A 230686-nucleotide genomic window follows, 5' to 3' on the forward strand; every position below is an offset into this window, starting at 1 on the left:
GCAGCGTGGCGGGATAACGTGCGCGCTACGCGTTGGAATAGCGTTCGGTTTCCGGCATCCAGCGCTCGATAAGCGCCTGGGCCTGCTGAGGATATCTTTCGTGTATATGACGGGCGATGCGCTGAACTTCGGGGATCATGGCCTGATCGCGCATTAAATCTGCGACTTTGAATTCAGCGTTGCCGGTCTGGCGCGTGCCGAGGAGCTCGCCGGGACCGCGAATTTCCAGGTCTTTCTGGGCAATGACGAAGCCGTCGTTGCTATCGCGCAGAACCTGCAGGCGCTTCTGCGCGGTTTTAGAAAGCGGCGATTTATAGAGCAGCACGCAGTGTGAGGCCACCGCACCGCGCCCGACGCGCCCTCTGAGCTGGTGCAGCTGAGCCAGCCCCAGACGCTCAGGGTTTTCGATGATCATCAGGCTGGAATTAGGCACGTCCACGCCGACCTCAATTACCGTGGTGGCGACCAGTAGATGCAGCTCGCCCTGCTTGAACGCGCTCATGACCGCCTGTTTCTCGGCAGATTTCATGCGCCCGTGCACCAGGCCGATATTCAGCTCCGGCAGCGCCAGCTTCAGCTCTTCCCAGGTGGCTTCCGCCGCCTGGGCCTCCAGCAGATCCGACTCTTCAATCAGCGTACAAACCCAGTAGGCCTGGCGACCCTCGTGAGTACAGGCGTTCCGTACCCGGTCGATAATATCGCTGCGGCGGGTATCCGGGATGGCTACCGTCGTAACCGGCGTACGGCCCGGCGGCAGTTCATCGATGACCGAGGTGTCGAGATCGGCATAAGCGGTCATCGCCAGGGTCCGCGGAATCGGCGTCGCGGTCATAATCAGCTGGTGCGGATGAAAGCCCTGCTGTTGGCCTTTCTCCCATAGCGCCAGCCGCTGATGGACGCCGAAACGATGCTGTTCGTCGATAATCACCAACGCGAGGCCGTTAAACTGGACCTGTTCCTGAAAGATGGCGTGGGTACCGACCACCATCTGCACCTGTCCGCTGGCGATAGCCTCCTGCTGCGCCAGGCGCGCTTTGCCTTTTTGTTTGCCCGCCAGCCAGCCTACTTCAACGCCCAGCGGTTCAAACCAGCTGCGGAAGTTATTGGCATGCTGCTCAGCCAGCAGTTCTGTCGGCGCCATCAGCGCCACCTGCTTGCCGTGCGCGATGGCGCGCAGGGCGGCCAGCGCGGCAACCAGGGTTTTACCGGAGCCAACATCCCCCTGCACCAGACGCATCATTGGCACGTCCAGCGCCATATCGCGCTCAATTTCAGCCGTGACGCGCGCCTGCGCGCCGGTCGGCGTAAAGGGGAGAGAGGCCAGCAGCTTGTCTTTTAGCGTGTCGTTAGCGCTGAGCGAGAGAGCGTGGTAGCGCTGAGCGCCTGCCCGCAGCGCCAGCATGCTGAGGTTATGCGCCAGCAGCTCTTCCAGGATTAAGCGTCGCTGAGCCGGATGTTTGCCGCTTTCCAGCTCGCTAAGCTGTAAAGAGGGCGGCGGGCGATGCAGCGTGCGCAAGGCGTCAGGCAGGCTCATCATCCCCTGCGCCAGCTCCGGCGGCAGCAGCTCGGCGATAGCGCAGGTTTCAAGCAGCTCCAGCGCCTGGTCGGTGAGCTTACGCAGCGTAGCCTGCTTGATGCCTTCGGTGGTGGGATAAACCGGGGTCAGCGTTTCCTGTAAATCAGGGGTACTCATATCACCCTGAACCCGATATTCCGGGTGGATCATCTCCGCCCCGTGCTTACCGCGCTTAGCCTCTCCGTAGGCCAGCACGCGACGCCCGGTTGCCAGGCTATTTTTCATCGCTGCGCTGAAGTTAAAAAAGCGCATGGTGAGGATGCCGGAGCCGTCGCTTATCTGGCAGGTCATCATCCGGCGGCCGCCGAAAGTGATATTGCAGTTAAGAACTTCGCCTTCAACGGTGGCGTAAACGCCGGGCAGCAGTTCACCGATTTGATACAGATGGGTGCGGTCTTCGTAGCGTAGCGGCAGGTGCAGAAGCAGATCCTGCACCGTGTGCAGGCCGATTTTCGCCAGTCGGCTGCTCTGTGCCGCGCCAACGCCGGTTAGGGTATTAAGGGGGACGGCATCTAACAGGCGACCTTGCATCGTTTTTATCCTGCAGCCTGCATAGTGGCCCACCACGTGGCATCGGCTTCGACTTCGCCCAGCTCGTTGACGTGGGGGTAGGGTAGACCTTTACGTTTTGCGACCTTCGCCAGCACCGGATAGCCGCCTTCAAACAGCAGACGCTGCTGGTCTTCTTTCGGCAGCATGCTGTTGTCGCGCAGATACATGCCGGCGTTCTGCCGCTGGCGCTGGGCTTCATACAGAATAAGCGCCGAGGCGACGGAAACGTTCAGCGACTGCACCATGCCAATCATCGGAATAATGATGTCCTGATCCGCCAGGTCCAGCGCTTCCTGAGTAATGCCGGTTTTCTCCTGGCCCATCAGGATACAGGTGGGGCGGGTATAGTCGATTTCACGAAAATCAACGGCGTTATCAGAGAGATGGGTTGCCAGAATCTGCATGCCCTGGCCTTTTAAATGCGTGACGGCATCGCCAATAGTACGATGGGTTTTCACCTGCACCCAGCTATTGCTGCCTGCGGCTGCGGAGGCCATGGTACGCATACGGCTACCGGGCCAGATGGCGTGCACTTCATGCACGCCAACGGCGTCTGCGGTACGAATAATCGCAGAGACGTTATGAGGCTTATGGACCTGCTCCATGCAGACCGTCAGGTCAGGCTGACGCCTGGCGAGCATCTCGCAGATACGCGCATAACGCTGTAAATTCATTACACTTCATCCTTCGAATGACTCTTTAATCGCTGCGGATTACTCGGCCCATCCCTGGGCCTCGCCCCTTACGGAGCCGCTGTAAGCAGCGTTCAAATCTGCTCCTGGCAGATTTGTCATTCGCTTGCCGCCTTGATGCAATTCGAATGATTTTGTGTCAGAGCTAATTTCGGTTACGGGTGACTTTTATCACATCCGGCATGACGCGAATTTTGCGCATAATATTCGCCAGATGCACGCGGTCGCGCGCGGTGAGGCGAATAAAGGCGCTGTAAACGCGGCCATCTTTCTCTTCCGTATTCAGGCTTTGAATATTGGAAGAGGCGGTGTTGATTGCGGCGGTAAGATTCGCCAGGGCACCCTGATGGTTGAACATATCCACCTTAATTTCGGTGATAAATTCCTGCGCCGTCTCTTTGTCCCACTCAACCGCCATAAATTTCTCCGGCTCTTTCTGGTAGCCGCGAATGTTACGACAGGACTCGTGGTGAATAACCAGGCCTTTGCCCGGGCTGACGTGCGCAATAATCGGGTCGCCGGGAATCGGACGGCAGCACTTGGCAAAGGTGATCAGCACGCCATCCGCGCCTTTAATCGGCAGATGGTTATGGCCGACAGGCGCCGGCTGTACAGGCACGGCTGTGGTTTCACCCTGCTGCAGGTTTTTTGCTACGACGACGCTCATGGCGTTACCGAGGCCAATTTCGGCCAGCAGATCGTCAAGCGTTGCCAGCTTCATACGGTCAAGTTCGCGCTGAATGTTCTCTGGCGGAATTTCGGCCAGCTTGCGGCTGCCGCCGAGCGCGTGATTAAGCAGGCGTCGCCCGAGGCTAACGGAATCGTCGCGCTTGAGGTTTTTCAGCAGTTGGCGAATTTTGGCGCGCGCTTTAGAGCTGACGACAAAGTTCAGCCACGCGGCGTTCGGACGAGCGCCCGGCGCGGTGATGATCTCCACCGTCTGGCCGCTGGAGAGCGACTGCGACAGGGGATATGGCTGGCGGTCGACGCGCGCGCCGACGCAGGCATGGCCGATATCGGTATGCACCGCGTAGGCGAAGTCCACCGGCGTCGCGCCAGCGGGCAGTTCGACGATGCGCCCTTCCGGGGTGAAAACGTAAATCTCATCCGGGAACAGATCGGATTTCACGCTCTCAATAAATTCAAATGAGCTACCGGCGCTCTGCTGGAGCTCCAGCAGGCTCTGCATCCAGCGCTGAGCGCGGATTTGCGCCGTGGTACTGCTTTCGCCGCCGTGCTCTTTATAAGCCCAGTGCGCCGCAACCCCCATTTCCGCCATCTGGTCCATGTCTTCGGTACGAATTTGTACCTCAACCGGGACGCCGTGCGGGCCGATCATCGAGGTGTGCAAAGATTGATAGCCGTTCGCCTTTGGAATGGCAATGTAGTCTTTGACGCGGCCTGGACGCGGCTTGTAAAGGCTGTGCATCTGGCCTAGCACGCGATAGCAGGTGTCAGAATCATGGACAATCACGCGGAAGGCGTAGATATCCATAATCGAGTGAAAACGCTGCTCTTTGAGCACCATCTTGCAGTAGATGGAGTACAAATGCTTTTCGCGACCGCTAACGCGACAGGGTATTCCCGCTTCCTGCAAACGCCCTTCGATTTCGGAGAGGATTTTTTGAATCATCTCTTTACGGTTGCCGCGCGCTGCTTTAACTACCTCTTTAATAACGCGGTAGCGGTTAGGATACAGCGCCTCAAAGCCCAGCTCTTCGAGCTCGGTTTTGATGTGATGAATACCTAAACGGTGCGCCAGAGGGCTGTAGATTTCCAGCGTTTCGCGGGCGATGCGGCGGCGCTTATCCGGGCGCAATGAGCCCAGCGTGCGCATGTTGTGGGTGCGGTCAGCAAGCTTGATAAGGATGACGCGAATATCCTGCACCATCGCCATAATCATTTTGCGAAAGTTTTCGGCCTGAGCCTCTTTCTTGTCGCGAAACTTTAGCTTATCAAGTTTTGACACCCCCTCTACCAGTTCTGCAACGCTTTTGCCAAAAAGCTGCTCCATATCCTGATAGGTGGCGGGGGTATCTTCTATCACGTCGTGCAGCAGGGCAGCCATCAGCGTTTCATGGTCGAGCTTCATCTCGGCCAGGATACAGGCTACCGCTACCGGGTGCGTGATATAGGGTTCACCGCTTGAACGTGTCTGGCCCTCGTGAGCGTCACGTGCAACGAGATAAGCCTGCCGAAGGCGTTTGATTTGCTCTTCGGGCAGGTAGTTTTGAATCAGCTGATTCAGGCTTTCAAACAGATACAAGGGCGACCCGCTGTGTGATTAACGACGACCTTCAGCAATAGCGGTAACGGCTTGTAATTCAGCGGCTTCCTGCTCTTGCTGTTCCTGGCGCTCGCGAACGTCGAGGATCTTGTTGTTGATCAGACCTTCTTCGATTTCGCGCAGTGCGATAACGGTAGTTTTATCGTTTTCTTCCGGTACCAGCGGATCCTTTCCGCCTACCTGCATCTGACGAGCGCGACGCGCGGCGACCAGTACCAGGTCAAAACGGTTACCAATTTTCTCTACAGCGTCCTGAACAGTTACGCGTGCCATACTTAAAATGCTCCACAGGTGAAGAAATGACTGGGCATGATACTGAATGTGGGTTCAGTCTGCCAACAGTTTGGTGATTAAAGCGCCATGTCGCTGCTTTTGGCGGCTCATGCGCAGACGTTCGGCGCGAATAATAATTTTCAGATCGCTCAGCGCGGTATCAAAATCATCATTCACAATCAGGTAATCATATTCCGCGTAATGGCTCATTTCTGCAACTGCCTGTGCCATACGTTTCGCGATAACCTCTTCGCTATCCTGACCGCGGCCGCGCAGGCGACGATCAAGCTCATCTTTTGACGGCGGCAGAATAAAAATGCTGCGTGCGCCGGGCATTCTGTTGCGGATTTGCTGTGCGCCCTGCCAGTCGATATCAAGGAAGACGTCGACGCCGGTCGCCAGTACCTGCTCGATAGCTTCGCGCGAGGTGCCGTAATAGTTGCCAAAGACTTCTGCATGTTCAAGAAAAGCGTCTTCGCCAATCATCGTCCTGAATTCGTCGTGATTGACAAAGAAATAGTGTTCACCGTGCACTTCACCCGGGCGCGGAGCGCGTGTGGTATGCGAAACAGAAACCTGAGAGTCGTACAACGGTTGGGTTTTTAATAAAGCCTGAATCAGGCTGGATTTACCCGCGCCGCTAGGGGCGGAAACAATATAAAGCGTGCCTTGAGCCATGAGTGTCTTTTGTATGTGATGGTCGAAATAGAGCTTACATACGAGCCTATTATACACGCCGCCGCTGCGTGACGCAGTCCCTGTCACACTTTTTGCATTTTTTCTTTCATTTTGCTTGCCGTTTCCCTGATTTCTCCGGGCATTGCAGAAACAACATAGAAAACCTGGACGTCTGCTCGCAGCCTTAAAAATCCCCTATCGCCGATGAAAATACGCCTGCGGCACAATTCCCGGCGAATAAACAGGAGGGCATCGCGATGCAAAAAGGAATCCAGGCGCTGGTGCTGTGGATGCTGGTGGGATACGCGCAGGCAGCCTGCCCCGCGTGGCCGCAGGCGAGGGCCGAACAGGAAATGGAACGCCTCAGCCAGCAGATAACGGAATGGAAAAACGCCTACTGGCAGCAGGGGAATAGTGCGGTAAGCGATGAAGTCTATGACCAGCTGGCGGAGCGGCTGGCGTTCTGGCGGCGCTGCTTCACCGGCGAGGCTCCCGCTCACGATGCTCTTCCGCCGCTGAGGGGGGATGTCAGGCATCCGGTCGCGCACACCGGCGTGCGTAAACTGCCGGACCGCGCTGCGGTGGCGCGCTGGATGCGCGGTCAATCCGGCCTGTGGGTACAGCCTAAAGTCGATGGCGTCGCAGTGACTCTGGTCTATCGACAGGGGCGCCTAGTGCAGGCAATAAGCCGGGGGAATGGTCTGGCCGGAGAAGACTGGACGGCCAGGGTTTTACAGATCCCCTCCGTGCCTAAAGTCTCTGACGGTGCACTGGCCAATAGCGTTCTGCAGGGAGAACTGTTCCTGCTTCGCGCGGGGCATGTGCAAAAGCAGATGGGGGGCATGAACGCGCGCGCAAAGGTGGCCGGCATGATGATGCGCCAGCAGGCTGCGGCGGAACTTAATCAACTGGGCATCTTTATCTGGGCATGGCCCGATGGTCCGCAGGAGATGCAACAGCGGCTGGCGCTGCTGCGGCAGGGCGGCTTTGTTTACAGCGCGCGCTTTTCGCATCCTGTCGCGAATGCGCAGCAGGTGGAACAGTGGCGCCAGCGTTGGTTTACTTCGCCGCTGCCTTTTGCCAGCGATGGCGTAGTGGTGCGGCGGGGAAAAGAGTCAGCCGGGCGCTTCTGGGTACCGGGACAGGGTGATTGGGTTATCGCCTGGAAATATCCTCCTGCCTCACGGGTTATGGAGGTTCGCGGTATCAGCTTCAGCATCGGGCGTAGCGGTAAAATAGCGGTGGTGGCGCATCTGGAGCCGCAGCTGCTGGACGATAAGCGCGTGCAGCGGGTGAACGTCGGCTCGGTATCCCGCTGGTCCACTCTGGATATCGGTATTGGCGATCAGCTGCAAATCAGCCTTGCCGGGCAGGGAATTCCGCGCATCGATTCGGTCGTCTGGCGCACGGCGGAGCGTAATAAACCCCAGCCGCCGGCGGCACGGTACAATGCCTTAACCTGCTATTTCGCCACGCCAGAGTGCGCGGAGCAGTTTCTCTCGCGGCTGGTCTGGCTCTCATCCCGCTCGATTCTCAATATTGACGGCGCGGGAGAGACGCTGTGGCGGACACTGCACGATGCCCGCGGCATGGAGCATCTCTTTTCATGGCTGGCTTTTACGCCGGAACAGCTGCAAGCCATACCAGGTATCTCCGCGCAGCGCGGGCAGCGGCTGTGGCATCAGTTCAATCTTGCGCGCGAACGGCCTTTTCTACGCTGGATCCAGGCGATGGGAGTGCCCATACCGAAGACGGCTTTTGTCAGACTGGAGGAGGACAGCTGGCGGCAGATGCAGGATCGAAACGAAGAGCAGTGGCAACGGCTGCCGGGCGTCGGGGCTGAAAGGGCGCGGCAGCTGGTGACGTTCTTACATCACCCGGATGTTGCCGCGCTGGCGAAGTGGCTGAGCGGGCAACGCATTCCGGGGTTCTGAAAGTATTAATGCGCGCTGTGGTTGTAGTTAAATACCGGCAGGCCCAGCTTCCAGCGCAGCGCCAGCATACGAGCAGTAAAGCCGAACAGCAGGGTGGAAATGACGACTACATCGTGACTGCTGACGTAATGCTGAAGCGCGATATATAAAATCGCGGCGGCGAACGATACTCCGGCGTACAGCTCTTTCTGGAACACCAGCGGGATACGCTTGCAGAACATATCACGCAGCACGCCGCCAAAGACGCCGGTGATGACCGCGGCAATGGAGGCGATTACCGGGCCCTGGCCCATATCCAGCGCGATCTGGGCGCCAATAATTGAGAACACCACCAGGCCGAGCGCATCAAGTACCAGAAACAGACGGCGCAGGTGCGGCATGACCGGCGCGGCAATCGTGGTGAGGACCGCAGCAACGGCAACAATAATGACGTACTCGGGGTGTTGTACCCAGCCAAGCGGATAGTGACCAAGCAGAATATCGCGCACCGAACCGCCTCCGAGAGCGGTCGCTGTCGCAATGATAATCACGCCAAACGTATCCATACGGCGGCGCCCGGCAGCCAGCGCGCCGGTCATGGCTTCCGCCGTGATCCCAATCAGATAAAGAATATGAAGCAGCATAAATCCCCCACGATGATGGCGGAAGGTTAACGATTTGTGCTCAGGATCACGACTGAGATTTTCTAAAGCATTCGCATTTAACCAGATTAAACTAATGCGAGATGTGCTTATATTGGCTTTATTTAATGGTTATTTAATTGCTGTTTCTTCATCCATTGATTAGAAAAAATAATGACTAAACCTTTTATGCGCATCTATATTGAAAGCGGTATGAATACTTAATGTTTAACTCTGGGCTTTTATCCTTTTAGTTTCCTCCTTCAAGGTCTGAGAAAATGACTGCCGCCGCTGACAATAAAAACTATCTCATCCGCCTGCTTGCCGTTGTGCTGACGGGGATACTGGCTGGCCTGTCAGGCATGGTTCTGGCGCTGATTTTACACGCGATTCAGCACCTGGCGTTTGGCTACAGCCACGGCCAGCTCGTTGGCTCAGAGTCATTTTTACAGGGCGTCACGGATTCGTCCTGGTCGCGTCGGATCATGGCAATCGTCGCCGGCGGTGCAGTCGCCGGGTTTGGCTGGTGGCTGCTTGGGCGATATGGGCAGAAGCGGGTTTCAATTGCGTCAGCGGTGGCCAATCCTTCCGTGCCAATGCCTGCGGGTACCACCACGATTCATGCCCTGTTGCAGATCGTCACCGTGGCGCTGGGCTCACCCCTTGGTCGCGAAGTCGCGCCGCGGGAAATGGGCGCGCTGGGGGCAGGGATGGTGGCGCGTAAGCTGGGTCTGCTGGAAGATGAAAGCCGAACGCTGATTGCCTGCGGCGCAGGTGCGGGTCTGGCGGCGGTGTATAACGTCCCGCTGGCCGGCGCGTTATTCAGCCTTGAGGTGATGCTGCTGTCGTTTAGCTGGGAAAAAACGCTGGCGGCTATCATCACATCGGCGATTGCCGCGTGGACGGCTACCCTCGGCTTAGGCGATGAGTCGCAATACCATTTTACTTCCGACATCCTGCCGCATTCATTTCTCTGGTGGGCGATTATCTCTGGCCCCATTCTCGGCGCCGGGGCCTGGCTCTTTCGCAAAGCGACCAGTACCGCTCGTTCGCACGTCCGAAGCAACTGGCAGATGCCGGTTTTCTGTCTGCTGGCGTTTTCTCTGCTTGCCGCCCTCAGCCTCTATTTCCCCCAGCTTCCGGGAAACGGTAAAGGACCTATGCAGCTGGCTCTCAGCGATGCACTGGGTTTCCCCGGGGCGGCGATGCTGCTGGTGCTGAAGATGGTGGTGATTCTGGCGGTGCTGCGCGGCGGTGCGGAAGGCGGCCTGCTGACGCCGGGGCTGGCGGTAGGCGGCTTGGCCAGCCTGCTGCTGTGTATGCTCTGGCAACAGCTGCTTCCCGGCGGCGATTACGGCAGTTTTGCGCTGGTTGGCGCGGCGGCGTTTCTCGCCGCATCCATGCAGATGCCGATAACGGCGGTGGCGCTGGTGATGGAATTCACCCATATGGATCACAGCTATCTGGCCCCCACGCTGCTGTGCGCGGCAGGGGCATTTTTAACCTGCCGGATATTGGATAAGAATGATTCCTTCTGAAACGCAGCGAAAATAAAAGGCCATGATTTACCATGACCTTTTGTTCAAAAACGATTTGCGGGGCGAGTCATTGTTACTCGATGTTTTGGATCTGCTCGCGCATTTGTTCGATTAGCACTTTCAGTTCAATGGCGGAGTTCGTCACTTCGGCATTAATCGATTTAGATGCCAGCGTGTTCGACTCGCGGTTGAACTCCTGCATCATAAAGTCGAGGCGGCGACCGACCGCTTCTTTCTTCTTCAGGATATTCCACGTCTCTTTCACATGCGCTTCCAGGCGATCCAGCTCCTCGGCAACGTCAATACGCTGCGCCATCAGCACCAGCTCCTGCTCAAGGCGGTTATTTTCCAGCTGCACTTCGGCGTCTTCCAGTTTGGAAACCAGACGCTCGCGCTGCCACTGTAAAATTTCCGGCATGTGGGCGCGTACTTTAGCCACTTCGGCGGTGACCCCGTCCAGGCGCTGCTCAATAAGCGTTTTCAACGCCTGGCCTTCGGTTTCACGGGCGACGATAAAGTCGTCCAGCGCGCCGTTCAACGCGCCCAGGATTTCGGCGGCAATGGCGTCCAGATCTTGCTCATGAGCCGACATTACGCCGGGCCAGCGCAGAATATCCACCGGATTAATTTCGCCCTCGTCGCTCTGCATTTTTACCCAGTTGGCGGCATTAACCAGCTGCTTTGCCAGCTTTTCGTTGAGAATCAGCTCGCCCTGTGCGCTCGGGTCCTGCTCAAAACGCAGGGTGCATTCGACTTTACCGCGGGTCAGACGGGAGCGAATACGTTCACGCACCACGGGCTCCAGGCTACGGAACTGCTCCGGCAGGCGGAAGTAAGTTTCCAGATATCGTTGGTTTACCGAGCGCAGTTCCCACGCGGCGCTACCCCATTCACCCTTGATTTCACGCCGGGCGTAGGCGGTCATACTGCGGATCATAGACGTTCCTGTTTTTAAAGGAGAGTGGGGTGGATTATAGCTTTCGCGACCTTATCAGGATAGGAATAAGCGCGCATTATCCGTATAATGCGCAGCCACATTCGTTTCAAGCCGGAGAACATCATGCGTCCAGCAGGCCGTAGCGCTAATCAAGTGCGTCCAGTAACCCTGACCCGTAACTACACAAAACACGCAGAAGGCTCCGTGCTGGTCGAATTTGGTGACACGAAAGTATTGTGCACCGCTTCTATTGATGAAGGCGTGCCGCGCTTTCTGAAAGGCCAGGGGCAGGGATGGATCACTGCCGAATACGGCATGCTGCCGCGTTCTACCCACACGCGTAACGCGCGTGAAGCCGCCAAAGGTAAACAGGGCGGCCGCACCATGGAAATCCAGCGCCTGATCGCGCGTGCGCTGCGCGCGGCAGTTGACCTGAAAGCGCTGGGCGAATTCACCATTACTCTGGACTGCGACGTGCTGCAGGCCGACGGCGGCACCCGTACTGCATCGATTACCGGAGCCTGCGTGGCGCTGGCGGATGCGCTGAATAAGCTGGTTGCGGCCGGTAAGCTGAAAACTAACCCGATGAAAGGAATGGTGGCGGCAGTCTCCGTAGGGATCGTGAATGGCGAAGCGATTTGCGATCTGGAATACGTTGAGGATTCCGCGGCGGAAACCGATATGAACGTGGTGATGACCGAAGATGGTCGCATCATTGAGGTGCAGGGTACGGCAGAAGGCGAACCGTTCACCCATGAAGAGCTCCTTACCCTGCTGGCATTGGCCCGAGGGGGCATCGAATCCATTGTCACGACGCAGAAGGCGGCGTTGCAAAACTAGTTTTTAAGGCGACTGAGAAGTCGCCTTTTTTTTGTCCGTAGAAAAGTAAGATGAGGAGCGAATCCATGAAACCGTATCAGCGCCAGTTTATTGCGTTTGCGCTTAACAAGCAGGTACTTAAGTTTGGCGAGTTTACGCTGAAATCCGGGCGCAAGAGTCCCTATTTCTTCAACGCCGGCCTGTTTAATACCGGGCGCGATCTGGCACTGTTAGGCCGTTTTTATGCCGAAGCGCTGGTGGATTCCGGGATTGATTTTGACCTGCTGTTTGGCCCGGCCTACAAAGGCATCCCTATCGCCACTACCACGGCGGTCGCGCTGGCGGAACATCATGACCGCGATCTGCCTTACTGCTTTAACCGCAAAGAGGCAAAGACCCACGGCGAAGGTGGAAATCTGGTGGGGAGCGCGCTGCAGGGCCGCGTGATGCTGGTAGATGATGTTATCACCGCAGGCACCGCGATTCGGGAATCGATGGAAATTATTCAGGCCAACGGCGCCGAGTTAGCCGGCGTACTGATCTCTCTGGATCGTCAGGAACGCGGACGCGGCGAAATCTCAGCGATTCAGGAAGTTGAGCGCGACTACAGCTGTAAAGTGATTTCCATCGTGACGCTGAAAGACCTGATCAGCTATCTGGAAGAGAAGCCGGAAATGGCTGAACATCTGGCAGCCGTTCGCGCCTATCGCGAAGCGTACGGGGTGTAAATATCAGCCCGGCCGGCAACGTCCGCCGGGCATATTTTCAGACCAGCTTTGCGCCTTGCGCATTGACGTAGAGCGAATAGATGGACGTGCTGGATGCCATAAACAGGCGGTTGCGCTGTTCACCGCCGAAGCACAGGTTGGCGCAGCGTTCCGGTAACTGAATAATACCGATGTTTTTCCCCTGCGGATTGAAGACGCGGACGCCGTCCAGCTCTTCGCTGCCCGTACCCCACCCGCACCACAGGTTCCCGTCCATGTCGCAGGCGATGCCGTCAGCGGTTCCGTTACCGCAGTCAATATGCACTCTTTTGTTTTTCAATGTGTTATCGACAACATCCCACGCCAGGATAAGCCGGTTTGGGGTAGCGCGGCTTTCCACCACGTAGAGCGTTTTTTCATCGGCGGAAAAACAGAGGCCGTTTGGCCCCTTGACGTCGCCCAGCACGACGCTCAGTTTACGGCTTTCCGGGTCCAGTCGATAAACGTTTTGCGGCAGCTGCGGCGTGGCCTTATGCCCTTCATAGAATCCGCTGATACCGAAAGGCGGATCGGTGAACCAGATGCTGCCGTCTGACCTCACGACGATGTCGTTTGGCGAGTTCAGCGGTTTGCCTTCGAAGTTATCCGCCAGTACGGTGATGCTACCGTCATATTCAGTGCGGGTAATTCGTCGGGTATCGTGTTCGCAGCTGATGAGCCGTCCCTGCCGATCGCGGGCGTGGCCGTTCGCGTAGTTTGCCGGTTGGCGAAATACGCTGGTAGCGCCGGTGGCCTCATCCCAGCGCATAATGACGTTGTCAGGAATATCGCTCCAGAGCAGCATACGCGTATCGCCAAACCATACCGGCCCTTCCGCCCAACGAAAGCCGGTGGCGATCTGCTCCACTTTTGCGCTGGCAAGCATATAGCGGCGAAAGCTATCATCCACCGCCATAACACGCGGATCGGGATAACGTGCAGATGGCGCCCAGGCCGCGAAGCTTTTTTGACTAAGCACGAGTGATGCGGTTGCCAGACCGCCCAGTTTGAGCAATTCCCGTCGTGATGTCGCCATCAGCCCTCTCCTTATCCATTGCAAAGATACAATCAAAGGATGGTATGAGAGAGCGAGAGCCGAAAACATCTGGCAGTTCTACGAATTGTTCTGGGCGTTATGCCAGAATAATCAAAAAAGAGAGATGCAGCCTTTCGGGCTGCATAGAGACAGGAGAGGGTTACTTCAGCTGGGCGGCGACCAGCGGCCAGCGGGCGTCAAAATCGTCCGTCGGGCGATATTTAAACTCGCTGCGCACAAAGCGCGACAGCATCCCTTCGCAGAATGCCAACAGCTGGCTGGCCAGCAGGGCTTCATCGACGGAGTAGCCTTCACCTTCACGCATTTTCTTTTCACGCATCACCTGACGCAGCTGGACTTCAATACGCTCGAAAAGCTGGTTTATGCGATCCTGAAGCCGGTCCTGTTCAAACATCAGCGCGTGGCCGGTCAGAATTCTTGTCAGCCCAGGATTACGCTCGCCAAACCCCAGAATCAACAACACAATCAGACGCAGGCGCGCGGTGGTGTCTTTTTCATCTTTTAAAATCAAATTGATGCGCGTAATCAGGCTGTCTTCGATAAACTCAATCAGGCTATCAAACATGCGGGTCTTGCTCGGGAAATGCCGATACAGAGCCGCTTCGGATACGCCAACGGAGGCCGCCAGCTTCGCCGTGGTGATACGCTGACTCCCGTCGCTGGATTCGAGCATTAGCGCCAGAGATTGAAGTATTTCTTCGCGACGATTCCTTTTCGCAGTTTGTTTTTCTGCCATGTTTTAAAATACCCCTGAAAAAAAGCACTTGTCAGGCAGGCATCCACAAAGCGACCGCAAGCTGTTGCCTGCGGTGATGTTATTGCATTAGTGCGCTTTGCGATGCAGGTTCCACTTCATCTTTGGGACTGCCCGTTAATCGGCGACGCCCCGAAGATTTTTGTCTATTGCCGGGCTTATTTACGCCCTGAGTGACCGAAGCCGCCTTCGCCGCGATCGGTGGCGTCAAACTCTTCCACCAGGTTAAATTCCGCCTGTACAACGGGCACGAACACCATTTGCGCGAGACGCTCGCCGGGTTCGATGGTGAAGCTCTGCTGACCGCGGTTCCAGACGGAAACCATCAGCTGACCCTGATAGTCGGAATCAATCAGGCCGACCAGGTTACCCAGGACGACGCCGTGTTTATGACCCAGCCCGGAGCGCGGGAGAATCACTGCTGCCAGAGACGGATCGGCAATATGAATCGCCAGGCCAGTTGGCACGAGGAGCGTAGCGCCAGGCGCCAGCTCTACGGCGTCATCGAGACAGGCTCGCAGGTCAAGTCCGGCGGAACCGGAGGTGGCATAGGTCGGCAGCGGAAATTGCTGACCAACGCGCGGGTCCAGAATCTTAACGTCGATTTTTTTCATCATAACGGGTCACGATCTCGTCGAGTAATAATTGGCCCAGGAGTTCCTTGCGCTCAAGTGGTAAGCGCTTATCTCCCTCCTGCCAGAAAAGGTGTAATGCATTGCTGTCGCTGTTAAATCCCTGATTTGGCTGTGAAACATCATTAGCGCAGATCAGATCAAGATTTTTGCGGGCTCGCTTTTGCCGTGCGTATTCTTCCACATTATTCGTTTCGGCGGCAAACCCAACGACGTAAGGGCGGTTGGCCTTAAGCGCGGCGACCCCTGCGACGATATCCGGATTTTTAACCATTTTCAGGGTGAGTTCATCACCTTGTTTTTTGATTTTTTCTTCGGCAATGGTGACCGCACGGTAGTCGGCGACCGCTGCGCAGCCAATAAAAATATGCTGCCGTGAGGCGCCGTTTTGCACCGCGGCTTCCATTTCCAGCGCCGTGGTGACATCAATTCTTTGTACAAACGGCGGCGTAGGTAGAGAAACCGGGCCGCTTACCAGCGTGACGTTTGCCCCGCGACGCGCGGCGGCGGCGGCAATCGCGAAGCCCATCTTACCAGAACTGTGGTTAGTGATATAACGCACCGGATCCAGCGGCTCGCGGGTTGGGCCCGCGGTAATCATGATGTTGAGATGTTGCAAATCTTTGACAGGAAAGAAGTGCTGCGCGGCCATATCCACAATGGTCAGCGGGTCCAGCATCCGCCCCGGCCCAACATCGCCGCAGGCCTGGCTGCCGCTGTCCGGGCCCCAGACCAGCAAACCGCGCGAGGCAATCACCTCAAGATTATGCTGGGTGGCGGCGGCGCGATACATTTGCTGATTCATGGCGGGCACGACCGCGACGGGCGACGGCGTCGCCAGGCAAATCGTCGAGACGAGATCGTTAGCCATGCCTGCCGCGACTCGGGCGATTAAATCGGCGGTCGCCGGAGCGAGAATAACCAGATCGGCCCATTTCCCCAGCTCAATGTGGCCCATTGCGGCTTCGGCGGCCGGGTCGAGCAGGCTGTCGGAAACCGGATAACCCGATACCGCCTGTAAACTTAATGGCGTAATGAAGGCTTTAGCGGCTTCCGTCATGGCGACGCGGACATCCGCGCCGCGGTCGCGCAGGCGGCGCACCAGTTCCGGCGTTTTATAGGCAGCAATGCCGCCGCTCACGCCGAGAACGATCTTTTTACCAGCCAGACTCATCATGATTTTTTCCTGTTGCGGTACACCAGAATTCGCGCATCTTATCACAATCCTCACGGCATCGTGTGCCTGGTGGCGATCCACTTTGCGAGGCGCTACGCAGGGATAAAACTTGCCTGTCGGCGGCGCAAAAAGGCTGTGTCAGGATAGCGGGGAGTGGGAAGGAGAGGCCGCGATGGAGATACAGGAAACCCTCATGCCGAGGGAAAAGATGCAGCGTTACGGTATCGAAGTTTTATCGGATATCGAGCTGTTAGCGCTGTTTTTACGTACCGGTACGCGCACGCAGGACGTGATGACATTTTCGCGAGAGCTGCTGCAGCGATTTGGCTCGCTGTACGGCCTGCTTTCGGCGGAAGAGTCACAGTTCGCTGAGATTGAAGGCATTGGTCTGGCGAAATATGCGCAGCTAAAAGGGATTGCTGAACTGGCGCGACGCTATTTCAGCCTGCGGATGACGGAAGAGCCCTCATTGGTCACCCCGTCGATGACGCGGGAGTTTCTGCAAAGCCAGCTGGCCGACGAAGAGCGCGAGATCTTCATGGTGATCTTTTTAGACAATCAGAACCGGGTATTGAAACATAGCCGACTTTTTTCTGGTACTCTTAGCCACGTTGAGGTGCATCCGCGAGAAATCGTACGCGAAGCCATCAAAGTGAACGCCGCCGCGGTGATCCTGGCACATAATCATCCATCCGGAAGTCCTGAGCCGAGTAAGGCCGACAGATTGATTACCGAAAGAGTGATAAAATGTTGTCGATTCATGGATATACGTGTGCTCGATCACCTTGTTATCGGCCGCGGAGCGTACGTATCTTTTGCTGAACGCGGCTGGATTTAGCCCCGATCATGCGATCCATCGGGATCTTTGTCTGTTCGGGACTTGAGCACATCGCAGAGTCAGCGTATACTACGCCACCTTTGAGAATCTCGGGTTTGGCATTTGGGCCTGGCAATCGAGAGTTCAATAGAACTATGCGATGACCGGGCTGTAAAGCCTGACGAGGCGCCAATACCCCATACGAAGCTCGAGCTAATTTGATTTTTGGAGAATAGACATGTCCCGAGTCTGCCAAGTTACTGGCAAGCGTCCGGTGACCGGTAACAACCGTTCCCACGCACTGAACGCGACTAAACGCCGTTTCCTGCCGAACCTGCACTCTCACCGTTTCTGGGTTGAGAGCGAGAAGCGTTTTGTCACCCTGCGCGTATCTGCTAAAGGTATGCGTGTTATTGATAAGAAAGGCATTGATACAGTTCTGTCCGAACTGCGTGCCCGTGGCGAAAAGTACTAAGTACTTAGAGGAAATAAATCATGGCTAAAGGTATTCGTGAGAAAATCAAGCTGGTTTCTTCTGCTGGTACTGGTCACTTCTATACCACCACGAAGAACAAGCGTACTAAGCCGGAAAAACTGGAACTGAAAAAGTTCGATCCAGTTGTCCGTCAGCACGTTTTATACAAAGAAGCTAAAATCAAATAATTTTAGGTTCCTTGTAAAGAAAAACCCCGCCTCGGCGGGGTTTTTTGTTATTAAAACGACGCCACCGTCGGCGCTGGCGGGAGTTTAGCCCTCCTGTGGCAGGCGGAAGAGCAAGCTGAACAATAATTGCCCTGAACCTCGTCGTTGAACGCGGTAAGATAGAGCATCCAGCCGTTTTTGTTCGAGAAAAGAATGCCTGAATTACCTGAAGTAGAAACCAGCCGCCGCGGCATTGAGCCTCACCTGGTTGGTGCGACCATCCTGCACGCCATTGTGCGCAACGGGCGCCTGCGCTGGCCGGTTTCCGAAGAGATCTATCGCCTGAGCGACGTTCCTGTGCTCAGCGTGCGCCGCCGCGCTAAATATCTGCTGCTCGAACTGCCCGACGGCTGGATTATCGTCCATCTCGGCATGTCGGGAAGCCTGCGTATCCTCAGCGGAGATCTGCCGGCGGAAAAACACGACCATGTGGACCTGGTGATGAGTAACGGCAAGGTCCTGCGCTATACCGATCCGCGACGCTTTGGCGCCTGGCTGTGGACTAAAGAGCTGGAAGGGCATCCGGTGCTGGCGCATCTGGGGCCGGAGCCGCTGAGCGATGAGTTCAACGCCGATTATCTCCAGCAGAAATGCGCGAAGAAGAAAACTGCGATCAAGCCCTGGCTAATGGATAACAAGCTGGTGGTCGGCTTGGGTAATATCTACGCCAGCGAATCGCTATTTTCGGCGGGTATTCACCCCGACAGGCTGGCCTCTTCGCTGTCGCGCGAGGAGTGCGAACAGCTGGTGAAAGTGATTAAGCTGGTCCTGCTGCGCTCCATCGAACAGGGTGGGACGACGCTGAAAGATTTCCTGCAAAGCGACGGTAAACCGGGTTATTTTGCCCAGGAGCTGCAGGTGTATGGCCGCAAGGGCGAGCCGTGCCGCATTTGCGGGACGCCGGTTATCGGCAGTAAACACGCCCAGCGGGCGACGTTTTATTGTCGCCAGTGCCAGAAATAATATGCGGTGGTTGCGGTGAACCCGGCTCGCGCTGCGCTTAGCCGGGCTACGCGTCCGTGCGATTTGATTGGGTAGCCCGGACAGATGCGCAGCATCGCCTGCGGGAAGAGACCCGATGGCGCAGGATTACAGCTTCTTCAGCAGCGCCTGGTGAACGTTTGCCGGCAGAAAGTGGGAGACGTCGCCCTGGTGGCGCGCCACTTCTTTTACCAGCGAAGAGGAGATAAACGACCACTCTTTGCACGGCATCAGAAACACGCTCTCCAGCGTCGGCATTAAATGACGGTTCATATGGGCCAGCTGCATCTCATATTCAAAATCCGCCACCGCCCGCAGGCCGCGAATTAAAATGTTCGCCTGCTGCGCGCGGGCAAAATTGGCCATTAAATCGCTGAAGCCAATAACCTCAACGTTGACCAGATGCGCCGTTGCCTGGGTGGCCAGCGCGATGCGCTCGTCGAGAGTGAACATCGGCTTTTTGCTCGGGCTGGCGGCGATAGCCAACAGCACCTTATCGAACATGCTGGCCGCGCGAGTGACGATATCGATATGGCCGTTGGTGATAGGGTCGAAGGTTCCCGGATAGATCGCTTTTGTGCTCATAATGACACTTTCTCCGAGTAGCCGCGGCTCAGGGCCCACAGCTCGGTGTATTTATTAAACGTGTATTGCGCGTTGACCACCGCCAGTAGCCAGCCTTGTTTCCCATCCAGAATGCCGCCGCGCAGCAGCAGCGTTTTCACAAAGGCGCCCAGCGTATGGCCGAAGATAGCGGCCAGCGAGGTCTTTTTGCCTCTCTGATGGCGCTCCTGCGCCCAGGCGGCGGCGTAGGCCAGCTGCTTTTGCTGAAAGCCGGAGAAATCACGGCAGGTCAGATGCAGCAGATCGCCCGCGAGTTCGATAACCGGCGCGCCTCGGGCATCGAGAGATTCGTGGACCAGATTATCGTTATAGCGGTAACGGCCGCGTTCGTACAAGCGCATCACGCGATCGGGATACCAGCCGCTGTGGCGCATAAAGCGGCCAAGAAAATAGTTGCGCCGGGCAATGCTGTATATTGCGCCGGTTTGCGGCGCGGCCAGCACGCTGCGGATAGACTGCGCAAGCTCCGGAGTGACGCGCTCGTCGGTATCGATCATCAGCACGTAATCGCCGGTGGCGTAGTCCTGGGCGCGCTGGCGTTGAATACCGTAGCCCTGCCAGTCGCGATTGACATGCACCTGAACGCCCATGCTGCGGGCTAATTCGACGGTGTTGTCGCTGCTGCCGGAATCCAGCAGCACTATCTCATCGGCCCAGCTTACCGACGCCAGACAATCAGGCAGCAGATCCGCCGCGTTTTTGGCGATCATCACGACCGAGAGTCGAGGCGACATTAGTGGCTCCGCTGCGGCAGATAGGGTTGCAATAACTGTAGCAGACGGGAGAGGGCGCCCTGGTTTTGGTGCAGGACTTCCACCGCGTGACGACCATACCACAGACGGTAATCTTCATCGGTCAGCAGGTTTGACACCTCCGTCACCAGCGAGTCGGCGTCGGTGACGGTAATCAGTCCATCGTCCTGCTGCAGCTTGGCGCAGATATCTTTGAAGTTAAAGGTGTGCGGGCCCATCAGTACCGGTATCGCATGAGCAGCGGGCTCCAGCGGGTTATGACCGCCGCGCTCCACCAGGCTACCGCCGACAAACGCGAGGTCGGCAATGCCGTACAGCAGCATCAGCTCACCCATGGTATCGCCAATCACCACCTGGGTACTGTTCGACGGGATTTCGCCGGTACTGCGCAGGGTGTAGCTCATTCCCGCTTTCTGCACCATCTCGCGGGCGTCGCCGAAGCGCTCCGGGTGGCGCGGGACAAGGATCAGCAGCAGGTTGGGGAAGCGCTCCAGCAGCTTTTTATGCGCCTGAAGAATGATTTGCTCTTCGCCGTCGTGGGTGCTGGTGGCAATCCATACCTGGCGGTGCGGCGCCCACTGGCGACGCAGGGTGATAGCGCGAGCGGCCAGCTCCGGCGTGACTGAAATATCAAACTTCAGGCTGCCGGTGACCGCCAGTTGATTGCGTTTCAGGCCAAGGGCGATAAAGCGGCTGGCGTCTTCTTCATTCTGTGCGGCGATAAGGGTAATGCGGCTCAGCAGCCGACGCATAAATTTGCCCAGTTTGGCATAGCCTTTCGCCGAGCGTTCGGACAGCCGGGCGTTGGCGATAACCAGCGGAATTTTGCGTTTATGCAGCGTGGCGACCATGTTCGGCCACAGTTCGGTTTCCATGACGATAACCAGCTTTGGCTGAACGGTATTGAAGAAGCGGTTCATTGCGCCGGGAAGATCGTAAGGCAGATAGACGTGATGGACGTCTTTACCGAAAGCGGACATCGCGCGTTCGGAGCCGGTTGGCGTCATGGTCGTGACGGTGATCGGCAGATAGGGGTAGCGGTGCCGTAGCGCGCGCACCAGCGGGATAGCCGCCAGCGTTTCACCCACGGAAACGGAATGCAGCAGGATGCCACCCGGTTCTACCTTGTTCTGGCAGAAGCCATAACGTTCTTTCCAGCGTTTACGATAGGCAGGGGCCTTACGGCTGCGTAACAGCAGTCGCAGCCACACCAGCGGCTGAATGAGGTAAAGTAGGGCGGTATAAAGCAATTCCAAGCGATTTATCCGTATTTATGTTTTTGCGGGCAAATTCTAAGCATTTAACCCGCGTAAAGCTATCTCTTTGGCGGAAACTAAGGGATTCAGTATTAAGCCGCGTCGCGATAGCGCTTGATGCGCAGATAGCGGCGTCCAAGACGCCAGCGTAGACGGAACGTATGGGCATTTTTCCAGATCAGGCTCCAGATACCGCGGTCAAAGAACTCTTTAATGATAATATGCTTTTTTGACTCATCTTTCATGCTATCGAAGGTATGAATAATTCCCAGCCCCTCTTTAGCGATCTGCCAGCGGCAGGCGGAAATATTGCGAACCTTGTCCGGATAGCGCTGGTTGATGGCGTCCAGCATCTCAAGAATCTTCATATAGTGGCGCGCTGAGCGCATCAGCGTATCGTCATTGTCCGGCTTATGCGACACCGATTCCGAATGGATGTAGTAATCGTAGAACTGCTCGCTGGTGTACTGCACGCGTTCTGCCGCCAGCAGCACTTCCGTGGTCCAGGGAATATCCTGATGACGCAGGCCCGGCTCAAAATGGAAGCGGTGATCCGCGATAAACTCGCGGCGGTAAATATTGAGCCAGGTGACATGCAGGAACTTACGAGAATCCAGCGCCTGTTTTAACCAGACGTGGCCGGGCAAAACGCCGGTCGACTGTAGCCGGTCCAGCGGGAAAATAGGATGGATATCTTTTTTTGTCTCGTAGACGTAGCGGCCGTTGCAGGTGGCGACGTCAAGATTGCCCTTTTCCGCCATTTCCAGAAGCGTACGGTACATGCCCGGGTAAAGCTTATCGTCGATATCCGGAAAGGTCAGGTATTTACCGGTCGCCGCGGCGAGCCCGGTATTGCGCGCCACCGACACGCCCTGGTTTTCCTGTTCCAGTACGAGCACGTTTTGCAGGCGCTCTTTCCACTGGTCGATAACCGCAAGGCTACCGTCCGTCGACCCGTCGTTCACCAGGATCAGTTCATAGCTTTCCAGCTGCTGTTGCTCAAGGCACTCAAAGAATTGCGCAAGGAATTTTTCGCCGTTATAGACGGCGGCTACGATGCTTAGTAAAGGCGTTTGACTCATAAATCATTCGATCCTGGTTGAATAACGGCGTCAGGCGCTGCGCAGCTGACGATACTGCTGACAAATCGATGCCACGCTGAATTTCTCCAGCGCCGAGGCGTCGATGGCAGGGGGGCTATGGTAAATGCTTTGCATCGTCTGAGCCAGCGCCGGGCTGTTGAGATCCGCCAGGCCGCGCGACAGCTCGCCGGTGAGGATCTCGGTCACGCCGCCCGGGCAGCGGGTGCTGGCGACCGGCGTATCCAGCAGCAGCGCTTCAACCACCACGTTGCCAAAACCTTCGCTATCGGAACTCAGGACCAGCATCCGCGCGCCTTTGATCCACGGCAGCGGATTTTTCTGGAAGCCTTTAAACAGGACGCGATCGGCAACCTGTAGCTGCTGCGCCAGCTGGCGCAGGCGCTGCTCTTGTTCCGGTTTTCCCTGTCCCAGCAGCACCAGCGGCGCATCGATACCGCTTTGCGCATACGCCTCAATCAGGCGGTCGTGGCGTTTACCGGGATGAAAGCGGCCCACGTGAATAATATAGTCGCCGTCGGGTCGCTGGCTGGGCTCTTCAGCCGCTGCGCGCAGCGCGGCGATATCAAACGGGTTATAGATGGTTTTCAGCTGGGCCGGGCGAATGGCGAACTGCTCGACCAGATCTTGACCTACCGCATCGGAGACGGTGACGACGTTGCGTCCCTGGTAAACGCGTCCGATCTTCTGCTGCTTCAGCCAGCGGTCAAAACCGGTGCGATGGCCGAGATAGGAAGTAGAGAATACGCCGTGCAGGCAATACCAGACGTTTCGCCCGTTCAGCAGGCGGCTGCGGGAGACAATGCGGTCAGTTTTATGCAGATTTGAGAGCACCAGATCGAAGCGGCCCTGCCGTTCTGCGCTATCGATGGCCGCATCAAGCTGGCGCGCGCGCCGGGAGAGTTCCGTCAGTTTGCGCCACGGTTTGCGGCAGCGGTCGGCGATGACCTGATAATCCAGTCCTTCCGGCAGCGGATAATCGCAGACGTCGCGCAGGGAAAAAAGCGATACCTTTTCCCCCTGGCTGAGAAAGTGCGCCGCCAGCGTCAGCACGACTTTTTCCGCGCCGCCGCCGGGCAGACCGTCGATAACAAACAATATGCGCATCGTTATTTCACCAAATCCTGATAAAGGGAGAGCAGCTGCGCCGAGAGGCGTTCGCTGGTGCAGGTCATGATGCGCTCGCGGGCGCGTTCGCCTTCCGCGGAGCCTAACGCCCGGGCGGGAAGGGCGCTAACCGACTCCTGCAGGGCCGGGATATCCAGCGCATCGCAAACGTAGCCATTGCTGCCCTGAACAATAAACTCCGCGCCGCCGCAGCCGGTAGTGGTAATGACCGGCAGGCCGCAGGCCATCGCTTCGAGAATAACGTTGGGGAACGGGTCGTACAGCGTCGGCAGCAGCAGGCCGTCGGCCATCTGATAAAACGGCAGGGTTTCCGACTGCATGCCGAAAAAGCGCACCCGCTCATCGCAGTTCAGCGTTTTCGCCAGCTGCTGATAACGACTTTGCTCTTTATCTTTGCCTACTACCAGCAGGTAGCGGTTGGTCGGCGCGATGGCGCGGATCGCCGCATCCAGCCCCTTGCGCTCAAAGCCGGAGCCGACGTAAATCAGGCAGGTCGCCTGGAGCGGCAGATTCCATTTGGTACGCAGCGCGACAAAGGCCGCTTCCGTCGGCGGCAGAAAACGCTGGTTATCGATGGCGTTATAGATAACGTGGATTTTTTCCGCCGGCAGGCCGAAGTCTGCAATAATCTCGCGTTTAATCATCTCCGCGTTGCAGATAACGCCGCGCAGGTGCGAGTCCTGGTACATTTCGCGCTCGGCCTGCATCACATAGCGATGGTAGCGGTCGGCAAACAGCAGGCGGCTTTTCCAGCCGGGCAAAATGCGCGAGCGCTGCTGCAGCCAGCGGCGGTGTACGCCGTCTCCGGCGCGGTACAGGTCGCAGCCGGGGATACGCTCATGGCTTTGCACCAGATCGAAGGCTTCGCGCTGCCACAGCTGGCGGGCGGCGTCGGCAAACCCACGCTCGCGGCTGATCCGCCCCCATTTACGCGGATTGCAGATGTGGATGTTCCACTCGGGCTTCACCGGCCCCTGCCACTCGCGGGTGATGACGTTCAGCTCAAGGTCGCTGTCGTCGAGGGCCTCCAGCGCGCGGGAGACAAATCGTTCCGCGCCGCCGTCCGGGCGATACTTCTGGCGTACCAGAGCCAGCCTGAATTTACTCATGCCAGTACCTTTTTCGCCGCCGCGATAACCGCGTCGGTGGGGATTAAATCGAGATAGCGTTCCTCGGTGTTGGTATCTATGTCGTCAGGGTCGGGAATCGAGCCGAAATCACCCGCCCAAATTACCTCCCCCTGCGCCTGCCATGGACGCCAGAAAGTGAGCTTGGAGGGGCCGAATAGCGCCACCAGCGGTGTGCCCAGCGCGGCGGCCATATGCATCGGCACGGAGTCGACGCCGATAAACAGGCGGGCATGGTCGATGAGAGACGCCAGCTGGCGCAGGGTGAGCTGCCCGGCGAGGGAGTACAGGCGAGCATTGGGACAGCCCGTCATAATCGTGTCGATCATCTGCTTCTCTTTGGCGTCGGGGCCGGAGGTCAGCACGACCGGATAGCCTGCCTCAGAAAGCGCGTTTATCAGGGCGCTCATCCGCGCTTCGCGCCAGCATTTAAAGAACCAGCGGGAGGTCGGCTGAATGACGATATAGTTGTCCCGAAATCCTTCCGGCAGCAGCGCGCGGCTGGCGAGCCAGTCCTGTTCGCTGTAGCCCATCGTTGCCGGCGCATCATCAATATCCAGCCCAAGCGGCGCCAGAATCGACAGATTCTGCTGTACGGTATGCAGCTGGTTGTGCAGCTCGGTTGAGGCGAGGGCGGTATGGCAAAAACGCCAGGCCGGATGACGACGCTTCGGAAAGTCAAAGCCGATGCGGGTGGTCGCCCCGGTCAGTTTAGTGATAATCGCGCTGGGCCACTGATCGGCAAGATTGAGCACCATATCGTAGCGCTGCTGGCGGAGCGTATGGATCAGCTGCCATTCCATCTTGAGCTGATGGCCGGTGCCCTGTTTTTTCCAGCGCCGATCGATACCATAAATATGGCGGATCTCAGTATTCGCTGCGAGCATATCCCGGGTTTCTTCATAAAGCAGCACATCCACGCAGGCGGCGGGGTATTGCTGTTTTAGCGAGTGAATAAGCGGCGTTATCAATAACATATCGCCATGATGGCGAAGCTTAATAACCAGGATTCGCGCCGGGTTCACGCGGCCGGAAGTGCGGGTTTCAGGCGTCATTCTCTGTTCTTCATTCAGGGTCAGGGCTCCGATTCTAGGGGATCAGATAGATTGAGAGAAGCCTTGTCTTGCTCTACCATGACCCGATACGTATGGCCTGAGGACGTTTTCGTGCACAAACCCGCATTTCTCATCACGATTGATACAGAGGGCGATAACCTCTGGCAAAAACATGACAGCATCACCACCGAGAATGCGCGCTATTTACCGCGTTTTCAGCAGCTTTGCGAAAAGTATGGCTTCAAACCGGTTTATTTGACCAACTATGAAATGGCCATCGACCCGGTTTATATCGAATTCGCCAAAGATGTGATTGCCCGGGGGACGGCGGAAATCGGCATGCATCTGCATGCCTGGAACAGCCCACCGACCGACCCGCTTACCGATGACGACTGGCGGCATAAACCGTATCTGATCGAGTACAGCGATACGGCGATGCGTGCCAAAGTCGACTATATGACCCGTCTGCTGGAGGATACCTTCCAGACTAAAATGGTCAGCCATCGCGCCGGACGCTGGGCGTTTGACGAGCGCTACGCGCGTCTGCTGGTGGAGTATGGCTATCTGGTCGATTGCTCGGTTACTCCCAGGGTGAACTGGAAAACGGCGAAAGGCGCGCCGCAGGGCGACGGCGGTACCGATTATCGTCACTTCCCGCAGCACGCCTACTTTCTCGACGAGAACGATATTCGTCGTGAAGGCCAGTCGCCGCTGCTGGAAGTGCCAATGAGCATTCAGTACAAGCATTCTGCGTGGATGAATAGCCTGAAGCAGGGTTACGATCGCCTGCGCGGCAAAGTCCGCTCGCCGTCGGTACACTGGCTGCGTCCGATGGGCGGCAACGTGGAGACGATGAAAAAAGTGGTTGAACAAACGTTGACTCAGGGTAATGACTACGTCGAATATATGCTCCACTCTTCTGAGTATATGCCTGGCGGCAGCCCGACGTTTAAAAACGAGCAGGATATTGAGCGCTTATATGCCGATCTGGACGCTTTTTTCAGCTGGCTGGCACCGCAGGTGAAGGGAATGACGTTGGCGGAATATTACCAACAGAAACGCGCACAGCGATAAAAGATCACAACCAGGTACCGTATGCGTATCGTGAAGCAGTTCACGCGGAAGAAAAATGCCTTCTTCCGCGAAATTAAATTTAATTTAATTAACTATCGTTACAGAAATAAAAGCGCACGCCAGCCTTTTAATCCCGCGAAGATTCAGCATGTTTTATTATTGCGCCTGGATGACAAAGTCGGGGATATGGTCGTGACGACCGGCTGCGCAAAGCTTTTGGCCGACCGGGGCTATAAGGTATCTGTTCTTACCGGGCCTGTCTGTAAACAGATGCTTGCCGGTGCGGATTTTCTTGAGCAGGTCTATTTATATCAACCGCGGATGCCCTTAGATGCGCTGCGTGCGGTGGGATTTGACGCGGTCGTTGATTTTGATGATGTTAAAACCTACGAGCGTTTTAAACTGCTCTCTGATCTGCGGCCTGGCTGCGTTATTGGTTTTAATAAACAAGAATATAAGCTTTACGATCACTCCATTCCTTTTTTTGACAGCGCCAGGCATATTTCCGCCCGCTACAAAGAAGTGGCCAGGCTATTTGGCATAGAACACGATCGTTACCACTATCATCTGCCCGGCGATCTTCACGAACGGGAAAGGGTTAAGCTTTTACTTAATCAGGAAAAAGCGCGCGCGCTCTGTATTGCGATCAACCCGTTTACCGCTTCAACGGATAAAGACTTTTGTCATCACCAGGTGGCGACTCTGATTGACCGCCTGCATACGCTTCCGTATGCCGTGAGCGTCGTCATGGTTGGGCATAGCGAAAAAATTCGCCAGCTAAATCTGGATAAAGCGCTATATCTGCCTGATAGCAATATTAATTCAGCGGTAGAGATCGTTCGCCAGTGCGATCTGGTGATTACGGCGGATACCGCCATCGTGCATATTGCCCGCGCATTCGACAAGCCCATGGTGGCGGTTTACAACAAACGTAAGCTCAAAGATACCGGTTTGCCGGGCTATACTATTTGGGCGCCGGGTTATGACAAGGCCAGACAGATTGTCTGTGAAGAGACCCACGTCGCCGACATGACGATTGACGCCGTCTGGCCGGTGATTAAAGCGCAGGCGGACGACCTGGTTGCCTCTCGCGAGCAGGCATAAAAAAGGCCCGTAACGGGCCCTTTGCTTAGCGTTTCGCCTTCAGGCTGCCGCTCAGCGCAATACCCAGCGGTAACCAAAACAGCGGCCAGGTTTCGCGAGGATTGCTGATGATAAACATGCCCTGCGAAGCCATAAAAATCAGCGCATAGATAAAAATCGCCAGTCCGTAGCGGCCATCCTGCTGTTTGCGCCATGCCTGCCATAGCCCTCCGGCAATCACCGCCAACAGCAGCGCCAGACCAATGATGCCGCCTTTCAGCAGGGCGCCAAGATAGACGCTGTGGGTGGTGGTGATATGTTCGCCGCTGTAGTTGGTAAAGTTCAGCTCGTAGTCAAAACCTCGCCCCAGCCACGGCTGGCTGGCCACTTCCTCGATCGTATGATGCCAGATGCTGATGCGCAAACCGCTTTGCGTCCCCAGCTCCTCAAAGCGCGCCAGCAGCAGGTCTCCAGTGGGGGTGAAGAAGAAAAGCAGTCCCAGAATCATCGCTAACGCGGCGACAATCAAGATATTACGGCGGGTAAAGACGTGCAGATGCAGGGTGCAAACAAACGCCACCAGTAGGGCGATAATCGGGCCGCGGCTTTGGGTCAGAAATAGCATCACCAGCATGATAGCCATCGGCACATACAGAAGGTGGCTGCCTTTTTCTTTCAGCAGCATGGCGCAAATAAGAACCCCAATACCGCAATAACCCGCCAGGTCGATAACGTTGGTCGGGCCGGGATTATCCGGCGACACCAGGCGCTCCTTGAGGACCAGGGTGAAGTCGATAACCATCGTCCAGATAGACAGCACCGCGATCCCGGCCACGATGCTCAGCAGCGTCAGATGCCGGGTGCGAGGATGGCCAAGTAGCGTTGTCAGCAGCAGAAGATAGAAAATGGTATAGGTGCCGTGGGTCAGAGGGGAATCGATATGCTGCGGCGTCTGGCCCCAAATATTGCTCAGCGCATAGTACACGCAGAATACGACCAGCAGACCATAGACCGGCCACTGCTGGCGCAGGCTCTCCGCTAATGCCCGGCGGTTGTCTGTGTTCAGCTGTGAAAGCAAAAACAGCAAAATGGATAAATGAAGAAGGTTATTTGCGCGAGTTGATACGCAAAAAATAGCGCTAAAAAACAGAAACAAAGGAAAGAAAATGGTGTAACCCTGTCTGGCGTAACTACTGATTTTTAAAGTACTCATCAAATGAAACCTTTTCGAAAATCGTTTCCGGAACCGCGCTTTCTAAGGAGAAGTTAACGACCCGAATATGGTTTTGTTGCAGCACGTTGGCAGCGTGCGAAAAGGACGGCATGACCAGGTCATCCACCTTATTTGCCAGCCAGGAGGGGAGTTTATCCTGTTCCGTTTCGTAGAATCGCGGCTGGTTGAAATTGCTCATATCCAGCCCGCTTATCAGAATGGTTTTAAATCCCAGCCACATCAGAATTTGCAGAGCCCAGTAGACCACGGTACCGGCATCAAAAATGCCATGGCGGATGTCGGTGCTAAAGCAAATATCCTGCCTTTGCGGATGAAAGCGTAGCGCGGTGACGCCGCGCCAGACCTGCTGTATCGCGCTTCTCGGGACTTTAGGCTGGTAAATTTTATAACAGGCGTCTTCAATTAATGCCAAACGACAGCGAAGCGCTGAGCCGTGGCGGTCGAGGATTTTGGCAATGCCATGCATGGTGGTGAAGAGTACGATATCCGGTTGGCTAATCACCGCACGAATAATGTCCGGTTTTTTATCGTAAAACTCCATGTCCACAATAGTATAGAGCGAAAATTTAATTTTATCAGAGAGATGCCACGCGCCATTCACCCCCATCACCGGGATGCTTTTCGGCAGCCGCGTAAAATCGATACTGCGCGTAGAGGGACCGGTTGCCGTCAGCAGCACTTCGCCCTGAGCGCTATCTTTTAGTTCGCTGAGGTTGACCAACGGGACCGCTTTCCCTTTGTATTTCAGGGTGCGGATTTCACCGCTTGCCGCGCGGGTGATATGGGTAAACGGCCAAAGATTTTCGTTATGGCGAAAGGCTCGTCGATGCGTGTAGCGATAGATCTGCTTAAATAATGAACCCATTAAGCCAGTTCCTGAGATTTCAACAGTTGCAGAATCCGGGAGGCGGCAATATCCCCCGTGCTGTTGCCGCTTTCCGGGCGCACGACATACTGGTTTTTACCGTAACCGCCAATCAGCCCCGGATCGGTCGGGCCGTACAGCGTGAAGTTCGGTTTATCGAGCGCGGCGGTGAGATGGCTCAGTCCGGTATCGACGGAAACCACTCCGCGCGCGCCTGCCAGCACCTGGGCCACCTGCTCCAGGCTCATACGCGGCAGGACGTCGACAAAATCGTGCCCATCCGCCAGGCGTCTGGCCCGCGCTTCTTCATGGGGGGCGCCCCACGGCAGTTTGATACGCACGCCGCTGTCGGCAAGCAGAGCGATCAGCGCTCGCCAGTTCTCTTCCGGCCAGTGTTTATCATCCCGCGTTGTGGCGTGGAGAAATACCAGATAGGGCACAGCGGAGGCGTCGGCCTGGCGCAAAAAATGGCGAGCGATAGCGTAGTCGCCCTGGGTTTCCGGCTTCGCGTAGCCAAGGCTTTTAGCGAACAGCTCGCGGGTGCGCTCAACGGCGTGCTGCTGTTTGGCGATATGGTGGCGACGGTTATAGAACAGGCTCGCCAGCGGTTCGCGAGCGGTCTGCCAGTCCATACCGTGCTTAACGCCGCGGGCCAGTCGGGTGACCAGCGCGGCGCTCTTCACCAGCCCCTGGGCATCAATGATGGCGTGGTACTTTTCCGCCTGTACGGCGTCGCGAAATGCCTTGCGCTCGGCTTTAACGGGCGCGGAAAACCACGCCTTGCGCCAGCGACGAATCGCCACCGGAATGACCCTGTCGACGGTCTCATGCCAGGAGGGGATCTGTGCGAAGCCCTCTTCAACCACCCAATCGAAACGAATGCCGGGAAAGGCCAGCGCGGCGTCGCTCAGCGCGGGCAGCGTATGCAGCACGTCGCCCATGGACGAGGTTTTTACGATCAATACCCGCATCCGTCAGGCTTCCTCTTGTTCCGTTTTTTCCAGCAGCAGGTCGTTTAATTCTTCCAGTACGCGCTGCGGCGTAATGTCGATCAAACTCTGATGATAGCCTTCGGCGGCGTCGCCTTTACGCACTTTGTGGTAGCCGCTGATCAGGCGGATAACGCGCGCTTTGTGCGACAGCGGAGGGGTGAAGTCCGGGCTACTTGGCCCATAGAGCGCCACCAGCGGACGATCCAGCGCCGCGGCAACGTGCATCAGGCCGGAATCGTTGCTAACCACCGCTTTACAGGCGGCGATCAGAACGACGGCCTGCTCAAGCTGAGTTTCCCCGGCCAGGTTGCGGCACCATGCCTGCTGCTCGGTCGTGAGCGCGGCAAGGATTTCATTACCCGCTTCATGATCTTTTGCGGAACCAAACAGCACGATTTGAAAGCCTTCATCGATCAGCTGTTTCGCCAGCTCGGCGTAGTGATAGTGTGGCCAGCGTTTTGCCGGGCCGAACTCTGCGCCTGGGCAGAAGCCGATTATCGGGCGCTCGGCTGAAATATTAAATGCGCTACAGGCCTGCGATTTTTCGCCTTCATGCACCTGCAGCTGCGGCCAGAGCAGCGGCTGCGGCAGATCTTTCGCGCAGCGCATCACGCCTTTATCGTATGCGAGACCGACGTAGCGTTCGACCATCAGCGGCCAGGCCGCTTTATCCAGCTTACGGGCATCGTTCAGCAGGCCGTAGCGCATCTCGCCGAGCCAGCCGGTGCGATGCGGGATACCGGCGAAAAACGGCACCAGCGCCGATTTAAACGAGTTCGGCAGCACGTAAGCGCGATCGTAGCGACGCTCGCGCAGGCTGTGCCCAAGCTTGCGCCGTTCGCCGATTTCCAGCGCGCCGTGGCCGAGCGGCATCGGGATCGCTTCGTTGACTTCCGGCATGCGCGATAGCAGCGGACGGCACCATGCGGGCGCCATCACGTCGATTATCGCCTGGGGATAGCGCGCCCTGAGCGTACGATAGAGACTTTGCGACATCATCATGTCGCCCACCCATGACGGGCCCACCACCAGTATCTTCATTCATTTCATCCTTCAAGCTGTCTCTGCGTTGGCTGCCTTCGTTCACTTCAGTCACATCGTTATCCTATGTTCCTGAAGATTCGCTCAGTTGCTGCCTTAATACCGCCCGAATGATTTTATGAATTTGCATGATTGTCGCGATTGAGCCAGGCCATATATTCCGTTACGCCTTCGGCGACGGTCTTGAACGGTTTATCATAGCCCGCTGCGCGCAGGTTAGTGAGATCCGCCTGGGTAAACGCCTGATAGCGGCCTTTCAGCTTATCCGGGAACGGAATGTATTCGATGCTGCCTTTCTTATGATAAGCCAGCGTTGCGTCTGCAACGGCCTGGAAAGACTCCGCGCGGCCGGTGCCAAGGTTAAAGATGCCGGAAACGCCATTTTCCCAGAACCACAGGTTTACCGCCGCGACGTCGCCGACGTAGACGAAGTCGCGCTTGAAGCCATCGCTGCCTTCGAACAGTTTCGGACTTTCGCCATTATTCAGCTGAGTGTTCAGGTGGAACGCGACGCTGGCCATGCTGCCTTTATGACCTTCGCGCGGCCCGTAGACGTTGAAATAGCGGAAGCCGACGATCTGCGAATTTGCTTCCGGCAGGATCTGACGGACGTATTCATCAAACAGAAACTTGGAGTAGCCGTAAACGTTGAGCGGCTGTTCGTATTCGCGGGATTCAATAAAGTCGCTGGTGCGGCCGCCGTAGGTCGCGGCGGAAGAGGCGTACAGGAACGGGATTTCACGCTCCAGGCAGTAGTGCAGTACCTCTTTGGAATACTGATAGTTGTTATCCATCATGTACTTGCCGTCCCACTCTGTAGTGGACGAGCAGGCGCCTTCATGGAAAATGGCGTCGATATCGCCGAACTCCTCGCCTGCCATAATTTGGATCAGGAAGTCTTCTTTATCCATGTAATCGGCAATGTTCAAATCCACCAGGTTGATGAATTTAGTGCCGTCTTTCAGATTATCTACGACCAGAATGTCGGTAATGCCTTTGTCATTCAGCGCCTTAACGATATTGCTGCCGATAAAGCCTGCGCCGCCGGTAACGATGATCATAACTGTAACCTTTGAAGTGGGTAGTCCAGAGACAATCCGGACATGAATACTCCTATCATATCACCACATCGGAAAGGCTTCAGCCATTCGCCGATAAGGTGAAGAGGGTCTCGTGATTTATGCTGCAAATAATTCATGCAGTAATGCATCATCTCGTATCAGCGTATAGCTTTAGGTAATATGTGCCAAATTTTGCCGAATCTGGAGAGTTGCAATGCGTGGTGATTTCTACAAACAGTTAACCAATGACCTCGATTCCGCGCGCGCGGAAGGGTTGTTTAAAGAAGAGCGTATTATTACTTCGGCGCAGCAGGCGGATATCACCGTCGGCGGTAGCCAGGTCATTAACTTCTGCGCCAATAACTATCTGGGTCTCGCGAACCACCCGGATCTCATTGCCGCCGCGAAAAGCGGTATGGATAGCCACGGTTTTGGCATGGCCTCCGTGCGCTTTATCTGCGGCACTCAGGATAGCCACAAAGCGCTTGAGAAGAAGCTGGCGGATTTTTTAGGCATGGAAGACGCGATTCTGTACTCCTCCTGCTTCGACGCCAACGGCGGACTGTTTGAAACTCTGCTCGGCGCAGAGGATGCGATTATCTCCGATGCCCTGAACCACGCGTCGATCATCGACGGCGTGCGCCTGTGTAAAGCGAAGCGCTTCCGCTATGCCAACAACGACATGCAGGAGCTGGAAGCCCGTCTGAAAGAGGCGCGTGAAGCCGGCGCGCGTCATGTGCTGATCGCCACCGATGGCGTGTTTTCGATGGACGGCGTGATAGCCAACCTGAAAGGCGTTTGCGACCTCGCGGATAAATACGATGCGCTGGTGATGGTCGATGATTCTCATGCTGTGGGTTTCGTAGGGGAAAACGGCCGCGGTTCCCATGAGTACTGCGACGTGATGGGCCGCGTTGACATTATCACCGGTACGCTGGGTAAAGCGCTGGGCGGCGCGTCCGGCGGCTATACTGCCGCGCGCAAAGAAGTCGTCGAGTGGCTGCGCCAGCGCTCGCGTCCGTATTTGTTCTCCAACTCGCTGGCTCCGGCGATTGTCGCCGCTTCGATCAAAGTGCTGGAGATGGTGGAAGCCGGCAGCGAACTGCGCGACCGCCTGTGGTCGAACGCGCGCCTGTTCCGCGAAAAAATGACTGCGGCAGGGTTTACCCTCGCGGGCGCCGACCACGCCATTATCCCGGTAATGCTCGGTGAAGCCACCGTGGCGCAGCAGTTCGCGCGCGAGCTGCAAAAAGAAGGTATCTACGTCACCGGATTCTTCTATCCGGTGGTTCCAAAAGGCCAGGCGCGTATACGTACCCAGATGTCTGCGGCGCATACCCCTGAACAAATTGAACGTGCGGTGGAAGCCTTTACCCGCATCGGTAAACAACTGGGCGTCATTGCCTGAGGGTGTGAGATGAAAGCGTTATCCAAACTGAAGGCGGAAGAAGGCATCTGGATGACCGACGTACCGGAACCGGAAGTCGGCCACAACGATCTGCTGATTAAAATTCGCAAGACCGCGATTTGCGGTACCGACGTACATATCTATAACTGGGACGAATGGTCGCAAAAGACCATTCCGGTACCGATGGTTGTGGGCCATGAATACGTTGGCGAAGTGGTGGGTATCGGTCAGGAAGTTCGCGGCTTTAAGCTGGGCGACCGCGTTTCCGGCGAGGGGCATATCACCTGCGGCCACTGCCGTAACTGCCGCGCCGGCCGTACGCATCTGTGCCGCAATACGACGGGCGTCGGCGTGAACCGTCCGGGCTGTTTTGCCGAATATCTGGTGATCCCGGCGTTTAACGCTTTTAAAATTCCGGACAATATCTCCGACGATCTGGCATCGATTTTTGACCCGTTTGGCAACGCTGTACATACCGCGCTTTCATTCGACCTCGTGGGTGAAGACGTACTGGTTTCCGGCGCAGGCCCCATCGGCGTGATGGCGGCCGCGGTGGCGAAACACGTTGGTGCGCGCAACGTCGTGATTACCGACGTTAACGAATATCGCCTGGAACTGGCGCGCAAAATGGGCGTCACCCGGGCGGTGAATGTGGCGAAAGAGAACCTTAGCGATGTGATGGCCGAGCTGGGCATGACGGAAGGCTTCGATGTGGGCCTCGAGATGTCCGGTGCGCCGCCGGCGTTCCGCACCATGCTCGATACCATGAACCATGGCGGGCGCATCGCCATGCTGGGTATTCCGCCGTCGGATATGTCCATCGATTGGACCAAGGTGATCTTCAAGGGGCTGTTTATCAAAGGGATTTATGGTCGCGAAATGTTCGAAACCTGGTACAAGATGGCCGCGCTCATCCAGTCCGGCCTCGATCTGTCGCCGATCATCACCCACCGCTTTGGCATTGATGATTTCCAGCAGGGCTTTGACGCGATGCGCTCCGGCCAGTCTGGCAAAGTTATTCTCAGCTGGGATTAACCTGCTCCGAATTTGAGCTTAAAAAAGCGCCTGCGGGCGCTTTATTTAGAGAGCTGACTTCCACTTTTCTGATTTTTAATCCACTCCGCACTTTTTCTAAATCGCTTTCTCACCTATTCGTTTATACAGTCAGTTTAATCGCAGTTTAACCACACAAATACTATGCTTAAACTCTCTGTATGCTTATTGACCTGTAATTCATCCCGCTTATTACGGGAGGTTTTACCACCTTTGCTTAAGGTGGCCGATGAATTTATCGTCATCGACTCAGGCAGCACGGATGCCACGCTGCAGATTTGCCAACAGTTCGGGCTCACCGTTCACCATCATCCCTATACTTCTCACGGCGCGCAGATGAACTACGCGACCTCTCTGGCCTGCCACGATTGGGTGCTGTGTATGGATAGCGATGAGATTCTTGACGACGAAGTGGTGGCGGCTATTCTGGCGCTGAAGGCGGGGGACGATCCTGACCCGGCCCGCGCCTGGCGACTGCCGCGTTACTGGTTCGTACTGGGCGAGGAGGTTCGCACCATTTATCCGGTATCATCGCCGGATTTCCCGGTTCGCTTGTTTAATCGCTCCGTCGCCAGGTTCAACGATCGGCCGGTAGACGATCAGGTCGTGGGCTTTCAGCACTCCAGCAAGCTACCGGGCTTCGTGCGACACGACACCTTTTACTCCCTGCATGAGGTGTTTAATAAGCTCAATAGCTACACTACGCGGCTGGTTAAATACCAGAAGATCAGGCCATCTCTCGCACGCGGAGCGATCAGCGCGATTGGCGCTTTCTTTAAATGGTATCTGTTCAGCGGGGCCTGGCGAAAGGGTAAGGTGGGCGTGGTCACCGGGCTCTATGCGACCTTTTATAGCTTTCTGAAATACTTTAAAGCCTGGTATGCCCATCAGGATAAGCCGGAATCCGCGGCGGATAAACGCCGGGACTCCAGGACGGTTTAGTTGGTGGGGGTATCCCAGCCCTGCCACTTCAGCTGGTAATACTGCACCAGCGTACTCTTGCTGATGCTTTCGCTCAGAATGGTAAAGAAGCGACTGGCGTTGATCGGCTCCGGAGGGCGCTTAGATTTGCACTGCTTCACGCCACGGAACGGGTTGCGCGGCGGCTGTTTCGGCGGCGGGGCAGCGTTCGGCGTTGAGGTGTCCACCTGCGGCTCGTTGAGCAGGCTGCTCGGGCGAACCAGGGTGATATCCGGCGGCAGGTTATACACCATCTGCTGCAGCACGCGCACCGTCGTCGGGTGCGGGTGGCCGATAGCAATTGCGGAACCGTTGCGTCGCGCCAAAGCGATGGCGCGGTTGAACTGATAGCGAATATCCGCTTCGTTTTGGGTATCGTCGAGGAAAACCTTACGCTTAATCACCTTAACGCCGGTGCCCTGCGCCGCCCGCATGGCCTGGGTATTGCCGATGGTGACGCTATCCAGGAAGTAGAGATTGTAGCGCTCAAGCGCCTGCATCACTTTCTGCATACCGAAGAGATTCGACGTCATGGCGCTGCCCATATGGTTATTCAGCCCCACGGCGTACGGAACCTTGCCGTAGGCTTCGCGGATAATGCGTTCTATCTCGCTGCTGTTCATCTCCGGGCGGAGGGTATCTTTTTCCAGCGGCTGTTTGCTGATCGGCGCCATCGGCAGGTGAATTAGCACCTCGTGGCCGAGATTATGCGCTTTCGTCGCCATTTCGCGGGCGTGGGGCGCATTAGGAAGTACGGCAACGGAGATCGTCGCTGGCAGCGCCAGCACCTGATTTTCCGTTTGTGGACGATAGCCAAAGTCGTCGATAACAATAGAGAGTTTGCCGGCAAAAACCGGCGACGCCATAACCAGCGTACTGGTTACCGCGAGTGCAATTCTGCGAAATTGAAGCAAAACTTATCTTCCCAACCACGGCTGTGGATTGACCGCCTGACCCTGGCGGCGAATTTCGAAATAGAGCGACGGGCGGCCCTGACCGCCGCTGCTGCCTACGAGAGCGATCGGCTGGCCCGCCCGGACCTGAGTGCCGACGCTGACCAGCGCGCTTTGGTTATAGCCGTAAAGACTCATGTCGCCTTTGCCGTGTTCAACGACCACCACCAGGCCATAGCCCTGCAGCCAGTCGGCAAGAATAACCCGACCATCGGCAACGGCTTTGACCTCGGTGCCTTCAGACGCAGCGATAACCATCCCCTTCCAACGTAGTTCACCTTGCAGCTGTTCGCCATAGCGATGGAGAATTGAGCCGCGAACCGGCCAGAATGCCTGGCCTCGCGGTGAACCAAGCCCGCCGGTGCGGGACATCAGCGAGCGTTCGCTTTCGGTAGGTTTGTAGGTGGTGCCTTTACGTGAGGCTTCCTGCTGGCGATTGCGTACGTCCTGCGCTTCGCGGGCTTCGCGATCCGCTCGCGCTTTGGCCGCCGCCGCCGCCTGGGCGATACGACCGCGCAGGCGTGATTCGTTAGCCCGCATTTCGCTGAGCTGCTGCTGGCCTTGCTGAATAGAGGATTCAAGGCTGGCGAGGGTTTTTTTACGCTCGTTGCGCGCCTGCTCCAGCTTACTCTGCTGGGCGCGCTGCTCGTACACCAGGGTTTGCTGCTGGCTCTGTTTCTCTTCCAGCATGGATTTTTGCACCGCCACGTCTTCGCGAGTTTGCTTGAGCTGGGCGATGGTTTCCTGACGCGCCTGGTTCAGATAGCCAAAGTAGGCCTGCAGACGCTGATTACGCTGCCCCTCTTCGCCGCTGAGGATCATCTGGATGCCGGTGTGCGGCCCCTGACGAAACGCGGCATCGAGCTGGGCGGAAAGGTTGCGCTCCTGCGAGGCGCGCTGACGCTCCAGCTTCGCGAGCGCGGCGTTCATTTCGTCGATCTGCTTATTTAGCTGGTTCAGCGTTTCCTGGGTTTCGCGCAGCTTGCGCGCGGCGGCGGAGATGGCCTCCTCCTGCGCTTTAAGCTGGGCAACCAGGGAAGCACGCTGCTGCTGCTGCTGTTTAATCGCCCGCTGTTTAGCGGCGATGTCGGCCTGAATGGATTTAAGCTGGTCGCGATCGTCGGCGTGAGCAGATGCGGCGCACAGCAATACGCCAGCGCTAAGCGCGCTGGCGTAAAGGACGGATCGAACTGCCGTTGCGATCCATGTAGTTGAATAAGTCGCCTTTCCCCTCATGGGGAAGGATTATTCCACGATGAACAGCGGCTTGCCAGTCATCTCTTGCGGGATTTCCATTCCCATCAGCGTCAACATGGTCGGCGCGATGTCGGAAAGTTTGCCGCCGTTGACCGCTTTGACGTTTTTATCGCCAACGTAAATCAGCGGAACCGGCAGGTTGGTGTGCGCGGTGTGCGCCTGGCCAGTGGCCGGATCGCGCATCTGCTCGGCGTTGCCGTGGTCTGCGGTGATCAGCAGCTGTCCGCCTACGGATTCAACGGCTTTGCTCACCTGGTCGATGCAGTCATCCAGCGCTTCGACCGCTTTAACGGCGGCTTCCATCACCCCGGTGTGGCCAACCATATCGCCGTTCGGGTAGTTGCAGATGATGGTGTCGAACTGACCGCCCTTGATGGCGGCAACCAGTTTTTCGGTCAGCTCAGCGGAGCTCATTTCCGGCTGCAGATCGTAGGTTGCGACCTTCGGTGAATTGATCAGAATGCGCTCTTCGCCTTTGAACGGCTCTTCAACGCCGCCGTTGAAGAAGAAGGTGACGTGAGCGTATTTTTCAGTTTCGGAGATGCGCAGCTGGGTTTTGTCATTTTTCGCCATCCATTCGCCGAAGGTGTTCACCAGAGATGCCGGCGGATAAGCACAGGCGACTTTAATGTCTGCGGCGTACTCGGTCAGCATGACGAAATCGAGGTTAACCACTTTCTTACGGGCAAATCCGTCGAAATCGGCGTTAACGAAGGCGCGGGTGATTTCGCGAGCGCGGTCGGCACGGAAGTTCATGAAAATCAGCGCATCGCCGTCTTCCATGGCCGCATCGGCCTGGCCTTCAGCGCGAATAACGGTTGCTTTCACGAATTCATCGTTTTCATCGCGTGCATAAGCGGCCTGGAGGCCCGCAACGGCGGTATCGGCCTGGAACTCGCCTTTCGCCAGAGTCATCAGATCGTAAGCCTGCTCAACGCGATCCCAACGGTTGTCGCGATCCATGGCGTAGTAGCGGCCAATGATTGAGGCGACGCGGCCCTTGCCGAGTGCGGCAAATTTATCTTCGAATTTCGCCAGCGTCTTTTCAGCGCTGCGCGGCGGGGTATCGCGGCCGTCGAGGAAAGCGTGCAAATAGATTTTATCCGCGCCGCGTTCGGCTGCCAGCTCCACCATCGCCATGATGTGGTCTTCGTGGCTGTGGACGCCGCCCGGAGACATCAGGCCCATGATATGCACGGCTTTGCCAGCGGCAACGGCTTTATCCACCGCGCCGGTCAGTACCGGGTTGGCGAAGAAGGTGCGTTCTTTGATTTCAACGTCCAGGCGGGTCAGGTCCTGATACACGATGCGGCCCGCGCCGAGGTTGACGTGGCCCACTTCGGAGTTACCCATTTGACGATCCGGCAGACCGACTTCCAGGCCTGACGCATCAATCAGAGTATGCGGACGTTTTGCCCACAGTGCGTCCATAACAGGGGTTTTGGCGCTGTAAATAGCGTTATCCTGCTGGTCTTCACGGTAGCCATAGCCATCCAGAATCACCAGTACCATAGGTTTTTTAGAAACCGACATTGCGACAACCTCATGCTCAAAGACAGAAAATTTGCGTAATTTTACTACAGCTGAATCGATCAAATCACCGTAAAAGATCAAAGAAAGAGGGCGGCCAGAGCGCATCGCCGCGGCGAGAGCGGTTTTTTTTCGTGACGGGCCGCAGAAAATACATTACATCGCGCTCACTGGCTGTATTTGCCGCAATGCACAGGTATACTCCTTCCCTGGTTTTTTTCTCACTTAGTCGGGAGTTGTAACCCCCCATGCAAGAAATTATGCAATTCATCAGCCGTCACCCCGTCCTGAGCATCGCGTGGGTCGCGCTGCTGGCGGCGGTGCTGTTCACCACCTTTAAAGGGCTGATGTCGAAAGTTAAAGTCATCACCCGCGGTGAAGCGACGCGCCTGATCAACAAAGAAGATGCCGTGGTTGTCGACCTGCGTCAGCGTGACGATTTCCGCAAAGGTCATATTGCGGGTTCTATTAACCTGCTGCCGAGCGATATCAAAGCAAATAACGTCGGCGAGTTGGAAAAGCACAAAGCACAACCCATTATAGTAGTAGACGGCTCAGGTATGCAGGCGCAAGAACCCGCCAGCGCGCTGAACAAAGCCGGTTTTGAAAAGGTCTTCGTACTGAAGGAAGGCATCGCAGGCTGGAGCGGCGAGAACCTTCCGCTGGTACGCGGTAAATAATTTACCCGCGTCTTTATGGCGTAGTGCGGTTTCCCCTGTGCCGGCGATTCGCCAGCGGGGGAACATTGCCTGCGGTGTAAAACCCTCGGGGGTAAAAACAGGAGTGAAGTCATGGCCAATATTGATATCTATACCAAAGCGACATGTCCGTTTTGCGTGCGTGCGAAAGCCTTGCTGAACAGCAAGGGCGTCACGTTCAACGAGTTGCCTATCGATGGCGATGCTGCAAAGCGTGAAGAGATGATTCAGCGCAGCGGTAGGACGACGGTTCCGCAGATTTTTATTGATGCGCAGCACATTGGCGGCTGTGACGACTTGTATGCGCTTGATTCACGTGGTGGACTCGATCCCCTCTTGCGCTAATTTTTTGCGCTCATCTCCATTGGACGGGCGTACTTAAGGACAACACGAAAGGGTTTTACTATGTCAGAACAAAACAGCACCGAAATGACTTTCCAGATTCAGCGCATCTATACCAAAGATATTTCTTTTGAAGCGCCGAACGCGCCGCAAGTTTTCCAGAAAGATTGGCAGCCGGAAGTTAAACTTGATCTGGATACAGCTTCCAGCCAGCTGGCTGAAGGCGTGTATGAAGTGGTGCTGCGTGTCACCGTAACCGCCTCGCTGGGCGAAGAAACTGCATTCCTGTGTGAAGTTCAGCAGGGCGGTATTTTCTCCATCGAAGGCATCGACGGTACCCAGATGGCGCACTGCCTCGGCGCATACTGCCCGAACATTCTGTTCCCGTACGCGCGTGAGTGCATCACCAGCCTGGTTTCTCGCGGTACCTTCCCGCAACTGAACCTTGCGCCAGTGAACTTCGATGCGCTGTTTATGAACTATCTGCAGCAGCAGGCTGGCGAAGGTGCTGAACAACATCAGGATGCCTGATGAACGCGCTTAACGCTGCAATGACTGTAATCGGTGCCGGCTCTTACGGCACCGCTCTTGCCATCACCCTGGCAAGAAATGGCCACCACGTTGTGCTGTGGGGCCATGACCCGAAACATATTGCGACGCTGCAGCACGATCGCTGCAACGCCGCATTTCTTCCTGACGTTCCTTTCCCCGACACGCTGCATCTGGAAAGCGATCTGGCGACCGCGCTGGCTGCCAGCCGCGATATTCTGGTAGTCGTGCCGAGCCACGTTTTCGGCGAAGTGCTGCGGCAGATTAAACCGCTGATGCGCTCTGACGCTCGTCTGGTCTGGGCGACAAAAGGTCTGGAAGCGGAAACCGGACGCCTGCTGCAGGACGTGGCCCGTGAAGCCCTGGGCGACGATATTCCGCTGGCGGTAATTTCCGGTCCGACCTTTGCGAAAGAGCTGGCGGCAGGCCTGCCGACGGCGATATCGCTGGCGTCGACGGATCCGCAGTTTGCTGATGATTTGCAACGCTTGCTGCACTGCGGCAAGAGCTTCCGCGTCTATATCAACCCGGATTTTATCGGCGTGCAGCTCGGCGGAGCGGTGAAAAACGTTATCGCTATCGGCGCCGGCATGTCTGACGGTATCGGCTTTGGCGCCAATGCGCGTACCGCGCTGATTACCCGCGGGCTGGTCGAAATGTCTCGCCTCGGGGAGGCCCTTGGCGCCGATCCGGAAACCTTTATGGGTATGGCGGGCTTAGGCGATCTGGTGCTCACCTGCACCGATAACCAGTCGCGTAACCGCCGCTTCGGCATGATGCTCGGCCAGGGTATGGATGTGCAAAGCGCTCAGGAGAAGATTGGCCAGGTGGTTGAAGGCTATCGCAATACCAAAGAGGTTCGCGTTCTGGCGCAGCGTTTAGGCGTCGAAATGCCAATAACCGAGGAAATTTATCAGGTATTGTATTGCGGAAAAATTGCGCGCGAGGCAGCATTGACCTTATTAGGCCGTGCACGCAAGGACGAGCGCAGCAATTAACCGTAATGGAACCTGGATCACCTGAATGACCCGGCCAGCGAAGAACTGGCCGGTCATGATTATATCGTCTGGAGTCAGCAATGCCGTGTGAAGAACTGGATATCGTCTGGAATAACATTAAAGCCGAAGCCCGGGCTTTAGCTGACTGTGAGCCGATGCTCGCCAGTTTTTACCACGCCACGCTACTCAAGCACGAAAATCTCGGCAGCGCCCTGAGCTATATGCTGGCGAACAAGCTGGCTTCTCCGATTATGCCCGCCATCGCAATCCGAGAAGTGGTGGAAGAGGCCTACGCCGCTGACCCGGAAATGATCGCTTCCGCTGCCTGCGATATTCAGGCGGTGCGAACGCGCGACCCGGCGGTGGATAAATACTCGACCCCCCTGCTTTACCTGAAAGGGTTCCACGCGCTGCAGGCCTATCGTATCGGCCACTGGCTATGGAATCAGGGGCGTCGGGCGCTGGCGATCTTCCTGCAAAATCAGGTTTCCGTATCGTTCCAGGTGGATATCCACCCGGCGGCGAAGATTGGCCGCGGGATCATGCTTGACCACGCCACCGGTATTGTTGTCGGCGAAACGGCGGTGATTGAAGACGATGTGTCGATTCTGCAATCCGTGACCCTCGGCGGTACCGGTAAAACTAGCGGCGATCGTCATCCGAAAATTCGTGAAGGGGTGATGATTGGCGCCGGGGCGAAGATCCTTGGCAACATCGAAGTCGGGCGCGGAGCAAAAATCGGCGCGGGTTCGGTGGTGCTGCAGCCGGTGCCGCCGCATACCACCGCCGCAGGCGTACCGGCCCGTATTGTGGGCAAGCCAGAGAGCGATAAGCCCGCAATGGATATGGATCAGCACTTTAATGGCATACACCATACCTTCGAGTACGGTGACGGTATTTGATTGATTTCCCGGAGGCGATGCTGCGCATCTATCCGGGCTACAAAGCCGAGCGCAGTCTGGTAGCCCGGACAGGCGCTACGCGCCGCCTCCGGGAGAAAGCCAGCTCAGCTGCGCAGTACCGCGCCGGGATATCCCAGCTGGCGCCAGGCTTCATAGACCACCACCGACACCGCATTTGACAGGTTCATGCTGCGGCTGTCCGGCATCATCGGAATACGGATTTTTTGTTCTGGCGGCAGAGCATCAAGAATACTGCCCGGCAGTCCGCGAGTTTCCGGGCCAAACATCAGATAATCGCCGTCCTGATAGCTCACCGCGCTGTGCGCCGGCGTGCCTTTGGTGGTCAGGGCGAACAGGCGCTGCGGCTTTGCGCTTTCAACAAACGCGGCGTAATCGCGATGGCGCTGGACGGCGGCGAACTCGTGGTAATCCAGACCGGCGCGGCGCAGGCGCTTATCATCCCAGGCAAACCCCATAGGCTCGATAATATGCAGATTGAAGCCGGTGTTAGCGCACAGGCGGATGATATTCCCGGTATTTGGCGGGATTTCTGGTTCAAATAAGACGATGTTAAGCATGCTGCCCCCTTAATTGCGGGGGGCAGAATAGCAGATATTTGGCTAACCCTCACCCCGACCCTCTCGCGGAAAGGGAGCGGGAGCAAACCGGCGCCAGCCTGTGAGCCGGATGGCCCGACGAGGAAGTTAACCCGCCTGCCGGACGGTTCCTTCAGGGTTAGAGGTAACCGCCGCATTCCCCGCCTTAATAACATCAAAAGTCCGCAGCGCATCGGCGTTTTGCACCAGGGATTCACGACTGATTTCGCCGATGGTTTTCGTCCCGGTCAGCGTCATCGCCACCTTCATCTCTTTTTCGATCAGGTTCAGCAGATTGGCGACACCCTGCTTGCCGTGCGTGGCCAGCGCATACAGATAAGCGCGGCCCAGCAGCACGCTATCGGCGCCGAGGGCAATCATGCGCACGACATCGAGGCCGTTGCGGATGCCGCTATCGGCGAGAATCGTAATGTCGCCTTTAACCGCATCGGCAATCGCGGGCAGGGCGCGGGCGGAAGAGAGCACCCCATCAAGCTGGCGGCCGCCGTGGTTAGACACCACGATGCCATCTGCGCCGAAGCGCACCGCGTCGCGGGCATCTTCCGGATCGAGGATCCCCTTGATCACCATCGGGCCATCCCAAAATTCACGGATCCACTCAAGGTCTTTCCAGGAAATCGAGGGATCGAAGTTATTCGCCAGCCAGCCGATGTAATCCTCCAGGCCGGTCGGCTTGCCGAGGTAGGCGGAGATGTTGCCTAAATCATGTGGGCGGCCGTTTAATCCGACGTCCCATGCCCACTGCGGATGGGTCACGGCCTGCCAGTAGCGGCGCATCGCCGCGTTCGGGCCGCTCATCCCGGAGTGAGCATCGCGATAGCGTGCGCCGGGGGTCGGCATATCGACGGTAAAGACCAGCGTTGAACAACCCGCCGCCTTCGCGCGCTCCAGCGCGTTGCGCATAAAGCCGCGGTCGCGCAGAACGTACAGCTGGAACCACATCGGACGCTTAATGGTCGGGGCAACTTCTTCTATCGGGCAGACGGAAACGGTAGAGAGGGTGAAGGGTATGCCTTTCTCATCCGCTGCGCCGGCGGCCTGCACTTCACCACGGCGCGCGTACATCCCGCACAGCCCAACCGGCGCCAGCGCCGTTGGCATCGCCAGCTTCTCATTGAATAAGGTGGTTTCCAGGCTCAGATCCGACATATTGCGCAGAATGCGCTGGCGCAGGGCCACGTCGGAGAGATCCTCAACGTTGCGGCGCAGGGTGTGCTCGGCGTAAGCGCCGCCGTCGATGTAGTGGAACAGGAACGGTGGCAGGATACGCTGTGCGGCGGCGCGGTAGTCGCTGGCGGCGGAAATAATCATCACAAGTTCTCCCTGGAATTGTCGTTATGGTCACCGGGCAGGCGGGTAATTCGCGCCTGGCGGGCCTGGTCTTCATCAAAACGTTTGATGGTGGCGTGAACGAAGCCCAAATGGGCCATCATCGCCTGTCTGGCACCTTCCGGGTCACCGGCGACAATCGCCTCCATGACCGCCAGGTGCTGTTCGGTGAGGCGAGCGAATACCGGCGGGACGAGATACATCCGCTGGCGGCTCTCCTTGACTGAGGATTGTAAGAGGTCAAAAAAACCGCGCATGGTTTGCAGGAGCACCACGTTGTGCGAGGCTTCGGCGATCGCCAGGTGGAAGCGGACATCGGCCTGCGAGGCCAGGTCCGGGTCTTCACTTTGGGTGGCTTCAAAGCAGAGGCGGATTTTCTCTTTTTCGGCATCGGTTGCCCGCATTGCCGCATGCCAGGCGGTGCTGGCTTCAATAGCATGACGGGCTTCGAGGATATCAAAGCTGTAATCGGGGTCGTCGGAGAGCAGCGTCTTCAGCGGTTGAACGATGTTTTGCTCCGACCACGCTTCGTGCTGCCAGCGCACGAAGGTGCCGCCGCCGCGACGGCTGAGCAGCACCCCTTCGTTGACTAACATCGCCAGCGCTTCGCGCAGAGAATTGCGCGATACGCCGAGCTGCGTTGCCAGCTGGCGCTCGGCGGGCAATCGCATGCCCGCCTCCAGCTTTTGTTCTTCAATCAGCGCCCGCACGCGACGGGCGACGTCGTCGGCAAGGCGTTTTGGCATCACTATCACGGGATCATCCAGGTTAAGACATACGCCTGCAGCGTGGTGATGACGCCGACCATACAGGTGAAAATCAGGCTGTGTTTGACGGTAAAGCGGAACAGATCGGACTCCTTACCCACCAGGCCGACCGCCGCACAGGCGATGGCGATCGACTGCGGGGAGATCATTTTCCCGGTCACGCCGCCGGTGGTATTTGCTGCGACCAGCAGGATATCGGAGACGCCAATCTGCTGGGCCGCAGTGGCCTGCAGCGCGGCAAAAAGCGCGTTAGACGAGGTATCTGAACCGGTCAGGAATACCCCCAGCCAACCGAGGAACGGCGAGAAGAAGGTAAATGCATGGCCGGTGTGCGCCAGCGCCAGCGCCAGCGTTGAGGATAGACCGGAATAGTTGGAAATAAAGGCGAACGCCAGCACCATGCCGATGGAGTAAATCGGCAACGCCAGCTCTCTCAGCGTGCTGCCAAAGGTGGAAATCGCATCTTTTGGCTTCATGCGCAGCCAGACGATGGAAAGCAGCGCGGCGAACAGGATCGCGGTGCCGGTGGCGGAGAGCCAGTCAAATTTATAGACCGCGGCATATGGCGTGGCTTCGCTAACCACCGGCGGCATGCGCGCTACCATCTTGTCGAGGAACGGCACGGAAATATTAATCACAAAATCGTACATTGCGCCGCCGGGAGCGAAGAGCGCTTTGAACGGCGGCACGCTCCACAGGGTCACGGTGGCGGTCAGAAACAGGAACGGTGTCCAGGCGCGAATCACCTGTCCCGGCGTGTAGTGCGTGCGCGCCAGGTTCATATCGACCTGCGATGCGCCCATATCGCCGAAGCGAAAGATGCGTACCGGCTGCCAGCGTTTGAGGAACAGCGTCAGACAGACCAGCGATACCAGCGAAGAGATAATGTCCGGCAGCTCCGGGCCGAGGAAGTTTGAGCTGAGGTACTGAGCGATAGCAAAGGAGCCGCCGGCAACCATGACCGCAGGCCAGGTCTCTTTAATGCCGCGCCAGCCGTCCATAATCGCCATGATCCAGAACAGCACGATGATGGTCAGAAACGGCAGCTGGCGGCCGACCATCTGGCCAATTTCAAAGCTGTCGAGTCCCGTAACCTGCCCGGCGACCAGAATCGGAATGCCCATCGCGCCAAACGCCACCGGCGCGGTATTAACGATCAGGCACAGGCCCGCCGCATACAGCGGGTTAAAGCCGAGTCCTACCAGCAGCGCTGCGGTGATGGCGACCGGCGCGCCAAAACCGGCGGCCCCTTCAAGGAAGGCGCCGAAGGAGAAACCGACGATCAGCATTTGCAGACGCTGGTCCGGAGTAATCGATAAGATCGATGAGCGGATAATGTCGAACTGCCCGGTTTTCACCGAAATTTTATAGACGAAGACCGCGGCGATAATAATCCACGCGATTGGCCACAGGCCGTAGAAGAACCCGTAGATGACGGAGGCCAGCGCGTGGTCAACCGGCATCTTGTAGAACAGCAGGGCGACGGAGAGCGCAATGACCACGGTCCAGGTCGCAGCGACGTACCCTTTCAGCTTGAGCTTAATCAGGGCAAAAAAGAAAAACAGAATCGGTAGCGATGCGATAAGACTCGATAGCCAGATGTTGCCGGCCGGATCGTAATTTTGTTGCCAGAGGTTCATGCAGGTCTCCATCGGGCCGCCATGATGCCGTGCTGAGTCTTGTGCTCTTAGCAGGTCACATCATTTGTAAAATTGGCCCAGCCAAATTGCGATTGTAGGATTAACGACAAGGAATGGTTAATCAAATGTTATTGCTGGGCAATATGATTGTGACGGAAAATGATGGATATGTGAACCATTAGAGGGTTTAAGAAATAATTGGTAGGGCCAATTGGGGCGGTGAATAGCGTTAGAATCAGAATAGATCCCGGAGGCGATGCAGCGCATCTGTCCGGGCTACCGTCTCGCAGAGGGCTGTGAACCCGTAGCCCGGTCAGCACAACGCCACCGGGAGGCAGCGGCGCCGTTACACCAGGTTCGGCACATTTCCCGGAGGCGATGCTGCGCATCTGCCCGGGCTACCCTCTCGCAGAGGGCAGTGAACCCGTAGCCCGGCTAAGCGTAGCGCGAGCCGGGAGATTCACGGGATGAAAATATCAGAACTCGGTTTTTGAGAAGCCGGTCATCTCTTTGAGGCCCATTTCGCGTCCCAGCGCGGTCATCGGGTGGACAACGACTAAACCGCGTACGCTTTTCTTAAGCTTGCCCATATCGGCCTGCTCTTTTTTGGTGATGGCGCGGCGATGCGGCATGCTCATCAGCTTTTGCGCTTCTTTGCTCAGCTTCTGGCCCTGAACCTCACGCAGGCGGACGAGCTCCGTCTCAATGGTGGTTTTCTCTTTTTCCAGTTCGGCGTACTTGTCAGCAGCTTCGACCAGTGACAGCTCGGCCTGCTGGTGGCGGATAGCATCAAGACGATCGCTCAGGCGCTTAATTTCGTTTTTTTCGACTTCTTTCATGGTGGTTTAATCTATTAAGAAAGGGGCATTATCAGACTATAGTATGTGCTGTCGCTTGGGTTGTGGGTAGTTATTTATCAAAACGACGCCATTTTTTTACCCTTAACAGGCGTAACGGCACAATATAACTTATTGAAAATTATTCCTGTTTCAAGGCAGAGTTGGCGAATACTCATTTCTGTGAAGCCTGTCGGCTGTTAAGCACGTTTTCCTCATCTGAAACGCTATTTTTGGCTAATCCTTAATAGGATCATTCCCCAGCAGAGGAGAGCGTGATGGCGAAAATAGGCGACGGCGTACCGCGTATTATTGATAAAGCCGTAGATTTTATGGCTTCAAGTCAGGCTTTTATGGAATATCTAAAAAAATCTCCGCGTTTGCAGCATATACCGCCGGATATTCCGGCTGATAAAGAAGCGCTGTTTCTGCGACGTCTTGAGTATTATCGTCAGCTTTATCGGCCGACGTGCGACCAGCAAGAGTCAGAATCAGAGCGTTGATTTTTGAAAGGCTTTTTTTAAGCTGATTTTAGAAATCAGCTCGGTCAGAGAAAGCATCATTGTTGAACGTACGACCTGCTGGTAGCGCAGCTTTTGCATTGCCAGCAGCTCCGCATCGCTATCATCGAATTGCGGCGTGGGCGGCAGGGCGGCGACGCAGTGCAGCTCGCCAAACGGTCCGAGGATCTCATCGTCGGTAAAACTGTACTCATTACCATCGTGATTCAACTCTTCGCGCATGGCCATCAGCAGTTCGGCATCTTCATATTCGGCGCGGCTAATCACCCCAAGGCCGTAGATCAGCTTCAGGCGTACGGAAAGGTCGCCCAGCGGCCCGTCGCCGTCCAGCAACGGCTCCACTGCGTATTTCACCGCGTAGTCGTCTTTACGGAATACCTGAAGCACCAGGATATTGACCGCTTCCGTAAGCAGTTCAACGGCGGCGATCAGGAAGCTTCGTACGGTTTTGCCAGCATTCAGACGTTCAAGCACACGGTTTTCAAATGCCTGTGTTTCTTCCATTATTGCCTGCATATCTGACATAAGTAATGGGCGCGGTTCGGACCGCGCCAGGTCTTGCCTCATTTGGTCGCGTTGTAGTCGTTAACGGCTTCCGCCACCACTTCGCTTGCCGCGTCCAGACCAGAAATCTGCGCCAGCGCGGCCTGTGGGCCTTTCTCGGCAATCAGCGCCGCCAGTTCCTGCGCCTGCGGATCGTCTTCGCTGCGGAAGTGCATCGCCGCGGCGATCCCTTTCAGCAGATTCCGGTGCGGCAGGCCGTATTCCAGCGTACCAAGCAGCGGCTTAATTAAACGGTCGCCAGCGCTCAGTTTACGCAGCGGCTGGCGGCCAACGCGCTCAACGTCATCTTTCAAATACGGGTTCTCAAAGCGACCGAGAATTTTCTGGATGTAAGCAGCATGCTTCTGCGCGTCAAAGGCATAGCGTTTAATCAGCACCGCGCCGCTCTCTTCCATGGCCCCTTTAACCACAGCGCGAATCTTCTCATCAAGAATCGCGTCACGGATGGTCTGATGACCCGCCAGTTTTCCGAGGTAGGCGGTTATAGCATGTCCGGTGTTTAAGGTGAATAGCTTACGTTCGACAAATGCCATCAGGTTATCGGTTAATTCCATACCGGGGATGTTCGGCAGTTCGCCTTTGAACTGGGTCTTGTCGACAATCCACTCGCTGAAGGTTTCCACGGTGACTTCCAGCGGATCGTGAGTAGCGGAAGCCGATGGCGGAACGATGCGGTCAACGGCGGAATCAACGAAGCCGACGTTGGCTTCAACCCAGGCTTTATCTTCTTCGCCCAGGGCGTTAAAGACATGTCCCTTCAGCTGGGTGGTACCGCGGACCATGTTCTCGCAGGCGATGATGTTGAGCGGGGCAGTAACCCCCTGCGCTTTACGTTTGACCAGGCCTTTGGCAATCGCCGGGGCGATGCGTTCCAGCACGACCGGGCCGACGGCGGTGGTCACCAGATCCACGCTGGCAATCAGCTCGACAACTTCGTCGCCGATGCTGCTGACGGCGTCAACGCCGGAAACGGTATCGACCTGCTCATTCTCGCCGACCACGTGAACCTGATAGCTATGACGGGCATTCAGGGCATCAAGCACGACCTGATTTACATCCGCGAACGTCAGCTGTATCCCCGCGTCCGCCAGCAGTTTGCCGATAAAACCACGACCGATATTACCTGCGCCAAAATGTAATGCTTTCATAGTATTAACCTTCAATTAATGTTTTTACCTGAGAGGGTTCGGGTGAGGCTTTTCCCTCACCCGAACCCTCTCCCCACGAATGAGGAGAGGCGGGCGTTGCCCGGCGCACTGCCGGGCAACAGGTTACGCTTTCAGCAGCGTCAGAACTTCTTCAACGCTGGTGGTTTTCGCCAGACGCTCAATCACCGACTCATCGTCCAGCGCGTTGGTCAGGCTGGTAATCACCTGGATATGCTCGTTATTACGGGCGGCGATACCGATAACCAGGCGAGCCACCTCATCCTCTTCTTCACCAAAGCGCACGCCTTCCGGGTACTGGCAGAAGACGATGCCGGTTTTCAGAACGCGGTCTTTGGCTTCAATGGTGCCGTGCGGTACCGCAATGGACTCACCCAGATAGGTGGAGGTCAGCTTTTCACGATCCAGCATCGCCTGGACGTATTCCGGTTCAACGTAGCCGCCTTTCACCAGCTGTTCGCCGGCAAACAGAATCGCTTCTTCTTTCGTTGCCGCTTTACGACCGAGGAAGATGTTCTCCGCGCCGAGTTTGAACAGGTTGGTGTCAGACGCGTCGAAGCTGTCTTTCAGGCTATCGCGAACTTTCTCTTCGTTATCCGTGTGGCGCTGCGCCGCAACCAGACGTTCGGTCAGGCTGGTGTACAGGCCGCTGTCGAGGAAGTTAGTCAACGAAATATGCTGCGCCTGCGGCACCTGGCGCATCGCACGCTCGGTCAGGTCGCGGTGGGTGATGACCAGGTCAACATCCGGCGGCAGGTTGTTGATCGCACAGTTGGTGACGGAGATATTACTCAGTCCGGCATCGTGCACTTTTTTACGCAGCACGCCTGCGCCCATTGCGCTGGAGCCCATACCGGCATCGCAGGCAACGATGATTTTACGCACGTGGCTCAGGTCGTTAGCCACGTCTCCCGCGGCCAGCGGAGTGGCGCCGCCTTTGGACTGCGCTTTCATATCCTGCATACGGCGGGTTGCGGCCTCAATATCATCTTCTTCTTTAACTTTGCTGGTTTTCAGCAGCACGGCTGAAACCACGAAGGAGACGGCCATGGCGGCAACAATCGCGGCGATGTTAGCGAAGTAGGCGCCTTTCGGCGTCATTGCCAGCACGGCGAGGATGGAGCCCGGAGAGGCCGGAGAAACCAGACCGCCGTTGAGAAGGGTCAGGGTAAACACGCCGGTCATACCGCCGAGGATAACCGCCAGAATCAGGCGCGGGTTCATCAGTACGTACGGGAAGTAAATTTCGTGAATACCGCCGAGGAAGTGGATAATTGCCGCACCGCCCGCAGACTGTTTCGCGCTACCGCGACCAAAGAACATGTATGCCAGCAGGACGCCCATCCCCGGACCCGGGTTGGCTTCAATCAGGAAGAAAATAGATTTGCCGAGATCGTGAGACTGCTGGATGCCCAGCGGCGAGAAGATACCGTGGTTGATGGCGTTATTGAGGAACAGGATTTTTGCCGGTTCAACAAAGATAGACGCCAGCGGCAGCATGTCGTGCGCCACCATGAAGTTAACGCCCGCAGCCAGGATTTTCGACAGAACTTCAACCGCCGGGCCAATGCCGAGGAACGCCAGGATAGCGAGGATCATACCGATGATGCCTGCGGAGAAGTTATTCACCAGCATCTCAAAACCGGACTTGATCTTACCGTCTACCCACACGTCGAATTTTTTAATAGCCCAGCCGCCCAGTGGACCGGCGATCATGGAGCCGAGGAACATCGGCATATCCGCGCCGACGATAACGCCCATGGTGGTAATCGCGCCGACTACGCCGCCGCGCTCGCCGCCAACCAGCTTACCGCCGGTATAACCGATCAGCAGCGGCAGCAGATAGGTGATCATCGGACCGACCAGCTTCGCCAGCGTTTCGTTCGGTAACCATCCTGTCGGAATGAATAGTGCGGTGATAATACCCCACGCGATAAACGCGCCGATATTTGGCATCACCATATTGCTGAGGAAACGACCAAAGCTTTGCACTTTGATCTTGATATCGGATGACATAAAACACCCCTTCTTCTGTTTTTGCTATCGGCAGGCTGAAAGCCCGAGGCTTGTTGTTAATAAGGCGGCAGAGGTAGCCGGGCCCTGAGTGATAGTGCGAAATCTGGCACTGAATCGTTAAGCTGTCCAGTCGATGGATTTTTATGTGACTTGGATCACATGAATATAGGGCGACGAGGGTCTTTTGTAGTGATCTTCGTCACAAAATTGGTGTGTAAAAAAACAACAGACCCGGTTTTAAGGGGGGATAATGCATTTTTATGTGATTAAAATCACAAATTTACTTTGACTTTTTGTTATTTATTTGTGATGTGCATCACAAAATATTTTCACCTGGATTTTCCCTGATGTGATCTCGCGCAGGTTATACCGCGTTCTGCTTGCTGATGCGTCATTCAGCAACGTGAGGGCTTAAAGAACATTTTAGTCGTCAATGGCGAAAATGAAACGGGTGAATTATGCTCAATTTGTCCGCCCTTTTTTTTGTCGGGCCCGGCATACATCCTGGAAATAATTAGCGTAAATCCGAGGAAATTATGTTTCTCAATTATTTTGCGCTCGGCGTTCTGATCTTTGTATTTCTGGTGATTTTTTATGGAATCATCATTCTCCATGATATTCCTTATCTGATCGCGAAGAAACGTAACCACCCGCATGCCGATGCCATTCACGTTGCGGGTTGGGTGAGTCTTTTTACTCTGCACGTTATCTGGCCGTTTTTATGGATCTGGGCCACGCTTTATCGGCCTGAACGCGGCTGGGGGATGCAGCACTCGCGGGATGAGATGTCGCCGGAGGCGACGGAAAGCGAGGATGAACTTAGCGAACTGCGGCAACGGGTTATTGCGCTTGAAAAGCAGATAACGGGTATTCAGCCATCTACCCAATCCCCTACGGTGGAGAAATAACTCATGGATCTGCTGATTATTTTAACCTACGTGGCGATAGCCTGGTCGATATTTAAAATATTTAAGATCCCGGTAAATAAATGGACGGTTCCCACCGCGGCGCTGGGCGGCGTATTAATTGTTAGCGCGCTTATTTTATTAATGAACTACAACCATCCTTATACCTTCACTGCGCAGAAGGCGGTGATTTCTATTCCGATTACCCCGCAGGTTACCGGAGTGGTCAGCAGCGTTACGGATAAAGCCAATCAACGGGTTAAAAAGGGAGAGGTGCTGTTTACCATCGACCCGACACGTTATCAGGCGCGGGTCGACAGACTCCAGGCCGATCTTGTGACCGCGCTGCACAGTATCAATACCCTTAAAGCCCAGCTTTCTGAGGCTCAGGCCAACACCACGCGCGTTTCGGCGGAGCGCGACCGTCTGTATAAGGATTATCAGCGCTACCTGAAAGGAAGCCAGGCGCGGGTTAATCCGTTTTCGGAAAGCGATATCGATAATGCCCGGCAAAACTACCTCGCCCAGGATGCGATGGTGAAAGGATCGGTGGCGGAGCAGGCGCAAATTCAGAGTCAGCTCGACAGCATGGTTAACGGCGAGCAGTCTCAGATAGTGAGCCTGCGCGCGCAGCTGGCGGAGGCGAAATATAATCTTGACCAGACCACCGTGCGCGCGCCCAGCGACGGTTATATTACCCAGGTCCTGATTCGTCCCGGTACCTATGCCGCCTCGCTGCCTCTGCGGCCGGTGATGGTCTTTATTCCGCAACAGAAACGCCTCATCGTGGCGCAGTTCCGGCAAAATTCGCTGCTCAGGCTGGAGCAGGGCGACGATGCCGAAGCGGTATTCAACGCGCTGCCGGGACAGGTCTTTCGCGGCAAACTGGTGAGTATTCTGCCGGTCGTGCCGGGCGGAACATACCAGGCGCAGGGCACGCTGCAGGCACTGACGGTGACGCCGGGTACCGATGGCGTGCTGGCGACCATTGAGCTGGAGCCCAACGCTGCCGTCGACGCTCTGCCTGACGGGATCTATGCCCAGGTGGCGGTTTACTCCGATCATTTCACCCACGTTTCGGTGATGCGTAAAGTGCTACTGCGCATGACCAGCTGGATGCACTATCTCTATCTGGATCATTGATGAAATCGTTCTGGCATGAGGTGATTTCTCTCTCTGCTATTTGCCTGCGCCTGCGCCATACTTAATACTTTGTTGGCGAAAGGAGCAGGCAATGAAACTGATCGGCAGCTACACCAGTCCCTTTGTGCGCAAAATTTCCGTCATACTGCTGGAAAAAGCGATCCCCTTTGAGTTCGTCAACGAATTCCCTTACCACGAGACTAACGGCGTGGCGCAGTATAATCCGCTGGGAAAAGTGCCCGCGCTGGTCACCGATGACGGTGACTGCTGGTACGATTCTCCCATTATTGCTCAATACCTGGAGCTGCTCGGCATCGGCCCGGCTATGCGAGTGACGGAACGTTGCGCCCTGATGAGGTTAATCTGGCGACCATTTCCGCAGCCTGCGCCATCGCTTATCTCAATTTCCGCCGCGTCGCGCCAGGCTGGTGCGCCACCCGACCGAAGCTGGTCCGTCTGGTGGATTCCCTCTTTCAGCGCGCCAGCTTTGCGCGCACCGAACCGCCGGTGAGTTGACCCAGGCAGGTAACAGTTTTCTCGTGAAGGGATTACAATTGCTGCTCATTTGTTGACTCCCTCTCCCGTCGGGAGGGGGGAAAATAGGCTCATTCATGACTACCGAGATTCGTGCGCTTTATACCCGGCTTCCGGCCATCGACCGTTTACTCCGCGATCCCGCATTCTCACCGCTGCTGATGCAATATGGTCACTCCCAGACGGTGGCGCTGCTGCGCCAGATGCTGGACGAGGCGCGGGAAAATATCCGTCAGAACCAGGCGCTGCCGGGCTGGTGCGATGACTGGCTGCAGGAAACGACGAGGCGGCTGGCGCTGACGCAGCAGAGCGCGCTGCGTCCGGTTTTTAACCTGACCGGTACCGTGTTGCACACCAATCTTGGCCGGGCGATTCAGGCGGAAGCGGCGGTTGAGGCGGTTGCCCGGGCGATGCGCGCGCCGGTGACGCTGGAATACGATCTTGATGATGCCGGACGCGGCCACCGCGACCGAGCGCTCGCCGACCTCCTGTGCCGTATCACCGGTGCGGAAGACGCCTGTATCGTCAATAACAACGCGGCGGCGGTACTGCTGATGCTGGCGGCGATCGCCGGCGGCAGCGAGGTGGTGGTGTCGCGCGGTGAGCTGGTGGAGATCGGCGGCGCGTTCCGTATTCCTGACGTGATGCGCCAGGCGGGCTGCGTTCTGCATGAAGTCGGTACCACTAACCGCACCCACGCGAAAGATTATCGTCAGGCGGTGAACGACAATACCGGCCTGCTGATGAAGGTGCATACCAGCAACTACAGCATTGAGGGCTTCACGAAAGCGGTCGATGAAGCGGAGCTGGCCGAGCTGGGGCGCGAGTTGAATATCCCGGTGGTGGCCGATCTCGGTAGCGGTTCGCTGGTAGATTTAAGCCAGTACGGCCTGCCGAAAGAGCCGATGCCGCAGGAGATGATTGCCGCAGGCGTCAGCCTGGTGAGCTTCTCAGGCGATAAACTGCTGGGGGGCCCGCAGGCAGGAATCATCGTCGGCAAAAAATCGCTAATCGCCCGTTTGCAGAGCCATCCGCTCAAGCGCGCCCTGCGGGCGGATAAAATGACCCTCGCGGCCCTGGAAGCCACGCTGCGCCTCTATCTGCACCCGGAAAAGTTGGCCGCAGAGCTGCCGACTCTACGCCTGCTGACTCGTCAGGCGGATGACATTCGTCAGCAGGCCGAACGTATACGAACGGCTCTGGTCGCGCATTATGCTGATTTTGACCTGCGGGTTGAGCCATGCCTGTCGCAGATCGGCAGCGGCTCGCTGCCGGTGGACCGTTTGCCCAGCGCGGCGTTGACGTTGACTCCGCGCGATGGTCGCGGCAGCCAGCTGGAGGCCCTGGCGGCACGCTGGCGTCTGCTGTCCGTGCCGGTTATTGGCAGGATCTATGATGGCCGCCTGTGGCTGGACCTGCGCTGTCTTGAGGATGAAACCCGGTTTATGGAGATGTTACTGAGATGATTATTGCCACCGCCGGACACGTTGATCACGGCAAAACCACGTTGCTGCAGGCGATAACCGGCATCAACGCCGATCGCCTGCCGGAAGAGAAAGCGCGCGGGATGACAATCGATCTGGGCTACGCCTACTGGCCGCAGCCCGACGGGCGGGTACTGGGGTTTATCGACGTACCCGGTCACGAAAAGTTTTTGTCCAACATGCTGGCCGGTGTCGGCGGTATCGATCACGCGCTGCTGGTGGTGGCCTGCGATGATGGGGTGATGGCGCAGACGCGCGAACATCTGGCGATCCTCCAGCTTACCGGGCAGCCGACGTTAACCGTCGCGCTGACCAAAGCTGACCGCGTAGAAGCAACTCGGATCGAGGAGGTAAAGGCGGAAATCGATGCGGCGCTGGCGGAGTTCGGCTTTACCGGCGCGACCCTGTTTACCGTCGCGGCGACGGAAGGGCGGGGCATTGACGAGTTGCGCGAGCATCTCCTGCGCCTTGCCGCGCGCGCGCATCCGCAGCATCAGCGTTTTCGCCTGGCGATCGACCGGGCATTTACCGTCAAAGGCGCGGGGCTGGTGGTTACCGGGACGGCGCTATCCGGCGAGGTCAACGTTGGCGAGACGCTGTGGCTGACCGGCGTGGATAAACCGATGCGCGTGCGCGGTCTGCACGCGCAAAATCAGCCGGTTGAGCAGGCCCGGGCCGGCCAGCGTATTGCCCTGAATATTGTCGGCGATGCGCAAAAAGAGGACCTCAATCGCGGCGACTGGCTGCTCTCGGTACAGCCCCCGGAAGCCTCTGACCGGGTCATTGTCGAGCTCGAGTGCCACACGCCGCTTAGCCAGTGGCAGCCGCTGCATGTCCACCACGCTGCCAGCCATATTACCGGCCGGGTGTCGCTGCTTGAAGGCGCGCTGGCGGAGCTGGTCCTCGATACGCCGCTGCGGCTGGCGGATAATGACCGTCTGGTGCTGCGCGATACTTCCGCGCGCCTGACGCTCGCCGGTGCGCGAGTGGTGACGCTCAATCCGCCGCGCCGGGGCAAGCGTAAGCCGGAGTATTTACAGTGGCTGCACGCGCTGGCTGCTGCGCAAAGCGATGACGTCCAGGCGCTGGATATTCACCTTCAGCGCGATGCGGTGCGTCTCGATGATTTCGCCTGGGCGCGTCAGCTCAGTAGCGATGGCCTCAACGCCCTGATTAACCGCCCTGACTATCTACAGGCGGGAAAGAGCCTGTTGAGCGCCCCGCTCGCCGCGCGCTGGCAGCGCAAGCTGCTTGAAGCCCTCGCGCGCTATCACGATCAGCATCGCGATGAGCCGGGACCGGGCCGCGAACGGCTGCGGCGTATTGCGCTGCCGATGGAAGATGAAGCGCTGGTGCTGCTGCTGATTGAGCAAATGCGAGAAAGCGGTATTGTTCATAGCCACCACGGCTGGCTGCATCTGCCGGAACATAAAGCGGGCTTTACCGACGAGCAGCAGGCCATCTGGCAGCGGGTCGCCGGACTGTTTGCCGATGAGCCCTGGTGGGTTCGCGATCTGGCGCGGGAAGCCTGCGTGGAAGAGTCGTTAATGCGTGCGGTGCTTCGCCAGGCGGCGCAGCAGGGGATGATTACCGCGATCGTCAAAGATCGCTACTATCGCAACGATCGGATCGTGGAGTTTGCCAAAATGATCCGTGAACTGGATCTGGAAAGGGGGTCAACCTGCGCGGCGGATTTCCGCGATACGCTGAACGTCGGGCGCAAGCTGGCGATTCAGATCCTCGAGTATTTTGACCGCATCGGTTTTACTCGCCGTCGCGGTAACGACCATATTCTGCGGGATAAGGCATTGTTCATAAAAGAATAAACAGAAGTTGCCGGAGGCGCCTGGCCGGGCTATCAGGTCTGGTCTGATGGCCCGGGCAGCGGGTTGCATTAACCCCGCTCGGTGGAAGAGATGCGCAGAGTCAGCGGGCGAAACTGGCCGTAAATCCATAATCCGAGCCAGGCCAGGCTGCCTACGATGCCGGTCAACACCAGCGCCAGGATGAAGCAGAAGATCGGGCTGATAATAATCGCGCTGAAGCCATGGACAGCTTCTCCGTTCCAGCGCAGCGTCAGTAAATTGACGCCAACCGCCGCGAGAATGCCGTTTAAAAGGCCGAGCGGCACTAATGAGCAGGTCAGGCCGATAAGCAGGATTTTATAAATACTGCCCGCGCTCATTTTTTTTAAAGAAACGGTAATGAATTCATCCATAAATCAAAAGATCCTGTTCTAAAACACCGGGAGACATGACGTCGCTTGCGCCATCAAACCCCCGCTAGCAGCGGGGGGCGGGAGAAAGTATGTGGCCTGGGAGCGAGGGAGGTCAATCTGAAATAGCCCGCTTATTGCTGCTTCTGAGTTCGTTTCTCAGTTGTTACCCCCTGAAATGGCGGGAGCGAAGCGTTTACTCAAGCCGCTGCGCGAGACGGCAGAGGCGATTTCTCGCGAACTGGGCTTTTCCGTGCGGGAAGGCTAAGGCAGATGACCTAATTGTCCCGGGCATCTGAGAGAAAACGCCGCTGACTCCATTCAGGATCAAGGCGCGGAAGCGGCTTTTTCTGGCACTCTGCATTTTTATCCCTAATGGAGCAAGGATGAACCGGTTTATTATCGCGGATGCGCAAAAGTGCATCGGCTGCCGTACCTGTGAAGTCGCCTGCGTGGTGTCCCATCAGCAGAATCAGGATTGTTCTGGCGTATCCGCTACGCGCTTTGCACCGCGGATCCGCGTGGTAAAGAATGATGAACTTTCGACGGCGACGTTGTGCCGCCAGTGTGAAGATGCGCCCTGCGCCAACGTCTGCCCCGAGGGCGCTATCCGCCGAGAAAATTCGGTCTGGCGCGTGGATCAGCGCCGTTGCATTGGGTGCAAAAGCTGCATGGTGGCGTGCCCCTATGGCGCGATGACGGTGATGCGGGTGGAGGAGGGCGTACAGGCGCTGAAGTGCGATTTGTGCAGCCATCGTGAAGAGGGCCCGGCCTGCGTGGCGGCATGCCCGACGCAGGCGCTACGCTGCATAGAGCCCATGGAGCTGGAAAGAATAGCCGCTGAACGTCGCCAGCGGATGGCGCTGGCGATGTAGCGTATTTCTCGTAGACGGCGCTACGCGCCTGTCGGGGCTACTGATCGGCAGACGATGGTGGCCCCGCCGGTCTGCTGATGCACATTACGCGTCCTGTTCGCTCCATGCGCGTTCAACTTCTTCGGCGAGAATCTTCACGCCCGCTTCAATCTTCTCCGGATCCGGCACGTAGTTCATGCGCATGCACTGATGCGTGTGCGGCCACGGTTTATCCAGCCCCGGGAAGAAATAGTCGCCTGGCACCATCAGGACGCCGCGCTTTTTCAGGCGCTGGTACAGCAGCTCGGTAGATATCGGCAAATCTTTAAACCACAGCCAGAGGAAAATGGCCCCTTCCGGCTTATGAATCAAGCAGCGATCTTCCGGCAGGTAGCGGCGAATAATAGCGATAGTCTCCTGAACGCGCTGGTAGTAAAACGGCTTAATCACCGTTTCCGACAGGCGCAGCAGGTCGTTGCGTTTAATCATCTCGCACATCATGGCCGGCCCCATTCCACCGGGGGCGAGGCTGATAATGCCGTTCATATTGCTGATGGCGGTGATGATTTTTTCGTTAGCGATGATAATCCCGCAGCGGCTGCCCGGCAGGCCAAGCTTGGAGAGGCTCATGCACAGGACGATATTCGGATTCCACAGCGGTCGGGCGTCGCTGAAAATAATGCCCGGGAACGGAACGCCGTAGGCATTATCGATAACCAACGGGATGCCGTGCTGATTGGCCAGCGCATCGAGCTTGATCAGCTCATCATCGGTGATCACGTTACCGGTTGGGTTGGTGGGACGGGAAACGCAGATCATTCCCGTTTCGTCCGTCACCTGCAAATGTTCGAAATCCACATGGTATTTAAACTGGCCTTCCGGCAGCAGTTCAATGTTCGGGCGAGTGGCGACAAACAGCTCTTCTTCGAGGCCGGAGTCGGCGTAGCCGATATACTCAGGCGTCAATGGAAACAGCACTTTACGCGTGGTTCCATCCGCGCGGCGTCCTGCGAAGAGGTTAAACAAGTAGAAAAACGCGCTCTGACTGCCGTTTGTCAGTGCAATATTCTGCGGCTCGATCTCCCAACCCAGTTCATCACGCAGCATTTGCGCCAGCAGGGTCAGCAGCTCGCTTTTACCCTGCGGGCCGTCATAATTGCAAAGCGCATCAAGGGCTTTGCCGTTATTCAGCATGTCGCTCAGCAGGCTGTGGAAGTAATCATTCATTTCCGGAATCTGTGCGGGATTGCCGCCGCCCAGCATGATGGCGCCTGGCGTACGCAGGCCGTCATTGAGGTCTTCCATCAAGCGGGTGATGCCCGAATGACGGGTAAATTTGTCGCCAAAAAGTGAAAATGTCATCGCGATTAGTCTGTCGGTATTCCAGGAAAGTGGGTAACCATAACGCCAGCGCAGACAGGGTGCAAATCGGGGTATCAGGAAGATAATTCGTTTTTATGCTTTGAGGTAGATGATTTTTGGTCGTTTATCCTGAAAAGGCTCCCGCGATCGTCGGGGGAGCCGCTCATCAAAAAGCTACTGCTGTCCTGCCCACACCACCATGACTTTGTCATCACCGCTCTCGCGGATAAAGCCGTAGCCTGTCGCCATCGATAGCGTGGTTTGTTTACCCATGCCAATGGCCGGATGACGGGCGCGGAACTGGCCCAGTTTCTCCCAGTGGGTCACGCTGCGCGCGGCTTTGCCGTTGATGTCCTGCCAGTTCATATCTGAACGCGTTCCCTGAAGCGGGTCGGAGCCGGTCGGACCGAATGGCCGTGAGGATTCATCGCCGTAGTAGATCTGCACTGCGCCAGGCGCAAGCAGCAGCAGTTCCGCCGCCGTGCTACCGCCTTCACGGAACAGACTGGTATCGTGCGAAGAGAGGTAGCTTAAGACGTTGAAATCCTGGAGCTTCTCCGCCATTTGTTGCCAGGTCAGATCCATATTGGCCAGGCAGCTTGTCGCTTTTGCTGCCTGATCCTGATAATCAAAGTTCAGCATGGCATCAAAGCCGTGACGATAGTAGTCGCTCTGCATCACGCCGTGGCCCCAGGCTTCGCCGGTCATCCAGAACGGGGCGTTATCCAGCGCTTTATCCGGATTGGCTTTTTTCCATTCCGCCAGCGCTTCACTGGCCTGGGTTTTTAGCTGCAGCCAGGCCGCCTGCTCGACGTGTTTGGCGGTATCAACCCGGAAACCGTCGATGCCATAATCGCGTACCCATTGGCTCAGCCAGTGGGTCAGATAATCGCGCGGCGTGTAGCCGGGGATCGCTTTAGCGGCGGTATCCGGCTTATGGCGATAGAAGTTCGGCAAGCCGGGGGGCTCCGTGGATTCGGTTTTCAGATCCGGCAGGAAGGCCAGCGACATGGTCAGATCGTCAAAGCCGGGGTTGTCGTAATCGCCGATATCGGTGCGGATCCATTTTTTACCCCACCATTTCTCCCATCCGGCTTTATCGCTGAAGTTAATGTAGTCGTTAAAACTGTGCCAGCTCTGTCCTGCGCGAGGCTTCCAGTCGGTCCAGCGCTCTCCGAGCGTCTTTTTCAGTTCGTCACCCTGGATGTACAGCGAGCCAAACTGAAACTCCTGCATATCGGCCAGGGTCGCGTAGCCGGTATGGTTCATCACCACGTCGAACAGAATGCGAATCCCGCGCTTGTGGGCCTCGTCTACGAGACGGCGCAAATCGTCTTCCGTCCCCATATTGGCATCCAGCTTAGTCCAGTCCTGGGTGTAGTAGCCGTGATAGGCATAATGCGGGAAATCACCTTTCGTACCGCCGCCGACCCAGCCGTGGATTTGCTCCAGCGGCGAACTGATCCAGAGCGCGTTAACGCCGAGCTGCTGGATGTAATCAAGTTTGCTGGTCAGGCCCTGCAGGTCGCCGCCGTGGAAGGTGCCGATTTCCTGCATGCCGTCTTTGTGGCGGCCATAGCTATTGTCGTTGGCCGGGTTGCCGTTAACAAAGCGATCGGTCAGAACGAAATAGACGGTGGCGTTGTGCCAGTTGAACGGCGCGGCGGATTCGGTTTCCGCGCGCTCAAGCAGCAGAAGACCATTGCTGTTAAACGCCGGCTGGAGGGTAATTTTACCGCCGCTGACGGTCGCGATATTGCCGCTGTAAAAGTCGCGAACTTTACTGCCTTCGGCAAAGGATTTACTGACGTCAATGGTCAGCGGCTTGCCATCCCATTTCGGACACTGCTTGATCTGCGGCGCGGCGGCAGCGGACTGTTTCTCCTCAAGGGAGACCATCAGAGTCGGCGTACCCGAACGGGTGTCCACTTCCAGGGTATAGCGCCCGTCGCGAAAGATGCGCCACTGCGGCACCGGGTCGCGACAGGGTTCCATCGACAGCATCTGGTTGAGCTTGATCATGCCAGCGGGCTGCCAGCACTGTTGGTCAAAATTAATTCGCAGCGGGCGCGTACCCTTTGCTACCTCGTTTTGACTGATAAATCTGCCGGTGCCCTCTTCGGTGAAGGCGGGGAAGTCTGCGGTAGTCCAGGCGGCGAAGGCCATCCCAGGCAACAGCAGCGACGCAAGCACAGCGAGTTTCATTGCGGAGTCCTGTAGGCGGTGTTTTGTTCAGTTTGCGCGTCTGCCCGCCTGATGAACTCATCCCGGCCGCGCTTTTCCAGGGAGGATGAAAAGGGGTGAGTGATCGCGCTCAAAAAATGCGCAGAAAATGAGATGGCGCTAGCATTTTTGCGCCTTCGCAGGCCGGCAGAAACCGATTTCAGGTGACACCATTTCGGAATTGGACTATTTCTGTGGGTGCGTCATCTGGGTATTTTTGATACTATTCGCGATTCAACTATCGATTTTTTGTGAAAAACAAGGCGTTGGAATGATTGCATCCGACCAGGAGACCTAATGATATCGACTCCCATTCGACGATATGGGGCCGCGATACTCATGTTACTTACCTGCATATTTTCAGGTAGTGTGCTGGCAACAACACACACAGCAACAACGAGTCATAAAGCCCCAATAGTTAAAAAGAAAAGTGCCGTTAAAGTAAGCAAGGTAAGCAGTAAACAAGAGTATTCTCGCAATAGTGTAAAGAGCAGTTCACTTCCTGATTTGCGAAAATACCCTTCCGGGACACCAAGGAAAAAAGCGTTTCTCCGGACGGTAATGCCTTATATTACGAAACAGAATCAGGTGATTACTGCCGATCGTAACTGGCTGGTTTCCAAGCAGTACGATGCGCGCTGGTCGCCGAGCGAGCGTACGCGCCTGAAAGAGATCGCCTCGCGCTATAAAGTGAAGTGGTCCGGCAATACTCGCCATATTCCATGGAACTCGTTGCTTGAACGCGTCGATATTATCCCGAACAGCATGGTTGCAACCATGGCGGCGGCGGAAAGCGGCTGGGGAACATCAAAACTGGCGCGCGTTAACAACAATCTGTTTGGTATGAAGTGTGGCGGTGGAAACTGCCGCGGCGCGGTGAAGGGCTACTCGCAGTTTGATTCGGTGGAAGAGTCCGTTCAGGCCTACGTGAGAAACCTGAATACGCATCCGGCTTATTCATCGTTCCGTAAATCGCGTGCGCAGCTGCGCAAGGCCGATCAGGAAGTGACCGCCAGCACCATGATTCATAAGCTGAAGGGCTATTCGACTAAAGGGTCGAGCTATAACAACTATCTCTTCGCCATGTATCAGGATAACCAGCGGTTGATTGCCGCGCATATGTAATGGCTTATCCATGACATTATTAATGCCCGGCGCGCAAGCCCGGGCATTTTTCTTTGCTCTCTACATCATGACTTCACTGTGCCGATCGCGATACTCCTTCGGCGTCACGTCGTACTCTTTCTTAAACACCGAATAGAAGTACTGCAACGACGGATAGCCGCACATCTGCGAGATTTCATTAATCGACAGGGTGGTTGAAACCAGCAGGCTGCGCGCTTTTTCCAGCTTCTCGCTGTGGATCACCGTATGAATTGTCTCACCCACTTCCTCTTTGAAGCGTTTTTCCAGATTCGAGCGGGAAATGCCTACGGCGTCCAGTACCTGCTCTACCTTAATCCCTTTACAGGCGTGGTTACGAATATAGTGCATCGCCTGGATAACCGAAGGGTCGGTTAGCGATCGGTAGTCGGTGGAGCGGCGCTCTACTACGCGCATCGGCGGGATAAGCTGTCGTTGAAGCGGCAGCTCTTCATTCTCCAGCAGACGATGCAGCAGCTTTGCCGCCTGATAGCCCATCTGGCGGGTGCCCTGAGCAACGGAAGACAGCGCCACGCGCGACAGATAGCGGGTAAGCTCTTCGTTATCAATGCCAATAACGCACAGCTTTTCCGGAACGGGGATATGCAACAGCTCGCAGGCCTGTAACACATGACGGGCGCGGGCGTCGGTGACGGCGATAATGCCGGTTTGCGGCGGCAGGGTTTGTAGCCAGTCGGCGAGGCGATTTTGCGCATGCTGCCAGTTTTCCGGCGCTGTCTCGAGCCCCTGATAGACCACGCCGCGATATTTCTCTCTGGCGACCAGCTGACAAAAAGCATGCTCGCGCTCTGCGGCCCAGCCTTTACAGCTGGATGTGGGCAGGCCATAAAAGGCAAAGCGGTTGATGCCCTTTTCCTTCAGATGGAGGAAGGCGCTCTCGACCAGCGCGGCGTTGTCGGTAGCGATGTAGTGAACCGGCGGATAGCACTCCGGGCGGTGGAAGGAGCCGCCGACGCCGACAATTGGAACATTAACGTCGAGCAGCAGGTTTTCAATCTCCGGGTCGTCGTAATCGGCAATAACGCCGTCGCCTAACCACTCCTTGATGTTTTCAATTCGCGCCCGAAAATCTTCCTCAATGAAGATATCCCATTCCAATTGCGATGCTTGTAAATATTCGCCGACGCCCTCAACGACCTGGCGGTCATAGGCCTTGTTGGCGTTGAATAACAACGTAATACGGTGACGCTTTTCAAACATAGTGTTGTTCCTGGTCTCTCTTGCAGGCCATACAATACCGGCCAATGCCCGGATTATTTCAAGCTACTTGTGCCTAAGTTTGGCTGTAGCGCAAAGAATTCGGGCATTTTTTTCAAAGCTCTCAGCTCCGGCGTTTGGTGGCTGAATCCATCCACACCGCGAGTAATAAAATGACCCCTTTAACGATGTACTGCCAGAAGGTGGCGACATCCATCATGCTCATGCCGTTGTCCAGCGCGGACATGATAAACGCGCCCATGACCGCGCCGGCAACGCTGCCGACGCCGCCGGCGAGGCTGGTTCCGCCGATCACGCAGGCGGCGATGGCGTCCAGTTCGGCGATGTTGCCGGCAGAAGGAGAACCGGCGCCCAGACGTGAACTGAGAATCAACCCGGCAATCGCCACCATCAGGCCATTAATGGCGAACACCGCCAGCTTGGTGCGTTCCACGCTAATGCCGGATAGACGCGCGGCTTCCAGGTTGCCGCCGATGGCGTAGATGCGGCGGCCAAACGCGGTGCGGGTGGCCATAAACATACCCGCCAGCAGCAACGCGGCGAGAATCAGTACCGGCGTCGGGACGCCGCGATAGTCGTTTAATAGCCAGATAGCGCCCAGCACAATAACGGCGGTAATCGTCTGGCGACCTACGGTCGAAGCGGAAGCGGGCGTGGCAAGTCCCAGGGCCTGACGTCGCATACGGCCGCGCCATTGCCAGATAATAAAGGCCGCCATTCCCGCCACGCCGATACCAAAGCCAATACCATCAGGCAGATAGCTCTGGCCGATTTGCGACATCGCCGGGCTGGTGGGAGAGACGGTGGTCCCGTTGGTGATACCTATCAGAATACCGCGGAATGCCAGCATACCGGCGAGCGTCACGATAAACGACGGGACTTTACGGTAGGCGACCCACCAACCGTTCCATGCGCCCAGCAGCAGGCCAAGCGCCAGCGTGACCACAATCGTCAGCGGCAGCGGCCAGCCGAGCCAGACGTCAAATATTGCCGCTGCGCCGCCGAGCAGGCCCATCATCGAGCCGACGGAAAGATCGATCTCGGCGGAAATAATCACAAACACCATGCCGACCGCGAGAATGCCGGTGATGGCGGTCTGGCGCAGCAGGTTAGAGATATTACGCGCGCTCAGATAAGCGCCTTCGGTAGTCCAGGTGAAAAACAGCATAATGGCCACGATAGCGGCGATCATCACGAATACCTGGAGATTCATCCCTTTTAGCCCGGAAAAAGCCCCGGAGACGGGCGGGGTGAGTTTCATTTCAGACGTGTTCTTCGACATGGCGTTCGCTCCTCAGTGCGGCTTCCATCACCTGTTCCTGTGTCAGGCCCTGATTAATCAAATCGGCCTTCAGTTTGCCCTCATGCATCACCAGCACCCGATCGCTTAGCCCCAGTACTTCGGGCAGTTCGGATGAAATGACAATGACGGCGATCCCCTGCTGCACCAGCTGATTAATCAACTTGTAGATTTCGTACTTGGCGCCGATATCAATGCCGCGGGTAGGCTCATCGAGTATCAGAATGCGCGGGTTCAGCAGCAGGCAGCGGGCGAGGATCGCCTTTTGCTGATTGCCGCCGCTCAGGCGACCGATCGCCAGCTCTGGCGATGAGGTTTTGATTTTCAAACGCTGGATGGATTGCTGAATGCAGTGTTGCTCTCCGGCATCGTCAAGGCTGCTCAGCGGGCCGGTAAACTGGTTTAACGCGGCGAGGGTGATATTTTTACCCACCGCCATCACCGGCACGATGCCGTCTTTCTTTCTGTCTTCCGGCACCATGGCGATGCCCTGCGCGATGGCCTGCTGGCAGTTGTGAATCGTCACCTGCTGGCCATCGATGAAAATTTTCCCCTGCCAGCGGCCCGGCCAGACGCCAAACAGGCACTGTACCGCTTCGGTACGGCCCGCGCCGACCAGTCCGGCTATCCCCAGAATTTCGCCGCGCCGCAGTGAAAAAGAGACGTCATTGACCCGCTTAATGTGGCGATTGACCGGATGCCAGGCGGTTAAATTTTCTACGCGCAGGATTTCATCGCCGCAGCTATGGGCTTCGTTCGGATAGAGGGCGGTAAGCTCGCGGCCGACCATCATGGTGATGATGTCATCTTCGTTCATGCCGTCAGCGTTACGGGTACCGATATGCTGCCCATCGCGGATCACGCAGATAGTATTGGATATCGCTTTGACTTCATTGAGTTTGTGGGAAATGTAAATACAGGCAATACCGTGATTTTGCAAATCGCGAATAATATTCAGCAGAATGGCCGTTTCTTGTTCCGTTAATGAGGCGGTGGGTTCGTCGAGAATTAACAACCGTACCTGTTTATTTAGCGCTTTCGCTATTTCGACCAGCTGCTGCTGGCCAAGGCCTAAATCGCCGACGCGGGTGTCGGGTGATATGGCTAAATTGACCTGGGCCAGCAGCTTCTCGCAGCGTAAGGTCATGGTTTCGTAATCCAGCAGACCGTGGCGGGAGATCTCCGCGCCGAGAAAAATATTCTCCAGAACGGTCAGGTGTTTTACCAGCGCCAGCTCCTGATGAATGATGGCAATTCCTTTGCGTTCGGTATCGCGAATATGGCCCGGCTGCAAAGTTTCTCCGGAAAAAATAATCTCTCCCTCATAGCTACCGTGCGGGTATATTCCGCAAAGCACCTTCATGAGCGTAGATTTCCCGGAGCCGTTTTCTCCGCATAATGAGACCACTTCCCCGGCGTTCAGCCGCAGGCTGACATTATCAATCGCCTTCACCGCGCCGAAGGTTTTAGTCATGTTTTTCATTTCGAGTAACCAGGACATAGAGGCTCCGCATAAGCGATATCCGGCTGGATGGAGTAACGCCCCCGGCAGAGGGCGTCAGAGATTACAGCTCGCTTTTTTTATGGAAACCGTCTTTGATCACCGTCTGGTCAATGTTGTCTTTATTGACTTCAATGGGCGTCAGCAGACGAGAAGGGACATCTTTCAGGCCGTTGTTGAGCGTGGCGTCAGCCTTCGGCTGTGTGTCGTTGCCCAGTTCGACGGCAATCTCCGCCGCGGTGGTGGCAAGGGTGGCGATCGGTTTGTAGACGGTCATCGTTTGGGTGCCAGCGATAATGCGCTTCACGCCGGCGAGGTCGGCATCCTGACCGGAGATCGCCACTTTGCCTGCGAGCCCCTGGGCGCTCAGGGCCTGAATGGCGCCGCCGGCGGTGGCATCGTTAGAGGCGACAACCGCATCAATTTTATTATTGTTGGCGGTCAGGGCGTTTTCCATAATTTTCAGTGCGTTTTCAGGTAGCCATCCGTCAACCCACTGATCGCCGACGACTTTAATTTTGCCTTCATCAATATAGGGCTTAAGGACTTTCATTTGGCCGGCGCGGAAAAGCTTGGCGTTATTATCAACGGGCGAGCCGCCCATTAAGAAATAGTTACCCTGAGGCACTTTATCGACCAGGCTTTGCGCCTGCATTTCGCCCACTTTCTCATTATTAAAAGAAATATAAAAATCAATGTCAGCATTATTGATGAGACGATCGTAGGCGAGAACTTTAATTCCCTCCTGTTTAGCCTCTTTTATCACATTACTCAGCACTTGACCGTTATAGGGAATAATAACCAGAACGTCGACGCCGCGATTAATCATGTTTTCGATTTGCGACATTTGCGTTTCTTCGTTGCCATTGGCTGACTGGACGAATACTTTTGCACCTAATGATTCAGCTTTATTGACAAAAATATCGCGATCTTTTTGCCAGCGCTCAAGACGCAGATCGTCAATCGCCATGCCAATTTTAACTTCTTTCGCAATGCCCGACAGGCTGGTGAGGAGGAGTGAAGCACAGAGCGTTAGGCAAAGGTTCTTTATCTTCATAATAATAACACCTTTTTTGTAAAGTGCAGGATAAGACGAACGATAAAAATAAACGGCCTGATACGTAGCAGATTTTTAACGCGGAAAGGGGCGCTGGCAATTATCTATGCTTATTTTGCCGTTATGAAATTTTGTTTATTTGTTAATTTATGACCGGGATCGTACTTTAATAATTAGTTCTCATCGTATTTCATTGATCTCTCGTGGCGTAAGCAGCGAAGTGAGGGCGTTGTTCTATTGTTTTTGCGACCTGGCGCACGTTTGTGGATTCTCTCAATCACGGTGTGAAATAACGTAATTGAGGAAAGTAAAAAGAGAATTCTATATTGGCTTATGACTTATTACTCGCCGCATCCCTGAATATGGAGTTCATTATGCAGACCTATTTTGATCAACTCGATCGCGTTCGTTATGAAGGCCCGACATCCGCTAACCCACTGGCTTTCCGTCATTACAACCCGGATGAACTGGTGCTGGGCAAACGGATGGAAGACCACCTGCGCTTTGCGGCCTGCTACTGGCACACCTTCTGCTGGAATGGTGCTGACATGTTTGGCGTGGGCTCCTTTAACCGCCCGTGGCAGCAGCCGGGCGAAGCGCTGGAAATGGCGAAACGCAAAGCGGATGTCGCGTTTGAGTTTTTCCACAAACTGAACGTACCGTACTACTGTTTCCACGACGTTGACGTTTCCCCTGAAGGGGCATCGCTGAAAGAGTATGCCAACAACTTTGCGCAAATGGTTGAAGTGCTGGCGGAAAAACAGCAGCAGAGCGGCGTCAAGCTGCTGTGGGGAACGGCAAACTGCTTTACGAACCCGCGCTATGGCGCCGGGGCGGCAACCAATCCGGATCCGGAAGTGTTCAGCTGGGCGGCGACTCAGGTGGTCACCGCAATGGATGCGACCCACAAGCTGGGCGGCGAAAACTATGTCCTGTGGGGCGGCCGTGAAGGTTATGAAACCCTGCTGAATACCGATCTGCGTCAGGAGCGCGAGCAGATTGGCCGCTTTATGCAACTGGTCGTTGAGCACAAACACAAGATTGGCTTCCAGGGTACGCTGCTGATTGAACCCAAACCGCAGGAGCCAACCAAACATCAGTATGATTACGACGCTTCTACCGTCTATGGTTTCCTGAAACAGTTCGGCCTGGAAAAAGAGATCAAACTGAACATCGAAGCGAACCACGCGACGCTGGCCGGTCATACGTTCCATCACGAAATTGCGACTGCCATTGCTCTGGGACTGTTTGGTTCCGTTGACGCTAACCGCGGTGACCCGCAGCTGGGCTGGGATACCGACCAGTTCCCGAACAGCGTTGAAGAAAACGCGCTGGTGATGTACGAAATCCTGAAAGCGGGTGGTTTCACCACCGGCGGCCTGAACTTTGATGCTAAAGTGCGTCGTCAGAGCACCGATAAATACGACCTGTTCTACGGCCATATCGGCGCAATGGACACCATGGCGCTGGCGCTGAAAGTTGCCGCGCGCATGATTGAAGGCGGCGAGCTGGATAAACGCGTTGCCAAACGTTATGCCGGCTGGAACGGCGAGCTGGGTCAGCAGATCCTGAAAGGCCAGATGAACCTGGCGGATATTGCTCGCTATGCCACTCAGCATGACCTGGCGCCGCAGCACCAGAGCGGCCATCAGGAGCTGCTGGAAAATGTGGTAAACCGCTACCTTTTTGATCGCTAATGAAGGCGATGATGCCCGGCGGGACCGGGCATTGGCTATAACCGATGCTTTATTCGCGCCACGCTTAGCCGTGGCGCGTCAGTAAGGAGAGGCTGTATGTATATCGGGATTGATCTGGGCACCTCGGGCGTCAAAGCTATTCTGCTCAATGAGCAGGGCGAGGTCGTGGCTTCGCATACTGAAAAGCTCAACGTGTCGCGTCCGCACCCTCTATGGTCTGAACAGGACCCCGAGCACTGGTGGCAGGCGACGGACCGCGCGATGAAAGCGCTGGGTGCGCAGCACTCGCTGCGCGAAGTCAAAGCGTTAGGTATTGCGGGCCAGATGCACGGCGCGACGCTGCTGGATAAGCAACAGCGTGTCCTGCGCCCGGCGATTTTATGGAATGATGGCCGCTGCGGTGAAGAGTGCGCGCTGCTGGAAGAGAAAGTCAGCCGCTCGCGGCAGATAACCGGCAACCTGATGATGCCGGGATTCACCGCGCCGAAGCTGCTGTGGGTACAACGCCACGAGCCTGAGATCTTCGAGCGGGTTGATAAAGTCCTGCTGCCTAAAGATTATCTACGTTTACGCATGACCGGCGAGTTTGCCAGCGATATGTCCGATGCCGCTGGAACGATGTGGATGGACGTGGCGCGAAGGGACTGGAGCGATGAGATGCTCGCCGCCTGCGGTCTGAACCGCGACAACATGCCGACGCTGTTCGAAGGATGTGAAGTCACGGGGGCGCTGCGCCCGACGGTTGCGCAGTCGTGGAATATGCCGGAAGCGCTGGTGGTAGCCGGCGGCGGCGATAACGCAGCCGGTGCGGTTGGCGTAGGTATGGCGGATGCGGGGCAGGCGATGCTGTCGCTGGGGACCTCGGGCGTCTACTTTGCGGTCAGCGACGGCTTTCTTAGTAAGCCGGAAAGCGCCGTACACAGTTTCTGCCACGCGCTGCCCGGGCGCTGGCACCTGATGTCGGTGATGCTGAGCGCGGCTTCCTGTCTGGATTGGGCGGCGACATTAACCGGCCTTGGCACGGTTCCGGCGTTGATTGCGGCGGCGGAGTCGGCGAACGAGAGTGCCGATCCTATCTGGTTTCTGCCTTACCTCTCCGGTGAACGTACGCCGCACAACAATCCGCAGGCGAAAGGCGTCTTTTTCGGCCTGACTCATCAACATGGTCCGGCGGAGCTGGCGCGGGCGGTGCTGGAGGGCGTCGGTTATGCGCTGGCGGATGGCATGGATGTGGTGCACTCCTGCGGCGTGAAGCCGGAAAGCGTGACGCTGATTGGCGGCGGCGCGCGCAGCGCGTACTGGCGGCAAATGCTGGCGGATATCAGCGGTCAGCAGCTTGATTTCCGCACCGGCGGCGACGTGGGACCGGCGCTTGGCGCGGCGCGACTGGCGCAGCTGGCGCTGCATAAAAACGTCGCATTCTCCGATCTGCTGCCGCAGCTCCCGCTGGAGCAGGCCCACTGCCCTGATGACGAGCGTTTTGCCCGCTACGCCCCCCGTCGGGAGACATTCCGACAGATTTATCAGCAGCTTTTACCGCTGATGTCGTAATATTTTGCCCTCGGTTAACGAGGGCAAATTACATCCATGAATGCATCGTTCGCATTTATCTGTCCTGCGTATTTATATATTCCGAATTTGTCGTTTCTGCTTCCTGAAGCATCAGCAGTAAAGCTTTACCGGTACATAATGGACGCCATCTTTCGCAGGGAGGCTCCATGAAAAATAAGAATATTGCGCCGAAACTGTTGATGGTCATCGGGGCGCTGGTGTATCTGATGGGGATCTGGCACACCTGTCCGTTATTTAGCGGTAAAGGCTATTTCCTCGGCGTACTGGTGATGGGGATGTTCGCCATGCTGGCCCATCAGCGCACGATGCAGGAGGAGCGCAGAAATGACGACGGGTTTGTATCGCTATGCCGACTGGTGCTCCTGCTTTCGCTTGGCCTGTTAATGGTCGGCGCGAGGTTTGTACCTGCCGGTTGGGATGAGAAAAGCATCTACGTGGCGGCCTGGTTTGTGTGCATGTACGGCGCGTCAGCCTTGCCGCATAAAGCACTGGCGGCGGGCGTGGCGCCGCAAGACCCTACGGAATAGCCTTAGCTGACGAAACGGCGGCTATCAAACCGCTGAACCAGAGCCGAGAGCAGTAAGCTGCCCAGCAGCGCGGCGCTGAATATCCAGATAATATCCAGTAACGGCCAGCGGCTTAGTTCAAGCCCGCTGGCGCGCAGCGCGTGAATGATCAGCGCATGAAAACCGTAAATCCCTAAAGAATGGCGCGCAATCGGCGCAATAAGCGGCAGCTGACGCCGATTGAGCGTGTTTTTTACCAGCGTCAGCAGAGCGATGGCGCAGACAAAAACCGCAGGACCGCAGTATAAATACCAGGTATCGCCGAAATCGCCGCGCCAGCGCAGCTCGTGCAGCGTGCCGCGTGAGATTACCCACACGCCGGCGATGAACAGCGCGGCGCAGAGGGCGGTCAGCCATTTTTTCTCGGTATCCAGCATGCCGATAGCCCGTCCCAGCACGCCATACATCACGTAGTAAAACGTGTCGCCATTGATATAAAGATTGAACGGCAACCATTCAACGCCTCCGGCTTTTACCTGGACCATATTGGGGTTCGCCAGAATGCCCAGTACCAGCATCAGCGCCAGCAGCATCCTGCCGCTTACCTGTTTAACCTGCACCAGCGGCGAAAGCAGATATATCACGACGATGGCGAAGAAAAACCACAGATGGTAGAACACCGGTTTTTGCAGCAAATTCTTCAGCGACAGCTCAACGTTGATATGGGTGAACAGGGTGATATAGAGCAGCGATAGCGTGCTGTAGAAGAGAATGCACAGCGCGATACGCAGAAAATGGCGGGGCTGGGCGCTGCGCTCACCGAAAAACAGATAGCCTGAAATCATGAAAAATAGCGGTACGCTGACGCGGGACGCAGAGTTGAGGATATTGGCCAAATCCCACTCCAGCAGGCTAATCGCGTGCGGGTGCGTAATATACCAGGTAGTGCTATGAATCATGACGACCATCAGACAGGCAATGCCGCGCAAATTAGTAATCCAGTGTATTTTTTCCTGCATCAGAACCTCAGTTTCACCTTCTCCATCTGGCTCTGACTATCCATATTCGACCCTGTCGCAGTGGAATAATCTGAGTTTTTCGCCATAGACTTGTCGAGGTGTGGCCCAATTCGCACAATGAGCCGGTTATTTTACGTAAGCTGCACGATAACAATTTACTAACAAGGCGGTCGAGAACAAATGGTGATGAAATATGCGTTTTCTGGACTACTGCTGTGCCTGCTGGCGGGCTGTAGCGCAACGCCGCCTCAGCCTACGCAGAAGGCGCAGAAAGCGCGGATAACGCCGCAGACCACCCTCAATATGGAGCAGCTTTGCAAGGATAATGCCGCCGTCCGTTATAATACAGGCGTGCGCCAGGTGGACGTCAGCCATTTCGAACAGTTCCAGGGCAGCTTTGAGCTTTCGGGCAAGACTGCGCGGAATGAACGCTTTATCTGTTCTTTTGACCCGGACGGGCAGTTTTTACATCTTTCGATGCGCTAACGACGGCCGCGCTGGCGCTAATTTCCGCAATTTTCCCTAAACAACCCCGTTTCGTACTGTATATCTCGCAGCCAGCGGGTATACTGGCTCCTTCCTTTAAATCCACACGTATCCAGCACGAAATCATATGCAAAAGTTTGATACCAGGACCTTCCAGGGCCTGATCCTGACCTTACAGGATTACTGGGCTCGCCAGGGCTGCACCATTGTTCAACCACTGGACATGGAAGTCGGCGCAGGCACCTCTCACCCGATGACCTGCTTACGCGCATTGGGTCCAGAGCCGATGGCGACCGCCTACGTGCAGCCGTCTCGTCGCCCGACCGATGGCCGTTACGGTGAAAACCCGAACCGCTTACAGCACTACTATCAGTTCCAGGTAGTGATAAAACCCTCCCCGGAGAACATCCAGGAGCTCTACCTTGGCTCGCTGAAAGAGCTGGGTATGGACCCGACCATCCACGACATTCGCTTCGTCGAAGACAACTGGGAAAACCCGACGCTGGGCGCCTGGGGTCTGGGTTGGGAAGTGTGGCTGAACGGTATGGAAGTCACGCAGTTCACCTACTTCCAGCAGGTGGGCGGTCTGGAGTGTAAGCCGGTTACCGGCGAGATCACCTACGGTCTGGAACGTCTGGCGATGTATATCCAGGGTGTCGACAGCGTTTACGATCTGGTCTGGAGCGATGGCCCGCTGGGGAAAACGACCTACGGCGACGTGTTCCATCAGAACGAAGTGGAGCAATCCACCTATAACTTCGAATACGCTGACGTGGACTTCCTGTTCTCCTGCTTCGAGCAGTACGAGAAAGAAGCCCAGCAGCTGCTGGCGCTGGAAAACCCGCTGCCGCTGCCTGCCTACGAGCGCATTCTCAAAGCCGCCCATAGCTTTAACCTGCTGGACGCGCGTAAAGCCATCTCCGTCACCGAGCGTCAGCGCTATATCCTGCGCATTCGCACCCTGACCAAAGCAGTGGCTGAAGCTTACTATGCTTCCCGTGAAGCCCTTGGCTTCCCGATGTGCAACAAGAATAAATAAGAGGCAGCCATGTCTGAGAAAACTTTCCTGGTGGAAATCGGCACTGAAGAACTGCCACCAAAAGCCCTGCGCAGCCTGGCTGAATCCTTTGCTGCGAACGTGACCGCAGAGCTGGATAACGCTGGCCTAGCGCACGGTAAAGTTGAATGGTTTGCCGCGCCGCGCCGTCTGGCGCTGAAAGTGGCGAATCTGGCGGCTGCGCAAGCAGACCGCGAAGTCGAAAAACGCGGTCCGGCGATTGCCCAGGCGTTTGACGCCAGCGGCCACCCGAGTAAAGCGGCCGAAGGCTGGGCGCGCGGCTGCGGTATCACCGTCGATCAGGCGGAACGTCTGACGACCGATAAGGGCGAATGGCTGCTGTATCGTGCTCACGTGAAAGGCGAGAGCACCGAAGCGCTGCTGCCGAACATGATCGCAACCTCGTTGGCGAAGCTGCCGATCCCGAAACTGATGCGCTGGGGCGCGTCTGACGTCCACTTCGTGCGTCCGGTTCATACCGTGACCCTGCTGCTGGGCGACAAAGTCATCCCGGCAACTATTCTGGGCGTCCAGTCCGATCGCGTTATTCGCGGCCACCGCTTTATGGGCGAGGCTGAGTTCACTATCGACAATGCCGATCAGTATCCGCAGATCCTGCTGGAGCGCGGTAAAGTCATCGCCGATTACGAACAGCGTAAAGCCAAAATTAAAGCCGATGCAGAAGAAGCAGCGCGTAAAATTGGCGGCAACGCCGATCTGAGCGAAAGTCTGCTGGAAGAGGTGACTTCACTGGTGGAATGGCCGGTAGTCCTCACCGCGAAGTTCGAAGAGAAATTCCTTGCGGTGCCTGCCGAAGCGCTGGTTTACACCATGAAGGGCGACCAGAAGTACTTCCCGGTTTACGACAACGCGGGCAAGCTGCTGCCGAACTTCATCTTCGTCGCCAACATTGAGTCGAAAGATCCGCAGCAGATTATCTCCGGTAACGAGAAAGTGGTTCGCCCGCGCCTGGCGGATGCTGAGTTCTTCTTCAATACTGACCGTAAAAAACGTCTGGAAGATAACCTTCCGCGTCTGCAAACCGTCCTGTTCCAGCAGCAACTGGGTACGCTGCGCGATAAGACCGATCGTATTCAGGCGCTGGCCGGCTGGATCGCCGAGCAGATTGGCGCTGACGTGAATCATGCCACCCGCGCGGGCCTGCTCTCCAAGTGCGACCTGATGACCAACATGGTCTTCGAGTTCACCGATACGCAGGGCGTGATGGGCATGCACTACGCGCGCCATGATGGCGAAGCGGAAGACGTTGCGGTTGCCCTGAACGAGCAGTATCAGCCGCGCTTTGCTGGCGATGACCTGCCGTCTAACCCGGTAGCCTGCGCGGTTGCGATTGCCGATAAGATGGACACCCTGGCGGGTATCTTTGGCATCGGTCAGCATCCGAAAGGCGATAAGGACCCGTTTGCGCTGCGCCGCGCCGCGCTGGGCGTGCTGCGTATTATCGTTGAGAAGAACCTCAATCTGGACCTGCAGACCCTCACCGAAGAAGCGGTACGTCTGTACGGCGATAAGCTGACCAACGGCAACGTCGTTGATGATGTTATCGACTTCATGCTGGGGCGCTTCCGTGCCTGGTATCAGGATGAAGGCTATACCGTCGACACGATTCAGGCGGTGCTGGCGCGTCGTCCGACCCGTCCGGCAGACTTCGATGCGCGTATGAAGGCGGTTTCCCACTTCCGTACCCTCGAAGAGTCCTCTGCGCTGGCGGCGGCCAACAAGCGTGTTTCTAACATTCTGGCGAAATCAGACGTTACGCTGAACGATATCGTCCATGCTTCGGTATTGAAAGAAGCGGCCGAGATCAAGCTGGCAGGCAATTTAGTCGTGCTGCGCGATAAGCTGCAGCCGTACTTCGCCGAAGGGCGTTACCAGGATGCGCTGATTGAGCTGGCGTCCCTGCGCGAGCCGGTGGATGAGTTCTTTGAGAACGTGATGGTGAACGCAGAAGATCAGGACGTGCGCGTAAACCGACTGACGCTGCTGTCCAAGCTGCGCGATCTGTTCCTGCAGGTAGCGGATATTTCCCTGCTGCAGTAAGTGAATGGGTAATAATAAAAAACCTGCCTGCGGGCAGGTTTTTTTATGCATGGAATATAAATAAATGAACCGTTAATAATTCTCTGAATAATATTTATTTAATTTGCATTGATTGCCAGGAATTATTTTAGGAATATGCCAACGTAATCTGGTCAGATATTTACGGTAGAATGCTGACGGGTGCTTGAGACTGTTTGTCTCAGGCGTTCAGCGGGAGACAGACAGAGAAAAGCCCCACCTGATGATAAATCAAAGTGAGGCTCCCCTATGCATCAACACCATAAGAGTAGCCTCTTACCTGTTGAAAATCAACACGGGAGGCGAGGAATGCCGCAAAAGTATCTGTTGTTTAGCTTAATAGTGATTTGCTTCACTATTTTATTATTTACCTGGATGGTGCGTGATTCGCTGTGTGAATTACAGCTCAGACAGGGGAATATTGAGCTGGTGGCGTTCTTAGCCTGTGGGATTAAAACGTAAGAGACGGTGGCGGAGAGCGATCCCCGCCATTCTTACGGCGTGAAGCATTCTCAAGGCACCCTGTTTTTTTCATCAAATAAATAATTTGCCTCCTGTTTTCAGGAGGCTTTTTTTTACCGTTTTGCCATCCGGTGAAAAAACAGGCTTGAAATTCATATCAGGGTGTGGCTATCCTATGGCCCGACGAATCCCTCGTCTTACTGGAGAGCACGCGCCAAATGAACAAACACGACTGATGAATCTCATGCCTTGCTTAGCGCTATTGGCGAGCAGGGGAAGTATTGATTTCATTCAGGAGTGCTTATGGCTCATTGTGCCCAGATCCCCTCTTTTATTTTGCATCAGGTCACCTGTCACTTTGCGACAGGAGATACCCTTTTTGGTCCGCTGAATTTATCGCTGGACTCCTCTCTTTGCGGCCTTGTCGGGCGCAACGGCGTCGGTAAAACCCGGCTTTTACGCTTGCTGGCGGGCCATGACACGCCGTCGAGCGGCCACATCGAGCGCATGGTTTCCGTGAGCTACGTTGCTCAGCTGCGGGATAGGGCTTCAGAGATGACGCTGGCGGAATTGCTGGGCCTGGAGTCCATTTTCGCTGCTCTCGCTCGCCTTGATCGAGGGGAGGGACGAAGTGACGATCTTGAACGTCTTGATGGTTTTTGGGATCTCCCGGATCGTCTGGATACGGCGTTTCTTGCGGCTGGCTTAGGTACATTTTCTCCTGCACGGCCCGCCCCTTCGCTGAGCGGCGGTGAAAGAGTGAAGGCGCAGCTTTGCGGGGCATTCCTGTCCGGCGCCGATTTTCTTCTGCTTGATGAACCCACCAACCATCTCGACCGTCCGGGACGCGAGTGGCTGTATCAGCAGCTTAAACAATGGCGCGGCGGGGCGCTAATTGCCAGCCATGACCGGGAGTTATTAGCGGTCATGCCGCGTATCCTTGAGCTGACGCCTGCGACTTTGCGTCGCTACGGCGGCAACTATGCGGATTATCAGCAGCAGCGTGAGCTGGAACAGCAGGCGGCTCGCTCCGCGCTGGATCATGCCGTCGCTGAACGGCGCCGTACCCGCGCACGGATGCACAAAGAGCACGATGCCTGCCAGCGGCGTTCCGCGCAAACGTTACGCACCGTCGATACGCTAAATATCGCGTCATTCGAGCGGGTTGCCTGGAAAGGCGCAGCAAAAGAACGTCCCGGCAGCCTGCAGCGCCAGCATCGACAGCAAAATGGCGCCCTTAACAACGCGGTAGTACAGGCGCGGGAGAGAGTGGAAGAGGAGAGCCCGGTGATGTTTACGTTACCTGGCAACCGGATAGCCCCGGGAAAACAGGTGCTGGAACTGGATGCGGTGCGGTTGGCGCATACGATGTTGGCACCGCTGAGCTGGCGGATGGATGGGCCAATGCGGGTGGCGCTGCGTGGTCCCAACGGCTGCGGTAAAACCACGTTGCTGAAAACGCTGCTGGGTCTGGAGCTGCCGATCGCTGGACGCTGCCGCTTATCGGTTAACGTGGCGTATCTGGACCAGCATCTGACCCAACTGGACCTGTCATTATCGGTTATGAAGCACCTGAACCTCGGCGATACGCCCTTAAAAGAAGGCGCGTTGCGTAGCCAGCTGGCGCAGCTACAGCTGGGGGCGGATAAAGTCGATCTGCCGCTATCGGCACTGAGCGGAGGCGAGAGATTGAAGGCGGCGCTGGCCTGCGTACTCTGGCGGCGTGATGCCACGCAGCTTCTGCTGCTGGACGAGCCCACGAATCATCTCGATTTGGCATCCACTCAGGCGATTGAAAAAGCGCTGGCCCGGTTTCCCGGTGCGATGCTGGTGGTCTCGCATGATGAAGCTTTCTTGCAGGCGCTGAAGCTGACCCACAGTCTGACATGGCGGGAAGATGGCTGGTGCTTTGAGAGGCTATAAAAGAAAAACCGCCATTTACGATGGCGGTGAACTACGCTGAAAATAAAAAAAATCCCCGCCGTATGGCAGGGACTTAGAATTTTGAGCTTTTTAAGCTTACAGGCTGGTTACGTTGCCAGCTGCCGGGCCTTTAGCGCCGCTTTCGATGGTGAAGGAAACTTTCTGACCTTCGTCCAGAGATTTATAGCCATCGTTCTGGATAGCAGAGAAGTGTACGAACACGTCTTTAGAACCATCGTCAGGAGTGATGAAGCCAAAGCCTTTGTCAGCGTTGAACCATTTTACGATACCAGTCATTTTACCGGACATAGTGAATTACCTTTAAAAAAATAAATGAGCCTTGCGGCGTTACGGTCTGGACTACAGATTTAAAGCGATAAAGGGAAAGTTCACTACCGGGGTATCAACGGATAACCTTTGAAGGACTGCTCTATTCGAATGCTCTGTGGTCTTTACTTCAAACCTGCGAGCATTAACGCATTTTCACGTCGTGATAGCAAACTTTTTTTTCGTTGGCTTGAAAACGGTCCTTTAGCAGGACCGCTAGCCGAAACCTATAAACGCTAAAATTATGAATCAATAAGCTGTCTTGAAAGCTGCGGATTGGCCTGTATCAGGCGCATCAGCTTAAGCTCCGTGGGCGAAGGCCGTACGCGTCTTGACTCCCACTCTTGTACCATTGCTACGCTGACGCCCATGGCGTTGGCAAAATCATCTATTTTCAGCCCGGTACCTTTGCGTAGCTGGTCAAATTCAATGCATGCGGCGGGCTTACGCGTCAGGGAGGCCGCCTGAGCCTGATGATTAGAAGTGAGATAAATGAACAGGGATAAGCGAGATAATTGTGGGATTCTGTGGTTGTCCCGGGGATTTATTGGGATGGTTACTGTAAAACTATTACATACAGTGAAAAAGAAATCGGGCAGAGAAATTTCTTCATCTGCCCATTATTTTACTCGTTATCACCGAAGGAAAACAGCTGTGGTTGACGGTGAGCCATCACTTGTTTGTGTACACGGTGAATCAGCTTGCGTAACCCCCGTTCAGTAATGCCATATTTCGTACTTAGCTCAGCCCAGTTATTCCCCCGGAACTCTTCATAAATCTGCATATCGCGTAGAGATAGTTTATACGCGTAGTCACGAGGAAAAGTGAAGTTTTGCCCGCCAAAGTGAGATGCCAGAAAATCTGCCACAGCCAGCCCCAATTGTTCAGCCTGCTCGGATGACAAACCGTAATCAACGCCTGTCTCGGTGACATGGTCAGCAACCTCAGACAGCAGTTTATGCCGCTTATGCTCCATTGGTGTTGTCATGGTGACCTCCCGACATCACTTTACACTCTGCAGGGTTTCCTGCGCCTTACGTTCGCGAGTCTGCCACTGCTTCAGTGTCTCAATCACACGGCTTGCTGCCCGAGTATTGAGCCAGTCAAGGCGGCTGATGCCGGTTATGCGGTGCACATAGACGTTGATTGCCCGTTCGGAGCAGTCACGAATAAAACCTTCGTCAGCCATTTCAAGCCACAGCGACCGAATTTTCTTCGACTGGTCGTCGGTGGCCGTCAGCTTCTCTTTCTTCTGGGTCCGGACCTTGAACCCGATTTTCTTCATCGCATCGAGGATCTGGTTCAGTTGCCCGATATTCATTTCACGCGTGGATTCAATGCCAGCGTAGGTATTCAGCAACTGGCGGTAAGTATCCTCATCCATGCATAGCTCGCGCTTTGCCACATGGATGATTTTAATCAGCTGGGAACGGGTCATTTATTCAGTCCTCCCATTTGATTTGCGGTCGATACGCTCAATTTCAGCGATAATGAGTGCGCCTGCTTTTACTAGATTCCGTCGCTCGTTTGTCGGCTTGAAACTGTCGTCATGCCAGTCAGCGGGCCAATAACTCATCGCCTCCATCGGTTCGATATAACAGATTGCAGCTGCCGCCAGTTGGCAACCAACATACGTATCATCCTGCTCTGTCGAAAATCCCTCTACAGACTGCTGCCGTTGACGTTCAGCGATAATATCGGCAATCGCGCAACTATCCCGAGCTGGTTGTCCCTGGCGATATAAATTATCGCCAATTTTTAGCCCCAAACTCATTGGTGGAACGTAATAGACCAACATCCACTGTTTATCGATGTACGCCACAGGCTCGCTGTCCATTGTCGCCAGCGACTGACGAATCAGAGCTTCTAACTGGCGATCAGTTGCATCACAGCCACCATCACTATCAAGCTGTGAAACCCAATTTGTTAACTGCTCTCTGGTTATGGTTAATTTGCTGGTCATTGGTTGGCTCCTTTGGGCGTACACACACCACGCAGCGCTAGCTCACCACCGTTAAGCTCTTTAATTTTGGCAAACGCAGCACGGCAGGCTGATTCTGTATTAAATTCCTGAGTTGTTATTGTCGGTTTAGCTTCTGAATAGCTGTAACTCCCGAACATCCAGATAATTAGAATCCACATCATTCAGCCCTCACTTTTGAATTGTTCAGCCAACTCAATAAGCTCAAAATCATCGCGGCTCATTCTCGATATTCGCACCTGAACACCACAGCACTCACATGCATCAGAAGTAAATTCCAGACCACGGCCTCGTTTTCTTACTTCCCCCTCAGTACCGGTAGGCAAAGATGCCATCATGTTTCCTGCTGGCCTGGCAAGTTTTACCCGAGCCCAGTCCCATTTATAAAGCTGCCTTGGCGGTTTACTCTTCATGAATTTCACCTCTGTTACTGGAAATTGAAAAGAATAAAGAGCGTTAAGGCTGCGGTTAACGTGCCAATAATTAACCACCAGAATCCTTTACGCTCATGTGATGACTGAAACCGGGAGGCTTCAGCGATGAGTTTTTTATTCATATGTGGAACCCTCTTACGGCTTATGAAAGTAATCCCAGGCTGAAGTAACGGCGGGGTAACAAATAAATGCAACAGCCACCCAGAAGACGATACAGCCCAGCACGAGCAATAAACGAATGTTGCCGATGGTTAATTTCATGGTTTGTACTCCAGAGAAAGGGATGAATCTTTACCGGAAACACCGTGATTTAAACGAGCTTTTAATCCCTCGTTAAATCCCGCTTCCGCTGCATCCTGATCACCACGACATTTTTTAGCTTCACGGGGTTTCAGATCGGATAAATCCTGCTCTTTCTTCATCTTTGCCAGGAAATTTGCCATCAATGTTTTTTCGGTTTCCGTTACCATAAATGGCTCTATAGCCTGATATGCGCCTTCGGCCCATCCTTCGCAGAACTGGTCGGCGCGGGCTGTTTTGGTGGCTGGCTTAATATTTTTACGCAGAGAACCAATAAAGGTGCGTCGGGCTTTTACCATCTGTCGGGAAAGAACGTCGAAGGCATAAGCAGCGATTTCCGGACGTTCGTCAGGACCATAAAAAATGACGGTATTTTGGTTCTGGCTGTTCATATAGTTGCGGCGGAAAGAGTAATAGCAGTTAACACCCATAGCACGGCAAATTAACTGGCCCAGAAACGTCATATAACGGGGGATGCTTTGTGCATGGGATGGCGCACCTTTACTGGCCTTGCTGGTGATATCCATCAGATCGATATCATTCTGGCTCAGCTTGTGCTTACGCATCAATGCCTGCGCCTGATTGAGCGCAGTGGCCGCTTCATGAGAATTCGAACTGCGACGGGCCAGATTCAGAAGCTTTTTGATTTTTGCCAGGTACTTTTCAGTTTCATTTGTCATTTTCATCACCAGTCAGAGGTTGTAATTCAGCTGTGGGGACAAAAGCGTTATAGGAAAGTCCGCAGTGAGGGCATTTCAGAATCAGGTCGATACACCACGTACCATCAAAACTTTCCATAATGGTCGCTTGCTCAAAATCCAGATCATCGACCGGGTTGTCGCAACGTTTGCATAACAGAGACATTTATTCTTCCTCCCGCCAGACTTCCCCACAAATCAATAAAGCGCCCGGTGAGCGCTCATGAATGACGTCTGCGACCAGTTCGCAGGACTGCTTATTCAGATAGATATCTTCAGTAACAGGCAGTGCGTCACAGGCATCTGTTCCGCAGGCTGATACCAGTAAAATAAAACCGGCTAATGTCAGCATAAATAGTCCTATTGCTAAATCCGGCGTGCAGAATCCCACGGCACTGACGCCGGATTAAAAAGAAATGGAGAAATAAATTAAATAGCAGCGATATCTAACGGTATATTAACCAGCTTCCCGGACTTATCTTTCTCCCGGAAATTAATATAGGTTTTGGACATGGCCACCTGCAGCGATTCCGATATCGCATCCATTGCCTTAATCCAGCGCTCATCCTGGATTTTTACCCTTCGCAGGGAGAGAATACGCCCGGTGTTAAGCTGTCCCTCTTTATCAACCTGGAAAGCATCGCTCACAATAGCCCGCAGGTTAACATTGGCATCTTTCGACCATTCAGTGACGCATTCATCAAACAGATCTTTAGCAATCTGTAGCTCCGGCCCGAACGTCAGCGTTTCCTGTACACGAATAGTGATTTGCTCGCTACCGTCAAAGCTGCTGAATGTCACATTACCCTTTGCGCCGCCGCGAGTTCTGCCATATTTTTCAGCCACAAGGTCAAGCCAGGCATAACATTCATCAAAGGCGCGACGTTTAAACTCGCTGAGTTCATCACGCTTTATCTTTGCAGCAGAAACCTGTTCCCGGACAAAACTGTCCATTGCCAGATCGTAATCAGAAATCTGGCTTATCGGAACCAGGCGACCTTTACGGTCTTTCATGTATTCGTCCTGATTAATTGTCGTCATAATATGACCTCAGTGTTTAATGTGATTTGCCGGAAGGCTGCAGATAATCAGCTGCAACCCGATATCCGCTCTGTTTCAGTTTGTTGAGAACAGATTCATTTACAACGGGCTTTAATGACTCAAGCGTCGCCAGCTCACTTTCACTCGCGTCTTTTGTATTTGCGCCGGTCATTTTGCAATAGATAAATCCTTCTGGCGTCAGCGCGATTAAAATCTCTATCTTTATTGCCATTATATTTTCCCTTCAGTGAAGTAATGACTCTGACCAGATAACCCTGCAACCATACATCTCAACTTCCCCCTGACGGTAACGCCCCTGATGGTCAATACCTGTCATGGTATAACCCGACTTTTTCCCCCTGAAATGACTGACGCACGGACTGTCGCGAGAAACACGAATAACCGGCTTTCCTGAATAAATCATGATGCTGGTGACAGGCGTATTCATTGCATTGAGTGCCGCAATGGCATTCATCAAATCAGCCAGCTGTTTATTAACGTTCGGTATTGTTTTCATTTAAACCGCCTTAATAACGTCGGCATTAACAACTGGAACACCGAGCTGCGCCGCCATATTCATGGCTGCAATCACCAGATTGCTGACCGCCAGAGGATATAACAGGCTGACAACCCCTCTGCGACCGCCGATATTGTTACTGAGGCGGGCACGGATGGCATCGACAGCGGTGTTATCCAGCACATCAGTTATTGGTTTTCCGGCACGTTCGAATTTGAACTTCAGAAAGCGCTCCAGTTCTGTGTCCAGCGGCAGCAGTTCAACCACTTCACAGCGCTGAACCACCTCACGGACTTCCTGGTTGCGTTCAGACAGTTTCATCGCCAGTTCCGGCTGGCCAATCAGCACGATGGACAGCAGTTTTTTAAAGCCATGCTCCAGCTCAAAGAAGCGTTTCAGGTGCTTCAGCGTGGGAAGCGGCAGTGAATGTGCCTCCTCAATCACCAGAACGTGGCTGTAACCGGCGTTGCTGGAGTCCTTCAGCACGCGGTGTAACTGGCGAAAGCGGGCCTCCTGACTGCGTTTGACGTTCTCCAGTGGTGCGATGGTGTTAATGATGGCTTCGGCGATACTGGCCGCTTTCAGAGTCTTGCCTTTGTTGTCGTTGTCCTCCATCGCGATGATGTAGGGCTCAATGACGATGGCTGGCGCATTTTCACGGTGGATACGCTCAATCAGGTCACGGCGCAGTGTGCTTTTCCCCGCGCCGGATTCCCCGATAACAGCCATAAATCCACCAAAACGGGCTGTCTGATACAGTGCCTCGCGGACGTAGCGAATATCCGGCGTGGTGAACACGTCCTCTGAACTCTGCATGGCGTCATCCGCGAACGGGTCACGGAAAATGCCGAATTGCTTTTTGGTGACTGGATTTAATACCTGTTTTGCCAGTAACATATTTTCGTCCTCTTCGTTATTTGCCTGTTGCGGGACGGAGGTACTGGCGGGTTCCGCCGCCAGTACCTCATCAAACGCCCGGGATAATTCCTCCCCGAGCCCGCGTGATGCCAGGAATGTCATAATCTTCTGCCGCACTTCTTCAGGGCGACGCTTCGGCCAGATGCCGTGGTTAATCAGCTGTGAAACGGCGGGCTGCGAAACAGCTGCAGCTGCAGCGACTTCCGTCTGTTCAATACCGTGCTGTTTCATCAGGTCTTTCAGTACCAGCATGGGTGCCTCCCGTTAATGGCCGTTAACGATACTGAGTCGTGGCGCTTTGTTCCCGGCCAGTTCCTTCGCAATGGCGTCAATATCTTCTGCCGGAACGCCTTCAGGAAAGCGACTGACCAGCTGCGCGTAGTGTTCCGGGAACCAGTTATGGCCAGCCGCCGTCAGGCGCTCACGCAGCAATTTAGCCGCCTCAACATGGGATAACGGACGCTGCTCGATGCGCGGGCCTCGAACCTGACTTTCCTGGCCGCGTTTTGGCAGGTAGGTCGGGTGATCGTCGCGCTCAATATCGAGATATGGGTTGAAACGCCCCCCGAACGGCAGGGCTTTGCCTTTTCTCGCAGCCTCGGTTTCTTCCTTACTGGCCGTGCCGAAGACGTGCTGCTCAACTTCATTAAGATGCTGCTGGGCAACGGTCTGGGGCAGCGGTTTGAAGCTCTCACCAATAACCGGGGCATCAACAGCAAAGCCGTGTTCGTCTTTCTGCACCTCGTCAACCAGGAAGAACGATTTCAGCCCGTCCTCGCCGGTCATCACGACCTGAGCCTGATCGTCACGGTAGAGGTTGCGGGCTACCATCACGCGGTCATTCACACAGACACCCGGCACAGCGGAAACGTCGTACTGCCGCCCCCGGAAACGTACCCGGACAAAGCTGTCCACCTTACAGCTGACCGGCGCTGACACCGCGGCTTCCCGGCAGACCTCAACAGAGGGGGCCTTGACCAGCTGTTCTTCGGTGATCAGCAACCATTTATCCGTGCGGGCCATGCCGTAACGGCTGTGAATGGCCGTGCGGTTGAACTTCATCCGCCACAGACGCGCCAGGCGGTTCAGTTCGTCGATGCTTTCCACCCGGCAGAAGCGCAGGCCGTGTTCGAAATCCCGTTCCAGAATGTCACGTGCCTTTTCCACCGAGCCGGTGGCCCGGGCATTGCGGGCTTTGTGTGCAATCAGCCTGATACCCAGCGCCTGGCACAGGTTGCCCATCGTGGGAGACTTCAGGGCTGCGCCGGGGTCGGTGAACAGCACCTTCGGTACTCCGTGCAGCACGTCAGCGCCGCCGCGTTCCTGCATCATATTGATGAGCACCGAGGTGAAGTTCTCGGTGGTTTCGCCACCGAACCGGTACTCCAGGTAGATCCACCCGGTGGTGTGGTCGGTTCCTTCAAAAGACCAGACGCGGTCATTGACGACTTTGGCCACGTTGGCAGGTTTATTTTTGTTGAACTCTTTCTCATCCATGATGCGCAGTCCGGTATCACCTTTAACCCCTTTGGCCGGGTTCTTGAGGTAATAAAGCACGCAGATAGACGCATCCAGCTGCCAGACGTGGTTCGGGTGGCGGCTGGCCAGCTGCACTGCCGGAGCCGGTGCCCGCAGCTGGTCAGGGTGCAGGCGGTACTGGCGCAGGGCGCGGATAATGGCGCTGGCCGACAGCGGCACAATCTCACCGGTGGTCTCATCAAGCCTGCCGCTGACGATCAGACCGTTATCGCGCAGGCTGTTGATGGCTTTTTCCACGCTGAGGGTACGTTTGCCCGTCCCGCGAATGGTTTCCATCAGAGTGCCGGAAATGGTCATCGCCTCCTCGCGGGTCAGCGCGGAATCACCAGCATCAGAGCGTTGTTTTCTCGGCTTCTGCAGGCGGACGGCATTCAGTTTTTTGAGCAATGTCGCACGTGACATACACAATTCCTCGCAGGCGGCCTGATACACCGCTTCTTTGTTGCCATGACCGGCAGCACTGGCCGCTTCGGCAATGGCGACGAGTCGCTGAGTAAGGACTGGATTCATCACTGCCCCCTCAGATACTGGTCGTGGACTCAGTATTTTTGCGTAACGCCGCCGCCCGAATAATCTGGTCGATGCGTTCCCATTCTTCGGATGTCAACGTGGGAAAACTAATTTGGACGATTTGTTTGATTGCCAGCTCGTTCAGTCTTTCACCACCACTTTTAATCCGCTCGATGATCTGCAGGTTGTTAGCTACAGTCTTGTCTTCTCGTCTGACCTGCTCGGCAAAGATCTGGTTAGTTGCCTCAATCTGAGCCCACCTTTCATCCAGAACGCGCTCCTGATGCCCACGCTGGATCTGGCGAATTTTTCCCTTCAGCAGACGTTCCATCGCCGCCATGAAGGGTCTGGTATCTTCAGCAGTTACGATCAGCTGCAGCTGGCTGTCGCGAGTGGTGATGGTGAAACCGTTGGCCATATCGGGTACATGGCGGCACAGGGCAGCGCCCAGCGCTTCAGGTGAATCAATAACATCCGTCGTTTTACGCATTGTTTTCATCCTCTTGCTGTGCTTCTTTTACCCAGTCCGGTATCACGCTGGTCTCGCGGGCTTCCGGCAGGCTGAATTCCTGACGCAGCTCTTCAAACTGCGCCTGAAGGTCATCAAGCAGGCCCGCCATCATGCCGGTATGGTTGATGCCGGTGCGTTCGGTGTGCTCGGTCAGCGCGTTGAAACCGCTTTTAAGGTCAAAGAATGCGCTGAGAACCCCGCTTTTAAAGCCAGTGACTTCCGTCTCAAGCGCCACGCCTTCTTCGTCCGGTGTTTCAGTGGTGGTGCGGCGAACCAGGCGGGATTTCAGCTCCTCTTTTTCATTGCGCATCGTGCCGAGTTCTTCTTTTTTCTCGGCCAGCATCTGGCGACTGATTTCAAGGTCGGTCTTCAGCTCTTCCTTCTCGCGGGCATGTTTGGAAATCATCTCTTCGGCCAGCTCAAGCAGCGCGGTTTTGTCGCCTTCTTTGGCCACTTCGATCAGGGCGCTTTTCTGGTCTTCCGGCAGGCGACGGAACTGGCGCAGCTCGCGGTAGCCGATGCCCATGCGGGACATGGATTCCAGGGCTTCTTCGCCGAAGGCGGTAAGATTGGCAATATCTCTGTCTACTTGATCAACAGACCTGCCCAGCAAGCCGCAAAACTCTTCCCAAGTTCCAGATAGTTTTTCCGCACCGTGCGGATTTTTTGCATCCTTTAAATTCCGGTACAGCTTGTTTTCCTTAACAAAAGCCAGTTTAGAAGTCCGCACCGTGCGGGAAAAATCTTCGAAAGCACCCGCCATCTGAGCCTGACCCAGTAGCTGGTTCAGCAGGTCACGTTCGTCATTCATCTGGCTGCTGACCGTGGCTATCAGGTTCTGGGTGGCCTCAAGTTCTGGATTTAACGCGACGTCCGGTATTAGTTCAGCAGGTTGCGATTTGGTACGTGCCATTTGTGTCTTTCCTTAATTAGTGGCTACCAGAGACGATGCGCTGGTTCATCTCATCAATGCGGCCCTGAGCGCGAGCCATTTCATTGCTGTGAGCAAGGGCAATTTGCAGAAGCTGAACGCTCAGAGCGAAACGACCATTGTCCAGCTTCTGGGCCAATCCTTCTTCAATAAGGGTATTGAGGGCGCGGTTGATATTGGCCGGTGATTCGTCCAGTGCTTTAGCAAGCTCGCTGTTGGAGCGGCCTGTTAGTGAGGCACCTTTAAGCGCCTTGAGCACCCGCAGGATGCGACCACCGGATGTGGATGTGATTACCTTGTTCATGTCACATACCTCTTTTCTATATACGAAACACTGTTACACTTATTGCAGGTATTTCAGGCTGCAACGTTGCCGGATTTGAGGCCCAACTTGACGGCGATCTCGTGCGATTTACCGTAGTTGGCTTTGGTCTGGCCGTTGAGAACCCTGTAGACCTCGTTCCGGGAGTAGCCATGCTCTTCAGCCCACTGGGTGAAAGTGACCCCTCGCTGGCGAAAGAGTGCTTTGACTTGTTCTGCAGTCATCGTTGTCCCCTTTATTGATGCAATGATGTTTGCCTTATGTGTGTTAGATTATTGCTCATTATTTTGAGCATATCAATGTCGAGATTCATTTTTATGAGCATTTCTGTGGGTGAGAGAGTGATTTCTATTCGAAAACAAGCTGGATTAAACCAGCGTGATTTTGCCGCTCGCCTGGGGATATCCAATGGAGGCATTAGCCAAATTGAAAATGGTAAAGCTATGCCTGGCGGAGATTTCCTCCTACGGATACATCAGGAGTTCGGCGTTGATATAACATGGTTGCTCACAGGAGTGAGCAATGATCATTCTGTAAAGGAGGTGCAGGTGATGTCTCCAGAAAAAAAAGAGTTACTGGATGCATTCGATGGGATGACACCAGAGCAACGGAGGGCGATTCTTGAGGTCGGTAAAGGGCTTGCACAACCAAAACCAAGCAAGTTCGCAAGCTAGTAATGAGAGTTTGGGAAAAGTAATGTGGTGAGCATTGCTGACTATCTGAAAAATAAAACGTCACCCGATAGTAATAATTGAGCGACGGGGATGTCTTTGGGGCTGATTTGCCCCACTAGCACAGCAAAGTAAGGAATAAATATGCGTTATCTCTGGGGTAGTGCAGTTGCTTTGGTTTTAGTGACTGGGTGTTCAACAAAGAATTATGGTCGACAAGGTGAACTTACTCAGTATGAGAAGGAGACTATGTCTTGCCGTGAAATAGAGTTAGAGGAAGCCAAAGTTCATGGTTTTCTGCAACATGTTGATAAAGAAAGTCAGTTCGATGGTCGTTCAGTTCTTTCCTTTTTGGGTGATTTTGGCATCGGCAATACTATGGAAAAAAATAGTGCTCTTGAGAGTGCAAACACCCGACTGTCACAACTGCAACTACTTAGGGTAAAAAATGGCTGTACTCCAGGTGTGTCCAAAACGCCCTCAAACACATAGAACGCAGAGTAATTGAACTAGGGTCAGAATGGCCGATATCGGCCATTCTCTTCAGGATATGATTAGAAATTGCAGATAATTAGCTCTCGCTTGAGTTCAGCTTTACCCGTTGTCTGCAGGTTGTAGCGGATATCGACCGTCTGAAGCCGCAGCCCGGCAAAGGTTTCCCTCATTTCCTCGATATCGTTCACCGAAATAACCATTTTCCCGCTGATGGTTCGTGCCAGTTCCGCCATGCGCACATATTCATCTAGCCCAAATTCAACCCCATACCCCTCCGTTTTCAGGTACGGCGGATCACAGTAAAAAAGCGTATGGGGACGGTCATACCGCTTAATGCAGGCAGCCCAGTCCAGATGCTCAATCGTGGTTCTGGAAAGTCGCAGGTGAGCAAGCGACAGTTCCTCTTCGATGCGTAGCAGATTAAGGCGTGGTGCGCTGGTGGTAGTGGTGCCAAAGGTATGATCGGCCACCTTACCGCCAAAAGCCTGTTTCTGCAGGTAGAAGAAGCGGGCCGCCCGTTGAATGTCGGTCAGTGTTTCTTCCGGGGTATCCTTCATCCATCGGTATATCTGGCGACTGACCAGCGCCCATCTGAACTGCCGGACAAACTCATCAAGGTGATGCTTGATCACACGGTAGAGATTGATCAGCTCGCCGTGAATATCATTGATGACCTCAACCTTGCTGGGCTCTTTCATGAAGTACAGCGCCGCTGCGCCACAGAACGGCTCCACGTAGCAGGTGTGTGACGGAAATAACGGAAGAAGGTGTCTGGCCAGGCGGCGTTTACCCCCCATCCACGGTAATACTGGCAAAAACTGAGATTTCATATTCTGTAAGCCTTTTTCATTGAATGAAAATGCAGTAGGCTGAATCTGTCTCGCGAGACGGACTGAGCCATGATGTGACTCACAGGTACATGCTGTGTGTTACTGGCCTGCAGGATGTTTGCGCATCCTGCAGGCCGCTCTTTCTAAAGAGTGCCAATATTTTTTCTTAAACACACAGCAAGAGTCATCTGCCCTTGGGCGGAATACGTTGGGGAGCTGTTAGATGAATGAAAAGGTAGATATACAGGAAGCCTTTGATGCTTTAACAAACAGAGTTTGTGCTCTTGAAGCTGAGCTATTTGCAGTCAGAGCCAGAGACGAGGTGTTGCATGGCTTTCTGACTTGTCAACTGATAGCCCATCCATCACCAGAGAAAATAGAGCGGCTGTGGGAGCACTTTGTAAGTGATGGTCTTGAACAACAGATGATTGCACGTTACGAAAAAAGTGATGCTTTCAAACGTGAGGATATAGTCAAGGCTTTCAAAAAATCCCTAAAGGGAGCCGTTGAGCAGTGGAGCGAACAAGCTAAGGCCGCTAGAGAGCTTAAAGAAGACCAATAGAGGCGTGTTATCAGCTCGGAGTGACAAACAATACCTGATAGGGGAAATTTAAAATGAATGATAAATCAAAACAAAAACCATCTAATGGCAGGCCTCAAAGACCCTCCGGCCCAATAACAGAAAGCCATAAGGACAAGCGACCAACTGACTTTGGCGATATCCGTGATGGTATTGTAATATCGAACACATTCGCTCCACCGGACCCACTTCCAACAAAAGGGGATAAAAATGGAGGAAGCACAAGATAACATCACCAAAAAATGGCATCACTTGCTGTTTGATATCCGTCGTTCTGTAAGATATCACAACCGTCGTCGGGCGTTTTACGACAGGTTAGATCAAGTCAGCAATATGTTATCCGTGATGCTGGGTTCAACAGCCATTTACGGGGTACTCGAACAATCGTGGAAAACCGTGGCACTTGTTGCCCTTGGGTTGGTGACTGGTCTATCAGCTATTAATCTGGTGTTGGGGTCTTCTCAGAGGGCTCGACTTCACTTCGATCTGGCACGTCAATTTGTAGAGATCGAGAAGGCGATGATGAAAACCGAACCCTCGGAGGAAAACATTGCTGAATTCACAGATAAGCGCCTGACCATCGAAATGGATGAGCCACCGGTTCTCCGCGTGTTGGATGCGTTGTGTTATAACGAGCAGCTTCGTGCAATGAACTATCCGAAATCAGAAATGGTAAACATCGGCTGGTTCCAGCGTAAGATGGCTCCTTTTATTGACGTTCACAGCGATCAACTGAAGAAAATAGGTAATACACCTCAACAACAGAATTAACCTTCAGGAAGCCCGATATCTGTCGGGCTTTTTTCTGCCCGGGGGCAAATTACTCTGCACCCCATTCTGACACACACTATCTCCTGATCTATTTAGCCCACGGGCACATTCATCTTCAGGAGTCACCTCATGTCGTTACTTCACAAGGTCCGTCACCAGCGGCTGCGCAACTGGATCATCCTTGCCGTTGCGCTGCTGGCCGCTATCGCCCTCATTTCGCCCGAACAGCTCGGCGTCACGCTGTACAAACTGTCTCTGGTTTCCATCGCTGCCATTCTCGGCTACCACCTTGATCGGGCTCTGTTCCCATATGCCAGCCCGGGTGGGTACCTGGCTAACGACTGGAAAAAGCAAAACACTAGGCAAGTTAGCAAGTTCAGTGGTGTTGAGTATTTCAGTGGACCTGAATATCCCGTCGCAAAAGGCTATGAGCTGATCTTCGCTGTGGTACTGATTCGCCGGGCGCTAATTGTCGCGGCGATCTGCCTCGGCGTGACAATGGGGCTCTGACGATGATCCGACTCGCGCTGTCCCTCATCCTGCTTTGCCTGCTGAGTGGTTGTCACCCGGTCTTTGCGGCCAGCATTCCGGTTGAGGCCCGGCAATACCAGCGCGAGCTGACCCGTAATGCGCGCGTTGTCTGGGGGCTTAATGCCCCTGTATCCACCTTTGCCGCCCAAATCCATCAGGAATCACAGTGGAACGCCCGCGCCCGTTCTCCGGTCGGAGCGCAGGGGCTGGCACAGTTTATGCCTGCCACCGCCAGCTGGATTGCCGGTATTTACCCCGACCAGTTGAAAGACCATCAGCCATACAACCCGTCGTGGGCCATGCGGGCGTTGGTGCGGTACAACCGCTGGCACTGGCAGCGTATCCCGGGTACCGCCAGCGACTGTGACCGCATGGCTTTTGCGCTGTCGGCCTATAACGGCGGTCTGGGCTGGGTCCAGAAAGACCGGAAGCTGGCCACCAGTCGCGGGCTGGATGCCAGTCGTTACTGGAACCAGGTCGAAAAGGTGAATGCGGGCCGGAGCGCAGCCAACTTTCGCGAGAACCGGGGCTATCCCCTGAAAATCATCTACACCTGGCAACCGCGCTATCTGGCGGCGGGCTGGGGACCGGGAGAGTGCCATGACGTCGACTGAGTGGCTGAAAGTGATCGCCCGTTATCTGTTGTGGGCAGCGCTGATACTGGGATCGGTCTGGTTTATCTGGCATCAGGGATACGAACGCGGGGAAGCGGATGTGCGAATTGAGGTTGCGAATCAGAAGACTCAGCAGGCCGCCGACTCCCTGAATCAGTTTATCGACGGGGCCAGGCAACTGACTGCGCAGGCGAATCAGGCCAGCAGCTTACTGGCACAACAAATTAACGCCCGCCAGCAGGCGGATGAAAAATCCACGGAGGCCATTCGTGAGGCTCTCAAAAAGAACGCTGCCAGCCGTGCTGGTTGCAGGTTTGATGCTGACGTCATGCAGGAACTCGCCGGAGCCCGTGAGAGAGCAGCAACAGCCGCTTCCTCGGGTCTTACCCGCGAGGATGACCGTACCATGTCCTCGTCCGGTGTTTCCGGCAAGTAGCAGCATGGACGATCTCGCGGTGGCTCAGAAGCAGTTATATGACCAGTACGGCCTGTGCGCCGGTCAACTGGTTGAAGTCATCAAGTGTGCCCAGGAGGGTAACTGTGGGAATAAATGAACTGAGATTCGACTGGGCATTTTTGCAATGGGCAGTGATGGCGGTGGTCGGTGTCTATACCTGGCTGATTGGTCGCCAGTCCGCCAGTCAGAAGGAATTGCTGGAGCTGCGCACCCGCATCACCACCGTTGAGGCGCAGATTAAATCGGTGCCAACGCAGTCGCAAATCACCGAACTCATCGCAAAACTGAGCCGTACTGAAGCCCAGATGCACGGGATGCAGGAGCAGATAGCGGCCACCTATCGTCGTACTGAGAATATTGAAGCCTATCTGCTGCAGAAGAAATAACGGAGGACCCATGAACTTTGCCAGTTTTTTGCGTGAGGACCAGCGCCTCGTCATGCTGCGTTTTTTATCCGAAATGCCGAGCTATAGCTCCAACAGTTCAGTCATTTACCAGGCACTGACCCGCTATGGCCACGCCCCCAGCCGCGATCAGATTAAATCAGAGCTGCGCTGGCTTGAAGAGCAGGGTCTGGTGACAGTTGAAGATATCGGGACGGTGCTGGTTGCCCGCCTGACCGAACGCGGCGCTGATGTGGCTGCGGGTCGGGCGATTGTGCCTGGCGTGAAGCGTCCCGGCGCGGGGGGCTGATATGGGAAGAAAGTCCACGATTCACCGTCTGGAGCCTGACGTCCGCGCCCATATCGAGCGCCGTCTGCGGGAAGACCGTATGACGCTGGATGAGCTGCTGGCCGATATCAACGAACACTTCCCGGGCGAGGACGCACCCAGCCGCAGTGCGCTGGGTCGCTACAAACAGAACTTTGGCCAGCTGGTTGAGAGGATGCGCCAGCAGGACCAGATGGCCCGCCTGCTGGTCAGTGAGCTGGGTGAGAACCCAGACGAACGCGCCGGTGCCCTGATGGTTCAGGCCGTCACCACGCTCACCACCCACGCCGCCTTTAACGCTCAGCAGGAAGAAGATCCGGATATCGACACGGTGCGCCATCTCGCCCGGGCAGCAAAAGACGTTCTGCAGTCGCGTAAGGCCAGCCTCGATGAGCGCCGCGAGATTGAGCGTGCCGCCCGTGAGCGGCTGCTGCGCGAGCAGGAAGAGAACCTGAAAGAGACGGCCAGAGCGCAGGGGTTAAGCGAAGACCAGGTGCAGTTCTGGCGTGAGCGCGTGCTGGGGATCAAGTGATGAAACCATTAACGTCCACCATCCGTACCGTCGAATGGGACGAACTTCCGGCGCGGGCCAGGGAAATCCCGTTCGGCTTCAACCCGTTTGCCGACGGCGTGCTGATGGCCCACCAGGTCGAATGCCTTAAGTATGACGTCTCTATTCTGGCTATCCCGAAGGGGCGGCGTACCGGTATCACCTTTGCCTGGGGGCTTAACTCGACCCTGATAGCCGGGGCGCAGAAAGCCGCTGGCGGCGACAACGTCTACTACATCGGTGATACCAAAGAGAAAGGGCTGGAATTCATCGGCTACGTGGCCAAGTTCGCCCGCGTCATCGCAGCACAGCAGGCACAGGACGTCTCTGCCATCGAGGAGTTTCTCTTCGAGGACCAGGACGAACAGGGCAACACCCGGATGATTGCGGCCTATCGGGTCCGCTTTGCCAGCGGGTTCCAGGTTGCTGCGCTCTCGTCCAGGCCAGCCAACATCCGTGGTCTGCAGGGCGTGGTGGTTATCGACGAAGCGGCATTCCACCAGGATGTACAGGGCGTACTGGATGCAGCGACGGCACTGCTTATCTGGGGCGGGCGTATCGTTATCATCAGTTCCCATAACGGCAAGAACAACCCGTTCTGTCAGTTCTGTAACGATATTGAAGCGGGCCGCTATGGCAATGACGCCGCCGTATTTACCGTGACCTTTGATGATGCTGTCGCCAATGGCCTTTTTGAGCGGGTCTGCGCGATGAAAGGCGAAGCGGCAACCGTCGAAGGGAAAAAGACCTGGTATAACCGCATCCGTAACGCCTATGGCCCGCGTAAAGCGGCGATGCGCGAGGAGCTGGACGCCATACCGCGTGACGGTAACGGTATCTGTATTCCCGGTGTCTGGATCGAGCGGGCCATGCCGGAGGAACGGCCAGTCATACGTCTCGCGCTTGATGATGACTTTATCCATATGACCGAGGCAGAGCGCGCGTCATGGGGTAATGACTGGATTGACAGGGAGCTGCGCCCGGTGATGGCAGAGACTCTGAACCCGGAGCTGCGTCACGTGTTTGGTATGGACTTCGCCCGCCACCGTCACTTTTCCTCCATCGTACCGATGGCCATCATGCAGAACCTGTGCCGCGATGTCCCGTTCCTGCTGGAGCTGAACAACGTGCCCTCAGCGCTGCAGCAGCAGATTTTGTTCTGGATCATCGAGCATCTTCCCCGCCAGTCAGGCGGCGCGATGGATGCCACCGGGCCGGGGATGGTACTGGCCGAGTATACCGCCGACCGCTATGGTCGCCCGCGTATCGCGGAGATTAGCCTGAACCGCAAGTGGTATGGCTTCTGGATGCCGAAATTCACCGGCCTGTTTGAGGACAGCATGATCATCCTGCCACGCGATGAGAACACCGCACAGGACCTGCGGGCCGTGGAAAACATAGATGGCGTGCCAATGGTCGCCAGTCTGGAGAAAAAAGACCTCAAAGACCCCGAACTGGTGCGTCACGGCGATACGGCCATTGCCGGTTGTCTGGCGAACTATGCCGCCCTGAATCTGGCCACTGAGATAGCGTTTGAGTCCACCGGTGAGCGCGATATTTTCCGCGTGCTGTCAGGCTTCGGCGACAGCAGCAGCGCCGGTGAATTCACAGACACCGGGTTCGGTACCGTGCGTGGCATTAATGACTTTGGAGGATACCTGTGAGTCGCAAAAAACAAAAAAGACAGATGCCATCAAAACCCTCATCCACACCGCGTCCTGAACTGGGGCGCGAGTTTGCCTCGACCGGTGACGGGCGCGATATCACCCGCCCGTGGATTGGTGCGCTGGCATTATCCGATGACAGCGTTCTGCAGCATCGCGGCGCACCTGACCTGAAGATTTACCGCGAGGTACTGAGTGACGATGAGGTCAAGTCAGCCTTCAGCCAGCGGCAGGATGCGCTGATATCCCGTGAGATTAAGGTCGAGGCCGGAGGCGAGCGCCCGGTGGATATCGAGGCCGCAGACGCCATGCGCCAGCAGATAGACGCGCTGGGCTTCGACCGCATCACCCGCCTGATGCACTATGGCGTGTTCTATGGCTATGCGGTGTCAGAGCTGATTTATGGTGTCCGGGATAATTTACTGTGGATTGACGACATTAAGGTCCGCGACCGTCGCCGCTTCCGTTTCAGCCCGAAAGGCGAACTGCGCCTGCTGACCCCACAGAATATGATGGCCGGTGAGCCCTGCGAGGGGCCGTATTTCTGGTCATTTTCCACCGGCGCAGATCATGACGATGAGCCCTATGGTCTGGGACTGGCGCACTGGCTGTACTGGCCGACGTTCTTCAAGCGCAACGATATCAAGTTCTGGCTGATTTTCCTGGATAAGTTCGGAATGCCGACCGTCGCCGGGAAACACCCCGAAGGAGCGACTCAGGAGCAGAAACGTAACCTGCTGGCGCTGACCCGGGCCATTTCGACCGACAGTGGCGTCATTATGCCCGAGGGGATGAGTGTCGAACTGATGTCTGCTGCCCGTTCCGGTGCCGCTGACTATCAGTCGATGTACAACGCGATGAATGAGGCCATCCGCCGCGTGACGGTGGGTCAGATATCCAGCTCAGGTGGCGCGGCAAAAGGTATCGGTGGTAACGAGTCCCTGCAGGACAAGGTGCTGGACTCCATTGTCAAGGCCGATGCGGATGTTATCTGCGAGTCCTGGAACCGGGGGCCGGGGAAATGGTTTACCGATTTTAATTTCCCCGATGCCGCAGTGCCGGTGGTGTCCCGTGTCTTCGAAGAGGCGGAAGACCTGAAAGACCGGGCTGAGCGCGACAAAACCATCAGCGAGACCACCGGCTATCGTCCGACGCTGGCCACCATTAAAGAGACCTATGGTGGCGAGTGGGAGCAGAAGCCTGAACCAGTATCCGTTCCCCGGGGCGCTGCGCCATCGTCATTCGCGGAACATGACCCGGACCATAACGACACGTCCAAACTGATGGCCGGTCGCCTCAATACCGAACTGCGCCCGGTCATGGACGGCTGGATCAATCAGATAAAAGCGCTGGTCGACTCAGCAGAGACCGCCGACGAGCTGCGTGACGGCCTGACGGCGCTGATACCCGATATGTCGCTTGATGACTATGCCCGTATTCTGGGCGAAGCCATGTCCGCTGCCGCCCTGGCAGGACGCAACGATCTGCTGGAGGAAATGAATGGCCGGTAACGTCAGCTATGGCTCGCTGCCGTTCAGCGAGCAGATCGCCTTCTTCCGTCGCAAGTTCAGTACAAAGACCGATGCCTGGACAGACGTCTATGGCTCCGCGCATGACAATGAGTTTATGGTTGCCGGAGCCAGCCGCGATGCCCTGCTGGCAGACCTGCGTACCGCAGTCGAGAAAAGTCTTGACGGTGGTACGCTGGAAACCTTCCGCAAGGACTTTGCGGCCATCGTTGCGCGGTATGGCTGGAGTTATAACGGCGGCTTTGAGTGGCGCTCCCGCACTATTTACGAAACGAACCTGCGCAGCGCTTACATGGCCGGGCGCTACCAGCAGCTGATGGACATGCGCGACACCCATCCGTACTGGGAGTATGTCCACAGCGAGGCAGTGGAGCATCCCCGCCAGGAGCATCTGGGCTGGAACGGTATGGTGCTGCGGGCAGATGACCCCTGGTGGATTTACCATTTCCCGATCAATGCCTGGGGCTGTCAGTGCAGTGTGATTGCCCGCACCGAAGACGACCTGCGACGCATGGGCAAAGACGGCCCGGATACTGCGCCTCCGATTAAATTCATTGCCCGCGTGATTGGCCAGCGCAGCCCGGGTGGCCCGAGGACCGTTATTGTGCCGGAGGGGATTGACCCGGGCTTTGAGCATACCCCGGGCCGCAGCCGGTATTTCAGCGAGGTGCCACCGCCCAGGAGCAGTAACCCGGTCGGCGACGGACCGTTCACCCCGGTGGCGGAAGCGCCAGCCACAGCGGAACCGCTGCCTGCGCCCCGTCCGGCTCCGGTGCCCGAAGGCGATACTGACGCGGTGGACGCCTTCCTGAAGCTGTTTGGCGCGACCGCTGATCACGATGCAGCATTCCAGGACCCGACGGGACAGCGCATTGCCATTGGCAGCGACATGTTCGTGTCACCAGAGGGTAAGGGTCAGATATCCCTGACGCTGGCGCAGGCACTTCAGCTGGCCGAGGCTGTCCGTCACCCCGATGAAATATGGGCGCAGATCGTCTGGTTGCCGGAAGAGCAGCAGTCGCTGGTGAGGCGCTATTACCTGGCACGCCTGCAGCAGGAAGGTGAAGCGGACCCGCTGTCGGTGGTGTTCGCGACCGGGCGCGATGGCTGGGCCGGAAATATTTCAACTGACGATACGCTGCTGCAGTCACTGCGACAGGGTATCAGCCTGTGGTCGCGGGAGGACTGACGATGTCGGGTGTGACGCTGACGTTTGATGCTCAGGATGCGCTGAGCCGACTGTGGGATGCCCGGACCGAAATGATGCGCCCGGCACCGCTGCTGCGTTCAATGGGAGAGCGCCTGCTGGAGTTTCACCAGCAGCGTTTCACGGAGCAGACATCGCCGGAGGGCGTACCGTGGCAGGAGCTGTCGGCCCGGTACCAGAAGCGTAAGCGGAAAAATGCGGACAAGGTTCTCACCCGCGACGGCTATCTGCGGAATACCCTCCGCTGGCAGGTGAATGCCGATGAGCTGCTGTTCGGTACGAACCGGATCTACGGTGCCATTCACCAGTTTGGCGGGACCATCGAAATCGCCGCCCGTAGCCAGCAGGCGTATTACCGGCAGAAGAAAAGCGGCAAGGTTGCCAGCCAGTTCGTCCGAAAGTCGAAATCAAACTACTCACAGTGGCACACCATTCCGGCCTACAAAATCACGATCCCCGCCAGAAAGTGGCTGGGTGTGTCAAAAGCGGAAGGGGAAACCCTTATCGATATGGCAAAAAACTACCTGCAGGGGGCGTTTAACTGATGTCGCCGTCAGACGCCCTGTAACGCGTTCTGGTGGTCGCCTTGCTACGATGACGCAATCCACGCTGGTGACCCGTATTATAATACGTTTTAATACGGTTCCCGGCCCTTTTCCTCCCCTGCGCTGGCCCTCAGTTTTACCTTCCGTCCCGTTTTTATCTGTCCGTGGGCAGATTACCCCCTGAGCACGTTTCGTCATGATGTCGCCATAACCCCTGACAACCAGAATGACGACAGCCATGACGACGAGCACAGCTAAAGCAACACTTGCGGTTTTTGCCCCCGGCACCCACACCGCGATGGATGGACGGACCATCACGTTCACCCCTGAAGACTGCATTGATCTGGCCAACAGCTACGACCCTTTAGTATCGGAAGCACCATTTGTCATCGGCCACCCGAGCCTGACCGCTCCGGCGTATGGCTGGGCGGAACGCCTTGAGTACCGTGATGGCATCGTCTATGCCGCGCCGCGTCAGGTGAATCCGGCCTTTGCGGAAGCCTTCAACGCGGGCAGCTACAAAAAACGCTCCCTCTCTATTTATCAGCCTGACAGCCCCGGCAACCCGAAACCCGGTCATTTCTATGCCCGGCACGTGGGTTTTCTGGGGGCCGTCCCTCCTGGCGTCAAAGGGCTCCCTGATGCGCAGTTCGCAGAGGCCAGCGGCGATAACGGCCCGCTGGAGTTCGCGTTGCCGTGGGAAGCCGACAATCTGGCCAGCCTGTTTCAGTCGATTCGCGACTGGGTGATTCAGGAGACAACCATCGAGCAGGCCGATTCCATCATTCCTCAGTGGCGTATCCAGTCGATTCTGGACTCGGCCACCGATGAACGTAAGTCAATTTCACCACTGGCATATGCCGAGGAGACCAATGTGGACCCGAACAAAAAGACCCCCAGTACGGCGACGGATTTCGCCGAGCGTGAAGCCGCGCTGGCAGCACGTGAAGCCAAACTGGCTGCAGACGAGGAAGTTGTCCGTACCCGACAACTGGAGGAAAAACGCACTGCCACAGTGGCGTTTGCCGATGGTCTGGTTAAGGGCGGTAGCATTCTTCCGCGCCAGAAAACAGCCATTGTCGAAGTGCTGATGAACCTGTCTCAGGAGCCGCTCTCTTTCTCTGAAGGGGAGACGACTATCAGTCAGTCGCCGGAGGCGCTGCTACGCGAGATCCTCAGCACTAAACCTGCCGTCGTGAATTTCAGCGAAAAAACCGGCACGACTGATGATCCTGTCGATTTTGCCGATGCTTCCGCGCTGGCCACTGCCGCACAGAACTATCAGGCAGAGCAGGCTAAACAGGGTCGCACCATCTCCATGACGGACGCCGTTAACCACGTGAAGAAAGGAGCCCAGCAATGAATATTCCGGGTCTGATCACCTGCCATAAGGCAGAAGTGGCACTGGCTGCGCGTCGTATGGTCACGCATGGAACGGTGCCGGACGAAATCACTCTGGCCGTCGATGGCAGCAAGCTGATTATCGGTGTCACCACCCTCGTTGCTGCCAGTGTCGGGGAACCCGCCGATGTGGTTCGCAGCCAGCTGACCCCGGTCATCTATGGTGGTGATGTTGTCGCCGGTGACCCGCTGACGGCTGATGCTGACGGCCGTGCAATTCCGGCTACAGCGGGTCAGTTCTATCTCGGCTTTGCGGAGTATGACGGTGCCGAAGACGATCTCGGCTCTGTCTGGATTGCACCGGGTCAACTGGCCGCTGCTGCAGCCGGTGGCGGTTGACAGCAGCTCCAAGGGTAACAACAGAATTTTTCATCTTATTTTTCCGGAGTAATTCAGAATGGCCAAAGCACCGTTTCCGATTGACCCCCACCTGACGGCGATTGCCATCGGGTACCGTAACCTCTCCCTCATTGCCGACAGCGTGTTACCGCGAGTGCCGGTGGGGAAAGCCGAGTTTAAATGGTGGAAGTTCGATCTCGGTCAGGGCTTCACCGTACCGACCACCACCGTCGGACGGACGTCACAACCCAATCAGATTGAGTTTGATGCAGAGGATGAGACCTCCTCGACCAACGATTACGCCCTTGATGCACCGGTTCCGCAGTCCGATATCGACAATGCTCCGGCCAATTACGATCCGCTGGGCCGTGCGACCGAGCGCGTGTCCGATATCATCATGCTCGACCGCGAAGTTCGCACCAGTAAAGAGGTGTTTAACGCGGCCAATTACCCTGCGGGTAATAAAGAAAACCTGGCTGCTGCTGACCAGTGGGACAACGACGCGAGCAAACCGATTAAGAAAATTGTCACTGCGCTCGACAAGATGATCATGCGCCCGAACGTGGCAGTACTGGGACGCTCTACGGCAACAGCCCTGCGTCAGAACCCGTCGGTCGTGAAAGCCTATAACGGCACACTGGGTGAAGATGGCCTGGTACCGCTGGACTTCCTTCGCGGCCTGCTGGAACTCGACGAAATCGTCGTCGGATCGGCGTTCGTCAATATCGCCCGACCGGGCCAGAAGCCGGTACTGGTGCGTGCCTGGGCGAACCATGCCGCCTTTATCTACCGTAATCTGCTGGCCGATACCCAGGGTGGCGTGACCTTCGGCTTTACTGCGCAGTTTGGCTCCCGTGTCTCCGGCTCCATTCCTGATCCGGACATGGGGATGCGCGGTGGCCAGCGCGTCCGTGTCGGTGAGTCCGTGCGCGAGCTGATTGTGGCTCAGGACTGTGGCTACTTCTTCCAGAATGCCGTATCGGCATAAGCGGAGGCGAGTGATGGCCGTGACCTGGTATATCTCCCTTGCTGAACTGGCTGACCGCCCGGGCGCGGTCGAACTGTCTCAGGTGACTCAGCTTCCGGGTAAGCCTCCGGCCCGACCGGAGCTGCTGGATGCGGTATTGCGTGGGGAAGAGACCACGTCATGGCCTCCTGCTGAAGTGGCGGTGGCCCTTGAGGTGGTGGAGCGCATTGGCGGTGCGGTGGAAGAAGCCCAGAACCTGATTGACGGTTATCTCCGCCAGCGTGGTTACACCCTGCCGCTGGTGAAGGTCCACCCGATCCTGAGCAGCTGGAGCCGCTCCGTTGTGCGCTACAAGCTCCATCAGCATCGTATTTCTGATGAACGGACAGACCCGATTGTCCGTGATTACCGCGATGCGATGAAGCTGATGGAGCAACTGGCCAACGGCAAATTCAGCCTCGGCGCAACCGATACGCAGAAACCCGCTGGCGGTCCGCCGATGGTGGATGGCCCCGGTCGCACGTTCAGCATGGACTCACTGAGGGATTTCGGAAAATGAGCAGCGAACCGTTTTCCATCAGTCTGATCGTCGAGCGCCTGCAGCCACTGACGCCGTCCCCGCTGAGCTTCCTTGGCACCATCGTCGAATACAGCCAGGTAACGGAGTTATCCGGTTTTGCGGTCCCCGGGGCGTATGTGCTGATGGGGCCTGAGCGCGGTGTTCCGGGGAACGGGAGCCGGGCACAGGTTGCCGAGGCGGTCTTCGGCGTGGCCGTTGCCGTGCGCAACTATGGTCAGGGTGCCGACGGTCTGACCCATGAAATCAGCCCGCTGGTCGGTCAGATACGCGACCAGCTGATTGGCTGGGTCCCCGGCAAGCTCGCAACCACCGGTATCCAGTGGCTCAAGGGCGACATTCTGGACTATGACGGCGGTACCCTGCTCTGGATGGATACCTTCCAGGTCAATCATGTTATCGGAGGCAGACGATGCCCGACGTAAAACTCCTGCAGCCGCATACCCATCAGGGTAAGCGCTTTGCAGCCGGTGAAAGCATCACCGTGACCGAAGCCGAAGAAGTCTGGCTCCGGGACCATCAACTTATCGGGGTTGCCACTCCGGTCGTCAGCGACACTCAGGGCAACCGTGGCAAAAGCAAACAACAGGAGCCGGAAGACAATGGCACAGCTTGAAACCTACTACTACGGCCAGGGGAAAGTTTTTCTGGCCCGTCGTCTGGCTAACGGGAAGCCCGGTGCATTCCGCTGGGTTGGCGATGTGTCGGCCTTATCGCTGGCGCTGACGGTTGAGCGTCTTAACCACAAAGAGAGTTATTCCGGACGCCGGGGCACGGTGCGCAGCTTTGTCACCAACCAGGACGGTACGCTGACGTCAACCTGGCACGATCTGGCCCCGGAGAATCTGGCCGTGGTGCTGTACGGTGAGCAGGTTGTGATCCCCGCAGGCACCATCACCGGCGAACTTCTTCCGGCAGGTATTGTGGCGGGTGAACGCTACATTCTGGACCATCAGCGCGTCAGTGACGTGGTTATCGGTACCCTGGTGGAAGGGACCGACTACGAAGTGGATTACACCTACGGGGCGATCACCTTCCTGACCGATCAGGCAACGGCACCGTCCGTGAATTATAAGTATGCAGGTTCGGTCAACACCACGCTGTTCACGCAGCAGCCGGAAGATTTTTACCTGCGTTTCGAGGGGATCAACCTTGCCGAAGGCGGTGCGGCAAAGATTCTGGAGCTTTACAAAATCTCCTTCTCCCCGGCCTCAGCGCTGGCGCTGATTCAGGGCGACACCTCGCTGGCCGGGCTGGAGACCACCTCCACCGTGCTGTACGACAATGCCCGTCCGGACGACCCGACCATCGGTCGCTTTGGCCGCGTCATTGATGTTGCGGAGCCTGTCGCATGAGCAAGCAGAAACCCGCCGATACCGAAGATGAGCTGAGCGTGCTGCTCTCGACCCGCAATATCACCATTGCGGGCCGGGGGCTGGTTATCCGCGAATACACCCTGGTGGATATGCTGCAGTTGGGCGACAAACTGGATGCGCTCACCCACAGTCTGGCGGAGGTCATGCAGACACCGTGGCCCCTGATTGAAGAGATTGAAGCCGTGCTGCGAAAGCATGCCGGTGATATCCCTGAACTCATCGCCTGTTCTGTGGACCAGCCCGTTCAGTGGGTGGCGCTGCTGCCCGCCGGTGAGGGCCAGAGCCTGATTGACTGGTGGTGGACCCAGAACCGCCGTTTTTTTATGAACGCTGTCGTCCGGCTGGAAACCATCAGGGCAACACGGGCGAAATTGTCGGCTTCGGCAGCATCTTCGCAACCCTCATCCGGGCCGGACACGACCCGGGCAGGCTCGGAACCTACACCCTCCGCCAGTTGACGCTGTATTACAGCGAAGCGCTACGGCAACACCGGCAGGCGTGCATTGACCGCGTATTTGACGTCAATGCTGCATTTGCCGGTGGCAATACCGCCACTCAGCGGGTGAATGCCCTGAAATCCTGATCGGGGCTTTTTCTTCCTTTATATACAGGTGCGTCATGGCCGATAACTCCACCCTCAATTTAATGCTGAAAATCCGCGCCGACCTCGCGGATGCCAGCCGTGCCCTGCAGGGGCTGGCCGGAGATGTGGAAGACGTTGGCTCTGCAGCAACAACCAGCTCGCAGAAACTCAGTACCACTGCCCGGGCACAGGATAGCGTCGCCGAATCAGCACGTAGCCATGCTCAGGCAGAACAGAGCGCCGCCGCCGCTGCGTCACAGACCGGCGATGCGGCCCAGCAGGCGGCGACAGATTATGCCGGTTATCAGGCAGCTATCGCCCGCACCCGGGCTGAGATGGGCTCGCTCCAGAATGGTATGGACGGCACCACGGCAGATATTGATGCCCAGCGTGCTGCGCTGACCGCCCTGGTCAACCGTATCGATCCGGTCGTCGCCGCCTATGGCCGACTGGATGACATGCAGGAGCAACTGAGTGCATTCCGTGGCGCGGGTCTCGTCGGCGATGATGATTTCGAGCAGTACTCCTCACGCCTGAACGAACTGCGCCTGCAGGTGGAAAAATCCGCTCATGCCGCGACCGATGCCGGGCGCAAGGAAGCGGCTGCAGCCCGGGAAGCCGCACAGGCTGAAGCACAGGCTGCAGCCACCAAAGAACAGTTCATCAACCGGCTGCGCGAGCAGGCCGAGACCATGAACCTGACCACCGCCGAGCTGCTGCAGTATAAAGCGGCACAGCTTGGCATTTCGGCAGAAGCTGCCCCCTTTATCCAGAAGATTACCGACCAGAATGCCGCCATGAGTAAAGGCGGTATCAGCGCCGGTCAGTATGCTCAGGCCATGCGATACCTGCCGATGCAGATAACCGACGTCGTCACCTCGCTGGCCAGCGGAATGCCGGTCTGGCTCGTGGCCATTCAGCAAGGCGGGCAAATCAAGGACTCATTTGGGGGCGTGGGCAACACCTTTAAAGCGCTTCTGAGTATCATCACCCCCGCCCGTTTAGCGATGGGAGGGCTGGCTGGTATTGTTGCTGCTGCGGGCATTGCGGCCGTTTCGGCGATGAATGACCAGGATGAATTCAACCGCTCGATCCAGAAAACCGGCAACTATGCCGGTGTGACCTCCGGCGAACTGGAGCAGATGGCGCAGCAGGGTGGCCAGTTGCGCGGTAATTACAGTCAGGTGCGCGATATCCTGAATGGGCTGGTCAGCAGTGGTCGGTTTACTGGCGAAACGCTGACCTCAGTGGCCCAGGCTGCGACGTTGATGGCGGAACTGTCCGGCGACTCGGCGGATCAGGTCGTGTCGAACTTCCTGAAGATGAGCGACAGTGCAACCACGTGGGCCGCCAATACCAACCAGCAGTATCATTTTCTCGATCTGGAGACCTATCAGCGAATCCTGAGCCTGGAAGATCAGGGGCGAAAAGAAGAAGCGATTGAGCTGGCCTCTCAGGCATTTAAGAAGGCGAGCGAAGAACGCCTTCGCACAATGGAGCAACAGCTCAACCGGGCGGCGAGAGCATGGAATAATGTAAAAATTGCGGCAACTGGCGCATGGGAATCGTTTAAAGATAAAGCCGGTGGTGCTCTTGGTCTGGATGCTCCGGCTGACGAACTGACAGATAAAATTAAGGAATTAGAAGCCAAAATTGCAGCTGCGGGTAGTGATACTGAGGTTGCCATGCAGCCTCGAGAATACCAGGAGTCAGTGAAGCGATACAAAGAGGATCTGGCTGCACTGAAGGAAAAGCAACAGGCTGAAGAAAAAGCCATTGCAGCCGAAGCAAAGCGCAAACAAACCGATGCCGAGAGCATTGCTGCAGCCGAGAAACTCCAGAAACTCTGGAAAGGCAACCGCTCCGAGCTTGAAAAAGAAGCCGACGCGGTAGAAGAAACCCGTAAGAACTATGAAACGTTGTGGAAGAGCGCCAGCGGTCGGGACATGCTTCAGTCCCGTGGCGTCACATCCACCGACGGTAAAAACTTTTCCGGCGGTCAGTGGGATACCGACACAAAAGCGCTGGATAAATCCGGTCAGAAGGCGGAGCAGTACAACAAACAGCTGCAGCAGACACTGAACCAGAAAAAAGCCATCACCGAGCTGGACCGCGTCGAGGCTGAAATCCGCAATGGCACGCTCTCAAGTGCGACCAAAGCCCAGCAGGATGAAGCCCGGGCGCTGGCCAAAAAAATTGACGCGGCCAACGCGGCCAATAAGGCGACAAAAGAAGGTCAGTCCCTCGCCAAACAGCAGGAAACCTCCAACAAAAATTTCGTTAAACAGCTTGAGGATCAGGCCGCAAAACGCACTCAGGGTGCCGCAGCGACCCGCGCCCAGGAGATTGCCACCCGCAACCTGACCGCCGAGCAACGTCGCCAGGCGGAAGCAGCCAACGCCGCCATCACCGCCCAGGAGTTTAAGGGGCAGAACCTCCAGCTGCAGCTGGAGTACATGCGCGATACCGGCGACACCGCTGGCGCATCGATGCTCGAGCTGCAGAACCGCGTATCTGACCTGCGCCGCGAGTTTGAAGCCAGCGGTAACACAGAGGGGCTGAACTGGCTCGATAAGCTGTTGCCGGTCGCGGAAACCAAAATCCGCGTCGATGACCTTAAAAAGCAGCTCGACGACCTGTTCACCTGGCAGTCCCAGCAGGAAACCAGCATTCAGGCGCAGGTTCAGGGTGGCTTGCTTAATGAGATTCAGGGGCGGCAGCGCCTCGTCCAGCTTCACCAGGAAGTTGGCGACAAAATCAAGGGCTACCTCCCGCAGCTGAAAGAGATGGCCACCGCCCCCGGTGAAGCCGGTGACAAAATCCGGGAGATGATCCGCCAGCTCGAAGAAGAGCTCGGCAAGCTGAATCAGGCGGGGAATGAGCTGACTCAGGCATTCCGCGACGGTCTGCAGAGCGGTATCGAAAGCTCTCTGATGGGGCTGGCCAAAGGCACCATGAACCTGCGTGATGCGGTGAAAAACCTCGCCCTCACCATCATTAACAGCATGGCACAGCTGGCGGCACAGCAGCTGGCGCAGATGGCCACCTCCAGTCTGGTTGGCTCTTCAGGTGGCATGGGCGGTTTGCTGGCCAGCGTTTTTGCGGCTGATGGTGGTCAGGTTCGCGGTCCGGGCAGCACCACCTCGGATTCCATTCCGGCGATGCTCTCGGACCAGGAATTTGTGACCCGCGCCGCTGTGGTTCAGCAGCCCGGTGCGCTGGACTTCCTGCACGCGTTCAACCGCCACGGTATGGCTGCAGTGCAGGGCTGGTTGCCCCGCGTTCGTCATGCCACAGGAGGTCTGGCGGGCATCCCCGCGCAGAATATGCCGGTCCCGACCTCCGTGCCTGAAACCGCGATGGCCACACCCGCCGCTGCGTCGCAGCAGCCCATCAGCCTGCAGCAGCAACTGGTGCTGGACCCGTCCGAGGTTTATACCGCCGGAGCGCAGACGCTGGCTGGCCAGCGCCAGTTCACCACGTCGCTCAAGGCGCAGGTGCCGACCCTGAAACAATGGCTGGGGCTGAATAAATGACGACGTTATTTCCCTGGCTGGCTGACCCCGACTGGTCCCGTGGCGTGACTGAGACGCTGGAGTGGAAGACCGATGTGCTGCAGTCGCCAACCGGCGCTGAGCAACGAATTTCCCGCCGACTTTCGCCGCGCCGGACGTTCGAGTTCACGACGCTGGTACACGACACGGGTCGTCAGCGTTTTGAAAATATGTTGTGGCAAGGTTGCGCGGGTACCTGGGCCATGCCGGTTTATCCGGATGTTTATGCGCTGCCGGCAGCGCTATCCAGTAGCGCGACCGCGCTCTCCATTCCGACCGGCGGACGTGACTTTACCGTCGGCGGAACAGTGTTGCTGAAAACCGATGAATCTCCTGATGCAACCAGCCGGATGGCCACCGTCGCCGGTATGACCGGAGATACCCTGCAACTGGTCTCCCCGCTGACCGACAATTGGCCTGCGGGCTCGCTGGTTTATCCGGTACGCCCGGCAGTGCTGACGGAGCCGCCGTCGCTGTCACGTATCACCGATACCGCGACGACCGCGCAGGTGCGCTTCCGCATCGCAGAGCACAATGCCTTAAGTGATGCGCCGGTGCTCACACAGTACCGTGGCCACCCGGTGCTTGAGTCCGAAACCGACTGGGGCGAATCGGTCAGCGGCAGCTATCAGCCCCTGATTCGTGAGCTGGACAACAGCAGCAGTATTCCTTACCGACTGGATACTGCCGGTCGCCCGTTCTGGCGGCAGACGCATAACTGGTTCACCGCTAACCGTCCGGCGCAAACATCCCTGCGTCAGCTTCTGTGGTACCTCAGGGGGCGTCAGCGCCCGATATGGGTACCGGGTCAGACGCTGGACTTTTCCCCGACGTCCGCCATCAGCGGCAATTCTGTTGATGTTGTTGAGGCGGGCTTTACCGAACTGGGCATCCGCCCGGGTCGCCGCGATATCTGCATTCTGCTGGCAGATGGCACCCGGCATTACCGCCGCATCACCGCTGTCAGTCTGGTCAGCGGTGTGGAACGTCTTGCGCTCGATGGCGACGCCATCACTGTGGGCCAGAACCAGATTGTTGCCATTTCCCTGATGACCCTGGCCCGCCAGGACTCCGACACTGTGTCCTGGGAGCATGCGACCGACGCCGACGGCGTGGCCCGGGTCGCCACCACTTTTACCGGAGTACGTGATGAGCTGGAGTGATTTTGAATATTCCGTCGCCGATGGCCAGCCGCTGACGCTGTATGAGTTTCGGCTGGGTGACAGCCTGTTCTGGCGTTACTGCAACGCCGACAAAGATATTGATTTTGCTGGTCAGGTCTGGGAGGCGCAGGCCATCAGCAACAGCGGCCTCAGTTCCGGTAGCGGTGACGGGATGGATATCACCGTTCCGGCCAGCAATCCGGTGGCGCTGCTGTTTCGTGCCACGCCGCCTTCGCGCGCCGTCAGAGTCCGGGTGATGCGCTGGCACGCGACGGATGCCTCCGGCGAGTTTCGGGTCGTCTGGATTGGGGAGATCAGCAGCGTCAAACGCGAGCAGATTGAGTCCTGCAAGTTGATCACCATCAGTCTGGCCAGCACGTTCTCACGGGTCGGACTCCGTCTGACATGGGGACGTCAGTGCCCGTATGCGCTTTACGATCATAACTGCCGTGTTGACCCGCTCCGGTTTGCGGTCAGCGGTGTGGTGGTCACCGCTCTCGATGGCTCATCCATCACCGCCAGTCTGCCAGCCGGGCTGGCCGGTGACTGGTTCTCGGGCGGTTACATTGAATTTGACCGCAACGGCTATACCGAGCTGCGTGGTCTGCGGGCCCAGGATGGTAACACGCTGCATCTTTTTGGCGGCACAACCGGTCTGCAGGTCGGGCAGTCCGTCACGCTTTACCCGGGCTGCGACCGCACGATTGCGACCTGCGACAGCAAGTTTGCCAATCATCTGAACTATGGTGGCCAGCCGCATATGCCCGGTAAGTCGCCGTACACCATTATCAAACTGTTTTAGGAGGGGTACGCCATGTGGTGGGCTGTAGCTAAATTCGTAGCGGTTCTGATTGCATCATATGTGATCAATACCGCATTAGCGCCGAAGCAGAAAAACTCCACGCCGGAAGCAGCCACTGAGGATGACTGGAATATGCCTATGCCCGATGAGGGCACCCCGCAGTGCGTCTTCTTTGGTGACTGCTGGACGGCTGACTGGTTCGTCCTCGGGTACGGCAATTATCGTTATCAGGCCATCAAAAAATAACCGGAGGTGAACATGTTGATAACGATGGAGCATATTCGCGCCGGTGGTGGCTGTGCATGGGGGCTGCGGACCTTTTTTGCCCGCTATAACCTCGACCTGCAGGCGTTCATTCGTGACGGCGGGATTGACTCAGAACTGCTGGCCGGAACCGGCGACGCGCTGGCGATTCAGATCGTCGAACTGGCGCAACAGACTCAGAAAGAAGCGGGAGCATAAATGGGCGGTAAAGGTTCAAAAAAAGTCACCGTAGGCTATCGCTATTCCTGGGATGTACAGGCGGGGCTGGGGCGCGGTCCGGTTAACGAAATTGTGTCGATCATGGCAGATAAAAAGACGGTCTTTGCCGGTACGTCGGGGCAGATTTCATCCAGCACCTCGGTGTACATCGACAAACCCGGCCTCTTCGGCGGCGACGATACCGGTGGTGAGGGAGGCATACAGGGTCAGCTCGATATCATGATGGGCGAACCGGATCAGGTTCCATCGGCATCGCTCCTGAAGTTGTTGACAGGACTGGTGCCGGGATTTCGTGGCGTGGTGACCACCTTCTTCAGTGGTCTGGTCAGTTGCTACAGCGCCAGCCCCAAACCGTGGTTATACCGCGTTCGCCGCACCACGAAAGGCTGGGACGGTGATGTCTGGTACCCGGAGAAAGCCACCATCATGCTTGAGAATACCGAGGGCCAGCTGGATGACGAGAGCGATCTGCTGCCGGACCAGATTGCCAATCTGCGGGCCATTCATGCCATGAACCCGGCTCACATCCTGGTGGAATGTGCCACTAATCGCGACTGGGGACGTCAGCTGACACTCGCCGATGACCTGAACCTCGACAGTTATCGCGCTGCTGCTGATACGTTGTATGAAGAAGGTTTTGGCCTGTGCTTCCGCTATAACCGTCAGGACGGGCTGGATACGTTCGTTCAGCAGGTACTCGATCATGTCGGCGCGGTACAGTATGCCGACCTCGAAACCGGCAAACTGACCCTGAAGCTGCTGCGCGGGGATTACAGTGTCGATGACCTGCCGCTCTTCACCTACGATAACGGCATTATTGCTGTTCAGGATGATGACAGCGCCAGTACCACGTCGAACCCGAATGAAATTGTCGTGACCTGGAATGACCCCGTCACAAATGCCGATGGTGAGGTCCGGGCGCAGAACCTCGGGGCGATACAGAATACCGGACTCAACAGCAGTTCGGTCGAGTACAAAGCGATCCCCACACATTCACTTGCCGCCCGCGTAGCCCAGCGAGACCTGGAAACGGCCCAGTCTGAACTGACCCGTCTGGTCATCCAGTTCGACCGACGCGGGGGTATTCTGCGCCCGGGTGATGTTTTCCGTGTCCAGTTGCCCGACCGCAATATCGACAATATGGTGCTGCGCGTGGGGAAAATTGAGGAAAGCGATACCGGCGTCCTGACGCTGACTGTTGTTCAGGATGTTTTTGGCCTCCCATCCACCTCTTACAGCTCCGGACAACAGGACAGTGGCTGGACACCGCCGGATAAATCCGCCCGACCTGTCACCATCCAGCGGCTGATTGAGCTGCCTTATGCTGTTCTGGCCGGGACCCTCAGCGAGGCTGAGCTGAACTATCTGAAACCTGAATCCGGCTATCCTGGCGTGATGGCCATCGCACCAACCTCACTCAGCATCAACTATCTGCTGCAGACCCGCGCAGCGGGAGCCACGTTCGCCGACCGTGGCCAGGGTGACTGGACACCATCAGGAACGCTGACGGCTCCAGTCGGTCGACTCGATACCGTCCTGCATGTCAGCATGGCCATCTTCCCGACCGTTGGTGAAGGTCTGATGATTAATGATGAAATCATGCGTGTTGACGCGGTCGATATTCCTGCAGGCACTCTCACCGTCGGACGTGGTTGCATGGACTCCCTGCCGTCAGGGCACTTTGCAGGGGACAGGTGCTGGGCGTATCAGGATGCGCTGGATTCGGACGGACTGGAATACCTGTCCGGTGAAACGGTGGAGGCACGTTTGCTCACCCGGACCAGCACGGAGACGCTGGCAGAATCTGCCGCTCCGGTGGCTGCGCTGACCATGACCGGGCGTCAGGCCAGACCGTATCTGCCCGGGAATATTCGCGTGAATGGGGTCCTGTACCCTGAGGCCGTGGCCACCGCCGATACTTTTACGCTGGCATTCTCCCATCGTGACCGCCTGCTGCAGGCCGACCGCCTGATTGACTGTACCGAAAACAGCATCGGCCCCGAACCCGGTACAGAGTATGTGGTGAAACTGATTGCTCAGAGCACTGGTAGCGAGGTCTGGTCGTTGGTCACCAGTGACGCCAGCATTCCGATCCCCTATGTCACCGGCGGCGATGGTGCTGATGTGCATACTCTGACGCTGCAGAGCCGCAGTGATGGACTGATGTCGCTTTATACATTCCGGACGGGACTGCCTTCAGGTCGTTATAAGGCGTTCCCGATCACCGTCACTCTGTCCCTGACTATTATTGGTGGTAACGACTGGGCCACGGCAACGCCGGAAGATACCACTTCCGGTGCAGTGCCGGAGCTGCATGCCATTGCCGATGCCGCCGCAATTACTGCCTGGTACCCACCCGACCTGCTGGCCAGCGGTCTTTCCATTCCTGCCGATGATATTGAATGGCCAGCCGGTACCTGGCCGACGTCGCCGTGGACGTTCGGCACCCATCCAGTGCTGGCCATCGCGCAATGGACGGAAACCAGCGGTCCACTGACCGTGCTGGCGCTGGAAGGCGATGCCTCTGCGTTGCTGCTGGATTCTGCAACCGGGGCGGCAGCGGATATCGAATGGGACGCCGGTATTTATCTCGCAGAAATGGATATCACTATTTTCACGACAGGCAGTCCCGTTTTGAACGAGGGCATAATCTCCCTGAAACTGACTGAACGGAGTATCGGACCATGAGGGAAAACTATTATTATGGTCAGGGTAAGGTGTTCCTGGCTCCGAGAGATAATAAACGTGCATTCCGTTGGGTCGGTGATGTTTCATCATTGAAAATAGCGTTTTCGTATGAGCAACAAATAACAAAAGCATCACGCGGCGGGCAGCTCTATCAGAATCAGAGGATCATTACCGGGGCCAGCGGTTCAATCAGTTCAACCTGGCATAATTTCTCGGTAGAAAATCTGGCGTTGTTATTGGGTGCTCAACCGGTCGATGAACCGTTTGCTATTAATGAACAGTTCTCATTACCTGATGGAATTGTTAAAGGGGATATTATCGCACTTCCCCACACCACGGTTTTTAACGTCAGTATTAACGGACTGGAGCGAGATACAGATTATGTTGTTGACCGCAAGTTCGGCACGATTGAATTTCTGGTGTCTCCTGAGTCGACAGGTCTTGTTGTTGCTTACGAGCATTTGTTTAACCAGTGGTTACCGTTTTTCTCAGCGAAAATGCAGGAGTTTTATTTACGCTTTCAGGGTGTAAATCTTGCAGAAGACTCAGCACCTGTACTGTTAGTGCTGTATCGGGTCTCTGTTGACCCTCTGGCTGCATTAGAAATGATTAGCAGCGGGAATGACATGACAGGCATGGAAATGACCTCGTTAATTCTTCCCGACTTTAATCAACAGACCGAATCGGTCTTCAGCTATTTCGGCAAACTACAGGTAGTTAACTCTCAATCAACTCAACCACCGCAGTCACCCCTGACATATAACGGGCGGGCTAAGTATGACGGTCAATATCAATACCGAGGTAAGTAATATGTCTAATTTGCAGGAAAGTCCTGTCTGGGCCGATGGAATTTATCAGCTCACTGATGAGACCCCCGTGCTCGGTAAACAAGAAAATGTTCCCGGTGGTGGACCATCAAACGTACAGGCTGAGCAGCTTGCTAACAGAACCCAATGGCTCAAGAGTAATCTCTTATCTATTCCTGATTATCGTGAATATACATTCTATACATCATCAGATGATCCCGATGGAACGATAGCCGGACTTGCAGGCACCCCTGATGGAAAACAATTCCGAGTGGCCCAGGGTTCTGATGCCGATTCCTCATTTATCTATTACCTGAATAATTCAGGTGTAGCGGTTGAAGTTGCAAAATTACCCGGTCAGGGGGCCATTGAGGCCCTAATTGCATTAATTAATGCTCTGGAATTACGTGTTGCACCGATTCAGGAGTCGCCTGATGCTCTGCTTGACATCGTGTCACGTAATGGCCTCCGCCCCTTTAAAATCGATGACGATAATGGCGAAACCTCATTAAGTTTAATCGCCCGCTTATTAACCGGGGATTCCGGTCTGAATTTCAGCGGTAATATCCTCGATAATAATGCGCCCGAGGGTTGGTTATTCTTAATTTATGCGAAAAACGGGCTGGTTATCGCAGGAGTGAAAGAAGATGGAACAAAGGTCGGCTGGGGCGGGAGTGACAGCGGTGGCGGGCAGGCTGGTGGCATTACCCCTGGCGACACGGCAGTGGGTTATGACGATATTCGTAACTACACTGGCGACGCTACGGTTCGTGATGTTGTGGGTGAGCGTATTGGCGGCAGGTTCGTTGCCGATGCTTCTGATACGACTTCCGCTGATGACGGTGGTGGCGTTCTGGTCGGTGTTGACGGTCGTCGCTGGGTCCGACAGTGCGATTTCGTTTCTTACGACATGTTCGGCGCTCCCCGCATACCGGAGGACACCTATCAGTCATATGCCCTGCTTTCCATGCAGGGAAATGAAGCCTCTGCCCAGGCGCTACTGGCCGACCAGGCGGCCGCTGATCAGGCCATGATAAATTGCCATGCTTTTGCGAATAAGCATGCGATCCCGGTTGTGCAGAATGCTGGCCGCTTTCTCTGGATCGGCGAGTCTGTGATTGTTCGCACGTCATCGTACCTGACGGGCTGTACTGTCGTGACCTGTAACCGAAGTGGTCTGGCAGAAAATCGTTGGGGTAAAGTTGACGGTGTTAACGATGGCGCGCCGGACCCGGTTTACATGTACCGCATCCAGGGAAAAAGCCGCATTGACTTTACGACTTCGGAACTGAACGAGCTTAATACCACCTACGCGTCTTATCTCAGGCGTGGCAGTATGCGGCTTCCCATGCCTAAGTTGTATCAGTATCGCGGGGGATATTTCGGGTATATCTCTTCTGCAGTGGAGCTGTACCGCAGTGGCGGACGCGGTAACCCCCGTCAGCACGTTCATTTTCGGGATTTTACCCGGATAGGACGGAACGGGGCGATAACGGACGTGTTTGTGAAAAATACGCCAGCAGGTACCGTGTCAGAGGCGTGGATCCAGCCAAAAGAAAGCGCCTGGCTTAACTTTTACCCGCCAACATTCTTCGAGGCGGGTGCTGACCGCCGGTTCGTCAACATGCAGATTGAACGGTCGCAGGTGAACATTTGCGATCTGGTAATGGAAAACTGGGCGACAGGTAACATTGAGTCACGGGTGGCCATCAGCTCTTATGGTGTTTGCGATCTCCGCCTGCGCAACGCTACGGCTGAATGTATGCCAAACGCGAATAACGGGGCCTACGTCATCTGTTTTCGTAACAGCATTGAAGTCCATGTTGACGGCTATTACGGGCTGCATGGCTGGGGATTCCAGGGGCATCACGGTGTGAAACGCCTCTTTATCGATCGCAGCGTCATGAACCGGTTTGATTTTCACTCGTTTGGCTATGACGTCTTTATCGACAATACCCGCTTCAAGGGGAAGCAGGTGAATCTCCAGGGCGGCGGGGTATTCTCAATGCGCAACATTGAATTTGACGTTGTCCCTGGCTCAACAGCGCAGAGCGGTACGATGGAGGATCGCCTTAACTACTTCATCAACATGCGTGAAGATTATGCCGGAGACTGCGAGTGTAACCTGTCCATTGATGGACTCGTGGTCAGATTCGATCGCACGGTCAACTGGGGAGGGAATAACACCTTTACGTTTGATGTTGTCCGCATGAACGCCGGAACGGCTTTCGACTACGGAATTGACACAAAAGACCCGCATACGGTTATTGGCAGGAACATCATTTTCGATCTGGACGGAATGTCGGCGATATTACCGGATAATTTCGCTTTCTCATTCTGCCGGCCGCTTAAAAATCTCTACACCCCGGCCGATCGCACGTACCTCCCGGGCCTGATAAAAGTTGAGAACATGACGGCGATTCATGTGCCGGACGATAAAAACGCGGTGATGGCGGTCTTCCGCTGCGGGGATGATATGGCGCAAAACCCGTTCGGCAGTCGGGTGAAGCTTCGCCCGAATGGCACCAACGCCGACATCATCGCTGTGGATGTTGTCAGCGTCATCAATAATCCGGTTGTGGCTCAGAACGCCAGCCCGACAGTCTATATGCCGGGTGAGGCATCGGCATGGGATACGGTTGTGGACGGGGCGACATACCGGACCAGCGAATATTCATGGCGACCTAAAGTCACTCTGCGTAACTGCTATCCGTCAATCATTAATGCGACGGGTGTAAAAGCGGAATTTGACATTCACGGGGGATTACTTGCCCGCTACAGCATCGGCAATACGGGAAACCGCTGTCGCGTGACAGGGGCTGATATTCAGCTTATTCCGGACTCCACCGGCACGCTCTATTTTGATGCCTCGAATGTCAGAGCAACAGGCTGTGACTGGTTTGACCCGATGAACGGAGCGACTTACAGCGGCATACTTAACGGCACCGGCAACGAGAACCGGGGCACCCCTGCGCACTCACCCAATATTTAAGGATTAACTCATGTCCGGAACACGTATTTTTTGCAATCAGATTATCTCCGTCACTGACTGGAATCACGACTATGTCATCGTGCCGTCTGCACTGGAAAGCCAGTCGCCGCTACCCACGCTTGCCTGCTTTGATTTACTCAATCCTCTGGATAACAGCGGACATGGCTATACGGTGAGTCCGGGCGGTGGCCAGGTGCGTGACTGGGGCCTTCATTATGACGAAGGCGCTCTTCCGTCCAAAACGGATTTTTCAAAATCAGGACAGGGCGCAGTGTCTTTTGTCACCGCGTTTAAATTATCTGCGCTGAGCCGCTACACACATATCATCAGCAATCGTGTTGCAGGTGGCGGATTTAACCTTTACTTCAATAACGGCCTCTACATGTCCGTCACTTACCCATCAGGTAATACCGTCATCGTGAGTGACGGCACTGTCAGTAATCCCGAAGTAAACACGTGGTACGTAGCATCAGGAATATTCGATCCGGCAAACAATAATGTGAGGGTGCAGTTCAGTGACCTGGGCGTGCGGCTTGGAAGCATCGGAACGGATTTTCCGGCGAACGCCTCACTGTTAGCGCCATTAGTTATAGGGGGCGATACAACAGGCAGAACAACCTCTTCGATGCTGGGTGATATCGCATTTGTTGCCCTGTATGACGGCGCATTTACCCAGGCCCAGCGCGAAGCTATGGTTGTTGTAGGTCAGGATGTTTTACGGGAGCGCGGGCTTATCTGACTGCTGCCACCCGCAAGGGTGGTGGTTCATTTATGGAGGGGATTATGACGATTTCTTGGTATGAACAAAAATCAGTGTCTTACTTTTATGCCATTATCATCGGCGCTTGCCTTCAGCATTACTTTCCGGGTGAGGTGCTTTGGCTCATATTGGCATTCATTCCTTTCGGATTCCATATAAGTCGATAATTATTTAATCGAACCGCTGCTGATGCCTTATCTGTAATTCCGTTTTATATATTGAAAATAAATCCACATTGATTTATCTCGCGCATTACACTTCATTTATCGCGCTCGGCATCAGCCTGATCTTTAAAAATAATTTGTTCAAGGTTGCTCAGCAGTTCAAATGCAGGATCTTTATATTCCATTGAGGACTCCTCTCTTTCATACGGCGGAGGGTGAATTATGTAGAGCCTTTTAAGAATAGTCGGAAAAAAAGCCCAGGAATGATTACCCTGATAATTATTTATCACCAGAGGTTCTTCAGGTCCGTTGCAGACGCTATAAGGTGCTGAAAAGTAATAGAGAGAGCAGTTAAGCAAATTATTGTAAACAGGTCAGAAGAAAAGCAGAAATGGCCAGCGCGCGCCCGCTGGCCGGTGTATTACGCCTTTTGCAGCTTCTCCACTTCGCCTGGCGCAGCCGCAGGTTGCCGCTGACCCAGCTTATATTTCACCAGCAGGGCGATGGCCGACAGAAATGCCGGGATAGCCAGCAGGGAGAAAATTGTTTCGAAAGAGAGCTGGGCCTGCATCAGGAATGCGCCGCTAAACGCCCCGAGAATGCCGCCAAAGCGGCCAATACCCAGCATCCAGGCCACGCCGGTTGCGCGTCCCTGAGTGGGATAGAAGCCGGCAGCCAGCGCCGGCATCGACGATTGCGCGCCGTTCATAATGCTGCCGGCGATAAATACCATAATCCCCATCAGCAGCAGGTTATGGGTTGAGAAACCGACCAGACAAACAAAGACCCCCGTCAGCAGCCAGCCTACCGCCACGACTTTGTTTGGATTGAGCTTATCCATCAGCGCGCCGAGAATGAGTACGCCAATGCCGCCACCCAGCGGGAACAGCGCGGTGATAATGGAGGCCTGGCTCATCGTCGCCCCGGTTTCGCGGATGAGCAGCGGCAGCCAGCTGGTCAGTAAATAGAAGATCAGCAGGCCCATAAAGTAGGTCAGGCAAAGCATCACGGTGCCGACGGCGTAGCGCGGAGAAAAAATCACGCCGATGGACGATTTCTCTTTTACCTGGCCCGCTTCGCGTAGCTCAAATTCCGCCTGCTCAGGAACAGGTGCGATGCGGCGCAGGATCGCGGCGATACGCTGCGCAGGCTGGCGTTTGACCACCATATAGCGCGCGGATTCCGGTAGAAAAAAGATCAAAACGACCGCCAGCAGCAGCGGCATTACGCCACCGAGCACCAGCACGCTTTGCCAGCCGTAATGGGGGATCATCCAGGCGGAGAGAAAACCGCCCAGCGAGGAGCCCATTGGAAAGCCAACGAACATCAGATTGACCATTAGCGCTCTGCGGCGCTCAGGGGCATATTCGCTCATCAGCGTCGCGGCGTTCGGCATGGCGGCACCCAGCCCAAGGCCGGTGAGAAAACGCAACAGCGTTAGCTGATTAAGGCTGGTAGCAAAGGCGGTCAGCAGGCTGAAGCCGCCGAAAACCACAATGGACAAAATCAGAACTTTTTTGCGCCCAACGCGATCGGCGAGCGGTCCGGCGGTCAGCGCGCCGACGGCGAGCCCGACTAAGGCGGCGCTCATCACCGGGCCTAACGCCGATTTTTCGACGCCCCATTCCTGTACCAGGTCAGAGGCGATAAAGCCGATTATCGCGGTATCGAATCCGTCCATCGCGACGGTGATAAAACATAAGGCCAGAATCATCCACTGGTATTTCGTGAAGGGATGTTCATTGATAAAAGCCTGAATATCGATGGTTGTTTTCTTCATGCGGCATTCCTGGCAGGCAGAGCGGGGGACAGAGATATACCCGTCATACTTCAAGTTGCCTGTGCGTTGGCTTCGCTCGTTCACCCCAGTCACTTACACCAGTAAGCGCCTGGGACTCTCTCACTTGCCGCGTTACGCGGCTTAAGGCCTCGCCCCTTACGGTGCCAGCGCAAGCGCTGTTCAAAACGGTTAACCGCTTTGTCCCGCAACTCGAATTACTTGGGGTATCGATTATTGTTATCTCCCTCGCGGTCGTTGATGTTGTTTGTGCGATTATCGAACAAAGAGCCGTTAATCGCTCATTTAATAAAATCATCGAACGGCGGTTCAGGCAATGCAGGCGAAAAGGGAAGCGTGCGATTATCGTCCACTTTGCGACGTGGGCAGAAAAGAGAATAGTTTAATAATAGTAAAATCAAATAGTTAAGCGTTTCGCTCGAATGCCGGATGATAGCGGTAATTGTGATGAACTTAACAGCCGACGCGACTGGCCGCTAAAACGCTAAAAAGCCGGCTTTCAGGGAGGAAGATTGTGAGGAAAAGGTATCCTGCAAGGCCGACCTGGACTATCCTTGTCAGCGTCTGGCACGTGTGTGTCTGTTTGCGCTTTTTTTGGCTGAAAGGAGTAAAAAAATGGCGACAGGAAAGTCCTGCTCTCGCTGGTTTGCGGCTATTGCGGCCCTGTTAATGGTGGTTAGCCTGAGTGGGTGTTTTGATAAAGAAGGCGATCAGCGCAAAGCGTTCATCGATTTCCTGCAAAATACGGCAATGCGTAGCGGCGAACGTCTGCCGACGCTGACCGCCGATCAGAAAAAACAGTTTGGGCCTTTCGTTTCCGATTATGCGGTGATTTATGGCTATTCACAGCAGGTAAGCCAGGCGATGGATGCGGGTTTGCGTCCGGTGGTGGATAGCGTAAACGCGATCCGCGTACCGCAGGATTATGTCACCCAGCGCGAGCCGCTGCGTCAGGCAAACGGCGCCCTCGGCGTACTGAGCCAGCAGCTGGAGAATGCAAAAATGCAGGCGGATGCCGCTCACGGCGCGCTGAAGCAGGGGGACGATCTCAAGCCGGTCTTCGACCAGGTGTATAATAAAGTCGTGACCGCGCCGGCGAATGCGCTACAGCCGCTTATTCCGGCCGCTCAGGTCTTTACCCAGCAGCTGGTGCAGTTAGGCGATTTTATTGCTCAGCAAGAATCCCAGGTTAGCTTTGCGGCGAACGGTATTCAGTTCCCGACTTCGCAGCAGGCCAGCCAGTACAATACGCTGATTGGCCCGCTGGCCGCTCAGCACCAGGCCTTCAACCAGGCGTGGACGGCAGCTGTTAACGCGACTCGTTAATGGCTCTGATAGCCCGGGCAAGGCTTCACCTTCGCCCGGGTTTTCTTTTTCCCCTTCTCACTTCACCTGCGGATTCACGCAGTTCTTTTCCACTTTACCGTTCAGAGCATCAATCAGGTTATCCACCGCGCAGGCCGCCATGTTATAGCGGGTTTCATGCGTTGCGGAGCCAATATGCGGCACGGCAACAACGTTCGGCATAGTCAGCAGCGGGGAGTCTTTCGCCAGCGGCTCTTGTTCGAAAACGTCCAGTCCAGCGGCGTGAATAACCCCTTCCTGCAGCGCGGCAATCAGCGCCTTTTCGTCCACTACCGGACCGCGCCCGGCGTTAATAAAGATGGCGCTGGACTTCATTTTGGCGAACTGTTCTTTGCCGAACAGATGATAAGTCTCGTCGGTCAGCGGTAGGATCAGGCAGACAAAATCCGCTTCCTGCAGCAGGGTATCGAGATCGCAATAGCGGGCGTTAAAGCGCTCTTCCGCCTGCGGGTGCTGGCGGCGGGCATTGTAGAGAATCGGCATACCGAAGCCCGCGTGGGCGCGCTGGGCGAGCGCCATCCCGATACGCCCCATACCCACGATGCCGAGGGTTTTATGATGCACATCGTTGCCAAACCAGTCCGGACCGATGCTTTTGGTCCACTCCCCGGCCTTCACGCGGTTGGCCACCTCAACCACCCGACGCGCGGTGCTCAGTACCAGGGCCATTACGGTATCGGCGACGGTTTCGGTCAGCACGGTCGGGGTGTGCATCAGCAGCACCTTACGCGCATTCAGCGCATCGACGTCGAAGTTATCGTAACCGACGGAAATGGTCGAGGTCGCACGAAGCTTGGGCATTTTCTCCAGTAACGCGGTATCGACTTTTTCGCTGGAACCCAGCAGGCCAACCGCTTCAGCGAACGCGTCGGCGTGCTGCGAAACGGTCTCCGGACGCAGGTTTTTCACCTGAGTGACGGTAAAGTGTTGTTCCAGACGCTGTTGCAGGTCGTCGGGAAGCGTTTTGTAGAGAATAACTGACGGCTTCATGCGGTTCTCCGTTGCGTTAAGGTTTCAGGCGTGACGTGCGCCAAGCGGAAGTTTTTGATTATTAGCAGGCTTAACAATCAAAGTAAGCCATACCGAGACGAAAAGCGCCACTCCCATGAAAATGTACGAGGCTGCGGGGCTGCCGGTAGTGCCGTTCAGGTAACCGACAAACCATGAACCGAAGAACGAACCCAGCGCGCCCATGCTGTTAATCAGCGCCATGGCGCCGCCGGCGACGTTGCGCGGCAGCATCTCAGGAATGATGGCGAAGAACGGCCCGTAGGGGGCGTACATCGCCGCGCCGGCAATCACCAGCAGGGTGTACGAGATCCAGAAATGGTTGGCGCCAACGGCCCAGGAACCAATAAAGGCGAAGGCGGCAATCAGCAGCAGCGGCCAGACAAACAGCTTGCGGTTCTGCATTTTATCAGAGGCCCAGGAGACTACGATCATCGCGATGGTCGCCGCCAGATAGGGAACCGAGGAGAGCCAGCCGACTTCGACCATGCCCATATTCTCGCCGCCGCTGCGGATAATGGACGGCAGCCACAGAACGAAACCGTAAACCCCGATGCTCCAGGCGAAATACTGCATGCACAGCAGGATAACATTGCGCGAGCGGAAGGCTTCGCCGTAGTTGCGCACCGGTTTGATACCCTGCTGTTCACGCTCCAGCTGCTCCTGTAACGCGGCTTTTTCACTTTCCGCCAGCCAGTTGACCTGCGACGGTTTATCTTTTACCAGCACCCACCAGCAGAAGGCCCAAATTACCGCCGGAACCCCTTCAATAATAAACATTTCCCGCCAGCCGAAAGCCTGGATGAGATAGCCGGATACGACCGACATCCACAGCACCGTCACCGGGTTACCGAGGATCAGGAAGGTATTGGCGCGGGAGCGTTCAGATTTCGTAAACCAGTTGCTGATGTAAATCAGCATCGCCGGCATGACCGCAGCCTCGACAACGCCAAGGATAAAGCGAATCGCCGCCAGCGCGGGGATATTGTGCACCATCCCGGTCAGCGAGGCGCAGGCACCCCACAGGATCAGACAGATAAAAATCAGTTTACGTACGCTGCGGCGTTCGGCGTAAATCGCGCCGGGGATCTGAAAGAAGAAGTAGCCGAGGAAGAACAGCGCTCCCAGCAGGGAGGAGATACCTTTGGTGATCCCCAGGTCTTCGGTAATACCGGCCGCCGAAGCGAAGCTGAAGTTAGCGCGGTCGAGGTATGCCAGGCTATACGTGATAAACACGATAGGCATGATGTACCACCAGCGTTTTGTTGCATTCGTTGAACTATTCATAGGTTTGCCTCTGTAATTGAGGTGACGCTCATCATAGAAAAGATCCGTTACGCCGCGCTGCATGTAGGGTACAGAACGGCCTGACGTTGTGCTGAATCTGTTTACTCGTCCAGCGCCTCGCGCGTGGGTAAGCCTTCGCTATCGCCCTGAACCTGTATGGCCAGGGAGCCAATTTTATTTCCACGTTTTACCGCCTGCTGCAGCGGTTTTCCTTCCAACAGGGCGCTGATGACCCCGACGGCAAAACCATCGCCCGCGCCGACGGTATCGACGACGTTATCCACTTTTATTGCCGCGACGGCCCCCTGTTCGCCGTCGGCGGTTTTATACCAGGCGCCATCGGTTCCGGTTTTAATGATGACCGCGCGAACACCGTGGCGGAGATAAAAGTCCGCAATAGCTTCCGGCGTTTGCTGGCCGGTCAGAATCATGCCTTCTTTTAAACCCGGCAGAACCCAGTCGGCCTGGAAGGCGAGCTGGTTAAGCTTCTCCACCATTTCGGCTTCGCTTTTCCACAGCACCGGCCGCAGATTGGGGTCGAACGAAATGGTTTTTCCCTGCGCCTTCATGGTGCGTGCCGCGCGGTCCAGCAGGGCGTATGAACTTTCCGACAGCGCGGCGGCCACGCCGCTTAAGTGCAGGTGGCGGGCGCTGGCGAAGTACGATTCGTTAAAGTCGTCCGGCGAAAGATGGCTGGCGGCGGATCCTTTACGGAAGTATTCCACGATGGGATCGGTTCCATTTTCAACTTTAGATTTCAGCTGAAAGCCGGTAGCGTAGCGGCTATCGGTGCTCACGCCGCAGGCGTCGATCCCCTCCTTCGCCAGCGTATTGAGGACGAAGCGGCCAAAGCTGTCCGCGCCAACGCGGCTTACCCAGCCGACGCTTAAGCCGAGGCGGGCCAGCCCGGTCGCGACGTTCAGCTCCGCGCCCGCCACGCGCTTCATAAAGTGTTCTACATCGGCCAGCTCGCCGGTTTCGGTGGCGACAAACATCGCCATAGCTTCGCCTATCGTGATGACATCTAATGGTTTTTGCATAACTTAATCCTCACGTAACAGCTTGACGTAGCGGCGGGTCACGGCCGTCAGGTCATGGCCAGTCAGCGGAAATTCGATCCCCCGCGGGGCATCGGCGGGCAGGTTGTTGAGCAGCGCCAGCCAGCGTGCGGAGGCCTCATCCGGCGGCACGGCGCGAAACTGCGAATGGTGCGGCTCAGCCGCCTTAACATGAATATAGCTAACGGCCGGGGCCAGGTGGCGAGCAGCCTCTTCCGGCGAGTCGCCGACCCATAGCCAGTTGCCCATATCAAAGGTGAGGGTGATCGGCAGCTGATTAACCCGGCAGGCGGCTTTGAAGCGCTGCATCGGCGCCAGCTGGCCGCAGTCGGTTTGGTCGTTTTCCACCACCAGCGCCATCCCGCTCTCCTGCAGAATTTCGCGCAGGGCTTCGAGGTCATCGTGGTGGATAAAGTGGCCCAGCGAGAGCTTCAGCCACAGCGCGTTGAGCGTTTGCGCTTCCAGCAAAAAGTCGCTAAGACGCGGGTTGAGCGAGCCGTCTGCGGCAAACAGGGCTTCCGGCGCGGAATAGCAGACCAGCAGGCCGCGACGCTCAATGTCGGCCGCTAATTCCGCCAGGCGGGACAGTTCATCAGGGGTGAACAGTTCGCGGCGGATCTCTACGCCATCGGCGCCGGAACCGGCGATAAACGGCAGGACGGCGGACTGCCCGCCCAGCGCTTTAACGTGGTCATTCCCGTACGCGGCGGTAACGACAATAATCTTTCTGGCCATCCCAATACTCCCGACGATTATCTGATGCGTTGCTTATTACGCTAGATGGTATCGGTTCCAAAGCAAAGGCCAGGATGTCTGATTTATGATCGCCATCACGAAGGATCGCTAGCGGGAGGTTGAGCCTCTGACGATCAGCTCTCCGGAAAATACCCTTTCGCAGACCGGGTCGGTGCTGCCTTCAATCCGGCGCACCACCTGCTCGACGGCGGCGAAGCCAATCTGCCAGGTCGGCTGTTTGAGCGTAGTAATCCCCACGCCCGCCAGCTCGGCCCACTCCAGTTCATCGAAGCCCAGCAGGCCGATATCGCTGCCCCAAATCAGGCCAACGCGTTTCAGGGAGCGTGCCACCTGCAGCGTCAGCGCGCCGTTGGCGGAAATTACCGCCTTACGCATGCCGCGATGGTGGGAGTGGAAATGACGCAGGACGTTATCCAGCATCGCGCCATCGTTCAACGGCACTTCGGCGTTTTCCGCGACGATGCCGGTATGGCGCTGGAGCGTCTGGCGAAACGCGCTCAGGCGCTCGCGACGGGTATTGACTGAGCCAAGGGGCTCGCTGAGGAACAACAGCGCTTCGAAGCCTTTCTCCACCAGATGTTCGGTGGCCGTGGTGGCGGCCTGGGTATTATCGAGGCCGACGACATCGCAGGCGAATTCCGGAATCTTGCGGTCGATAAGCACCATCGGCAGCGCCGACTGCTGCAGGCGGTTAAGGCCATCCTCACGCATCCCGACGGCGTTGACCACAATCCCCTCGACCTGGTAGCTGCGCAGCAGGTCGAGATAGTGCAGTTCCTGATCCAGCTCGTTGTTGGTATTACATACCAGTAGGGTGAATCCCTTTTCACGACAGGCCGCTTCAATACCGCTGAGCACGTTGACGGAGTAGGGATTGGTAATATCGGCGATGATCAGGCCGATCAGTCGGGTGCGGCCATGCTTCAGGCCGCGGGCCATCAGGCTGGGACGATAGTCGAGCTCGGCAATGGCTTTTTCAATGCGTCCCAGCAAATCGTCGGAAAGCAGGTGCTTCTCGCCGTTCAGATAGCGTGAAATGCTGGTTTTGCCGGTCTTTGCGGCTTTCGCCACATCGCTAATGGTTGCTCGCGCCGCTTTCGCCATGGTGGCTTCCTTTGCTGAAATCTGCACACACCTTAGCGCGAAAATCCGCTATATCAAGCATTTTGCCCGGCGATTCACCGGGCAAAGGGGGAGGTTACTGCAGCGGGCTGAGGGTAATTTCCACGCGGCGGTTCTGCGCTTTCCCTTCCGCCGTGCTGTTGCTGGCGATGGGGTTCGCCGGACCCATGCCGGTCGTGCGGATGCGACTGGCCGCTACGCCCTGGGTGATAAGCGCGCTGGCGACGCTCTCCGCGCGCTGCTGAGAAAGACGCATATTCAGATCCTGGCTACCGGTACTGTCGGTATAGCCAACCACGTTAACCGCGGTTTTCTCATACTCTTTGAGCACCATTGCCACCCCGGTCAGGGTATTGGCGCCTGCCGGTTTGAGATTAGCGCTGCTGCTGTCGAAGGTCACATTGTTTGGCATATTCAGTACGATATTGTCACCGTTGCGCGTCACGCTTACGCCGGTTCCCTGCATTTTGTCGCGCAGCTTCGCTTCCTGCACGTCCATGTAGTAACCGATGCCGCCGCCCAGCGCTGCACCGGCCGCTGCGCCAATCAGCGCGCCTTTGCCGCGGTCATGTTTGGAAGAGGAGAGCACGCCGACGCCTGCGCCGACCAATGAACCAATGCCCGCGCCGATCCCGGATTTACCCGCTTCGCGTTCGCCAGTGTAGGGGTTGGTGGTACAGCCAGAAATGACCAGTGCGCCGCTAACGATAGCCGCAATCATGAGTACGCGTTTTTTCATCTTAATTCCTTAATCCTTTTTATTCTTTGCCACAGCGACCGTGACGGTTGATTATGACGCCCGAAGCCGGAGAAAATTCCGCAGAGAGCATCTCAATTTGTAAATAACATTGAACGGCTGAATAACTTGTCGTCACTACACCTGCTATCGCTGACCAGGAGTCCGTTTTGCCAACCTCATCTGCCACCAAAACTATTCTGACCGCCGCCCACTGGGGACCCATACTGGTCGAAACCGATGGTGAAAACGTCATCTCGTCGCGCGGAGCGCTTGATACGCCTTTCGCCAACTCCCTGCAAACTGCCGTGCGCGATCAGGTGCACAGCAAAACTCGGGTACGTTACCCGATGGTGCGTAAGGGCTTCCTCGCCTCGCCAGAAAGCCCACAAGGCGTGCGCGGGCAGGACGAGTTTGTGCGGGTGAGCTGGGAGCAGGCGCTGGATCTGATTCACGCTCAGCATCGACGCATTCGCGACAGCTATGGCCCGAGCGCCATCTTCGCGGGTTCCTACGGCTGGCGTTCTAACGGCGTGCTGCACAAAGCGGCGACGCTGCTCCAGCGCTATATGAGCCTGGCGGGCGGTTATACCGGGCATCTGGGCGATTATTCCACCGGCGCGGCGCAGGCGATCATGCCGTACGTGGTTGGCGGTAATGAGGTTTATCAGCAGCAGACCAGCTGGCCAATGGTGCTGGAACATAGCGATGTGGTGGTGCTGTGGAGCGCTAACCCATTAAATACGCTAAAAATTGCCTGGAACGCTTCCGATGAGCAGGGCATCCCGTGGTTCGATCGTCTGCGTCAGAGCGGGAAGCGGGTGATCTGCATCGATCCAATGCGATCGGAAACGGCGGAATTCTTTGGCGACGCGGCGGAGTGGATCGCCCCGCATATGGGCACCGACGTGGCGCTGATGCTCGGTATCGCCCATACGCTGGTGGAAAACGGCTGGCAGGATGACGCGTTTTTGGCCCGCTGCACCAGCGGCTATGACGTTTTCGCTCGCTATCTGACCGGGGAGAGCGACGGAACGGCCAAAACGGCGGAATGGGCGGCGGCGATCTGCGGCATTAGCGCGGAGAAAATTCGCGAACTGGCACAACTTTTCCACGAAAACACCACCATGTTAATGTCCGGCTGGGGAATGCAGCGCCAGCAGTTTGGCGAACAAAAGCACTGGATGCTGGTGACCCTTGCCGCCATGCTCGGCCAGATTGGCACCGAGGGCGGAGGCTTTGGCCTCTCCTATCACTTTGCCAACGGCGGCAACCCTACGCGCCGCGCGGCGGTGCTGGCCTCAATGCAGGGCAGCGTGGCGGGCGGTACCGATGCAGTGGAAAAAATCCCGGTCGCGCGCATCGTTGAAGCGCTGGAAAACCCCGGGGCGTCTTATCAACATAACGGTATGGAACGCCGCTTCCCGGATATCCGCTTTATCTGGTGGGCGGGCGGCGCCAACTTTACCCATCATCAGGATACCAATCGCCTGATCCGCGCCTGGCAAAAGCCGGAGCTGGTGGTGATTTCCGAATGCTTCTGGACCGCGGCGGCGCGCCATGCCGATATCGTCCTGCCTGCGACAACCTCATTTGAACGCAACGATATGACGATGACCGGCGATTACAGTAACCAGCATCTGGTGCCGATGAAACGGGTGGTCGCGCCGCGCGATGAAGCGCGCGATGATTTCGAGGTTTTCGCCGATCTCAGCGAGCGCTGGGAAGCGGGCGGGCGGGAGCGCTTCACTGAGGGTAAAAACGATCTGCAGTGGCTGGAGACGTTTTACCAGATTGCCGCCCAGCGCGGGGCGGCGCAGCAGGTTTCCCTGCCGCCGTTCGCCCAGTTCTGGCAGGACAATCAGTTGATTGAAATGCCGGAAAATCCTGAAAACGCGCGTTTCGCCCGCTTTGCCGCCTTCAGGGCCGATCCGCTGGCGAATCCGCTGAAAACCGCCAGCGGAAAAATTGAAATTCACTCGCCGACCATCGCCGGGTTTGCTTATGCGGATTGCCCGCCGCATCCTATGTGGCTGGAGCCGGACGAGTGGCACGGCAATGCGCAGGCAGGCCAGCTTCAGGTGCTTTCCGCACATCCGGCGCATCGCCTTCATAGCCAGCTCAACCAGACGTCGCTGCGTGAACGGTACGCTGTGGCGGGCCGTGAACCGTTAACCCTTCATCCGCAGGATGCGCAGGCGCGCAATATTGCCGATGGCGATCTGGTGCGGGTATGGAATTCACGCGGTCAGGTGCTGGCCGGCGCAGTGGTAACCGACGGTATCCGTCCGGGGGTTATTTGCCTGCATGAAGGGGCGTGGCCGGATCTCGACGCTCAGGCGGGTATCTGCAAAAACGGTGCGGTAAACGTGCTTACCAAAGATATTCCCACCTCGCGACTGGGCAACGGCTGCGCCGGAAATACGGCGCTGGCCTGGCTGGAAAAATATACCGGACCCGAGCTTACGCTGACGGCATTTGATCCGCCGACCAATGCATAATCCAGGTTGGATGCTGGGTTTCATCCTGCCATGCGCAGTCTTCAATGCGGAAGCCTTGCGCATGGTAGAAATTTACCGCCTGAACGTTTTTCTGATATACCTCGAGGCTGAGCCAGCCGTAGTGTTTTTTGACTTCGCCGATTAGCGCGCTGCCGATACCCTGTCTGACGGCGTCCGGCGCAACGAACAGCGCGCCGATGAAGCGGGATTCCATTACGCTGATAAAGCCCTTCAGCATGCCATCCTGTTCCCAGACCCAGGTTTGGGCGGCGGGCAGATAAACGTCGCGCACTATCGCCAGGCTATCATGCCAGTAGCTTTCGGCGATAAACGGGTGCGCGTGGATCGTACTTTCCAGCCACAGCTCAAGCAGCGGGCCGGTTTCGCTAGCGTCCCAGTGACGAATCATCCTGGCCTCCTGTGCGACAGAAACAGCCGGTGACGTGGTCATTGACCAGACCGCAGGCCTGCATAAAGGAGTAGCAGATAGTGGAGCCGACAAACTTAAAGCCGCGTTTTTTCAGCGCTTTCGATAGCGCGTCAGAAGCGGGGGTGGTTGTCGGGATCTCCGCCAGCGTGGCGGCGGTCGTCACCTGCGGTTGATTGTCGACGAACGACCAGACGAAATCTGCGAAAGGTTCGCCATTTTCTTCCATTGCCAGGAAGGCGCGAGCGTTGCCGATGATGGCCTGGATTTTACCGCGGTGGCGAATAATACCGGCGTCGAGAAGCAGACGTTCAATATCTTCTTCACCCATAGCGGCGACGCGAACCGGGTCAAACTGGTGAAAAGCGTTGCGGTAGTTTTCACGCTTTTTCAGCACGGTGATCCACGATAGTCCGGCCTGCTGGCCCTCAAGGCAAATCATCTCAAACACCTTACGAGGATTCTTTTCCGCAACGCCCCACTCGCTATCGTGATACTCAATGTATAAAGGATCCTGACTGACCCATCCGCAACGTTGCATCTGCCTCTCCCTTTTGTCATAAAAATCAGTCGTTCAACTTGACGGCTGAAAGATAAAGATAATAGTTAATACAGGGTTATTATTCCCACAGCAGGAATAGGGCACCCCATAAAAAAACACAGCAACTTTGCCGTTTCGGCTCTTTTTGGAGTCGCATTAATGATAATAAAGAAATGCAATGGCCTCCGGGGATTCCTGGTCCCGGCGTGCGTATCCGTCTGGGCGTCGTGTGTTGCCGGTGCGAATGCCTGGCAACAGGAATATATCGCTATCGATACAAAAAGTAATACAGCGGAACGCTATACATGGGACAGCGATCACCAACCGCGCTATGAAGATATTCTCGCGGAGCGGATAAATGCGGCCGACGATCCTTCAGGACTGGCATTTAATAAGGCAGTCTCCCCGGCAGATAGCGCCCGCGGGATGAGCGTCGGCTGGAATTTCTCTCTGCTCGAGGGCATGACGTCCGGTCCGGTAGCCAGTTTACATACCGATTTGACTTCGCCGCTGCTTAGCCGAAATGCCGCCGGAGCCGGCTATGTGAATACGCTGGGCTGGCGGGTCGATTACCAGAAATTATGGGGCGTACATCCGTGGGCGCAGGTGAGCTATAACCAGGGATTAACGACGGATTCTGGCGGGCCGAATCGCGCGCAGGATGGCGCCTGGCGGGACGTGACCTTTGGCGCGGATATGTCGCTTAACCCCCATATAGCCGCCTGGGCGGCGCTATCGCAGGCGGATAATGTGCCCTCCGGGGAAAACTATCTCTATTTAATGGGCGTGAGCGCCAATTTTTAATTTATTTGTATCATGTTTTATTTAATTTATTAACGTATCAGTTACAGCAGTGACGCATCTTGCAGCGATAGTGGACACTAACTTTGCAGTAAATATTTAAGGCGTGAATGTTTTGCAATGTCATTCATTCCGTCTTTTATGCATTTCATTCCGCAGTAGCGGCAGCTCATGCCTTTTTTCCCCAGGCTTACAGGGGACTTCGTTATGGTGGCGGCAGTTAATTATTCAGGACAACTGCTATGAACGCTGAAAACCGTCAATACACCCGCTGGCTCACGCTGCTCGGCACTATCATTACGCAATTTGCGCTGGGATCGGTTTATACATGGAGTTTGTTCAATAGTTCCCTTTCCGCCAAGCTGGACGAACCGGTAAGCCAGGTGGCGTTCTCATTTGGCCTGCTAAGCCTTGGTCTGGCGCTCTCCTCATCCGTGGCGGGTAAATTACAGGAACGTTTTGGCGTCAAACGCGTCACCATGGCGTCAGGCGTTCTGCTGGGCCTCGGTTTCTTCCTTACCGCTCATTCAAACAGCCTGATGATGCTGTGGCTGAGCGCGGGCCTGCTGGTGGGGCTGGCGGATGGCGCCGGCTATCTGCTCACGCTGTCAAACTGCGTCAAATGGTTCCCGGAACGTAAGGGGCTGATCTCCGCCTTTTCCATCGGTTCTTATGGGCTTGGCAGCCTGGGCTTTAAATTTATTGATTCCCATCTGCTGGCGACGGTCGGCCTTGAGAAAACCTTTATTATCTGGGGCGCTATCGTGCTGGTGATGATTGTGTTCGGCGCGACGCTGATGAAAGACGCACCGAACCATACCGCTACCGCCAACAACGGCGTCGTCGAAAACGACTTCACCCTTGCCGAATCGATGCGTAAACCACAGTACTGGATGCTGGCGGTAATGTTCCTGACCGCCTGCATGAGCGGCCTGTACGTGATTGGCGTGGCGAAAGATATTGCCCAGGGGATGGTGCACCTTGATGTGGCGACGGCAGCTAACGCGGTCACGGTGATCTCTATCGCTAACCTTAGCGGTCGCCTGGTGCTGGGGATCCTGTCTGATAAAATGTCCCGTATTCGAGTGATTACCATCGGGCAGGTTGTTTCGCTTATCGGTATGGCGGCGCTGCTGTTCGCTCCGCTGAACGCCACCACTTTCTTCGCCGCCATTGCCTGCGTGGCCTTTAACTTCGGCGGTACGATTACCGTCTTCCCGTCGCTGGTCAGCGAATTCTTTGGTCTCAATAACCTGGCGAAAAATTACGGCGTGATTTATCTCGGCTTTGGTATCGGCAGCATTTGCGGTTCCCTGATTGCGTCCCTGTTCGGCGGTTTCTACGTGACCTTCTGCGTCATCTTTGCGCTGCTGATTCTCTCCCTGGCGCTATCGACCACCATCCGCCAGCCGAAAAGTGAGATTTATCACGAAGCGCATGCCTGAAGCCGGGCGTTATCGTGGTCTCGATGATTAATCACCTAAGCTAATAGTGCCAATCCAACCAAATGTTTTGTAAATGTTTGGTTGGATCACATTCCCTCCTGATACTTTTCCCTTCCGCTGTGGTCTACTTAGCGCGCATTGTAGAGGTTTCTTATAACCAAGCTAAACGCACTTTATTAACCTGCTTACTTATATTGCTTAAGTCGGGCGGTTTTATCTCTTCGTTTTCCAGGTTTTTTGCATGAAATACATTAAAACGATGACGCAGCTGAAGCTCAGTATCTGGCTGGCGCTGTACATCGGCTGGTTTATGAACGCTGCCGTACTCTTCCGCCGCTTCGAAGGGTACGCTCAGGAATTTACCATCTGGAAAGGACTCTCAGGGGCAGTGGAACTGGTCGGGACTTTCCTGGTCACCTTCTTTCTGCTGCGTATTTTGTCGCTGTTCGGACGCCGGGTCTGGCGTATCCTCGCGACTATCGTCGTTCTATTCTCCGCTGCCGCCAGCTATTACATGACCTTCCTGAACGTGGTGATCGGCTACGGGATTATCGCCTCGGTGATGACCACCGACATCGACTTATCCAGAGAAGTGATCGGCTGGCACCTGATCCTCTGGCTGGTGCTGATGAGCGCGCTGCCGCTGCTGCTTATCTGGAGCAACCGCTGCCGCTTCACGCTGCTGCGGCAAATTCGTACCCCTGGCCAGCGGATGAAGAATATTACGATCGTATTGCTGGCGGGATTGATGGTCTGGGGGCCAATCCGTTTGCTGGAGGTCCGTCAGAAGAACTTCGAGCGGAGCTCAGAGGTCGATCTGCCAAGCTACGGCGGCGTAGTGGCTAACTCCTACCTGCCGTCAAACTGGCTTTCGGCGCTGGGGCTGTACGCGTGGGCGCAGGTTGATGAGTCATCGGATACTAAATCCCTGATTAATCCGGCGAAAAAATTTACCTACGTGGCGCCCGAAGGGCTCGACGATACCTACGTGGTGTTTATCATCGGCGAAACCACCCGCTGGGATCATATGGGGATTCTGGGCTATAGCCGTAATACCACGCCTAAGCTGGCGCAGGAGAAAAACCTGGTCGCTTTTCGCGGATACTCCTGCGATACCGCGACTAAGCTGTCCCTGCGCTGTATGTTCGTCCGTCAGGGCGGGGCGGATGATAATCCGCAGCGGACGCTGAAAGAACAGAACGTTTTTGCCGTTCTGCATCAGCTTGGCTTTACCGGCGACCTGTATGCCATGCAGAGCGAGATGTGGTTCTACAGCAACACGATGGCGAACAATATCGCCTATCGCGAGCAGATTGGCGCGGAGCCGAGTAACCGCGGCAAGAGTGTTGACGATATGCTGCTGGTGGACGAAATGAAGCGCGGTCTGGCGAAGAATCCCAATGGTAAGCATCTGATTATTCTGCATACCAAAGGGTCGCACTTTAACTATACCCAGCGCTATCCGCGCAGTTTTGCGCAGTGGCAGCCGGAGTGCGTTGGCGTCGATAATAAGTGTTCGAAGGCTGAGCTGATTAACTCGTATGATAACAGCGTGACCTATGTCGATCACTTTATTGTCAGCGTGCTGGATCAGCTGCGGGATAAGAAAGCGATTGTTTTCTATGCCGCCGACCACGGCGAGTCCATTAATGAGCGCGAGCACCTGCATGGTACGCCTCGCAAGATGGCGCCGCCGGAGCAGTTCCGCGTGCCGATGATGGTATGGATGTCGGATAAGTATCTGGCGTCTCCCGATCATGCCGCCTCTTTTGCTCGCCTGAAGCAGCAGGCAGCCATGAAGGTGCCGCGCCGCCACGTAGAGCTGTATGACACCATTATGGGCTGTCTTGGCTATACTTCGCCGGATGGCGGGATTAACCAATATAACAACTGGTGCCACGTTCCTGACGCTGCGGCGAAAAAGCCGTAGCGGAGTGGCGAGTTTCTCGCCGCTTGAGCGACTTTTTCATAATAAGGCATTGACGGGTGTGTATCGCAGCAGTAAGATGCGCCCGCATTCGGTGATTGGCGCAGCCTGGTAGCGCACTTCGTTCGGGACGAAGGGGTCGGAGGTTCGAATCCTCTATCACCGACCAAATTCAAAAGCCTGCTCAACGAGCAGGCTTTTTTGCATCTGTAGCTTTTACTGATATGCAGCATCGCCTCCGGGAAATTAGCCGCATCGCACACCGCTCCCGGGGGCGGCGCAAAGCGCCTTGCCCGGGCTACAGGTTCAGCATTGTTTGCGGGCAGGTAGCCCGGACAGATGCGCAGCATCGCCTCCGGGAAAAGGCGCTGCCTGCTAAGAGTGTGAAAAAACGCATCCATCCTCATTTCCTGCCGCCAATTCCCTGTTTTGTGACATCTTCCATTGTATTTTTTTATATATGCTCCGATCTTTTTTCGCGAAGCTTATGGATAACTTCAGCATTTTCCGCTGTGCGTTTTAACGTTCACGCTATTTATCGCTCACATATTGGTCACATCGCAAGAAATTTTTACCATTTCCTGGAATTGCTTATGACTGCCTGTTGAAAAATATAAAGGGCTTTATTCTGTCTATTGGCCGCTAGCATAAATTTCTCTGCTGGAAATAGCGCATTGCACTTTTTTTAATCTTTGCCTGCCGATTCTCACCCCGGATGTAAAACCAGGTTGGCTGTATTGACGTTTCCCCATTCTGTTGACAGATTGTAGGGCATGAGGGGCATTTCATGGAGAATCCGTACTGCAACTCAGTCGTTTTTGCGAAAGGAATCCCCATCTCTCTCAACGCTTTCGGGCACCACCGACCGGACCGGGTATATTCTAAATAGTTCGAGCTGCGGGAAGGCGGCAAGCTTGAGAATCCCCAGGAGCATAGATGGCTATGTGACTGGAGCGATCGAGCGCAGCCGACGCATCCGTAGTTCGAAATATGACGAATAAAAATAAATAAAGGTCTGGCGGATATATGCAAACAACATCACATTTGGAGCAGAATAATGAGTATTTCCTTGAAGAAATCAGGGATGCTGAAGCTTGGTCTGAGCCTGGTTGCCATGACCGTCGCAGCAAGCGTACAAGCGAAGACCCTGGTTTATTGTTCAGAAGGTTCGCCGGAAGGCTTTAACCCACAGCTCTTCACCTCTGGTACCACCTATGACGCCAGCTCAGTGCCAATTTATAACCGCCTGGTAGAATTCAAAACCGGCACCACGGAAGTTATTCCGGGCCTGGCGGAGAAATGGGAAGTTAGTGAAGACGGAAAAACCTATACTTTCCATCTGCGTAAAGACGTGAAGTGGCAGGATAACAAAGATTTTAAACCGACCCGCACGCTGAACGCCGATGACGTCGTTTTCTCATTCGACAGACAAAAAAATACCAATAACCCGTACCACAAAGTGTCTGGCGGCAGCTATGAATACTTTGAAGGCATGGGATTACCAGACCTGATTAGCGAAGTGAAGAAAGTGGACGATAATACCGTCCAGTTCGTGCTGACCCGTCCGGAATCGCCGTTCCTTGCCGACCTCGCTATGGACTTCGCCTCTATTCTGTCAAAAGAGTATGCCGATAACATGCTGAAAGCCGGTACGCCGGAGAAAGTGGACCTCAACCCAATCGGTACCGGTCCGTTCCAGCTGCTGCAGTATCAAAAAGACTCCCGTATTCTCTATAAAGCCTTCCCGGGTTACTGGGGCACTAAGCCGAAAATCGATCGCCTGGTCTTCTCCATCACCCCTGATGCTTCCGTGCGCTACGCTAAGCTGCAGAAAAATGAATGCCAGATCATGCCGTACCCGAACCCGGCAGACATCGCGCGCATGAAGGAAGACAAAAATATCACCCTGCTGGAACAGCCGGGTCTGAACGTCGGCTACCTCTCTTTCAACACCGAGAAGAAGCCGCTGGATGATGTCAAAGTTCGTCAGGCGCTGACCTACGCGGTAAACAAAGAAGCGATTATCAAAGCCGTTTATCAGGGCGCCGGCCAGGCCGCGAAGAACCTGATCCCGCCGACCATGTGGGGCTATAACGACGACATTAAAGACTACACCTACGATCCAGAAAAAGCGAAAGCGCTGCTGAAAGAGGCAGGACTGGAAAAAGGCTTTACCATCGACCTGTGGGCGATGCCGGTACAGCGTCCGTATAACCCGAACGCGCGCCGTATGGCTGAGATGATTCAGGCCGACTGGGCTAAAGTTGGCGTCCAGGCCAAGATCGTGACCTTCGAGTGGGGTGAATACCTCAAGCGCGCGAAAGCGGGCGAGCACCAGACCGTAATGATGGGCTGGACCGGCGACAACGGGGATCCGGATAACTTCTTCGCGACCCTGTTTAGCTGCGCCGCGGCAAAAGACGGTTCTAACTACTCCCGCTGGTGCTACAAGCCGTTTGAAGACTTGATTCAACCGGCTCGCGCTACCGACGACCACAACAAGCGTATTGAGCTGTACAAACAGGCTCAGGTTGTGATGCATGACCAGGCGCCGGCGCTGATCGTCGCTCACTCCACCGTCTATGAGCCGGTGCGTAAAGAGGTCAAAGGCTACGTGGTCGATCCATTAGGTAAACACCACTTCGATAACGTCTCTATCGAATAATAACAGCGTGTTTCCCCTCTCCCCGCCTTGGGGAGAGGGAATTGACATTTGTGAGCAATACAGACGTCCTGTCACCAGGCGGGTCGTCACTAGAGAGAATCCGGGTTATGTTGCAGTTCATTCTCCGACGTTTGGGACTTGTCATCCCGACATTTATCGGTATTACCCTTCTCACTTTTGCCTTCGTTCATATGATTCCCGGCGACCCGGTGATGATTATGGCGGGCGAACGTGGTATTTCCCCTGAACGTCACGCGCAGCTGCTGGCCGAGATGGGCCTTGATAAACCGATGTGGCAGCAGTACGTCAACTATATTTGGGGCGTGATGCACGGTGATTTGGGCATCTCGCTGAAAAGCCGTATTCCCGTCTGGGAAGAGTTCGTACCGCGCTTTAAAGCCACGATGGAGCTGGGCGTCTGCGCGATGATTTTTGCCGTCATTGTCGGTATCCCGGTGGGCGTGCTGGCGGCGGTTAAGCGCGGCTCTATCTTCGACCACACCTCCGTTGGCCTCGCGCTGACCGGCTACTCTATGCCCATCTTCTGGTGGGGCATGATGCTAATCATGCTGGTGTCGGTGCAGCTCAATCTGACGCCGGTTTCCGGGCGTATCAGCGATACCGTCTTCCTTGACGATACCCTGCCGTTGACCGGATTTATGCTGATCGATACCGCGATTTGGGGCGAGCCGGGCGACTTTATTGATGCGGTAATGCATATGATCCTGCCCGCAGTGGTGCTGGGGACGATTCCCCTGGCGGTGATCGTGCGTATGACCCGTTCGTCGATGCTGGAAGTGCTGGGTGAGGATTATATCCGTACCGCGCGCGCGAAAGGCCTGACGCGGATGCGGGTAATCATCGTGCATGCTTTACGTAACGCGATGCTGCCGGTGGTCACGGTTATCGGCCTGCAGGTCGGTACGCTGCTGGCGGGGGCTATCCTGACCGAAACCATCTTCTCCTGGCCGGGCCTTGGCCGCTGGCTGATTGATGCGCTGCAGCGCCGCGACTATCCGGTGGTGCAGGGCGGGGTGCTGCTGGTGGCGACGATGATTATTCTCGTCAACCTGCTGGTCGACCTATTGTACGGCGTGGTGAACCCGCGTATCCGGCATAAGAAGTAAGGGGCCATCATGTCACAAGTTACTGAAAATAAAGTTGTCGCCGCGCCGGTGCCAATGACCCCGTTGCAGGAGTTCTGGCACTATTTTAAACGTAATAAAGGCGCCGTCGTGGGGCTGGCCTATGTCGCGGTGATGATCATCATCGCCGTCTTCGCCAACTTCCTCGCGCCTTACAATCCGGCGGATCAGTTCCGCGATGCGCTGCTGTCTCCGCCGTTCTGGCAGGAGGGCGGCAGCATGTCCCACCTGCTCGGCACCGATGACGTTGGCCGCGATATCCTGTCGCGCCTGATGTACGGCGCGCGCCTGTCGCTGCTGGTAGGCTGTCTGGTCGTTGTGCTATCGCTGATCCTCGGTGTGGTGCTCGGTCTTGTCGCGGGCTATTTTGGCGGCGTGATTGACTCGGTCATTATGCGCGTTGTCGACATTATGCTGGCTCTGCCAAGTCTGCTGCTGGCGCTGGTGCTGGTGGCCATCTTCGGCCCGTCGATCGTCAATGCCTCAATAGCGCTGACCTTTGTCGCCCTGCCGCACTACGTGCGTCTGACCCGCGCGGCGGTGCTGGTAGAGGTGAACCGCGATTACGTCACCGCTTCCCGCGTGGCGGGGGCTGGCGCGATGCGTCAGATGTTTATCAACATTCTTCCTAACTGCCTTGCGCCGCTGATTGTTCAGGCGTCTCTGGGCTTCTCTAACGCCATTCTCGATATGGCCGCTCTTGGCTTCCTTGGCATGGGTGCGCAGCCGCCGACACCGGAGTGGGGCACGATGCTCTCCGACGTGTTGCAGTTCGCGCAGAGCGCCTGGTGGGTCGTCACCTTTCCCGGTGTCGCTATCCTGCTGACGGTGCTGGCATTTAACCTGATGGGTGACGGTCTGCGTGACGCGCTCGATCCCAAACTGAAGCAGTAAGAGGTTCGAGATGGCGTTATTAAATGTAGATAAACTCTCGGTGCACTTCGGCGACGAAGGGACGCCGTTCCGCGCCGTAGATCGCGTGAGCTACAGCATAAATCAGGGCGAAGTGGTTGGTATCGTCGGCGAGTCCGGTTCAGGTAAATCGGTTAGCTCTTTGGCGATTATGGGGCTGATTGACTATCCCGGCCGGGTGATGGCTGAAAAGCTGGAGTTTAACGGTCGCGACCTGAAGCGCATTTCCGAAAAAGAGCGCCGCCAGCTGGTGGGCGCGGAAGTGGCGATGATCTTCCAGGACCCGATGACCAGCCTGAATCCGTGCTATACCGTCGGCTACCAGATCATGGAAGCCATTAAGGTGCACCAGGGCGGCAACAAGAAAACCCGCGTGCAGCGGGCGATTGACCTGCTGACGCTGGTCGGTATCCCCGACCCGGCTTCGCGTCTTGATGTCTATCCGCATCAGCTTTCCGGCGGTATGAGCCAGCGCGTGATGATTGCGATGGCCATCGCCTGTCGGCCAAAGCTGCTGATTGCCGATGAACCCACGACGGCGCTGGATGTGACTATCCAGGCGCAGATCATTGAACTGCTGCTGGAGCTGCAGCAAAAAGAGAATATGGCGCTGATCCTGATCACCCACGATCTGGCGCTGGTGGCCGAAGCGGCGCACAAAATCATCGTCATGTACGCGGGGCAGGTGGTGGAAACCGGCGACGCGCAGGATATCTTCCGCGCGCCTCGCCACCCCTATACGCAGGCGCTGCTGCGCGCGCTGCCGGAGTTCGCTCAGGATAAAGCGCGCCTTGCCTCGCTGCCGGGCGTGGTGCCGGGTAAATACGACCGTCCGAACGGCTGTTTGCTTAATCCGCGCTGCCCCTATGCGACAGACAAATGCCGCAGTGAAGAACCTGAGCTGAACCTGCTTAACGGCGGTCGCCAGTCGAAATGCCATTACCCACTTGATGATGCCGGGAGGCCTGGGCTATGAGTACGCATGAGGCCACCACGCAACAGCCTCTGTTGCTGGCCACCGATCTGAAAAAATACTACCCGGTGAAGAAGGGGCTGTTTGCGCCGGAACGCCTGGTCAAAGCGCTGGACGGCGTTTCGTTTACCCTTGAACGCGGTAAAACGCTGGCGGTGGTGGGGGAGTCTGGCTGCGGCAAGTCGACGCTCGGTCGTCTGCTGACGATGATTGAAATTCCCACCGGCGGCGAGCTTTACTACCAGGGACAGGACCTGTTGAAGCACGATCCGCAGGCGCAGAAGCTGCGCCGGCAGAAAATCCAGATTGTGTTCCAGAATCCCTACGGTTCGCTTAACCCGCGTAAAAAGGTGGGGCAGATTCTCGAGGAGCCGCTGCAGATCAACACCAGCTTGAGCAAAGAGCAGCGCCGGGAGAAGGCGCTGGCGATGATGGCGAAAGTGGGTCTGAAAACCGAACATTACGACCGTTATCCGCATATGTTCTCCGGCGGCCAGCGTCAGCGTATCGCCATTGCCCGCGGTCTGATGCTTGACCCGGACGTGGTGATCGCCGATGAACCGGTCTCCGCGCTGGACGTTTCGGTGCGCGCGCAGGTGCTGAACCTGATGATGGATTTACAGCAGGATATGGGGCTTTCTTACGTCTTCATCTCTCACGATTTGTCGGTCGTGGAGCATATCGCTGATGAAGTCATGGTGATGTATCTGGGCCGCTGCGTGGAGAAAGGGACGAAGGATCAAATCTTCAATAACCCGCAGCATCCGTACACTCAGGCGCTGCTGTCAGCCACGCCGCGTCTGAATCCGGATGACCGCCGCGAGCGTATCAAGCTCACCGGCGAGCTGCCGAGCCCGCTGAATCCGCCGCCGGGATGCGCGTTTAACGCCCGCTGTCGCCGCCGTTTTGGCCCATGTACCCAGCTTCAACCGCAGTTGAAAGACTACAGCGGCCAGCTGGTGGCCTGCTTTGCGGTCGATCAGGATCAAAACGGCGAGAAGCCGCTGAGCTGATCCAGGTAACCGATAATCAAAGCCGAAGCCTGTGCTTCGGCTTTTTTTAGCCCGGACTCAGCGCTGTTGGAACAAACCTACAACGAACAATGCTGGCACCCTACGCCAGTACAATAGTTATTGCGGGAGAGCGAGATAACTACATGAAAATATTTTGTTTTATCTTCGTTCTTTCTTTGGTTGGAGCGGGTAAGCAGCAAAGGTGATTCATGAAGTTGTTCCTTGTTGTTCGGTCAACGCTTTATATTCCTGGTTTTTAGCTAACATCCTGAGCTATTTATTTTGCGCCGCGGTGTTATTTATTATTTTAATTAAGCGTGGCAGGTGATTACTAAAGACATTAAAAAATATTAAAATGTTTTCTCTTTCGCATTCAGTCGGCGCGTATTACACGGTTTTTAAAAGTTAAACGGCATAAAAAACTACGGTCTGCTGATAGCCCGGCAGGTTGCGGGGGGATTGATGACGCTGCCGCCCAAAAAATGGGGCTATCATTTTGAAAAAGAGCTGTTAGTGTAGCCGCACTACCGCTATGGAATTAAACCAGTCAGGCTTATTCAAAATAATCAAATTAATACTAAAGTTAGCGTATCGTGACGGGCGTAACTCCCCAAAAAACAACCCATTAAACTATGCTCTGGCGGCATAGCATGACAATTAAAACAGATTAAATATGATGTATTTAAAATCATGAGGTTATCTATGAACCATTATGATGATTTGCAGCGCTTTAAGGAAAAGACGCGGACACACAGTCTCCCATTCAAGGACCTCTCATCAGAAACCGGCGCCGGTGAAAAAGGCGATTGGGTTATTCTCAATCAGCTTATTCCTGCGGAGCAAGCATCCTCTTTGGCTATGGGCGGATCGGTATCTTTACCCCTGCCGCAGCTGGTGCCGGCCAATATGTTTCATCAGGTGGAGCGGACAGCCATTCAGACCGCGCCGGCGGCATCGTCGGTTGCGCCGTCGGTAATGATTCCCGACCCTGTCGCCCCATCCGCGCCGCAGCCTGTTCCCGCGGTGAGTCATATTGCTCCGGTTGCCGTAGAACCGATAGTGCAGGCAGGCGAGGCCGCGACCGGGCAAGCGTTCCGGACAGCCGTATCGCAACCTGTTGCGCCGCTATCTGACCACGTGCCAGCTCCGGCTGTCAGACCTCGCCCGGCGATAGCGCCGACGGTGGACGGTTTTGCCCATCTCTTTGCGGCAAAAACGGTGGCACCAGCGGCGAAAGATAAAGATCAGCCCCTGAAATCACTCTTAGAAAGGATTGCGACATGCCGTTGATCTGCGTGTGTTCGCCGAAAGGCGGCGTAGGAAAGACGACCCTGGCGGCAAACCTGGCCTGGGCGTTGGCCCGCGCAGGCAGCAAAGTCCTCGCTCTGGATTTTGATGTGCAGAACGCGCTGCGCCTGCATTTTGGCGTGCCTCTCGGCGATGAGCGTGGGTATGCCGCAAAAGCGCTGGAGCTCCATGACTGGAGCCAGTGCGTGTTAAGCGCCGGCAGCAATATTTTCGTTTTGCCCTACGGCGAGGTGAGCGAGGCGCAGCGACAGGCGTTCGATGAGCGTCTGACCCATGACGCGCATTTCCTGACGCGCGGGCTGGCGGCACTGCTTAACTACCCTGGGCTGATTACCGTTGCCGACCTGCCGCCGGGTCCTTCACCCGCGCTAAAGGCGCTGACTTCGCTGGCCGACATGCATCTGGTACCGCTGCTGGCGGATACCGCATCGATGTCCGCATTGTCGCACGTGGAAAAGCAGCGCCTGACCGGAGGCGCTCTCAACGCTAAACACGGTCACTATTTTGTGATTAACCAGAGCGATAACCGTCGCCAGGTCAGTCGCGATGTCACGGCGTTGATGGAAGAAAAGCTGGGCGATCGTCTGCTGGGCATTATTCATCGTGATGAAAGCGTGGTGGAGGCAAATGCCTCCCAGAAGTCGATCCTCGACTTTAACTCATCCTCCGCAGCCGCCTTTGATATTGAAATTATTGCCAAAAAAATCTCTGCGCAGTTGGGTATCAATATCGGCGACGGCACGGTGCACAGCCAGCCTCGCAGGTCAGGTCTTTAATTTAACTGCAGGGCTGCTGAATGAAAAAAACGCTTTTCTGGGCGCTGGTATTGGTGCTTGCGCCCATTGCCGTGCTGGTGGTGATTACGCCGATGGACAGCCAAAAGCAGTCTATTTTTGGCCTGCTGAGCATCGGTATTCTCTTTGTTATGGGTTTCAGTAAAAACCGCAGCGTTTCCGTCATTATGGTGGTGACATCGCTGTTGATGTCGACCCGTTATATGTATTTTCGTCTGACGCAGACCCTGCATTTCAACTCCACCATCGAAGCGATTCTGGGAATGGGGTTGTTTCTGGCGGAAGTCTATATCTGGGTGATGTTGCTGCTGAACTACCTGCAAACGGTCTGGCCGCTGAAGCGTGAAATCGTCCCGTTGCCCGATGATATGAGCCAGTGGCCGACGGTAGATATCTATATTCCCAGCTATAACGAACCGCTTGAAGTGGTGCGTGATACCGTGCTCGCTGCGCAATGTATTGATTATCCAAAAGATAAATTAAAAATCTATTTGCTGGATGACGGCAAGCGTAACGAATTCGCGGTATTCGCCGCCGACGTTGGGGTAGGGTATATCACCCGCAACGATAACAAACACGCCAAGGCAGGCAACCTCAACCACGCGATGACGCTAACCAACGGCGAGCTGATCTGCGTTTTTGACTGCGACCACGTGGCAACCCGCGTCTTCTTGCAGGCAACGGTGGGGGGATTCCTCAAAGACCCGATGCTGGCGCTGGTGCAGACGCCGCACTATTTTTACTCGCCGGATCCCTTCGAGCGCAATCTCTCCGTCGGCCGCAATATTCCCAACGAAGGGATGCTGTTTTATGGTCCGATTCAGCAGGGAAACGACAACTGGAATGCGACCTTCTTCTGCGGTTCCTGCGCGGTTATTCGCCGCGCTGCGCTGGAGCAGATCGGTGGCTTTGCGGTTGAGACCGTCACCGAAGACGCCCATACCGCGCTGAAGTTCCAGCGTCTGGGCTGGAAATCGGCGTTCCTGGATATTCCTCTGGCGGCAGGTTTGGCTACCGAACGCCTGGTGGTGCACGTCATTCAGCGTACCCGCTGGGCCCGCGGGATGACGCAAATTTTCCGTCTGGATAACCCGCTACTTGGGCGTGGGCTAACGTTCCAGCAGCGCCTGTGCTACCTCAGCGCCATGCTCTATTATCAGTTCGCTCTGCCGCGCGTGGTCTTTGTCACCGCACCGCTGGCCTATCTGCTGTTCAACCTGAATATCATCTACTCCTCGGCGAGCCTGATTGTTTCCTACGCGCTGCCGCATCTGTTCCTCGCGATCTATGTCGGATCGCGCATGAACGGCCGCTATCGCTACAGTTTCTGGGGCGAAATCTACGATATCGTGCTGGCCTTCCACCTGGTACTGCCAACGCTGGTCACCATGATTTTCCCCAAACGCGGAAAATTCAACGTGACCGATAAAGGCGGCCTGCTGGACGTGGGCTACTTCGACTTTACCGTCGTCAGGCCACACCTGGTCGTCGCCTGCCTGCTGGGCCTGGGGGTGGTGGTTGGTATCGTCCGCGCCATCGGTCACGACTATTTTGGCTCAGACCCGAACGTTATCGCGCTGAACGTCGGTTGGGGGATTTACAGCCTGATTTTCCTGCTGGCCGCCATTGCCGTGGCGCGCGAAACCCGTCAGGTACGAAAAACGATTCGTATTGATGTCGATATCCCGGTGCTTATCCACTACACCAGCGGCATTGTCTCCCGCAGCCACACCGCAGATCTGTCCATGGGCGGTTGCCGCGTAAGCGCGCCGGATAAGCGTCACCTGGAGGATGAAATCGAAGAGATTGAGCTGATTCTTCAGTCCGGAGCGATTTCGATCCCGGTACGCCAGGTCACCGCTGACGATCGGTTTATCCGCCTGCAATTTGATGAAAACATTCAGCTTTCCCGTCGCCGTGAACTGGTGCGGGTGGTGCTGGCCCGCGCCGATGCGTGGATTAACCCGCCGCGCCCGCAGGACAACCCGTTCCGCTCTTTCGCCACGATTTTACGCTGCGTATTTGAACTCTTCTGGCTGACGTGGAAGACGCGCCGCAGCCAGCGTCGTCAGCCCTCTGCGGCAAACCCCGCGCAGGAGGATGGCAGTCTATGAAATCCTTAACGACGCTCGCGCTGCTGGTTGGAGTGCTCTCTGCGCCAGCGCTGCACAGCGAGGAGATGCCCGCAGATTCATTGCCGGAGCTTAACTTTCCGCTTCCAGATGCGGCTGCGAACAGCGCATCGGCGCCCGCTAGCGAAGCGAATTCACCGGCGACGACGGAAGCTGCGTCGGCAAACGCCGATCAGCCGGATTCGCTACCCGCGCTGCCGCCGATAACGCCTGTTGTCCCTGATACGGTACCGCTTACGCCGATCGTTGGCGGCAATCTTAACCTGATGCAGATGGGCATGCCGGACGGCATTATCCTCAGCGGTGGACAAAATCAGGGCGGCGCCAGCTTTACGCTCCCCTCCGATCAGGTGGTCACCCACGCCCAGCTGATGCTGGAGGTCAAGGTTTCGCCGGCGATGGCGTCCCGCAACGCCACGCTGCAATTAATGCTCAACGGCCAGCCGCTCGGCACCTTGCCGCTGGGGGCTGATGGCGAGGATGTTTCGCACTACCAGCTGGATATCCCGGCGGCGCTGATGGTGTCCAGCAACAACCTGAGCTTTAAGATTAACGACGGCGATGCGCTGCAGTGCCGGCTCGATATTCACGACACCTCGCGGGTAACCATTCTGCCCGGCTCCCACTTTAGCTGGGAGAGCCAGCAGCTCAATATCAGCAACGATTTGGGCCACTTCCCGCGCCCGTTTTTCGACCGTATGCAGATGACGCCAGCGGATATCGCTATCGCGTATCCGGAGAAACCAACGGCGGATATTTTCAGCGCAGCGGCGCTGGTGTCGTCATGGCTGGGTATTCAGGCCGACTATCGCGGTATCGCTTTTGACGCGCTGCGCGATCGCCTGCCCGAGAAACACGGGATTATCATCGGTCATCCCGGGGATCGGGTGGGCGGCCTGACGCTGCCGCAAACCGACAAACCGCTGCTGCGGATCGTGGAAAATCCCGGTAATCCGGCTTATAAGCTGCTGCTGATCGTCGGCCAGAATGACGCCGCACTGCGCATGGCCGCGTGGCGCCTGACCCGCGGCGATTTCGCCCCGCAGACGGCCAGCATGACCGTGGATCCGCAGGCGATTCCCGTCGGCAAGCCCTACGATGCGCCGCGCTGGATCGCCACCGATCGTCCGGTAAAAATCAGCGAGCTGATCCGTCAGGATCAAAGTATGACCGTTAGCGGCGTGTGGCATGAACCGCTGCGCGTGGCCTTTCGCGCCGCGCCGGATCTTTATCTGTGGGATGGAGAAACTATCCCCCTGCAAATTGGCTATCGTTTCCCGTCGGAGAGCTGGATTAACGAGGATAAGTCGCTGCTGAGCGTGACGCTGAACAACACCTTCCTTAATAATCTACCGATGAACAAACAGGGGCCGCTGGAGAAGCTCTGGCGGCATCTGGGCGGCGACGCGCGTCAGGAACGGTTTACTATCCCGCTGGCGCCGTATCTGATTTACGGTGATAACCAGCTGTCGCTCTATTTCAACCTGGTGCCGAAGGATAACGCGCCCTGTTCGCTCCTGCTGAACAGCACTATCAAGAGTCGAATCACCGACGATTCGTGGATCGATTTGAGCGGTACGCGGCACTTCTCGCTGCTGCCGAATCTTTCCTATTTTGTCGGCGCTTCGTTCCCGTTCTCCCGGTTAGCGGATTATTCGCAAACTACGCTGCTGCTGCCGGAACAGCCTTCGGAAACCCAGGTGGCGATGATGCTGAATCTGGCAGCCCGTTCGGGTAATTCAACCGGCAAAGCGTTAGCCAACAACCGCGTAATATTGGGCGTTCCTGACGGCGGCGCCAATGCGCCGCTGCTGCGCGATCGCGACGTGCTGGCGGTCAGTTCCCTCGAGCAACAAGCGTTTAACCAGCGCCTGCTGGCCCATTCCCCCTACGCCCCGGTCGATAACCTGCTGAGCGTACGTGAACCGACGCTGTGGGAAAAGATTCAGCGCAGGCTGAGCGGCGACTGGGCTTCTGACGGCGTCGATGCCGACCGCTATTTCTCCTCCAGCAGCGCCTGGCGCGGTTTTATCAGCTATCGCTCACCGTGGAACCCGCAGCGGGTGGTGGTGGTGGCGATGGCCAGCAGCGACGATCAGCTGGCGAAACTGGAAGACGATCTTAATTCCCCGCGTATCAATGCCGGTATTCGCGGCGATACGGCAGTGATCACCAGCGATAACGGCGTGCGTAGCTTCCAGGTCAGCACGCCGTTCCCCAGCGGCCAGATGCCGTGGTACATGATGGCGGTATGGTACGCCAATCAGCACTCCGGGCTGCTGGCGGTGCTGGGGTTGATTATGACATCGATTCTGGGTCTGGCGCTGACCGCCATGTTTAAACGTCATGCTCGTAAGCGCCTGGATTCGGGAGAGAGCCAATGAAAAGAGCCAGCAGAATGAATACCCATGCAGCCCGTCAATTTTCTACGCTGTGCCTGTCCGGCGCGCTGACGCTTGGCGCATTCGGCGGAGCGCACGCGGCGGGTAACGATGCCGCGCTACAAGCGTTGTTCGCACAGGCCAACTACTGGCACGAAAAATCGCATGACGAACTGGCGATGGAATCGCTGCAAAAAGTGCTATCGGTGGATGCCAACAACGCTCAGGCGCTGTACCTGATGGCGCTATGGGCGCAGCAGGGGGGCAATCTGCAGGCCGCAGCCCAGTGGCGGGCGCGGCTGGAGAAAGCGGCGCCCGACAGCCCCGGACTACAGGATCTGGATAGCGCAAAAAAAATGGCGCAGGTGCCGCAGGGACAGCTCACTCTGGCCAGACAGCAGGCGCGCAGCGGCAATGTTCCCGCCGCGCTGGCGACCTGGCGGAGTATGTTTAACGGCAACGTTCCGCCTTCCGGGCTGGCGGCCGAATACTATATGACCATGGCCAGCGACAAGGCGCTCTACCCACAGGCGTTGAGCGAACTACGTCAATACGTCGCGCAGCATCCGCAGGAGAACGCGCCGCGCGTTGCCCTGGGCAAAGTGCTCACCTGGCGCGAAGAGACCCGCCGGGAAGGCATCGCCATGCTGGAGCCGATGGCCAGCGGCAGCAAAGAAGCCGATAGCGGGCTGCGTCAGGCGCTGCTGTGGCTGGGGCCGCAGCCGGGGGATGAGCCGTTTTACGACACCTGGATGCAGCGTCATCCGCAGGATACTGAAGTCCAGAACTACTTTCGCGAACGGCGCAGCGGCCAGGCGCGCGGCCAGGGCTATTCTGACCTCAACAGCGGCAATACCGCCGCGGCGAAGCAGCAGTTTGAACAGGTTCTGCAAAGCAACCCGCAGGACGCTGACGCGCTGGCCGGAATGGGCTATATCGCCCAGCGCAGCGGCGATTTTCAGGCGGCCTCTCAGTATTTGAGCCGGGCGGCGGATCTCGGCGGCGATGGCTCGGAAACCCGTCGTCAGCAGGCGGCGGATGCGCTGTTTTACGGGCAGCTCGCCCAGGCGCAGCAGGCTTACAAGCAAGGGAATATTAGCCAGGCGCTGGCGCTCTCTGCGCCGCTGGCGCAGCAGAGCGGGACGCAGGGCACGGCGGCGAAGCTGTTCCGCGCCGACGTTCTGCGCCATAACAAAGATTTGCCGCAGGCCGAACAAACGCTACGGGCGCTGCTCAACGACCAGCCGCAAAACGGCCCGGCGCGGGAGAATCTCTATTACGTTCTGCGCGAACAGAATAAAACGGCAGAAGCGCAGGCGATGCTGCGCACGCTGCCGGAAAGCCTGCAGCAAAAACTGCAGCCGCGGGTGGTCATCGGACAGCCCGGCGATTCGCTGCGTCGCCAGGCGCAGGAGCAGGCCAGCGCCGGTAACGTGACGGCGGCTATCGCCATGCTGCGCCAGGGGCTTTCTCGCTATCCGGACGATGCGTGGATGCGCCTCGATCTGGCCCGTATGCTGCAAAAAGCCGGTAACGACGGTGAGGCAAATGCGGTTATGGGCGCCGCCTGGCGTCCCGGCGCCGGCGCCAGCTCGCTGTACGCTGCGGCACTTTTTGCCAGCGAGAACGGCGGCTGGCAGCAGGCGCAAACCCTGCTGGCAAGAATTCCCCCCGCCAGTCAGACCAGCCAGATGCGCGACCTGAAACAACGGGTGAACTACAACCTGCAGCTGGCGACGGCGGAGAGCTATCTGGCGCAGGGCAATACCGTTGCCGCTGCTAATACGCTCAGGACGATGACCGCAACGCCGCCTGAAGCCCCGGCGGATGTGGGTAAACTGGCGCGGCTGCTGGCCCAGAGTGGCGATGTCACCACCGCGGTATCGCTGGTGCGCAACAATATTAACGGCGGTATCTCAGGTAATGCCGGGGATTATGCCGATCAGGTGACGGTACTTAACCAGGTGGGCCTGACAACCGAAGCGCAGAGTCTGCTCACTAACCCGCAGCTGCAGGCAAGCAGTACGCCGACGCAGCTGGCCAGTATTCGCAACGGTTATGTGATTAACGAAGCGGACCATCTGCGCGAGCAGGGCAACTACGCGGCAGCGTATGACAAGCTGATGGGCGCGATGCAGAACGACCCGCAAAATACCGATCTGATGTTCGCTATGGCGCGGCTCTATCAGAGCGGCAAAATGAACAAAGAGGCCGGTGTCGTCTATGACTATCTGATGACCCGCGATACGCCGACGCAGGATGCGCGCAGCGGGGCTATTGATGTCGCACTCTCGGCGGGGAATAGCGAACGGGCGGCGCAGCTGGCGGGTGGACTGCGCCCGGATAATTCGCCGGACCGTTTGCTGCTGCTGGCGCGCGTTGCCGAGTCGCAGGGGCATCATCAGCAGGCGATGACTTACCTGCGCAGCGCCCGCGGCAGGCTGCTGGGACAACAGAGCAGCAATGGCGCGCAAACGCCGACCGTGGGCGGCGCGCTGGCGGCGGATAATCCGTTTGTCGGCGTTTCGCGTACCCCCGGGGCGACGCGTGCGGCCTCCGCCTACGGGCAATATATGCCGTGGCAGGTCTCTCAGGTATCGACCGGGGATGGCGGCGCGCTGCCGGGGATCCAGCGCACCGATCTGCCGGTCGAAACCGCCCAGACCCGGATGCTGCGCCAGGTGGATACCATGATGGAGACGTTGCAGGAAAAAACCGGCACCTGGCTGCAGGGGGGCATGGAGGTTCGCGGTCGCGACGGCGAATCCGGCACCAGTAAGCTCAGCGAGATAAAAACCCCGCTCACCTGGTCCTCATCGCCGTTTGGTGATTCGCGTTTCGATTTTACCGTTACGCCGATTACGCTGAACGCGGGGACGGCGACCGGCGACGCCTGGCGGCGTTACGGCGCGAACCCGCTATCCAATGCAGTCTCCAATATGATTTCCACCGCGACCAGCGAGCAGGCGGCGATTGCGGCGATGACCGCGACCGAGCGCACGACGTACTTTGCCAACAATCCGGGGGCGGAAGCCTTGAGCGGTCTGGGCACGCTCAAGGCCTCTGACTTTAATGCCACCACCAGCAGCGGCATGGAGAATCTGGCGAAACTCGGAACTTACGATTCCGGGCAGGTCGCCAGCTATCTGGCCTCTTCCAGCCTGAAGCCGAATGTCGATCAGGCGAGCGGCTCAACCGATTCACAAAAAGCCAACGGCGTGGAGCTGGCTCTGGCGCTGAGCGGCGACGAATACCGCGTCGATATCGGCAGCACGCCTTTGGGCCAGGATCTAAATACCGTGGTGGGCGGCGTAAAGTGGTCGCCGAAGCTGACCAACTATCTGTCGTTGATTTTTACCGGCGAGCGTCGGTCGCTGACCGACAGTCTGCTCTCCTGGGTAGGGCTGAAGGATTCCTACTCCGGCAAGACCTGGGGGCAGGTGACCAAAAACGGCGGTACCCTGCAGCTAAGCTATGACGACGGCGATGCCGGTTTCTACGTCGGCGGCGGGGGCTATAGCTACCTGGGACAAAACGTCGCCAGCAATACCAGCATAAACGCCAACGCCGGAGTTTATTTGCGGCCTTACCACGATGAGTATCGTCAGCTGCAGACCGGGTTGAGCATGAGTTACATGGATTACTCGAAAAACCTGAGCTACTTCACCTACGGGCAAGGGGGCTACTTCAGCCCGCAGAACTACGTCAGCGTATCGCTGCCGGTGAGCCTGACGGAAAAATATGACAACTGGACGATGAAACTTGGCGGCTCGGTGGGCTATCAATCCTATAGCCAGGATAAGAGCGCTTATTTCCCGACTAACGCCGGGTGGCAGCAGGCCCTCGAGACCGCAGTGAGCAACGGTTTTGCCAAAGAAGCCTACTATTCAGCCACTTCGAAGAGCGGTATCGGCTATACCCTACGCGCCGGCGCAGATTACAAAGTCAACAAACAAATGACGCTCGGTGGTCAGGTTGGCTATGACACCTTCGGCGATTATAACGAGAGCACCGCTGGTCTCTATATCCGCTACATGCTGGGAGATAACTGATCGTGACGGACAATAATAACGCGCAGGTTATGACGTGGTTTCAGCAGCAGCAAACGCCTGCCGGATGGTTCGATCTGCTGCTCATTATGGTTGATGGTATGGTCAACAACGCGGGTGAGCTGGAGAGCCAGCCCTTTCTGCGGCAGATGGGCGAGGCGCTGGCCGATGAACATCCGCTGCCGGAGTCTGAGACTCTCGGCCAGCTGGAGACCAACATGAATGCTCTGCTAAGCCGCTTTCAGTGGGGCTTCGTCAGCGTCGAGGTGAACGATGAAGGCCTGCGATTACGCCATCAGGCTCTGCCGGTCAGCCGCGATGAAGCGCGGCGCATCCGCTGGTGTAATGCATTTTGTGCCATACTCGAGGGGCTCTATTCCCGCTGGTTACAGGGACAGGGCGGCGCGGCGCACGTGGTTTTACAGCGTGAGCGGCTGTTTTCAGTCTCTGACGTTCAGTTTCTTTACTTCCATCCCTAATGGGTGAATTTATGTCCTTGCGTGCTTTAGCGACAGTCGTGGTAACGACGGTGATGATGCTTCCCCACGCGTGGGCCGATACGGCGTGGGAAAGTTATAAATCGCGTTTTATGATGCCGGACGGGCGTATTGTTGATACCGGTAACGGCAACGTCTCTCATACTGAAGGGCAGGGTTTTGCCATGCTGTTAGCGGTGGCCAACGACGATCGTCCCGCCTTTGACAAGCTCTGGCAGTGGACAGATAAAACCCTGCGCAACAAAGATAACGGGCTGTTTTACTGGCGCTATAACCCGGTGGCGCCCGATCCAGTGGCGGATAAAAATGACGCCACCGATGGCGATACCCTGATTGCCTGGGCACTGCTGCGCGCGCAGCAGCAGTGGCATGAAAAAACCTACGGTACCGCTTCGGATGCGATAACCGCTTCGCTGCTGAAGCATACGGTGGTGACCTTCGCCGACCGTCAGGTGATGCTCCCGGGCGCAAAGGGATTTTATCTCAACGACCATCTGAATCTGAATCCATCCTACTTTATCTTTCCCGCCTGGCAGGCCTTCGCGGCGCGTACTCATTTGACCGCCTGGCGAAAGCTGAAGAGTGATGCTCAGGCGCTGCTGGGGAAAATGGCGTGGGGGAAATCGCAGCTACCCAGCGACTGGGTCGCCTTAAGAGCGGACGGCAAGATGGAGCCGGCAAAAGAGTGGCCGACGCGGATGAGCTTCGATGCTATCCGCATTCCTATGTATGTCTACTGGGACGACCCGCAAAGCAGCCTGCTGACGCCGTGGAAAAACTGGTTTCAGCGCTATCCGCGTCTGCAGACGCCGGCCTGGATAAACGTCAATACCAATGAGGCCGCGCCGTGGTTTATGACCGGCGGGCTACTGGCGGTACGCGATTTAACCCTTGGTGAAGAGCAGGCCGAGCCGCAGATTAATTCCCAGGACGACTATTACTCCGCCAGCCTGAAGCTGCTGGTATGGCTGGCAAAGAAAGAACGGTCGTAAACTGTGGAATGCGCCTCGAATAACGCAGTCGAGCCGGGTGCTGAGATCTGAAGGGCGCCGTAGAATTGTGGGCAAGCCGGCTTGCCCGGTGAGGCGCAATGTTGCGGGGGCTTGAACCCCGGCGGCATCGATTGATAGGTTGCTGGAAAGAGAAAACCCCCGCACGTTGTTTGGTATCAACCTGGCAACGTCTCGGGGGCTAATCTCGAACCTCAACAATTCGAGGATAGCCGCGAACGGTTGCCATTGCAATAAGGCGGCTGTATGACGCTTGCTCAGTGGGGTCTGCTGCTGTGGGACGATCTGGCGGCTCCGGTCATTGCTGGCATTCTGGTCAGCATCATCGTGAGCTGGATGGATAATCGCAAGTAGACGACCGGTGGGCATCTGCCTGCCTTAGTGGCAGCATGCGCCCGAACGGGGCCGCAGGAGTAACATCCTGCGGCCTTTTTCGTTTTGTTGCAGCAACAAAACACTTTCCTGGAATGCGTCTCGCATGGTGCGTAATGGCGGAGTGCGGGTAGCCGATCGGGCCAGTAGAATCGTCGGCAAGCCGGGCTCGCCCGGTGAGGCGCAATGTTGCGGGGGCTTGAACCCCGGCGGCATCGATTGATGGGTTGCTGGAAAGAGAAAACCCCCGCACGTTGTTTGGTATCAACCTGGCAACGTCTCGGGGGCTAACCTCGCATCTAGACAATTCGAGGATAGCCGCGAACGGTTGCCATTGCAATAAGGCGGCTGTATGACGCTTGCTCAGTGGGGTCTGCTGCTGTGGGACGATCTGGCGGCTCCGGTCATTGCTGGCATTCTGGTCAGCATCATCGTGAGCTGGATGGATAATTGCAAGTAGACGACCGGTGGGCATCTGCCTGCCTTAGTGGCAGCATGCGCCCGAACGGGGCCGCAGGGGTAACATCCTGCGGCCTTTTTCGTTTTGTTGCAGCAACAAAACACTTTCCTGGTATGCGTCTCGCATGGTGCGTAATGGCGGAGTGCGGGTAGCCGATCGGGCCAGTAGAATCGTCGGCAAGCCGGGCTCGCCCGGTGAGGCGCAATGTTGCGGGGGCTTGAACCCCGGCGGCATCGATTGATGGGTTGCTGGAAAGAGAAAACCCCCGCACGTTGTTTGGTATAACCTGGCAACGTTTCGGGGGCTAATCTCGAACCTAGACAATTCGAGGATAGCCGCGAACGGTTGCCATTGCAATAAGGCGGCTGTATGACGCTCGCTCAGTGGGGTCTGCTGCTGTGGGACGATCTGGCGGCTCTGATCATTGCTGGCATTCTGGTCAGCATCATCGTGAGCTGGATGGATAATCGCAAGTAGACGACCGGTGGGCATCTGTCTGCCTAAGTGGCAGCATGCGCCCGAACGGGGCCGCAGGGGGAACATCCTGCGGCCTTTTTCGTTTTATTGCGGATAAGGTACCCAACTGCCGCCGTTCAACTGAACATACGGTTTACCCTGATACTGAATGACGATGGCGTTGGAGTTTTCCGACACCGCCGCGCTCTGCGGCAGGTTGGCAATGTACTGCTGCCAGTTGATGTCATTCTCATCAAACATCTTGCCGTCGAGGGCGCGAACCACCAGCTCAGAAACCGCCAGGTAGCTGCTTGGCTGGCTGATGATAATCGGCGCATCGGGATGTCTTGCCTTAATGCCGAAGAATTTCACCGCCGCCGGCACGTTGGTAATGGATGGGCTGGGAATATCGCGCAGACCGGAGACCTGCATTTTATCGCCTTTTAATGCCGCGCCGTGTTCAGGCACGACGATGACCATCACCTTGCGTCCCGATTTCTCCAGCTCAGTAAAGAAACTGTCCAGTTCGTCGAAGAACTTCTGCGCACGGGCTTTATAGTCCGCGGTTTTGCTCTGGCCCGGATAGTGGTTGCCGTCGTGCAGCGGCAGCGTGTTGTAGAAGGTCGCCGTGCGCGGCGTATTCAGTTTATCCAGCGACTGCAGCCAGCGGTTCAGCGTCGCCTGGTCATCATAGACCGGTGAGCCGTCAAAGCCCTGCAGAATGACCGGCAGGCCGCTTTGATCCATCAATGGGCTCTGGATACCGCCCAACGAACGAAGCTCTTTCAGGAAGTCGCCGAAGACACCGTTGTGACCGAGCATCAGCTGCTGGGTGAAGCCCAGCTTCGCCAGGTTTTCAAACAGATAGCATTCGCTGCCTGAGGGTTGATAAAGGTTGGCGTGAGAGAGCTGGCCGCAGCTGGCGCGCAGCAGACGCGCCGCTGCCGGCCCGCTGTAAGAGGTCGCCGAGTTAAAGTTTTTGAACAGCAGGTCAAAATGCTTCCACAGCGGATGCTCCATCAATCCCGCTGCTTCGATATCCGACCATGAGAGCGAGCAGATGTTGATGATCAAGACATCAAACGGCTGGGCATCGGCCGGGAGTGCATCAGGAAACGTGGTTTTGCGTTTCTGCTCAGAGGCGTAAAAGGTATTCAGCCAGTTGGTCAGATTGGCTGATGTCGGCGGCTCCGTTTGTGCAGGGATATCGTTATTCGCCGGGGCGGCGTTGGTCGCGACGATTGCCCCGCCACCGGTATTCGGCGCGTTATTCGCCGCCGCGGTCGTCGGCTGACCTGCCGGCCAAAGGGTAAACGAGGGCAGCAGCGGACTGGCGACCAGCCAGATCATAATTGCTGAGACAAATACCGTTACCCGTAGCCACTGGCTGATAAACAGCCACAGAACCAGCAGCACGAAGAACGCGCCAATCATATTCCAGTTAATAAAGCGGGTTACCAAATCCCAGATATAGTCGGCGCTGAAGCCGGCAATCTGCGAACCCTGGCTGACGATGCTTTCCGGGCCGGGCAGCCAGGTGTCGTGCCAGAACAGCATAAAGCCCAGCGGGATCGCTATCCAGTGGCGAATACGGTGCAGCTTATATTGCGGAATCGGCACCAGCAGAAAGGCCAGAAACACCAGGTTTAGCATGGGGTGAAAATTGAGGTATCCCGCCCATAGCAAGGCAAACTTCACCAGAAAGTAGAAGTTCCAGCCAGATAGGCCGCGCCAGTAGCGCCAGAGCGGAAGCGACGCTGAGGGGGTTTTAGGTTTGGTCATTTCGTTGATTTGCCTTGCCTGGATGCCGCTTCCCGGCGCAGCACGCCAGCCGGTTTGACATAACGGGGTTTAAAGAACATCAGTCTTAACGTGGTGCGAATTCGCCGCTGGTAGTGGCGCGTAAGGTAACCCAGCGGAAAGAACAGCAGGGCGCACAGGACGACCAGCTGAATAATATCGGCAATCGACATCATAAGGTTGGCTCCCCGTCGATGGACAGACGATGCGGCTCGGGGGTTCGCCGCCAGCTACGTCCGTCGTGGGTCGCGTTGATAGGCGTTTTTTTGGCAAGCGAAACAGGCAGCGGCGTATTCCAGTTCTCCGGCATAATCCCGCGCATCTGCAGGATTTCAGCCGCTATCTGCTTATCTTCAAACCAAATCATACGATTAGAGAAAATATCGCCGGTAGGTAAAGGGAAGATATGGTTTAACGCGGTGTCGAGGTCGTTCACCCGGCAAAATGACAGAAACAGCACCAGGCGATTATTACCGATGGTCATGATGTCGCCCATGCGATTAGGCTTACACAGCGTCAGCGCCTGCTCTACGCGCAGACCGGGCGCCGGGCGCAGCGCCACCATCACCCCTTTGCCGTCGGCGGGCAGCATGGTGTTGGCCATAATATTGTGCACCGCTTCGCAGAAGGCATCCCACTTCTGGTAGCCGCGCAGCTTCAGCGGCTGGCTCCAGTTCAGCAGAGTATTAAAATCCTCCGGAATATGGCGAGTAAACTGCTGTTTTTGAACGCTTTCTATAAGTGTGAGGCAGCGCGATAACGGTGCGCCGCTGGGAATAACCATATTGGCGCCGCTGCTCAGCAGCAGGCGTTCATCGGTGGCGCGCAGGCTTGGCGTTTGCTCGCGCACGACAATTTTCAGCGCGCTACCGCGCTGGCGGCGCAGGGTGTGGATATAGCGTCCCAGCTGTTCAATCTGTTCGTTCTGGGTAATGGAGAAAATCAGCGTCGCCGCCTGCGCCATTCTGCCGGCGTTGAAAACGGCGTCATTGGTTTCGAACAGCGTCCAGTATTCGGAAAGCGCGGGCGCCCCCTCCAGTACGCGCAGGTTGCTGAGGATGGTTTTCTCGTCGCTGCGCGGTTGTACCACCGTTTCCTCGTCCTGCGCCAACCGCCAGCCGTTTTCATCGTGTAAAACAATGAGCTGCTGCCGGGCGCTGATGCCCTTTTCGCTGCCCCACCAGGCAATATCGAACAGGTGGTTATCTCCCTGGTAACGTATACTTGCCAGTCCGGAAAGCGAGCGGTACTCGCGTAATAAAGGGGAAAGTTGCTTATCGATATCGTGCCCGGAATTAAGCACTAATAATGAACAACGATGATAATTAGTCCATCGATATGATTTCTCAACCCAATTGCATAATTGTTCGCTTTTAATATTCTGCCAGGCATTTTCAGCACATAGCAGAATAAACAAATAATTGCCAGGTTCGAGGGAACAGACTAAATCGCGGTGCATTTCTTCCAGCCCTTCAAAGCGGTTCGGCATGGTAAATAATGCGATTTTCTCAGGCCCGCGATCTTTTTCTAATTTTATGATTTCATTTGGGTTATCACCCATGGCTATCGTCGCAACGCGAGCCTGTTTATCCTGGGCCGCAAGCGTATGATTAAGCAAGCTTACCGCGTCCGCATGGCGGTCGACATTGAGCCACCACACGCCGCCAACGGGCATATGGCACACTTCGTCCCATAATGATGAAATACCCAAAGAATATACGATATCCACGGTGTCCCTCGTGAGACCTGTTTTACACTTGATTAGTTTACTAGCGAAAGCGACAGAGTAAACCTAACATTGAAATTAAAGGACATCAGTTTTAGCATGTAAACCTATTTTAAGGATGAACGAACGCCTCTCGGTATAATTTATTAATTTTTCCAACGGACAGAGAAATGCCAGCAAAAGAGCCTGCTGTACCCACCGATGCGACTTTGGGCTATACGTTTCAAAATGATTTCCTGGCGTTAAGCCGGGCATTTTCCCTGCCTGATATTGATTATCATGATATTTCCCGACGCGAGCAGTTAACCGCGGCGCTGAAACGCTGGCCGCTACTGGCTGAATTAGCAGAGAAAAAGTAAGGAAGCCATCGATGGCTATTCTGGGATTACAAGGCGTGCGCGGCGGCACCGGCACCACGTCGATCACCGCTGCGCTGGCCTGGGCGCTGCAATTACTCGGGGAAACCGTGCTGGTGGTGGACGCCAGCCCGGATAACATGCTGCGCTTCTTTTTCAACGTCGATTACCGCCACAACGCGGGCTGGGCGCGCGCCCTCATCGACGGGAACGACTGGCGAGACGCCGGGCTGCGCTACACCTCGCATATCGATCTGCTGCCCTTTGGCCAGCTAACGCCGGGCGAGCGCGAGAATATTGACCAGCTTCAGACGCCGCTGGCCCCGATGGCCGGGATGGTGCAGAAGCTCCATCAGCAGGGCGATCACCGCTGGCTGCTGATTGATCTGCCGGACGGGTTCTCACCGCTGACCCGCTCCCTGATTGACGTCTGCGATCGCACGCTGGTCGTGGTGCATCCGGACGGCAACAGCCATATTCGCCTGCATCAGCAGGCGCTGCCGGTCAATAGCGATATTTTGATTAACGATCTGCGCGTCGGCAGCCAGCTGCAGGAGGATCTCTATCAGCTGTGGCTGGAGAGCCAGCGCCGCATTCTGCCGGTGACTATTCATCGTGATGAAGCGATGGCGGAGTGTCTGGCGGCGAAGCAACCGCTCGGCGAATACCGCCAGGACTCGCTGGCGGCGGAAGAGATACTGACGCTGGCCAACTGGTGCCTGCTGCACTACGCCGGAAGGGGCGCGGAATGATTCGCCTGAGTACGCTACTGCTGGCGCCGCCGGTTGGAGAGCGGTTGAGCGAACGCTATCGCGATTATCGCCAGCACGGCGCGTCGCGGCTGGCGGCCGCGCTGGGCTGCTTGTGGGCATCTCTGGCATGGGCGTTGATGCCGCTGGAAACCCCGCGCTGGCAGGCAATTCGCGAACGTCATGGCGAGTTTTTTCCGCATATTAATCCGCATCGACCGCGCCCGCTGGACCCGATTCGCTATCTGCTGCAAGCCCTGTGGCTGCTGGTGACGCGGGTGCCGGAGCCGGATAAAAAGATCAACTGGCGTTCGCTGGCGGCGCTGGAAGGCGTGCAGGGGCGCTATGCGCAGTGGCTGGAAAAGCTACCGGAAAAGGTCAACGCCCGCACCGGTCATCTGGATAAGCATAAGGAGCTGGGGCATCTGCATCCAAAAGTGCGGCGGCTTCTCCTTGGCACGATAACCTTTTTCTCGCTGATCCTGGCGCTACTCTGTATTACCCAGCCGTTTAATCCGCTCTCGCAGTTTATTTTTCTGCTGCTGCTGTGGGGCGTGGCGCTGCTGGTACGGCGCATCCCCGGGCGCTTCTCGGCGCTGATGCTGATCGTGCTTTCGCTGACGGTCTCGTGCCGCTATATCTGGTGGCGCTACACCTCGACGCTAAACTGGGACGACCCCGTAAGCCTGGTGTGCGGGATCATCCTGCTGTTCGCAGAAACCTACGCCTGGGTGGTACTGGTGCTGGGCTATTTCCAGGTCGTCTGGCCGCTGAACCGCCAGCCGGTTCCGCTGCCGGAAGATATGGCGCAATGGCCGACGGTCGATATCTTCGTGCCGACTTATAACGAAGATCTCAACGTGGTGAAAAACACCATTTACGCCTCGCAGGGGATCGACTGGCCGAAGGACAAGCTTAATATCTGGATCCTTGATGACGGCGGGCGCGAAGAGTTCCGCCAGTTCGCCAAAGACGTTGGCGTGCATTACATCGCGCGCACCACGCACGAACACGCGAAAGCCGGGAATATCAACAATGCGCTGAAGTACGCCAAAGGTGAGTTTGTGTCGATTTTCGACTGCGACCACGTGCCGACCCGCTCGTTCCTGCAGATGACCATGGGCTGGTTCCTGAAGGAGAAAGAGCTGGCGATGATGCAGACGCCGCACCACTTCTTCTCTCCGGACCCGTTTGAACGTAACCTTGGGCGTTTTCGCAAAACGCCGAACGAAGGCACGCTGTTTTATGGCCTGGTGCAGGACGGCAACGACATGTGGGATGCCACCTTCTTCTGCGGCTCCTGTGCGGTGATCCGCCGCGGCCCGCTGGATGAAATCGGCGGCATTGCCGTGGAAACGGTCACCGAAGACGCCCACACCTCTTTGCGCCTGCATCGTCGCGGGCACACTTCGGCCTATATGCGTATTCCGCAGGCGGCCGGCCTGGCGACGGAGAGCCTGTCGGCGCATATCGGCCAGCGCATCCGCTGGGCGCGCGGGATGGTGCAGATATTCCGCCTTGATAACCCGTTGTTTGGTAAAGGGCTGAAGCTGGCGCAGCGCATCTGCTACGTCAACGCGATGCTGCACTTCCTGTCCGGTATTCCGCGGCTGATCTTCCTGACCGCGCCGCTGGCGTTTCTGCTCCTCCACGCCTATATCATCTATGCGCCGGCGCTGATGATCGCCCTGTTCGTGCTACCGCATATGATTCACGCCAGCCTGACTAACTCGAAGATTCAGGGTAAATACCGCCACTCTTTCTGGAGTGAGATCTATGAAACGGTACTGGCGTGGTATATCGCGCCGCCGACCGTTGTCGCGTTGATTAACCCGCATAAGGGCAAATTCAACGTGACGGCAAAAGGCGGCCTGGTGGAGGACGAGTACGTCGACTGGGTGATCTCGCGTCCCTATATCTACCTCGTGCTGCTGAACCTGGTCGGCGTTGGCGTGGGTATCTGGCGCTTTATGTACGGCCCGGAAAACGAAATTTTGACCGTCTGGGTCAGCATTATCTGGGTGTTCTATAACCTGATTATTCTCGGCGGCGCGGTGGCGGTATCGGTTGAAAGCAAGCAGGTGCGGCGCTCGCATCGCGTGGAGATGTCAATGCCGGCGGCGATTGCCCGCGAGGACGGGCACCTGTTCTCCTGTACCGTCCATGATTACTCCGACGGCGGCCTCGGCGTCAGAATTCACGGCGAGGCGCAGGTGCTGGAAAGCCAGCACGTTAAGCTGCTGCTGAAACGCGGGCAGCAGGAGTATGCCTTCCCGGTGCGGGTCGCGCGGGTCAACGGCAGTGAGGTTGGGCTACAGCTGCTGCCGCTAAGCAATCAACAACATATTGATTTTGTGCAGTGTACGTTTGCCCGCGCAGATACGTGGGCGCTTTGGCAGGATAGCTTCCCGGAAGATAAGCCGATGGAAAGCCTGCTGGACATCCTGAAGCTGGGGTTCCGTGGATATCGTCACCTGGCGGAGTTCTCCCCGCCGTCGGTGAAGGTTATTTTCCGCTCGCTCACCATGCTGGTGGCCTGGTTTGTTTCGTTTATTCCGCGCCGTCCGGAACGCGCTGCGGCGACACTCTCGGCAGAACCGGCGATGGCCCAACAATGATGATAATGCGATGAACAGAAAACTCTCTTTGATTTGTGCAGTAGCGGTGGGCATTGGCGGCTGGTCCTCCTTCGCGTCGTATGCGGAACCGACGGCGGCAACGGCAGCGGCGCAGACGACAACCGTGCCCGGTATTGCCGGCACGGTTGCGGACGGCCAGCCAACGGCGACCCTTGCCGATCCGGCGGCGCCGGTGGTGGTGCTCGATAACGCCCCGAGCCGCGACGTGAAGCTGACCTTCGCCAAAATCGCTCCGCCTCCCGGCAGCATGGTACTGCGCGGCGCGCGCCCCGAGGGTTCGGTCGAGTTCGGCATGCGCAGCGATGAGGTGGTGGCGAAAGCGTTGCTTAATCTCGACTACACCCCCTCTCCGTCACTGCTGCCAGTGCAGTCGCAGCTGAAGGTTTATCTTAATGATGAGCTGATGGGCGTTTTGCCGGTCACCAAAGAGCAGTTGGGCAAAAAAGTCAGCGCGCAGATCCCTATCGATCCTCTCTATATCACCGACTTTAACCGCGTGCGCCTTGAGTTCGTCGGCCACTATCGCGACGTCTGTGAAAACCCGGCCAGCAGTACCCTGTGGCTGGACGTCGGTCGCGAAAGCTATCTGGATTTAACCTATCAGTCGCTGAACGTGCGCAACGATCTTTCGCATTTTCCTGTGCCGTTCTACGATTCGCGTGATAACCGCCAGCTGACGCTACCGATGGTCTTTGCCTCCTCGCCGGGTGTTCTGCAGCAGCAGGCGGCGGCGATCGTTGCCTCCTGGTTCGGCAGCAAGGCGGGCTGGCGCGGTCAGCAGTTCCCGGTGCAGTTCAATGCGCTGCCGGACCGCAACGCCGTTGTTTTTGCGACCAACGATAAGCGCCCGGACTTCCTGCGCGAGCATCCACCGGTTAACGCGCCGACTATTGAAATGATCGACCATCCGGATAATCCGTACGTTAAGCTGCTGGTGGTCTTTGGGCGAGATGACAAAGACCTGCTGCAGGCGGCGAAGGGGATAGCGCAGGGCAATATTCTGTTCCGCGGCAGCAGCGTGACGGTTGACGATGTCAAACAACTGCAGGCGCGTAAACCGTACGATGCGCCAAACTGGGTGCGCACCGATCGCGCGGTGACCTTTGCCGAGCTGAAAACCTACGAACAGCAGCTGCAATCCAGCGGCCTGGTGCCGGATTCCATTAACGTCGCGCTGAACCTGCCGCCGGATCTCTACCTGCTGCGCGCCAACGGCATCGATATGAACCTGAACTATCGCTACACCATGCCGCCGATCAAGGACAGCTCGCGCATGGATATCAGCCTGAACGATCAGTTCTTACAGTCTTTCAGCCTCAACAGCTCGCAGGATGTGAATAAGCTGATTCTGCGCCTGCCGGTGCTGCAGGGGCTGCTGGATGGCAAAACGGAAGTGACAATCCCGGCGCTGCGCCTTGGGGCGATGAACCAGCTGCGCTTCGATTTTCAGTATATGAACCCGATGCCCGGCGGCTCTATCGATAACTGTATTACCTTCCAGCCGGTGCAGAATCATGTGGTGATTGGCGACGACTCGACCATCGACTTCTCGAAGTACTATCACTTTATGGCCATGCCGGATCTGCGCGTGTTTGCTAACGCGGGCTTCCCCTACAGCCGGATGGCCGATCTCTCTGATACCTTAGTCGTGGTGCCGAAAGCTCCGACCGAGGGTCAGGTGGCCACGCTGCTGGAAACGGCCGGCGGCATCGGCGCGCAAACCGGCCTGGCGGCGATTAACCTGCGCATGACCGATGACGGCAGCCAGATTAAGGACAAAGACGCCGACCTGCTGCTGATTGGCTCTATTCCGCAGGCGCTGAAGGACGAAACGAAAATTAACCTGCTGGTTGAAGCGACCAAAAGCTGGGTGAAAATGCCGATGCGCCATTACGACCTGGCGAGCATTTACCCCGATACCGAAGCCAGAACGCCGAATACCCGCACTGATATCACGTCATCCGGGCCGATGGCGGCGATAATCGGCTTCCAGTCGCCTTACAACGATCAACGCAGCGTCGTGGCGCTGCTGGCCGATAGCCCTCGCGGTAACGAATTGCTCACCCAGGCGCTTAACGATAGCGGTAAACGCGCGGCGATGTTTGGCTCCGTCTCGGTGATTCGCGAGTCGGGCGTCAACAGCCTGCGGGTAGGTGATGTTTACTATATCGGGCATCTGCCGTGGTTCGAACGCATCTGGTTTGCGCTCTCCAGCCATCCGGTACTGCTGGCGGTGCTGGCGGCATTAAGCATCGTACTACTGGCGTGGGTGCTGTGGCGCATGCTGCGTATTATCAGCCGCCGTCGCCTCCACCTTGATGATGAGTAGTTGCTGATGAACGCGGTACGTGCAGTGGTGTTGTCGATATGCATGCTGGCGGCGGCGCAGGCGAGCGCCGCCTGCCGGTGGCCGGCCTGGGAGCAGTTTAAACAAGAGTACGTCAGCGCCGAAGGGCGGGTTATCGACCCCAGCGATTCACGAAAAATCACCACCTCGGAAGGACAAAGCTACGGGCTGTTCTTTGCCCTGGCGGCCAACGACCGCGAAGGCTTCCGCAAGCTGTTCGAGTGGACGCAAAACAACCTTGCCGAGGGCGATCTGCGCGCGCATCTGCCGGGATGGCTGTGGGGGAAAAAGAGCGATGACGAATGGACGGTGCTCGATAACAACTCAGCCTCGGATTCCGACCTGTGGATAGCCTGGGCGCTGCTGGAGGCCGGACGACTGTGGGAAACGCCCCAGTATACGGAAGTCGGCAAAGCGCTGCTGGCGCGTATTGCTGATGAAGAAGTGGCTACCGTACCGGGGCTGGGGCCGATGATTTTGCCGGGGAGAGTCGGCTTCGTCGATGACGGCGGCTGGCGTTTTAATCCCAGCTATCTGCCGCCGCAGCTGGCGACCTACTTTGCGGCGTTTGGCGCTCCCTGGCCAAAGATACGCGACGGCAATCTGCGCCTGCTGCTGGAGACCGCGCCGAAAGGCTTTTCGCCTGACTGGGTCCGTTACGAAAAAGGCAAAGGCTGGCAGTTGAAGGCGGAGAAACCCATTATCGGCAGCTATGACGCCATTCGCGTCTATCTGTGGGCCGGTATGCTCGATGATGGCGATAAGCAAAAAGCCCGCCTGCTGACGCGCTTTAAACCGATGGCGGCCCGGACGGTAGAGCAGGGTGTGCCGCCGGAAAAAACCAACGTTGCGACCGGTAAAACCACCGGCAACGGTCCGGTGGGCTTCTCCGCGGCGCTACTGCCTTTCTTGCAGCATGAAGATGCCCGGGCCATTCAGCGGCAGCGCGTCGCCGACCACTATCCCGGCGCGGATGCTTACTACAGCACGGTCCTGACCCTTTTCGGCCAGGGATGGGATCAACACCGTTTTCGCTTCACTGCCGGTGGCGAATTACGGCCTGACTGGAACCAGGAATGCACAAGTTCTCATTAAGCTTATTCACGCTCTCCCTAAGCGTCGCGCTGATGCCGCTGGCTCACGCCGTGAACACGCCTGTTCAGGAGCATCTGCTGGAGCAGGTGCGCCTCGGCGAGGCCAGCAAACGAGAGGATTTGGTGCGTCAGTCGCTCTACCGCCTGGAATTGATCGATCCGAACAATCCGGACGTTGTCGCCGCGCGAGTGCGCTATCTTCTCCGTCAGGGCGATACGGCCGGGGCGCAGAAGCAGCTGGCGCGTCTGGCGAAGCTGGCGCCGGAATCGGCGGAGCTGAAAGCTTCGCGCGACGAGATGAAAAGCAGCACCGGCGATGGCCGCCAGGAGTTGCAGCAGGCGCGCCTGCTGGGCGTGGCCGGGAAAGTTGACGAGGCCATCGCCGCTTACGAGAAGTTGTTTAACGGCGTCCCGGATGATGATGAGGCGGCGATTGAGTACTGGACGCTGGTGGCGCGCCTGCCCGCCCGACATAACGAAGGCATCAATCAGCTGAAAAAACTCAACGCCCGCTTACCGGACAACGTCCAGCTGCAAACGGCGCTGGCGAAACAGATGTTTGGCGATAATAAGCCGGAAGAGGGATTTGCGTATCTTGAACAGATGTCGCGCTCGGCGGCGGGTCGTGGCATCGCAGCAGACATCTGGTTTAACGAAGTGAAAAGCATGCCGGTGAGCCGGGCCAGCGTACAGGCGCTACAGCGGTTTATCGTGCAATTCCCCACCGGTTCCACCTCGGCAAATGCCCGCGTTCTGCTCGATCAGCAGCAGACCCAGCTCAAAGATCCGACGTTCCGCGATCGCGCGGAGGGGCTGGCGGCGGTGAAGGCCGGGAAAGGTTCGGTGGCCGTGGCCGATTTACAACAGGCTGTCCGGGCGGATGCCAAAGACAGCGACGCGGTTGGCGCATTGGGGCAGGCGTACTCCCAGCGCGGCGATCGGGCGCGGGCGGTTGCTCAGTTGAGTAAAGCTATCAAAATGGCCCCGGATAGCCCGAGCCGCGATAAATGGGACAGCCTGCTCAAGACTAACCGCTACTGGCTGCTGATCAAGCAGGGCGATAGCGCTCTGAAAAGCGGCCAGCTGGCGCAAGCGCAAAATGCTTACGCTCAGGCGCAGCGGATAGACACTACCGATAGCTATGCGGTGCTGGGGCTGGGTGACGTGGCGGCGGCGCGTAAAGAAAACGCCGCGGCGGAGCGTTACTACCAGCGCGCGCTGCGAATGGATCGCGGCAATAGCCTGGCGGTACGCGGTCTGGCGAATCTGTATCGCGGCGAATCGCCGGAAAAAGCTAGCGCGTATATCGCCAGCCTGTCGCCGGCCCAGCGGCGCAGCATTGATGATATTGAACGTAGCCTGACGAACGAACGCCTGGAGAAACAGGCCGAAGCGCTGGAGAGCCAGGGGAACTGGGCGCAAGCGGCGGAAGTGCAGCGCCGTCGGCTGGCGCTGGATCCGGATAGCGTGTGGATAACCTACCGCCTGGCGCGGGATCTGGTCAGCGCGGGCAACCGCAGCGAGGCTGACGCGCTGATGCGCGCGATGGTCAACCGCCAGCCTGGCGATGCTGATCGGGTTTACGCCTACGGCCTCTATTTATCCGGTAATAATCAGGATGAGATGGCGCTGGCGCAGATAAACGCCCTGCCTCAAGGGCAGTGGACGGACAATATTCGCGAGCTGGAGGCGCGTCTGCAAAGCGACAGGATCTTGCGGCAGGCAAACCAGCTGCGCGATAGCGGCCAGGAGGCCCAGGCTATCGCGCTGATTAAACAGCAACCGACGTCGGTGCGCTACGCGCTCACGCTGGCGGACTGGGCGCAGCAGCGCGGCGACAGCCAGACTGCGATAGCGGAATATCAGCGGGTGCTTGGCCAGCAGCCGGATAACGGCGATGCGCGTCTGGGACTCGCGGAAGTGTATCTTGCCGACGGCGATAAGAATGCTGCCCGCGCTCAGGTGGCGCAGCTCAAGGGCGAAGACATCGATTCTATCAATATGCAGCGGCGTATTGCCCTCGCGCAGGCCGGTCTGGGCGATCGCGTTCAGGCGCAGCAAACCTTCGCCCGCATCGTGCCCCAGGCGAAAGCGCAGCCGCCGTCGATGGAAAGCGCGCTGGTGCTGCGCGACGCCGCGCGTTTCCAGGCGCAGAACGGCGAGCCGCAGCAGGCGCTGGAAGGTTATAAGGATGCCATGGTGGCCTCCGGGGTTACTCGCGAGCGCCCGCAGGATAACGACACCTTTACGCGCTTAACGCGTAACGACAGCAGCGATGACTGGCTCAAGCGCGGGATCCGCAGTGATGCCGCCGATCTTTATCGTCAGCAGGATCTTAACGTCACCCTCGAGCATGATTACTGGGGCTCCAGCGGTACCGGCGGCTATTCCGATCTGAAAGCGCATACCACCATGTTACACGTAGATGCCCCGCTGGCCGACGGGCGAATGTTCTTCCGTACCGATCTGGTTAATATGGATGCCGGGAGTTTTTCTACCAATAGCGACGGCAGCTATGCGCCGAGCTGGGGCACCTGCGGCGAAATCGCCTGTACCGGCGGCAGCAAACATCAGAGCGACAGCGGCGCCAGCGTAGCGGTGGGCTGGCAGAACGAGACCTGGAGCGGCGATATCGGCACCACGCCGATGGGCTTTAACGTCGTTGATGTGGTGGGCGGCCTGAGCTACAGCAGCGACGTTGGCCCGCTGGGCTACACCGTTAATCTTCATCGGCGACCCATCTCCAGCTCGCTGTTGGCCTTCGGCGGGCAGAAAGATAACCCTAACGGCGGCCATACTGGCAAGACCTGGGGCGGGGTGCGCGCCGACGGCGGCGGTGTGAGTCTGAGCTACGATAAAGGCGAGGCCAACGGGGTCTGGTCTTCGTTGGGCGTCGACCAGCTGACCGGGAAAAACGTTGCCGACAACTGGCGCGTGCGCTGGATGACCGGCTACTACTATAAAGCGATCAACGAAGATAACCGCCGGGTCACCGTCGGCCTGAACAATATGCTCTGGCACTACGATAAAGACCTGAGCGGCTATACCCTGGGTCAGGGGGGATATTACAGTCCGCAGGAATATGTCTCCTTCTCGGTACCTGTGACCTGGCGTCAGCGGACGGAGAACTGGTCATGGGAGCTGGGGGGCTCGGTGTCGTGGTCCCACTCGCGGACCAAAACCGAGGCGCGCTATCCGCTGCTCAATTTGATCCCCTCTCAGTATCGTCATGATGCCAGCCAGCTTACGGAAGAAGGCAGCAGCAGCTCTGGCGTCGGCTATACCGCGCGGGCGCTGATTGAACGACGGGTAACCAGCAACTGGTTTGTCGGGGCGGCGGTGGATATTCAGCAGGCGAAGGATTATACCCCGAGCCATGCGCTGCTGTACGTCCGCTATTCGGCTTCCGGCTGGCAGGGCGATATGGATATGCCGCCGCAACCGCTGGTCCCTTACGCCGACTGGTAGCAGATTAGGCTGAATTATGCGACAGGGCGTCACTCCACGGCGCTCTTCGCGTATACTCGTTGCCTCCGGCCATACAGCCCGATTTCCCCTCCGGTGGCGATTGTGAACCTTTAGCTCCGGTAAGCGCGGCGCCACTGGGGAGAGCTAGCGAAGCTGCATTGCGCGCTGTATCCCGGAGGCGGTGCCAGAGGCACCTTGTCCGGGCTACCGACCCGATGGCGGTGGTGAACTTGTCCCCCGGACGGTTTTGTCGTTTTGTAGCCCGGGTAAGGCGTCAGCCGCCGCCCGGGAATTGTCCCCGGGTCGCGCTATGCTTACACGTCTGTGCCGCCGCCGGGAAAGCCTCCCGATGGTATTGCTTCGCGCCTTGCGGGCGTGAGCGAACAATTTGAGTATATAATCAGCCTGAAAACGACCGGAGATGATGGATCTAAACCGGGTATGCGTTCAGTTTCAGTGGAGAACCCCGTTGCGCGTCAGCCGTTCACTTACAATTAAACAGATGGCAATGGTCGCGAGCGTGTCCATGGCGTTTGTACTCGTCTTCTGTTCTATTTTGCTGTTCCATTTCGTTCAGCAGAGTCGCTATACCACGGCCACGCAGTTAGAGAGCATTGCGCGTTCCGTCCGCGAACCGCTGTCAGCGGCTATTCTGAAAGCCGATATCCCGGAGGCGGAAGCTATTCTGAGCCGCATTCAGCCTGCTGGCATCGTCAGCCGGGCGGATGTTGTCCTGCCTAATCAGTTCCAGGCGCTGCGGATGCGCTTTATCCCCGAGCGTCCGGTGCCGGTAACCATCACCCGCATGTTTGAACTGCCGGTACAGATTTCGCTGCCTATCTACTCCCTTGAGCGGCCCGCTAACCCACAGCCGCTGGCCTATCTGGTGCTGCAAGCCGATTCATATCGCATGTATAAATTCGTGATGAGCGCCCTGGCAACATTAGTGACTGCTTACTTACTTTTGGTGCTGATGCTGACGGTAGCCATCACCTGGTGCATCAACCGTCTGATGGTACGACCGCTGCGTAAAATCGCCCGCGAGCTGAATGATGTCCCGCAGCAGGAGCGTCTTGGCCATCAGCTTTCTATACCGCGCTTACATCATGACGATGAAATCGGCATGCTGGTGCGCAGCTATAACCGTAACCAGCAGACTCTGCTGCGCCTGCACGATGAACTCTCTTTGCAATCGACCCGTTTCCCGGTATCCGAGCTGCCAAATAAAGCCTTTTTGATGGCGATGCTGGAGCAAACCGTCGCCCGTGCGCAGGCGTCTGCGCTGCTGATTGTCGCCTGCGAAACGCTGCAGGATACCGCTGGCGTACTCAAAGAGACGCAGCGCGAAATGCTGCTGTTGACGCTCGTTGAAAAGCTGCGGGCGGTTATCCCGACGCAGATGGTCCTGGCCCAGGTGAGCGGCTACGACTTTGCGATTCTGGCCCATGGAATTACCGAGCCCTGGCAGGCGGTGACGTTAAGTAAGCAAGTACTTACTGTCTTGAGCGAACGTTTACCGCTGCACGGTATCCAGCTGCGCCCCTGCGCCAGCGTCGGCATTGCGATGTTTAACGGCGAAATTAACGGCGAACAGCTCTATCGCCGGGCGTTTTCCGCCGCCGTTACCGCGCGGCGTAAAGGTAAAAATCAGATTGAGTTCTTCGATCCGGAACAGATGGAAAAAGCGCAGCGCCGCCTGATGGAAGAGCACGATATTTTAACGGCGCTTGATAATCAGCAGTTTGCCATCTGGCTGCAGCCGCAGGTGGATACTATCAGCGGCGAGGTCTGCGGTGCAGAAGCGCTGCTGCGTCAGCGTCAGGCTGACGGAAGCTGGTCGCTGCCGGGCGATCTGATTGAGCGTATCGAAGCCTGCGGGCTGATCGTCCCGGTCGGCTACTGGGTGATGGAAGAGGCCTGTCGACAGCTTGCCGCCTGGCAAAATCAGGGGATCATGTTGCCGCTATCGGTCAACGTGTCGCAGCTACAGCTGCTGCATCACGATCGCGGCGCGGAGATGCTGGCGCTGCTCGGGCGCTATCGTATCGCGCCGGGCACGCTGATCCTCGAAGTCACCGAAAGCCGTCGAATAGACGACCCGCAGGCCATGATTTCCCTGCTGCGTCCGCTGCGTGAAGCGGGCGTGCGGATCGCGCTGGACGACTTTGGTATGGGCTACGCCGGGCTGCGTCAACTGCAGCATATTAAATCGCTGCCGGTGGATATCCTGAAAATCGATAAAGTCTTTATCGATATGCTACCTGATGACATCAGCATGGTGCCCGCGATTATCCAGCTGGCGCGGGGGCTGAATCTGCACATCGTCGCGGAGGGCGTTGAAACCGATAAGCAGTATCGCTGGCTGCAGGAGGCGGGTGTCGAGACGGTGCAAGGTTATCTTTTTGGCTGCGCCATGCCGCCTGAGGCTTTTAAGGCCCGCTTTTTACCGGCTGTTGTTGAGGATGCAAGTTTGTAACAACATTGTTAGCTTATGCGAGTCAGTTCAAATAAATTAACAATTGCATTGCAATTTCATCACTCGTTATTTCTGAAATGTTTCATGGGTGTTATTTTTAAGCCACAGACGCAATACCCCCTCACAGTCTGTGGTTATATCCAAAGGACACCCTATGAAAATCTCTTTCTTTAAAAGCCTCTATGTCCAGGTTTTATCGGCCATAGCGATCGGTATTCTGCTGGGCCATTTTTACCCGGAGCTGGGTGCGCAGATGAAACCCCTCGGCGATGCCTTCGTTAAGCTGATTAAAATGATTATTGCCCCGGTTATCTTCTGTACCGTTGTGACGGGGATTGCCGGGATGGAGAGCATGAAGGCCGTCGGCCGCACCGGGGCGGTGGCGCTGCTCTATTTTGAAGTCGTGAGCACCATCGCGCTGATCATCGGTCTGATCATTGTTAACGTGGTGCAGCCCGGCGCGGGTATGAACGTTGACCCGGCCACCCTTGATGCGAAGGCCGTGGCGGTTTATGCCGAACAGGCGAAAGATCAGGGTATCGTGGCGTTCCTGCTCGATATTATCCCCGGCAGCGTGATTGGCGCGTTTGCCAGCGGCAACATTCTGCAGGTGCTGATGTTTGCCGTGCTGTTCGGTTTTGCGCTGCATCGTCTGGGCAGCAAAGGCCAGCTGATTTTTAACGTTATCGAAAGCTTCTCGCAGGTTATATTCGGCATCATCAATATGATCATGCGCCTGGCGCCGATTGGCGCATTCGGCGCCATGGCCTTTACTATCGGGAAATACGGCGTCGGTACGCTGGTGCAGCTTGGTCAGCTGATCGTCTGCTTCTACATCACCTGTATCCTGTTTGTCGTGGTGGTACTGGGCTCGATCGCCAAAGCCACCGGCTTCAGCATCTTTAAGTTCATCCGCTATATCCGCGAAGAGCTGCTGATCGTCCTGGGAACCTCTTCGTCCGAGTCGGCGCTGCCGCGGATGCTTGATAAGATGGAGAAGCTGGGCTGCCGTAAATCGGTGGTGGGGCTGGTGATCCCGACGGGGTACTCCTTTAACCTCGATGGCACCTCAATCTACCTGACGATGGCGGCGGTGTTTATCGCCCAGGCGACAAACAGCCATATGGATATTTTCCATCAGATTACCCTGCTGGTGGTGCTGCTGCTCTCCTCGAAAGGCGCGGCGGGCGTGACGGGCAGCGGCTTTATCGTCCTGGCGGCGACCATCTCCGCCGTCGGTCATTTGCCGGTCGCCGGTCTGGCGTTAATCCTTGGCATTGACCGCTTTATGTCCGAGGCGCGCGCGCTGACCAACCTGGTGGGTAACGGCGTAGCGACTATTGTGGTCGCGAAATGGGTTAAAGAGCTGGACTCACAGCAGCTCGATAATGTGCTGAATAACCGTACGCCGGTAGACAAATCGCACGAATTATCCTCATAAATCCATCTGTTAGGTCCATAGTCCCTTGCTGGACTATGGGCTCCTGCGCATAATTAGGGGTCGCTGCCGCATGCGCGGCGGTGACCCTTATGATTATTTCACGTCAACATGCGACATTTTCGTCTCCGTGTGGTCTAACCGACGTACTTAACTCACCATTTTTTCGGCGGCCCTCCCGTGGGCCGCTGTTGTAACCAGGATTGTTCATCAGGGGTTCACATGCAGGGCACAAAAATTCGACTCTTAACCGGTGGTTTGCTGATGTTGGCGACGGTCGGTTATGTGCAGGCAGAAGCGCTCCAGCCGGACCCGGCCTGGCAACAGGGCACACTGGCAAACGGGTTTCAGTGGCAGGTTTTAGCCACCCCGCAGCGTCCCAGCGATCGTATCGAAGTTCGCCTGTCCGTGAATATTGGCTCGCTGAGCGAAAGCACTCAGCAGAGCGGCTTTAGCCACTTTATCCCGCGCCTCGCGCTGACGCAAAACGGTGGCCTCCCGACCATGCAGGCCCGTTCGCTATGGCAGCAGAGTATTGACCCGAAACGTCCTCTGCCGCCCGCCATCGTCTCTTATGACTACAGTTTGTTTAACCTGAGCTTACCGAATAACCGTAACGACCTGCTGAAAGAGGCGCTGAGCTGGCTGGCGAGCGCCAGCGGTAAAATGTCGATCACTCCGGAAGCGGTCAACCATGCGCTGCAGGGCGAAGATATGGTGGTCACCTGGCCTGCGGATACTAAAGAGGGCTGGTGGCGTTATCGGCTGAAAGGCTCCACCATGCTGGGGCATGATCCGGCGGCGCCGCTGAAGCAGCCGGTGGATATTGCTCAGCTTAAAGACTATTACCACAAGTGGTACACGCCGGATGCCATGACCCTGATTGTGGTCGGCAACGTCGATAGCCGCAGCGTCGCGGAGCAAATTAACAAAACTTTCGGCGGCCTGAAGGGCAAGCGCGAAACGCCGGTGGCGGTTCCTACCCTGTCGCCGCTGCCGACGACGCCGGTCAGCATCATGACCGATGCAGTGCGCCAGGATAAGCTGTCGCTGATGTGGGATGCGCCGTGGCAGCCGATTCGCGACTCGGTCGCGCTGCAGCGCTACTGGCGAGATGACCTCGCCAGAGAAGCGCTGTTCTGGCACGTTCAGCAGAATCTGAGCAAAAGTAACATCAAGGATATCGGCCTGGGCTTTGACTGCCGCGTGCTTTACCAGCGCGCCCAGTGCGCGATCAATATCGAATCGCCGGGCGAGCGGCTGAACGCCAACTTAACGACCGTGGCGCGCGAGCTGGCGAAAGTGCGCGATAACGGTCTGCCGCAGGATGAGTTTGATGCCCTGATTGCGCAGAAAAACCTTGAACTGCAGAAGCTGTTTGCCACCTATGCCCGTACGGATACCTATCTTCTGATTAGCCAGCGGATGCGTTCGTTGCAAAATCAGGTGGTGGATATCGCTCCCGAGCAGTATCAGAAGCTGCGTCAGGAGTTCCTCAATTCGCTGACGGTTGACATGCTGAATCAGTACCTGCGTCAGCAGCTTTCGCAGGATATGGCGCTGGTGTTGCAGCAGCCGCAGGGCGAACCGGAGTACAACATGAAGGACCTGCAGGCGACGTGGGAAAAGCTGATGGCGCCAGCGCCAGCGGCCGCCGCGGCGTCGAACAGCGCCGGTGATGTTGCGCAAGGACGTAGCGAAGCGACGGATATCCCGCCTGCGCAGTAAAGCAAAACCGGATAGCGTGGCTATCCGGTGAGGTTTATGGCTTATCTGTTTTAACTATTGCTCGGGATTGGCCCGGTGATTTTCCTGGAGGCGGCGCTGGAGCGCCTTCTCCGGTCTACCGGCGTGCAGATGGCGGTAAACCCGTAGCCCGGCTAAGCGCAGCGCAAGCCGGGATTCTCGCCGGCGGGCGTAACTCCATCGAAATTACTGCGGCATCGCCTCGCGCGGGATAATCGCACCGCGATACTGAATCACCGTGCTGGCGGTCAGGTGGCCGCGTTTTGCCGCCGATTCGGCATCGCCGCCGGTCAGGCGCACGGCCAGATAGCCGGCGCTGAATGAATCGCCCGCTGCCGTGGTATCAACGACTTTCTCTTTTGCCAGCTTAACGGCCGGGACTTCCAGCTGCGGCTGTCCGGCAATCGCTACCAGGCAGGAGTCGGCGCCGCGCTTCACCACCACTTCTTCAACGCCAGCGGCGTGAGTGCGGGCAATCACCTCTGCCACCGGCTTCTCGCCCCACAGCGCGTCTTCGTCATCAAGGGTCAGGAACGCAATGTCGGTGCAGGCCAGCATCTGCTGATAAACCTGCTGCGTCTCTTCTTTACTGCTCCACAGGCGCGGACGATAGTTGTTATCAAAGATAACTTTACCGCCGTTTGCCCGGCATTCCCGCAGCAGGGTCAGCAGCTTCTCGCGGCTTGTCGGGCTCAGGATCGCCAGGCTGATGCCGCTGAGGTAAAGATAATCATAGGTCGCCAGCTCTTCGCAGATGGCTGCAGACTGCTCGCTCTCCAGCCAGAACTTCGCTGCGGCTTCATTACGCCAGTAGTAAAACGTACGCTCGCCGGTATCGTCAGTTTCGATGTAGTAGAGGCCCGGTAAACGGTCGGCCATGCGCTGAATCAGGTCCGTCTGGACATTCTCACTCTGCCAGGATTCGAGCATCTGCTGGCTGAAGGTGTCCGTGCCCAGGGCGGTAACATAGTGTACGCCCAGCTCGCTGGCGTCGGTCTGGCGGGCAATGTAGACGGAAGTGTTTAAGGTGTCGCCGCCAAAGCCGCGATTTACCGCCGCGCCTTTCTCTGACAGCTCAATCATGCATTCGCCAATGACGGCAATTTTCTTAGACATAGTGATGACCTGAAATTAAATCAATATTAACCCTAGTGTGCGCTGGGCCGCTTTTATGGTCAATGATATTAAAACAACGTTCCATTATTTTTTTGACCTGACGCGGATTATGTGACGAAAAGCGCATTTGGCAGAGCACCTGACGTTTCTCAACTATATTCATGACTGACGAGACGCAAAAGGAGTGCAGAAGGGATGACCAGAACCCGTAAAACCGTGGCTATTATCCTTGGAACGATAGTCGTACTGATCGTTCTGTTTTTTATTGTGGTGGCGACCTTTGACTGGAATCGCCTGAAGCCGACGATTAATCAGAAAGTGTCGGCCGAGCTGAACCGTCCGTTTGCGATTCGCGGCGATCTGGGCGTCGTGTGGGAGCGCCAGCCCGGCGAAAGAGGCTGGCGAAGCTGGATACCCTGGCCGCACGTGCATGCCGAAGATATTATCCTCGGCAACCCGCCTGACATCCCGCAGGTCACCATGGTTCACCTGCCGCGCGTTGAGGCGACCCTCGCCCCGCTGGCGCTGCTCAGCAAAACGGTCTATCTACCGTGGATTAAGCTTGAACAGCCGGACGCGCGATTGATTCGACTGTCGGAGAAGAGCAACAACTGGACTTTCGACCTGGCTTCGGCGGGAGCGTCTGAGAAAGATGCGGCGCCTTCCAGCTGGTCTTTCCGACTCGACAATATTCTTTTCGATCGCGGCAAGATTGCTATCGATGACAAGGTATCGCGCGCCGATGTGACGATCGTGGTTGATCCGCTCGGTAAACCGCTGGCGTTTAGTGAAGTGACCGGCGAAAAAGGGAAAGGAGCGTCGCAGAAAGTGGGCGATTACGTCTTCGGCCTGCAGGCGAAAGGGAGCTACAACGGGCAGCCGCTCTCCGGTAACGGCAAAATCGGCGGCATGCTGGCGCTGCGCAGCGAAGGGACGCCGTTCCCGCTGCAGGGGGATTTTCGTTCCGGCAATACCCGGGTCGCTTTTACCGGCACGGTCAGCGATCCGCTCAATCTCGGCGGCGTCGATCTGCGCCTCAAGTTTTCCGGTGATTCGCTGGGCGATCTCTACGATCTGACCGGCGTACTGCTGCCGGATACGCCGACTTTCTCTACCGACGGCCATCTGCGCGCCACCTTTAAGGAGAAAAACGGTTCACGCTTCGCCTATCAGGATTTCAATGGCCGTATTGGCGAGAGCGATATCCACGGGTCGCTGATCTACACCACCGGTAAACCCCGGCCTAAGCTGGAGGGCGATCTGGAGTCCAGGCAGCTACGGCTGGCGGATCTGGGGCCGCTGATTGGCGTCGATTCCGGCGGCAAAGGCAGCCAGACTGAACGGCGTAAAGGTGAAGCTTCTCCGCAGCCAGCCGGAAAAGTGTTGCCGTATGACCGCTTTGAAACCGACAAGTGGCAGGTAATGGATGCCGATGTGCGCTTCAAAGGACGGCGGATTGAGCACGGCAGCACGCTACCCATCAGCGACCTTTCTACGCACATCATCCTGCAGCGAGGCGACCTGCGCCTGCAGCCGCTGCGTCTGGGGCTGGCTAACGGTACCCTCGCCGGCAGCATTCATCTTGAAGGGGATAAAAAACCGCTGCAGGGGACGGCCAACCTGCAGGCGCGCCGCCTGAAGCTCAAAGCGCTGATGCCAAACGTGGAGATGATGCAGAAAACGCTCGGCGAAATGAACGGCGATGTTGAGCTTCGCGGCACCGGTAACTCCGTCGCCGCGCTGCTGGGCAACAGTAACGGTAACCTGAAGCTGCTGATGAACGACGGGCTGATTAGCCGTAACCTGATGGAGATCCTCGGCCTGAACGTCGGTAACTTTATTATCGGCCAGATCTTTGGCGATGATGAGGTGCGGGTGAACTGCGCGGCGGCGAATATCGACGTGGTCAACGGCGTCGCCCGGCCGCAGGTGTTCGCGTTTGATACCGAAAACGCGCTGATCAACGTGACCGGGACCGCCAGCTTTGCGTCGGAGCAGCTGGACCTCACTATCGATCCGGAGAGTAAGGGCTTTCGTATTATCACCCTGCGCTCCCCGCTGTACGTTCGCGGCAGCTTTAAGTCGCCGAATGCGGGCGTGAAGGCGGGGCCGCTGATTGCCCGCGGCGCGGTAGCGGCAGCGCTGGCGACGCTGGTGACGCCGGCAGCAGCGCTGCTGGCGCTGATATCACCTGCCGAAGGCGAGGCGAACCAGTGTCGGGCAATCTTGTCGCAGATGAAAAAATAGTCGGGAAGAAGACTCCCCTGGCCGGATGGCCGGGGGAGTGGACGGAGAGTTACAGCGATTGATGACGCGTTTCGTGAGTCAGCAGCAGCGCGATCATCGTCAGCGCCGCCATGGCGGCGAGGTAGAGCCCAACCGCGGGCAGACCGTAGTTGCCCTGCAGCCATGCGGCGATATACGGCGCTACGGACGCCCCGAGGATCGACGAGACGTTGTAGGAGAACGAGGCGCCGGTGTAGCGAACTTCGGTCGGGAATAGCTCCGGCAGCAGCGCGCCCATAGGGCCAAAGGTCAGCCCCATCAGGCTCAGGCCAATCAGCAGGAAGGCAAAGACCAGCAGCGGATTGCCGGAGCCGAGCAGCGGTTTAAAGGCAAACAGCGCGAAGAGGATGATGAGAGTCGTGATCACGACCATGCTCTTACGACGGCCAAAGGCATCCGCCAGCAGGCCCGCCACCGGCACCATCACGCCAAAACCAATGACCGCCATCATCAGCATCCACAGCACTTCGTTGCGCGGCAAGCCGAGACCAATCGGCGCGGCGGCGGTACTGAAGGTCATGGAGTAGACGGTCATGATGTAAAACAGCGTGTAGGTCGCCAGCATGATAAAGGTGCCGAGAACGGTGACGCGTACGTGTTTTGTCAGCAGGGTGCCCAGCGGGATTTTGACCTGTTTCTTCGCGGCGGCTACCTTTGCGAACACCGGCGACTCGTGCAGCGAAACGCGGACGTACAGGCCGATAATGACCAGCACGGCGGAGAAGATAAACGGCATACGCCAGCCCCATTCCATAAACTGCTGGTCGGTCAGCAGCCAGGAGAGCAGCAGGAAGGTGCCGTTAGCGAAGAAGAAGCCGATAGGCGCGCCCAGCTGTGGGAATGAGCCATACAGCGCGCGCTTGCGCGGCGGGGCGTTTTCCGTCGCCAGCAGCGCCGCGCCGCCCCATTCGCCGCCAAGGCCCAGCCCCTGGCCAAAGCGGGCCAGCGCCAGCAGCACCGGCGCCATAATGCCAATGGTTTCATAGCCGGGCAGCAGGCCGATAACTACGGTTGAGATCCCCATCGTCAGCAGCGAGGCCACGAGGGTCGCTTTACGGCCTACGCGGTCGCCGAAATGGCCGAATACCGCAGAACCGATAGGGCGGGCAATAAACGCGATGGCGAAGGTCGCCAGCGATTGTAGCGTCGCGGCGGCGGGATCGCCCTGCGGGAAGAAAATATGCGGAAATACAATGACCGCCGCGGTGGCATAGATATAGAAGTCGAAGAACTCGATGGCGGTGCCAATGAGCGAAGCGACGACGACCTTGTTGCGTGAGTTAACCGGAACGGTTTCCTGAGCATTGTCGAGTGTTGTGGCTGTGGCTTGCATAGATCTTTCTTATTTTTTGCGAACGAAAGGCCATATAGCCACAGCCTTGGGGACATTTCAATCTGTAACAAGGGGACGGGGAGGCTAAAAAACAGGCAAAAAGTGAATAATTTCTGTGCCAGAAAAATAAGTTCTATGAAATGCTTCACACAATTCAAATAATGGTTGATAAAACCAGGTTTAGGTTAAATAAAAGTTACATATTGGATTTATCTGCTGAAATGCCAGGTTGGGCTGAATTTTGCGTCTTTTATTCAGCCCAGTGATGGTTTAGTCGTGGGCTTTGCCCGGCATCCGGCGGTCGTCTTTATACTCGGCGGTCGCAATCCACGCGGCGCAGAAAAGCGTCAGGCGGGCGAAGAAATAGAAGAAGGCCATGATTCCCAGCACCGAGCCGAATGCCGCCCCGGACGGCGACTTGACCAGCGACGGTAGCGTCCAGGTCATGACGATCTTGATTATCTCAAAGCCGACCGCCGCAATCAGGGTGCCGCGAATCAGCGCCCTACGGCGCGGGCGGTGGCGCGGGAGTCGCCAGAAAATCCAGAAAAAGAGCAGATAGTTGGCGAAGATGGAAATGGCCAGGCCAATAAGCCGCCACGCCGGTTTCAGCCACTCGATGTAGTCCAGATAGAGCGCCGAGATAATCATCTGCTGAGCCGACCCGGCGATGGAGGTGATTGACAAGGTGATCACCAGCGCCACCAGCAGGCCGATTAGCGAGATAAAGTCGCGAAAGTACTTCACCCAAATTTTTTCCTGATCCTGCGGCGTACGCTCCCAGACGTCGCGGGACTGGGCGCGAATTGCCTCACGCAGGTTGCCCATCCAGTTAATGCCGGAATAGAGCGCCACCAGCAGACCGACGATGCCGACGGTGGTGCGCTGCTGTACGGCGGTATTGATGGTATTTTTCAGCGTTGCCGCGAGCGTCGGGTCGCTGACGTTAAGCAGGATTTTATCGAAGATGTCCTGTAGCAGCGTAGGATGCGAGGCCAGAACAAAACCGGCTGCTGCAAAAGAGACCATTAGAATCGGGATCATCGATAAAAATGAGAAGTAGGTGATCGCCGCACCAAACTGATTGCCCAGCCTGTCGTTGAAACGCTCTGCGGCGCGGATGAGGTGCGCAATAATGGGGTTACGCTGGACTTTTTCCGCCGTTCCGGTGACGCTTTTTAGCGCCTGGTTGGCTTTTTTCGCCACGGTGGAGTCATTTATCGCAGCCAGGGCGCTTTTATTTTCATCCGGCTGCTGGCCCGGATCCTGGGCTGGTCGTTGGGCGTCGTTTTCCGGCGTCATAAATTATTTCTTCCTTTTTTACAGCGATATTCATCAAAATTATATACGTAAAATCACGGATAAGGCGTGCCGGGGTCATCGGAGGCATGAATACGTTCCTGTTTGCCGCCTGTTCTGCGCTAATCGCTCGCCGGCATTTTGTTTGCGCAGGGCCGCGGAAAATTCATAATTCACTGATAGTTATCTATATTTATCCTGGATAAGGCGTTAGCTGCTACCCGACATAAAATACCGCTACTCCCACAAATACGGATTTTTCATCATGCGGACTCATCAACATAGTTTTTCATGAGCCCGCCCAGCCACTCCATAAACAGATGTACCCGACGTGAAAGGTTGCGCCGGTGCGGATAAATGAGCGAAACCGGCAGCGGCTCGGCGCGGTAGTGGGGCAGAATTTCTATCAGCTCCCCGGTGCGCAGCATTTCACGAACGCCCACCCGGGGTACCTGAATAATCCCCAGCCCCGCCAGGCACGAGGCTTGATAAGTTTCGGTGCTGTTAACCGTCAGAACGCCACCGGTTTTGACCCAGCGGACGGCGCCATCGCTAACCACTTCGAATCCCAGCGGGCGCACGCCCAGATTGCTGGCGTAGTGGATCAGCGCATGATCGGCGAGATCGTCCAGCGACTGCGGGTAGCCAAAGCGGGTGAGATATTGAGGACTGGCGCAGTTGATTTGCGTGAGCTTGCCCAGCGGTCGCGCAATCAGCCCGGAATCTTTCAGCGTACCGACGCGTATCACACAATCAAAACCCTCGCGGATTACGTCAACCAACCTGTCGCTGCTGCTGAGCTCCAGTTCGATGCCGGGATACTGCTGCAGAAATGCCGGCAGTTGCGGAATAACCAGTTTTTTCGCCACGGCGACCGGCATATCGACCCGCAGGCGTCCGCTAATGCTGGAGGGATCGAGCTGAAACATCCCGTCCAGCTCATCGAGATTGCTGAGCAGGTCTCTGGCGCGTTCGTAGTAGACCATACCATCCTGAGTCAGCTGCACCCGGCGGGTGGTGCGATGCAGCAGACGAACGCCAAGATGGTTTTCCAGTGCCTGAATCTGGCGCGAAACGCTCCCTTTAGGCAGGCCAAGCGTATCCGCAGCGCGGGAAAAACTCTCCAGCTCCGCTACTCTGATGAACAGCTGCATTGCGTGAATTTTATCCATTCCGCAGACCTTTTGTTGCTCTTAATGAAACAGTAAAGCGTAATTTTCAGTATTTATTGTTTTTATAGCAGCTAATAAGCTCTTTAACGAGGCAAACGCAACCGAAAAGGGGTTTTCTGATGACACAACGTATCGCTTTGGTGACCGGCGGCAGCCGCGGGCTGGGGAAAAACGCCGCCCTGAAGCTGGCGGAGAAGGGAACCGATATTATTCTGACCTGGCATAGCAACCCGCAGGCGGCGCTTGACGTGGTAGCTGAAATTGAGAAAAAAGGCGTAAAAGCCGCAGCATTACCGTTAAATGTCGGCGATATCACCAGTTTTGATGGTTTTGCACACAAGGTGGGGGAAGTGCTTCAACAACGCTGGCAGCGGGAGACATTCGACTATTTATTAAACAATGCCGGTATTGGCCTGAACGTCGCTTTTGCCGAAACCAGCGAAGCGCAGTTTGATGAATTAATGAACATCCAGTTTAAGGGACCGTTCTTCCTTACCCAGCGTCTGTTACCGCTATTGCAGGATGGGGGACGCATCCTCAACGTTTCCAGCGGACTGGCGCGTTTTGCTCTGCCGGGTTATGCGGCCTATGCCGCGATGAAAGGCGCGATGGAGGTACTGACGCGCTATCAGGCGAAGGAGCTTGGGGAACGCGGAATTTCGGTCAATATCATTGCTCCTGGCGCCATTGAAACCGATTTTGGCGGCGGCGTGGTACGCGATAACCCGCAGGTGAATCAGCATATCGCCGGGCAAACGGCGCTGGGAAGAGTGGGGCAGCCGGATGATATTGGTGATGCTATCGCCGCGCTACTCAGCGACGATCTGCGCTGGATGAACGCCCAGCGCGTTGAGGTCTCTGGCGGAATGTTTTTGTAATCCCCAGCCCCTTCATGGATCATGAAGGGGTATACGCATTTCATGCGCTTTCTTACTCCGTAACACACTTTCCCCGCTTTGCCATCGCCTGCGTTTGCGGGTTCGTTTAAAATAGAAAAATAATATTATATTTATTTTTACCTGCCTGGTTCATTAAGGATTTCCTTAATTTAAATGTAATAAATATTGTGAATAAGTAATGGCGTGAATAAGGCCTGTAACTATTCATTGTTATGATGTTTAGATAATCCTCCCTATCGGTAAAATGCCCCAGGCCAAACAGCGAGTTCTTATTTTATCTTGCTGATATTACCCTTCCCCCTCTTTTAATCGGGCATTTCTTTGTTGGAGATAAATCCATGCAGGTAATCATGTTTGACAGGCAGTCGATATTTATTCACGGAATGAAAATTGGCCTCCAGCAACACATTCCTGAACTTGATATTTTTGGCACCTGTCAGGCGGATCAGCTCTGGCAGAAGCTAACGGCGAATCCTGAAGCACTGCTCATTCTGGATGGCGATATGCACAGCGAGTTTTGCTGCTGGCTACTGCAGGAAAAGCAGCTCCGCTTCCCGGCGACTCAGGTGCTGCTGATCGTGTCCGACGATAATAAAAGCTGGCTACAGCGCGCGCTTTCCTGGAATGTGCGCGGGATCATTCAACGCAGGGAAAGCCTGCAAACATTCGCCCAGGCGATCAACAGCATCATGCATGGCCTGCTCTGTTTGCCGGGCGATTGGCTAATGACGGCGGAAGCGCGGGATAATAAATTGGTTCATTTAAGCCAGCGTCAGCGCGAGATTTTACAGCTGCTGGCGGCGGGAGATTCCAATAAAGAGATTAGCCGCGCCTTAAATATTAGCGCGGGCACGGTCAAGGCGCATCTGGAGTCGCTGTATCGCCGACTGGATGTGAAGAATCGTACCCAGGCGGCGATGGTGTTTAATGGCGTCAGCGAAACTTAATCGGTTGTCGCCTTGAATCTTGCGCACTCTTCACGCCGCTGTTCGTGGCCGCTGCGAATATTTTCCCAGGCGGTCAGCGCCTCAGCAAACCGCTGATGGTTAAGGTGAGTTAAAACAATATCAAGCTCCGGAGACGCCGGGCCGCAGCTAAAGGCTAAAGAGACCAGCGCATCATACTGCGATGGGTTAAGCCTCACCCGCAGGTTGCGCTTAAGCTGGCGCTGGCATTGCACCAGGTCGACGGTAAGCAAGGTCTCCGCGATCTCGCGCGTGAAGTGGTTGAACGTTTCATAATCGTTGAGAACGTGGCCATAGCCAATCACGCGCAGGCCGCTCTCGTCCCGATAGGGGGCGAGTGCTAATCCCTGAGTTCGTTTAATAAAGTCCAGGCCCTGCGGGCTTAGCGACGGTGTTATGGGGGACATGTTCTCTTCCTCTTTGGCTGGCCCGCAGTGTAGAGGAAAAGTTAACCGCGCCCTATTCGCCAGATGGCCCAGGCTGGTTATGCTCGCGGCGCAGCAGGCCGAAAAGCCAATCGTTGTGCCAGCGACCGTTGAGCCAGTAGCATTCACGCAGCTCGCCTTCCTGATGAAAACCAACCTTTAGCAGCAGATTTTTTGACGCAAGATTACCCGCGGTGACGGTCGCCGTCAGCCGCCGGATACCGCCCGTAGTCAAAGCGTACTCGCACAGCGCGCGCAGCGATTCACTGCCGTACCCCTTCCCCTGCGCGTGGGGAGCGAACAGAAAACCCACTTCAGCGCTATCGCCAGCGTGATGCTGGTAGCCGGTGAGGCCAAGGGGAGCATGGGTGAAGCGATCGCGCACGACCAGACACAGCCAGTGGGCCGCGCCCGGGGACCATAAGGGGAGCCGCGAATCAAAAGCCTCACGAATGTCGGCGACCGGGCGAGGATCCGCGACGTAAAGCATCACCTGGGGATCCTGCTGGAGGGCGAGGAAAAAAGGCCAGTCGTCAAGCTGCAGCGGGGAACAGCGCAGACGTGGGGTCATCAATTCTGGCATAGCAGGGTTCCGGCAAAAGTCGATGCCATGAACATAGCAGGACATCGACTGCCGGAACAGTCTGCCGTTACAACGGTTCGCCGTACAGACCAATAAGCCGGCGCACCACGCCATTGGTCCAGCCGAAGCCGTCCTGAAGCGGGTACTCACCCCCTCCGCCTTCGTGGGGAGTGGCGCTGGCGATGTGGTACTTTTCAATCAGCTTAAAGTGCTGTTTATAGAAATGATTCACCGTTTGCAGCCAGCTGTGGGCTATCTCATCGCCGAGCGGATCCTGACCGTACATTTTAAAACCCTGTACCGCCATCCACTGCAGCGGCGCCCAGCCGTTGGGCTTATCCCACTGTTCACCGCTTTGATATTCGGTCGCCATAATACCGCCGGGGGTAAGCAGGCGGGCGCGTACCGCATCGGCAAGCCTGTCGGCCTGATCGTGGGTCGCCATACCGACATAGAGCGCGACGATGCTGGCGGCGGAAAACAGAGCCAGCTGCTCGCGGCGCCAGTCATAATCGCGGAAACAACCGCTTTCGTCATCCCACAGATAGCGGGTCACCGCCGCCCGACGGTCGCTGGCCTTCTGGCGGAAAGCGGCCTCGGTTTCCCGGTCGCCCTTCAGGCCGGAGAGGTTGGCGATGGTATTCTCCAGCTTGAACAGCAAGGCGTTCAGATCAATGGGGATAAACTGGGTAGTGCGGATGCTTGCCAGTCGGGTGATATCGCGCAGCCAGCGGCTGGAGTAATCCCAGCCGGACTCCGCCCCCGCGCGCAGGTCGCGATAAACTTCATTCGGCGGGCGCCCGGAGCGCTTCGCCGTTTCAACATCTTCCCGCCACGACTCATCGCGCGGCGTGTCGCGATCGTCCCAGTAGCGGTTCAGCAAAGAGCCGTCCGGCATACGCACCACGTGACGATACGCCTGATTGGGGATCAGCGATTCCGCGCCGTCCATCCAGAAGCTGTACTCCATTTGCAGGTGGTCAAGGTACCGTTTAGCGCCGCGGACGCCATCTTCTTCAAACAGTTCGACCATCAGGGCAAAGACCGGCGGCTGCGAGCGGCTGAGATAGTAGGTGCGGTTGCCGTTAGGAATATGGCCGTAGATTTCGATCATCCACGCGAAATTATCGGCCATGCATTTCAGCAGATCTTCGCGGCCGCTTTCCGCCAGCCCCAGCATAGTGAAGTAGGAATCCCAGTAGTAGGTTTCGCTAAAGCGCCCGCCGGGAACAATATATGACTGCGGCAGCGCCAGCAGCGACGACCACGGAATATGATCCTGCGGCTCGCGGGTGAGGATTGGCCACAGATTATCAATATGCTCCTTGAGGGATCGCGTGGGATCGGAGACGTAGTCCTCGGCGCGGCTTTCCGGCAGCCAGAAATGATCTTCCACAAACTGGCGTAAATCGAATCCGGGGGTGCGCCTGATGCGACGATAGTGAATCAAGATATCCAGCGGATCCTGCTTCGGCGCGCAGTCCGGGAAGGTTTTACTATCGGCGAAAATTCGCGATTTCTGGACGTGGGCGAACAGCTCCAGATAACGATCGGCAGGGGTGAGGGCATCCGAGGCGGGCAGCCCTTCAATGATCTCCGGTTCAGGTTCGGCGTCGAACATTTCATCCAGCTTTAACTCATACGGATCGGCTTCGTAGCACGGATCGGTGTCGATCCTGAGCTCATCGTCATCAACGTTGCGTAATTTCTGGCTGAACATAGGGGTACGGACCTCCGGATTGCGTCAGTAGAGGATGCCGGGCACGCCCGACCTGTCTAATAAGCTTAGACATTCGCAGCGGGAAACGAAAAGAGAAGTGTGCGGTAGATCACGCTTTCCTCTGAACAATCGGTTCGGAGTTTTTGCTTTAACTTTTTGATCTACCGGATTAAAACCGTTTTAACCGCTGCGTATTGCGTTGAAAAATTCGGAGATTTCGTTTTGCAACAAAATCTAAATTCCCGGGCGCTGCCGCTATTCAGCCATTACTCCCACGCGGCTTCCAGCAGCTCCAGTAGCTGCTCGCTGGTCAACGTGACCGGGTTAGCCTTCATGGATGAGGAGCTGCTGGCGGCGAGGGCCGCAGGCTCCAGCGCTTCGCGGGGGACGCCGAGATCGCGCAGATTACCCAGACCGGCGCGCTGGCTCCACTCGCGCAGGCTCTCCCATGCGCTGTCAGGATCGGAATCCAGCCCAGCGGCCAGCCACTGGCGTACATCCGCAAAACGCTGGCGGAGGCGTGCGTCGCTAATTTGTGCTTCGTTGAGCGCCAGGCCGAAGGGGAGCAGACTACCGCAAAGTGCGCCGTGGGCAGCGTTGCTCAGGCCTCCCAGCGGACCTGCCAGGCCGTGAACCACGCCGAGTCCGGCATTGGCTAACGCCAGTCCGCCGCACAGGCTGACCCACGCCATCTCATCGCGGCTATCCGGACACTCATGTTCCATCAGCGTTCTGAGCGCTTTCATGCCGCGCGGGATCGCCTCCCGACAGAGTGCGTCGGTAAAAGGATTCGCGCGGGTGCACAGCCAGGGCTCAATCACCTGGGTGATAGCGTCGAGACCGGAGGCTAAGGTCACCGCGCGCGGCGCGCTGTCGGTGAGGGACGGGTCGATAATCGCCAGGTCCGGCAGCATGCGGTCGTCACGCAGGCTGACCTTGCGCTGCTGCTCGGGGACGTTAATCACCGCGTTCTTTGTGACTTCCGCGCCGGTACCGGCCGTCGTGGGAATGGCGACGAACGGCAGCGGATTGGCCTCTAATATGCGGCCGCTACCCACCACTTCCAGGTATTCGATCGCGGGCCCCTGCGCGGGAACCAGCGCCGCAATAGCTTTGCCCGCATCAATGACCGCGCCGCCGCCGAGGCTGACGATGGCGCCGACGCCTTTTTCCCGTGCCAGACTCACGCCCCGTTCAATATCCTGCAGGCAGGGTTCATGGGCGATAGAGAGTGTGGTGACGTGCAGCCGAAGCGCGTGGAGTTCGCTTAGCAAGCATTCCGCGCGCTGCGGGGTGGCGCCGTGAATCAGCAGAATCTTTGTCGAGCGCCCGGCGAGCCAGGGGGCCGCGCTTAGAGCAAGGCCGCGCCCAAAGCGGATATTGCCCGGTGTTAAAACGTTAAAAGAGGTCAACATGTCGGGTAACCTGTCCTGGAGAAAAATCGTGCAATCCACTATACACATTATCCGGCTGTACATGAGCCGCCGATGCAGTATTGTGAAACAACCATCTCTTTTGATTGAGGAATTGCTGACAATGATAAAAATACTGGGCAAACGCTCATCAATTAACGTGCGTAAGGTACTGTGGACCTGTGAAGAAGCGGGAATAGCATATCAGCAGGAGGATTACGGTAGCGGGTTCCAGTCCATCGAGACTCCGGCGTTTCGCGCCCTTAATCCGAATAGCCTGGTCCCGGTGCTGCTGGATGGCGATTTTGTGCTGTGGGAGTCAAACAGCATCTGCCGCTATCTGGCGCGCAAAGCCGGGCGGGAAGACCTGCTCCCCACGGCGCCGCAGGCTGCCGCCGAGGTTGAGCGCTGGATGGACTGGCAGGCAACGGAATTCAATACTGCCTGGCGCTACGCCTTTATGGGACTGGTGCGCAAGGACCCGCGTTTTCAGGAACCGACGGCTATCAAAGAGAGCATTGTCGCCTGGACCCGCTGCGTGCAGATCCTCAATGCGCAGCTTCAGCAAACCGGGGCATGGGTTGCCGGCAGCCAGTTTACGCTCGCGGATATCGTCCTGGGACTGTCGGTGCATCGCTGGAAAATGACGCCGTTCGCGCATCCGGAAATGGCCGAAGTGGAGCGCTGGTATATGGCGCTGAATCAGCGCCCGGCGTTTAAGCGCCACGGCAATAACGGCGTGGCGTAAAGATAAAAAAAGAAGCTCCGGAGAGCTTCTTTTTCATGTACGGTGCGCGTGTTACCGCATCGTCACAAACTCTTCCGCTGCGGTTGGGTGGATCGCCACGGTATTGTCGAAGTCTTTCTTGGTTGCGCCCATCTTCAGCGCCACCGCGAAGCCCTGCAGCATTTCATCCATACCGAAGCCGATACCGTGAATGCCGACAATTTTCTCTTCCGGGCCGAAGCAGACCAGCTTCATGCGGCACGGCTGGCGGTGTGAAGTGACGGCGGTATACATGGCGGTGAAAGAGGATTTATACACTTTTACCGCCTCATCGCCGTACTGCTCGCGCGCCTGCGGCTCGGTTAAACCGACGGTACCGATTGGCGGATGGCTGAATACCACGGTCGGGATGTTGCTGTAGTCCAGATGTTCGTCCGGCTTGTTGTTAAACAGACGCTCGGAGAGACGGCGGCCGGCGGCAACGGCGACCGGAGTCAGCTCGACGGCACCGGTATTATCGCCGACGGCGTAAATACCCGGAACGTTGGTATTCTGGAATTTATCGACGACGATATAGCCTTTATCGGTGGTTTCCACTCCGGTAGCAGCAAGATTGAAGTTATCGGTTGCCGGTTCGCGACCGATCGCCCAAATCAGGCAGTCCACGGTCAGGCTGCGGCCATCTTCCAGCTCCAGGGTCAGGCTGCCGTCGGCGTTCTTCACTACCGCTTTCGGAATGGCATGGGTATGCAGCTGTGGGCCTTCGGCGTTCATCACCTCAACCAGCGTTTCAACGATCAGCGGATCGAAGCTACGCAGCGGCGCGTGTTTACGCACGAACAGATGGGTCTCCGCGCCCAGTCCGTTAATCACGCCCGCCAGCTCAACGGCGATATAGCCCGCGCCGACTACCGCAACGCGCTTCGGCAGCGCCGGCAGTTCGAAGAAACCATCGGAATCAATACCGTACTCGACGCCGGGAATGCTCGGATGGCTCGGACGGCCGCCGGTGGCGATCAGAATATGGTCGGCGGTTATCGTCTCGCCGTTAACTTCGACGGTTTTCGCATCGACAAAACGGGCGAAGCCTTTAATGACATCGACCTTGTTTTTGCCCAGCACGTTATCGTAAGAGGTGTGGATACGATCGATATAGGCGCTACGGCTGGCGACCAGCTTATCCCAGTCGAAGTGATTAATTGTGGTATCAAAACCGTAATCCGGGCCATACAGATGGATGGCTTCACGGATCTGCGCCGCATGCCACATCACTTTCTTCGGTACGCAGCCGACGTTCACGCAGGTGCCGCCCAGGTCTTTGGCTTCAATCAGCGCACACTTTTGGCCGTACATAGCGGCACGGTTAATGGAGGCGATACCGCCGCTGCCGCCGCCAATGGCGATATAGTCATAATGCTTGCTCATGAGTCTTATCCTTAATGTCTGATTGGCGCGATTGTATACCTGAAATCACCAGGTTCCACCGATTGCTGTGATTGTTACTCAGGCACGATCCAGCTGACGGTGGCATGGCCGATACCGGTCGGCACCAGCTTTTTATGTAGCCAGGGCAGAACGTTGTTCATCTGCTGCTCCAGCTTCCACGGCGGGTTGATGACGATCATCCCGGAGGCGGTCATCCCGCGCTGGTCGCTATCCGGACGCACCGCCAGCTCGATTTGCAGAATTTTGCGAATGCCGGTGGCCTCTAACTCTTTGATCATGCGCTTAATCTGCGCACGCAGTACGACCGGATACCACAGCGCGTAGGTGCCGGTAGCAAAGCGTTTGTAGCCTTCATGAATTCCGGTGACCACCGCCTGGTAGTCACTTTTGATTTCATAAGGCGGGTCGATTAGCACCAGGCCACGACGAGATACCGGCGGCAGCTTAGATTTCAGCTGCTGATAGCCATCGGTTTTTTCAACCCGGGCGCGGTCGTCTTTCTGAAACTCCGCGCGCAGCAGCGGAAAATCGCTGGGATGCAGTTCTGTCATTTGCAGGCTATCCTGCTCGCGCAGCAGCTGGCGGGCAATCAGCGGAGAGCCGGGGTAGTAGCGCAGCTGGCCGCTACGGTTGAAGTGCTGGACCACGGAGATATACGGCTCCAGCTCGGCGGGCAGGTCATCCTGCTGCCAGATGCGGGCGATACCTTCGAGATACTCACCGGTGCGCTCGGCATGTTCGCTGCTCAGCTGATAGCGGCCAGCGCCGGCGTGGGTGTCCAGATAGAGAAACGGTTTTTCTTTCTCTTTGAGCGATTCAATGATCAGGCTCTGAACGGTGTGTTTTAGAACGTCGGCGTGGTTGCCTGCGTGAAAGCTGTGGCGATAACTGAGCATGGATGCGGTGATTCCGGGAATTAAACAAGATAACCGATAGTTTACCGCAGATCCGCCTGGATTACCGCTGCGGTACCGTGCTGTTTTAATTCCTGCTGGTGTTGTGTGAGAAGCGACTCCCCGGAGGCGGTGCTGGCGCACCTGTCCGGGCTACCGGCCCGCAGCCAGCTGATGATTGCGGAATTAGCTCTCTTTTGTGGGTTTTACCGCCGGCAGGGCGCGATGCATCGGCACCGGCAGCCAGGCGCGAATTAATAATCCGCCGCGTTCGCTGGAGCCAAGTTCCAGCTTGCCGTTATGGTTATCGATGATGCGCTGAACGATAGCCAGCCCAAGGCCGGTTCCGCTAATCGTTCGGGCGCTGTCACCGCGAACGAAAGGCTGGAACAGATGTTCGCGCTGCTCCGGCTTGATTCCCGGTCCATCGTCTTCGACCTGGAACCAGGCCCGGTTACCTTCGCTGCCGCTGCTGACCTTGATCCAGCCGTTGCCGTAGCGGGCGGCGTTGACCACCATATTCGCCAGCGCGCGCTTGATGGAGAGCGGATGCACGCGCAGCGGGATCTCTCCCGGCTGCAGATCGGTAGCGATTTCCCGCTCATAGCCGCTCTCCGCCGCAATCACTTCGCCCAGCACCGCATTCAGGTCCACCAGCTCCACCGGCATCTCCTGACCGGTGCGCAGATAGTCGATAAACTGCTCGATAATGGCGTTGCACTCTTCGATATCTTTATTAATCGACTCGGCGAGGTAGCCGTCCTCTTCGCCCATCATTTCCGTCGCCAGACGGATACGCGTGAGCGGAGTCCGTAAATCGTGGCTCACCCCGGCCATCAGCAGCGTACGGTCGTCCGCCAGTTGCTTAACGCCTGCGGCCATATGGTTAAAGGCACGTGTCACCGAACGCACCTCTGATGCGCCGTATTCGCGCAGCGGTGGAGGGATAATCCCTCGCCCGACCTGCAGCGCGGCGTGCTCCAGATCGACCAGCGGTCGATTCTGTATACGAATAAAGAGCCAGGCGCCGCCAATCGCCAGCAGCATGATCGCCAGGGTGTAGCGGAACAGCGGCGAGAAGTCGCCCTGGTGGATTTCGGTCAGCGGTACGCGCACCCAGATATTGGGGGAAAGCCAGGTTTTCAGCCACACCACGGGGGAGCTTTTGTTGACCTCAACCCGCACTTCGGTCGGCCCGCCGAGCTGGTGCGCCATCTGCTGGCTTAAGAATTCATAATGCTGCGCCCAGCGCAGGCCTGCGTCTTCCGCCGCTTCGTTGGAATAGAGCGAAATGCCCAGCTCGCGGTAAATTTCGCGGCGAAACGCCGGCGGAACCACCAGCTGGGTGCCGTCTTCCAGCTGCAGTTTATCGGTCATCAGCATACGCACTTCGTAGGCCAGAACCTTATTAAACTGCTGGAGACTGGGCAGGATCGCGAAATTCAGCACCACTAAATAGGTCGTCACCAGGCTGGCGAACAGCAGGGTGACGATCAGTAGCAGGGTACGGGCAAACGAGCTTCGCGGCGAAAAGCGCACGCGTTTCATGCCTTAGAGCCGTCCGGGACGAAAACGTAGCCCAGGCCCCATACGGTCTGGATATAGCGAGGATGCGCAGGATCTTCTTCCACCATGCGGCGCAGGCGTGAGATTTGTACGTCGATGGAACGCTCCATGGCTGAATACTCACGGCCGCGGGCGAGGTTCATCAGCTTATCGCGGGACAGCGGTTCGCGCGGATGGCTCACCAGCGCTTTTAGCACCGCGAATTCACCGCTGGTCAGCGGCATGGGTTCATCTTCACGGAACATTTCGCGGGTGCCGAGGTTCAGCTTGAATTTACCAAAGGCGATAACCGCCTCTTCCTGCGAGGGCGCGCCCGGCAGTTCGTTGGCCTGACGGCGCAGCACGGCGCGGATACGGGCCAGCAGCTCGCGCGGGTTGAACGGTTTTGGGATATAGTCGTCGGCGCCGATTTCCAGGCCCACGATTCGGTCAACTTCTTCCCCTTTCGCCGTGACCATGATGATCGGCATCGGGTTGCTCTGACTGCGCAGGCGGCGGCAAATGGACAAGCCATCTTCGCCCGGCAGCATAAGATCCAGCACCATCAGGTGGAAGGATTCGCGGGTCAGCAGGCGATCCATCTGTTCAGCGTTCGCCACGCTACGAACCTGGAAGCCCTGCTCGGTCAGATAACGTTCGAGTAGCGCACGCAGGCGCATGTCGTCATCGACAACCAGAATCTTATAATTCTCTTGCATTGTTTATACTCCCAAAGGTTCACTGCAATTGTCAGTACGTATTCTCAAAAAAGCCCGGGTCGCCCACCAGCGAAATCTGGTATATATTCCAGGCTAAATTGTTACAAAGCATATTTAACAGCAGCTTAAGTATACATTTAAGCATAAGACGCATTATTTATCCTGTTGCTATTATGACGCGCGACGAATTGTGCGCAGCATTGCACAAAGATTTGTAATCAGGAGCCGTAACCTTCGATGAAAACGCCGCTGATCACCCGTGAAGGGTATGAAAAACTGAAGAAAGAGATGGATACCCTGTGGCGCGAAGAACGTCCGGAAGTCACTAAAAAAGTGACCTGGGCGGCGAGCCTTGGCGACCGCAGCGAAAACGCCGACTATCAGTACAATAAAAAGCGCCTGCGTGAAATCGACCGCCGGGTGCGCTATCTGACCAAATGCCTCGAACAGCTGAAAATCGTCGATTATTCGCCGCAGCAGGAAGGAAAGGTCTTTTTCGGCGCCTGGGTAGAGATTGAAAACGATGCGGGCGAGACGAAGCGCTTTCGGATTGTCGGCTACGATGAAATCTTTGGCCGCAATGACTACATCTCCATTGATTCGCCAATGGCGCGCGCGCTGCTGAAAAAAGAGGTCGGCGATTTAGCTATCGTTAACACGCCCGCGGGCGAGGCTGCCTGGTACGTGAACGAAATTGAATACGTCAAAGCTAAATAGGTGCGGAACATTCCGAGAGGCTTGGGTCGCGGCTGGCATTTTAGCGTGCCAGTCCGTATAACTATCCCCCTGATTTTTGATCCTAAAGATGAATTAAACCGATGATGAATGATTCGCTCTGCCGCATTATTGCGGGTGAACTTCAGGCCAGGGCTGAACAGGTAGAAGCTGCCGTTCGCCTGCTTGATGAAGGGAATACCGTGCCGTTTATCGCACGCTATCGTAAAGAAGTCACCGGCGGTCTGGATGACACGCAGCTGCGTAATCTGGAAACCCGCCTGGGTTACCTGCGAGAACTCGAAGACCGTCGTCAGGCGATCCTGAAGTCCATCGGCGAGCAGGGCAAGCTGACCGAGGCGCTGGAAAAAGCCATCAACGGGACGCTGAGTAAGACCGAGCTCGAAGACCTCTATCTGCCGTACAAGCCGAAGCGCCGCACTCGCGGGCAGATCGCCATTGAGGCCGGGCTGGAGCCGCTGGCCGAGCTGCTGTGGAACGAGCCCTCTCATGACCCGGAAACCGAAGCTGCCAAATATATCGACGCTGATAAAGGCATCGCGGACAGCAAAGCGGCCCTCGATGGCGCGCGCTATATTCTGATGGAGCGCTTTGCTGAAGATGCGGGCCTGCTGGCGAAAGTGCGCGACTATCTGTGGAAAAACGCCCATCTGGTGGCCACCGTCGTTAGCGGCAAAGAAGAGGAAGGTGCGAAATTCCGCGACTACTTCGATCACCATGAACCGATCTCCACCGTGCCGTCGCACCGCGCGCTGGCGATGTTCCGCGGCCGTAACGAAGGCGTGCTGCAGCTCTCTTTGAACGCTGACCCGCAGTTCGATGAGCCGCCGAAAGAGAGCCACGGCGAGCAGATTATTATCAACCATCTCGGCCTGCGCCTGAATAACGCTCCGGCCGACGGCTGGCGTAAGGGCGTGGTGAGCTGGACGTGGCGTATCAAGGTGTTGATGCACCTGGAAACCGAGCTGATGGGCACCGTGCGCGAACGCGCGGAAGACGAAGCCATTAACGTCTTTGCCCGCAACCTGCACGACCTGCTGATGGCCGCGCCGGCCGGACTACGCGCCACCATGGGGCTCGATCCTGGCCTGCGCACCGGCGTAAAAGTCGCCGTCGTTGACGGCACCGGCAAACTGGTGGCTACCGATACCATCTACCCGCATACCGGACAGGCCGCCAAAGCGGCGGTAGCGGTTGCCGCACTGTGCGAAAAGTACAACGTTGAGCTGGTAGCGATAGGCAACGGTACCGCTTCGCGTGAAACCGAGCGCTTCTTCCTCGACGTCCAGAAGCAGTTCCCGAAAGTGACCGCACAGAAGGTCATCGTCAGCGAAGCGGGCGCATCCGTGTATTCTGCCTCCGAGCTGGCGGCGCAGGAGTTCCCGGACCTCGACGTTTCCCTGCGCGGCGCGGTCTCTATCGCCCGCCGGCTCCAGGACCCGTTGGCCGAACTGGTGAAGATCGACCCGAAATCCATCGGCGTCGGCCAGTATCAGCATGACGTCAGCCAGACCCAGCTGGCGCGTAAGCTGGACGCGGTGGTGGAAGACTGCGTGAACGCCGTTGGCGTCGATCTGAATACCGCCTCCGTTCCGCTGCTCACCCGCGTTGCCGGCCTGACCCGCATGATGGCGCAGAATATCGTCTCCTGGCGCGATGAGAACGGTCAGTTCCAGAACCGCCAGCAGCTTCTGAAGGTTAGCCGTCTGGGGCCGAAGGCCTTTGAACAGTGCGCGGGCTTCCTGCGTATCAACCATGGCGATAACCCGCTGGATGCCTCAACCGTGCACCCGGAAGCGTACCCGGTGGTGGAGCGCATTCTGGCGGCGACTCAGCAGGCGCTGAAAGATTTGATGGGCAACAGCAGCGAGCTACGTCATCTAAAAGCCGTTGATTTTACTGATGAGAAATTCGGCGTGCCGACGGTCACCGACATCATCAAAGAGCTGGAAAAACCGGGCCGCGACCCGCGCCCGGAGTTTAAAACCGCCCAGTTTGCCGATGGCGTAGAAACGATGAACGACCTGCTGCCGGGGATGATCCTCGAAGGCGCGGTGACCAACGTCACCAACTTCGGCGCGTTTGTTGATATCGGCGTTCACCAGGACGGCCTGGTGCATATCTCTTCCCTTTCGAACAAGTTCGTTGAAGACCCGCATACGGTGGTGAAAGCGGGGGATATCGTGAAGGTCAAAGTGATGGAAGTTGATCTGCCGCGCAAGCGTATAGCGCTGACGATGCGTCTGGATGAACAGCCCGGCGACAGCAACGCGCGCCGCGGCGGTGGGAACGATCGCCCTCATGGCAACCGCCCGGCGGCGAAGGCTGCTAAACCTCGCGGTCGTGAGACGCAGCCTGCGGGCAACAGCGCGATGATGGACGCGCTGGCGGCGGCGATGGGTAAAAAACGCTAAACTCTCCGGCCCCTTTTGTCGAGGGGCCGCATTTCTTCCGGCATTAGCCATATTGTGCAAACAAGCATCAGTATTTTCTTATAACGTCGTAATAAGCGCGAAATGCGGACGGTGAGATTATTATTTTCATTTCGTTAACTATCGAAACCTTAATTAAACATTTGGTCATTAAGAATTATTATTATTTCGACGCCTGTTACAAAATAGAGTTTGCTCAATATCAACAAAAGCTCAATCTCCTGTTTAAAAAAACAATCGACCGCATTATATGTATTGATGATAAAAACTATTCTCATTATCATTATTTGCATTGAATGTTTTTTATTCTTCGTTGGCTACGGTCCCTTGCGCCGCATCTTCGGCGCGTACGGAAAACTCTTTTTCAGTTGGCGATACACAAGTAGGTCCTATGCAATTCACACCTGATAGTGCGTGGAAAATCATTGGTTTCTCCCGCGATATTAGTCCGGCGTATCGGCAGAAACTGCTGTCCCTCGGAATGCTGCCGGGTTCATCTTTTAATGTGGTTCGCGTGGCGCCGCTCGGCGACCCTATCCATATTGAAACCCGACGCGTGAGCCTGGTATTACGTAAAAAGGATCTTGCGTTAATTGAGCTGGAAGCGGTTGCACAATAATGCCTGACCGGCACTAAGAGCATGAATATGAAAAAATTAACCCTTGGTTTAATTGGTAATCCTAATTCCGGTAAGACTACCCTGTTTAACCAGCTCACCGGTGCGCGCCAGCGCGTTGGTAACTGGGCGGGGGTGACCGTTGAGCGTAAAGAGGGGGGCTTCAACACCACCGATCATCAGGTCACGCTGGTGGATCTTCCGGGCACCTATTCGCTAACCACTATCTCCTCACAAACCTCGCTGGATGAGCAGATTGCCTGCCACTATATTCTCAGCGGCGACGCCGACATGCTGATTAACGTGGTCGATGCGTCCAATCTGGAACGTAACCTCTATCTGACGCTGCAGCTGCTGGAGCTGGGCATCCCCTGCGTCGTCGCGCTGAACATGCTCGATATCGCGGAAAAACAGAACATCCGTATCGATGTCGACGCGCTGGCCGCCCGCCTCGGGTGCCCGGTTATCCCGCTGGTTTCCACCCGCGGACGCGGTATTGAAGCCCTGAAAATGGCGATCGATCGCCATCAGCAAAATCAGCCTGTAGAACTGGTGCACTATCCGCAGCCGCTGCTGCGCGAAGCGGACAAGCTGGCGCAGGTGATGTCCGGGGAGATCCCGCAGCGCCAGCGTCGGTGGCTGGGCTTACAGATGCTTGAAGGCGATATTTACAGCCGCGCCTACGCCGGTGATGCCGCCCATAAGCTGGACGTGGCCCTGGCGCACCTGAGCGAAGAGCTGGATGACCCCGCGCTGCATATCGCCGATGCCCGTTACCAAAGCATTGCTGCTATTTGCGATGCGGTCAGTAACACGCTTACCGCCGAGCCCAGCCGCTTTACCGCAGCGATGGATAAAGTCATCCTCAACCGTTTTCTCGGACTGCCGGTCTTCCTGTTCGTTATGTATCTGATGTTCTTACTGGCGATCAATATCGGCGGCGCGTTGCAGCCCATTTTCGACGCCGGTTCCGTGGCGATCTTTATCCACGGCATTCAGTGGATTGGCTATACCCTGCATTTCCCGGACTGGCTGACCGTTTTCCTCGCCCAGGGGATTGGCGGGGGGATCAATACCGTGCTGCCGCTGGTGCCGCAAATCGGCATGATGTATCTGTTCCTCTCCTTCCTTGAAGATTCCGGCTATATGGCGCGGGCGGCGTTTGTGATGGACCGCCTGATGCAGGCGCTGGGGTTGCCGGGGAAATCCTTCGTGCCGTTAATCGTGGGTTTTGGCTGTAACGTTCCTTCGGTGATGGGCGCGCGTACGCTTGATGCGCCGCGCGAGCGTCTGATGACCATTATGATGGCGCCGTTTATGTCCTGCGGCGCGCGGCTGGCGATTTTTGCCGTCTTTGCCGCCGCCTTTTTCGGCCAGAATGGCGCGCTGGCGGTCTTCTCGCTGTACGTGCTGGGTATCGTGATGGCGATTGCCACCGGTCTTATGCTGAAGCATACCATTATGCGCGGCGAAGCTTCGCCGTTCGTCATGGAGCTGCCGGTGTACCACGTTCCGCACGTGAAGAGCCTGATTATTCAGACCTGGCAGCGCCTGAAAGGCTTCGTGCTGCGCGCGGGTAAAGTGATCGTTATCGTTAGTATCTTCCTCAGCGCGCTGAACAGCTTCTCGCTGAGCGGTAAGATTGTCGATAACATCAACGACTCGGCGCTGGCGTCGGTCAGCCGGGTGATTACCCCGGTGTTTAAACCGATTGGCGTACATGAGGATAACTGGCAGGCGACCGTCGGACTGTTCACCGGCGCGATGGCCAAGGAAGTGGTGGTAGGGACGCTGAACACCCTCTACACCGCCGAAGATATCCAGAACGAAGAGTTCAATCCGCAGACGTTTAGCCTCGGCGATGAGCTGCTGGCTGCAGTGGACGAGACCTGGCAGAGCCTGAAAGATACGTTCAGCCTGAGCGTGCTGGCCAACCCCATCGAAGCCAGTAAAGGCGACGGCGAAATGGAAACCGGTGCGATGGGCGTGATGGGAAGCAAATTCGGCAGCGCTGCGGCGGCGTATAGCTACCTGATTTTCGTCCTGCTCTATATTCCCTGCATCTCGGTTATGGGGGCGATTGCCCGCGAGTCGAGCCGCGGCTGGATGATGTTCTCCGTCCTGTGGGGGCTGAATATCGCTTATTCGCTCTCTACGCTGTACTACCAGACCGTCAGCTTTAGCCAGCATCCGCGCTACAGCCTGGTATGCATTCTGGCGGTGGTGCTGTTCAATATCGTGGTCTTTGGCCTGCTGCGCAGAGCGCGTAGCCGGGTGGACGTTTCGCTGCTGGCGACGCGCAAAACGCCGTCTTCCTGCTGCCAGAGTCCTGCTGGCGATTGCCACTAAGGAGCGATGATGGCGTCGTTAATTGAAGTTCGCGATATGCTCGCCCTGCAGGGAAGGATGGAAGCAAAGCAGATCAGCGCCCGCCTGCGTGCGCCGCAGCCGTTAATCGACGCCATGCTGGGCCGCCTGGAAGCAATGGGTAAAGCGGTGAAAACCACCGAAGATGCCGATGGCTGCCTCTCCGGCAGCTGTAAAAGCTGCCCGGAAGGCAAGGCCTGCCTGCGGGAGTGGTGGTCGCTGCGCTGAGATGTTTTCCGGTGTTTTTTCCGGAGGCGATGCTGCGCATCTGTCCGGGCTACGAGTTTGTGCGGTTTTGGGTTTGGTAGCCCGGACAGGCGCAACGCGCCGCCTCCGGGGAAGCCTCTGCGCCCTCGGGTGCAAGCGGGTCGTGAGACCCGCTTTCTGGCTTACTTGTAGACGTCCGCGTTAGCGTGAACCGTTTTTTCGTTCTTCTCGCCGGCAATTACCACGAAATAAGTGCCGCCCAGCTCATCCGCTTTTTTCGACAGATCGCGCTTTGCATCCATCGGAGAGGTTGTTCTTGAGGTCGTAATGGAACCGATTTTAGTCAGGTTCATCTTAGCCACTTCGTCTTTTTGGATCTCCTTGGCGGCGAACGCGCCAAAGGACAGGGAGCCAATCACCAGAGATGCAACAATTCCTGTAACAAGTTTCATAGCCTCTACTCTCCATTAGGTTGTTTTTTTAGGTCGCGGGTCCGGCGTGAAATAGTCAACCTCCGCAACAACCTAAGTATTGCTGCACCCTGCGTTTTTACCACGTCCCGCTAAAAATATTTACTGACCTCACGCTTCAGTTCGACCAGTTGAGCGCAAAACGCCTGCGGATGCGAAATGAACGGCGCATGGGCGGCTTTATCAAAGACGAACGACGTGCTGCCGGGCCACATGGCGTCGAGAATCGGGACGATTTTACGCGGTACCAGGCCATCCAGCCGACCGTACAGGCGCAAAAACGGCATTTTGAGGGTAGATAACGGCTGGCGTAAGTCGGCGGTTTTGAGGATCTCCAGCCCGCCGTTTAAGACTTCCGATGATGGCATCGGTAGCGACAGCACCGCGCTTTTCAGCATTCTCGCATCCTGGCGTGCGCTCTCGGTACCCATGGTTTGCAGCGCCAGAAAGCGTTCGACGGTGCGTTGAAAATCTTCGCTCAGCTGCTGCTGGAATCCGCTCAGCACTTCGGGCTTGATGCCAGGCCAGCTGTCGTGAGCGCTAAAACAGGGGGAAGAAGCCACGGTAACCAGCGCCTGCACGCGATCGGGATGGGATAATGCTACCTGACTTGCTACCAGCCCGCCGAGGCTCCAGCCTAGCCAGATAGCGCGCTCCGGCGCTTTCTCCAGCACCCGCTGCGCCATCTCTTCCAGCGACAGAGCGCCAAAGCCGCCGCTGCGGCCGTAGCCAGGAAGATCGACGAGGTGCAGCGTAAAATGCGAGCGCAGCTGCGGCGTGATGCAATCCCACACCTGGGCATTCAGCCCCCATCCGTGCAGCAGCACAAGATGACAATTTCCTTCGCCCATGGTCTGCCACTCGATCGCGTTCATCAGTTACTGTTCTCTTTCCACCAATATGAGGGGAAATATGCTAACAGCACACAGCTTATGCTGGCTATGCCAAATGCCGCTGGCCATCGCCCGCTGGGGGATCTGTTCGCGATGCGCGTCGGCGCTGCTGGCCTGCGAACCGCTATGCCCTCAGTGCGGACTGCCGGCCCAGTCAAACACGCTGCCCTGCGGACGCTGCTTGCAAAAACCGCCGCCGTGGCAGCGGCTGGTAACGGTTAATGACTATCGACCGCCGCTGAGCGGCCTGATTCACCAGCTGAAATTCAATAAGCGGCCCGAGCTGGCGCCCGCTCTGGCGCGTCTGCTGCTGCTGCGCATACGTCACAGCCCGGACCTTCCTCATCCGGACCGGATAATTAGCGTGCCGCTCTGGCAGCGCCGCCAGTGGAGGAGAGGGTTTAATCAGAGCGACCTGCTGTGCCGACCGCTATCCCGTTGGCTGGGCTGCGCCTGGCGTAGCGATGCGCTGACCCGCAGACGCCGCACCGCCACTCAGCATCAGCTCAGCGCCAGATTGCGCAAACAGAACCTGAAAAACGCCTTCCAGCTTGAATTGTCGCTACAGGGGCACCATATCGCCATTGTGGATGATGTCGTCACAACCGGAAGCACCGTCGCTGAGATATCCCGCCTGCTTTTGCGAAACGGCGCCGCGACGGTTCAGGTATGGTGTATATGCCGTACCTTGTAGACCCCTGCTGATGGGCGTATAATAACCCAGTAAAATAGTCAACTATTAGGCCAACGCTATGATCCGTATTTCCGATGCTGCACAAGCGCACTTTGCCAAACTGCTGGCAAATCAGGAAGAAGGGACACAAATTCGCGTATTTGTGATCAATCCCGGCACCCCTAACGCCGAGTGCGGCGTGTCCTACTGCCCACCGGATGCGGTGGAAGATTCCGATACTGCGCTGAAATTTGAGCAGCTCACCGCCTACGTCGATGAGCTTAGCGCGCCGTACCTGGAAGACGCTGAAATCGATTTTGTTACTGACCAGCTGGGCTCCCAGCTGACGCTGAAAGCGCCCAACGCCAAAATGCGCAAAGTTTCTGACGATGCCCCGCTGATGGAGCGCGTCGAGTATCTGCTGCAGTCGCAGATTAACCCGCAGCTGGCCGGCCACGGCGGGCGCGTCACGCTGATGGAAATCACCGATGATGGCCTGGCGATTCTGCAGTTTGGCGGCGGCTGTAACGGCTGTTCGATGGTCGACGTAACGCTGAAAGAAGGGATCGAGAAACAGATGTTGAACGAGTTCCCGGAACTGAAAGGCGTACGCGATCTCACCGAGCACCAGCGCGGCGAGCACTCTTACTACTGATTCCCCGCCCGGCAGCTTTCCGCTGCCGGGCAACTCTCTTCATGTTACCGCGCAACATTCCCCGCTAAGCGACCCGCCAGAAACCCGGGAAAGAGTATGACTTAAGTCTCATATTTGAAATTTTCACCGCCCAGGTGATTCTCAAACTCGTCATGTTACCCGTATCATTCGCATCAGGCGCCACAGATAAAAAAATAGCCAGCTATCCTTTCTCTGGGTAAGGATAAAGCCAGCTTCTACGGCGTCAGACATTTTTTGTTCCGGTCGGGACGGATGAAGTCAATGTTGAAACTATGACGTTACCCATAACAAATTAAGGCCAGGTAAATCATGCCATTAGTCATCGTTGCTATCGGGGTTGCCCTGTTATTGTTGCTGATGATCCGTTTCAAGCTTAACGGGTTTATCGCTCTGGTTCTGGTGGCGCTTGCCGTCGGGCTTATGCAGGGTATGCCGCTGGATAAAGTTATCGTATCCATCAAAAACGGCGTTGGGGGAACCCTCGGCAGCCTCGCGCTGATCATGGGCTTCGGCGCGATGCTCGGAAAAATGCTGGCGGACTGCGGCGGTGCGCAGCGTATCGCCACCACGCTGATTGCCAAATTTGGTAAAAAACATATTCAATGGGCGGTCGTGCTGACCGGCTTTACCGTCGGCTTTGCGCTGTTCTATGAAGTCGGCTTTGTACTGATGCTGCCGCTGGTCTTTACCATCGCTGCTTCCGCCGGTATTCCGCTACTCTATATCGGCGTACCGATGGCGGCTGCGCTCTCAGTCACGCACGGATTCCTGCCTCCGCATCCGGGCCCGACCGCGATTGCTACTATTTTCCATGCCGACATGGGTAAGACCCTGCTGTTCGGTACGATTCTGGCGATTCCGACGGTTATTCTTGCGGGACCGGTTTACGCACGTTTCCTGAAAGGCATCGATAAGCCGATTCCGGAAGGCCTGCACAACCCGAAGACGTTCACTGAAGAAGAGATGCCGGGTTTTGGCGTCAGCGTCTGGACTTCTCTGGTGCCGGTGATTCTGATGGCCATGCGCGCCGTCGCCGAAATGGTGCTGCCGAAAGGCCACGCTTTCCTGCCGATTGCGGAATTCTTTGGCGACCCGGTGATGGCAACGCTGATCGCAGTGCTGATCGCCATGTTCACTTTCGGCCTCAACCGCGGTCGTTCCATGGAGCAGATTAACGATACGCTGACCTCCTCGATCAAAATTATCGCCATGATGCTGCTGATCATCGGCGGCGGCGGCGCCTTCAAGCAGGTGCTGGTCGATAGCGGCATGGATAAGTACATTGCGTCTATCATGCACGAATCCAATATGTCTCCGCTGTTTATGGCCTGGTCTATTGCTGCGGTACTGCGTATCGCGCTGGGTTCCGCCACCGTTGCGGCCATTACCGCGGGCGGTATCGCCGCGCCGCTGATCGCCACCACCGGCGTGAGCCCGGAACTGATGGTTATCGCCGTTGGCTCCGGTAGCGTTATCTTCTCTCACGTTAACGATCCGGGATTCTGGCTGTTTAAGGAATATTTCAACCTGACCATTGGCGAGACTATCAAGTCATGGTCGATGCTGGAAACCATCATCTCAGTGTGCGGTTTGATTGGCTGCCTGCTGTTGGGGATGGTGGTATAAGCTGGTCGTCAGTCTGAAACGAGCCGGGTCGCCGCGATGCGAACCCGGCTTTTTTTATGCGCAATGGCTACCACGGCCAGACTTATCGCAGTAATACCCGCCTGCGCGCGGCGCCTGACATTGAAATTCAGCAAACTATCCCCCATTCTAGATCTCATGCTATAGCGCCGGACGCGCGCTTCATTCACCCAATTCAACAGGACTGCGCATATGACCAATCCATTACTGACGCCTTTTTCGCTCCCGCCCTTTTCTGCAATCAAACCCGAGCACGTGGTCCCCGCGGTCACCAAAGCGCTGGATGATTGCCGGGCGGCGGTCGAACGCGCGGTGGCGCAAGGGGCGCCGTATACCTGGGAAAACCTTTGCCAGCCGCTGGCGGAAGTGGACGACGTGCTGGGGCGTATTTTTTCCCCGGTCAGCCACCTGAACTCGGTTAAAAACAGCCCTGAGCTGCGTGAAGCCTACGAACAAACTCTGCCGCTGCTCTCCGAATACAGCACCTGGGTTGGGCAACATGAAGGTCTGTACAAAGCGTACCGCGACCTGCGCGATGGCGACCATTACGCCACCCTGAATACCGCGCAGAAAAAAGCGGTGGATAACGCGCTACGTGATTTTGAACTCTCCGGTATTGGCCTGGCCAAAGAGCAGCAGAAACGCTACGGCGAAATCGCCGCACGCCTGTCTGAACTGGGCAATCAGTACAGTAACAACGTCCTCGATGCCACCATGGGCTGGACGAAGCTGATCGCCGATGAATCCGAGCTCTCCGGGATGCCGGAAAGCGCGCTTGCTGCGGCGAAAGCTCAGGCTGAAGCCAAAGAGCAGGAAGGGTATCTGTTGACCCTGGATATCCCGAGCTATCTGCCGGTAATGACCTACTGCGATAACCAGGCGCTGCGTGAAGAGCTGTATCGCGCCTATTCCACCCGCGCTTCTGACCAGGGGCCGAATGCCGGTAAGTGGGATAACAGTCCGGTAATGGCGGAAATCCTCGCCCTGCGCCACGAGCTGGCTCAGCTGTTGGGCTTCGACAGCTATGCCGATAAGTCGCTGGCGACCAAAATGGCGGAGAATCCGCAGCAGGTGCTCGACTTTCTGAGCGACCTGGCTAAACGCGCCCGTCCGCAGGGTGAGAAAGAACTGGCTCAGCTGCGCGCCTTCGCCAAAGCCGAATTCGGCGTGGATGAACTGCAGCCGTGGGATATCGCTTACTACAGCGAAAAACAGAAGCAACATCTTTACAGCATCAGCGATGAACAGCTGCGCCCGTACTTTCCGGAAAACAAAGCGGTTAACGGCCTGTTTGAAGTCGTTAAGCGTATTTACGGCATTACTGCGAAAGAGCGTACTGACGTCGACGTCTGGCATCCGGAAGTGCGCTTCTTTGAACTGTACGACGAAAATAACGAGCTGCGCGGCAGCTTCTACCTCGACCTTTACGCTCGCGAACATAAACGCGGCGGGGCGTGGATGGATGATTGCGTTGGCCAGATGCGCAAGCTTGACGGCACGCTACAAAAGCCGGTTGCCTATCTGACCTGTAACTTTAACCGTCCCGTCAGCGGCAAACCGGCGCTGTTTACCCACGATGAAGTGATCACGCTGTTCCACGAGTTTGGCCACGGTCTGCACCATATGCTGACCCGCATCGATACCGCCGGCGTTTCCGGTATCAGCGGGGTACCGTGGGATGCAGTCGAACTGCCGAGCCAGTTTATGGAAAACTGGTGCTGGGAGCCGGAAGCGCTGGCGTTTATCTCCGGCCACTACGAAACCGGCGAGCCGCTGCCGCAGGAGCTGCTGGAGAAAATGCTGGCCGCGAAGAACTATCAGGCGGCGATGTTTATTCTGCGTCAGCTGGAGTTCGGCCTGTTCGACTTCCGCCTGCATGCGGAATTTAGCCCGCAGCAGGGGGCGAAAATCCTCGAAACGCTGGCGGAAATCAAGCAGCAGGTCGCGTTGATTCCCGGGCCGTCCTGGGGCCGCTTCCCGCATGCCTTTAGCCACATTTTTGCCGGTGGATACGCGGCGGGCTACTACAGCTACCTGTGGGCCGATGTGCTGGCGGCGGATGCTTTCTCGCGCTTCGAAGAGGAGGGGATCTTCAATCGCGAAACCGGCCAGTCGTTCCTCGACAACATTCTTAGCCGCGGCGGTTCGGAAGAGCCAATGGTCCTGTTCAAACGCTTCCGCGGTCGCGAGCCGCAGTTGGACGCGATGCTTGAGCATTACGGTATTAAGAGTTAATGCTGTTGTGAAAATTTGTTTAATTGATGAAACGGGCGCCGGAGACGGCGCCTTATCTGTTCTTGTCGACCGCTGGGGGCTGGAGCAGGACGATGACAACCCGATGGCGCTGGTGATGACGCCGGAGCATCTTGAGCTGCGTAAGCGCGATGAACCGAAGCTCGGCGGCATTTTCGTGGATTTTGTCGGCGGGGCGATGGCTCACCGGCGCAGGTTCGGCGGCGGCCGCGGCGAGGCGGTGGCGAAAGCGGTGGGAATCAAAGGCGACTATCTGCCGGATGTCGTCGATGCGACCGCCGGTCTGGGGCGGGATGCCTTTGTGCTGGCGTCAGTCGGCTGTCGTGTACGGATGCTGGAGCGTAATCCGGTGGTTGCCGCGCTGCTCGACGATGGCCTGGCGCGTGGCTACGCCGACGCTGAAATCGGCTCGTGGTTGCAGGAGCGCCTGCTGCTGATTCACGCCTCCAGCCTGACGGCGCTGACCGATATTACCCCGCGTCCGCAGGTGGTCTATCTCGACCCGATGTTTCCGCATAAGCAAAAAAGCGCGCTGGTGAAGAAAGAGATGCGGGTATTTCAGTCGCTGGTGGGGCCGGATTTAGACGCCGACGGTCTGCTGGCGCCGGCGCGTCAGCTGGCGACCAGGCGGGTGGTGGTTAAGCGCCCGGACTACGCGCCGCCGCTGGCGAATGTTGCGACCCCTAACGCGGTGGTGACCAAAGGCCATCGCTTTGATATCTATGCCGGAACGGCGGTTGAGCCGCAGGGGTAAACAAGCTGCATCAGGGCTATTTCCCCGGGGGCGGCGCGATGCGCCTTGCCCGGGCTACAGGTTCTTGCGATCTGGGGGTTCTGTAGCCCGGATAAGGCGTTAGCCGCAATCCGGGAAACCTCGTCGACCGCACCGTTTTTACGCGCTCTTTGTATTAATCATCCTGTTCAACCACGGCACCATGATCGCCATGACCACCGTGACGCCCAGGGTCACCAGGCCAATTTTACTGAATACGTTGGTGTATATCGGCAGCGTTTGTAGCGGGTCGGTAATGTTGTCCGGTACGGCGGTGAAGGTTGCGACGTAGCCGCCCAGCAGAAACGCGGCGGCCTGCGTCAGGAACCACATCCCCAGAATAAAGCCCATCAGATGCTGCGGTACCAGTGCGGCAACCATCGCCAGCCCCAGGGCGCTAATCAGCAGTTCTCCCAGGCTCTGAAACAGATAGACCAGCACGATAAACCACGGCGAGGTCAATCCCTGGGCATCGGCAAACCACATTCCCGCCGCTGCGGCAGTTAAAAAGCCCAGCGCGCACAGGAACATGCCGAGGGTGAACTTCATCGGCATGCTCAGGTCTTTGCCTTTATTGCCCAAACGTGTGTAGATCGCGGCGAGGATCGGGCTGGCCACCACCACCCAGAACGGATTTAGCGCCTGAAAGCTCACTGGGTTAATCGCGAAACCGAGTATTTCATGGTGGACGTTGTTGATGGCAAAGAAGTTGAGTGAGGTCGGCATCTGCGCGTACAGAATATAAAACAGCACCGCTTCCAGCATCAGGATAAAGGCGACGAACATTTTATTGCGCCCGGTTTTATCCAGCCTGAAGGCTTCGCGGAAGAAGAAAATCGTCACCACCACTGAGAGGATAATTAGCACCAGATTGGCGATTTTTACATTATGCATCAGCCAGGCGCAGATAAAAATCATCACCACCGTTCCTGCCAGCACGTACAGTAAATTGCGCAGACTCAACGGCTTGTGGTCCGGCTCAGAGCCGATATCTTTCACCATACCCCGACAGGCGAAGTAAACCAGCAGGGCGACAATCAGGCCGGCGCCGCACAGGTTGTAGGTCACCGCGTAGCCGAATTTATCGGCAATCACCGGCGCCAGCGACAGCGACAGCAGCGAACCGATGTTAATCGACATATAGAACAGCGTGAAGGCGCCGTCGAGGCGGGCATCTTTTGGCGGATAGCACTTGGAGAGCAGGCTCGCCGGGTTGGCTTTAAATAGCCCGTTTCCCACCGCAATGGTTCCCAGCGCGATAAAAATGAGATTGGGTTTGAGCAGCGACAGGCCGGTCATAAAGTAGCCCGCGGCGAGGACAATCGCGCCCAGCACCAGCGTACGTTTGGTGCCGAGCAGATGATCGCCGACATAGCCGCCGATGGAGATCAGGCCATATACCAGCGCCGCAAACGCGCCAAAGGTTATAAACGCCTGTTCCTGCGAGAAGCCGAGCTGTTTAACAAAGAAAACGGCCAGAATGCCCTGAACGCCGTAATAGCCAAATCGTTCCCATAGTTCCACAAAGAAGATCATGAAGAATGGGCGAGGTTGCTGCAGCAAGCCTGTGGGTGCGGTGGAGTTCATATTGCTTCGCCTTTTAGTCCTGTCCGAAAAAGTATGCACGCGTATGCCAAAACGCGCTTAAAAACCTTAATTTTGCGCAATGATATGATGGTTATACGCTTTGGCGAATGATTATATGGATAAATGGCGATTTTGTTGGTTGATCAATCTGGCAATTTGCGGATTTTATGGATTTATATTCTTTCTTTTCGGCGGGGAGTGAGAAATAAAAACGCCCGCATGGGCGGGCGTTGGTCATCAGCGAAATGAAATAACGTCCTGTTATTCCTCTTCTTCGTCGCGCAGCGGGACAATCAGCATATCGACGTGAACGGTGTTGATGAGCTGACGCGCGGAGGACATCAGCTTGCTCCAGAAGTCCTGATGGTGACCGCAAACCACGAGGTCCATATCATATTTTTTAATCGCATCGACCAGCACCTGGCCGAGATCGCCGCTACCGCTCAGGGTCTCAGTGATCGGATAGCCCGCATTCGTAGAGAGTTCGCTTAACGCGTGGTGAGTCTCTTCGGAGATGCGTTTCTGCATATCGCCCAGGTTAACATCAATAAGGCCGGTGTAGAGATCGGAGTAATTCACATCTACGTGGATCAGGGAAACTTTTGCATTGTAGGGACGGGCCATAGAAACGGCTTTTTCTACCAGTACTTTGCTTTCCGGGGACAGGTCTACTGCAATAAGAATATGTTTGTAAGCCATAGTGTTACTCCTTCCATAAGTTGTCGATGACCGTTGGACCTGACAGCCAGCGCTGCCGCTTCGCCCGCGTCCTGCGTGCCACATTCGCGGGGGGTAGTCCTTAAGGACCTAATTGTAGAAGATATTTCTACCTTATAGCGCCCCTCGCGATCCGTCAATCTACCTTGTTCAGCAAATAGTTAAACAAATATATCCGACTTATGCATTGATAATGATTAACGTTGTGGTAAAAAAATTAACTGATCTCCTACACTATTTAATGAGCCGGTCGGATAAATAAACGTGATCGGAATCGCACTCTTTCACAGTACAGTCGGTTTGATATTGGGGAGCGGTAGTCCCGGAGGGAGCCTCCGAGGACGGGTCGCCGGGGAGGAGGTATGATCAGCACTGTTGCGCTGTTTTGGGCCCTGTGTATCGTATGTGTAGTGAATATGGCACGCTACTTCTCGTCGCTGCGTGCATTGCTTGTTGTGCTACGTGGTTGTGACCCTTTGCTCTATCAATATGTCGACGGCGGCGGTTTTTTTACGTCGCATGGACAGCCCAGCAAACAGATGCGCCTGGTGTGGTATATCTACGCTCAGCGCTACCGCGATCATCACGACGATGAGTTCATCCGCCGCTGCGAGCGGGTTCGTCGGCAGTTTATCCTTACCAGCGCCCTCTGCGGCCTGGTGATGGTGAGCATGATTGCCCTGGCTATCTGGCACTAGTGACACTGCGGGTAAAAAAAACGGGCCAGTTTCCTGACCCGTTTATCTGTCTTATTACCGAGACGGCTTAGATAATCTGCAGCGAGAGCCAGTATAGCGCGCCGGAGAGCAGAATCGCCGCGGGCAGGGTGAGTACCCATGCCATCAGAATACTGGTGACGGTCTTCTTCTGCAGACCTCCGCCATCGACGAGCATTGTCCCCGCAACCGAGGAGGAGAGCACGTGGGTGGTGGAAACCGGCATACCGGTATAGCTCGCCAGACCAATCGATACGGCTGCGGTCATCTGAGCTGACATACCCTGTGCGTAGGTCATCCCTTTCTTACCGATTTTCTCGCCAATGGTGGTCGCCACGCGACGCCAGCCGATCATGGTGCCGATACCCAGCGCCAGCGCAACCGCCATAATAATCCAGATTGGCGCGTATTCGATGGTGCTCAGCATATCGGTTTTCAGCTTTTTAAGCAGACGCTTATCGTCGGCACTGACTTCCGGCAGCTTCGCCACTTTATCGGTGGTATCGGAGATGCAGAGCATAATGCGGCGCAGATGGCTGCGTTGCTCAACGGAGAGCGTGTCGTAGCTTTCGGTTCCGGTCAGCATCGTCTTCACGCGGTCAAGCGCGTTGATGGTGTTTGCCGGGTGGCAGTGGAATTCGCCATTTGCGGCTGCCCCCGCGTCCGGAGACGGGATGAGCTGCTCAGCGCCGGTCGCTTTCTTCAACAGCTCAGGACGCTGCTGGAAGAAGGTTTCCACGTTGTTGACCGCATCGCGGGTACGGGTGATTTCGTAGCCGGAAGCGTTCATATTGACCACGAAGCCAGCCGGAGCTACGCCGATCAGAACCAGCATGACCAGGCCAATGCCTTTCTGACCATCGTTCGCGCCGTGGGAGAACGCAACGCCAATGGCGGAGAGAATCAGCGCAATACGCGTCCAGAACGGCGGCTTTTTCTTGCCGTCTTTCTTTTCACGCTCGGCTGGGGTCAGGTGGATACGGGCGCGTTTTTTGGTTCCGCTCCAGTAACGACGCAGGATGAAAATCAGGCCGCCCGCCACGACCAGGCCAACGATTGGCGAGATGATAAGCGAGCCAAAAATACCCATGACTTTCGGGATGTTCAGCGCGTCCACCACCGACGTACCGGTCATCAGCGCATTGGTTAAACCAATACCGATGATCGCGCCGATCAGGGTGTGCGAGCTGGAGGCCGGAAGGCCGAAGTACCAGGTGCCGAGGTTCCAGATAATTGCCGCCAGCAGCATGGAAAAGACCATGGCGAGGCCATGTGCTGAACCCATGTTAAGCAACAGGTCGGTCGGCAACATATGCACGATGGCATAGGCTACGCTGAGACCGCCCAACAGAACGCCGAAGAAGTTAAAAAGAGCCGCCATCGCCACAGCAAGCTGCGACCGCATTGCGCGTGTGTAGATCACAGTTGCAACAGCGTTTGCGGTATCATGAAAACCATTGATCGCTTCGTAAAAAAGCACGAAAGCCAGAGCAAGCAATAACAGTAGCCCGGTATGTAAATCCAGACCGGCAAATAAATGTAGCATAGGACGTTACGCCATTTTGAGGACATGAACGCGGCGCATTATCAGTGACTTTAGCGGCGCGGGCAAAGTGAAATATAGACTTTTTTTGATTTTCTTCCTGTTTAAGTTTTACCTTGTTGGGAGTATTCCTATATCTTTCAATGAGGTACGTAAATCTGTTTTTTTCATGCTGGTGCGACCAGAGTGAAAAATTTACAATTCCCGACAATCGGGATATGAGGAATGTTGTGTGGAAAGGTTTGATGCCATCGTAATCGGCGCCGGAGCGGCGGGAATGTTTTGTGCGGCGCAGGCAGGGCAGGCAGGCTGCCGGGTGCTGCTGCTCGATAATGGCAAAAAGCCCGGGCGCAAGATCCTGATGTCAGGCGGCGGACGCTGCAACTTTACTAACATGTATATCGAACCCGCGGCATATCTCAGCCAAAACCCGCATTTTTGCAAATCCGCGCTGGCGCGCTACACCCAGTGGGACTTTATCGATCTGGTTAGCAAACACGGTATTGCCTGGCATGAGAAAACCCTGGGCCAGCTTTTCTGCGATGATTCCGCCGAGCAAATCGTCAACATGCTGCTGGCGGAGTGTGAAAAGGGCGGCGTACAAATTCGCCTGCGTAGCGAAATTATCAGCGTTGAGCGGGATGATGAGGGCTACATGCTGCAGCTTAACGGCGAGACGGTGGCGGCGAACAGGCTGGTGGTGGCCTCCGGCGGGTTATCCATGCCCGGTCTGGGCGCTTCGCCGTTCGGCTACAAGCTTGCCGAGCAGTTTGGCCTGAAGGTACTGCCGACCCGCGCGGGCCTGGTGCCGTTTACCTTGCATAAGCCGCTGCTTGAGCAGCTGCAGGTGCTTTCCGGCGTCTCGGTGCCGTCAACCATCACGGCGGAAAACGGGACCGTCTTCCGGGAAAATCTGCTCTTTACCCACCGCGGGCTGTCCGGGCCGGCGGTACTGCAAATTTCCAGCTACTGGCAGCCGGGAGAATTCGTCAGCATCAATCTGCTGCCGGAGTGCCATCTTGATGATTTCCTCAACGAACAGCGCGCGGCGCATCCTAATCAGAGCCTGAAAAACACGCTTGCGATGCAGCTGCCGAAACGGTTGGTTGAGTGCCTGCAGCAGCTGGGCCAACTCCCGGATATCACGCTGAAACAGCTTAACGTCCGCGAGCAGCAGGCGCTGGTTGAGACGCTGACCGCATGGCGCGTCCAGCCGAATGGCACCGAAGGCTATCGTACGGCGGAAGTGACCCTCGGCGGCGTAGATACTAACGAACTCTCTTCGCGCACCATGGAGGCCCGTAAGGTGCCCGGGCTCTACTTTATCGGCGAAGTGATGGACGTTACCGGCTGGCTGGGAGGTTATAACTTCCAGTGGGCATGGGCGTCAGCCTGGGCATGCGCGCAGGCTTTAGCGGAACAGAAATAATCGCCTGCTCTGTATCAGCGGAGCAGGCTTCGACTTATCCGCTGATATTATGCTGCTTTAATTTGCGCCACAGGGTGGTGGGGCTAATACCCAGCATGACCGATGCTCTGGTTCTGTCTCCGTCGGTTTTTTCTATTACGCTGGTAATCAGTTGTTTCTCTTGTTTCTTTAATAGATCGGTTTCATCGGATGAGACGCTCACAGCCGGGGAGTGAGCGAGTTGCTGATGGTCATCGGGTGTAATTTGACTAACCTGGAGTAAAATCTCCTTGTTCACCCTGTCTATATCGAGCAGCACAATGAGTCGGTAGATCACCGCCTGGAGTTCGCGAATATTGCCGGGCCAGCGATAGCTATGTAAAAAATCCACCGCGTCGGGGGTAAAGGTAATTTGCTTACCCTGCTGATGAAGCAAGTGCTGAATTAACAGCATAATATCGCCCGGTCGTTGGCGTAAGGCCGGTAGCGTCAACTCAAGGATATTGATTCTGTAGTACAGATCCTGCCGGAATTCACCGTTGGCGACGAGCTGGCGCAGATCCTTATTGCTGGCGGTGATCAGGCGAAAATCGGCGGTAATAAGCGTATCGCCGCCGAGACGAGAAAACTGCTTTTCCTGCAATACGCGCAGCAGCTTAACCTGTACCGATAGCGGCGCTTCGCTGATTTCATCGATAAACACCGTACCGTTCATCGCCATTTCAAACACCCCAGGTTTGCCGCCCTTCCGCGCGCTGGTAAAGGCGCCGTCGGCATAGCCAAAGAGTTCACTTTCCAGAATGCTCTCGGGGATGGCCGCGCAGTTAATCGCGATAAAAGGACTATGGCCTCTGGCGCTATAGTGGTGAATACTTTGGGCGAAAAGTTCTTTGCCCGTGCCGGTATCACCTAAAATATGAATCGGCAGTTCGTGGCGGGCGCACAGTTTGGCTTTTTTTATAACATCGAGGATGGCCGGCGACTGGCCAATAATATCGTCGAAAGACCAGGTTGTGGAAAAACCGCGCAGCTTACTTTTTTTGTTGACGCTGTTTTGCCAAAGCGTGCTCTCCTGGCTTAGCCCCGTAATAACGGCATAAGATATTTTTCGGTTAGAAAAGTGGCGCACGGAAATATGAATCGTTACGCCGTTGATGTCTATAGCCTGCTCTTTGATGTCTAATTCATTAATAATACTGGCGTAGATCTCTTTAAACGCTTCTTTTTTGAATATTTTATCTCCGGCTTGACATTGGAATAATGCCACGCCGGTAGCGTTGATATTGATAATTTCACCAAGCTGATCGATGCATATAATACCTTCACGCGCCTGATTCAATGCTGAGTGGCTCATGATCAGTTTGCTGTTTTCACGATTAATGTATTTCAATAAACTGTGAGCTTCATTGATGGCCTGCTCAATGGAAATGTTATCAGTATCCCCCATAATAGCATTGAGGTGATATTTTTGAGCCATTTCAGCAACGGTCAGTCCGCCGATTACGGTATGGTAATTATTCTCCGAAAGATTTTTTATAACATTTTCAATATCGTGATGATTATAAACCTGACAAATTTTAAAATCTTCATTGGTCATGTTCTGGTAATGGCGTAAGGCGCTGCAAAACTGCGGGAAACCAACGGCGGCGATTTTTTGCGACTTACTATTCGCTTCTTGTAAGATGCGATAAACGCCATGAAAATCATGGGCTATTTCAATGACGGGGATAGTAATATTGCTACGCAGGAGTGCGGCGGTACCGCCTCGGCTAATAATTATCTTAGTGCCGGATTGAATCATCTCATGGGCTTTGTCGAGAACTTCTGAATAACGAAATTCATACACGGGGATGTCGAGTTTCCTTTCAATAAGGACATTCATGATTCGTTGGGTTATTGTCCTGGAAACTGAAAAGATAACAATTTCATTATTATTCATGCATTATTCTCGCAGACAGCAGGGTAGGCAAGCCTTAGTATATGATGAGCGCGAGGAGAATCAATGAGTGAAGTCATATTATACGCGATTCAGAATAAAAGCCTTACGCCGAGGTAGACGTAAGGCTTAATAATTAGCGATTAGAAGCGCAGGCGGCGGTAGACAATTTGACCATTACACAGGGTAGCGCAGTTATCAATGTAACGGTCGCCTTCAATTTTAACGCCCTGAGTATCTTCAAAAACAATCTTCTCTTTTTGCAGTTTAACAATCGAAATATCAGCAAACGCGCCGGGCGCCAGGGTACCAATTTGTCCCTGCATCTTCATCAGGCGGGCCGGCGTAGCGGTTACCGCGCGAACAATATCGAAGAAGGACATTCCCATGTTGAGATATTTCGACATGACGTGGAGCAGACTGTAGACCTTATCCGTCCGTAAGCTATTTCTTAAAGTGAGATCGGTACTAATGATATCAGGATAGAATCCCTGCGCCATGGCGGTTCTGGCAACGTGAAAATCAAAGTGGGCCACGCCGTTTGAACAGTCGAAGATAACGCCCCGGGACTGGGCCTCTTTTATCGCCGCATAGACCTCGTCCTGTTCATTGAGAATCGAGTGGCCGGTGCCGTGGAAACAGTGCGCGTAAATATCATCGGCATTAAAATAGCGGATCAGTTCATCGGCGCAGAGAAGAGAGTCCGTGACGTGAACGCAAATCGTGGTATCCAGTTTACGCGCCAGGGAGACGGTAGAGAGAAGAGGGTCGCTGGCGTACTGTTTCCCTTTAGCGATATCCTGGCTGTAGCGTAGTTTCAGGCCGAGAATATTGTCTCTGTTGCCATTCAGCGTTTGCGCTATCTTCTCCTCGTTGTAATTTGCCGGGTTGGTATTTTCCAGATAACCGGTCGGCCCGCCTCCGAGGGTAGAAAGTCCGACGTTGACCACGTTCAGATAGCTTTTGATTTTCACCATGGCAGGATGAATCACGCTATTGCGAAAAAGCTGATAATTTACCCAGCCGCTGCTGCCGGCATCGACCATACTGGTGACCCCATTTGGCAAGCATACGATATCAGGGTTAACACTGATGGCGGTCCCGCCATGAAAAACATGGCCATGGAAGTCGATTAAGCCAGGCAGTACGATACAACCTGCGGCATCAATAACCGTTTCGGCCTGTAAATCATCAACGGCATTTAAGTCAACGATACGATCGCCGATGATGCCAATATTGCGATTAATATAATCGCGGCTATCAAGATCGGCGACCAGACCGTTTTTAATCAGAATATCCAGTTTCATATTATGCTCCTGTTAAATGCCGATAAACTTCCAGTAGGGAATACCGATCAGGAAGAAGATTAATACGTTGACCACCACCATGATGGTGCCCAGCATCCAGAATGTTTTTTGCGGCACGTAGCCGCTGGAGAACGTAAATACGCCAGCGCCGTTGCCATAGTGCGTCAGCAATGCGCCATAGCCTGCGGAGAAGGCCAGAGAAAGCGCCACGTACATAGGATGCGCCTGAGTCGTCATTCCCAGGGTAAAAAGTACCGGGTAGAATGAGACCACGAACGCGCTATTAGAGACAAAGAAATAGCGGACAGCAAGGCTGATAAAGACCAGGACGGCAATCGCGCTGATTTCATTCAGGTGCGACAGGTCAAGATAGTTTTTGATAACGTCGACCAGGAAGACATAGAACCCGCCTTTTGATAGCGCAACCGCGCATCCATAAAACGCGCCGTACCAGACGAAGGTCTGCCAGGCCGATTTTTCGCTCACCACGTCGTTCCAGCTCAGGACGCCGAAAAGCAGCAGGCAGGCGAGGAAAGCCAGGCCGACGGGAATAAAGGCGATGCCGGTAATGGAGCCCGTCATCCAGCCGAGTACGCCCAGAATAAAGAATACGATCAACAGCTTCTCTTCGCGCTTTACCGGACCCAGTTCACGCAGGCCTTTTTCAGCAATTTCGTTGACGTTATCAATAACTTTGAGTTCCGGGGCGTAGATTTTATACAGAATCCATGGCGCGAGCAGCAGCACCAGTCCGGCGGGCACAATGGCGGCTTTAAACCAGGTCATCCATTCGAGATTCACTTTCATGATCTCGTTAGCCAGCGAGACGGTAATTGAGTTGGTCGCCATCCCCGTCAGAAACAGGCTGGAGGTTCCCATTGAGACGACGTACATCAGGATGGTCAGATAGGCGCCGATTTTCCGGCTACCGTCGTCGGGCTTCGAGCCCAGCGCTTCGGCGATGTTCCTGAAGATGGGATAGGTGATGCCTCCGGAACGGGACATATTTGAACCTGTTGCCGGGGCCAGTACGGTATCCGTCACCATCATCAGATAGCCCAGGGTGAGGGTATTTTTACCGTAGCGTTTTAGCAGCAGATAGGCGATACGTTTACCCAGACCGGTAATGACAAACGCTTTGCAAATAATAAAGGCGCTGATGATAAACCAGACCATCGGGCTACCAAAACCCGCAAACAGAGGAGCAGGGTCGAGAACCAGAGAGGCAAACCCGAGAATAATCAGCATAATGACCGCATCGGTAAACGGACGTAAAACCAGTCCGCACAGCATCGCCAGATAGATGCCAACCATATGCCAGGTCGGCGAGGCGACGCCTTCCGGGTGCGGTATTATCCAAAATAAAACGGGAAAAAAGATAATGGGCAAGAGTTTTAAATAAAGCATTTTTATTACCTTTGCTTTAAAGCCACGGCCCGTCAGGGCACCGCGGCCTGATATTATTTAATCAAATTAACGATACATGTCGTCGATAAACTCAACGCCTGTCTCATCCAGTGATTTTTTGACCCAAAGGCGATTCGCGGTGCCGTTTTTCGCGGCCTCTACTTTGCTTGCATCGAATTTTGCATAATCTTTGGCTTTATTCAGTACGGCTTCTGCGTCGCCGAGGGGGATAACAATGACGCCATCCGCATCGCCGACGATCAGGTCGCCCGGACAAACCGCGACGCCGCCAACGGCGATCGGCGTGTTCACCTCGCCGGGACCTTGTTTAAACGGGCCTGCGGGGTTGGAGCCGGTGGCGAACAGTGGAAAATCGAGAACCGACAGCGCATCGATGTCACGGATTGGCCCGTCCAGCACGATACCGGCGACTTTCTTCATGCAGTGGGCGTAGGCCACCATGATCTCGCCCATCAGCGCTCGCGAACGGTCGCCTTCGTTGGAGACCACAATCACATCGTTCTCACCCGCCATATCCAGCGCGGCGTGCAGCATCAGGTTATCGCCCGCACGAACTTTTACGGTGATGGCGAAGCCCGCCATAATCGGTTTTTTCGGCGAAGAAATACGTTTAATCCCGTTACCCAGTACGGCAATACGATTCATGGTGTCAGCAATATTCGCCGCCGGGAGCTGTTCAAATTCTTTCAGAAGATCGACGCTGCAGGCCGGACGTTTTAAAAAAATACGGTTACCAATAGTCATGTTTTTCTCCTTAAAAACCCGGCACCGGCCAGGATGGTTTCTTACCGGATAAGACTTCATCAATGCCAATCGCGGAATGGAGCGAGGCTCTGTCGGTCGCTTCGATAGTGGCGGCGCCAATGTGCGGGGCAATCACGATATTGCTTAGCGAGAAAATCGGATCGTTGGCATCAAACGGCTCTTTCTTTAAGACGTCCACGCCCGCTCCGGCGATAGCGTGGGTGCTCAAGGCGTGATACAGCGCTTTTTCATCAACCAGCTTTCCGCGTGCGGTATTAATGAAGTAGGCGGTGGGCTTCATCATGGAAAACTGTTTCTCACCGACAAAATCGGTGGTTTCCGCGGTCGTCGGGCAGTGCAGAGAAACGAAGTCGCTCTCTTTGAAAATACGGTCAAAATCGTCGGTGAGTTCTACGCCTTCGGGGATCTGCTGCTGGGTTTTATACGGATCGTAGGCGATAACTTTCATATTAAAGCCATGCAGCGCTTTGATTGCCACGCGTGAACCGATATTTCCCACGCCAATCAGGCCCAGCGTTTTACCATCCAGCTCCACTTTTGGCGTACGCAGTTTTGCCCAGTAATAATCTTCAAGCATCTTTTCCTGTACCAGCTTGAAATTACGCGAGCAGTGCAGCATATAAAATATGGCCAGTTCGGCAACGGACATGCTGTTAGCAATTGGCGCATTTAATACGACTACGCCGTGACGTTTCGCTGACTCCAGATCGACCGTATCGTAACCGGCACCGTGTCGTGCAACGACTTTCAGCTTTTTAGCCGCCTCAAATACGCGATCGGACATTTTTGAAAGGCGTACGATAATACCGTCGCAGTCCCCGATGTCGCGAATGATATCTTCTTCTTCCATCCCTGATCCGTTAATCAGCTGATAACCGCGACTTTCCAGGTATTCTCTCCCTTCAGCCATGATTTCCTGCGGGAGTAAAATTTTGTACGTCATTTAACTATCTCCAGTGTTGATTACGTGGAGGTAATTGCATGGCGTGTGCCATAAATTAATTCAGCAAGCGCGTTTTCTTTAATTATTTGATAAGTATGAATATTTTGTTTTTTGGTTGGCTGGCTTATAGTGATGTCGTTCACATCCGCAGACGCCGCCGCGAGACTGGATATTTAATAATGAAATGGCTGAAATGCATAATTAAATGCGCTAGCGGTCAGCTTCACACTTTATTTTATTTGTAGGGGCGGAGGGGCCGTTTGTACCGATTGACATTGCGTACTGGACAACTTAAAACGTAAGCCAAAGGTTTAATCGGGAGAAATTTCGGCAATGAATAAATCACAGGTGGAGATATTCATGCTTATGGTTCGGGAGGGGAGTATTCACTTTGCATCGCAGCGGCTGAGTATTGCCCCTTCGCTAATAACAACCAGCATATGTGCGCTTGAAAATGAACTGGGTTTTAACCTGATTACGCGTGGCAGGAATATCAGAAAAGTTATTTTAACGGAGAAAGGGCACGCTTTTTATCGACTTGCACCAGATTTACTGAGATTGCTTAATGCGATTGCTGATATTCGTGGGGGAATAAAACAGCCCGGCAAGACGTGCCCGCCGGGTGCAATAATCAATTCAGGCCAAGAAAATACTGGGCGATTTTAAAATAGATAATTAATCCGGTACCGTCGATGAGGGTGGCGATAAACGGCGCTGACACCACCGCCGGGTCGATGCCGACGCGCTTAAGCGTCAGGGGGATCACCGACGACACCACCGCGCTCCACAGGGTGATGCATACCAGCGTCAGACTGACAATCAGGGTGATCTCCATGCCGATGCCCATCATCCAGGCGCGCAGGCAGCCCGCCAGGCCGAGCGTGATGGCGATCAGCAGCGAGGTTGAGACCTCTTTGCGGATCACGCGTCCCATATCGCGCAGTCGCACTTCCCCGAGCGCCATCGAACGTACTAGCGTAGAGGTTATCTGCGTTCCGCTGTTGCCGCCGGTACCAATCAGCAGTGGTATGAAAAAGGCCAGCGCGATAGCCGATTCCAGCGCCTCTTCAAAATGCTGTAACACGCTGCTGGTGTAGGCTTCGGCGACAAAGAGCAGCAGCAGCCATACCGAACGTTTTTTCCACAGCGCCCACGGGCTGGTTTCCAGATAGGGCTTTTCCAGCGGCAGCGTCGCCCCCTGGCGCTGAGCATCCTCGGTCACGTCATCTTCCAGCAGATGAGCGATCTCTTTTTCCATCAGGCAGCCGACCAGCTTACCCTTTTCGACCACCGGCACCAGATCGAGCCCGCGCTCGCCGAGTTCGGCGACCACCTGCGGGCGCGGGTCGTCGGGCCTGACGCGAAACAGACAGCTATCCATTAAATAACGGATGGATTGCGCGGTATCGCTCTCCTGCAGCAGCTTTTTAATCGATAAACTGCCGCGCAGTTTTTTTCCGGCGACGACAAAAACCTGGCCGGGGATCTCATCGCTGGCCAGCTGAGAAACGAACAGTTCTCGCGCCTCATGAACGCTGAGATGCTCCGGCAGGGTAATAAAATCGGTACGCATGTACTGGGCAATTGCGTCGCCGTCGAAAGTCGAAGTCGCCTGGTGTGCGGCGCACAGTTGAATGGAAGACATGGTGTAATTCCCTATAAAAAATCACTCATAGGGGCGAACAAGACAGGATGAGCACAGGCAGATCCCTACGTCCTGGTTTTAGCACTGCACAACGTATCTGTCCGACATGAACGCCGTCAGAAGTTACCTTGGCAACACCTTGATTCGATGGAAGCCTGTATTTCCCTGAGTGGTCTCTCTCGATACCAACAGGGCGGTAACTTATGTTTATGCAGGAGCCTCGCCATAACGAGATCGTTAAATGAGACGTGATTATTAGCGAAGTGAAATAATTAACCAAACGTATAATTCATGTCGTTTATTAATGGTTGAGAAAAACCGCTGCGAGGCGCATGGGCTAACGAGCCAGCATGATAGCGTTAGCCCCACTCGCGAGTTAAAAAGCCGTTTATCGCCGCGCACAGTTTATGAGTGGGGGGATTCCTTCTCCGTCGGCAGGCACTGCAAATGGCCGTGGCGCACGCCGCGCTGGGCGATAACGTCATCGGCAAAATGCTGAACGTCGCCCATATCCCCCTTCAGCACGGCAATTTCCAGACAATCGTCGTGATTAATATGCACATGCAGAGTGGCGACGGAGAGATCGTGGTGGTGATGTTGGGTGGAGACTAAACGGCTGGCGAGATCGCGTTTCTCATGTTCATAGACGTAAGAGAGCACCGCGAAGCCCTGGGTACCGTGCTCCTGAGCGGCCTCCTGGGCCAGCGCGCCGCGCAGAATATCGCGGATCGCTTCGGAACGGTTGTTGTAGCCACGGCGCTGGCTCAGGCTATCCAGCGTATCGAGTAAATCGTCATCGAGAGTAATGGTAATTCGTTGCATCTGGCTTAAACCTTATTTCGGCGCACGGGAAAGGCGGGAAGTACCGCATTTTGTAACACGCGACCGGCGTCAGAGGAAAAAGTTAATGCCTCGCCCACGGTTTGTATCTCCACGATTTTCCCCTCATCCATCACCATCACCCGCTGGCAAAAGCGCTCAACCAGGCGTAAATCGTGGGTGATAAAAAGACAGGCGGTGCCGAACTGCTGCTGGAGCTTTTTGAGCAGACGAATAACGCTCGCCTGGATCACGAGGTCGAGGTTAGAAACCGCCTCATCCAGGATCAGCAGCTTTGGTTCTACCGTCAGCGCCCGCGCCAGGCAGATGCGCTGTAGCTGCCCGCCGCTCAGCTGCGGGGGGCGCTTATTCAGCACGCTATCGTCAAGATCCACCGCCCTGAGCATTTCGCTGGCCCGGGCCAGCTGCTCCGCTTTCGTCAACGATAGCAGGTGACGCATAGGCTCGCGCAGAATCTCGCGTACGGTTTTACGCGGATTGACCGCGCTGATGGCGTCCTGAAACACCATCTGAATATCCCGACGGAACGCCTTTTGTTTAGCGCGATTGAGCCTGGAGAGCGGCTCTCCCCGCCAGCAGATGCGACCCTGCGTTGGGGATTCCAGGCCGACGAGCAGGCGCGCCAGCGTGCTTTTGCCGCAGCCGCTACGCCCCAGCAGGGCCACGGTTTCACCGCTTTTCAGCGCTAAAGAGACCTCTGTTAGCACCTTTAAGTCCGGGTAGTGATGGGTAATTGTCGAGGCGGTCAGTAATGTCATCAGCTTAGCTCCAGACCATAAAGGGCGAGATGCGCCGCCACCAGCCCGCGGGTGATGTCGTGTCGCGGGGCGCGAAACAGAGATTCCACATCGCCCTGTTCCACAATGCTGCCGCTATCCATTACCGCGACATCGTCCGCCAGCCTGGCCACCACCCCCATATCATGCGTCACCAGCAGCATGCCGGGGCCGCGGTTTTGCATAATACTTACCAGCAGATCGAGAATGCGTGCCTGGACCACCGTGTCCAGATCGGTGGTGGGTTCGTCGGCAACGATAAAGGGCGCATCGCACAGCAACGCCATAGCAATCATCATTCGCTGCAGCATGCCGCCGCTCATCTCAAACGGGTATAGCTTGAGCACGCGCGGCGCGTTCTCCAGCCCGACGGCTTCCAGCGCCGCAATAAGCGTGGCGTCGTCTGAGGCTTTATCCAGGGCCCGGCAGGTTTCCCGGGCGTGATCGGCCATTGTTCGCAGCGGATTAAAAGCGCTGCGCGGATTCTGCATAATGGTGGCGATTTTGCTGCCGCGTAGCGCACAGGGAGAAACCGGCTGGCCGTCGGCAAGGATTATCCCGGCCGTCTGGCGTACGCCGGGAGGCAAAATGCCCAGCGCCGCGGCGCAGGTCAGGGATTTGCCGCTGCCGCTGCCGCCAACCAGCGCCAGCACGCGCCCGCGTTTGATCGTCAATGAAACGCCGTGCACCAGCGGACGCTCGGCCCGTAAGGCGATGTTTTGCAGTTCAATTTGTTGCGGCATCAGTGGGTATGCTCCGTAACCAGATGAGGGTCCAGACGATCGCGCAGCGCGTCACCCACCATGTTAAAGGCCATCACGGTGATAAACAGCGCCAGCCCCGGCCAGAACATTTGCAGCGGCTGGGTCCAGATATATTGGCGCGCGTCGTTAATCATCACCCCCCATTCGGCGGTGGGCGCGGTGACGCCGAGGCCAAGGAACGACATCCCGGCGACGTGCAGCATCATGTGACCAATATCCAGCGTCGCCAGTACCAGCAGAGACGGAATCACGGCGCCGGCCAGATGGTCGATAAACACCCGAACATGGCCCGCGCCGGAAAGCCGGGAAGCGAGCACAAATTCGCGCTGGCGCAGGGAAAGGGTCAGGCTGCGCACCATCCGTGCGTACCACGCCCAGTGCGACAGGGCGATGGCGATAATCACATTGGTCAGCCCGGTTCCCAGCACGCCGACCATAAAGAAAGAGAGGATCGAGGTCGGGAAAGTCATAAACATATCCGCGATGCGCATGGTGACCTGATCGACGCGACCGCCGATAAGCCCCGCGCTGCCGCCGACGATCAATCCCAGCGCCAGCACCAGCAGCAGGCAGGCCATCACCGAGCCAAGCGATACGCGTGTTGCCGCCAGCAGGCGCGAGAAGATATCGCGCCCCAGATGATCGGTGCCCAGCCAGTGTTGACTATCAGGGGTCAACAGGCGCGAAGGAAGATCAATCGCCTGCGGATCGTACGGCAACCACCACTGGCTGGTGAGCGCAATTACCGCCAGCAGGGCGATGATGATGAAAGAGAGGCGGACAGACCCGCGCGAAGAGAGGAAAACGTTCACGAGTGCGCTCCTTCATGGCGACGAATGCGCGGATCCAGCGCGGCATTCAACAGATCAACCATCAGGTTACAAACCACAAAAACAATCACCATCATCAGCGTAAAGCACTGAATCACCGGATAGTCGCGGTTAAATATCGCCGAAACGGCATAACGCCCCACGCCGGGCCAGGCAAAGATATTCTCGATAATCATCGTGCCGCCAATCAGCTCGCCGATATGCATTCCTACGGCGGTGATCATCGGCAGCGAAGCGTTACGCAAAATATGACGACGTTCGGTTTGTTTCTCGTTCAGACCGCGCAGTCTGGCCCAGGTCACATGGCGCTGCCCGGCGACCTCCAGCATACTGGCGCGCAGCAGACGAGCGTTGATCGCCAGCGACATAAAGGCAATCGACACCGCCGGTAGAATGATGTGCTGCCAGCCGCCATAGCCCATCGCAGGCAACCATTGCAGGTAAACTGAAAAGAACATCACCAGCAGAAAGGCAAGCCAGAAGTTGGGCATCGACACGCCAAGAAAGGCGATAACCCGCACAATAAAATCCGGCAGGCGGTCACGATGCCGCGCCGCCCAAATACCGAGCGGTACGGAGGTGAGGAGAATCAACACCAGCGCAGCCCCCGCCAGCTGTAGCGTGGCGGGCAGGAAGTTCAGCATGTCATCCAGCACCGGACGCTGAGTGGCGAACGAGATGCCGAAATCCAGATGCAGCGCCTGCCACAGCCAGCTGCCGTACTGGACGATAAGCGGCTGATCCAGTCCCAGCATCACGCGGGTCGAGGCGACCATCTCTGGCGTTGGCGGCAGGTTCGACAGACGCAAATAGTCGAGCGCCGGGTCGCCGGTGCCCAGGCGCAGCATGAGGAAGATAATCACCGAGGCGGCGAAGATCATCGGGATCAGCAGCGAGATCCGCCGTAGCGCGTAACGTAGCATCAGGGTTTCACCGGTTTAATTTGTTCAAACGGAATTTCAGACGCAATCGGCGCGTAAGGAATAGCACCCAGCTCCGGTCTGGCGACCACCATCGTCGAGACATAGCTGATAGGCAGATACACCGCGTCATTGTGCAGACGGGTCAAAATGTCGCGGTACAACGCCTGACGGTGGGGTTCGTCGGTGGTTTCCAGCACCTCGCTAATCTCTTTATCGATCAGCGGCTTGTCGGCTAAACCCTGCTGCGCCTGAAAATCGGCGTGCGACGGCACGCGCATCGAACTCATAAAGGCGTGCGGATCGTACGGCGCCCCCCAGGTGCGGTTGAAAATCATGCCGAAGCGACCATCGCGCTGGCGGGCATAAATACTGCTCTCTTCCTCGCCGACCAGCGCCACGTCCACGCCAATCTGCCGCATATCGGCCTGAATGATTTCCGCCATCGACTTGCTCAGGGCGTCAGTGCCAATGAACGACAGTTCAACGCGCAGCGGCTGGCCGTTTTTCTCGCGAATCTCTTTTCCCGCAGGCAGTAGCCAGCCCGCTTTTTCCAGCAACGCTTTCGCCCGCTGCGGATCGTACCGGCGCGGCGTCAGGCCTATGTCGGCATAAGGCACGGTGGGGGCGAACAGCGTATCCGCAACCTGCTGCGTGCCGTACAGAGCGTTATCAATCAGCGATTTTTTATTCACCGCGTAGTTCAGCGCTTCACGCACCAACAGCTCACTAGTGGGCGCTTTGGCGGAATTTAGCGCCAGCATCACCGTCTCTATTGGCCGGGAAAGCTGGGTACGGTACGCCGGGTTCTGACTAAAGCGCGCGAAGGTGTCGAGCGGCAGCAGCCCTTCGTTGCCGTAGAGCAGGTCGATATCTCCGGTTTCAAAAGCTACAGCGCGGGTCGTCGGGTCCGGGATCACCTTGACGGTAATCTTTTCAATCTGCGGCTTTTCGCCCCAGTAGCGATCGTTACGCACCAGCACGTCGTACTGATTGAGTTTTGATGCCTTCAGTACCCAAGGGCCGGTGCCAATCGGCGCTTTAATGCCGTGCAGGGTCTCATTGTCTTTAAACTGCGACGGGGCGATAAAGCGGAAAGGGCGCGGCAGGGCCAGCTCTTGCAGGAACGGGTAATACGCGCTTTTCAGGGTGATTTGCAGTTGGTTTTGGCTGAGCGCTTTGACATCGACAATCTGATTGACCAGCTCCAGCCAGGCGTGGCGCTGGCGGTTATCGAGCACCACGCGGAAGTTCTCCGCGGCGGCATGGGCGTCAAACGCTTCGCCGTTGGAAAATGTCACATCATCGCGCAGGGTGAAGGTCCAGACTTTGCCGTCCGCCGAGTGGGTCCAGCTTTTGGCCAGCCAGGGTTTTACTGAGCCATCCGCCTGATACTTTACCAGCGGTTCATAGACCATGCTCTGGGCGAACATCTGGTTGGGCGTGTAGAGGTGAGGATTAAGCGGCCCCACGTTGACCGGCCATGCGGTGGTGAGTTCATTGGGCGCGGCGCAGGCCAGCAACGGAGCGCAGGCGAATAGCGCCAGCAGGGTGGTGCGGATGATAGACAAAGCATTTTCTCAGCGACAGGAAAGTATGACGATTTTAATAATTCATCATACTTTCGACGTAAGCTGGATCAATATAGGGGCTGAAAGTATAAGAAAATGGTATGTCTCTTTCGGCTGTATGCGATTGTGAACCCGCCTGCAGCCTGGCTAAGCGTAGCGCAAGCCTTGAAGCATCAGCTTCGGTGTATTTCCCGGGAGCAGAGCGCACAATGAGGCAGAGTTTCCCGGAGGCGATGCTGCGCATCTGTCCGGGCTACCGGCCCGCAGACGGTGATGAATCTGTAGCCCGGGCAAGGCGCGTTAAGCGCCGCCCCCGGGAGCAGAGCGCACAGTGCAGCAGAGTTTCCCGGAGGCGATGCTGCGCATCTGTCCGGGCTATCAGACCCTCAGGGGGTTCTGAACAGATCCAGCAGCGTGGCGACCTGCTCATCAATGGGCGTTAAATCACGCTTAACGATCAAATGCAGCGGCGTGGCGCGCCGCGCGCCGTGTCCCAGCGGCAGCATCTTCAGCACTCCTTGCTGTAGCTGAGGGCGAATACGCTCCTCCGGCAGCCAGCCGAAACCGACCTGGTACAGCACCGCATCAATGGCGGCATCAATGGTGGAAAAGGTCCATGCATCGCGGGAGGATTGCGGGTCGTTGCTGCGATCGGCGATGCGCACCAGCGGCCAGGGGGCCAGCGCGTTATCATCCAGCGGTCCCTGCAGCGCGGAGAGCGGATGCTCGCGATGGGCGACGGCGACAAAATCAATATTCATCAGCCATTCTCCGCGGCCGGTAATATCCTGGCGGCGGGTCAGCACCATCACGTCCGCCTCGCTGCGGGCCGGATGTTCCTCTTCAACGTTTTCCAGCACTTCGGTCAGCCTGACCTGGGTCTGCGGATAGCGCTGTTGAAACTGGCGCAGAATGGCGAACAGCCGCTCGCGCGGAAAAATGCTGTCGACCACCAGGTCCAGTCGGGTCCGCGTGCCGTCGCGCAGGGTGGCGGCATGGGTTTCGACGTAAGCGAAGGCCTGCAGCAGCGGTTTAACCTGGCCAAGCAGCAGCTCACCCGCCGG

The 230686-nt window shown here is 56.3% G+C and carries 215 protein-coding genes, 1 tRNA gene, 4 pseudogenes and 1 riboswitch (1 of these 221 only partly in view); of the genes and pseudogenes, 114 read left to right on the forward strand and 106 right to left on the reverse strand.

Features of this window, described 5'->3' with window-relative positions; all coding sequences use genetic code 11:
* Positions 1-25: 25 nt before the first annotated feature.
* From recG to gmk, 5 genes are all read right to left on the reverse strand, one after another.
* The gene (gene recG / locus K2184_RS04495) at positions 26-2107 is read right to left on the reverse strand and encodes an ATP-dependent DNA helicase RecG (RefSeq protein ID WP_004106930.1); all 2082 of its coding nucleotides are present in this window, start codon (positions 2105-2107) and stop codon (positions 26-28) included.
* 5 nt (positions 2108-2112) lie between these two features.
* Complete coding sequence (gene trmH / locus K2184_RS04500) at positions 2113-2802, reverse strand: tRNA (guanosine(18)-2'-O)-methyltransferase TrmH (protein WP_004106929.1); 690 nt, start codon at positions 2800-2802, stop codon at positions 2113-2115.
* Between the two features lie 163 nt (positions 2803-2965).
* Positions 2966-5086 (reverse strand): bifunctional GTP diphosphokinase/guanosine-3',5'-bis pyrophosphate 3'-pyrophosphohydrolase, encoded by a 2121-nt coding sequence (gene spoT / locus K2184_RS04505; protein ID WP_004106928.1) that lies wholly within the window; start codon positions 5084-5086, stop codon positions 2966-2968.
* Positions 5087-5104: 18 nt separating this feature from the next.
* Positions 5105-5380 carry a DNA-directed RNA polymerase subunit omega gene (rpoZ, locus tag K2184_RS04510; protein WP_004106927.1) on the reverse strand — a complete coding sequence of 92 codons (276 nt, stop codon included), beginning with the start codon at positions 5378-5380 and terminating at the stop codon, positions 5105-5107.
* A gap of 54 nt (positions 5381-5434) precedes the next feature.
* A complete protein-coding gene (gene gmk / locus K2184_RS04515; protein ID WP_004106926.1) occupies positions 5435-6058 on the reverse strand; it encodes a guanylate kinase in 624 nt (207 codons plus the stop codon).
* Positions 6059-6315: 257 nt separating this feature from the next.
* Here gmk and ligB point away from each other — a divergent pair, with 257 nt between their 5' ends.
* Positions 6316-7992: an NAD-dependent DNA ligase LigB gene (gene ligB, locus K2184_RS04520; RefSeq protein ID WP_016809634.1), complete on the forward strand. Its 1677-nt coding sequence runs from the start codon at positions 6316-6318 to the stop codon at positions 7990-7992.
* A 5-nt stretch (positions 7993-7997) separates the two neighbouring features.
* Here the strand turns inward: ligB and K2184_RS04525 are convergent, their stop codons facing one another.
* Positions 7998-8615 (reverse strand): trimeric intracellular cation channel family protein, encoded by a 618-nt coding sequence (locus tag K2184_RS04525; protein ID WP_004106924.1) that lies wholly within the window; start codon positions 8613-8615, stop codon positions 7998-8000.
* A gap of 275 nt (positions 8616-8890) precedes the next feature.
* Here K2184_RS04525 and K2184_RS04530 point away from each other — a divergent pair, with 275 nt between their 5' ends.
* Entirely contained in the window at positions 8891-10150 is a 1260-nt protein-coding gene (locus tag K2184_RS04530) for a chloride channel protein (protein WP_070556432.1), read from the forward strand.
* Positions 10151-10223: 73 nt separating this feature from the next.
* Here the strand turns inward: K2184_RS04530 and K2184_RS04535 are convergent, their stop codons facing one another.
* Positions 10224-11087 carry a YicC/YloC family endoribonuclease gene (locus tag K2184_RS04535; protein WP_004116450.1) on the reverse strand — a complete coding sequence of 288 codons (864 nt, stop codon included), beginning with the start codon at positions 11085-11087 and terminating at the stop codon, positions 10224-10226.
* Positions 11088-11210: 123 nt separating this feature from the next.
* On the opposite strand from K2184_RS04535, the gene rph reads away from it, so the two are divergent.
* Entirely contained in the window at positions 11211-11927 is a 717-nt protein-coding gene (gene rph, locus K2184_RS04540) for a ribonuclease PH (RefSeq protein WP_004106921.1), read from the forward strand.
* Positions 11928-11992: 65 nt separating this feature from the next.
* Positions 11993-12634, forward strand: a complete 642-nt coding sequence (pyrE, locus tag K2184_RS04545; protein ID WP_049095734.1) for an orotate phosphoribosyltransferase — start codon at positions 11993-11995, stop codon at positions 12632-12634.
* A 37-nt stretch (positions 12635-12671) separates the two neighbouring features.
* Here pyrE and K2184_RS04550 read toward each other — a convergent pair whose 3' ends face one another.
* From K2184_RS04550 to coaBC, 4 genes are all read right to left on the reverse strand, one after another.
* Positions 12672-13688: an SMP-30/gluconolactonase/LRE family protein gene (locus tag K2184_RS04550; protein ID WP_016809631.1), complete on the reverse strand. Its 1017-nt coding sequence runs from the start codon at positions 13686-13688 to the stop codon at positions 12672-12674.
* 160 nt (positions 13689-13848) lie between these two features.
* Positions 13849-14445, reverse strand: coding sequence for a nucleoid occlusion factor SlmA (gene slmA / locus K2184_RS04555; protein ID WP_004106912.1), 597 nt, complete (start codon positions 14443-14445; stop codon positions 13849-13851).
* A 176-nt stretch (positions 14446-14621) separates the two neighbouring features.
* Positions 14622-15080: a dUTP diphosphatase gene (gene dut, locus K2184_RS04560; protein WP_004106909.1), complete on the reverse strand. Its 459-nt coding sequence runs from the start codon at positions 15078-15080 to the stop codon at positions 14622-14624.
* Positions 15058-16269: a bifunctional phosphopantothenoylcysteine decarboxylase/phosphopantothenate--cysteine ligase CoaBC gene (gene coaBC, locus K2184_RS04565; protein WP_049095738.1), complete on the reverse strand. Its 1212-nt coding sequence runs from the start codon at positions 16267-16269 to the stop codon at positions 15058-15060. Before coaBC ends, dut begins: the two co-directional genes overlap by 23 nt.
* A 175-nt stretch (positions 16270-16444) precedes the next feature.
* Between coaBC and radC the strand changes: the two genes are divergently transcribed.
* The 4 genes from radC (at position 16445) to mutM (ending at position 18754) form a co-directional block, all read left to right on the forward strand.
* Entirely contained in the window at positions 16445-17110 is a 666-nt protein-coding gene (gene radC, locus K2184_RS04570; RefSeq protein ID WP_004106905.1) for a RadC family protein, read from the forward strand.
* Positions 17111-17327: 217 nt separating this feature from the next.
* Positions 17328-17564, forward strand: a complete 237-nt coding sequence (gene rpmB / locus K2184_RS04575) for a 50S ribosomal protein L28 (RefSeq protein ID WP_002436699.1) — start codon at positions 17328-17330, stop codon at positions 17562-17564.
* A gap of 20 nt (positions 17565-17584) precedes the next feature.
* Positions 17585-17752: a 50S ribosomal protein L33 gene (gene rpmG, locus K2184_RS04580; RefSeq protein WP_003024094.1), complete on the forward strand. Its 168-nt coding sequence runs from the start codon at positions 17585-17587 to the stop codon at positions 17750-17752.
* 192 nt (positions 17753-17944) lie between these two features.
* Positions 17945-18754 carry a bifunctional DNA-formamidopyrimidine glycosylase/DNA-(apurinic or apyrimidinic site) lyase gene (gene mutM / locus K2184_RS04585; RefSeq protein ID WP_439237716.1) on the forward strand — a complete coding sequence of 270 codons (810 nt, stop codon included), beginning with the start codon at positions 17945-17947 and terminating at the stop codon, positions 18752-18754.
* Positions 18755-18880: 126 nt separating this feature from the next.
* Here mutM and coaD read toward each other — a convergent pair whose 3' ends face one another.
* From coaD to rfaQ, 7 genes are all read right to left on the reverse strand, one after another.
* Positions 18881-19357, reverse strand: a complete 477-nt coding sequence (gene coaD, locus K2184_RS04590) for a pantetheine-phosphate adenylyltransferase (protein WP_004106901.1) — start codon at positions 19355-19357, stop codon at positions 18881-18883.
* Positions 19354-20130, reverse strand: a complete 777-nt coding sequence (locus K2184_RS04595) for a glycosyltransferase family 2 protein (RefSeq protein WP_004106899.1) — start codon at positions 20128-20130, stop codon at positions 19354-19356. Before K2184_RS04595 ends, coaD begins: the two co-directional genes overlap by 4 nt.
* Positions 20130-21404, reverse strand: a complete 1275-nt coding sequence (waaA, locus tag K2184_RS04600) for a lipid IV(A) 3-deoxy-D-manno-octulosonic acid transferase (RefSeq protein WP_004106896.1) — start codon at positions 21402-21404, stop codon at positions 20130-20132. The genes K2184_RS04595 and waaA overlap by 1 nt, the downstream gene beginning before the upstream one ends.
* A 92-nt stretch (positions 21405-21496) precedes the next feature.
* Complete coding sequence (locus K2184_RS04605; protein ID WP_004106893.1) at positions 21497-22486, reverse strand: glycosyltransferase; 990 nt, start codon at positions 22484-22486, stop codon at positions 21497-21499.
* Between the two features lie 30 nt (positions 22487-22516).
* Positions 22517-23611 (reverse strand): glycosyltransferase, encoded by a 1095-nt coding sequence (locus K2184_RS04610; protein ID WP_004116437.1) that lies wholly within the window; start codon positions 23609-23611, stop codon positions 22517-22519.
* Between the two features lie 2 nt (positions 23612-23613).
* Positions 23614-24741 carry a glycosyltransferase family 4 protein gene (locus K2184_RS04615; protein ID WP_163524748.1) on the reverse strand — a complete coding sequence of 376 codons (1128 nt, stop codon included), beginning with the start codon at positions 24739-24741 and terminating at the stop codon, positions 23614-23616.
* Positions 24738-25814: a putative lipopolysaccharide heptosyltransferase III gene (rfaQ, locus tag K2184_RS04620; protein ID WP_024274815.1), complete on the reverse strand. Its 1077-nt coding sequence runs from the start codon at positions 25812-25814 to the stop codon at positions 24738-24740. Before rfaQ ends, K2184_RS04615 begins: the two co-directional genes overlap by 4 nt.
* 111 nt (positions 25815-25925) lie before the next feature.
* Here rfaQ and K2184_RS04625 point away from each other — a divergent pair, with 111 nt between their 5' ends.
* Complete coding sequence (locus K2184_RS04625; protein ID WP_024274814.1) at positions 25926-26888, forward strand: polysaccharide deacetylase family protein; 963 nt, start codon at positions 25926-25928, stop codon at positions 26886-26888.
* A gap of 21 nt (positions 26889-26909) precedes the next feature.
* The gene (locus tag K2184_RS04630; RefSeq protein WP_024274813.1) at positions 26910-27992 is read left to right on the forward strand and encodes a glycosyltransferase family 9 protein; all 1083 of its coding nucleotides are present in this window, start codon (positions 26910-26912) and stop codon (positions 27990-27992) included.
* A gap of 25 nt (positions 27993-28017) precedes the next feature.
* Here the strand turns inward: K2184_RS04630 and K2184_RS04635 are convergent, their stop codons facing one another.
* From K2184_RS04635 to rfaD, 5 genes are all read right to left on the reverse strand, one after another.
* A complete protein-coding gene (locus tag K2184_RS04635) occupies positions 28018-29184 on the reverse strand; it encodes an O-antigen ligase family protein (protein WP_004106875.1) in 1167 nt (388 codons plus the stop codon).
* Positions 29162-30070 carry a hypothetical protein gene (locus K2184_RS04640; RefSeq protein ID WP_004106872.1) on the reverse strand — a complete coding sequence of 303 codons (909 nt, stop codon included), beginning with the start codon at positions 30068-30070 and terminating at the stop codon, positions 29162-29164. Before K2184_RS04640 ends, K2184_RS04635 begins: the two co-directional genes overlap by 23 nt.
* Positions 30070-31041, reverse strand: coding sequence for a lipopolysaccharide heptosyltransferase RfaC (gene rfaC, locus K2184_RS04645; protein ID WP_004106870.1), 972 nt, complete (start codon positions 31039-31041; stop codon positions 30070-30072). The genes K2184_RS04640 and rfaC overlap by 1 nt, the downstream gene beginning before the upstream one ends.
* 3 nt (positions 31042-31044) lie before the next feature.
* Positions 31045-32103 (reverse strand): ADP-heptose--LPS heptosyltransferase RfaF, encoded by a 1059-nt coding sequence (gene rfaF, locus K2184_RS04650; RefSeq protein ID WP_024274812.1) that lies wholly within the window; start codon positions 32101-32103, stop codon positions 31045-31047.
* Between the two features lie 116 nt (positions 32104-32219).
* The gene (gene rfaD, locus K2184_RS04655) at positions 32220-33164 is read right to left on the reverse strand and encodes an ADP-glyceromanno-heptose 6-epimerase (protein ID WP_004106868.1); all 945 of its coding nucleotides are present in this window, start codon (positions 33162-33164) and stop codon (positions 32220-32222) included.
* Positions 33165-33378: 214 nt separating this feature from the next.
* On the opposite strand from rfaD, the gene kbl reads away from it, so the two are divergent.
* The 3 genes from kbl (at position 33379) to K2184_RS04670 (ending at position 36567) form a co-directional block, all read left to right on the forward strand.
* Positions 33379-34572 carry a glycine C-acetyltransferase gene (gene kbl, locus K2184_RS04660; protein ID WP_049593704.1) on the forward strand — a complete coding sequence of 398 codons (1194 nt, stop codon included), beginning with the start codon at positions 33379-33381 and terminating at the stop codon, positions 34570-34572.
* 9 nt (positions 34573-34581) lie between these two features.
* On the forward strand, positions 34582-35607 hold the full coding sequence (gene tdh, locus K2184_RS04665) for an L-threonine 3-dehydrogenase (protein ID WP_004106864.1): 1026 nt from the start codon (positions 34582-34584) through the stop codon (positions 35605-35607).
* Positions 35608-35769: 162 nt separating this feature from the next.
* Positions 35770-36567, forward strand: coding sequence for a glycosyltransferase family 2 protein (locus K2184_RS04670; RefSeq protein ID WP_004106861.1), 798 nt, complete (start codon positions 35770-35772; stop codon positions 36565-36567).
* Here the strand turns inward: K2184_RS04670 and K2184_RS04675 are convergent.
* Genes K2184_RS04675 through gpmM form a run of 3 tightly spaced genes read right to left on the reverse strand, consistent with a single transcriptional unit; the run spans position 36564 to position 40328 of the window.
* Positions 36564-37499 (reverse strand): divergent polysaccharide deacetylase family protein, encoded by a 936-nt coding sequence (locus tag K2184_RS04675; protein WP_024274810.1) that lies wholly within the window; start codon positions 37497-37499, stop codon positions 36564-36566. The two genes, K2184_RS04670 and K2184_RS04675, sit on opposite strands and share 4 nt — an antisense overlap.
* A gap of 3 nt (positions 37500-37502) precedes the next feature.
* Positions 37503-38774, reverse strand: coding sequence for a murein hydrolase activator EnvC (gene envC / locus K2184_RS04680; protein ID WP_004106857.1), 1272 nt, complete (start codon positions 38772-38774; stop codon positions 37503-37505).
* A 9-nt stretch (positions 38775-38783) separates the two neighbouring features.
* The gene (gene gpmM, locus K2184_RS04685; RefSeq protein WP_004106855.1) at positions 38784-40328 is read right to left on the reverse strand and encodes a 2,3-bisphosphoglycerate-independent phosphoglycerate mutase; all 1545 of its coding nucleotides are present in this window, start codon (positions 40326-40328) and stop codon (positions 38784-38786) included.
* Positions 40329-40573: 245 nt separating this feature from the next.
* On the opposite strand from gpmM, the gene K2184_RS04690 reads away from it, so the two are divergent.
* The 5 genes from K2184_RS04690 to cysE all read left to right on the forward strand — a co-directional run bounded on the left by K2184_RS04690 (position 40574) and on the right by cysE (position 43814).
* Entirely contained in the window at positions 40574-41005 is a 432-nt protein-coding gene (locus K2184_RS04690; RefSeq protein ID WP_004106853.1) for a rhodanese-like domain-containing protein, read from the forward strand.
* A 111-nt stretch (positions 41006-41116) separates the two neighbouring features.
* Positions 41117-41368, forward strand: coding sequence for a glutaredoxin 3 (gene grxC / locus K2184_RS04695; RefSeq protein ID WP_004106850.1), 252 nt, complete (start codon positions 41117-41119; stop codon positions 41366-41368).
* Positions 41369-41428: 60 nt separating this feature from the next.
* The gene (gene secB, locus K2184_RS04700; protein WP_004106849.1) at positions 41429-41896 is read left to right on the forward strand and encodes a protein-export chaperone SecB; all 468 of its coding nucleotides are present in this window, start codon (positions 41429-41431) and stop codon (positions 41894-41896) included.
* On the forward strand, positions 41896-42912 hold the full coding sequence (gene gpsA, locus K2184_RS04705) for an NAD(P)H-dependent glycerol-3-phosphate dehydrogenase (RefSeq protein WP_004106848.1): 1017 nt from the start codon (positions 41896-41898) through the stop codon (positions 42910-42912). Before secB ends, gpsA begins: the two co-directional genes overlap by 1 nt.
* 80 nt (positions 42913-42992) lie before the next feature.
* Positions 42993-43814 (forward strand): serine O-acetyltransferase, encoded by an 822-nt coding sequence (cysE, locus tag K2184_RS04710; protein ID WP_004106845.1) that lies wholly within the window; start codon positions 42993-42995, stop codon positions 43812-43814.
* 104 nt (positions 43815-43918) lie between these two features.
* Here the strand turns inward: cysE and trmL are convergent, their stop codons facing one another.
* The 5 genes from trmL to K2184_RS04735 all read right to left on the reverse strand — a co-directional run bounded on the left by trmL (position 43919) and on the right by K2184_RS04735 (position 49006).
* On the reverse strand, positions 43919-44392 hold the full coding sequence (gene trmL, locus K2184_RS04715; protein ID WP_004106843.1) for a tRNA (uridine(34)/cytosine(34)/5-carboxymethylaminomethyluridine(34)-2'-O)-methyltransferase TrmL: 474 nt from the start codon (positions 44390-44392) through the stop codon (positions 43919-43921).
* 126 nt (positions 44393-44518) lie between these two features.
* Positions 44519-45742 carry an FMN-dependent L-lactate dehydrogenase LldD gene (gene lldD, locus K2184_RS04720; RefSeq protein ID WP_004116380.1) on the reverse strand — a complete coding sequence of 408 codons (1224 nt, stop codon included), beginning with the start codon at positions 45740-45742 and terminating at the stop codon, positions 44519-44521.
* A complete protein-coding gene (gene lldR / locus K2184_RS04725; protein WP_004106838.1) occupies positions 45742-46515 on the reverse strand; it encodes a transcriptional regulator LldR in 774 nt (257 codons plus the stop codon). The genes lldD and lldR overlap by 1 nt, the downstream gene beginning before the upstream one ends.
* Complete coding sequence (lldP, locus tag K2184_RS04730; RefSeq protein ID WP_004106831.1) at positions 46512-48167, reverse strand: L-lactate permease; 1656 nt, start codon at positions 48165-48167, stop codon at positions 46512-46514. Before lldP ends, lldR begins: the two co-directional genes overlap by 4 nt.
* 476 nt (positions 48168-48643) lie before the next feature.
* Positions 48644-49006, reverse strand: a complete 363-nt coding sequence (locus K2184_RS04735) for a YibL family ribosome-associated protein (RefSeq protein WP_004106830.1) — start codon at positions 49004-49006, stop codon at positions 48644-48646.
* A gap of 275 nt (positions 49007-49281) precedes the next feature.
* On the opposite strand from K2184_RS04735, the gene K2184_RS04740 reads away from it, so the two are divergent.
* A complete protein-coding gene (locus K2184_RS04740) occupies positions 49282-49506 on the forward strand; it encodes a hypothetical protein (RefSeq protein WP_004106828.1) in 225 nt (74 codons plus the stop codon).
* Here the strand turns inward: K2184_RS04740 and mtlR are convergent.
* The 3 genes from mtlR to mtlA all read right to left on the reverse strand — a co-directional run bounded on the left by mtlR (position 49495) and on the right by mtlA (position 53270).
* Positions 49495-50091 carry a mannitol operon repressor MtlR gene (gene mtlR / locus K2184_RS04745; RefSeq protein WP_024274809.1) on the reverse strand — a complete coding sequence of 199 codons (597 nt, stop codon included), beginning with the start codon at positions 50089-50091 and terminating at the stop codon, positions 49495-49497. The two genes, K2184_RS04740 and mtlR, sit on opposite strands and share 12 nt — an antisense overlap.
* Positions 50088-51236 (reverse strand): mannitol-1-phosphate 5-dehydrogenase, encoded by a 1149-nt coding sequence (gene mtlD, locus K2184_RS04750; RefSeq protein ID WP_004106824.1) that lies wholly within the window; start codon positions 51234-51236, stop codon positions 50088-50090. The genes mtlR and mtlD overlap by 4 nt, the downstream gene beginning before the upstream one ends.
* A gap of 123 nt (positions 51237-51359) precedes the next feature.
* On the reverse strand, positions 51360-53270 hold the full coding sequence (gene mtlA, locus K2184_RS04755; protein ID WP_004106823.1) for a PTS mannitol transporter subunit IICBA: 1911 nt from the start codon (positions 53268-53270) through the stop codon (positions 51360-51362).
* Between the two features lie 536 nt (positions 53271-53806).
* Between mtlA and K2184_RS04760 the strand changes: the two genes are divergently transcribed.
* From K2184_RS04760 to selB, 5 genes and pseudogenes are all read left to right on the forward strand, one after another.
* Positions 53807-54178, forward strand: coding sequence for a DUF3302 domain-containing protein (locus tag K2184_RS04760; protein ID WP_047720526.1), 372 nt, complete (start codon positions 53807-53809; stop codon positions 54176-54178).
* Between the two features lie 3 nt (positions 54179-54181).
* Positions 54182-55318: an HlyD family secretion protein gene (locus K2184_RS04765; protein ID WP_004106821.1), complete on the forward strand. Its 1137-nt coding sequence runs from the start codon at positions 54182-54184 to the stop codon at positions 55316-55318.
* A gap of 91 nt (positions 55319-55409) precedes the next feature.
* Positions 55410-55834: pseudogene (locus K2184_RS04770) on the forward strand (glutathione S-transferase N-terminal domain-containing protein).
* 95 nt (positions 55835-55929) lie between these two features.
* A complete protein-coding gene (selA, locus tag K2184_RS04775; RefSeq protein WP_016807714.1) occupies positions 55930-57318 on the forward strand; it encodes an L-seryl-tRNA(Sec) selenium transferase in 1389 nt (462 codons plus the stop codon).
* Positions 57315-59162 (forward strand): selenocysteine-specific translation elongation factor, encoded by a 1848-nt coding sequence (gene selB / locus K2184_RS04780; RefSeq protein WP_163524750.1) that lies wholly within the window; start codon positions 57315-57317, stop codon positions 59160-59162. The genes selA and selB overlap by 4 nt, the downstream gene beginning before the upstream one ends.
* Before the next feature lie 68 nt (positions 59163-59230).
* Here the strand turns inward: selB and K2184_RS04785 are convergent, their stop codons facing one another.
* Positions 59231-59554 (reverse strand): hypothetical protein, encoded by a 324-nt coding sequence (locus K2184_RS04785; RefSeq protein ID WP_126488047.1) that lies wholly within the window; start codon positions 59552-59554, stop codon positions 59231-59233.
* Between the two features lie 181 nt (positions 59555-59735).
* Between K2184_RS04785 and K2184_RS04790 the strand changes: the two are divergent.
* Positions 59736-59819, forward strand: a pseudogene (locus tag K2184_RS04790) (IclR family transcriptional regulator); the annotation flags it as partial.
* 118 nt (positions 59820-59937) lie between these two features.
* Positions 59938-60426, forward strand: coding sequence for a 4Fe-4S dicluster domain-containing protein (locus K2184_RS04795; protein WP_016807718.1), 489 nt, complete (start codon positions 59938-59940; stop codon positions 60424-60426).
* Between the two features lie 84 nt (positions 60427-60510).
* Here the strand turns inward: K2184_RS04795 and avtA are convergent, their stop codons facing one another.
* On the reverse strand, positions 60511-61767 hold the full coding sequence (gene avtA, locus K2184_RS04800; RefSeq protein WP_047720528.1) for a valine--pyruvate transaminase: 1257 nt from the start codon (positions 61765-61767) through the stop codon (positions 60511-60513).
* Between the two features lie 174 nt (positions 61768-61941).
* Positions 61942-63972, reverse strand: a complete 2031-nt coding sequence (locus tag K2184_RS04805; RefSeq protein ID WP_163524752.1) for an alpha-amylase — start codon at positions 63970-63972, stop codon at positions 61942-61944.
* Between the two features lie 315 nt (positions 63973-64287).
* Between K2184_RS04805 and K2184_RS04810 the strand changes: the two genes are divergently transcribed.
* Positions 64288-65115 carry a protein bax gene (locus K2184_RS04810; protein WP_072060468.1) on the forward strand — a complete coding sequence of 276 codons (828 nt, stop codon included), beginning with the start codon at positions 64288-64290 and terminating at the stop codon, positions 65113-65115.
* A 60-nt stretch (positions 65116-65175) separates the two neighbouring features.
* On the opposite strand, the gene xylR is transcribed toward K2184_RS04810, so the two are convergent.
* The 4 genes from xylR to xylF all read right to left on the reverse strand — a co-directional run bounded on the left by xylR (position 65176) and on the right by xylF (position 70230).
* Positions 65176-66354 carry a D-xylose utilization transcriptional activator XylR gene (xylR, locus tag K2184_RS04815; RefSeq protein WP_004106805.1) on the reverse strand — a complete coding sequence of 393 codons (1179 nt, stop codon included), beginning with the start codon at positions 66352-66354 and terminating at the stop codon, positions 65176-65178.
* Positions 66355-66475: 121 nt separating this feature from the next.
* Positions 66476-67654: a xylose ABC transporter permease XylH gene (gene xylH, locus K2184_RS04820; protein ID WP_004116352.1), complete on the reverse strand. Its 1179-nt coding sequence runs from the start codon at positions 67652-67654 to the stop codon at positions 66476-66478.
* Positions 67635-69173 (reverse strand): xylose ABC transporter ATP-binding protein, encoded by a 1539-nt coding sequence (locus tag K2184_RS04825; protein ID WP_004106801.1) that lies wholly within the window; start codon positions 69171-69173, stop codon positions 67635-67637. The genes xylH and K2184_RS04825 overlap by 20 nt, the downstream gene beginning before the upstream one ends.
* Positions 69174-69237: 64 nt before the next feature.
* Complete coding sequence (gene xylF, locus K2184_RS04830; protein ID WP_053064473.1) at positions 69238-70230, reverse strand: D-xylose ABC transporter substrate-binding protein; 993 nt, start codon at positions 70228-70230, stop codon at positions 69238-69240.
* A 374-nt stretch (positions 70231-70604) separates the two neighbouring features.
* Here xylF and xylA point away from each other — a divergent pair, with 374 nt between their 5' ends.
* From xylA to yiaB, 3 genes are all read left to right on the forward strand, one after another.
* The gene (gene xylA, locus K2184_RS04835) at positions 70605-71927 is read left to right on the forward strand and encodes a xylose isomerase (protein WP_064356406.1); all 1323 of its coding nucleotides are present in this window, start codon (positions 70605-70607) and stop codon (positions 71925-71927) included.
* 96 nt (positions 71928-72023) lie between these two features.
* Positions 72024-73478 carry a xylulokinase gene (gene xylB / locus K2184_RS04840; RefSeq protein WP_024274806.1) on the forward strand — a complete coding sequence of 485 codons (1455 nt, stop codon included), beginning with the start codon at positions 72024-72026 and terminating at the stop codon, positions 73476-73478.
* 167 nt (positions 73479-73645) lie between these two features.
* Positions 73646-74026, forward strand: a complete 381-nt coding sequence (yiaB, locus tag K2184_RS04845; protein ID WP_004106793.1) for an inner membrane protein YiaB — start codon at positions 73646-73648, stop codon at positions 74024-74026.
* A 2-nt stretch (positions 74027-74028) separates the two neighbouring features.
* Here the strand turns inward: yiaB and K2184_RS04850 are convergent, their stop codons facing one another.
* On the reverse strand, positions 74029-75024 hold the full coding sequence (locus K2184_RS04850) for an acyltransferase (protein ID WP_004106791.1): 996 nt from the start codon (positions 75022-75024) through the stop codon (positions 74029-74031).
* A 180-nt stretch (positions 75025-75204) separates the two neighbouring features.
* Here K2184_RS04850 and K2184_RS04855 point away from each other — a divergent pair, with 180 nt between their 5' ends.
* From K2184_RS04855 to K2184_RS04875, 5 genes are all read left to right on the forward strand, one after another.
* Positions 75205-75510 (forward strand): YsaB family lipoprotein, encoded by a 306-nt coding sequence (locus tag K2184_RS04855; protein ID WP_004116342.1) that lies wholly within the window; start codon positions 75205-75207, stop codon positions 75508-75510.
* Between the two features lie 127 nt (positions 75511-75637).
* Positions 75638-76549 (forward strand): glycine--tRNA ligase subunit alpha, encoded by a 912-nt coding sequence (gene glyQ, locus K2184_RS04860; protein WP_004106786.1) that lies wholly within the window; start codon positions 75638-75640, stop codon positions 76547-76549.
* A 9-nt stretch (positions 76550-76558) separates the two neighbouring features.
* Positions 76559-78628: a glycine--tRNA ligase subunit beta gene (glyS, locus tag K2184_RS04865; RefSeq protein ID WP_004106780.1), complete on the forward strand. Its 2070-nt coding sequence runs from the start codon at positions 76559-76561 to the stop codon at positions 78626-78628.
* Positions 78629-78955: 327 nt separating this feature from the next.
* Entirely contained in the window at positions 78956-79108 is a 153-nt protein-coding gene (hokA, locus tag K2184_RS04870) for a type I toxin-antitoxin system toxin HokA (protein WP_004106778.1), read from the forward strand.
* Positions 79109-79411: 303 nt separating this feature from the next.
* Entirely contained in the window at positions 79412-81031 is a 1620-nt protein-coding gene (locus K2184_RS04875; RefSeq protein WP_163524754.1) for an ATP-binding cassette domain-containing protein, read from the forward strand.
* 96 nt (positions 81032-81127) lie between these two features.
* Here the strand turns inward: K2184_RS04875 and cspE are convergent, their stop codons facing one another.
* The 20 genes from cspE to K2184_RS04975 form a co-directional block, all read right to left on the reverse strand.
* On the reverse strand, positions 81128-81340 hold the full coding sequence (gene cspE / locus K2184_RS04880) for a transcription antiterminator/RNA stability regulator CspE (protein WP_000014594.1): 213 nt from the start codon (positions 81338-81340) through the stop codon (positions 81128-81130).
* Positions 81341-81600: 260 nt separating this feature from the next.
* The gene (locus K2184_RS04885) at positions 81601-81852 is read right to left on the reverse strand and encodes an HTH-type transcriptional regulator (protein WP_439237723.1); all 252 of its coding nucleotides are present in this window, start codon (positions 81850-81852) and stop codon (positions 81601-81603) included.
* 131 nt (positions 81853-81983) lie between these two features.
* Positions 81984-82346, reverse strand: a complete 363-nt coding sequence (locus K2184_RS04890; RefSeq protein ID WP_025712890.1) for a Mor transcription activator family protein — start codon at positions 82344-82346, stop codon at positions 81984-81986.
* Positions 82347-82361: 15 nt separating this feature from the next.
* A complete protein-coding gene (locus tag K2184_RS04895) occupies positions 82362-82796 on the reverse strand; it encodes a gp16 family protein (RefSeq protein ID WP_275880910.1) in 435 nt (144 codons plus the stop codon).
* Positions 82797-83321, reverse strand: a complete 525-nt coding sequence (locus tag K2184_RS04900; protein ID WP_315965855.1) for a hypothetical protein — start codon at positions 83319-83321, stop codon at positions 82797-82799.
* Positions 83318-83503, reverse strand: a complete 186-nt coding sequence (locus K2184_RS04905; protein WP_309599556.1) for a hypothetical protein — start codon at positions 83501-83503, stop codon at positions 83318-83320. Before K2184_RS04905 ends, K2184_RS04900 begins: the two co-directional genes overlap by 4 nt.
* Positions 83504-83752 (reverse strand): hypothetical protein, encoded by a 249-nt coding sequence (locus tag K2184_RS04910; protein WP_071996501.1) that lies wholly within the window; start codon positions 83750-83752, stop codon positions 83504-83506.
* A 156-nt stretch (positions 83753-83908) separates the two neighbouring features.
* On the reverse strand, positions 83909-84034 hold the full coding sequence (locus K2184_RS04915) for a hypothetical protein (RefSeq protein WP_260617827.1): 126 nt from the start codon (positions 84032-84034) through the stop codon (positions 83909-83911).
* Positions 84031-84753, reverse strand: coding sequence for a DUF2786 domain-containing protein (locus K2184_RS04920; RefSeq protein ID WP_032742820.1), 723 nt, complete (start codon positions 84751-84753; stop codon positions 84031-84033). Before K2184_RS04920 ends, K2184_RS04915 begins: the two co-directional genes overlap by 4 nt.
* Entirely contained in the window at positions 84743-84937 is a 195-nt protein-coding gene (locus K2184_RS04925; protein ID WP_032742822.1) for a hypothetical protein, read from the reverse strand. The genes K2184_RS04920 and K2184_RS04925 overlap by 11 nt, the downstream gene beginning before the upstream one ends.
* The gene (locus tag K2184_RS04930; protein WP_025712886.1) at positions 84938-85123 is read right to left on the reverse strand and encodes a hypothetical protein; all 186 of its coding nucleotides are present in this window, start codon (positions 85121-85123) and stop codon (positions 84938-84940) included.
* A gap of 77 nt (positions 85124-85200) precedes the next feature.
* Positions 85201-85812, reverse strand: a complete 612-nt coding sequence (locus K2184_RS04935; RefSeq protein ID WP_025712885.1) for a DUF3164 family protein — start codon at positions 85810-85812, stop codon at positions 85201-85203.
* Positions 85813-85828: 16 nt separating this feature from the next.
* Complete coding sequence (locus tag K2184_RS04940; RefSeq protein WP_032742824.1) at positions 85829-86044, reverse strand: hypothetical protein; 216 nt, start codon at positions 86042-86044, stop codon at positions 85829-85831.
* Between the two features lie 12 nt (positions 86045-86056).
* Entirely contained in the window at positions 86057-86329 is a 273-nt protein-coding gene (locus K2184_RS04945; RefSeq protein WP_032742827.1) for a hypothetical protein, read from the reverse strand.
* On the reverse strand, positions 86330-87499 hold the full coding sequence (locus K2184_RS04950) for an ExeA family protein (RefSeq protein WP_032742830.1): 1170 nt from the start codon (positions 87497-87499) through the stop codon (positions 86330-86332).
* A gap of 12 nt (positions 87500-87511) precedes the next feature.
* Complete coding sequence (locus K2184_RS04955) at positions 87512-89296, reverse strand: DDE-type integrase/transposase/recombinase (protein ID WP_032742831.1); 1785 nt, start codon at positions 89294-89296, stop codon at positions 87512-87514.
* Between the two features lie 10 nt (positions 89297-89306).
* Positions 89307-89786 (reverse strand): hypothetical protein, encoded by a 480-nt coding sequence (locus tag K2184_RS04960; protein ID WP_050597411.1) that lies wholly within the window; start codon positions 89784-89786, stop codon positions 89307-89309.
* Positions 89779-90720 carry a hypothetical protein gene (locus tag K2184_RS04965; RefSeq protein ID WP_032742832.1) on the reverse strand — a complete coding sequence of 314 codons (942 nt, stop codon included), beginning with the start codon at positions 90718-90720 and terminating at the stop codon, positions 89779-89781. The genes K2184_RS04960 and K2184_RS04965 overlap by 8 nt, the downstream gene beginning before the upstream one ends.
* Positions 90721-90736: 16 nt before the next feature.
* Positions 90737-91042, reverse strand: a complete 306-nt coding sequence (locus tag K2184_RS04970) for a helix-turn-helix domain-containing protein (protein ID WP_032742833.1) — start codon at positions 91040-91042, stop codon at positions 90737-90739.
* Positions 91043-91095: 53 nt separating this feature from the next.
* Positions 91096-91284: a DNA-binding protein gene (locus K2184_RS04975; protein WP_032742834.1), complete on the reverse strand. Its 189-nt coding sequence runs from the start codon at positions 91282-91284 to the stop codon at positions 91096-91098.
* Between the two features lie 93 nt (positions 91285-91377).
* Between K2184_RS04975 and K2184_RS04980 the strand changes: the two genes are divergently transcribed.
* Positions 91378-91734, forward strand: coding sequence for a helix-turn-helix domain-containing protein (locus tag K2184_RS04980; protein ID WP_065810907.1), 357 nt, complete (start codon positions 91378-91380; stop codon positions 91732-91734).
* Between the two features lie 141 nt (positions 91735-91875).
* The gene (locus K2184_RS04985) at positions 91876-92223 is read left to right on the forward strand and encodes a hypothetical protein (protein ID WP_032742836.1); all 348 of its coding nucleotides are present in this window, start codon (positions 91876-91878) and stop codon (positions 92221-92223) included.
* Between the two features lie 62 nt (positions 92224-92285).
* Here K2184_RS04985 and K2184_RS04990 read toward each other — a convergent pair whose 3' ends face one another.
* Positions 92286-93056, reverse strand: coding sequence for a DNA adenine methylase (locus K2184_RS04990; protein ID WP_142473325.1), 771 nt, complete (start codon positions 93054-93056; stop codon positions 92286-92288).
* A 223-nt stretch (positions 93057-93279) separates the two neighbouring features.
* Here K2184_RS04990 and K2184_RS04995 point away from each other — a divergent pair, with 223 nt between their 5' ends.
* The 30 genes from K2184_RS04995 to K2184_RS05140 all read left to right on the forward strand — a co-directional run bounded on the left by K2184_RS04995 (position 93280) and on the right by K2184_RS05140 (position 120685).
* Entirely contained in the window at positions 93280-93618 is a 339-nt protein-coding gene (locus tag K2184_RS04995; protein WP_032742840.1) for a hypothetical protein, read from the forward strand.
* Between the two features lie 228 nt (positions 93619-93846).
* Positions 93847-94407: a hypothetical protein gene (locus K2184_RS05000; RefSeq protein WP_032742842.1), complete on the forward strand. Its 561-nt coding sequence runs from the start codon at positions 93847-93849 to the stop codon at positions 94405-94407.
* 129 nt (positions 94408-94536) lie between these two features.
* A complete protein-coding gene (locus K2184_RS05005) occupies positions 94537-94917 on the forward strand; it encodes a putative holin (protein ID WP_032742844.1) in 381 nt (126 codons plus the stop codon).
* Positions 94918-94919: 2 nt separating this feature from the next.
* Entirely contained in the window at positions 94920-95552 is a 633-nt protein-coding gene (locus tag K2184_RS05010) for a transglycosylase SLT domain-containing protein (RefSeq protein ID WP_065365725.1), read from the forward strand.
* The gene (locus K2184_RS05015; protein WP_050597413.1) at positions 95539-95988 is read left to right on the forward strand and encodes a hypothetical protein; all 450 of its coding nucleotides are present in this window, start codon (positions 95539-95541) and stop codon (positions 95986-95988) included. The genes K2184_RS05010 and K2184_RS05015 overlap by 14 nt, the downstream gene beginning before the upstream one ends.
* Positions 95903-96106 (forward strand): hypothetical protein, encoded by a 204-nt coding sequence (locus K2184_RS05020; protein ID WP_419144187.1) that lies wholly within the window; start codon positions 95903-95905, stop codon positions 96104-96106. Before K2184_RS05015 ends, K2184_RS05020 begins: the two co-directional genes overlap by 86 nt.
* Complete coding sequence (locus K2184_RS05025; RefSeq protein ID WP_032742847.1) at positions 96093-96395, forward strand: DUF2730 family protein; 303 nt, start codon at positions 96093-96095, stop codon at positions 96393-96395. The genes K2184_RS05020 and K2184_RS05025 overlap by 14 nt, the downstream gene beginning before the upstream one ends.
* 10 nt (positions 96396-96405) lie before the next feature.
* Complete coding sequence (locus tag K2184_RS05030) at positions 96406-96702, forward strand: VpaChn25_0724 family phage protein (protein ID WP_016808585.1); 297 nt, start codon at positions 96406-96408, stop codon at positions 96700-96702.
* 1 nt (position 96703) lies between these two features.
* On the forward strand, positions 96704-97252 hold the full coding sequence (locus tag K2184_RS05035; protein WP_032742848.1) for a phage protein Gp27 family protein: 549 nt from the start codon (positions 96704-96706) through the stop codon (positions 97250-97252).
* The gene (locus K2184_RS05040; RefSeq protein WP_275880911.1) at positions 97252-98934 is read left to right on the forward strand and encodes a hypothetical protein; all 1683 of its coding nucleotides are present in this window, start codon (positions 97252-97254) and stop codon (positions 98932-98934) included. The genes K2184_RS05035 and K2184_RS05040 overlap by 1 nt, the downstream gene beginning before the upstream one ends.
* Positions 98931-100445 carry a DUF935 domain-containing protein gene (locus K2184_RS05045; RefSeq protein ID WP_275880912.1) on the forward strand — a complete coding sequence of 505 codons (1515 nt, stop codon included), beginning with the start codon at positions 98931-98933 and terminating at the stop codon, positions 100443-100445. Before K2184_RS05040 ends, K2184_RS05045 begins: the two co-directional genes overlap by 4 nt.
* On the forward strand, positions 100435-101652 hold the full coding sequence (locus K2184_RS05050) for a PBECR2 nuclease fold domain-containing protein (RefSeq protein WP_275880913.1): 1218 nt from the start codon (positions 100435-100437) through the stop codon (positions 101650-101652). The genes K2184_RS05045 and K2184_RS05050 overlap by 11 nt, the downstream gene beginning before the upstream one ends.
* 2 nt (positions 101653-101654) lie before the next feature.
* Positions 101655-102215, forward strand: coding sequence for a phage virion morphogenesis protein (locus K2184_RS05055; protein ID WP_016808580.1), 561 nt, complete (start codon positions 101655-101657; stop codon positions 102213-102215).
* A gap of 238 nt (positions 102216-102453) precedes the next feature.
* Positions 102454-103578 (forward strand): hypothetical protein, encoded by a 1125-nt coding sequence (locus K2184_RS05060; RefSeq protein WP_040223814.1) that lies wholly within the window; start codon positions 102454-102456, stop codon positions 103576-103578.
* Positions 103579-103634: 56 nt separating this feature from the next.
* Positions 103635-103955, forward strand: a complete 321-nt coding sequence (locus K2184_RS05065) for a hypothetical protein (protein WP_275880914.1) — start codon at positions 103635-103637, stop codon at positions 103953-103955.
* A 58-nt stretch (positions 103956-104013) separates the two neighbouring features.
* Positions 104014-104943, forward strand: a complete 930-nt coding sequence (locus K2184_RS05070; RefSeq protein ID WP_016808577.1) for a phage capsid protein — start codon at positions 104014-104016, stop codon at positions 104941-104943.
* A 13-nt stretch (positions 104944-104956) separates the two neighbouring features.
* Positions 104957-105481, forward strand: coding sequence for a gp436 family protein (locus K2184_RS05075; protein ID WP_064278151.1), 525 nt, complete (start codon positions 104957-104959; stop codon positions 105479-105481).
* Complete coding sequence (locus K2184_RS05080; protein ID WP_016808575.1) at positions 105478-105924, forward strand: phage tail terminator protein; 447 nt, start codon at positions 105478-105480, stop codon at positions 105922-105924. The genes K2184_RS05075 and K2184_RS05080 overlap by 4 nt, the downstream gene beginning before the upstream one ends.
* The gene (locus K2184_RS05085) at positions 105912-106115 is read left to right on the forward strand and encodes a DUF7210 family protein (protein ID WP_016808574.1); all 204 of its coding nucleotides are present in this window, start codon (positions 105912-105914) and stop codon (positions 106113-106115) included. The genes K2184_RS05080 and K2184_RS05085 overlap by 13 nt, the downstream gene beginning before the upstream one ends.
* Complete coding sequence (locus K2184_RS05090) at positions 106102-106854, forward strand: hypothetical protein (protein ID WP_016808573.1); 753 nt, start codon at positions 106102-106104, stop codon at positions 106852-106854. Before K2184_RS05085 ends, K2184_RS05090 begins: the two co-directional genes overlap by 14 nt.
* Positions 106851-107333, forward strand: coding sequence for a DUF6631 family protein (locus K2184_RS05095; protein WP_016808572.1), 483 nt, complete (start codon positions 106851-106853; stop codon positions 107331-107333). The genes K2184_RS05090 and K2184_RS05095 overlap by 4 nt, the downstream gene beginning before the upstream one ends.
* Before the next feature lie 160 nt (positions 107334-107493).
* A complete protein-coding gene (locus K2184_RS05100) occupies positions 107494-110994 on the forward strand; it encodes a phage tail length tape measure family protein (RefSeq protein WP_050597415.1) in 3501 nt (1166 codons plus the stop codon).
* A complete protein-coding gene (locus K2184_RS05105) occupies positions 110991-112175 on the forward strand; it encodes a hypothetical protein (protein ID WP_032742869.1) in 1185 nt (394 codons plus the stop codon). The genes K2184_RS05100 and K2184_RS05105 overlap by 4 nt, the downstream gene beginning before the upstream one ends.
* On the forward strand, positions 112162-112977 hold the full coding sequence (locus K2184_RS05110) for a phage BR0599 family protein (RefSeq protein ID WP_275880915.1): 816 nt from the start codon (positions 112162-112164) through the stop codon (positions 112975-112977). Before K2184_RS05105 ends, K2184_RS05110 begins: the two co-directional genes overlap by 14 nt.
* A gap of 12 nt (positions 112978-112989) precedes the next feature.
* Positions 112990-113223, forward strand: a complete 234-nt coding sequence (locus K2184_RS05115; protein ID WP_025712855.1) for a hypothetical protein — start codon at positions 112990-112992, stop codon at positions 113221-113223.
* A gap of 12 nt (positions 113224-113235) precedes the next feature.
* Entirely contained in the window at positions 113236-113439 is a 204-nt protein-coding gene (locus tag K2184_RS05120) for a hypothetical protein (RefSeq protein WP_032742872.1), read from the forward strand.
* Positions 113440-116148 (forward strand): phage tail protein, encoded by a 2709-nt coding sequence (locus K2184_RS05125; RefSeq protein WP_275880916.1) that lies wholly within the window; start codon positions 113440-113442, stop codon positions 116146-116148.
* Positions 116145-116957 (forward strand): hypothetical protein, encoded by an 813-nt coding sequence (locus K2184_RS05130; protein ID WP_275880917.1) that lies wholly within the window; start codon positions 116145-116147, stop codon positions 116955-116957. The genes K2184_RS05125 and K2184_RS05130 overlap by 4 nt, the downstream gene beginning before the upstream one ends.
* Positions 116926-119946: a hypothetical protein gene (locus K2184_RS05135; protein WP_315965853.1), complete on the forward strand. Its 3021-nt coding sequence runs from the start codon at positions 116926-116928 to the stop codon at positions 119944-119946. Before K2184_RS05130 ends, K2184_RS05135 begins: the two co-directional genes overlap by 32 nt.
* Before the next feature lie 10 nt (positions 119947-119956).
* A complete protein-coding gene (locus K2184_RS05140; RefSeq protein ID WP_230134072.1) occupies positions 119957-120685 on the forward strand; it encodes a LamG domain-containing protein in 729 nt (242 codons plus the stop codon).
* A 295-nt stretch (positions 120686-120980) separates the two neighbouring features.
* Here the strand turns inward: K2184_RS05140 and K2184_RS05145 are convergent.
* Positions 120981-121055 (reverse strand): annotated as a pseudogene (locus K2184_RS05145) (HTH-type transcriptional regulator); the annotation flags it as partial.
* Between the two features lie 236 nt (positions 121056-121291).
* A complete protein-coding gene (locus K2184_RS05150) occupies positions 121292-122650 on the reverse strand; it encodes an MFS transporter (RefSeq protein WP_004106772.1) in 1359 nt (452 codons plus the stop codon).
* A 633-nt stretch (positions 122651-123283) separates the two neighbouring features.
* Here K2184_RS05150 and K2184_RS05155 point away from each other — a divergent pair.
* Positions 123284-123994 (forward strand): DUF3053 domain-containing protein, encoded by a 711-nt coding sequence (locus K2184_RS05155; protein ID WP_163524757.1) that lies wholly within the window; start codon positions 123284-123286, stop codon positions 123992-123994.
* 57 nt (positions 123995-124051) lie between these two features.
* Here K2184_RS05155 and ghrB read toward each other — a convergent pair whose 3' ends face one another.
* The 6 genes from ghrB to K2184_RS05185 form a co-directional block, all read right to left on the reverse strand.
* Positions 124052-125023, reverse strand: coding sequence for a glyoxylate/hydroxypyruvate reductase GhrB (gene ghrB / locus K2184_RS05160; RefSeq protein WP_016807724.1), 972 nt, complete (start codon positions 125021-125023; stop codon positions 124052-124054).
* A gap of 24 nt (positions 125024-125047) precedes the next feature.
* Positions 125048-126328, reverse strand: coding sequence for an MFS transporter (locus K2184_RS05165; RefSeq protein WP_004106766.1), 1281 nt, complete (start codon positions 126326-126328; stop codon positions 125048-125050).
* 101 nt (positions 126329-126429) lie between these two features.
* Positions 126430-127368: a sugar kinase gene (locus K2184_RS05170; protein WP_004116328.1), complete on the reverse strand. Its 939-nt coding sequence runs from the start codon at positions 127366-127368 to the stop codon at positions 126430-126432.
* A gap of 3 nt (positions 127369-127371) precedes the next feature.
* Positions 127372-128121, reverse strand: a complete 750-nt coding sequence (locus K2184_RS05175; protein ID WP_049593696.1) for a sugar phosphate isomerase/epimerase family protein — start codon at positions 128119-128121, stop codon at positions 127372-127374.
* A 108-nt stretch (positions 128122-128229) separates the two neighbouring features.
* On the reverse strand, positions 128230-129246 hold the full coding sequence (locus tag K2184_RS05180) for a LacI family DNA-binding transcriptional regulator (protein ID WP_004106759.1): 1017 nt from the start codon (positions 129244-129246) through the stop codon (positions 128230-128232).
* A gap of 94 nt (positions 129247-129340) precedes the next feature.
* Positions 129341-130003, reverse strand: coding sequence for an OmpA family lipoprotein (locus tag K2184_RS05185; RefSeq protein WP_004106757.1), 663 nt, complete (start codon positions 130001-130003; stop codon positions 129341-129343).
* A gap of 167 nt (positions 130004-130170) precedes the next feature.
* Between K2184_RS05185 and K2184_RS05190 the strand changes: the two genes are divergently transcribed.
* Positions 130171-132501, forward strand: coding sequence for a molybdopterin guanine dinucleotide-containing S/N-oxide reductase (locus K2184_RS05190; RefSeq protein WP_004116318.1), 2331 nt, complete (start codon positions 130171-130173; stop codon positions 132499-132501).
* Here K2184_RS05190 and K2184_RS05195 read toward each other — a convergent pair.
* A complete protein-coding gene (locus K2184_RS05195) occupies positions 132464-132910 on the reverse strand; it encodes an N-acetyltransferase (RefSeq protein WP_004116315.1) in 447 nt (148 codons plus the stop codon). The two genes, K2184_RS05190 and K2184_RS05195, sit on opposite strands and share 38 nt — an antisense overlap.
* Entirely contained in the window at positions 132888-133469 is a 582-nt protein-coding gene (gene tag, locus K2184_RS05200) for a DNA-3-methyladenine glycosylase I (protein WP_163524759.1), read from the reverse strand. Before tag ends, K2184_RS05195 begins: the two co-directional genes overlap by 23 nt.
* Positions 133470-133628: 159 nt before the next feature.
* On the opposite strand from tag, the gene K2184_RS05205 reads away from it, so the two are divergent.
* The 19 genes and pseudogenes from K2184_RS05205 to K2184_RS05295 all read left to right on the forward strand — a co-directional run bounded on the left by K2184_RS05205 (position 133629) and on the right by K2184_RS05295 (position 157830).
* Positions 133629-134273 carry a hypothetical protein gene (locus K2184_RS05205; protein ID WP_004116310.1) on the forward strand — a complete coding sequence of 215 codons (645 nt, stop codon included), beginning with the start codon at positions 133629-133631 and terminating at the stop codon, positions 134271-134273.
* Positions 134274-134512: 239 nt separating this feature from the next.
* The gene (locus K2184_RS05210; protein ID WP_163524761.1) at positions 134513-135715 is read left to right on the forward strand and encodes an L-lactate MFS transporter; all 1203 of its coding nucleotides are present in this window, start codon (positions 134513-134515) and stop codon (positions 135713-135715) included.
* A gap of 241 nt (positions 135716-135956) precedes the next feature.
* Positions 135957-137645: a kdo(2)-lipid A phosphoethanolamine 7''-transferase gene (eptB, locus tag K2184_RS05215; RefSeq protein ID WP_004116305.1), complete on the forward strand. Its 1689-nt coding sequence runs from the start codon at positions 135957-135959 to the stop codon at positions 137643-137645.
* An 89-nt stretch (positions 137646-137734) separates the two neighbouring features.
* Positions 137735-137811 (forward strand) — tRNA-Pro (locus K2184_RS05220).
* 888 nt (positions 137812-138699) lie between these two features.
* Complete coding sequence (gene dppA, locus K2184_RS05225; RefSeq protein WP_004116299.1) at positions 138700-140307, forward strand: dipeptide ABC transporter periplasmic-binding protein DppA; 1608 nt, start codon at positions 138700-138702, stop codon at positions 140305-140307.
* Between the two features lie 107 nt (positions 140308-140414).
* Positions 140415-141434 (forward strand): dipeptide ABC transporter permease DppB, encoded by a 1020-nt coding sequence (dppB, locus tag K2184_RS05230; protein ID WP_004106742.1) that lies wholly within the window; start codon positions 140415-140417, stop codon positions 141432-141434.
* A 9-nt stretch (positions 141435-141443) separates the two neighbouring features.
* The gene (gene dppC / locus K2184_RS05235) at positions 141444-142346 is read left to right on the forward strand and encodes a dipeptide ABC transporter permease DppC (protein WP_163524763.1); all 903 of its coding nucleotides are present in this window, start codon (positions 141444-141446) and stop codon (positions 142344-142346) included.
* Positions 142347-142356: 10 nt separating this feature from the next.
* A complete protein-coding gene (gene dppD, locus K2184_RS05240) occupies positions 142357-143340 on the forward strand; it encodes a dipeptide ABC transporter ATP-binding protein (RefSeq protein WP_023321751.1) in 984 nt (327 codons plus the stop codon).
* Positions 143337-144350, forward strand: coding sequence for a dipeptide ABC transporter ATP-binding subunit DppF (gene dppF / locus K2184_RS05245; RefSeq protein WP_004106735.1), 1014 nt, complete (start codon positions 143337-143339; stop codon positions 144348-144350). The genes dppD and dppF overlap by 4 nt, the downstream gene beginning before the upstream one ends.
* A gap of 702 nt (positions 144351-145052) precedes the next feature.
* On the forward strand, positions 145053-145640 hold the full coding sequence (locus K2184_RS05250; protein ID WP_016807732.1) for a cellulose biosynthesis protein BcsO: 588 nt from the start codon (positions 145053-145055) through the stop codon (positions 145638-145640).
* 1 nt (position 145641) lies between these two features.
* A pseudogene (gene bcsQ / locus K2184_RS05255) lies at positions 145642-146434 on the forward strand (cellulose biosynthesis protein BcsQ).
* A 20-nt stretch (positions 146435-146454) separates the two neighbouring features.
* On the forward strand, positions 146455-148566 hold the full coding sequence (bcsA, locus tag K2184_RS05260) for a UDP-forming cellulose synthase catalytic subunit (RefSeq protein ID WP_004106724.1): 2112 nt from the start codon (positions 146455-146457) through the stop codon (positions 148564-148566).
* Positions 148563-150968 carry a cellulose biosynthesis cyclic di-GMP-binding regulatory protein BcsB gene (gene bcsB, locus K2184_RS05265; protein ID WP_023321748.1) on the forward strand — a complete coding sequence of 802 codons (2406 nt, stop codon included), beginning with the start codon at positions 148563-148565 and terminating at the stop codon, positions 150966-150968. Before bcsA (K2184_RS05260) ends, bcsB (K2184_RS05265) begins: the two co-directional genes overlap by 4 nt.
* Entirely contained in the window at positions 150965-155017 is a 4053-nt protein-coding gene (locus K2184_RS05270) for a cellulose biosynthesis protein BcsC (protein WP_023321747.1), read from the forward strand. The genes bcsB (K2184_RS05265) and K2184_RS05270 overlap by 4 nt, the downstream gene beginning before the upstream one ends.
* Positions 155017-155493: a cellulose biosynthesis protein BcsD gene (gene bcsD, locus K2184_RS05275; protein WP_024274803.1), complete on the forward strand. Its 477-nt coding sequence runs from the start codon at positions 155017-155019 to the stop codon at positions 155491-155493. The genes K2184_RS05270 and bcsD overlap by 1 nt, the downstream gene beginning before the upstream one ends.
* Before the next feature lie 11 nt (positions 155494-155504).
* Positions 155505-156503 (forward strand): glycosyl hydrolase family 8, encoded by a 999-nt coding sequence (locus tag K2184_RS05280; RefSeq protein WP_016807736.1) that lies wholly within the window; start codon positions 155505-155507, stop codon positions 156501-156503.
* 264 nt (positions 156504-156767) lie between these two features.
* Positions 156768-156875, forward strand: a complete 108-nt coding sequence (locus K2184_RS05285; protein ID WP_004116246.1) for a type I toxin-antitoxin system toxin Ldr family protein — start codon at positions 156768-156770, stop codon at positions 156873-156875.
* Between the two features lie 370 nt (positions 156876-157245).
* A complete protein-coding gene (locus tag K2184_RS05290) occupies positions 157246-157353 on the forward strand; it encodes a type I toxin-antitoxin system toxin Ldr family protein (protein WP_196552792.1) in 108 nt (35 codons plus the stop codon).
* Positions 157354-157722: 369 nt separating this feature from the next.
* A complete protein-coding gene (locus K2184_RS05295; protein WP_004106717.1) occupies positions 157723-157830 on the forward strand; it encodes a type I toxin-antitoxin system toxin Ldr family protein in 108 nt (35 codons plus the stop codon).
* Between the two features lie 84 nt (positions 157831-157914).
* Here K2184_RS05295 and bcsG read toward each other — a convergent pair whose 3' ends face one another.
* Genes bcsG through bcsE form a run of 3 tightly spaced genes read right to left on the reverse strand, consistent with a single transcriptional unit; the run spans position 157915 to position 161338 of the window.
* Positions 157915-159591 (reverse strand): cellulose biosynthesis protein BcsG, encoded by a 1677-nt coding sequence (gene bcsG / locus K2184_RS05300; RefSeq protein WP_004106716.1) that lies wholly within the window; start codon positions 159589-159591, stop codon positions 157915-157917.
* A complete protein-coding gene (bcsF, locus tag K2184_RS05305) occupies positions 159588-159785 on the reverse strand; it encodes a cellulose biosynthesis protein BcsF (protein WP_004106715.1) in 198 nt (65 codons plus the stop codon). The genes bcsG and bcsF overlap by 4 nt, the downstream gene beginning before the upstream one ends.
* Positions 159782-161338: a cellulose biosynthesis protein BcsE gene (gene bcsE, locus K2184_RS05310; protein ID WP_004106714.1), complete on the reverse strand. Its 1557-nt coding sequence runs from the start codon at positions 161336-161338 to the stop codon at positions 159782-159784. The genes bcsF and bcsE overlap by 4 nt, the downstream gene beginning before the upstream one ends.
* 167 nt (positions 161339-161505) lie before the next feature.
* Here bcsE and bcsR point away from each other — a divergent pair, with 167 nt between their 5' ends.
* The 9 genes from bcsR (at position 161506) to K2184_RS05355 (ending at position 177630) form a co-directional block, all read left to right on the forward strand.
* The gene (gene bcsR / locus K2184_RS05315; RefSeq protein WP_004106713.1) at positions 161506-161694 is read left to right on the forward strand and encodes a cellulose biosynthesis protein BcsR; all 189 of its coding nucleotides are present in this window, start codon (positions 161506-161508) and stop codon (positions 161692-161694) included.
* An 11-nt stretch (positions 161695-161705) separates the two neighbouring features.
* Entirely contained in the window at positions 161706-162443 is a 738-nt protein-coding gene (bcsQ, locus tag K2184_RS05320) for a cellulose biosynthesis protein BcsQ (protein WP_004106711.1), read from the forward strand.
* The gene (gene bcsA / locus K2184_RS05325; RefSeq protein WP_017145271.1) at positions 162440-165058 is read left to right on the forward strand and encodes a UDP-forming cellulose synthase catalytic subunit; all 2619 of its coding nucleotides are present in this window, start codon (positions 162440-162442) and stop codon (positions 165056-165058) included. Before bcsQ (K2184_RS05320) ends, bcsA (K2184_RS05325) begins: the two co-directional genes overlap by 4 nt.
* 10 nt (positions 165059-165068) lie before the next feature.
* The gene (gene bcsB / locus K2184_RS05330; protein WP_023321744.1) at positions 165069-167408 is read left to right on the forward strand and encodes a cellulose biosynthesis cyclic di-GMP-binding regulatory protein BcsB; all 2340 of its coding nucleotides are present in this window, start codon (positions 165069-165071) and stop codon (positions 167406-167408) included.
* 6 nt (positions 167409-167414) lie between these two features.
* Positions 167415-168521 carry a cellulose synthase complex periplasmic endoglucanase BcsZ gene (gene bcsZ / locus K2184_RS05335; protein WP_049591481.1) on the forward strand — a complete coding sequence of 369 codons (1107 nt, stop codon included), beginning with the start codon at positions 167415-167417 and terminating at the stop codon, positions 168519-168521.
* The gene (gene bcsC / locus K2184_RS05340) at positions 168503-171988 is read left to right on the forward strand and encodes a cellulose synthase complex outer membrane protein BcsC (protein WP_163525733.1); all 3486 of its coding nucleotides are present in this window, start codon (positions 168503-168505) and stop codon (positions 171986-171988) included. Before bcsZ ends, bcsC begins: the two co-directional genes overlap by 19 nt.
* Before the next feature lie 469 nt (positions 171989-172457).
* On the forward strand, positions 172458-174464 hold the full coding sequence (gene hmsP / locus K2184_RS05345) for a biofilm formation regulator HmsP (protein WP_049591482.1): 2007 nt from the start codon (positions 172458-172460) through the stop codon (positions 174462-174464).
* A 154-nt stretch (positions 174465-174618) separates the two neighbouring features.
* A complete protein-coding gene (locus tag K2184_RS05350; RefSeq protein ID WP_016807550.1) occupies positions 174619-175905 on the forward strand; it encodes a dicarboxylate/amino acid:cation symporter in 1287 nt (428 codons plus the stop codon).
* 219 nt (positions 175906-176124) lie between these two features.
* Positions 176125-177630, forward strand: a complete 1506-nt coding sequence (locus K2184_RS05355) for a M16 family metallopeptidase (protein ID WP_004106697.1) — start codon at positions 176125-176127, stop codon at positions 177628-177630.
* Between the two features lie 204 nt (positions 177631-177834).
* Here the strand turns inward: K2184_RS05355 and K2184_RS05360 are convergent, their stop codons facing one another.
* Complete coding sequence (locus K2184_RS05360) at positions 177835-178764, reverse strand: sugar kinase (RefSeq protein ID WP_004106695.1); 930 nt, start codon at positions 178762-178764, stop codon at positions 177835-177837.
* Between the two features lie 195 nt (positions 178765-178959).
* Here K2184_RS05360 and K2184_RS05365 point away from each other — a divergent pair, with 195 nt between their 5' ends.
* Positions 178960-181011, forward strand: a complete 2052-nt coding sequence (locus K2184_RS05365) for an AsmA family protein (RefSeq protein ID WP_004106693.1) — start codon at positions 178960-178962, stop codon at positions 181009-181011.
* Between the two features lie 49 nt (positions 181012-181060).
* Here the strand turns inward: K2184_RS05365 and K2184_RS05370 are convergent, their stop codons facing one another.
* From K2184_RS05370 to K2184_RS05380, 3 genes are all read right to left on the reverse strand, one after another.
* Positions 181061-182383 (reverse strand): MFS transporter, encoded by a 1323-nt coding sequence (locus tag K2184_RS05370; protein WP_004106691.1) that lies wholly within the window; start codon positions 182381-182383, stop codon positions 181061-181063.
* 270 nt (positions 182384-182653) lie between these two features.
* Positions 182654-183685, reverse strand: a complete 1032-nt coding sequence (yhjD, locus tag K2184_RS05375; RefSeq protein WP_004106689.1) for an inner membrane protein YhjD — start codon at positions 183683-183685, stop codon at positions 182654-182656.
* Positions 183686-183945: 260 nt separating this feature from the next.
* Positions 183946-184854 (reverse strand): LysR family transcriptional regulator, encoded by a 909-nt coding sequence (locus tag K2184_RS05380; RefSeq protein WP_004106688.1) that lies wholly within the window; start codon positions 184852-184854, stop codon positions 183946-183948.
* Between the two features lie 119 nt (positions 184855-184973).
* Here K2184_RS05380 and K2184_RS05385 point away from each other — a divergent pair, with 119 nt between their 5' ends.
* Together K2184_RS05385 and K2184_RS05390 are read left to right on the forward strand one after the other, a co-directional pair.
* On the forward strand, positions 184974-185732 hold the full coding sequence (locus K2184_RS05385) for an SDR family NAD(P)-dependent oxidoreductase (RefSeq protein ID WP_004106687.1): 759 nt from the start codon (positions 184974-184976) through the stop codon (positions 185730-185732).
* 359 nt (positions 185733-186091) lie between these two features.
* Positions 186092-186700 (forward strand): response regulator transcription factor, encoded by a 609-nt coding sequence (locus K2184_RS05390; RefSeq protein WP_004106686.1) that lies wholly within the window; start codon positions 186092-186094, stop codon positions 186698-186700.
* On the opposite strand, the gene K2184_RS05395 is transcribed toward K2184_RS05390, so the two are convergent.
* The 4 genes from K2184_RS05395 to K2184_RS05410 all read right to left on the reverse strand — a co-directional run bounded on the left by K2184_RS05395 (position 186697) and on the right by K2184_RS05410 (position 190861).
* A complete protein-coding gene (locus tag K2184_RS05395) occupies positions 186697-187125 on the reverse strand; it encodes a lysozyme (protein ID WP_004106685.1) in 429 nt (142 codons plus the stop codon). The genes K2184_RS05390 and K2184_RS05395 overlap by 4 nt on opposite strands.
* A gap of 52 nt (positions 187126-187177) precedes the next feature.
* Positions 187178-187726 carry a GNAT family N-acetyltransferase gene (locus tag K2184_RS05400; protein WP_004106684.1) on the reverse strand — a complete coding sequence of 183 codons (549 nt, stop codon included), beginning with the start codon at positions 187724-187726 and terminating at the stop codon, positions 187178-187180.
* A gap of 67 nt (positions 187727-187793) precedes the next feature.
* Positions 187794-189446, reverse strand: coding sequence for an alpha,alpha-trehalase (locus tag K2184_RS05405; protein ID WP_004106683.1), 1653 nt, complete (start codon positions 189444-189446; stop codon positions 187794-187796).
* A gap of 266 nt (positions 189447-189712) precedes the next feature.
* Positions 189713-190861 carry an iron-containing alcohol dehydrogenase gene (locus K2184_RS05410; RefSeq protein ID WP_004106682.1) on the reverse strand — a complete coding sequence of 383 codons (1149 nt, stop codon included), beginning with the start codon at positions 190859-190861 and terminating at the stop codon, positions 189713-189715.
* A 121-nt stretch (positions 190862-190982) separates the two neighbouring features.
* Here K2184_RS05410 and K2184_RS05415 point away from each other — a divergent pair, with 121 nt between their 5' ends.
* Entirely contained in the window at positions 190983-191606 is a 624-nt protein-coding gene (locus tag K2184_RS05415; RefSeq protein ID WP_004106681.1) for a glutathione S-transferase family protein, read from the forward strand.
* A gap of 51 nt (positions 191607-191657) precedes the next feature.
* Here K2184_RS05415 and gorA read toward each other — a convergent pair whose 3' ends face one another.
* The 4 genes from gorA to ompR all read right to left on the reverse strand — a co-directional run bounded on the left by gorA (position 191658) and on the right by ompR (position 196188).
* Positions 191658-193010, reverse strand: a complete 1353-nt coding sequence (gene gorA, locus K2184_RS05420) for a glutathione-disulfide reductase (protein ID WP_163525734.1) — start codon at positions 193008-193010, stop codon at positions 191658-191660.
* Positions 193011-193084: 74 nt separating this feature from the next.
* A complete protein-coding gene (locus tag K2184_RS05425) occupies positions 193085-193927 on the reverse strand; it encodes a 23S rRNA (adenine(2030)-N(6))-methyltransferase RlmJ (RefSeq protein WP_017145277.1) in 843 nt (280 codons plus the stop codon).
* Positions 193928-194110: 183 nt separating this feature from the next.
* Positions 194111-195472: a two-component system sensor histidine kinase EnvZ gene (envZ, locus tag K2184_RS05430; protein ID WP_004106678.1), complete on the reverse strand. Its 1362-nt coding sequence runs from the start codon at positions 195470-195472 to the stop codon at positions 194111-194113.
* Positions 195469-196188: an osmolarity response regulator transcription factor OmpR gene (gene ompR / locus K2184_RS05435; protein WP_001157751.1), complete on the reverse strand. Its 720-nt coding sequence runs from the start codon at positions 196186-196188 to the stop codon at positions 195469-195471. Before ompR ends, envZ begins: the two co-directional genes overlap by 4 nt.
* Before the next feature lie 237 nt (positions 196189-196425).
* Between ompR and greB the strand changes: the two genes are divergently transcribed.
* The 5 genes from greB (at position 196426) to feoC (ending at position 202566) form a co-directional block, all read left to right on the forward strand.
* Positions 196426-196905 (forward strand): transcription elongation factor GreB, encoded by a 480-nt coding sequence (gene greB / locus K2184_RS05440; RefSeq protein ID WP_004106676.1) that lies wholly within the window; start codon positions 196426-196428, stop codon positions 196903-196905.
* A 101-nt stretch (positions 196906-197006) separates the two neighbouring features.
* Complete coding sequence (locus K2184_RS05445) at positions 197007-199337, forward strand: Tex family protein (RefSeq protein ID WP_004106674.1); 2331 nt, start codon at positions 197007-197009, stop codon at positions 199335-199337.
* A 409-nt stretch (positions 199338-199746) separates the two neighbouring features.
* A complete protein-coding gene (gene feoA, locus K2184_RS05450; protein WP_004106673.1) occupies positions 199747-199974 on the forward strand; it encodes a ferrous iron transporter A in 228 nt (75 codons plus the stop codon).
* 27 nt (positions 199975-200001) lie between these two features.
* Positions 200002-202320, forward strand: a complete 2319-nt coding sequence (gene feoB / locus K2184_RS05455) for a Fe(2+) transporter permease subunit FeoB (RefSeq protein ID WP_004106670.1) — start codon at positions 200002-200004, stop codon at positions 202318-202320.
* 9 nt (positions 202321-202329) lie between these two features.
* Positions 202330-202566: a [Fe-S]-dependent transcriptional repressor FeoC gene (feoC, locus tag K2184_RS05460; protein ID WP_004106668.1), complete on the forward strand. Its 237-nt coding sequence runs from the start codon at positions 202330-202332 to the stop codon at positions 202564-202566.
* A 161-nt stretch (positions 202567-202727) separates the two neighbouring features.
* On the opposite strand, the gene K2184_RS05465 is transcribed toward feoC, so the two are convergent.
* The gene (locus K2184_RS05465; RefSeq protein ID WP_004106665.1) at positions 202728-202997 is read right to left on the reverse strand and encodes a YdgH/BhsA/McbA-like domain containing protein; all 270 of its coding nucleotides are present in this window, start codon (positions 202995-202997) and stop codon (positions 202728-202730) included.
* Positions 202998-203107: 110 nt separating this feature from the next.
* Positions 203108-203890 carry a pimeloyl-ACP methyl ester esterase BioH gene (gene bioH / locus K2184_RS05470; protein WP_049591484.1) on the reverse strand — a complete coding sequence of 261 codons (783 nt, stop codon included), beginning with the start codon at positions 203888-203890 and terminating at the stop codon, positions 203108-203110.
* Positions 203891-203927: 37 nt separating this feature from the next.
* On the opposite strand from bioH, the gene gntX reads away from it, so the two are divergent.
* The 5 genes from gntX (at position 203928) to rsmJ (ending at position 209908) form a co-directional block, all read left to right on the forward strand.
* Positions 203928-204602 (forward strand): DNA utilization protein GntX, encoded by a 675-nt coding sequence (gntX, locus tag K2184_RS05475; protein WP_023321737.1) that lies wholly within the window; start codon positions 203928-203930, stop codon positions 204600-204602.
* Positions 204603-204660: 58 nt separating this feature from the next.
* Positions 204661-205236 carry a Fe-S biogenesis protein NfuA gene (gene nfuA, locus K2184_RS05480; protein ID WP_004106660.1) on the forward strand — a complete coding sequence of 192 codons (576 nt, stop codon included), beginning with the start codon at positions 204661-204663 and terminating at the stop codon, positions 205234-205236.
* Positions 205237-205566: 330 nt separating this feature from the next.
* Positions 205567-206883 carry a gluconate transporter gene (gene gntT / locus K2184_RS05485; RefSeq protein ID WP_004106658.1) on the forward strand — a complete coding sequence of 439 codons (1317 nt, stop codon included), beginning with the start codon at positions 205567-205569 and terminating at the stop codon, positions 206881-206883.
* 210 nt (positions 206884-207093) lie between these two features.
* Entirely contained in the window at positions 207094-209136 is a 2043-nt protein-coding gene (gene prlC / locus K2184_RS05490; protein WP_004106656.1) for an oligopeptidase A, read from the forward strand.
* A 7-nt stretch (positions 209137-209143) separates the two neighbouring features.
* Positions 209144-209908: a 16S rRNA (guanine(1516)-N(2))-methyltransferase RsmJ gene (rsmJ, locus tag K2184_RS05495; protein WP_004106654.1), complete on the forward strand. Its 765-nt coding sequence runs from the start codon at positions 209144-209146 to the stop codon at positions 209906-209908.
* Positions 209909-210046: 138 nt separating this feature from the next.
* On the opposite strand, the gene dtpB is transcribed toward rsmJ, so the two are convergent.
* Both dtpB and uspA read right to left on the reverse strand, forming a co-directional pair.
* A complete protein-coding gene (gene dtpB, locus K2184_RS05500) occupies positions 210047-211513 on the reverse strand; it encodes a dipeptide/tripeptide permease DtpB (RefSeq protein ID WP_024274793.1) in 1467 nt (488 codons plus the stop codon).
* Between the two features lie 261 nt (positions 211514-211774).
* On the reverse strand, positions 211775-212212 hold the full coding sequence (gene uspA, locus K2184_RS05505) for a universal stress protein UspA (protein WP_004106650.1): 438 nt from the start codon (positions 212210-212212) through the stop codon (positions 211775-211777).
* A gap of 380 nt (positions 212213-212592) precedes the next feature.
* On the opposite strand from uspA, the gene uspB reads away from it, so the two are divergent.
* Positions 212593-212928 (forward strand): universal stress protein UspB, encoded by a 336-nt coding sequence (gene uspB, locus K2184_RS05510; RefSeq protein ID WP_004106649.1) that lies wholly within the window; start codon positions 212593-212595, stop codon positions 212926-212928.
* Positions 212929-212995: 67 nt separating this feature from the next.
* Here uspB and pitA read toward each other — a convergent pair whose 3' ends face one another.
* Positions 212996-214492, reverse strand: a complete 1497-nt coding sequence (gene pitA, locus K2184_RS05515; RefSeq protein WP_004106648.1) for an inorganic phosphate transporter PitA — start codon at positions 214490-214492, stop codon at positions 212996-212998.
* A 229-nt stretch (positions 214493-214721) separates the two neighbouring features.
* On the opposite strand from pitA, the gene K2184_RS05520 reads away from it, so the two are divergent.
* Entirely contained in the window at positions 214722-215918 is a 1197-nt protein-coding gene (locus K2184_RS05520; protein ID WP_024274792.1) for an NAD(P)/FAD-dependent oxidoreductase, read from the forward strand.
* A 34-nt stretch (positions 215919-215952) separates the two neighbouring features.
* Here K2184_RS05520 and K2184_RS05525 read toward each other — a convergent pair whose 3' ends face one another.
* The 5 genes from K2184_RS05525 to K2184_RS05545 all read right to left on the reverse strand — a co-directional run bounded on the left by K2184_RS05525 (position 215953) and on the right by K2184_RS05545 (position 222276).
* A complete protein-coding gene (locus tag K2184_RS05525; protein WP_047720537.1) occupies positions 215953-217836 on the reverse strand; it encodes a sigma-54-dependent Fis family transcriptional regulator in 1884 nt (627 codons plus the stop codon).
* A gap of 140 nt (positions 217837-217976) precedes the next feature.
* Entirely contained in the window at positions 217977-219140 is a 1164-nt protein-coding gene (locus K2184_RS05530; RefSeq protein ID WP_004116160.1) for a metallo-dependent hydrolase, read from the reverse strand.
* A 12-nt stretch (positions 219141-219152) separates the two neighbouring features.
* Positions 219153-220547: a DASS family sodium-coupled anion symporter gene (locus tag K2184_RS05535; RefSeq protein WP_024274790.1), complete on the reverse strand. Its 1395-nt coding sequence runs from the start codon at positions 220545-220547 to the stop codon at positions 219153-219155.
* 66 nt (positions 220548-220613) lie between these two features.
* Positions 220614-221312, reverse strand: coding sequence for an RraA family protein (locus K2184_RS05540; protein WP_004106638.1), 699 nt, complete (start codon positions 221310-221312; stop codon positions 220614-220616).
* Positions 221313-221322: 10 nt separating this feature from the next.
* Complete coding sequence (locus K2184_RS05545; RefSeq protein WP_004106636.1) at positions 221323-222276, reverse strand: hydroxyacid dehydrogenase; 954 nt, start codon at positions 222274-222276, stop codon at positions 221323-221325.
* Positions 222277-222609: 333 nt separating this feature from the next.
* On the opposite strand from K2184_RS05545, the gene K2184_RS05550 reads away from it, so the two are divergent.
* Positions 222610-222942 (forward strand): LysR family transcriptional regulator, encoded by a 333-nt coding sequence (locus K2184_RS05550; protein ID WP_071786756.1) that lies wholly within the window; start codon positions 222610-222612, stop codon positions 222940-222942.
* Here the strand turns inward: K2184_RS05550 and K2184_RS05555 are convergent.
* From K2184_RS05555 to K2184_RS05590, 8 genes are all read right to left on the reverse strand, one after another.
* Positions 222908-223921 carry a magnesium transporter gene (locus K2184_RS05555; protein WP_017145286.1) on the reverse strand — a complete coding sequence of 338 codons (1014 nt, stop codon included), beginning with the start codon at positions 223919-223921 and terminating at the stop codon, positions 222908-222910. The two genes, K2184_RS05550 and K2184_RS05555, sit on opposite strands and share 35 nt — an antisense overlap.
* Before the next feature lie 56 nt (positions 223922-223977).
* A riboswitch (M-box (ykoK) riboswitch) is annotated at positions 223978-224161 on the reverse strand.
* A gap of 165 nt (positions 224162-224326) precedes the next feature.
* Positions 224327-224743 (reverse strand): nickel-responsive transcriptional regulator NikR, encoded by a 417-nt coding sequence (nikR, locus tag K2184_RS05560; RefSeq protein WP_004106628.1) that lies wholly within the window; start codon positions 224741-224743, stop codon positions 224327-224329.
* A 5-nt stretch (positions 224744-224748) separates the two neighbouring features.
* Entirely contained in the window at positions 224749-225519 is a 771-nt protein-coding gene (nikE, locus tag K2184_RS05565; protein WP_004116149.1) for a nickel import ATP-binding protein NikE, read from the reverse strand.
* Complete coding sequence (nikD, locus tag K2184_RS05570; protein ID WP_047720539.1) at positions 225519-226280, reverse strand: nickel import ATP-binding protein NikD; 762 nt, start codon at positions 226278-226280, stop codon at positions 225519-225521. Before nikD ends, nikE begins: the two co-directional genes overlap by 1 nt.
* A complete protein-coding gene (gene nikC, locus K2184_RS05575; RefSeq protein ID WP_163525736.1) occupies positions 226280-227113 on the reverse strand; it encodes a nickel ABC transporter permease subunit NikC in 834 nt (277 codons plus the stop codon). Before nikC ends, nikD begins: the two co-directional genes overlap by 1 nt.
* On the reverse strand, positions 227110-228054 hold the full coding sequence (gene nikB, locus K2184_RS05580; RefSeq protein ID WP_016807568.1) for a nickel ABC transporter permease subunit NikB: 945 nt from the start codon (positions 228052-228054) through the stop codon (positions 227110-227112). Before nikB ends, nikC begins: the two co-directional genes overlap by 4 nt.
* On the reverse strand, positions 228054-229622 hold the full coding sequence (gene nikA, locus K2184_RS05585) for a nickel ABC transporter substrate-binding protein (protein ID WP_047720540.1): 1569 nt from the start codon (positions 229620-229622) through the stop codon (positions 228054-228056). The genes nikB and nikA overlap by 1 nt, the downstream gene beginning before the upstream one ends.
* 386 nt (positions 229623-230008) lie before the next feature.
* Positions 230009-230686, reverse strand: the 3' portion of a protein-coding gene (locus K2184_RS05590; protein ID WP_004116128.1) for a LysR family transcriptional regulator. It continues 183 nt past the right edge of the window; the window shows 678 of its 861 coding nt (coding positions 184-861); its start codon lies off the right edge, out of view; it ends in the stop codon at positions 230009-230011.

The organism is Klebsiella sp. K5-306, from assembly GCF_051835185.1.
GTDB classification, from domain to species: Bacteria; Pseudomonadota; Gammaproteobacteria; order Enterobacterales; family Enterobacteriaceae; genus Klebsiella; species Klebsiella oxytoca.

Excerpts from the sequence above, each read along its gene's own strand:
- recG (WP_004106930.1), bottom strand. The coding sequence starts at position 2,107 with ATGCAAGGTCGCCTGTTAGATGCCGTCCCCCTTAATACCCTAACCGGC.
- trmH (WP_004106929.1), bottom strand. The coding sequence starts at position 2,802 with ATGAATTTACAGCGTTATGCGCGTATCTGCGAGATGCTCGCCAGGCGT.
- rpoZ (WP_004106927.1), bottom strand. The coding sequence starts at position 5,380 with ATGGCACGCGTAACTGTTCAGGACGCTGTAGAGAAAATTGGTAACCGT.
- gmk (WP_004106926.1), bottom strand. The coding sequence starts at position 6,058 with ATGGCTCAAGGCACGCTTTATATTGTTTCCGCCCCTAGCGGCGCGGGT.
- ligB (WP_016809634.1), top strand. The coding sequence starts at position 6,316 with ATGCAAAAAGGAATCCAGGCGCTGGTGCTGTGGATGCTGGTGGGATAC.
- K2184_RS04525 (WP_004106924.1), bottom strand. The coding sequence starts at position 8,615 with ATGCTGCTTCATATTCTTTATCTGATTGGGATCACGGCGGAAGCCATG.
- K2184_RS04530 (WP_070556432.1), top strand. The coding sequence starts at position 8,891 with ATGACTGCCGCCGCTGACAATAAAAACTATCTCATCCGCCTGCTTGCC.
- K2184_RS04535 (WP_004116450.1), bottom strand. The coding sequence starts at position 11,087 with ATGATCCGCAGTATGACCGCCTACGCCCGGCGTGAAATCAAGGGTGAA.
- rph (WP_004106921.1), top strand. The coding sequence starts at position 11,211 with ATGCGTCCAGCAGGCCGTAGCGCTAATCAAGTGCGTCCAGTAACCCTG.
- pyrE (WP_049095734.1), top strand. The coding sequence starts at position 11,993 with ATGAAACCGTATCAGCGCCAGTTTATTGCGTTTGCGCTTAACAAGCAG.
- K2184_RS04550 (WP_016809631.1), bottom strand. The coding sequence starts at position 13,688 with ATGGCGACATCACGACGGGAATTGCTCAAACTGGGCGGTCTGGCAACC.
- slmA (WP_004106912.1), bottom strand. The coding sequence starts at position 14,445 with ATGGCAGAAAAACAAACTGCGAAAAGGAATCGTCGCGAAGAAATACTT.
- dut (WP_004106909.1), bottom strand. The coding sequence starts at position 15,080 with ATGATGAAAAAAATCGACGTTAAGATTCTGGACCCGCGCGTTGGTCAG.
- coaBC (WP_049095738.1), bottom strand. The coding sequence starts at position 16,269 with ATGAGTCTGGCTGGTAAAAAGATCGTTCTCGGCGTGAGCGGCGGCATT.
- radC (WP_004106905.1), top strand. The coding sequence starts at position 16,445 with ATGGAGATACAGGAAACCCTCATGCCGAGGGAAAAGATGCAGCGTTAC.
- rpmB (WP_002436699.1), top strand. The coding sequence starts at position 17,328 with ATGTCCCGAGTCTGCCAAGTTACTGGCAAGCGTCCGGTGACCGGTAAC.
- rpmG (WP_003024094.1), top strand. The coding sequence starts at position 17,585 with ATGGCTAAAGGTATTCGTGAGAAAATCAAGCTGGTTTCTTCTGCTGGT.
- mutM (WP_439237716.1), top strand. The coding sequence starts at position 17,945 with ATGCCTGAATTACCTGAAGTAGAAACCAGCCGCCGCGGCATTGAGCCT.
- coaD (WP_004106901.1), bottom strand. The coding sequence starts at position 19,357 with ATGAGCACAAAAGCGATCTATCCGGGAACCTTCGACCCTATCACCAAC.
- K2184_RS04595 (WP_004106899.1), bottom strand. The coding sequence starts at position 20,130 with ATGTCGCCTCGACTCTCGGTCGTGATGATCGCCAAAAACGCGGCGGAT.
- K2184_RS04605 (WP_004106893.1), bottom strand. The coding sequence starts at position 22,486 with ATGAGTCAAACGCCTTTACTAAGCATCGTAGCCGCCGTCTATAACGGC.
- K2184_RS04610 (WP_004116437.1), bottom strand. The coding sequence starts at position 23,611 with ATGCGCATATTGTTTGTTATCGACGGTCTGCCCGGCGGCGGCGCGGAA.
- K2184_RS04615 (WP_163524748.1), bottom strand. The coding sequence starts at position 24,741 with ATGAGTAAATTCAGGCTGGCTCTGGTACGCCAGAAGTATCGCCCGGAC.
- rfaQ (WP_024274815.1), bottom strand. The coding sequence starts at position 25,814 with ATGACGCCTGAAACCCGCACTTCCGGCCGCGTGAACCCGGCGCGAATC.
- K2184_RS04630 (WP_024274813.1), top strand. The coding sequence starts at position 26,910 with ATGCGTATCGTGAAGCAGTTCACGCGGAAGAAAAATGCCTTCTTCCGC.
- K2184_RS04635 (WP_004106875.1), bottom strand. The coding sequence starts at position 29,184 with ATGAGTACTTTAAAAATCAGTAGTTACGCCAGACAGGGTTACACCATT.
- K2184_RS04640 (WP_004106872.1), bottom strand. The coding sequence starts at position 30,070 with ATGGGTTCATTATTTAAGCAGATCTATCGCTACACGCATCGACGAGCC.
- rfaC (WP_004106870.1), bottom strand. The coding sequence starts at position 31,041 with ATGCGGGTATTGATCGTAAAAACCTCGTCCATGGGCGACGTGCTGCAT.
- rfaF (WP_024274812.1), bottom strand. The coding sequence starts at position 32,103 with ATGAAGATACTGGTGGTGGGCCCGTCATGGGTGGGCGACATGATGATG.
- rfaD (WP_004106868.1), bottom strand. The coding sequence starts at position 33,164 with ATGATCATCGTTACCGGCGGCGCAGGCTTTATCGGCAGCAATATCGTT.
- kbl (WP_049593704.1), top strand. The coding sequence starts at position 33,379 with ATGCGTGGTGATTTCTACAAACAGTTAACCAATGACCTCGATTCCGCG.
- tdh (WP_004106864.1), top strand. The coding sequence starts at position 34,582 with ATGAAAGCGTTATCCAAACTGAAGGCGGAAGAAGGCATCTGGATGACC.
- K2184_RS04670 (WP_004106861.1), top strand. The coding sequence starts at position 35,770 with ATGCTTAAACTCTCTGTATGCTTATTGACCTGTAATTCATCCCGCTTA.
- envC (WP_004106857.1), bottom strand. The coding sequence starts at position 38,774 with ATGAGGGGAAAGGCGACTTATTCAACTACATGGATCGCAACGGCAGTT.
- gpmM (WP_004106855.1), bottom strand. The coding sequence starts at position 40,328 with ATGTCGGTTTCTAAAAAACCTATGGTACTGGTGATTCTGGATGGCTAT.
- K2184_RS04690 (WP_004106853.1), top strand. The coding sequence starts at position 40,574 with ATGCAAGAAATTATGCAATTCATCAGCCGTCACCCCGTCCTGAGCATC.
- grxC (WP_004106850.1), top strand. The coding sequence starts at position 41,117 with ATGGCCAATATTGATATCTATACCAAAGCGACATGTCCGTTTTGCGTG.
- secB (WP_004106849.1), top strand. The coding sequence starts at position 41,429 with ATGTCAGAACAAAACAGCACCGAAATGACTTTCCAGATTCAGCGCATC.
- gpsA (WP_004106848.1), top strand. The coding sequence starts at position 41,896 with ATGAACGCGCTTAACGCTGCAATGACTGTAATCGGTGCCGGCTCTTAC.
- cysE (WP_004106845.1), top strand. The coding sequence starts at position 42,993 with ATGCCGTGTGAAGAACTGGATATCGTCTGGAATAACATTAAAGCCGAA.
- trmL (WP_004106843.1), bottom strand. The coding sequence starts at position 44,392 with ATGCTTAACATCGTCTTATTTGAACCAGAAATCCCGCCAAATACCGGG.
- lldD (WP_004116380.1), bottom strand. The coding sequence starts at position 45,742 with ATGATTATTTCCGCCGCCAGCGACTACCGCGCCGCCGCACAGCGTATC.
- lldP (WP_004106831.1), bottom strand. The coding sequence starts at position 48,167 with ATGAACCTCTGGCAACAAAATTACGATCCGGCCGGCAACATCTGGCTA.
- K2184_RS04735 (WP_004106830.1), bottom strand. The coding sequence starts at position 49,006 with ATGAAAGAAGTCGAAAAAAACGAAATTAAGCGCCTGAGCGATCGTCTT.
- K2184_RS04740 (WP_004106828.1), top strand. The coding sequence starts at position 49,282 with ATGGCGAAAATAGGCGACGGCGTACCGCGTATTATTGATAAAGCCGTA.
- mtlR (WP_024274809.1), bottom strand. The coding sequence starts at position 50,091 with ATGAGGCAAGACCTGGCGCGGTCCGAACCGCGCCCATTACTTATGTCA.
- mtlD (WP_004106824.1), bottom strand. The coding sequence starts at position 51,236 with ATGAAAGCATTACATTTTGGCGCAGGTAATATCGGTCGTGGTTTTATC.
- mtlA (WP_004106823.1), bottom strand. The coding sequence starts at position 53,270 with ATGTCATCCGATATCAAGATCAAAGTGCAAAGCTTTGGTCGTTTCCTC.
- K2184_RS04760 (WP_047720526.1), top strand. The coding sequence starts at position 53,807 with ATGTTTCTCAATTATTTTGCGCTCGGCGTTCTGATCTTTGTATTTCTG.
- K2184_RS04765 (WP_004106821.1), top strand. The coding sequence starts at position 54,182 with ATGGATCTGCTGATTATTTTAACCTACGTGGCGATAGCCTGGTCGATA.
- selA (WP_016807714.1), top strand. The coding sequence starts at position 55,930 with ATGACTACCGAGATTCGTGCGCTTTATACCCGGCTTCCGGCCATCGAC.
- selB (WP_163524750.1), top strand. The coding sequence starts at position 57,315 with ATGATTATTGCCACCGCCGGACACGTTGATCACGGCAAAACCACGTTG.
- K2184_RS04785 (WP_126488047.1), bottom strand. The coding sequence starts at position 59,554 with ATGGATGAATTCATTACCGTTTCTTTAAAAAAAATGAGCGCGGGCAGT.
- K2184_RS04795 (WP_016807718.1), top strand. The coding sequence starts at position 59,938 with ATGAACCGGTTTATTATCGCGGATGCGCAAAAGTGCATCGGCTGCCGT.
- avtA (WP_047720528.1), bottom strand. The coding sequence starts at position 61,767 with ATGACATTTTCACTTTTTGGCGACAAATTTACCCGTCATTCGGGCATC.
- K2184_RS04805 (WP_163524752.1), bottom strand. The coding sequence starts at position 63,972 with ATGAAACTCGCTGTGCTTGCGTCGCTGCTGTTGCCTGGGATGGCCTTC.
- K2184_RS04810 (WP_072060468.1), top strand. The coding sequence starts at position 64,288 with ATGATATCGACTCCCATTCGACGATATGGGGCCGCGATACTCATGTTA.
- xylR (WP_004106805.1), bottom strand. The coding sequence starts at position 66,354 with ATGTTTGAAAAGCGTCACCGTATTACGTTGTTATTCAACGCCAACAAG.
- xylH (WP_004116352.1), bottom strand. The coding sequence starts at position 67,654 with ATGTCGAAGAACACGTCTGAAATGAAACTCACCCCGCCCGTCTCCGGG.
- K2184_RS04825 (WP_004106801.1), bottom strand. The coding sequence starts at position 69,173 with ATGTCCTGGTTACTCGAAATGAAAAACATGACTAAAACCTTCGGCGCG.
- xylF (WP_053064473.1), bottom strand. The coding sequence starts at position 70,230 with ATGAAGATAAAGAACCTTTGCCTAACGCTCTGTGCTTCACTCCTCCTC.
- xylA (WP_064356406.1), top strand. The coding sequence starts at position 70,605 with ATGCAGACCTATTTTGATCAACTCGATCGCGTTCGTTATGAAGGCCCG.
- xylB (WP_024274806.1), top strand. The coding sequence starts at position 72,024 with ATGTATATCGGGATTGATCTGGGCACCTCGGGCGTCAAAGCTATTCTG.
- yiaB (WP_004106793.1), top strand. The coding sequence starts at position 73,646 with ATGAAAAATAAGAATATTGCGCCGAAACTGTTGATGGTCATCGGGGCG.
- K2184_RS04850 (WP_004106791.1), bottom strand. The coding sequence starts at position 75,024 with ATGCAGGAAAAAATACACTGGATTACTAATTTGCGCGGCATTGCCTGT.
- K2184_RS04855 (WP_004116342.1), top strand. The coding sequence starts at position 75,205 with ATGGTGATGAAATATGCGTTTTCTGGACTACTGCTGTGCCTGCTGGCG.
- glyQ (WP_004106786.1), top strand. The coding sequence starts at position 75,638 with ATGCAAAAGTTTGATACCAGGACCTTCCAGGGCCTGATCCTGACCTTA.
- glyS (WP_004106780.1), top strand. The coding sequence starts at position 76,559 with ATGTCTGAGAAAACTTTCCTGGTGGAAATCGGCACTGAAGAACTGCCA.
- hokA (WP_004106778.1), top strand. The coding sequence starts at position 78,956 with ATGCCGCAAAAGTATCTGTTGTTTAGCTTAATAGTGATTTGCTTCACT.
- K2184_RS04875 (WP_163524754.1), top strand. The coding sequence starts at position 79,412 with ATGGCTCATTGTGCCCAGATCCCCTCTTTTATTTTGCATCAGGTCACC.
- cspE (WP_000014594.1), bottom strand. The coding sequence starts at position 81,340 with ATGTCCGGTAAAATGACTGGTATCGTAAAATGGTTCAACGCTGACAAA.
- K2184_RS04890 (WP_025712890.1), bottom strand. The coding sequence starts at position 82,346 with ATGACAACACCAATGGAGCATAAGCGGCATAAACTGCTGTCTGAGGTT.
- K2184_RS04895 (WP_275880910.1), bottom strand. The coding sequence starts at position 82,796 with ATGACCCGTTCCCAGCTGATTAAAATCATCCATGTGGCAAAGCGCGAG.
- K2184_RS04900 (WP_315965855.1), bottom strand. The coding sequence starts at position 83,321 with ATGACCAGCAAATTAACCATAACCAGAGAGCAGTTAACAAATTGGGTT.
- K2184_RS04905 (WP_309599556.1), bottom strand. The coding sequence starts at position 83,503 with ATGATGTGGATTCTAATTATCTGGATGTTCGGGAGTTACAGCTATTCA.
- K2184_RS04910 (WP_071996501.1), bottom strand. The coding sequence starts at position 83,752 with ATGAAGAGTAAACCGCCAAGGCAGCTTTATAAATGGGACTGGGCTCGG.
- K2184_RS04915 (WP_260617827.1), bottom strand. The coding sequence starts at position 84,034 with ATGAAATTAACCATCGGCAACATTCGTTTATTGCTCGTGCTGGGCTGT.
- K2184_RS04920 (WP_032742820.1), bottom strand. The coding sequence starts at position 84,753 with ATGACAAATGAAACTGAAAAGTACCTGGCAAAAATCAAAAAGCTTCTG.
- K2184_RS04925 (WP_032742822.1), bottom strand. The coding sequence starts at position 84,937 with ATGTCTCTGTTATGCAAACGTTGCGACAACCCGGTCGATGATCTGGAT.
- K2184_RS04930 (WP_025712886.1), bottom strand. The coding sequence starts at position 85,123 with ATGCTGACATTAGCCGGTTTTATTTTACTGGTATCAGCCTGCGGAACA.
- K2184_RS04935 (WP_025712885.1), bottom strand. The coding sequence starts at position 85,812 with ATGACGACAATTAATCAGGACGAATACATGAAAGACCGTAAAGGTCGC.
- K2184_RS04940 (WP_032742824.1), bottom strand. The coding sequence starts at position 86,044 with ATGGCAATAAAGATAGAGATTTTAATCGCGCTGACGCCAGAAGGATTT.
- K2184_RS04945 (WP_032742827.1), bottom strand. The coding sequence starts at position 86,329 with ATGAAAACAATACCGAACGTTAATAAACAGCTGGCTGATTTGATGAAT.
- K2184_RS04950 (WP_032742830.1), bottom strand. The coding sequence starts at position 87,499 with ATGCTGGTACTGAAAGACCTGATGAAACAGCACGGTATTGAACAGACG.
- K2184_RS04955 (WP_032742831.1), bottom strand. The coding sequence starts at position 89,296 with ATGAATCCAGTCCTTACTCAGCGACTCGTCGCCATTGCCGAAGCGGCC.
- K2184_RS04960 (WP_050597411.1), bottom strand. The coding sequence starts at position 89,786 with ATGCGTAAAACGACGGATGTTATTGATTCACCTGAAGCGCTGGGCGCT.
- K2184_RS04965 (WP_032742832.1), bottom strand. The coding sequence starts at position 90,720 with ATGGCACGTACCAAATCGCAACCTGCTGAACTAATACCGGACGTCGCG.
- K2184_RS04970 (WP_032742833.1), bottom strand. The coding sequence starts at position 91,042 with ATGAACAAGGTAATCACATCCACATCCGGTGGTCGCATCCTGCGGGTG.
- K2184_RS04975 (WP_032742834.1), bottom strand. The coding sequence starts at position 91,284 with ATGACTGCAGAACAAGTCAAAGCACTCTTTCGCCAGCGAGGGGTCACT.
- K2184_RS04980 (WP_065810907.1), top strand. The coding sequence starts at position 91,378 with ATGAGCATTTCTGTGGGTGAGAGAGTGATTTCTATTCGAAAACAAGCT.
- K2184_RS04985 (WP_032742836.1), top strand. The coding sequence starts at position 91,876 with ATGCGTTATCTCTGGGGTAGTGCAGTTGCTTTGGTTTTAGTGACTGGG.
- K2184_RS04990 (WP_142473325.1), bottom strand. The coding sequence starts at position 93,056 with ATGAAATCTCAGTTTTTGCCAGTATTACCGTGGATGGGGGGTAAACGC.
- K2184_RS04995 (WP_032742840.1), top strand. The coding sequence starts at position 93,280 with ATGAATGAAAAGGTAGATATACAGGAAGCCTTTGATGCTTTAACAAAC.
- K2184_RS05000 (WP_032742842.1), top strand. The coding sequence starts at position 93,847 with ATGGAGGAAGCACAAGATAACATCACCAAAAAATGGCATCACTTGCTG.
- K2184_RS05005 (WP_032742844.1), top strand. The coding sequence starts at position 94,537 with ATGTCGTTACTTCACAAGGTCCGTCACCAGCGGCTGCGCAACTGGATC.
- K2184_RS05010 (WP_065365725.1), top strand. The coding sequence starts at position 94,920 with ATGATCCGACTCGCGCTGTCCCTCATCCTGCTTTGCCTGCTGAGTGGT.
- K2184_RS05015 (WP_050597413.1), top strand. The coding sequence starts at position 95,539 with ATGACGTCGACTGAGTGGCTGAAAGTGATCGCCCGTTATCTGTTGTGG.
- K2184_RS05030 (WP_016808585.1), top strand. The coding sequence starts at position 96,406 with ATGAACTTTGCCAGTTTTTTGCGTGAGGACCAGCGCCTCGTCATGCTG.
- K2184_RS05035 (WP_032742848.1), top strand. The coding sequence starts at position 96,704 with ATGGGAAGAAAGTCCACGATTCACCGTCTGGAGCCTGACGTCCGCGCC.
- K2184_RS05040 (WP_275880911.1), top strand. The coding sequence starts at position 97,252 with ATGAAACCATTAACGTCCACCATCCGTACCGTCGAATGGGACGAACTT.
- K2184_RS05050 (WP_275880913.1), top strand. The coding sequence starts at position 100,435 with ATGGCCGGTAACGTCAGCTATGGCTCGCTGCCGTTCAGCGAGCAGATC.
- K2184_RS05055 (WP_016808580.1), top strand. The coding sequence starts at position 101,655 with ATGTCGGGTGTGACGCTGACGTTTGATGCTCAGGATGCGCTGAGCCGA.
- K2184_RS05060 (WP_040223814.1), top strand. The coding sequence starts at position 102,454 with ATGACGACGAGCACAGCTAAAGCAACACTTGCGGTTTTTGCCCCCGGC.
- K2184_RS05065 (WP_275880914.1), top strand. The coding sequence starts at position 103,635 with ATGGTCACGCATGGAACGGTGCCGGACGAAATCACTCTGGCCGTCGAT.
- K2184_RS05070 (WP_016808577.1), top strand. The coding sequence starts at position 104,014 with ATGGCCAAAGCACCGTTTCCGATTGACCCCCACCTGACGGCGATTGCC.
- K2184_RS05075 (WP_064278151.1), top strand. The coding sequence starts at position 104,957 with ATGGCCGTGACCTGGTATATCTCCCTTGCTGAACTGGCTGACCGCCCG.
- K2184_RS05080 (WP_016808575.1), top strand. The coding sequence starts at position 105,478 with ATGAGCAGCGAACCGTTTTCCATCAGTCTGATCGTCGAGCGCCTGCAG.
- K2184_RS05085 (WP_016808574.1), top strand. The coding sequence starts at position 105,912 with ATGCCCGACGTAAAACTCCTGCAGCCGCATACCCATCAGGGTAAGCGC.
- K2184_RS05090 (WP_016808573.1), top strand. The coding sequence starts at position 106,102 with ATGGCACAGCTTGAAACCTACTACTACGGCCAGGGGAAAGTTTTTCTG.
- K2184_RS05095 (WP_016808572.1), top strand. The coding sequence starts at position 106,851 with ATGAGCAAGCAGAAACCCGCCGATACCGAAGATGAGCTGAGCGTGCTG.
- K2184_RS05100 (WP_050597415.1), top strand. The coding sequence starts at position 107,494 with ATGGCCGATAACTCCACCCTCAATTTAATGCTGAAAATCCGCGCCGAC.
- K2184_RS05105 (WP_032742869.1), top strand. The coding sequence starts at position 110,991 with ATGACGACGTTATTTCCCTGGCTGGCTGACCCCGACTGGTCCCGTGGC.
- K2184_RS05110 (WP_275880915.1), top strand. The coding sequence starts at position 112,162 with ATGAGCTGGAGTGATTTTGAATATTCCGTCGCCGATGGCCAGCCGCTG.
- K2184_RS05115 (WP_025712855.1), top strand. The coding sequence starts at position 112,990 with ATGTGGTGGGCTGTAGCTAAATTCGTAGCGGTTCTGATTGCATCATAT.
- K2184_RS05120 (WP_032742872.1), top strand. The coding sequence starts at position 113,236 with ATGTTGATAACGATGGAGCATATTCGCGCCGGTGGTGGCTGTGCATGG.
- K2184_RS05125 (WP_275880916.1), top strand. The coding sequence starts at position 113,440 with ATGGGCGGTAAAGGTTCAAAAAAAGTCACCGTAGGCTATCGCTATTCC.
- K2184_RS05130 (WP_275880917.1), top strand. The coding sequence starts at position 116,145 with ATGAGGGAAAACTATTATTATGGTCAGGGTAAGGTGTTCCTGGCTCCG.
- K2184_RS05135 (WP_315965853.1), top strand. The coding sequence starts at position 116,926 with ATGACGGTCAATATCAATACCGAGGTAAGTAATATGTCTAATTTGCAG.
- K2184_RS05140 (WP_230134072.1), top strand. The coding sequence starts at position 119,957 with ATGTCCGGAACACGTATTTTTTGCAATCAGATTATCTCCGTCACTGAC.
- K2184_RS05150 (WP_004106772.1), bottom strand. The coding sequence starts at position 122,650 with ATGAAGAAAACAACCATCGATATTCAGGCTTTTATCAATGAACATCCC.
- K2184_RS05155 (WP_163524757.1), top strand. The coding sequence starts at position 123,284 with ATGGCGACAGGAAAGTCCTGCTCTCGCTGGTTTGCGGCTATTGCGGCC.
- ghrB (WP_016807724.1), bottom strand. The coding sequence starts at position 125,023 with ATGAAGCCGTCAGTTATTCTCTACAAAACGCTTCCCGACGACCTGCAA.
- K2184_RS05165 (WP_004106766.1), bottom strand. The coding sequence starts at position 126,328 with ATGAATAGTTCAACGAATGCAACAAAACGCTGGTGGTACATCATGCCT.
- K2184_RS05170 (WP_004116328.1), bottom strand. The coding sequence starts at position 127,368 with ATGCAAAAACCATTAGATGTCATCACGATAGGCGAAGCTATGGCGATG.
- K2184_RS05175 (WP_049593696.1), bottom strand. The coding sequence starts at position 128,121 with ATGGCCAGAAAGATTATTGTCGTTACCGCCGCGTACGGGAATGACCAC.
- K2184_RS05180 (WP_004106759.1), bottom strand. The coding sequence starts at position 129,246 with ATGGCGAAAGCGGCGCGAGCAACCATTAGCGATGTGGCGAAAGCCGCA.
- K2184_RS05185 (WP_004106757.1), bottom strand. The coding sequence starts at position 130,003 with ATGAAAAAACGCGTACTCATGATTGCGGCTATCGTTAGCGGCGCACTG.
- K2184_RS05195 (WP_004116315.1), bottom strand. The coding sequence starts at position 132,910 with ATGATTCGTCACTGGGACGCTAGCGAAACCGGCCCGCTGCTTGAGCTG.
- tag (WP_163524759.1), bottom strand. The coding sequence starts at position 133,469 with ATGCAACGTTGCGGATGGGTCAGTCAGGATCCTTTATACATTGAGTAT.
- K2184_RS05205 (WP_004116310.1), top strand. The coding sequence starts at position 133,629 with ATGATAATAAAGAAATGCAATGGCCTCCGGGGATTCCTGGTCCCGGCG.
- K2184_RS05210 (WP_163524761.1), top strand. The coding sequence starts at position 134,513 with ATGAACGCTGAAAACCGTCAATACACCCGCTGGCTCACGCTGCTCGGC.
- eptB (WP_004116305.1), top strand. The coding sequence starts at position 135,957 with ATGAAATACATTAAAACGATGACGCAGCTGAAGCTCAGTATCTGGCTG.
- dppA (WP_004116299.1), top strand. The coding sequence starts at position 138,700 with ATGAGTATTTCCTTGAAGAAATCAGGGATGCTGAAGCTTGGTCTGAGC.
- dppB (WP_004106742.1), top strand. The coding sequence starts at position 140,415 with ATGTTGCAGTTCATTCTCCGACGTTTGGGACTTGTCATCCCGACATTT.
- dppC (WP_163524763.1), top strand. The coding sequence starts at position 141,444 with ATGTCACAAGTTACTGAAAATAAAGTTGTCGCCGCGCCGGTGCCAATG.
- dppD (WP_023321751.1), top strand. The coding sequence starts at position 142,357 with ATGGCGTTATTAAATGTAGATAAACTCTCGGTGCACTTCGGCGACGAA.
- dppF (WP_004106735.1), top strand. The coding sequence starts at position 143,337 with ATGAGTACGCATGAGGCCACCACGCAACAGCCTCTGTTGCTGGCCACC.
- K2184_RS05250 (WP_016807732.1), top strand. The coding sequence starts at position 145,053 with ATGAACCATTATGATGATTTGCAGCGCTTTAAGGAAAAGACGCGGACA.
- bcsA (WP_004106724.1), top strand. The coding sequence starts at position 146,455 with ATGAAAAAAACGCTTTTCTGGGCGCTGGTATTGGTGCTTGCGCCCATT.
- bcsB (WP_023321748.1), top strand. The coding sequence starts at position 148,563 with ATGAAATCCTTAACGACGCTCGCGCTGCTGGTTGGAGTGCTCTCTGCG.
- K2184_RS05270 (WP_023321747.1), top strand. The coding sequence starts at position 150,965 with ATGAAAAGAGCCAGCAGAATGAATACCCATGCAGCCCGTCAATTTTCT.
- K2184_RS05280 (WP_016807736.1), top strand. The coding sequence starts at position 155,505 with ATGTCCTTGCGTGCTTTAGCGACAGTCGTGGTAACGACGGTGATGATG.
- K2184_RS05285 (WP_004116246.1), top strand. The coding sequence starts at position 156,768 with ATGACGCTTGCTCAGTGGGGTCTGCTGCTGTGGGACGATCTGGCGGCT.
- K2184_RS05290 (WP_196552792.1), top strand. The coding sequence starts at position 157,246 with ATGACGCTTGCTCAGTGGGGTCTGCTGCTGTGGGACGATCTGGCGGCT.
- K2184_RS05295 (WP_004106717.1), top strand. The coding sequence starts at position 157,723 with ATGACGCTCGCTCAGTGGGGTCTGCTGCTGTGGGACGATCTGGCGGCT.
- bcsG (WP_004106716.1), bottom strand. The coding sequence starts at position 159,591 with ATGACCAAACCTAAAACCCCCTCAGCGTCGCTTCCGCTCTGGCGCTAC.
- bcsF (WP_004106715.1), bottom strand. The coding sequence starts at position 159,785 with ATGATGTCGATTGCCGATATTATTCAGCTGGTCGTCCTGTGCGCCCTG.
- bcsR (WP_004106713.1), top strand. The coding sequence starts at position 161,506 with ATGCCAGCAAAAGAGCCTGCTGTACCCACCGATGCGACTTTGGGCTAT.
- bcsQ (WP_004106711.1), top strand. The coding sequence starts at position 161,706 with ATGGCTATTCTGGGATTACAAGGCGTGCGCGGCGGCACCGGCACCACG.
- bcsA (WP_017145271.1), top strand. The coding sequence starts at position 162,440 with ATGATTCGCCTGAGTACGCTACTGCTGGCGCCGCCGGTTGGAGAGCGG.
- bcsB (WP_023321744.1), top strand. The coding sequence starts at position 165,069 with ATGAACAGAAAACTCTCTTTGATTTGTGCAGTAGCGGTGGGCATTGGC.
- bcsZ (WP_049591481.1), top strand. The coding sequence starts at position 167,415 with ATGAACGCGGTACGTGCAGTGGTGTTGTCGATATGCATGCTGGCGGCG.
- bcsC (WP_163525733.1), top strand. The coding sequence starts at position 168,503 with ATGCACAAGTTCTCATTAAGCTTATTCACGCTCTCCCTAAGCGTCGCG.
- K2184_RS05350 (WP_016807550.1), top strand. The coding sequence starts at position 174,619 with ATGAAAATCTCTTTCTTTAAAAGCCTCTATGTCCAGGTTTTATCGGCC.
- K2184_RS05355 (WP_004106697.1), top strand. The coding sequence starts at position 176,125 with ATGCAGGGCACAAAAATTCGACTCTTAACCGGTGGTTTGCTGATGTTG.
- K2184_RS05360 (WP_004106695.1), bottom strand. The coding sequence starts at position 178,764 with ATGTCTAAGAAAATTGCCGTCATTGGCGAATGCATGATTGAGCTGTCA.
- K2184_RS05365 (WP_004106693.1), top strand. The coding sequence starts at position 178,960 with ATGACCAGAACCCGTAAAACCGTGGCTATTATCCTTGGAACGATAGTC.
- K2184_RS05370 (WP_004106691.1), bottom strand. The coding sequence starts at position 182,383 with ATGCAAGCCACAGCCACAACACTCGACAATGCTCAGGAAACCGTTCCG.
- yhjD (WP_004106689.1), bottom strand. The coding sequence starts at position 183,685 with ATGACGCCGGAAAACGACGCCCAACGACCAGCCCAGGATCCGGGCCAG.
- K2184_RS05380 (WP_004106688.1), bottom strand. The coding sequence starts at position 184,854 with ATGGATAAAATTCACGCAATGCAGCTGTTCATCAGAGTAGCGGAGCTG.
- K2184_RS05385 (WP_004106687.1), top strand. The coding sequence starts at position 184,974 with ATGACACAACGTATCGCTTTGGTGACCGGCGGCAGCCGCGGGCTGGGG.
- K2184_RS05390 (WP_004106686.1), top strand. The coding sequence starts at position 186,092 with ATGCAGGTAATCATGTTTGACAGGCAGTCGATATTTATTCACGGAATG.
- K2184_RS05395 (WP_004106685.1), bottom strand. The coding sequence starts at position 187,125 with ATGTCCCCCATAACACCGTCGCTAAGCCCGCAGGGCCTGGACTTTATT.
- K2184_RS05400 (WP_004106684.1), bottom strand. The coding sequence starts at position 187,726 with ATGCCAGAATTGATGACCCCACGTCTGCGCTGTTCCCCGCTGCAGCTT.
- K2184_RS05405 (WP_004106683.1), bottom strand. The coding sequence starts at position 189,446 with ATGTTCAGCCAGAAATTACGCAACGTTGATGACGATGAGCTCAGGATC.
- K2184_RS05410 (WP_004106682.1), bottom strand. The coding sequence starts at position 190,861 with ATGTTGACCTCTTTTAACGTTTTAACACCGGGCAATATCCGCTTTGGG.
- K2184_RS05415 (WP_004106681.1), top strand. The coding sequence starts at position 190,983 with ATGATAAAAATACTGGGCAAACGCTCATCAATTAACGTGCGTAAGGTA.
- gorA (WP_163525734.1), bottom strand. The coding sequence starts at position 193,010 with ATGAGCAAGCATTATGACTATATCGCCATTGGCGGCGGCAGCGGCGGT.
- K2184_RS05425 (WP_017145277.1), bottom strand. The coding sequence starts at position 193,927 with ATGCTCAGTTATCGCCACAGCTTTCACGCAGGCAACCACGCCGACGTT.
- envZ (WP_004106678.1), bottom strand. The coding sequence starts at position 195,472 with ATGAAACGCGTGCGCTTTTCGCCGCGAAGCTCGTTTGCCCGTACCCTG.
- ompR (WP_001157751.1), bottom strand. The coding sequence starts at position 196,188 with ATGCAAGAGAATTATAAGATTCTGGTTGTCGATGACGACATGCGCCTG.
- greB (WP_004106676.1), top strand. The coding sequence starts at position 196,426 with ATGAAAACGCCGCTGATCACCCGTGAAGGGTATGAAAAACTGAAGAAA.
- K2184_RS05445 (WP_004106674.1), top strand. The coding sequence starts at position 197,007 with ATGATGAATGATTCGCTCTGCCGCATTATTGCGGGTGAACTTCAGGCC.
- feoA (WP_004106673.1), top strand. The coding sequence starts at position 199,747 with ATGCAATTCACACCTGATAGTGCGTGGAAAATCATTGGTTTCTCCCGC.
- feoB (WP_004106670.1), top strand. The coding sequence starts at position 200,002 with ATGAAAAAATTAACCCTTGGTTTAATTGGTAATCCTAATTCCGGTAAG.
- feoC (WP_004106668.1), top strand. The coding sequence starts at position 202,330 with ATGGCGTCGTTAATTGAAGTTCGCGATATGCTCGCCCTGCAGGGAAGG.
- K2184_RS05465 (WP_004106665.1), bottom strand. The coding sequence starts at position 202,997 with ATGAAACTTGTTACAGGAATTGTTGCATCTCTGGTGATTGGCTCCCTG.
- bioH (WP_049591484.1), bottom strand. The coding sequence starts at position 203,890 with ATGAACGCGATCGAGTGGCAGACCATGGGCGAAGGAAATTGTCATCTT.
- gntX (WP_023321737.1), top strand. The coding sequence starts at position 203,928 with ATGCTAACAGCACACAGCTTATGCTGGCTATGCCAAATGCCGCTGGCC.
- nfuA (WP_004106660.1), top strand. The coding sequence starts at position 204,661 with ATGATCCGTATTTCCGATGCTGCACAAGCGCACTTTGCCAAACTGCTG.
- gntT (WP_004106658.1), top strand. The coding sequence starts at position 205,567 with ATGCCATTAGTCATCGTTGCTATCGGGGTTGCCCTGTTATTGTTGCTG.
- prlC (WP_004106656.1), top strand. The coding sequence starts at position 207,094 with ATGACCAATCCATTACTGACGCCTTTTTCGCTCCCGCCCTTTTCTGCA.
- dtpB (WP_024274793.1), bottom strand. The coding sequence starts at position 211,513 with ATGAACTCCACCGCACCCACAGGCTTGCTGCAGCAACCTCGCCCATTC.
- uspA (WP_004106650.1), bottom strand. The coding sequence starts at position 212,212 with ATGGCTTACAAACATATTCTTATTGCAGTAGACCTGTCCCCGGAAAGC.
- uspB (WP_004106649.1), top strand. The coding sequence starts at position 212,593 with ATGATCAGCACTGTTGCGCTGTTTTGGGCCCTGTGTATCGTATGTGTA.
- pitA (WP_004106648.1), bottom strand. The coding sequence starts at position 214,492 with ATGCTACATTTATTTGCCGGTCTGGATTTACATACCGGGCTACTGTTA.
- K2184_RS05525 (WP_047720537.1), bottom strand. The coding sequence starts at position 217,836 with ATGAATAATAATGAAATTGTTATCTTTTCAGTTTCCAGGACAATAACC.
- K2184_RS05530 (WP_004116160.1), bottom strand. The coding sequence starts at position 219,140 with ATGAAACTGGATATTCTGATTAAAAACGGTCTGGTCGCCGATCTTGAT.
- K2184_RS05535 (WP_024274790.1), bottom strand. The coding sequence starts at position 220,547 with ATGCTTTATTTAAAACTCTTGCCCATTATCTTTTTTCCCGTTTTATTT.
- K2184_RS05540 (WP_004106638.1), bottom strand. The coding sequence starts at position 221,312 with ATGACTATTGGTAACCGTATTTTTTTAAAACGTCCGGCCTGCAGCGTC.
- K2184_RS05545 (WP_004106636.1), bottom strand. The coding sequence starts at position 222,276 with ATGACGTACAAAATTTTACTCCCGCAGGAAATCATGGCTGAAGGGAGA.
- K2184_RS05550 (WP_071786756.1), top strand. The coding sequence starts at position 222,610 with ATGAATAAATCACAGGTGGAGATATTCATGCTTATGGTTCGGGAGGGG.
- K2184_RS05555 (WP_017145286.1), bottom strand. The coding sequence starts at position 223,921 with ATGTCTTCCATTCAACTGTGCGCCGCACACCAGGCGACTTCGACTTTC.
- nikR (WP_004106628.1), bottom strand. The coding sequence starts at position 224,743 with ATGCAACGAATTACCATTACTCTCGATGACGATTTACTCGATACGCTG.
- nikE (WP_004116149.1), bottom strand. The coding sequence starts at position 225,519 with ATGACATTACTGACCGCCTCGACAATTACCCATCACTACCCGGACTTA.
- nikD (WP_047720539.1), bottom strand. The coding sequence starts at position 226,280 with ATGCCGCAACAAATTGAACTGCAAAACATCGCCTTACGGGCCGAGCGT.
- nikB (WP_016807568.1), bottom strand. The coding sequence starts at position 228,054 with ATGCTACGTTACGCGCTACGGCGGATCTCGCTGCTGATCCCGATGATC.